The 228,987-nt window shown below is 70.6% G+C and carries 202 protein-coding genes, 1 tRNA gene, 9 pseudogenes and 1 riboswitch (2 of these 213 cut by a window edge); of the genes and pseudogenes, 119 read left to right on the top strand and 93 right to left on the bottom strand.

Annotation, left to right across the window (positions count from 1 at the left end; genetic code table 11):
- Positions 1-442 carry the 5' portion of a riboflavin synthase gene (locus ET445_RS16150; RefSeq protein WP_129192180.1) on the bottom strand. It extends 254 nt beyond the left edge of the window, so the window shows 442 of its 696 coding nt (coding positions 1-442); it begins with the start codon at positions 440-442; its stop codon lies off the left edge, out of view.
- 1 nt (position 443) lies between these two features.
- A pseudogene (ribD, locus tag ET445_RS16145) lies at positions 444-1,504 on the bottom strand (bifunctional diaminohydroxyphosphoribosylaminopyrimidine deaminase/5-amino-6-(5-phosphoribosylamino)uracil reductase RibD).
- Between the two features lie 67 nt (positions 1,505-1,571).
- Positions 1,572-1,716, bottom strand: a riboswitch (FMN riboswitch).
- A 117-nt stretch (positions 1,717-1,833) separates the two neighbouring features.
- Between ribD and ET445_RS16140 the strand changes: the two are divergent.
- A complete protein-coding gene (locus tag ET445_RS16140) occupies positions 1,834-2,397 on the top strand; it encodes a PadR family transcriptional regulator (protein WP_129192179.1) in 564 nt (187 codons plus the stop codon).
- Positions 2,398-2,401: 4 nt separating this feature from the next.
- Complete coding sequence (locus ET445_RS16135; protein ID WP_129192178.1) at positions 2,402-4,114, top strand: ABC1 kinase family protein; 1,713 nt, start codon at positions 2,402-2,404, stop codon at positions 4,112-4,114.
- Positions 4,115-4,126: 12 nt separating this feature from the next.
- On the opposite strand, the gene ET445_RS16130 is transcribed toward ET445_RS16135, so the two are convergent.
- Entirely contained in the window at positions 4,127-5,119 is a 993-nt protein-coding gene (locus ET445_RS16130; protein WP_129192177.1) for a sugar-binding transcriptional regulator, read from the bottom strand.
- A 136-nt stretch (positions 5,120-5,255) separates the two neighbouring features.
- Here ET445_RS16130 and ET445_RS16125 point away from each other — a divergent pair, with 136 nt between their 5' ends.
- On the top strand, positions 5,256-7,028 hold the full coding sequence (locus tag ET445_RS16125) for a glycerol-3-phosphate dehydrogenase/oxidase (protein WP_424922859.1): 1,773 nt from the start codon (positions 5,256-5,258) through the stop codon (positions 7,026-7,028).
- 216 nt (positions 7,029-7,244) lie between these two features.
- On the opposite strand, the gene ET445_RS16120 is transcribed toward ET445_RS16125, so the two are convergent.
- The 4 genes from ET445_RS16120 to ET445_RS16105 are packed head-to-tail and all read right to left on the bottom strand — an operon-like array spanning position 7,245 to position 11,014.
- Positions 7,245-7,982, bottom strand: a complete 738-nt coding sequence (locus ET445_RS16120; protein WP_129192176.1) for an HAD family hydrolase — start codon at positions 7,980-7,982, stop codon at positions 7,245-7,247.
- 10 nt (positions 7,983-7,992) lie between these two features.
- The gene (gene trpS, locus ET445_RS16115) at positions 7,993-9,006 is read right to left on the bottom strand and encodes a tryptophan--tRNA ligase (RefSeq protein ID WP_129192175.1); all 1,014 of its coding nucleotides are present in this window, start codon (positions 9,004-9,006) and stop codon (positions 7,993-7,995) included.
- Between the two features lie 39 nt (positions 9,007-9,045).
- Positions 9,046-9,882, bottom strand: a complete 837-nt coding sequence (locus ET445_RS16110) for an exodeoxyribonuclease III (RefSeq protein ID WP_129192174.1) — start codon at positions 9,880-9,882, stop codon at positions 9,046-9,048.
- A gap of 10 nt (positions 9,883-9,892) precedes the next feature.
- Entirely contained in the window at positions 9,893-11,014 is a 1,122-nt protein-coding gene (locus ET445_RS16105; protein ID WP_243695239.1) for a YihY/virulence factor BrkB family protein, read from the bottom strand.
- Positions 11,015-11,461: 447 nt separating this feature from the next.
- On the opposite strand from ET445_RS16105, the gene ET445_RS16100 reads away from it, so the two are divergent.
- Together ET445_RS16100 and ET445_RS16095 are read left to right on the top strand one after the other, a co-directional pair.
- Positions 11,462-14,287, top strand: coding sequence for a VWA domain-containing protein (locus tag ET445_RS16100; RefSeq protein WP_129192172.1), 2,826 nt, complete (start codon positions 11,462-11,464; stop codon positions 14,285-14,287).
- A 457-nt stretch (positions 14,288-14,744) separates the two neighbouring features.
- Positions 14,745-23,216: a hypothetical protein gene (locus ET445_RS16095; protein WP_129192171.1), complete on the top strand. Its 8,472-nt coding sequence runs from the start codon at positions 14,745-14,747 to the stop codon at positions 23,214-23,216.
- A gap of 181 nt (positions 23,217-23,397) precedes the next feature.
- On the opposite strand, the gene ET445_RS16090 is transcribed toward ET445_RS16095, so the two are convergent.
- From ET445_RS16090 to sdhC, 4 genes are read right to left on the bottom strand one after another with little or no spacing between them, the layout of a single operon-like run.
- A complete protein-coding gene (locus tag ET445_RS16090; protein WP_129192170.1) occupies positions 23,398-24,159 on the bottom strand; it encodes a succinate dehydrogenase iron-sulfur subunit in 762 nt (253 codons plus the stop codon).
- A gap of 1 nt (position 24,160) precedes the next feature.
- A complete protein-coding gene (sdhA, locus tag ET445_RS16085; protein ID WP_129192169.1) occupies positions 24,161-25,966 on the bottom strand; it encodes a succinate dehydrogenase flavoprotein subunit in 1,806 nt (601 codons plus the stop codon).
- A 7-nt stretch (positions 25,967-25,973) separates the two neighbouring features.
- The gene (locus ET445_RS16080; RefSeq protein ID WP_243695238.1) at positions 25,974-26,420 is read right to left on the bottom strand and encodes a succinate dehydrogenase hydrophobic membrane anchor subunit; all 447 of its coding nucleotides are present in this window, start codon (positions 26,418-26,420) and stop codon (positions 25,974-25,976) included.
- Positions 26,421-26,434: 14 nt separating this feature from the next.
- Positions 26,435-26,854, bottom strand: coding sequence for a succinate dehydrogenase, cytochrome b556 subunit (gene sdhC / locus ET445_RS16075; protein WP_129192168.1), 420 nt, complete (start codon positions 26,852-26,854; stop codon positions 26,435-26,437).
- Between the two features lie 179 nt (positions 26,855-27,033).
- On the opposite strand from sdhC, the gene ET445_RS16070 reads away from it, so the two are divergent.
- The 11 genes and pseudogenes from ET445_RS16070 to ET445_RS16020 all read left to right on the top strand — a co-directional run bounded on the left by ET445_RS16070 (position 27,034) and on the right by ET445_RS16020 (position 38,657).
- The gene (locus ET445_RS16070; protein WP_129192167.1) at positions 27,034-28,152 is read left to right on the top strand and encodes a mannose-1-phosphate guanylyltransferase; all 1,119 of its coding nucleotides are present in this window, start codon (positions 27,034-27,036) and stop codon (positions 28,150-28,152) included.
- Between the two features lie 19 nt (positions 28,153-28,171).
- Positions 28,172-29,236 (top strand): BMP family lipoprotein, encoded by a 1,065-nt coding sequence (locus ET445_RS16065; RefSeq protein WP_129192166.1) that lies wholly within the window; start codon positions 28,172-28,174, stop codon positions 29,234-29,236.
- A 146-nt stretch (positions 29,237-29,382) separates the two neighbouring features.
- Positions 29,383-30,483 carry a BMP family lipoprotein gene (locus tag ET445_RS16060; RefSeq protein ID WP_129192165.1) on the top strand — a complete coding sequence of 367 codons (1,101 nt, stop codon included), beginning with the start codon at positions 29,383-29,385 and terminating at the stop codon, positions 30,481-30,483.
- Between the two features lie 167 nt (positions 30,484-30,650).
- Positions 30,651-32,168 carry an ABC transporter ATP-binding protein gene (locus tag ET445_RS16055; RefSeq protein WP_129192164.1) on the top strand — a complete coding sequence of 506 codons (1,518 nt, stop codon included), beginning with the start codon at positions 30,651-30,653 and terminating at the stop codon, positions 32,166-32,168.
- Positions 32,169-32,334: 166 nt separating this feature from the next.
- A complete protein-coding gene (locus ET445_RS16050) occupies positions 32,335-33,495 on the top strand; it encodes an ABC transporter permease (protein WP_424922858.1) in 1,161 nt (386 codons plus the stop codon).
- A complete protein-coding gene (locus ET445_RS16045; RefSeq protein WP_424922857.1) occupies positions 33,492-34,817 on the top strand; it encodes an ABC transporter permease in 1,326 nt (441 codons plus the stop codon). The genes ET445_RS16050 and ET445_RS16045 overlap by 4 nt, the downstream gene beginning before the upstream one ends.
- A gap of 96 nt (positions 34,818-34,913) precedes the next feature.
- Complete coding sequence (locus tag ET445_RS16040) at positions 34,914-35,333, top strand: cytidine deaminase (protein ID WP_129192163.1); 420 nt, start codon at positions 34,914-34,916, stop codon at positions 35,331-35,333.
- The gene (locus ET445_RS16035) at positions 35,330-36,631 is read left to right on the top strand and encodes a thymidine phosphorylase (RefSeq protein WP_129192162.1); all 1,302 of its coding nucleotides are present in this window, start codon (positions 35,330-35,332) and stop codon (positions 36,629-36,631) included. The genes ET445_RS16040 and ET445_RS16035 overlap by 4 nt, the downstream gene beginning before the upstream one ends.
- Positions 36,632-36,703: 72 nt before the next feature.
- Positions 36,704-37,825: an adenosine deaminase gene (locus ET445_RS16030; protein WP_129192161.1), complete on the top strand. Its 1,122-nt coding sequence runs from the start codon at positions 36,704-36,706 to the stop codon at positions 37,823-37,825.
- Between the two features lie 78 nt (positions 37,826-37,903).
- Positions 37,904-38,113: pseudogene (locus ET445_RS18700) on the top strand (PTS sugar transporter subunit IIA); the annotation flags it as partial.
- A gap of 259 nt (positions 38,114-38,372) precedes the next feature.
- Entirely contained in the window at positions 38,373-38,657 is a 285-nt protein-coding gene (locus tag ET445_RS16020; RefSeq protein WP_129192160.1) for a PTS sugar transporter subunit IIB, read from the top strand.
- A 462-nt stretch (positions 38,658-39,119) separates the two neighbouring features.
- Here the strand turns inward: ET445_RS16020 and ET445_RS16015 are convergent, their stop codons facing one another.
- Both ET445_RS16015 and ET445_RS16010 read right to left on the bottom strand, forming a co-directional pair.
- A complete protein-coding gene (locus ET445_RS16015) occupies positions 39,120-40,844 on the bottom strand; it encodes a phospho-sugar mutase (RefSeq protein WP_129192159.1) in 1,725 nt (574 codons plus the stop codon).
- 52 nt (positions 40,845-40,896) lie between these two features.
- A pseudogene (locus ET445_RS16010) lies at positions 40,897-41,723 on the bottom strand (purine-nucleoside phosphorylase).
- 86 nt (positions 41,724-41,809) lie between these two features.
- Between ET445_RS16010 and ET445_RS16005 the strand changes: the two are divergent.
- The 3 genes from ET445_RS16005 (at position 41,810) to ET445_RS15995 (ending at position 46,104) form a co-directional block, all read left to right on the top strand.
- A complete protein-coding gene (locus tag ET445_RS16005) occupies positions 41,810-43,240 on the top strand; it encodes an NAD(P)H-quinone dehydrogenase (protein WP_129192158.1) in 1,431 nt (476 codons plus the stop codon).
- Between the two features lie 67 nt (positions 43,241-43,307).
- Positions 43,308-44,843 (top strand): APC family permease, encoded by a 1,536-nt coding sequence (locus ET445_RS16000; protein WP_129192157.1) that lies wholly within the window; start codon positions 43,308-43,310, stop codon positions 44,841-44,843.
- A gap of 85 nt (positions 44,844-44,928) precedes the next feature.
- Positions 44,929-46,104, top strand: coding sequence for an LLM class flavin-dependent oxidoreductase (locus ET445_RS15995; RefSeq protein WP_243695237.1), 1,176 nt, complete (start codon positions 44,929-44,931; stop codon positions 46,102-46,104).
- An 86-nt stretch (positions 46,105-46,190) separates the two neighbouring features.
- On the opposite strand, the gene ET445_RS15990 is transcribed toward ET445_RS15995, so the two are convergent.
- A complete protein-coding gene (locus tag ET445_RS15990; RefSeq protein ID WP_129192156.1) occupies positions 46,191-46,949 on the bottom strand; it encodes a LysM peptidoglycan-binding domain-containing protein in 759 nt (252 codons plus the stop codon).
- 115 nt (positions 46,950-47,064) lie between these two features.
- Positions 47,065-47,799 carry a DUF1345 domain-containing protein gene (locus ET445_RS15985; RefSeq protein ID WP_165314431.1) on the bottom strand — a complete coding sequence of 245 codons (735 nt, stop codon included), beginning with the start codon at positions 47,797-47,799 and terminating at the stop codon, positions 47,065-47,067.
- A gap of 112 nt (positions 47,800-47,911) precedes the next feature.
- Between ET445_RS15985 and ET445_RS15980 the strand changes: the two genes are divergently transcribed.
- Positions 47,912-48,448, top strand: a complete 537-nt coding sequence (locus ET445_RS15980; RefSeq protein ID WP_129192154.1) for a nucleoside deaminase — start codon at positions 47,912-47,914, stop codon at positions 48,446-48,448.
- A gap of 60 nt (positions 48,449-48,508) precedes the next feature.
- On the opposite strand, the gene ET445_RS15975 is transcribed toward ET445_RS15980, so the two are convergent.
- Positions 48,509-50,284 carry an acetyl/propionyl/methylcrotonyl-CoA carboxylase subunit alpha gene (locus tag ET445_RS15975; protein ID WP_129192153.1) on the bottom strand — a complete coding sequence of 592 codons (1,776 nt, stop codon included), beginning with the start codon at positions 50,282-50,284 and terminating at the stop codon, positions 48,509-48,511.
- A gap of 120 nt (positions 50,285-50,404) precedes the next feature.
- On the bottom strand, positions 50,405-51,061 hold the full coding sequence (locus ET445_RS15970) for a Maf family protein (protein ID WP_129192152.1): 657 nt from the start codon (positions 51,059-51,061) through the stop codon (positions 50,405-50,407).
- Positions 51,062-51,119: 58 nt separating this feature from the next.
- Between ET445_RS15970 and ET445_RS15965 the strand changes: the two genes are divergently transcribed.
- The 4 genes from ET445_RS15965 to ET445_RS15950 are packed head-to-tail and all read left to right on the top strand — an operon-like array spanning position 51,120 to position 55,436.
- Positions 51,120-52,466 (top strand): class I SAM-dependent RNA methyltransferase, encoded by a 1,347-nt coding sequence (locus ET445_RS15965; RefSeq protein WP_129192151.1) that lies wholly within the window; start codon positions 51,120-51,122, stop codon positions 52,464-52,466.
- Between the two features lie 21 nt (positions 52,467-52,487).
- A complete protein-coding gene (locus ET445_RS15960) occupies positions 52,488-53,174 on the top strand; it encodes a response regulator transcription factor (RefSeq protein ID WP_129192150.1) in 687 nt (228 codons plus the stop codon).
- Positions 53,161-54,405 carry a sensor histidine kinase gene (locus ET445_RS15955; protein ID WP_129192149.1) on the top strand — a complete coding sequence of 415 codons (1,245 nt, stop codon included), beginning with the start codon at positions 53,161-53,163 and terminating at the stop codon, positions 54,403-54,405. Before ET445_RS15960 ends, ET445_RS15955 begins: the two co-directional genes overlap by 14 nt.
- Positions 54,402-55,436: a hypothetical protein gene (locus ET445_RS15950; protein ID WP_129192148.1), complete on the top strand. Its 1,035-nt coding sequence runs from the start codon at positions 54,402-54,404 to the stop codon at positions 55,434-55,436. The genes ET445_RS15955 and ET445_RS15950 overlap by 4 nt, the downstream gene beginning before the upstream one ends.
- 287 nt (positions 55,437-55,723) lie before the next feature.
- Here ET445_RS15950 and ET445_RS15945 read toward each other — a convergent pair whose 3' ends face one another.
- Positions 55,724-55,990, bottom strand: coding sequence for a hypothetical protein (locus tag ET445_RS15945; RefSeq protein ID WP_129192147.1), 267 nt, complete (start codon positions 55,988-55,990; stop codon positions 55,724-55,726).
- Positions 55,987-57,588, bottom strand: a complete 1,602-nt coding sequence (locus ET445_RS15940; RefSeq protein WP_129192146.1) for an acyl-CoA carboxylase subunit beta — start codon at positions 57,586-57,588, stop codon at positions 55,987-55,989. Before ET445_RS15940 ends, ET445_RS15945 begins: the two co-directional genes overlap by 4 nt.
- A gap of 101 nt (positions 57,589-57,689) precedes the next feature.
- Between ET445_RS15940 and ET445_RS15935 the strand changes: the two genes are divergently transcribed.
- The 3 genes from ET445_RS15935 (at position 57,690) to ET445_RS15925 (ending at position 60,174) form a co-directional block, all read left to right on the top strand.
- Positions 57,690-58,532: a biotin--[acetyl-CoA-carboxylase] ligase gene (locus ET445_RS15935; protein WP_129192145.1), complete on the top strand. Its 843-nt coding sequence runs from the start codon at positions 57,690-57,692 to the stop codon at positions 58,530-58,532.
- A 7-nt stretch (positions 58,533-58,539) separates the two neighbouring features.
- Positions 58,540-59,205 carry a PH domain-containing protein gene (locus ET445_RS15930; protein ID WP_129192144.1) on the top strand — a complete coding sequence of 222 codons (666 nt, stop codon included), beginning with the start codon at positions 58,540-58,542 and terminating at the stop codon, positions 59,203-59,205.
- Positions 59,206-59,319: 114 nt separating this feature from the next.
- On the top strand, positions 59,320-60,174 hold the full coding sequence (locus ET445_RS15925; RefSeq protein ID WP_129192143.1) for a DarT ssDNA thymidine ADP-ribosyltransferase family protein: 855 nt from the start codon (positions 59,320-59,322) through the stop codon (positions 60,172-60,174).
- Here the strand turns inward: ET445_RS15925 and ET445_RS15920 are convergent.
- Positions 60,141-60,746 (bottom strand): GtrA family protein, encoded by a 606-nt coding sequence (locus ET445_RS15920; protein WP_129192142.1) that lies wholly within the window; start codon positions 60,744-60,746, stop codon positions 60,141-60,143. The genes ET445_RS15925 and ET445_RS15920 overlap by 34 nt on opposite strands.
- Positions 60,743-61,507 carry a polyprenol monophosphomannose synthase gene (locus tag ET445_RS15915; RefSeq protein WP_341769717.1) on the bottom strand — a complete coding sequence of 255 codons (765 nt, stop codon included), beginning with the start codon at positions 61,505-61,507 and terminating at the stop codon, positions 60,743-60,745. Before ET445_RS15915 ends, ET445_RS15920 begins: the two co-directional genes overlap by 4 nt.
- A gap of 228 nt (positions 61,508-61,735) precedes the next feature.
- On the opposite strand from ET445_RS15915, the gene ET445_RS15910 reads away from it, so the two are divergent.
- The 3 genes from ET445_RS15910 (at position 61,736) to ET445_RS15900 (ending at position 64,782) form a co-directional block, all read left to right on the top strand.
- The gene (locus ET445_RS15910; protein WP_243695429.1) at positions 61,736-62,827 is read left to right on the top strand and encodes a 5-(carboxyamino)imidazole ribonucleotide synthase; all 1,092 of its coding nucleotides are present in this window, start codon (positions 61,736-61,738) and stop codon (positions 62,825-62,827) included.
- A 123-nt stretch (positions 62,828-62,950) separates the two neighbouring features.
- Entirely contained in the window at positions 62,951-63,418 is a 468-nt protein-coding gene (purE, locus tag ET445_RS15905; RefSeq protein ID WP_129192613.1) for a 5-(carboxyamino)imidazole ribonucleotide mutase, read from the top strand.
- Entirely contained in the window at positions 63,415-64,782 is a 1,368-nt protein-coding gene (locus tag ET445_RS15900; RefSeq protein WP_129192141.1) for an LCP family protein, read from the top strand. The genes purE and ET445_RS15900 overlap by 4 nt, the downstream gene beginning before the upstream one ends.
- Before the next feature lie 25 nt (positions 64,783-64,807).
- Here ET445_RS15900 and ET445_RS15895 read toward each other — a convergent pair whose 3' ends face one another.
- Genes ET445_RS15895 through rfbB form a run of 3 tightly spaced genes read right to left on the bottom strand, consistent with a single transcriptional unit; the run spans position 64,808 to position 67,840 of the window.
- A complete protein-coding gene (locus ET445_RS15895) occupies positions 64,808-65,944 on the bottom strand; it encodes a glycosyltransferase (RefSeq protein ID WP_129192140.1) in 1,137 nt (378 codons plus the stop codon).
- A gap of 55 nt (positions 65,945-65,999) precedes the next feature.
- Positions 66,000-66,845 carry a dTDP-4-dehydrorhamnose reductase gene (rfbD, locus tag ET445_RS15890; RefSeq protein WP_243695236.1) on the bottom strand — a complete coding sequence of 282 codons (846 nt, stop codon included), beginning with the start codon at positions 66,843-66,845 and terminating at the stop codon, positions 66,000-66,002.
- Entirely contained in the window at positions 66,842-67,840 is a 999-nt protein-coding gene (gene rfbB / locus ET445_RS15885) for a dTDP-glucose 4,6-dehydratase (protein ID WP_129192139.1), read from the bottom strand. Before rfbB ends, rfbD begins: the two co-directional genes overlap by 4 nt.
- A gap of 78 nt (positions 67,841-67,918) precedes the next feature.
- Here rfbB and ET445_RS15880 point away from each other — a divergent pair, with 78 nt between their 5' ends.
- Together ET445_RS15880 and rfbA are read left to right on the top strand one after the other, a co-directional pair.
- Positions 67,919-68,527 carry a dTDP-4-dehydrorhamnose 3,5-epimerase family protein gene (locus ET445_RS15880; protein WP_129192138.1) on the top strand — a complete coding sequence of 203 codons (609 nt, stop codon included), beginning with the start codon at positions 67,919-67,921 and terminating at the stop codon, positions 68,525-68,527.
- Positions 68,527-69,390, top strand: coding sequence for a glucose-1-phosphate thymidylyltransferase RfbA (rfbA, locus tag ET445_RS15875; protein ID WP_129192137.1), 864 nt, complete (start codon positions 68,527-68,529; stop codon positions 69,388-69,390). Before ET445_RS15880 ends, rfbA begins: the two co-directional genes overlap by 1 nt.
- Before the next feature lie 20 nt (positions 69,391-69,410).
- On the opposite strand, the gene ET445_RS15870 is transcribed toward rfbA, so the two are convergent.
- A complete protein-coding gene (locus ET445_RS15870) occupies positions 69,411-70,295 on the bottom strand; it encodes a glycosyltransferase family 2 protein (RefSeq protein WP_129192136.1) in 885 nt (294 codons plus the stop codon).
- A 367-nt stretch (positions 70,296-70,662) separates the two neighbouring features.
- Here ET445_RS15870 and ET445_RS15865 point away from each other — a divergent pair, with 367 nt between their 5' ends.
- The 4 genes from ET445_RS15865 (at position 70,663) to ET445_RS15850 (ending at position 75,351) form a co-directional block, all read left to right on the top strand.
- A complete protein-coding gene (locus ET445_RS15865) occupies positions 70,663-72,141 on the top strand; it encodes a glycosyltransferase family 2 protein (RefSeq protein WP_129192135.1) in 1,479 nt (492 codons plus the stop codon).
- Between the two features lie 67 nt (positions 72,142-72,208).
- Complete coding sequence (locus ET445_RS15860) at positions 72,209-73,444, top strand: rhamnosyltransferase WsaF family glycosyltransferase (RefSeq protein WP_129192134.1); 1,236 nt, start codon at positions 72,209-72,211, stop codon at positions 73,442-73,444.
- Entirely contained in the window at positions 73,437-74,360 is a 924-nt protein-coding gene (locus tag ET445_RS15855; protein ID WP_165314430.1) for an NAD-dependent epimerase/dehydratase family protein, read from the top strand. The genes ET445_RS15860 and ET445_RS15855 overlap by 8 nt, the downstream gene beginning before the upstream one ends.
- On the top strand, positions 74,350-75,351 hold the full coding sequence (locus tag ET445_RS15850) for a glycosyltransferase family A protein (protein ID WP_129192132.1): 1,002 nt from the start codon (positions 74,350-74,352) through the stop codon (positions 75,349-75,351). The genes ET445_RS15855 and ET445_RS15850 overlap by 11 nt, the downstream gene beginning before the upstream one ends.
- 15 nt (positions 75,352-75,366) lie before the next feature.
- Here ET445_RS15850 and ET445_RS15845 read toward each other — a convergent pair whose 3' ends face one another.
- Positions 75,367-76,245, bottom strand: a complete 879-nt coding sequence (locus ET445_RS15845) for a hypothetical protein (protein ID WP_129192131.1) — start codon at positions 76,243-76,245, stop codon at positions 75,367-75,369.
- Between the two features lie 379 nt (positions 76,246-76,624).
- Here ET445_RS15845 and ET445_RS15840 point away from each other — a divergent pair, with 379 nt between their 5' ends.
- Both ET445_RS15840 and ET445_RS15835 read left to right on the top strand, forming a co-directional pair.
- On the top strand, positions 76,625-77,347 hold the full coding sequence (locus ET445_RS15840) for a hypothetical protein (protein ID WP_129192130.1): 723 nt from the start codon (positions 76,625-76,627) through the stop codon (positions 77,345-77,347).
- Between the two features lie 11 nt (positions 77,348-77,358).
- Positions 77,359-78,306, top strand: coding sequence for an NAD-dependent epimerase/dehydratase family protein (locus tag ET445_RS15835; protein WP_129192129.1), 948 nt, complete (start codon positions 77,359-77,361; stop codon positions 78,304-78,306).
- Between the two features lie 58 nt (positions 78,307-78,364).
- Here ET445_RS15835 and ET445_RS15830 read toward each other — a convergent pair whose 3' ends face one another.
- Genes ET445_RS15830 through ET445_RS18335 form a run of 3 tightly spaced genes read right to left on the bottom strand, consistent with a single transcriptional unit; the run spans position 78,365 to position 80,384 of the window.
- Positions 78,365-79,558: an ABC transporter ATP-binding protein gene (locus ET445_RS15830; protein ID WP_129192128.1), complete on the bottom strand. Its 1,194-nt coding sequence runs from the start codon at positions 79,556-79,558 to the stop codon at positions 78,365-78,367.
- A gap of 2 nt (positions 79,559-79,560) precedes the next feature.
- Entirely contained in the window at positions 79,561-80,049 is a 489-nt protein-coding gene (locus tag ET445_RS18340) for an ABC transporter permease (RefSeq protein WP_279433482.1), read from the bottom strand.
- A 20-nt stretch (positions 80,050-80,069) separates the two neighbouring features.
- Positions 80,070-80,384: an ABC transporter permease gene (locus tag ET445_RS18335; protein ID WP_279433481.1), complete on the bottom strand. Its 315-nt coding sequence runs from the start codon at positions 80,382-80,384 to the stop codon at positions 80,070-80,072.
- 156 nt (positions 80,385-80,540) lie between these two features.
- On the opposite strand from ET445_RS18335, the gene ET445_RS15820 reads away from it, so the two are divergent.
- The 6 genes from ET445_RS15820 to ET445_RS15795 all read left to right on the top strand — a co-directional run bounded on the left by ET445_RS15820 (position 80,541) and on the right by ET445_RS15795 (position 88,114).
- Positions 80,541-81,179: a hypothetical protein gene (locus ET445_RS15820; RefSeq protein ID WP_129192127.1), complete on the top strand. Its 639-nt coding sequence runs from the start codon at positions 80,541-80,543 to the stop codon at positions 81,177-81,179.
- A gap of 2 nt (positions 81,180-81,181) precedes the next feature.
- The gene (locus ET445_RS15815) at positions 81,182-83,464 is read left to right on the top strand and encodes a hypothetical protein (RefSeq protein WP_129192126.1); all 2,283 of its coding nucleotides are present in this window, start codon (positions 81,182-81,184) and stop codon (positions 83,462-83,464) included.
- Positions 83,465-83,531: 67 nt separating this feature from the next.
- Positions 83,532-85,031, top strand: coding sequence for a DUF2142 domain-containing protein (locus tag ET445_RS15810; protein WP_129192125.1), 1,500 nt, complete (start codon positions 83,532-83,534; stop codon positions 85,029-85,031).
- 122 nt (positions 85,032-85,153) lie between these two features.
- Entirely contained in the window at positions 85,154-86,719 is a 1,566-nt protein-coding gene (locus tag ET445_RS15805) for a hypothetical protein (protein ID WP_129192124.1), read from the top strand.
- A gap of 41 nt (positions 86,720-86,760) precedes the next feature.
- Positions 86,761-87,705 carry a glycosyltransferase family 2 protein gene (locus tag ET445_RS15800; protein WP_129192123.1) on the top strand — a complete coding sequence of 315 codons (945 nt, stop codon included), beginning with the start codon at positions 86,761-86,763 and terminating at the stop codon, positions 87,703-87,705.
- Positions 87,686-88,114: a GtrA family protein gene (locus tag ET445_RS15795; protein ID WP_129192122.1), complete on the top strand. Its 429-nt coding sequence runs from the start codon at positions 87,686-87,688 to the stop codon at positions 88,112-88,114. Before ET445_RS15800 ends, ET445_RS15795 begins: the two co-directional genes overlap by 20 nt.
- 25 nt (positions 88,115-88,139) lie before the next feature.
- Here ET445_RS15795 and ET445_RS15790 read toward each other — a convergent pair whose 3' ends face one another.
- The 7 genes from ET445_RS15790 to ET445_RS15760 form a co-directional block, all read right to left on the bottom strand.
- Positions 88,140-89,423 carry a lipopolysaccharide biosynthesis protein gene (locus ET445_RS15790; protein ID WP_129192121.1) on the bottom strand — a complete coding sequence of 428 codons (1,284 nt, stop codon included), beginning with the start codon at positions 89,421-89,423 and terminating at the stop codon, positions 88,140-88,142.
- Between the two features lie 16 nt (positions 89,424-89,439).
- A complete protein-coding gene (locus ET445_RS15785) occupies positions 89,440-90,513 on the bottom strand; it encodes a UDP-N-acetylglucosamine 2-epimerase (protein ID WP_129192120.1) in 1,074 nt (357 codons plus the stop codon).
- Positions 90,510-91,601 carry a glycosyltransferase gene (locus tag ET445_RS15780; RefSeq protein ID WP_129192119.1) on the bottom strand — a complete coding sequence of 364 codons (1,092 nt, stop codon included), beginning with the start codon at positions 91,599-91,601 and terminating at the stop codon, positions 90,510-90,512. Before ET445_RS15780 ends, ET445_RS15785 begins: the two co-directional genes overlap by 4 nt.
- Complete coding sequence (locus ET445_RS15775; RefSeq protein ID WP_129192118.1) at positions 91,598-91,996, bottom strand: DUF2304 domain-containing protein; 399 nt, start codon at positions 91,994-91,996, stop codon at positions 91,598-91,600. The genes ET445_RS15780 and ET445_RS15775 overlap by 4 nt, the downstream gene beginning before the upstream one ends.
- 5 nt (positions 91,997-92,001) lie before the next feature.
- Positions 92,002-92,742, bottom strand: a complete 741-nt coding sequence (locus ET445_RS15770; RefSeq protein WP_129192117.1) for a glycosyltransferase family 2 protein — start codon at positions 92,740-92,742, stop codon at positions 92,002-92,004.
- Positions 92,743-92,804: 62 nt separating this feature from the next.
- Entirely contained in the window at positions 92,805-93,767 is a 963-nt protein-coding gene (locus ET445_RS15765; protein WP_129192116.1) for a Gfo/Idh/MocA family protein, read from the bottom strand.
- On the bottom strand, positions 93,764-94,870 hold the full coding sequence (locus tag ET445_RS15760) for a DegT/DnrJ/EryC1/StrS family aminotransferase (protein ID WP_129192115.1): 1,107 nt from the start codon (positions 94,868-94,870) through the stop codon (positions 93,764-93,766). The genes ET445_RS15765 and ET445_RS15760 overlap by 4 nt, the downstream gene beginning before the upstream one ends.
- A 95-nt stretch (positions 94,871-94,965) precedes the next feature.
- On the opposite strand from ET445_RS15760, the gene ET445_RS15755 reads away from it, so the two are divergent.
- The 4 genes and pseudogenes from ET445_RS15755 to ET445_RS15745 all read left to right on the top strand — a co-directional run bounded on the left by ET445_RS15755 (position 94,966) and on the right by ET445_RS15745 (position 96,666).
- The gene (locus ET445_RS15755) at positions 94,966-95,667 is read left to right on the top strand and encodes an LbetaH domain-containing protein (RefSeq protein WP_129192114.1); all 702 of its coding nucleotides are present in this window, start codon (positions 94,966-94,968) and stop codon (positions 95,665-95,667) included.
- Positions 95,567-95,785 (top strand): annotated as a pseudogene (locus ET445_RS18695) (hypothetical protein); the annotation flags it as partial. The gene ET445_RS15755 and the pseudogene ET445_RS18695, both read left to right, overlap by 101 nt.
- A pseudogene (locus ET445_RS18690) lies at positions 95,728-96,027 on the top strand (glycosyltransferase); the annotation flags it as partial. The pseudogenes ET445_RS18695 and ET445_RS18690, both read left to right, overlap by 58 nt.
- A 12-nt stretch (positions 96,028-96,039) precedes the next feature.
- Positions 96,040-96,666, top strand: coding sequence for a glycosyltransferase family protein (locus ET445_RS15745; protein WP_243695235.1), 627 nt, complete (start codon positions 96,040-96,042; stop codon positions 96,664-96,666).
- A 27-nt stretch (positions 96,667-96,693) separates the two neighbouring features.
- On the opposite strand, the gene ET445_RS15740 is transcribed toward ET445_RS15745, so the two are convergent.
- From ET445_RS15740 to ET445_RS15730, 3 genes are read right to left on the bottom strand one after another with little or no spacing between them, the layout of a single operon-like run.
- A complete protein-coding gene (locus ET445_RS15740; protein WP_129192111.1) occupies positions 96,694-98,001 on the bottom strand; it encodes an O-antigen ligase family protein in 1,308 nt (435 codons plus the stop codon).
- Positions 97,998-99,380: an O-antigen ligase family protein gene (locus ET445_RS15735; protein ID WP_129192110.1), complete on the bottom strand. Its 1,383-nt coding sequence runs from the start codon at positions 99,378-99,380 to the stop codon at positions 97,998-98,000. The genes ET445_RS15740 and ET445_RS15735 overlap by 4 nt, the downstream gene beginning before the upstream one ends.
- A gap of 52 nt (positions 99,381-99,432) precedes the next feature.
- Complete coding sequence (locus tag ET445_RS15730) at positions 99,433-100,614, bottom strand: acyl-CoA dehydrogenase family protein (RefSeq protein WP_129192109.1); 1,182 nt, start codon at positions 100,612-100,614, stop codon at positions 99,433-99,435.
- Positions 100,615-100,719: 105 nt separating this feature from the next.
- On the opposite strand from ET445_RS15730, the gene manA reads away from it, so the two are divergent.
- Positions 100,720-101,982, top strand: a complete 1,263-nt coding sequence (gene manA, locus ET445_RS15725; RefSeq protein ID WP_129192108.1) for a mannose-6-phosphate isomerase, class I — start codon at positions 100,720-100,722, stop codon at positions 101,980-101,982.
- A 6-nt stretch (positions 101,983-101,988) separates the two neighbouring features.
- On the opposite strand, the gene ET445_RS15720 is transcribed toward manA, so the two are convergent.
- Positions 101,989-102,987: a GlxA family transcriptional regulator gene (locus tag ET445_RS15720; protein WP_129192107.1), complete on the bottom strand. Its 999-nt coding sequence runs from the start codon at positions 102,985-102,987 to the stop codon at positions 101,989-101,991.
- Between the two features lie 96 nt (positions 102,988-103,083).
- On the opposite strand from ET445_RS15720, the gene ET445_RS17365 reads away from it, so the two are divergent.
- The 5 genes from ET445_RS17365 to ET445_RS15700 all read left to right on the top strand — a co-directional run bounded on the left by ET445_RS17365 (position 103,084) and on the right by ET445_RS15700 (position 109,484).
- Positions 103,084-103,230 carry a hypothetical protein gene (locus ET445_RS17365; protein WP_165314429.1) on the top strand — a complete coding sequence of 49 codons (147 nt, stop codon included), beginning with the start codon at positions 103,084-103,086 and terminating at the stop codon, positions 103,228-103,230.
- Between the two features lie 87 nt (positions 103,231-103,317).
- A complete protein-coding gene (galE, locus tag ET445_RS15715; protein ID WP_129192106.1) occupies positions 103,318-104,280 on the top strand; it encodes a UDP-glucose 4-epimerase GalE in 963 nt (320 codons plus the stop codon).
- A gap of 245 nt (positions 104,281-104,525) precedes the next feature.
- On the top strand, positions 104,526-104,846 hold the full coding sequence (locus ET445_RS15710; RefSeq protein WP_129192611.1) for a WhiB family transcriptional regulator: 321 nt from the start codon (positions 104,526-104,528) through the stop codon (positions 104,844-104,846).
- A 143-nt stretch (positions 104,847-104,989) separates the two neighbouring features.
- Positions 104,990-108,040, top strand: a complete 3,051-nt coding sequence (locus ET445_RS15705) for a glycosyltransferase family 2 protein (protein ID WP_129192105.1) — start codon at positions 104,990-104,992, stop codon at positions 108,038-108,040.
- Positions 108,030-109,484 (top strand): DUF5719 family protein, encoded by a 1,455-nt coding sequence (locus tag ET445_RS15700; RefSeq protein ID WP_129192104.1) that lies wholly within the window; start codon positions 108,030-108,032, stop codon positions 109,482-109,484. Before ET445_RS15705 ends, ET445_RS15700 begins: the two co-directional genes overlap by 11 nt.
- A 36-nt stretch (positions 109,485-109,520) precedes the next feature.
- Here ET445_RS15700 and ET445_RS15695 read toward each other — a convergent pair whose 3' ends face one another.
- Entirely contained in the window at positions 109,521-109,961 is a 441-nt protein-coding gene (locus ET445_RS15695; RefSeq protein WP_129192103.1) for a hypothetical protein, read from the bottom strand.
- Between the two features lie 45 nt (positions 109,962-110,006).
- Here ET445_RS15695 and ET445_RS15690 point away from each other — a divergent pair, with 45 nt between their 5' ends.
- Together ET445_RS15690 and ET445_RS15685 are read left to right on the top strand one after the other, a co-directional pair.
- On the top strand, positions 110,007-110,222 hold the full coding sequence (locus tag ET445_RS15690) for a DUF3499 family protein (protein WP_129192102.1): 216 nt from the start codon (positions 110,007-110,009) through the stop codon (positions 110,220-110,222).
- On the top strand, positions 110,219-111,652 hold the full coding sequence (locus tag ET445_RS15685; protein WP_208008456.1) for a phosphomannomutase/phosphoglucomutase: 1,434 nt from the start codon (positions 110,219-110,221) through the stop codon (positions 111,650-111,652). Before ET445_RS15690 ends, ET445_RS15685 begins: the two co-directional genes overlap by 4 nt.
- Positions 111,653-111,707: 55 nt before the next feature.
- Here ET445_RS15685 and ET445_RS15680 read toward each other — a convergent pair whose 3' ends face one another.
- From ET445_RS15680 to ET445_RS15670, 3 genes are read right to left on the bottom strand one after another with little or no spacing between them, the layout of a single operon-like run.
- A complete protein-coding gene (locus ET445_RS15680) occupies positions 111,708-112,874 on the bottom strand; it encodes an alcohol dehydrogenase catalytic domain-containing protein (RefSeq protein ID WP_129192101.1) in 1,167 nt (388 codons plus the stop codon).
- 13 nt (positions 112,875-112,887) lie between these two features.
- Positions 112,888-113,640, bottom strand: coding sequence for a phosphonatase-like hydrolase (locus ET445_RS15675; protein WP_129192100.1), 753 nt, complete (start codon positions 113,638-113,640; stop codon positions 112,888-112,890).
- Positions 113,637-114,872, bottom strand: coding sequence for a TIGR03364 family FAD-dependent oxidoreductase (locus tag ET445_RS15670; protein ID WP_129192099.1), 1,236 nt, complete (start codon positions 114,870-114,872; stop codon positions 113,637-113,639). Before ET445_RS15670 ends, ET445_RS15675 begins: the two co-directional genes overlap by 4 nt.
- A 161-nt stretch (positions 114,873-115,033) precedes the next feature.
- Here ET445_RS15670 and ahcY point away from each other — a divergent pair, with 161 nt between their 5' ends.
- Positions 115,034-116,515 (top strand): adenosylhomocysteinase, encoded by a 1,482-nt coding sequence (gene ahcY, locus ET445_RS15665; protein WP_129192098.1) that lies wholly within the window; start codon positions 115,034-115,036, stop codon positions 116,513-116,515.
- 115 nt (positions 116,516-116,630) lie between these two features.
- On the opposite strand, the gene ET445_RS15660 is transcribed toward ahcY, so the two are convergent.
- On the bottom strand, positions 116,631-117,473 hold the full coding sequence (locus ET445_RS15660) for an RDD family protein (protein ID WP_129192097.1): 843 nt from the start codon (positions 117,471-117,473) through the stop codon (positions 116,631-116,633).
- Between the two features lie 17 nt (positions 117,474-117,490).
- Between ET445_RS15660 and ET445_RS15655 the strand changes: the two genes are divergently transcribed.
- Entirely contained in the window at positions 117,491-118,489 is a 999-nt protein-coding gene (locus ET445_RS15655; RefSeq protein WP_129192096.1) for a stage II sporulation protein M, read from the top strand.
- A gap of 331 nt (positions 118,490-118,820) precedes the next feature.
- Here ET445_RS15655 and ET445_RS15650 read toward each other — a convergent pair whose 3' ends face one another.
- The 6 genes from ET445_RS15650 to ET445_RS15625 all read right to left on the bottom strand — a co-directional run bounded on the left by ET445_RS15650 (position 118,821) and on the right by ET445_RS15625 (position 125,309).
- Positions 118,821-119,579: an aquaporin gene (locus tag ET445_RS15650; protein WP_129192095.1), complete on the bottom strand. Its 759-nt coding sequence runs from the start codon at positions 119,577-119,579 to the stop codon at positions 118,821-118,823.
- Between the two features lie 192 nt (positions 119,580-119,771).
- On the bottom strand, positions 119,772-121,115 hold the full coding sequence (locus ET445_RS15645; RefSeq protein WP_129192094.1) for a DUF58 domain-containing protein: 1,344 nt from the start codon (positions 121,113-121,115) through the stop codon (positions 119,772-119,774).
- Between the two features lie 25 nt (positions 121,116-121,140).
- Positions 121,141-122,112 (bottom strand): AAA family ATPase, encoded by a 972-nt coding sequence (locus ET445_RS15640; RefSeq protein ID WP_129192093.1) that lies wholly within the window; start codon positions 122,110-122,112, stop codon positions 121,141-121,143.
- Positions 122,109-123,383 (bottom strand): DUF4350 domain-containing protein, encoded by a 1,275-nt coding sequence (locus tag ET445_RS15635; RefSeq protein ID WP_129192092.1) that lies wholly within the window; start codon positions 123,381-123,383, stop codon positions 122,109-122,111. The genes ET445_RS15640 and ET445_RS15635 overlap by 4 nt, the downstream gene beginning before the upstream one ends.
- The gene (locus tag ET445_RS15630; RefSeq protein ID WP_129192091.1) at positions 123,380-124,063 is read right to left on the bottom strand and encodes a DUF4129 domain-containing protein; all 684 of its coding nucleotides are present in this window, start codon (positions 124,061-124,063) and stop codon (positions 123,380-123,382) included. Before ET445_RS15630 ends, ET445_RS15635 begins: the two co-directional genes overlap by 4 nt.
- A gap of 7 nt (positions 124,064-124,070) precedes the next feature.
- Positions 124,071-125,309, bottom strand: a complete 1,239-nt coding sequence (locus ET445_RS15625; RefSeq protein WP_129192090.1) for a hypothetical protein — start codon at positions 125,307-125,309, stop codon at positions 124,071-124,073.
- A gap of 179 nt (positions 125,310-125,488) precedes the next feature.
- Here ET445_RS15625 and mtrA point away from each other — a divergent pair.
- From mtrA to secA, 6 genes and pseudogenes are all read left to right on the top strand, one after another.
- A pseudogene (mtrA, locus tag ET445_RS15620) lies at positions 125,489-126,168 on the top strand (MtrAB system response regulator MtrA).
- A gap of 9 nt (positions 126,169-126,177) precedes the next feature.
- A complete protein-coding gene (gene mtrB, locus ET445_RS15615) occupies positions 126,178-127,866 on the top strand; it encodes an MtrAB system histidine kinase MtrB (RefSeq protein WP_129192089.1) in 1,689 nt (562 codons plus the stop codon).
- Between the two features lie 57 nt (positions 127,867-127,923).
- Entirely contained in the window at positions 127,924-129,555 is a 1,632-nt protein-coding gene (locus ET445_RS15610) for an LpqB family beta-propeller domain-containing protein (protein ID WP_129192088.1), read from the top strand.
- 97 nt (positions 129,556-129,652) lie between these two features.
- Positions 129,653-130,351, top strand: a complete 699-nt coding sequence (locus ET445_RS15605) for a ComF family protein (protein WP_129192087.1) — start codon at positions 129,653-129,655, stop codon at positions 130,349-130,351.
- A gap of 103 nt (positions 130,352-130,454) precedes the next feature.
- On the top strand, positions 130,455-131,162 hold the full coding sequence (gene hpf / locus ET445_RS15600) for a ribosome hibernation-promoting factor, HPF/YfiA family (RefSeq protein ID WP_129192086.1): 708 nt from the start codon (positions 130,455-130,457) through the stop codon (positions 131,160-131,162).
- Positions 131,163-131,327: 165 nt separating this feature from the next.
- Positions 131,328-134,120 (top strand): preprotein translocase subunit SecA, encoded by a 2,793-nt coding sequence (secA, locus tag ET445_RS15595; protein ID WP_129192085.1) that lies wholly within the window; start codon positions 131,328-131,330, stop codon positions 134,118-134,120.
- A gap of 229 nt (positions 134,121-134,349) precedes the next feature.
- On the opposite strand, the gene ET445_RS15590 is transcribed toward secA, so the two are convergent.
- Entirely contained in the window at positions 134,350-134,784 is a 435-nt protein-coding gene (locus ET445_RS15590; RefSeq protein ID WP_129192084.1) for an Rv3235 family protein, read from the bottom strand.
- A 174-nt stretch (positions 134,785-134,958) separates the two neighbouring features.
- Between ET445_RS15590 and ET445_RS15585 the strand changes: the two genes are divergently transcribed.
- Positions 134,959-135,582 (top strand): hypothetical protein, encoded by a 624-nt coding sequence (locus ET445_RS15585; protein ID WP_129192083.1) that lies wholly within the window; start codon positions 134,959-134,961, stop codon positions 135,580-135,582.
- Between the two features lie 29 nt (positions 135,583-135,611).
- Here the strand turns inward: ET445_RS15585 and ET445_RS15580 are convergent, their stop codons facing one another.
- Positions 135,612-135,905, bottom strand: a complete 294-nt coding sequence (locus ET445_RS15580; protein WP_129192082.1) for a helix-turn-helix domain-containing protein — start codon at positions 135,903-135,905, stop codon at positions 135,612-135,614.
- A gap of 132 nt (positions 135,906-136,037) precedes the next feature.
- On the opposite strand from ET445_RS15580, the gene ET445_RS15575 reads away from it, so the two are divergent.
- From ET445_RS15575 to ET445_RS15565, 3 genes are all read left to right on the top strand, one after another.
- Positions 136,038-136,670: a hypothetical protein gene (locus tag ET445_RS15575; RefSeq protein ID WP_129192081.1), complete on the top strand. Its 633-nt coding sequence runs from the start codon at positions 136,038-136,040 to the stop codon at positions 136,668-136,670.
- Entirely contained in the window at positions 136,670-137,923 is a 1,254-nt protein-coding gene (locus ET445_RS15570) for a CpaE/TadZ family protein (RefSeq protein WP_129192080.1), read from the top strand. Before ET445_RS15575 ends, ET445_RS15570 begins: the two co-directional genes overlap by 1 nt.
- Before the next feature lie 66 nt (positions 137,924-137,989).
- Complete coding sequence (locus ET445_RS15565; protein WP_129192079.1) at positions 137,990-139,492, top strand: sensor histidine kinase; 1,503 nt, start codon at positions 137,990-137,992, stop codon at positions 139,490-139,492.
- 76 nt (positions 139,493-139,568) lie between these two features.
- Here ET445_RS15565 and ET445_RS15560 read toward each other — a convergent pair whose 3' ends face one another.
- Positions 139,569-139,817, bottom strand: coding sequence for a WhiB family transcriptional regulator (locus ET445_RS15560; RefSeq protein WP_055859573.1), 249 nt, complete (start codon positions 139,815-139,817; stop codon positions 139,569-139,571).
- A gap of 210 nt (positions 139,818-140,027) precedes the next feature.
- Between ET445_RS15560 and ET445_RS15555 the strand changes: the two genes are divergently transcribed.
- Complete coding sequence (locus ET445_RS15555; protein ID WP_129192078.1) at positions 140,028-140,525, top strand: hypothetical protein; 498 nt, start codon at positions 140,028-140,030, stop codon at positions 140,523-140,525.
- Positions 140,526-140,598: 73 nt separating this feature from the next.
- Here the strand turns inward: ET445_RS15555 and bcp are convergent, their stop codons facing one another.
- From bcp to aroA, 3 genes are all read right to left on the bottom strand, one after another.
- Positions 140,599-141,072 carry a thioredoxin-dependent thiol peroxidase gene (gene bcp / locus ET445_RS15550; RefSeq protein WP_129192077.1) on the bottom strand — a complete coding sequence of 158 codons (474 nt, stop codon included), beginning with the start codon at positions 141,070-141,072 and terminating at the stop codon, positions 140,599-140,601.
- A gap of 82 nt (positions 141,073-141,154) precedes the next feature.
- On the bottom strand, positions 141,155-142,195 hold the full coding sequence (gene rsgA / locus ET445_RS15545) for a ribosome small subunit-dependent GTPase A (protein ID WP_129192076.1): 1,041 nt from the start codon (positions 142,193-142,195) through the stop codon (positions 141,155-141,157).
- Positions 142,192-143,562 (bottom strand): 3-phosphoshikimate 1-carboxyvinyltransferase, encoded by a 1,371-nt coding sequence (gene aroA, locus ET445_RS15540; protein WP_129192075.1) that lies wholly within the window; start codon positions 143,560-143,562, stop codon positions 142,192-142,194. Before aroA ends, rsgA begins: the two co-directional genes overlap by 4 nt.
- A 43-nt stretch (positions 143,563-143,605) precedes the next feature.
- Between aroA and ET445_RS15535 the strand changes: the two genes are divergently transcribed.
- On the top strand, positions 143,606-144,313 hold the full coding sequence (locus ET445_RS15535; RefSeq protein WP_129192074.1) for a sigma-70 family RNA polymerase sigma factor: 708 nt from the start codon (positions 143,606-143,608) through the stop codon (positions 144,311-144,313).
- Positions 144,310-144,567, top strand: coding sequence for a mycothiol system anti-sigma-R factor (gene rsrA / locus ET445_RS15530; protein WP_129192073.1), 258 nt, complete (start codon positions 144,310-144,312; stop codon positions 144,565-144,567). Before ET445_RS15535 ends, rsrA begins: the two co-directional genes overlap by 4 nt.
- Before the next feature lie 107 nt (positions 144,568-144,674).
- On the opposite strand, the gene ET445_RS15525 is transcribed toward rsrA, so the two are convergent.
- Complete coding sequence (locus ET445_RS15525; RefSeq protein ID WP_129192072.1) at positions 144,675-148,433, bottom strand: multifunctional oxoglutarate decarboxylase/oxoglutarate dehydrogenase thiamine pyrophosphate-binding subunit/dihydrolipoyllysine-residue succinyltransferase subunit; 3,759 nt, start codon at positions 148,431-148,433, stop codon at positions 144,675-144,677.
- A 139-nt stretch (positions 148,434-148,572) separates the two neighbouring features.
- Here ET445_RS15525 and guaB1 point away from each other — a divergent pair, with 139 nt between their 5' ends.
- Positions 148,573-150,012, top strand: a complete 1,440-nt coding sequence (guaB1, locus tag ET445_RS15520; protein ID WP_129192071.1) for a GMP reductase — start codon at positions 148,573-148,575, stop codon at positions 150,010-150,012.
- A 24-nt stretch (positions 150,013-150,036) separates the two neighbouring features.
- Here guaB1 and ET445_RS17360 read toward each other — a convergent pair whose 3' ends face one another.
- From ET445_RS17360 to ET445_RS15505, 4 genes are read right to left on the bottom strand one after another with little or no spacing between them, the layout of a single operon-like run.
- Positions 150,037-150,741, bottom strand: a complete 705-nt coding sequence (locus tag ET445_RS17360) for an ABC transporter ATP-binding protein (RefSeq protein WP_165314428.1) — start codon at positions 150,739-150,741, stop codon at positions 150,037-150,039.
- Complete coding sequence (locus tag ET445_RS17355) at positions 150,738-153,698, bottom strand: hypothetical protein (protein WP_165314427.1); 2,961 nt, start codon at positions 153,696-153,698, stop codon at positions 150,738-150,740. The genes ET445_RS17360 and ET445_RS17355 overlap by 4 nt, the downstream gene beginning before the upstream one ends.
- Positions 153,695-154,381 (bottom strand): hypothetical protein, encoded by a 687-nt coding sequence (locus tag ET445_RS15510; protein ID WP_129192070.1) that lies wholly within the window; start codon positions 154,379-154,381, stop codon positions 153,695-153,697. Before ET445_RS15510 ends, ET445_RS17355 begins: the two co-directional genes overlap by 4 nt.
- Positions 154,378-154,908 carry an RNA polymerase sigma factor gene (locus tag ET445_RS15505; protein WP_129192069.1) on the bottom strand — a complete coding sequence of 177 codons (531 nt, stop codon included), beginning with the start codon at positions 154,906-154,908 and terminating at the stop codon, positions 154,378-154,380. The genes ET445_RS15510 and ET445_RS15505 overlap by 4 nt, the downstream gene beginning before the upstream one ends.
- Before the next feature lie 281 nt (positions 154,909-155,189).
- Here ET445_RS15505 and ET445_RS15500 point away from each other — a divergent pair, with 281 nt between their 5' ends.
- The 3 genes from ET445_RS15500 (at position 155,190) to ET445_RS15490 (ending at position 158,132) form a co-directional block, all read left to right on the top strand.
- Positions 155,190-156,533, top strand: a complete 1,344-nt coding sequence (locus ET445_RS15500; protein ID WP_129192068.1) for a hemolysin family protein — start codon at positions 155,190-155,192, stop codon at positions 156,531-156,533.
- Positions 156,530-157,567, top strand: coding sequence for a hemolysin family protein (locus tag ET445_RS15495; RefSeq protein ID WP_129192067.1), 1,038 nt, complete (start codon positions 156,530-156,532; stop codon positions 157,565-157,567). The genes ET445_RS15500 and ET445_RS15495 overlap by 4 nt, the downstream gene beginning before the upstream one ends.
- A gap of 139 nt (positions 157,568-157,706) precedes the next feature.
- Positions 157,707-158,132, top strand: coding sequence for a VOC family protein (locus ET445_RS15490; protein ID WP_129192066.1), 426 nt, complete (start codon positions 157,707-157,709; stop codon positions 158,130-158,132).
- A gap of 39 nt (positions 158,133-158,171) precedes the next feature.
- On the opposite strand, the gene ET445_RS15485 is transcribed toward ET445_RS15490, so the two are convergent.
- Together ET445_RS15485 and ET445_RS15480 are read right to left on the bottom strand one after the other, a co-directional pair.
- Positions 158,172-159,263 carry an NADH:flavin oxidoreductase/NADH oxidase gene (locus ET445_RS15485; protein ID WP_129192608.1) on the bottom strand — a complete coding sequence of 364 codons (1,092 nt, stop codon included), beginning with the start codon at positions 159,261-159,263 and terminating at the stop codon, positions 158,172-158,174.
- A 71-nt stretch (positions 159,264-159,334) separates the two neighbouring features.
- Positions 159,335-159,997, bottom strand: a complete 663-nt coding sequence (locus ET445_RS15480) for an HAD family hydrolase (protein WP_129192065.1) — start codon at positions 159,995-159,997, stop codon at positions 159,335-159,337.
- A 24-nt stretch (positions 159,998-160,021) separates the two neighbouring features.
- Here ET445_RS15480 and ET445_RS15475 point away from each other — a divergent pair, with 24 nt between their 5' ends.
- Positions 160,022-160,876, top strand: a complete 855-nt coding sequence (locus ET445_RS15475) for an NAD(P)H-hydrate dehydratase (RefSeq protein ID WP_129192064.1) — start codon at positions 160,022-160,024, stop codon at positions 160,874-160,876.
- 187 nt (positions 160,877-161,063) lie between these two features.
- Here ET445_RS15475 and ET445_RS15470 read toward each other — a convergent pair whose 3' ends face one another.
- From ET445_RS15470 to ET445_RS15460, 3 genes are read right to left on the bottom strand one after another with little or no spacing between them, the layout of a single operon-like run.
- Positions 161,064-161,849 (bottom strand): amino acid ABC transporter ATP-binding protein, encoded by a 786-nt coding sequence (locus ET445_RS15470; RefSeq protein ID WP_129192063.1) that lies wholly within the window; start codon positions 161,847-161,849, stop codon positions 161,064-161,066.
- On the bottom strand, positions 161,846-162,700 hold the full coding sequence (locus ET445_RS15465; RefSeq protein WP_129192062.1) for an amino acid ABC transporter permease: 855 nt from the start codon (positions 162,698-162,700) through the stop codon (positions 161,846-161,848). The genes ET445_RS15470 and ET445_RS15465 overlap by 4 nt, the downstream gene beginning before the upstream one ends.
- Before the next feature lie 22 nt (positions 162,701-162,722).
- Complete coding sequence (locus ET445_RS15460; protein ID WP_129192061.1) at positions 162,723-163,577, bottom strand: ABC transporter substrate-binding protein; 855 nt, start codon at positions 163,575-163,577, stop codon at positions 162,723-162,725.
- A gap of 106 nt (positions 163,578-163,683) precedes the next feature.
- Here ET445_RS15460 and ET445_RS15455 point away from each other — a divergent pair, with 106 nt between their 5' ends.
- Complete coding sequence (locus ET445_RS15455; RefSeq protein ID WP_165314426.1) at positions 163,684-164,988, top strand: glycosyltransferase 87 family protein; 1,305 nt, start codon at positions 163,684-163,686, stop codon at positions 164,986-164,988.
- Positions 164,988-165,299 (top strand): thiamine-binding protein, encoded by a 312-nt coding sequence (locus tag ET445_RS15450; protein WP_129192059.1) that lies wholly within the window; start codon positions 164,988-164,990, stop codon positions 165,297-165,299. Before ET445_RS15455 ends, ET445_RS15450 begins: the two co-directional genes overlap by 1 nt.
- A gap of 5 nt (positions 165,300-165,304) precedes the next feature.
- Here the strand turns inward: ET445_RS15450 and ET445_RS15445 are convergent, their stop codons facing one another.
- Positions 165,305-165,526, bottom strand: a complete 222-nt coding sequence (locus ET445_RS15445) for a hypothetical protein (RefSeq protein ID WP_129192058.1) — start codon at positions 165,524-165,526, stop codon at positions 165,305-165,307.
- Between the two features lie 250 nt (positions 165,527-165,776).
- Between ET445_RS15445 and ET445_RS15440 the strand changes: the two are divergent.
- A pseudogene (locus ET445_RS15440) lies at positions 165,777-167,005 on the top strand (MFS transporter).
- Between the two features lie 76 nt (positions 167,006-167,081).
- The gene (locus ET445_RS15435) at positions 167,082-167,291 is read left to right on the top strand and encodes a hypothetical protein (RefSeq protein WP_129192057.1); all 210 of its coding nucleotides are present in this window, start codon (positions 167,082-167,084) and stop codon (positions 167,289-167,291) included.
- A gap of 87 nt (positions 167,292-167,378) precedes the next feature.
- On the opposite strand, the gene ET445_RS18155 is transcribed toward ET445_RS15435, so the two are convergent.
- From ET445_RS18155 to ET445_RS15405, 7 genes and pseudogenes are all read right to left on the bottom strand, one after another.
- Positions 167,379-167,567 (bottom strand): helix-turn-helix transcriptional regulator, encoded by a 189-nt coding sequence (locus ET445_RS18155; protein WP_243695234.1) that lies wholly within the window; start codon positions 167,565-167,567, stop codon positions 167,379-167,381.
- Positions 167,537-168,028, bottom strand: coding sequence for a response regulator (locus ET445_RS15430; protein WP_243695233.1), 492 nt, complete (start codon positions 168,026-168,028; stop codon positions 167,537-167,539). Before ET445_RS15430 ends, ET445_RS18155 begins: the two co-directional genes overlap by 31 nt.
- Positions 168,029-169,285 (bottom strand): hypothetical protein, encoded by a 1,257-nt coding sequence (locus tag ET445_RS15425; RefSeq protein WP_129192056.1) that lies wholly within the window; start codon positions 169,283-169,285, stop codon positions 168,029-168,031.
- A complete protein-coding gene (locus tag ET445_RS15420) occupies positions 169,282-170,442 on the bottom strand; it encodes a sensor histidine kinase (RefSeq protein WP_129192055.1) in 1,161 nt (386 codons plus the stop codon). The genes ET445_RS15425 and ET445_RS15420 overlap by 4 nt, the downstream gene beginning before the upstream one ends.
- 93 nt (positions 170,443-170,535) lie before the next feature.
- Positions 170,536-171,750 carry a homoserine O-acetyltransferase MetX gene (gene metX, locus ET445_RS15415; protein WP_129192054.1) on the bottom strand — a complete coding sequence of 405 codons (1,215 nt, stop codon included), beginning with the start codon at positions 171,748-171,750 and terminating at the stop codon, positions 170,536-170,538.
- 157 nt (positions 171,751-171,907) lie between these two features.
- A pseudogene (locus ET445_RS15410) lies at positions 171,908-173,232 on the bottom strand (bifunctional o-acetylhomoserine/o-acetylserine sulfhydrylase).
- A 145-nt stretch (positions 173,233-173,377) separates the two neighbouring features.
- The gene (locus ET445_RS15405; RefSeq protein ID WP_165314425.1) at positions 173,378-174,433 is read right to left on the bottom strand and encodes an acyltransferase family protein; all 1,056 of its coding nucleotides are present in this window, start codon (positions 174,431-174,433) and stop codon (positions 173,378-173,380) included.
- A gap of 82 nt (positions 174,434-174,515) precedes the next feature.
- On the opposite strand from ET445_RS15405, the gene ET445_RS15400 reads away from it, so the two are divergent.
- The 11 genes from ET445_RS15400 (at position 174,516) to ET445_RS15350 (ending at position 184,810) form a co-directional block, all read left to right on the top strand.
- On the top strand, positions 174,516-175,301 hold the full coding sequence (locus tag ET445_RS15400) for an SDR family NAD(P)-dependent oxidoreductase (protein WP_129192052.1): 786 nt from the start codon (positions 174,516-174,518) through the stop codon (positions 175,299-175,301).
- The gene (locus tag ET445_RS15395) at positions 175,298-176,026 is read left to right on the top strand and encodes a potassium channel family protein (protein ID WP_129192051.1); all 729 of its coding nucleotides are present in this window, start codon (positions 175,298-175,300) and stop codon (positions 176,024-176,026) included. Before ET445_RS15400 ends, ET445_RS15395 begins: the two co-directional genes overlap by 4 nt.
- On the top strand, positions 176,023-176,769 hold the full coding sequence (locus tag ET445_RS15390; protein ID WP_129192050.1) for a type 1 glutamine amidotransferase family protein: 747 nt from the start codon (positions 176,023-176,025) through the stop codon (positions 176,767-176,769). Before ET445_RS15395 ends, ET445_RS15390 begins: the two co-directional genes overlap by 4 nt.
- Positions 176,770-176,773: 4 nt before the next feature.
- The gene (locus tag ET445_RS15385; protein ID WP_208008454.1) at positions 176,774-177,475 is read left to right on the top strand and encodes a uracil-DNA glycosylase; all 702 of its coding nucleotides are present in this window, start codon (positions 176,774-176,776) and stop codon (positions 177,473-177,475) included.
- A 45-nt stretch (positions 177,476-177,520) separates the two neighbouring features.
- Positions 177,521-178,102 carry a GNAT family N-acetyltransferase gene (locus tag ET445_RS15380; protein WP_129192048.1) on the top strand — a complete coding sequence of 194 codons (582 nt, stop codon included), beginning with the start codon at positions 177,521-177,523 and terminating at the stop codon, positions 178,100-178,102.
- Positions 178,103-178,192: 90 nt separating this feature from the next.
- Complete coding sequence (locus tag ET445_RS15375) at positions 178,193-179,626, top strand: amidase (RefSeq protein WP_129192047.1); 1,434 nt, start codon at positions 178,193-178,195, stop codon at positions 179,624-179,626.
- A gap of 45 nt (positions 179,627-179,671) precedes the next feature.
- A complete protein-coding gene (locus ET445_RS15370; protein WP_129192046.1) occupies positions 179,672-180,682 on the top strand; it encodes a siderophore-interacting protein in 1,011 nt (336 codons plus the stop codon).
- A complete protein-coding gene (locus tag ET445_RS15365; RefSeq protein WP_129192045.1) occupies positions 180,679-181,737 on the top strand; it encodes a FecCD family ABC transporter permease in 1,059 nt (352 codons plus the stop codon). The genes ET445_RS15370 and ET445_RS15365 overlap by 4 nt, the downstream gene beginning before the upstream one ends.
- On the top strand, positions 181,734-182,828 hold the full coding sequence (locus ET445_RS15360; RefSeq protein WP_243695232.1) for a FecCD family ABC transporter permease: 1,095 nt from the start codon (positions 181,734-181,736) through the stop codon (positions 182,826-182,828). The genes ET445_RS15365 and ET445_RS15360 overlap by 4 nt, the downstream gene beginning before the upstream one ends.
- On the top strand, positions 182,825-183,736 hold the full coding sequence (locus ET445_RS15355) for an ABC transporter ATP-binding protein (RefSeq protein WP_129192044.1): 912 nt from the start codon (positions 182,825-182,827) through the stop codon (positions 183,734-183,736). The genes ET445_RS15360 and ET445_RS15355 overlap by 4 nt, the downstream gene beginning before the upstream one ends.
- 45 nt (positions 183,737-183,781) lie before the next feature.
- Positions 183,782-184,810 carry an iron-siderophore ABC transporter substrate-binding protein gene (locus ET445_RS15350; protein WP_129192043.1) on the top strand — a complete coding sequence of 343 codons (1,029 nt, stop codon included), beginning with the start codon at positions 183,782-183,784 and terminating at the stop codon, positions 184,808-184,810.
- A 97-nt stretch (positions 184,811-184,907) separates the two neighbouring features.
- Here the strand turns inward: ET445_RS15350 and ET445_RS15345 are convergent, their stop codons facing one another.
- The 9 genes from ET445_RS15345 to ET445_RS15305 form a co-directional block, all read right to left on the bottom strand.
- Positions 184,908-186,140, bottom strand: coding sequence for a type II toxin-antitoxin system HipA family toxin (locus ET445_RS15345; RefSeq protein ID WP_129192042.1), 1,233 nt, complete (start codon positions 186,138-186,140; stop codon positions 184,908-184,910).
- A complete protein-coding gene (locus ET445_RS15340; protein WP_129192041.1) occupies positions 186,137-186,370 on the bottom strand; it encodes a helix-turn-helix domain-containing protein in 234 nt (77 codons plus the stop codon). Before ET445_RS15340 ends, ET445_RS15345 begins: the two co-directional genes overlap by 4 nt.
- Positions 186,371-186,519: 149 nt before the next feature.
- Positions 186,520-186,960: a Fe-S oxidoreductase gene (locus ET445_RS15335; RefSeq protein ID WP_129192040.1), complete on the bottom strand. Its 441-nt coding sequence runs from the start codon at positions 186,958-186,960 to the stop codon at positions 186,520-186,522.
- A gap of 4 nt (positions 186,961-186,964) precedes the next feature.
- Positions 186,965-188,413, bottom strand: coding sequence for a dihydrolipoyl dehydrogenase family protein (locus ET445_RS15330; RefSeq protein ID WP_129192039.1), 1,449 nt, complete (start codon positions 188,411-188,413; stop codon positions 186,965-186,967).
- 168 nt (positions 188,414-188,581) lie between these two features.
- Positions 188,582-189,436: an arginase family protein gene (locus ET445_RS15325; RefSeq protein ID WP_129192038.1), complete on the bottom strand. Its 855-nt coding sequence runs from the start codon at positions 189,434-189,436 to the stop codon at positions 188,582-188,584.
- Positions 189,437-189,554: 118 nt separating this feature from the next.
- A complete protein-coding gene (locus tag ET445_RS15320; protein WP_129192037.1) occupies positions 189,555-190,289 on the bottom strand; it encodes a PspA/IM30 family protein in 735 nt (244 codons plus the stop codon).
- Positions 190,290-190,351: 62 nt separating this feature from the next.
- Positions 190,352-192,352, bottom strand: a complete 2,001-nt coding sequence (locus ET445_RS15315; protein ID WP_243695231.1) for a TPM domain-containing protein — start codon at positions 192,350-192,352, stop codon at positions 190,352-190,354.
- A gap of 140 nt (positions 192,353-192,492) precedes the next feature.
- Positions 192,493-193,251 carry a hypothetical protein gene (locus tag ET445_RS15310; RefSeq protein WP_129192035.1) on the bottom strand — a complete coding sequence of 253 codons (759 nt, stop codon included), beginning with the start codon at positions 193,249-193,251 and terminating at the stop codon, positions 192,493-192,495.
- Positions 193,252-193,371: 120 nt separating this feature from the next.
- Positions 193,372-193,905: a sigma-70 family RNA polymerase sigma factor gene (locus tag ET445_RS15305; protein ID WP_129192034.1), complete on the bottom strand. Its 534-nt coding sequence runs from the start codon at positions 193,903-193,905 to the stop codon at positions 193,372-193,374.
- A gap of 138 nt (positions 193,906-194,043) precedes the next feature.
- On the opposite strand from ET445_RS15305, the gene ET445_RS15300 reads away from it, so the two are divergent.
- Complete coding sequence (locus ET445_RS15300) at positions 194,044-194,883, top strand: hypothetical protein (RefSeq protein ID WP_129192033.1); 840 nt, start codon at positions 194,044-194,046, stop codon at positions 194,881-194,883.
- A gap of 110 nt (positions 194,884-194,993) precedes the next feature.
- On the opposite strand, the gene ET445_RS15295 is transcribed toward ET445_RS15300, so the two are convergent.
- From ET445_RS15295 to ET445_RS17350, 3 genes are all read right to left on the bottom strand, one after another.
- Positions 194,994-195,066 (bottom strand) — tRNA-Arg (locus ET445_RS15295).
- Between the two features lie 181 nt (positions 195,067-195,247).
- Entirely contained in the window at positions 195,248-196,306 is a 1,059-nt protein-coding gene (locus ET445_RS15290) for an ROK family transcriptional regulator (RefSeq protein ID WP_165314424.1), read from the bottom strand.
- Positions 196,303-196,899, bottom strand: a complete 597-nt coding sequence (locus ET445_RS17350) for an iron ABC transporter ATP-binding protein (protein ID WP_165314423.1) — start codon at positions 196,897-196,899, stop codon at positions 196,303-196,305. The genes ET445_RS15290 and ET445_RS17350 overlap by 4 nt, the downstream gene beginning before the upstream one ends.
- Before the next feature lie 70 nt (positions 196,900-196,969).
- On the opposite strand from ET445_RS17350, the pseudogene ET445_RS15285 reads away from it, so the two are divergent.
- The 9 genes and pseudogenes from ET445_RS15285 to ET445_RS15245 all read left to right on the top strand — a co-directional run bounded on the left by ET445_RS15285 (position 196,970) and on the right by ET445_RS15245 (position 209,097).
- A pseudogene (locus ET445_RS15285) lies at positions 196,970-198,642 on the top strand (arginine--tRNA ligase).
- Positions 198,643-198,676: 34 nt separating this feature from the next.
- A complete protein-coding gene (locus ET445_RS15280) occupies positions 198,677-199,489 on the top strand; it encodes an LmeA family phospholipid-binding protein (RefSeq protein ID WP_129192031.1) in 813 nt (270 codons plus the stop codon).
- Positions 199,490-199,666: 177 nt separating this feature from the next.
- A complete protein-coding gene (gene lysA / locus ET445_RS15275) occupies positions 199,667-201,106 on the top strand; it encodes a diaminopimelate decarboxylase (protein ID WP_129192030.1) in 1,440 nt (479 codons plus the stop codon).
- Positions 201,103-202,410, top strand: a complete 1,308-nt coding sequence (locus ET445_RS15270; RefSeq protein WP_129192029.1) for a homoserine dehydrogenase — start codon at positions 201,103-201,105, stop codon at positions 202,408-202,410. Before lysA ends, ET445_RS15270 begins: the two co-directional genes overlap by 4 nt.
- The gene (gene thrC / locus ET445_RS15265) at positions 202,411-203,511 is read left to right on the top strand and encodes a threonine synthase (RefSeq protein ID WP_129192028.1); all 1,101 of its coding nucleotides are present in this window, start codon (positions 202,411-202,413) and stop codon (positions 203,509-203,511) included.
- The gene (thrB, locus tag ET445_RS15260; RefSeq protein ID WP_129192027.1) at positions 203,508-204,476 is read left to right on the top strand and encodes a homoserine kinase; all 969 of its coding nucleotides are present in this window, start codon (positions 203,508-203,510) and stop codon (positions 204,474-204,476) included. Before thrC ends, thrB begins: the two co-directional genes overlap by 4 nt.
- Before the next feature lie 244 nt (positions 204,477-204,720).
- A complete protein-coding gene (rho, locus tag ET445_RS15255) occupies positions 204,721-206,811 on the top strand; it encodes a transcription termination factor Rho (protein WP_129192026.1) in 2,091 nt (696 codons plus the stop codon).
- 27 nt (positions 206,812-206,838) lie between these two features.
- Positions 206,839-207,912 (top strand): peptide chain release factor 1, encoded by a 1,074-nt coding sequence (gene prfA, locus ET445_RS15250; protein ID WP_129192025.1) that lies wholly within the window; start codon positions 206,839-206,841, stop codon positions 207,910-207,912.
- Between the two features lie 240 nt (positions 207,913-208,152).
- On the top strand, positions 208,153-209,097 hold the full coding sequence (locus tag ET445_RS15245; protein WP_129192024.1) for a hypothetical protein: 945 nt from the start codon (positions 208,153-208,155) through the stop codon (positions 209,095-209,097).
- A 181-nt stretch (positions 209,098-209,278) separates the two neighbouring features.
- On the opposite strand, the gene epsC is transcribed toward ET445_RS15245, so the two are convergent.
- Both epsC and cysK read right to left on the bottom strand, forming a co-directional pair.
- On the bottom strand, positions 209,279-209,863 hold the full coding sequence (gene epsC, locus ET445_RS15240; protein WP_129192023.1) for a serine O-acetyltransferase EpsC: 585 nt from the start codon (positions 209,861-209,863) through the stop codon (positions 209,279-209,281).
- Between the two features lie 69 nt (positions 209,864-209,932).
- Entirely contained in the window at positions 209,933-210,865 is a 933-nt protein-coding gene (gene cysK / locus ET445_RS15235) for a cysteine synthase A (RefSeq protein ID WP_129192022.1), read from the bottom strand.
- Between the two features lie 92 nt (positions 210,866-210,957).
- On the opposite strand from cysK, the gene prmC reads away from it, so the two are divergent.
- Positions 210,958-211,839 (top strand): peptide chain release factor N(5)-glutamine methyltransferase, encoded by an 882-nt coding sequence (prmC, locus tag ET445_RS15230; protein ID WP_424922856.1) that lies wholly within the window; start codon positions 210,958-210,960, stop codon positions 211,837-211,839.
- Positions 211,840-211,870: 31 nt separating this feature from the next.
- On the opposite strand, the gene ET445_RS15225 is transcribed toward prmC, so the two are convergent.
- Complete coding sequence (locus ET445_RS15225) at positions 211,871-212,824, bottom strand: TetR/AcrR family transcriptional regulator (RefSeq protein WP_129192020.1); 954 nt, start codon at positions 212,822-212,824, stop codon at positions 211,871-211,873.
- Between the two features lie 120 nt (positions 212,825-212,944).
- Here ET445_RS15225 and ET445_RS15220 point away from each other — a divergent pair, with 120 nt between their 5' ends.
- Positions 212,945-213,829, top strand: coding sequence for an ATP-binding cassette domain-containing protein (locus ET445_RS15220; protein ID WP_208008453.1), 885 nt, complete (start codon positions 212,945-212,947; stop codon positions 213,827-213,829).
- Positions 213,826-214,617 (top strand): ABC transporter permease, encoded by a 792-nt coding sequence (locus tag ET445_RS15215; protein ID WP_129192019.1) that lies wholly within the window; start codon positions 213,826-213,828, stop codon positions 214,615-214,617. Before ET445_RS15220 ends, ET445_RS15215 begins: the two co-directional genes overlap by 4 nt.
- Before the next feature lie 63 nt (positions 214,618-214,680).
- Here the strand turns inward: ET445_RS15215 and ET445_RS15210 are convergent, their stop codons facing one another.
- Positions 214,681-215,322: an HAD-IA family hydrolase gene (locus ET445_RS15210; protein WP_129192018.1), complete on the bottom strand. Its 642-nt coding sequence runs from the start codon at positions 215,320-215,322 to the stop codon at positions 214,681-214,683.
- A gap of 42 nt (positions 215,323-215,364) precedes the next feature.
- Here ET445_RS15210 and ET445_RS15205 point away from each other — a divergent pair, with 42 nt between their 5' ends.
- The 13 genes from ET445_RS15205 (at position 215,365) to ET445_RS15145 (ending at position 226,371) form a co-directional block, all read left to right on the top strand.
- Positions 215,365-216,114 (top strand): L-threonylcarbamoyladenylate synthase, encoded by a 750-nt coding sequence (locus ET445_RS15205; RefSeq protein ID WP_129192017.1) that lies wholly within the window; start codon positions 215,365-215,367, stop codon positions 216,112-216,114.
- A complete protein-coding gene (locus ET445_RS15200; protein ID WP_129192016.1) occupies positions 216,111-217,304 on the top strand; it encodes an MraY family glycosyltransferase in 1,194 nt (397 codons plus the stop codon). The genes ET445_RS15205 and ET445_RS15200 overlap by 4 nt, the downstream gene beginning before the upstream one ends.
- A gap of 68 nt (positions 217,305-217,372) precedes the next feature.
- The gene (locus tag ET445_RS15195) at positions 217,373-217,846 is read left to right on the top strand and encodes a Cg1360 family ATP-synthase-associated protein (RefSeq protein ID WP_129192015.1); all 474 of its coding nucleotides are present in this window, start codon (positions 217,373-217,375) and stop codon (positions 217,844-217,846) included.
- Positions 217,847-218,092: 246 nt separating this feature from the next.
- Complete coding sequence (atpB, locus tag ET445_RS15190) at positions 218,093-218,890, top strand: F0F1 ATP synthase subunit A (RefSeq protein WP_129192014.1); 798 nt, start codon at positions 218,093-218,095, stop codon at positions 218,888-218,890.
- A 60-nt stretch (positions 218,891-218,950) separates the two neighbouring features.
- Positions 218,951-219,187, top strand: coding sequence for an ATP synthase F0 subunit C (atpE, locus tag ET445_RS15185; RefSeq protein WP_129192013.1), 237 nt, complete (start codon positions 218,951-218,953; stop codon positions 219,185-219,187).
- A 32-nt stretch (positions 219,188-219,219) separates the two neighbouring features.
- A complete protein-coding gene (locus tag ET445_RS15180; RefSeq protein ID WP_129192012.1) occupies positions 219,220-219,786 on the top strand; it encodes a F0F1 ATP synthase subunit B in 567 nt (188 codons plus the stop codon).
- Between the two features lie 3 nt (positions 219,787-219,789).
- A complete protein-coding gene (locus ET445_RS15175) occupies positions 219,790-220,581 on the top strand; it encodes a F0F1 ATP synthase subunit delta (RefSeq protein ID WP_129192011.1) in 792 nt (263 codons plus the stop codon).
- A gap of 100 nt (positions 220,582-220,681) precedes the next feature.
- On the top strand, positions 220,682-222,322 hold the full coding sequence (gene atpA, locus ET445_RS15170; protein WP_129192010.1) for a F0F1 ATP synthase subunit alpha: 1,641 nt from the start codon (positions 220,682-220,684) through the stop codon (positions 222,320-222,322).
- Positions 222,323-222,365: 43 nt separating this feature from the next.
- Positions 222,366-223,262, top strand: coding sequence for a F0F1 ATP synthase subunit gamma (locus tag ET445_RS15165; protein WP_129192009.1), 897 nt, complete (start codon positions 222,366-222,368; stop codon positions 223,260-223,262).
- Between the two features lie 23 nt (positions 223,263-223,285).
- On the top strand, positions 223,286-224,746 hold the full coding sequence (gene atpD / locus ET445_RS15160; RefSeq protein WP_129192008.1) for a F0F1 ATP synthase subunit beta: 1,461 nt from the start codon (positions 223,286-223,288) through the stop codon (positions 224,744-224,746).
- Positions 224,747-224,748: 2 nt separating this feature from the next.
- Positions 224,749-225,009 carry a F0F1 ATP synthase subunit epsilon gene (locus ET445_RS15155; RefSeq protein ID WP_129192007.1) on the top strand — a complete coding sequence of 87 codons (261 nt, stop codon included), beginning with the start codon at positions 224,749-224,751 and terminating at the stop codon, positions 225,007-225,009.
- Between the two features lie 10 nt (positions 225,010-225,019).
- Complete coding sequence (locus ET445_RS15150) at positions 225,020-225,592, top strand: P-loop nucleotide/nucleoside kinase family protein (RefSeq protein ID WP_243695230.1); 573 nt, start codon at positions 225,020-225,022, stop codon at positions 225,590-225,592.
- On the top strand, positions 225,592-226,371 hold the full coding sequence (locus ET445_RS15145; protein WP_129192006.1) for a YaaA family protein: 780 nt from the start codon (positions 225,592-225,594) through the stop codon (positions 226,369-226,371). Before ET445_RS15150 ends, ET445_RS15145 begins: the two co-directional genes overlap by 1 nt.
- A gap of 33 nt (positions 226,372-226,404) precedes the next feature.
- Here the strand turns inward: ET445_RS15145 and ET445_RS17655 are convergent, their stop codons facing one another.
- Both ET445_RS17655 and ET445_RS17650 read right to left on the bottom strand, forming a co-directional pair.
- A complete protein-coding gene (locus ET445_RS17655; RefSeq protein ID WP_208008701.1) occupies positions 226,405-226,989 on the bottom strand; it encodes a DNA-3-methyladenine glycosylase I in 585 nt (194 codons plus the stop codon).
- Between the two features lie 5 nt (positions 226,990-226,994).
- Positions 226,995-227,486 (bottom strand): methylated-DNA--[protein]-cysteine S-methyltransferase, encoded by a 492-nt coding sequence (locus ET445_RS17650; protein ID WP_208008445.1) that lies wholly within the window; start codon positions 227,484-227,486, stop codon positions 226,995-226,997.
- Positions 227,487-227,629: 143 nt separating this feature from the next.
- Here ET445_RS17650 and ET445_RS15135 point away from each other — a divergent pair, with 143 nt between their 5' ends.
- Both ET445_RS15135 and ET445_RS15130 read left to right on the top strand, forming a co-directional pair.
- On the top strand, positions 227,630-228,595 hold the full coding sequence (locus ET445_RS15135; RefSeq protein WP_129192005.1) for an aldo/keto reductase: 966 nt from the start codon (positions 227,630-227,632) through the stop codon (positions 228,593-228,595).
- A gap of 117 nt (positions 228,596-228,712) precedes the next feature.
- On the top strand, positions 228,713-228,987 hold the 5' end (the start) of the coding sequence (locus ET445_RS15130) for a DUF4192 family protein (protein WP_165314422.1). The gene runs 919 nt beyond the window's last position; only the first 275 of its 1,194 coding nucleotides appear in the window; it begins with the start codon at positions 228,713-228,715; the stop codon falls past the right edge of the window.

The raw sequence follows: 228,987 nt of genomic DNA, 5'->3' as shown, positions 1-228,987 counted from the left end.
TCACCGTGAGGGAGACGCCGTCGACGGCGATCGAGCCCTTGTCGACGACGAGCGGTGCGTGTTCGGCGTCGAGCGAGAAGCGGATGACCCGCCACGCCTCGCCCGGGCGGATCTCGAGCACCTGCGCGGTGCCGTCGATGTGCCCCTGCACGATGTGCCCGCCGATGCGGTCGCCGACCTTCGCGGCGCGCTCGAGGTTCACCTGGAGCCCTTCGCGCACGGCGTCGAGGGTGGACATCGCGAGGGTCTGCGCCATGACGTCGGCCGTGAACTCCGCGGTGTCGAAGTCGACGACGGTCAGGCACACGCCCGACACCGAGATGGAGTCCCCGTGCTTCGCCCCCTCGACGGCGATCGGGCCGCGAACGGTGAGGCGCGCGGCGTCGGCCGTGCGTTCGACGCGCGTGACGATGCCCTGCTCTTCGATGATTCCCGTGAACATGTCAGTTCCCTTCGGTGAGGGTCGAGTCGGTCGTGGTCGGCCGGGCGATCAGCAGGAGGTCGTCTCCCAGTCGCTCCACGCCCGTGAAGTCGTAGCGGCGGATGCCGGCGATCGAGTCGATGCCGAGGTCGCCGATCGCCGTGCGCGGCCCGCCGAGCACGGCGGGGCGAGATAGACGAGGAGTTCGTCGGCGAGCCCGGCGGCGAGGAACGCGCTCGCGAGCGTCGGGCCGCCTTCGACGAAGAGCGAGCGGATGCCTCGTGCCGAGAGCTCTGCGAGGTCGGCGGCGAGGTCGCGCCCCTCGAGCGCGATGAGGGCGTCGGCGTGCGGATGCCTCGTGACGGCGGCCTGCTCGGGCACCGCGCGCCGCCCGAACACGACGGGAACGGGCTGGTCGGGCAGGAGCGCACCGTCTGCGCCGCGCGCCGTGAGCGCTGGATCGTCGGTGAGGAGCGTGCCGGTGCCGACCGCGATCGCGTCGGCGGCCGACCGGCGCCGGTGCACGTCGGCGCGCGCCTCGGCGCCCGTGATCCACTGCGACGAGCCGTCGGCCGCGGCCGCACGGCCGTCGAGGGTCGACGCCCACTTCACGGTCACGCGGGGCCGGCCCTGCCGTGCCGTGAAGAGCCAGCCGGCGAGGAAGTCTTCTGCCTCGGCCGCGAGCACGCCGCCCTCGACCTCGACGCCCGCCGCGCGGAGCCGCTCGGCCCCGCCTGCCGACGCGTGCCCGGGATCGGCGATCGCGTAGACGACGCGAGCGACGCCCGCTTCGATGAGCGCCTCCGAGCACGGGCCCGTGCGGCCGTGGTGGTTGCACGGCTCGAGCGTCACGACCGCGGTCGCGCCGCGTGCGGCGCCCGCCCGAAGCTTCGAGAGCGCGTCGACCTCGGCGTGGGCGGTGCCCGCTCCTCGGTGCCACCCCTCGGCGAGCACCGTACCGTCGGGGGCCAGCACGACGCATCCCACCTGGGGGTTGACGCCCTTCGCGGGCCCGCGCTCGGCGAGTTCGAGCGCACGCCGCATCGCCGCGACATCCGTCTCGCGGATCTCGATCGCCGTCATGCCGTGCCTGCTTTCAGGCTCCGGGGCTCCCGGCGGTGCCGGTCGTCGGGGACGCATGGCGTCGCCGACACGTGCCGCCTCCCATCCGGACTTTCACCGTCGGTACCGGATTTCCACCGGTTCAACCGCTCGCGCCGACCTGTTCGATCGACCCTCGCGGCTCGCGGACTATGACCGCCGGTTCGGACTTGCACCGACCCCGGAGCACGTTTCTCGTGTTCGATCCTAGAACAACGCGCGGGGGAGCCGACTATTCCCGTCCCCCGACGTCACACGGTGCGACGTAGGATGACGGCGTACCCAAGAGCCCCGAGGCCAGGGAGGCCGTCATGAGCGCGTCGTACACCGGTGGGGGCTTCGGCGCCCGAAGCTTCGGAGGGGGCCGGTTCGGCTCGGGCGAGCATCTCCGCGAGGCGATCGACCAGTTCCGGTCGATGTTCGAGCAGCGCGTCGGCGGATTCGTCGGCGGCGCGGGCGACCTGCGCGCCGCGATCCTCGCGCTCCTCGCCGAGGGGCCGCGGAGCGGTTCGCAGGTCATCTCCGACATCGAGCAGCGGAGCGGCGGCTGGAAGCCGAGCGCGTCGTCGGTGTACCCGACGCTGCAGCTGCTCGCCGACGAGGGACTCGTCACGGCCGAAGCATCCGACGATCGCAAGGTCTACTCGCTGACGGACGCAGGCAAGGCGCAGGCGGATGCCTCGGGCGGCGCGCCGTGGGAGGCCTCGGGCGGCAGCGACGTGTTCGGCGCCGGACCGCTCGCGAAGGCGGGCATCGACCTCGCCCACGCGGCCGCGCAAGTGCGTCGCACCGGCACGCCCGAACAGGTCGAAGAAGCCGTGGCCGTCCTCGACGACGCGCGCCGCAAGCTGTATTCGATCCTCGCCCAGGGCTGACCGGATGCCGGAGGCCGGAGGCCGAGGCGGCGGCTCGCCGGTCGACACGCCGGTCGAGCGCGCCCGTTACCGGCGCATCATCCGATTCGCGCTCGGCGTCATCGCCCAGTCGTGGTGGTTCGAGTCGTTCCTTCCGCGAATCGGACTGGCCCGGCTTTCGGCGCGCGGACAGGTCGCGCGCCTCACGCGCGTCGCGCAGCGCTTCCGAACGCTCGCCGTCGAGCTCGGCGGACTCATGATCAAGGTCGGCCAGTTCCTGTCGTCGCGGCTCGACGTGCTTCCGCCCGAGATCACGCGCGAACTCGCGGGCCTGCAAGACGAAGTGCCCGCCGCGCCGTTCTCGGCGATCCGCCCCCTCGCAGAGGAAGAGCTCGGGGTGCCGCTCGCGGCCGCGTACGCGTCCTTCGACGAGGTGCCCGTGGCCGCGGCATCCCTCGGCCAGGCCCACCGCGCTCGTCTCGTCGCCCGCGACGCGTCCGACGTCGGCTTCGCCGACGTCGTCGTGAAGGTGCAGCGCCCCGGCATCCAGGCGGTCGTCGACGTCGACCTCGCAGCCCTCCGCAGGATCGCCGGATGGCTCAGCCGCCTGCGGATCGTCTCGGACCACGTCGACGTGCGCGCCCTCGTCGCCGAGTTCGCCCGCACGAGCCTCGAAGAGATCGACTACCTCCACGAGGCCGCCGCCGCCGAACGCTTCCGCGAGATGTTCGCGGGTGACGCCCGGGTCGCCGTGCCCGAAGTCGTGTGGGAGCGCACGGCCCGGCGGATCCTGACGCTCTCGGATGTCACGGCCATCAAGATCACCGACCTCGACGCGCTCCAAGCCGCAGGGATCGACCCGTCGCAGGTCGCCGCGACCTTCGCCGAGATCATGTTCGAGCAACTGTTCGAGCACGGCTACTTCCACGGCGACCCCCACCCCGGCAACGTCTTCGTGACCCCGACCGGTGCGGGCGAGGCATCCTGGCGCATCACGTTCGTCGACTTCGGGATGATGGGGGAGATCACCGACGAGCTGCGGAACGGCCTTCGGAAGCTCCTCGTCGCCGTCGCCGCGCGCGACGGGCGGCGGCTCATCGAGGCCATCCAAGAGGTCGGCATCCTCCTGCCCTCGGCCGACACCGCCGACCTCGAACGCGCCATGGCGAAGCTCTTCGACCGCTTCGGCGGCATGGGGTTCGCGCAGCTGCGCACCGTCGACGAGCGCGAGTTCCGCGAGTTCGGCTACGAGTTCGGCGAGGTCGTGCGCACCCTGCCGTTCCAACTCCCCGAGGACTTCCTCCTCGTCATCCGGTCGATGTCGCTCACGTCGGGCGTGTGCTCGTCGCTCGACCCCGCGTTCAACATCTGGGACGCGATCGAGCCGTTCGCCACGCGCCTCCTCCGCGAGGAGAGCGGCAACGTCGCAGCCTCCCTCGCCCGCGAGGCGGTCGCGCTCGCCGGAGTCGTGCTCCGGCTGCCGCAGCGCATCGACGCCCTCATCACGCGCGTCAACGACGGCACCGTGACCGTCGCGACGCCCGTGCTCGACCGGCGGCTCACGCGGCTCGAACGGCTCGTGCGGCGCGCCGTCGGGGCGGTGCTCTTCGCCGGGTTCCTCGTCGGAGGCGTGCTCCTGCTGCCCCAGGTCCCGCCGCTCGGCATCGTGCTCATGAGCGTGTCGGCGCTGCCGCTCGCGTACGCCGTGTTCGCGGGGGCCGGGCGCGGCCGGCGCTGACGGCGCCGGTACTTACGGGGCGACCGCGTCGACGAGCGATCGCGCCGTGCCCTCGTCGACGATGAGGTCGGTCACGAGCTCCGCAGCGAGAGCGCCGCGGAGGCTCGCGAGCTTCGCACGCCCCGACACGACGCACACGCGCCGCGGCGCGCGCCGCAGCACCGCGAAGTCGGGCCCCGTCGCACGTTCGTTGACGTCGATGCCGTCGGTCGAGCCATCCGCCCGATAGAAGACCGTCGCGACGTCGCCCACGACGCCCTCGCGCGCGAGCGAGTCGTAGTCGGCCCGCTCGAGATACCCGCCCTGGTACACCTGGCTCGGCACCTCGGCGAGGGCCGAGCCCACGCCGAACACGGCGAGGTCCATGCGCGCCTGCAGATCGAGGATGCGCCGGGTCGACCGCTCCCGCCAGAACGCCGCCTTCGTGGCGGGGTCGTCGAAGAACGCCGGAACGGGGAACTGCTGCGCGTACGCGCCGTACGCGTCGCCGAATCGTTTGAGGAGCTCGCTCGCGTAGACGACACCGGTCGAGTACACGTTGCCCGCACCGTTCAACTGCACGATCTCGGTGTTGTGCGTCGACTTCGGCACGAGGTGACGGCTGACGGCGCCGATCGTCGACCCCCAGGCGACTCCGATCGTCTGATTCGAGTCGACGAAGCGCCCGAGAATCCGTGCAGCCGACAGTGCGACGCGTTCGAGCCGGTCGACGTCGCTCGCGTGGTCTGGCACCGGCACGACGTATGCGGAGACCCCGTAGCGGTCGAGGATGGTGCCCTCGATGCGGCTCGGCAGGTCGAGCGGCGAGTGGATCGAGATCTCGACGAGTCCGGTGTCGCGCGCATGGCTCAAGAGGCGTGAAACCGAGGATCGCGAGGTGTCGAGCTCTTTCGCGATGGCCTCCATCGTGAGGTCCTGCAGGTAGTACAGCTGGGCGGCGCGGAGCGCCTCGCGGGTCTTCCTCGGAAGGGCTTCGACACGTTCGGGCTTGGGGCGGTGCGGCATCGAGCTCCTCTCGCAGCCTGCACGTATGTGCAACATCATTGGAAATGCGTTCCCGGCGGGGCAGTCTGTATTCAGCCACACGCGGAGACCGGCCGCAACCTGCAGCCCGCCGCGGAGCGAAAGGAAGCCGTTGACGATGACCGCGTACCTGCCGATGTCCCGCCGGGTCGGAGAAGCCGCCCTCGAGATCCGTCCCGAGATCGCCGGGCTGCAAGCACGGCCCGAGGCATCCGTCGTCATCATCGGCGGCGGCATCAACGGCATCGCGACCTTCCGTGACCTCGCCCTCCAGGGTGTGGACGTCGTGCTCGTGGAGTCCGACGACTTCGTCTCCGGGGCATCCGCGGCCTCGTCGCACATGATCCACGGCGGCGTCCGTTACCTCGAGAACGGCGAGTTCCGGCTCGTCAAGGAGTCGGTCACCGAGCGCAACTCGCTCATCAAGATCGCCCCCCACTACGTCAAGCCGCTCCCGACGACCGTGCCGATCTTCTCGACCTTCTCGGGCATTCTCTCGGCGCCGCTGCGCTTCCTGACGCACAAGCAGGGCAAGCCCACCGAGCGCGGCGCGTTCCTCATCAAGACCGGCCTCACGATCTACGACTCCTTCTCGCGCGACGGCGGCAGCGTGCCCCGCCACCGCTTCCTCGGCAGGAAGCGCTCGCTCGAAGAGCTGCCTCGCCTGAACCCCGGGCTCAAGTACACGGCGACCTACTATGACGCGAGCATGCACGACCCCGAGCGGCTCGCTCTCGACGTGCTCTTCGACGGTCTCGAGTCGGGCGACCACGCACGCGCCGCGAACCACCTCGCCGCGGTCGGCCTCGGCACGGACGGCGTGACCGTGCGTGACGGCCTCACGGGCGCCGAGTTCACGATCGCCGCCGACGTCGTCGTCAACACGTCGGGCCCCTGGACCGATCTCACGAACGAGGCGCTCGGCCGGCCCACGCAGTACATGGGCGGCACGAAGGGCTCGCACATCGTGCTCGACCACCCCGAACTGCTCGAAGCCACCGGCGGGCGCGAGATCTTCTTCGAGCACGAGGACGGCCGCATCGTCCTCATCTACCCGCTCAAGGGTCGCGTCATGGTCGGCACGACCGACCTCGAGCACGACATGCGCGAACCCGCGATCTGCACCGAGGCCGAGGTCGACTACTTCTTCGACCTCATCCACCACGTGTTCCCCGACATCGCAGTCGACCGCTCGCAGATCGTCTACCGCTTCGCGGGCGTCCGCCCGCTGCCGCGTCACGACGACACGCAGCCGGGCTTCGTCTCGCGCGACTACCGCATCGAGCGATCGGATGTCTCGGAGCGACCCGGCACGACGATGCTGACCCTCGTCGGCGGCAAGTGGACGACCTTCCGCGCCCTCGCCGAGCACCTGACGAACGACGTCCTCGAGCTCCTCGGCGCCGAGCGCGTGCACTCGACCGCAAGCCGCGCGATCGGCGGCGGCGTCGGATTCCCGATGACCGACGACGCGCGCCGCGTGTGGGCCGTTGCGCACGGCGACGTGCTCGGACGCGAGCGCGCCGAGGAGCTCCTCGCCCGCTACGGCACGCGTGCCGAGGCGATCATCCCCGAGCTCGAGATGGCGCCCGAGCGGTTCCTCGCGGACCACCAGGGCTACTCGCGTGCCGAGATCGCGTGGCTCGTCGAGCACGAGCGCGTGGCGCACTTGCTCGACCTCGTGCAGCGGCGCACCAAGTTCGCCTTCACGGGCGCGCTCACCCCGGGATTGCTCGACGAGCTCGCCGACATCGCAGGCGACGTGCTCGGCTGGGACGCCGCGCATCGCGCAGCGGAGATCGCCGAGACGCGGCGTGTGCTCGCCGAGCGGCACGGGGTGCGGCTCGCGGAGTCCGCGCGGGCGCGCCAGGCGGACGCCGTCCACGCCTGACGCGCGGCGCCTGGGCAGCGCCTGCCCCGGGCGAATCGCCTGACGTCCCGGGTGTTTGTCGGACAATCGCCTGACGCCCCCGGGGTGTTTGTCGGACAATCGCCTGACGACCCCGGCGTTTGTCGGACAATCGGGCGTTTGTCGGACGTGAGAGCGCGAACTCGTCCGACAATCACGCCGATGTCCGACAAACGCGCGTCGTGGGAGGGGCGTGCGCTATGCGAGCGCGGCGAGTAGCGGCGCGAGTTCGGCGAGGGTCGCGATCTCGAGCACTCCGGATGCCTCGGCCTCGGCCCGCTCGTCGGCTGCGGGCTCGATCGCATGCCGGTTGAGCCATACGCCGGTGAGCCCGGCACGGGCGGCGCCGATCGCGTCGGTGCGGAGGCGGTCGCCGACGTAGACGGCGAGCGCGACCGGTGCGTCGGCGGCGAACAGGTCGACCGCGTGCCGGAAGATCGACGGATCGGGTTTCGTCGCCCCGAATGCTCCCGAGGCGACGACGTGGTCGAAGCGCCGCTCGAGCCCGAGCCGGGCGAGCTTGGCGGTCTGGAAGTCGAGTTCGCCGTTCGTGATCACCCCGAAGCGCACACCGTGCAGGGCCTGCTCGAGCGCCGCGAACGCGGGCAGTGCGTCGGCGTGGAGCGACCACGACTCGCGGTAGCGCTCGAAGTAGGACTCGAACCAGCGCCCTGCCGACTCATCGTCGAGGGCATCGCCGTGGGCGGCGGCGAACGCGCGGGCGCGAGCGCGCCGCTGCCCCTCGAAGGTCAGGTCGCCTGCGAGGTACGCGTGGTAGTGCTCCTCCTCGAGGTCGTGCCAGAGGGTTGCGGCGTGAGCTTCGTCGCCCTCGTATGCGAGATCGCGCATATGGCGCCCGATGCCCGTGACGACCGCTTCGCGGTGGGCCATGAGCGTGTCGTCGAGATCGAACAGGACGACCGCCGAACCGGACACGACGCCGGCCTCAGCGCCCGCGCCGCACGAACCCGACGCGCTCGTACACCTCTGCGAGCTTCACCTCGGCGCGCTCGGCGGCCTTGTCGGCGCCGAGCGCGAGGATGCGGTCGAGCTCGGCCGGGTCGGCGAGCAGTTCGAAGGTGCGCGCGCGGATCGGCGCGAGTCGGTCGACGACGACCTCGGCCAGCTCTTTCTTCAGGTCGCCGTAGCCGCGGCCCGCGTACTCGGCCTCGATCTCGGGGATGCCGCGGCCCGTGACCGCCGCATAGATGTCGAGGAGGTTCGAGACGCCGGGCTTCGCCGTGCGGTCGTAGCGGATCTCGCGCTCGGCGTCGGTCACCGCCGACTTGAACTTCTTCGCCGTGGCGTTCGGCTCGTCGAGCACGCGCACGAGGCCGGCGTCGGACGCCGCCGACTTCGACATCTTCGAGGTCGGGTCTTGCAGGTCGTAGATGCGGGCCGAGGTCTCGGGGATGTACGCCTCGGGGATGCGGAACGTCTCGCCGAAGCGCGAGTTGAATCGGCCGGCGAGGTCGCGCGTGAGCTCGAGGTGCTGGCGCTGGTCGTCGCCGACGGGCACGAGCGACGTGTCGTAGAGCAGGATGTCGGCGGCCATGAGCACGGGGTAGGTGAAGAGACCCACGGTCGCCCCGTCGGCGCCCTGCTTGGCCGACTTGTCTTTGAACTGGGTCATGCGGCTCGCTTCGCCGAAGCCCGTGATGGTCGAGAGCACCCAGGCGAGCTCGGCGTGTGCGGGCACGTGCGACTGCACGAAGAGCGTCGATCGCTCGGGATCGATGCCCGCGGCGAGGTACTGCGCGGCCGTGCGACGGGTCGACTCGCGGAGCGCGGCGGGGTCTTGGGCGACCGTGATCGCGTGCAGGTCGACGACGCAGTAGATGGGGTCGACCTCGTCTTGCAGGGCGACCCAGTTGACGAGGGCGCCGAGGTAGTTGCCGAGGTGGAGCGAGTCGCTCGAGGGCTGCATGCCCGAGAAGACGATGGGGCGTTCGGTGCTCATGGTGATCCTCAGTGGGAGAAGTCGGATGGCTCGGAGAAGTCAGATCGCGTAGTCGACGACGACGGGGGAGTGGTCGGACCATCGCTCGTCGTAGGCCGCGGCCCGGTCGACCGTGTACGAGACGACGGTCTCGGCGAGTGCCTGCGTCGCGAGGTGGTAGTCGATGCGCCAGCCCGTGTCGGTGTCGAACGCCTTGCCGCGCTGCGACCACCACGTGTAGGGGCCGGGCACTTCGCCCGCGGCCTTGCGGCCCACGTCGATCCAGCCGAGGCCCGCACCGGTGTTGTAGGCGGGGTCGTCTTCGGCGCCGACGAAGCGGTCGAAGTAGGCGCGCTCGACGGGCAGGAAGCCGGCCTTCTTGACGTTGCCCTTCCAGTTCTTGATGTCGAGCGTGCGGTGGCCGACGTTCAGGTCGCCCACGATGAGCGCGAGCGCCGAGTGCTCGGCGAGCCGGGGCATCCGTGCTTCCATCGCGTCGAGGAAGCGCAGCTTCTCGACCTCTTTGGGCGTGTCGGCCTCGCCCGTCGGTACGTACGTGCTCACGACGGTGACGATGCGCTCGCCGACCTCGTAATCGGCCTCGAGCCAGCGGCCCGCGGTGTCGAAGTCGGTGTCGCCCAGCTCGACGCGGTGGATCGAAGCCCGGCGGCGGCTCGCGATCGCGACGCCCGCTCGGCCCTTTGCCGTTGCGGGGTCGTGCACGACGTCCCACTCGTCGCCGAGGAGACCCGTGAGGTCGTCGGTCGCAGCCCGCACCTCTTGCATCGCGAGGATGTCGACCTCGCGTGAGGCAAGCCACTCGCCCATGCCCTTGCGGAACGAAGCCCGCACCCCGTTGACGTTGACGGACGCGATGCGGAGGGGCTTCTGGGGCATGGATTCGATCCTAGGGGAGCCCGCCGACATCCTTCTTCGCGCGTGCCGCGACGACGGCGGGCGGCGGCGACGCGACGAGGTCGGCGAGATCCTGCTCGGCGCGCGCGAGCCGTCGGCGGGCCGAGAACCCCTCGATCCAGTTCGCCTGCGAGACATCCTCTCGCGCTTCGCGCACCTCGACCTCGCCCGCCGTGACGAGCGCCGCGTACTCGCGTCGCTGGCGCTCGGCCTCCTGCTCCTCGGGTGAGAGATCGAGGAGCGAGTCGTTGGCGTCCGACGCCTCTTCGGCGATCCAGGCGGCGGCGACGAGGATGACGATGCTCGTGAACCGGAACCACAGGAGCAGACCGATGAAGACCGCGAAGGTCGCGAGCAGCGGGTTCGCGCTCGCGCCCGTGAGGAGCACGCCGCCGAAGAACTGCAGCACGGCGAGACCGGCCGAGCCGAGGAGCGACCCCACCCACATGCGCCGCCAGGCCATGTTCGCGCCCGAGAGGAAGCGGAACATGACGGCGAGGGCGAGGGTGTCGATGACGAACACGACCGCGAGCGCGCCGAACTGGATGAACGCGGAGTTCCATCCCGATCCGAAGTCCCAGCCGAAGAAGTCGCGCAACCAGTCGAGCAGGCTCGTCGCGATGATCGAGAGCACGGCCGCGATGAGCAGCACGGCACCGAACCCGAATCCCGCGAGGAAGTCGCGCGCTTTCAGGATGACGTAGGCCCGCGTATCTTTCGGAAGTCCGAAGATGCTGCGGACGGCCGTGCGGGTGTAGGTGACCCATCCGATGGCCGTCCAGATGAGACCGCCGACGGCGACGACGCCCGTGACGCCGAAGAGGCTCGTCGACCGCGTCGCGATCGCGACGAGGTCGTCTTTCGAGACGACGCCGGCTTGGCCGCCGTCGCTCACGAGGCCCGGCGCGTACGTGTTGACGAGCGTGACGAAGGCGTTGAGGCGGTCGGGGTTGCCCGTGAGCCAGATACCCGCGACGGCGAACGCGACGTAGAGCGCGGCGAAGACGGCGAAGAGGGATTGGTAGCTCATTCCTGCCGAGAGGATGAAGCCGTTCTGCGCGAGGAACCGGCGCCAGACCCGCACGGGGAAGAGTGCGAGGGTGCGCTTGGTCAAGGTCGTGACGCGTTGGATCTGCGGTTCGAAACGCTCGCGGATGCCGGGACCGGAGTCGCGGTTCGGTTCGGGGCGATCCGCTCCCGGGCGCGCGCCGTCGCGGGAGGAGTCAGATCCGCGGGCGGCCACAGCCCCACGATACCGAGGGTGGGAACGAGCGGATGTCTCGCGGCGGGCGTGTGCGGACGGCGGGCCCGGTTCGGTGACGACGAGCGACCCCCCCCGAAGTGGGGAATCCCAGCGTGAGCATTCCTCAGGACTATGGGAGGAACTCGACACACGAGGGCCCGGACCCGAATCACGTGCCCGTGAACGAAGGGAGAGCCGCCCTTGTCTCATCGCAAGACCGCGAACGCGGTACGCCGAACCTCTCGATTCCAGCGGCGACCGTCGATGGCCGTCGCCTCGTCTCTGCTCGCAGCAGCTCTCGTCTTCACCATCCCCGCGATGACGGCCAACGCAGCCGAGGGCGATCCCGACCCGACGACCGCCTCGACGACGTCGACTCCCGTCGAGGCGACGCAATCCCCTGCAGAAGTCCCCGATCCCGCTTCGGGCGACCAGGGCGGGACTCCGCCGGCCGCACCCGACGCCACGGAGGGCCCCGAGCAGCAGGCTCCCGCACCCGACCCCGCGCCCGAGGCGACTCCGCCCGCGGCGGACGGCGATTCCGCTCTTGACCCGCTGGCCGTCGTGCCCGATCCGTCGGCCGACCCGGCGGCTGCGAGCCGCACCTCCGCGGCCACGGGCTCCGCGCCGCCGGCGCTCGTCGAGTCCGAGACCTCGCCGCTCCGCGCCGCCGTCTCGCATCCGCCCGCCGTCGACGGCATCGTGAAGCCGAACCCCGACCTCGCCGACTCGTGCGGCGTCGACATCGCACTCGTGCTCGACGCCTCGGGCTCGATCGAGTCGAGCGGCATCGCGCAGTTGAAGGCCGCCGCGAACACGTTCGCCGACTCGCTCGTCGACACGGGGTCGCAGATCTCGGTGACGGCGTTCGCGACGGATGCCGCGCAGCTCCTGCCGGCGACGAACCTCGACTCCGCGAACCTCGCCGCGGTCAAGGGCTCGTGGTCGATCCTCTCGAGCGGCGGGTACACGAACTGGGCGCGCGGCCTCCAGGTCGGGTACAACACCTTCGGCGGCTTCGCCGACGGTCAGGTCGACCTCGTCATCGTCATCTCCGACGGCCAGCCGAACACCGTGAATCCGGCGAACCCGGGCGAGTTCGGCGACGGGTCGTTCGAGGCCCTGTGGCCGCCGATCCAGACCGCGAACGCGATGAAGTCGGGCGGGACCAAGGTCTTCGCCGTCGGCGTCGGGCCGCGCGTTTCGCCGCTCTCGTTGCAGGCGATCACGGGCCCGCAGCTCTTCACGGGCTCGAACATCGCGACCGCCGACTACGCGACCACGACGAACTACGCCACGCTCGGCGATCAACTCCACGAGATCGCCGTCGCGCTGTGCGGCGGCACCGTCTTCGTGCACAAGGACGTCGACGGCGTGCCCGCAGCCGGGTGGCGATTCGACGCGAAGAGCGCGGATGTCTCGCCGGTATCGCAGGAGACCGAGGCGGGCGGCGTGACCGACCCGTACTACGTGAGCGGCTACGGCGAGGGCCACTCGTCGCGCTCGGTGACCTTCGACGAGAAGCAGAAGCCGGGGTACAGCCTCGAAGGCGTCGTCTGCAAGGTCGGCGGGCCGCACGGTCCGAACGCGCCGTCCCAGATCACCGGAGAGTCGAGCTTCTCGGTGGAGGTCGGCAAGACCGACGTCGTGCACTGCTACGTCTCGAACGGCGGTCCGCCGCGGGACGTCTCGATCGAGAAGTCGGCCGAGCTCGCCGAGGGCGTCGAAGCCGTCGAGGTCGGCGACGAGTTCACGTGGGTGCTCACGGTGACGAACGGGGATGTCGCGGTCGACGACCTCGAAGTCGTCGATGCGATCGACCCGCAGCTCGAGGTGATCGGCGCAGCCCAGTTCACGACCGTCCCGGCCGTCCTGCCCGGAACGTGGGCGCAGACATCCGGACCGACCGACAGCGCGTTCGCCGCGACGTACACGGGCGAGTTCCCGGCCGGCGCGACGACGACGATCCGCATTCCGGTGCGGGTGTTGCCGGTTCCGGCGCTTCCGACGCCGCCCGCGGTCGGGCCCGACGACCCTGCGCCGCCCGTGCCGACGCTCGACGTCTCGCCGATCCCCAACGAGGCGTGCGTCTCGACCGCGAAGGACGAGAACCCCGAGAACGACTGTGCGACGGCCGACGTGCCGATCAAGCGCATCCAGCCCGCGGCGTACGTCCGCTGCGTCAACGATGTGCCGTGGCTCTACTTCGACGTCACGGTCACCGACAACGTGGCGCCGGGAGAGATCACCGTCACCTGGACTTCGGCGGACGGGTCGCTCACCAAGGTGGAGACCGTTCCCTGGGATGCCCGTTCCGGGCGACTGCTGTGGCCGGGTGCTGCGGTGGATGAGAATGGGATTCCGTACGAGTTCCCGGGGTGGCGTCCGATCACGGAGCAGGATCTGATCACGCCGCCGACGCCGGGGGATCGGTTCTTGGATCTGATCTTGGATGAGACGGTGCCGACGTATCCGTGGCGTGACATGGTGAACCCGGCGACGATCACGTTCTCGATCAACCCGTCGGAGTCGGTGCTTGCGGCGTACCCGATGGCGTTGCCGACGTGTGCGATCGATCGGCCCGAGGTGGTGAACATTCTGAAGTCCTCGAGTGTGACGTCGGCTGTGCCGGGGAGCTCGTTCGAGTACACGTTGTCCACGACCGCGACGGGTACGGGTGCTGCGGAGAACGTGACGTTGTTCGATGAGATCCCGGCCGACCTGCGGGTGGATGAGATCACGACGGCGGGTGCGCCGGCGTTCCCGCGGTACGAGAACTGCGCGGTCACGGGTCAGGATGCTGCCGGGTACGGCGGCACCCTGCGGTGCGACCTGCTCGGGGTGTTGGGTCAGAACTATCCGACGGCTCCTGATGTGGTGCTGGCGGTGACGTTGAACCCGAGGACCACGGCGTCCAGTGAGACGAACACGGGTGAGCTGTGCTACGTGGAGTCTGGTGATGTCGCCGCGCAGGTGCTGTGCGATGAGTCGACGGTCGTGGTCCGGGTGCCTCATGGGATGCCGGCGACCGGGTTCGCGGGTGGTCCGTGGGTCTGGGGTGCGGCTGGGTTGATCGTGCTGGGCGGGATCGCGGTGGTCTACACGATCACCCGGCGCCGCAAGGACGGCACCCAGGTCGAGTAACGGCTGACAGTCCCGGCGGGGCGCATTCGGAGACATCCGGATGCGCCCCGCTTTCGTGTGCGGACGACGATTTCCGCGCCGATACGCGTCGACCACGACGCATCCCGCCTTGATCGAAACGTTTCGACAACGAATCCGTCGGTAGATCCATGAATCCGCAACTTTCGAAATCACCCCGTCTTCGGGGGTCGGCGGAATAGAAAGGCCAGGTCAAAGGCGATTTATCTGACGGTGGCCCCCATTTTGGTGACACTGAGGAACTGTCGGATATGGCGCCGATTCTGTTTGACTCAGCCGCAATGCAGTGCCGCATCCCGACGTGCGCTGTAACCCGATGCTGAAGGACTCGACGACGATGAGCTTCCGCAATGTGCCCGAATCGGCCAACTCGACCCGACGTTCGCGCCGGAAGCGCAGGGAAGACCGACGCCGCAGACTGACAGCGATCGTCGCATCGGTGACCGCCGGCGCGCTCCTCGCGCTCGGCCTGCCGACCGTCGCGTTCGCAGAGGGTGACGGCACGACGCCGCCCGAGACCTCGCAGACGACGGAGTCGACGGAGACTCCCGCAACGACGCCCGAGGAGGTGACGACGCCTCCGGCCGAGGAGACCACGCCTCCGGCCGAAGAGACGACGCCGCCGGCCGAAGAGACGACGCCCCCGGCCGAGGAGGAGACCACTCCTCCCGCCGAGGAGGAGACGACGCCGCCCGCAACGACCGAGCCGCCGCAGAAGTCGGCCCGGCTCCTCGCGCCCGAGGTCGCGCCGCTCGCGGCACCGCAGGACACCGCGACGATCCGCGTCCACAAGCGGCTCTTCTACAAGGCCGCCGGCATCTGGACCCCCAACGAGCTCAACAACTTCACGGGCAACGCCGGGGCGAAGTTCCAGGCGTACCGGATCAGCGGCAACAACAACACCAGCAACATGATCGGCACCGAGATCACCGACGCCTCGTGCACCATCGCCACCGATGCCGACTTCTGCGACATCCTGATCGACGTGGCCGCGAACAGCGGCGAACTCAACGGCGCGCGTGTCTTCGTCCAGGAGGTCACGAAGCCGCTCGGAACCTACGCGAACCCGACGCTCTACGTCGGCAACGTCAGCGGCCCCACCACCGAGGTCCACTACCCCGGCCGCACCGACCAGCTGAGCGGCGGGCAGGTGTACAACTTCCCGAACCTGACGCGCTCCTCGAACAACACGAACTACGACAACGCCGTGTACCAGTCGTACGGCGTCGTGGCGAACTCGCTCGACAACCCGCCCGTCCAGCCGAAGTGCTCCGGCGGGCTCAATGTCGCGATCCAGATGGATCTCTCGAGCTCGCTGAACGACACGCAACGTCTCGCCTTCCGCAACGCGCTCATCGGGAACGGCGGAGTCGGGCAGGGGCTGCTCGGCTCGCTGTCCACCTCGAACGTCGCGCTCTTCAGCTTCAACGACCAGTCGCCTGCCGAGGACCTCGACAACTGGCCCGACCTGCGGCCCGTCGGCACGAACTGGGGAAGCATCGTCGACGACATCGAGGAGTACACCGCGACGGGCGGCAGCGCCTCGACCGGCAGCACGAACTGGGACGACGCCCTCCGCGAGGTTTCGAACAGCTACAGCAGTTCGAACCCCCTCCGCGACTACGATCTCCTCCTGTTCGTGACCGACGGTGCCCCGAACAACGTCGGCCCCGGCGGCACCCCGGTGAACAGCACGAACGTCACCGTGCGCTCGCTCGAAGCCGCGATCTTCTCGGCCAACGCGCTCAAGAACCAGGGCGTCAAGGTCATCGGCGTCGGAGTCGGCGCAGGCATCAACGGGATCGGGGCAGGCCTCAACCTGCGGGCCGTCTCGGGTGCGGAGAAGGACGTGGACTACTTCCAGGAGCCCGAGTGGGACAACCTGAAGAACGAGCTCATCGACATCGTCAACAAGTTCACCTGCAAGACGAACGTCAACGTCACGAAGCTCATCACCGACGCGAACGGCAACAACGGCGTCGCCGGTGCGGGCTGGAGCATCTCTGCCACCGAGAACAGCGACGACGCTTCGCTGAGTGCGTCGCCGCAGGTCACGAACGCCTCCGGCCAGGCATCCTTCGTGGTGAGCTACACCCACCAGGACGGTGAGACCGATCTGGTCGTCGACGAGAGCCTCGCCTCGCCGGCCGGCTACCAGTTCGTGAAAGCGGAGATCACGCACAACGGTGTGACCACGACCGACACAGTCCTGCCGATCGACGTTCCGGATGTCGCGGTCGGAGACTCCCTCTCGATCATCATCAAGAACACGAAGGCGCCCACCGACATCACCGTCAACAAGCAGTGGGTGGTCAACGACGTTCCGCTCACGCTCAACACGTTCCCGGATGGTGTCACGAACGTCCCGACGCTCACCGGGCCCGGCGTTCCCGCCGGGGCGAAGACGTTCGGAACGAAGGTCGACCTCACGAGCAACGGAGCGGTGAACGTCAACGAGACGATCTCGCCGCTGAAGCCGCTGTGTTCGGCAGTGACCAAGGAGTACAAGGTCGGCGACGGCGCATACGCCGCGCTCCCCGCCGGCGGTGCGAGCGTACAGCCCGGCTCGGGCTCGACCGTCGTGACGCTCAAGAACACCGTCACCTGCACGACCGAGCTGACGCTCAAGAAGGATGTCACGAACTCCCACGGCGGCGGCCTCGGGCCGGAAGCCTGGAACGGCAAGCTCAAGGCCGGCGCGCTCGTCTTCAACCACAACGTGAAGCAGACGGTGACGCCTGGTACCTTCACGCTTTCCGAGGACCCGGTCGCCGGGTACACCGAAGCATCGGCGGTCCAGTGCGTCGGCGGGAGCCAGGCGGGCGGTCAGATCACCCTCAAGCTCGGCGAGAGCGCGGTCTGCACGTTCTACAACAAGGACGTCACGCCGAAGCTCAAGCTCGTGAAGAAGGTCGGCGGCAACGTCGTCCCGATCACGAACTGGACGCTCTCGGCGATTCCGACGAATGACAACGCTCCTTCGTTCTCGGGTGACGGCACAGCGAACGGCGACATCTGGGCGAACACGACCTACAACCTCTCCGAGGCGCCGGTCAACGGGTTCGAGCACGCGTCGGAGTTCACGGCGAGCAACTGGTCGTGCACGGGCGGCGGCTCGCTCGAGCAGACCGGCACGGGCACCGCGAAGCTCACCGGCATCGCGCTCGGTGCCGACATCACGTGTGAGATCACGAACACGGCGAAGCCCGCGGTCGTGACCCACGACAAGAAGGTCAAGAGCCTCACGGCGAACGCCGACGGCACGTGGACGATCGTCTACGAGGTCACCGTCGAGAACCCGAGCCCGGTGCTCGCGACGACCTACAGCCTCACCGACACGCTCCACTTCGGCGCAGGCGTCACGGTGAACTCGGCGAGCGCAACCGTCACCGGCGGGCCGGCGAGCCCGGTCCCGGGCTGGAACGGCGGCGCGAACACGACGCTCGCCCCGGCCGGCACCTCGATTGCCGCCGACGGAACGCACGTCTACACGATCACCGCGAACGCGAAGATCGCGGCGGGTACCTCGTTCGCGAGCGACGGTCCGCTCGACTGCCAGGCAGAGCCTGGCAACCGGGCCTTCCGCAACGTCGCGACGCTCAACGGGCAGATCGACAAGGCCGACTGCGCCGAGCCGACACTCCCGACGGTCGAGAAGCTGCCCGGAACGGCCACGCCCGTCGCCGGCGAGCCCGGCCAGTGGGATGTCGCCTACACGATCAAGGTGACGAACACGACGCCGAACGCGCTCTGGTACACCGCGTCCGACCTTCCGGCCAACGTCACGCTCCCGGCCGGAGTCACCCTCGTGAGCGGTCCGACGGGCGTCCCGGTCGGCGCGATCTCGATCGCGGCAGGCAGCCCCGGAAACCCGACGGTCAACCAGCACCCCATCACGGTCAGGGTGAAGGTCGGTACCGACGCGACGCTCCTGAACTGTGACGCGAAGGATGGCGGTGTCATCAACTCGGCGACCATCACGTCGAGCAACCAGGACCTCCGCGACAGCGCCTGCGTCTCCATCCCGAAGGCGAACATCGCCCACGACAAGGTGGTCGTCCCCGGCAGCGTCGTGCAGGGGGACGACGGCAAGTGGAGCATCCAGTACAAGATCACCGTCAAGAGCACGGGCCCCGCGGGTGGTCTCTACGACCTCTCCGACAGCCTGCAGTTCGCGAACGGCATCACGTACGCGAGCGCGTCGGCGACCGGTCCCGGCGGTGCCGCGATCGGCGGATGGAACGGCAGCGGCGTCCTCGCCGATGACGCGTACATCGGCCCGAGCGGCAGCCCCGACCAGGTGTACACGATCACCGTCACGGGCATCGACGTTCCCGAGGGCGTGATCGGCAACGCCGACAAGGGCGGGGTCTGCCCCGTGCCCGACGGCTCCGGCAAGAAGGCCTTCAACAACGAGGCATCCCTCACTTCGGGCGGCCAGACGGTGAAGGACTACGCGTGCGACAGCCCGACGAAGCCCACGGTCAAGAAGACGTGGACGTCGACCGACCAGGACATCGATTCGGGCACGTGGAACGTCACGTACAAGGTCGAGGTCGACAACTCGAACGGCAAGGCCGGCTACTACTGGCTCACCGAGGTGCCGAACTTCGACCCGGCTGTGACGATCAACTCGTGGACGGTCAAGCAGGGCGACACGGTCGTCATCGATGACCAGGAGTTCACCGACGGCGTCATCGTCCCCGAATCCGACCAGGCTCCCATCGGCGCGAACGCCAAGGTGACGTACACCGTGACGTTCAACGTCTCGGCGCCCCCGGGCTACGAGGCGACCTGTGAGCCGCGCGAAGGCGGGCTCTTCAACGGGGTCGACCTCTACAGCGGCCACGAGACGTCGACGGACGATGACTGCGGCAAGCTCGAGGGCGGCGTCCCGACGGTCGCGAAGACCGTGACCAAGACGCAGCAGCTGCCGTCGGGCGACTGGAAGATCGAGTACGACGTGACCGTCACGGGCAACCCGACGTACACGACCTTCTACAACCTCGACGACACGCTCGAGTTCGGTGCGGGCATCACGCCCACGTCGGCCTCGTGGACCTCGGCCGGCGGCAACCCCGCCAGCGGCATCTGGTCGGCGGGTGAGCTCGACGGCGACAAGACGACGACGCTCGCGACGAACCGTCAGATCGGCCTCGCACCGGCGGCGCACGTCTACCACGTGACGGTCATCGCGCAGATCGCGAAGTCGGCGTACTCCAACCCGGGTGCGCTCGACTGCCAGGTCGGCGACAACGAGGACGGCACGGGCTTCCGGAACGTCGCGATCCTCTACCCGGGCACCCCGCTCGAGCAGCAGGCAGCCGACTGCTCGTCGCCGTCGACACCGACGGTGAAGAAGACGGTGACCTCGCCGGTCACGGCCTCGGGCTCGTCGTGGAAGGTCGGGTACACGATCACGGTCGAGAACTCGAGCGACACGCAGGCCCTGGTCTACGACCTCGACGACGTGCTCGACTTCCCGACCGGCGCGACCATCACGGCTCGCGCGGTCACCTCGAAGCCGGCGAACGCGACGATCGAGCCGAACTGGATCAACGGTTCGAGCGGTCGGATCACGAACGACGTCGAGCTCCCGGGCGACGCGACCCACACGTACGTGATCGAGATCACGTTCAAGACGGGCGGCGACCAGGATGTCTCGAAGACGTTCAAGTGCGAGTCGCAGCACAACCCGCACGGTAAGGGCGCGCTCAACGGTGCGACCGTCATCTCGGGTACGTTCGAGGACTCGGACGAAGACTGCGCCGACATCCCGGTGACCGTCGAGGTCCACAAGACGTGGAAGCTCAACGGACGCGCGTACGACGTCGATGACGCCGCGAAGAAGGGTCTCACGGCCACGCTCACCCTCGGCACCCCGCCGACCGGCAAGGTCTGGGACACCGTCTACAGCCCGTACGAGGCCGGCTCGAAGGTGAAGATCGGCGAGAAGGACGTCCGGTTCCCCGACGGCTGCAAGCTCGATGAGAGCAAGGGCCTCGGCGAAGTGACGCTCACGAAGCCGCACAACGAGTTCGACGTGTTCAACTTCGTCGAGTGCAAGCCCATCCCGGGTCTCGTCAAGAAGGAGATCGCGACCAGCCAGCAGCCGAACGGCGAGTGGGTCATCATCTACCAGCTGACCGTCTCGAACGACAGCACGGTGGTCGGGATGACCTACGACCTGAAGGACTCGCTCTCGCAGTTCGGTGCCGGGATCACCCCGGTCTCGGCCAGCTGGGTCGGTCCCGGTCCCTCGTCGGGCTCCTGGAACCTGCCGAACACGACGACCACGCTCGCCAACGACAAGATCCTCGGTCCCGACTCCCAAGCGGTGTACACCGTGACGGTGCGCGCGAAGGTCTCGGCCGACGCGTGGGACGGCGGCAAGCACGGCAAGCCGGGCGTCAAGTGCCTCGGCGGTGAGAAGGAGGGCGGCTTCAACAATGTCGGCACCCTCGAGGTCGACCACAAGAAGCTCGTCGCGAGCGACTGCTCGGAGCCGGGCCGTGCGACGGTCGAGAAGCACCTCGTCAAGGTCGACCGCATCGACAACCCGAACGACCCGAACTACGGGAACTTCAAGGTCGACTACGTCGTGACCGTGACGAACGCCAGCTCGAAGGGTCTCTACTACGACCTTCACGACCAGCTCGGGTTCCCCGACGGCGTGCAGATCGTGTCGGCCCACGCGACGGCCTTCCCGCCGTACAACGTGAGCGCGTGGAACGGGCAGTCGGTGACGAAGCTCGCCGACGGTCGGATCATCGCGGCCCAGTCCGGGTTCTTCCCGACGGTCCACACGTACGGGATCTCCGTGATCGCGAACGTCTCGCACATCGAGGACATCGATGACGTGAAGTGCGTGAAGCACGAGAGCGGCAAGGGCTTCTTCAACCAGGCCGCATTGCTCAACGGCACGGTGCTGACGAAGGTCGACGACTGCGACACAATCCCGGTGGGTCTCATCCGCCTCAACAAGGTCGTCGACAACTCGGCCTTCGACGGCAAGGACCTGCCGGCTCCGCCGCTGCAGAAGGGAGACTGGAACCTGACGGGCAAGTCCCCGCTCGCCGAGGTGACGGAAGACGGTGACGACGGCATCTCGTTCGTCGTCCCAGCCGGCAACTACGCCCTCAGCGAGGCGGTCGTCCCGGCTCGCTCGGGCTCGCCGCTGCTGCCGTACTACCACGCCGAACCTTGGGTCTGCACCGACACCCCCTCGGGTGACGCCGTGGGCACGGTCAAGGTGGGCAAGCTGACCGACTGCACGATCGAGAACGTCGCATCCTTCGTGGATGTCAGCATCGAGAAGTCGTACGTCCTCCCCGATGGCGAGACGGCGATCGAGGCCGGCACGCCGTTCGACTTCGTGCTCGAGGTCACGAACAACAGCAGCCAGTCGGTGGCCGAACTCGACGTGACGGACCTCATCGATCCCGAACTCGACGTGACCGGGCCTGCGACGTTCGTCGGACAGGGCACGTGGACGGAACTCACTCCGGCCGACGACTCCGAGACCGAGGAGAACGAGTCCAACGCGTTCGCCGCACACGGTGTCGGGCCGTTCGAGCCCGGGCTCGTGGTGACGATCACCATCCCGGTGGTCATCACGCCGGTCCCGGTCGACCTGCCGCCCGCCGTCGGTCCCGACGACCCGGCGCCGACGCCTCCGGCCGTCAATGAGAACCCGATTCCGAACCGCGCGTGCGTGAGCCTCACGCCGCCGACGGAGCAGGGCGAAGACACGACGGCCCGTGGCATCCAGACGGCGACGTTCGGCGGCGGACACGGGGGCTTCCCGTGGCCGTGGTGGCCGCACGACCCGAAGGACCCGAAGCCTCCGGTGACGGACCCGTTCCTCGGTGACCTCGTTCCGGTCAACGACTGCGACGACGTCGAGGTTCCGCGCAAGTGGATCCAGCCCAACGCCTACGTCCGCTGCATCGCAGACGTGCCGTGGCTGTACTACGACGTGCAGGTCAGCGACAACGTCGCTCCCGAGGAGATCACGGTGACGTGGACCTCGGCCGACGGCAGCCTCACCAAGGAGCAGACGATTCCGTGGGATGCGCGTTCGGGTCGGTTCCTCTGGCCGGGTGCTGCGGTGGATGAGAATGGGATTCCGTATGAGTTCCCGGGGTGGCGTCCGATCACGGAGCAGGATCTGATCACGCCGCCGACGCCGGGGGATCGGTTCTTGGATCTGATCTTGGATGAGACGGTGCCGACGTATCCGTGGCGTGACATGGTGAACCCGGCGACGATCACGTTCTCGATCAACCCGTCGGAGTCGGTGCTTGCGGCGTACCCGATGGCGTTGCCGACGTGTGCGATCGATCGGCCCGAGGTGGTGAACATTCTGAAGTCCTCGAGTGTGACGTCGGCTGTGCCGGGGAGCTCGTTCGAGTACACGTTGTCCACGACCGCGACGGGTACGGGTGCTGCGGAGAACGTGACGTTGTTCGATGAGATCCCGGCCGACCTGCGGGTGGATGAGATCACGACGGCGGGTGCGCCGGCGTTCCCGCGGTACGAGAACTGCGCGGTCACGGGTCAGGATGCTGCCGGGTACGGCGGCACCCTGCGGTGCGACCTGCTCGGGGTGTTGGGTCAGAACTATCCGACGGCTCCTGATGTGGTGCTGGCGGTGACGTTGAACCCGAGGACCACGGCGTCCAGTGAGACGAACACGGGTGAGCTGTGCTACGTGGAGTCTGGTGATGTCGCCGCGCAGGTGCTGTGCGATGAGTCGACGGTCGTGGTCCGGGTGCCTCATGGGATGCCGGCGACCGGGTTCGCGGGTGGTCCGTGGGTCTGGGGTGCGGCTGGGTTGATCGTGCTGGGCGGGATCGCGGTGGTCTACACGATCACCCGGCGCCGCAAGGACGGCACCCAGGTCGAGTAACGGCTGACAGTCCCGGCGGGGCGCATTCGGAGACATCCGGATGCGCCCCGCTTTCGTGCGCGGCGCGGCTTGCCGCGCCGTGAGGAGCTCGAGACATCCGGATGTCTCGGAGGCACACGAGAGGCCGGTGCCCTACGGGCACCGGCCTCTCGTCGTGTGGTTCTGCCGAAGCAGGCGCTCGTCAGGCGCGACCGCGCATGACCGCCTGCTTGACCTCGGCGATGGCCTTCGTGACCTCGATGCCGCGCGGGCACGCCTCGGTGCAGTTGAAGGTCGTGCGGCAGCGCCACACGCCCTCTTTGTCGTTCAGGATGTCGAGGCGGACCTTGGCCTCGTCGTCGCGCGAGTCGAAGATGAAGCGGTGCGCGTTGACGATCGCGGCGGGCCCGAAGTACTGGCCGTCGGTCCAGAAGACGGGGCAGCTCGACGTGCACGCCGCGCACAGGATGCACTTCGTGGTGTCGTCGAAGCGGGCGCGCTCGGCGACCGACTGCACGCGCTCCTTGCCGGGCGCGGCGGCCGTCTTCGGCTGGAGGAAGGGCTGCACCTCGCGGTACGAGGCGAAGAACGGCTCCATGTCGACGACGAGGTCCTTCTCGAGGGGGAGACCCTTGATCGCCTCGACGTAGATGGGCTTCGAGATGTCGAGGTCCTTGATGAGCGTCTTGCACGCGAGCCGGTTGCGGCCGTTGATGCGCATCGCGTCGGAGCCGCAGATGCCGTGCGCGCACGAGCGGCGGAACGTCAGCGAGCCGTCCTGTTCCCACTTGATCTTGTGGAGCGCGTCGAGCACGCGGTCGGTCGCGAACATCTCGACGTCGAAGTCCTGCCAACGCGGTTCGGTGTCGACGTCGGGGTCGAACCGGCGGATGAGGAACGTGACCGTGAAGGACTGGATGGGCGCGGCCTCTGCGGGCGGCTGCTCGAGCGTGGCGATCGACACGTCAGTACTTCCTCTCCATCGGCTGGTAACGGGTGATGGTGACCGGTTTCCAGTCGAGCCGGATGTGGTCGGACGCATCGGACGAGTGGGCGTCGCCCGTGAGGTACGCCATCGTGTGCTTCATGTAGTTCTCGTCGTCGCGCTTGGGGTAGTCGTCGCGCATGTGGCCGCCGCGGCTCTCCTTGCGGTTGCGGGCGGAGTACACGACGACCTCGGCGAGGTCGAGGAGGAAGCCGAGCTCGACGGCCTCGAGGAGGTCGGTGTTGAACCGCTTGCCCTTGTCTTGCACGGCGACGTTCTGGTAGCGCTCGCGCAGTTCTGCGATGACGTTCGTGACGTGCGCGAGCGACTCGTCGGTGCGGAACACCTGGGCGCCCTTGTCCATCTCGTCTTGCAGCTCTTTGCGGATCGCCGCGATGCGCTCGGTGCCGGTGGAGTCGCGGAGCGTGTCGAGCATGCCCTTCACGAAGCCCGCGGGGTTCGCGGGGAGCGGCGTGAAGTCGACGGTCTTGACGTACTCGACGGCGTTGCGGCCGGCGCGCTTGCCGAAGACGTTGATGTCGAGCAGCGAGTTCGTGCCGAGTCGGTTCGACCCGTGCACCGACACGCACGCGCATTCACCCGCGGCGTAGAGGCCGGGGACGACGGTGTCGTTGTCGCGGAGCACCTCGGCGGCGACGTTCGTCGGGATGCCGCCCATGGCGTAGTGCGCCGTCGGCATGACGGGCACGGGCTCGACGACGGGGTCGACGCCGAGGTACGTGCGGGCGAACTCGGTGATGTCGGGGAGCTTCGTCTCGAGCACCTCGGCGCCGAGGTGCGTGCAGTCGAGGAGCACATAGTCTTTGTGGGGGCCCGCACCGCGGCCTTCGGCCACCTCTTGCACCATGCAGCGGGCGACGATGTCGCGCGGCGCGAGGTCTTTGATGGTCGGGGCATAGCGCTCCATGAAGCGCTCGCCCGACGCGTTGCGGAGGATCGCGCCCTCGCCGCGGGCGCCCTCGGTGAGCAGGATGCCGAGACCGGCGAGGCCGGTCGGGTGGAACTGGAAGAACTCCATGTCTTCGAGCGGGAGCTTCTTGCGCCAGATGATGCCGACGCCGTCGCCCGTGAGCGTGTGGGCGTTCGACGTCGTCTTGAAGATCTTGCCGAAGCCGCCCGTCGCGAAGATGATCGCCTTCGCCTGGAACACGTGGAGTTCGCCCGTCGCGAGCTCGTATGCGACGACGCCCGAGGGCTGCTCGACCCCGTCGACCTCGGTCATGACGACGTCGAGGGCGTAGTACTCGTTGTAGAACTCGATGCCGAGCCGGACGCAGTTCTGGAAGAGCGTCTGCAGGATCATGTGGCCGGTGCGGTCGGCCGCGTAGCATGCGCGGCGGACGGGCGCCTTGCCGTGGTCGCGCGTGTGGCCGCCGAAGCGGCGCTGGTCGATCTTGCCGTCGGGCGTGCGGTTGAACGGCAGGCCCATGTTCTCGAGGTCGATGACGGCGTCGATGGCCTCTTTCGCGAGGATCTCGGCGGCGTCCTGGTCGACGAGGTAGTCGCCGCCTTTGACGGTGTCGAAGGTGTGCCACTCCCAGCTGTCTTCTTCGACGTTCGCGAGGGCCGCGGCCATGCCGCCCTGCGCAGCGCCCGTGTGCGACCGCGTCGGGTAGAGCTTGGAGATGACGGCGGTCTTCGCGCCGGGGCCGGCCTCGATCGCCGCACGCATGCCGGCGCCGCCGGCGCCGACGATGACGATGTCGTACTGGTGGTAGTGGACGCCGTCGACGACCGCGGTCTCGACGTGGTTCTCGGTGCTCACGGGTCTCCTATGCGGCGCAGAACGAGGGAAGCAGATCGGCGGGCGAGCCGACCGGGCACGGGTCGAACGTGAAGACGACGAGCGTGCCGAGGACGATGAGCGCGACGACGGCGAGGAGGATCGCGCCCTTGAGGATGCGCTGCACGGTGCCGGGCTTCGTGTAGTCGTTGACGACCGTGCGCATGCCGTTGCCGCCGTGGATGAGCGCGAGCCAGAGCATCAGGATGTCCCACCACTGCCAGAACGGGTCGGCCCACTTGCCGCCCACGAATCCGAAGTCGATGGCGTGGACGCCCTCGCCGACGAGGAGGTTCACGAAGAGGTGTCCGAAGACGAGCACGATGAGCACGACGCCCGAGACGCGCATGTAGATCCAGCCCCACTTCTCGAGGTTCGGGCCGCGCTTGGGCGCGGGACGAGCCGGAGTGCGGGGCGCTTCGATGGTGGTGGTCACAGTCGATCCCCCGTTCAGTGGCTGAAGACGTTGATGAGGTGGCGGGGCGCGAAGCCGAGCATCGTGACGACCCACAGGCCGACGACGATCCAGAAGAGCAGCTTCTGGTGGCGCGTCGCCCAGGCCCAGAAGTCGACCAGGATGACGCGGATGCCGTTGAACGCGTGGAACACGATCGCGCCCACGAGGGCGACCTCGCCGAGGCCCATGATGGGCGTCTGGTATGTGCCGATGACGGCGTTGTAGGCCTCGGGGCTCACACGGACGAGCGCCGTGTCGAGGATGTGCACGAGAAGGAAGAAGAAGATCGCGACACCGGTGATGCGGTGCAGCACCCATGACCACATGCCCTCTCGGCCGCGGTAGAGCGTGCCGCCCGGCCGCTCTTTGGCCGGGGTGGGTGCGGTCAGGGTTCCTGCCTGAGTCTCTGGCATGAACAACCCTCCATGGCTTGTGGCCCGGCGTGACGACGGCGGGCGTCCGGGCGCGAAATGCCCGATGCGAGTCTAGTCCCGGGTGCTCGGGCGCGCCGCTTAGGTCGTCCTAAGTCTCTCGACGTCGAGACATCGAATCGACGCTGCCCCGGGGAAGGGCCGCCCAGTACGCTGGACGGATGCAGGATGCCCCACTCGACCGCTTCTACAGCATCATCCCGGCCGGCGGCGTCGGGTCGCGGCTGTGGCCGCTCTCTCGCGCCGATGCTCCGAAGTTCCTCCACGACCTCACGGGGTCGGGCCAGACGCTCCTGAAGGACACGTGGGACCGACTGGCCCCGCTCTCGGGAGACCAGCGGATCATGGTCGTCACGGGTCGCGCCCACCGGGCCGCCGTCGAGGAGCAGCTCCCCGACCTCGCCGACGTCAACGTCGTGCTCGAGAGCGAGCCGCGCGATTCGACGGCCGCGATCGGCCTGGCCGCCGCGATCCTCGAGCGGCGCGAGCCGGGCGTCATCGTCGGCTCCTTCGCCGCCGACCACGTCATCTCGGGCTCGGCGCTCTTCGCGCAGGCGGTCGCCGACGCGGTCGCGGCCGCCGACGCGGGCTACATCGTCACGATCGGCATCACGCCGACCGAGCCCGCCGTCGGGTTCGGCTACATCGAGTGCGGGCCCGATGTCGACATCGACGGCGCCCACCACGTCGAGTCGGTCGCGAGCTTCGTCGAGAAGCCCGACCTCGCGACCGCCAAGCGCTACCTCGAGGGCGGCAAGCACCTGTGGAACGCGGGCATGTTCATCGCGCGCGCCGACGTGCTCCTCGCCGAGATCGCGCGCAACAAGCCCGAGCTGCACGCGGGCCTCGTCGAACTCGCCGAAGCGTGGGACGACCCCTCGACGCGCGGCCCCGCCGTCGACCGCGTCTGGCCGAAGCTCGAGAAGATCGCGATCGACTACTCGGTCGCCGAGCCTGCGGCCGCCGGAGGGCGGCTCGCCGTCGTTCGCGGGCACTTCCAGTGGGACGACGTCGGCGACTTCGCGTCGCTCGCGAAGCTCAACACGGCGGGGCGCTCCGGCGAACTCGCGATCCTCGGACCGGGTGCGCGCGTGCTCGCCGATGCGTCGAGCGGCATCGTCGTGAGTCGCTCGAAGCGGGTCATCAGTCTCATCGGCGTGCACGACATCGTCGTCGTCGACACGCCCGACGCGCTCCTCGTGACCACGAGCGAGCACGCCCAGCGTGTGAAAGCGGTCGTCGACGCGCTCCGCCTCGGCGGCTCGGGCGACGTCCTTTAAACAGAGAGCAGGGCAACGGATGCTTCGAGCACGACGGATTCTCGCGATCGGAGCCGTCGTCGCGGCATCCGTCGCCTTGACCGCCTGCCAGGCGGCGCCCGAGCCGGGCGACGGCGGCGACGTCGCCGCCGACGAGTGCGTGCGGATGGTGACGAACTCGGGCGGCCTCGAAGACCGTTCGTTCAACCAGTCCACGTGGGAGGGGCTGCAGCAGGCCGAAGACGAGTTCGGGGTCACGGCACGCGCGCTCGTGTCGACGGGCGAGACCGATCTCGTGCCGAACGTCGAGCAGGCCGCGGCATCCGGCTGCTCGCTCGTCGTGACCGTCGGCTGGGAGCTCGCCGAGGCGACTACCGCCCAGGCGGCCGCGCATCCCGAACTCGCCTTCGCGATCGTCGACGAGACCGTCGACGCGCCGAACGTGAAGCCCGTCGTCTTCGACACGGCGCAGGCGTCGTTCCTCGCGGGCTACCTCGCGGCGGGCGTCTCGAAGACGGGCGTCGTCGCGACCTTCGGCGGCGGCAACCAGCCTCCGGTGACGCTGTTCATGGACGGATTCGTCGACGGCGTCGCCGCCTACAACGAGGCGCACGGCACGAGCGTGCGCGCCCTCGGGTGGAACAAGGAGGCGCAGGACGGCTCGTTCACGGGCGACTTCGAGGACGTCAACAAGGGCCGCGTGCTGACCGACGGGTTCATCGACCAGGGCGCCGACGTCATCCTGCCCGTCGCGGGCCAGGTGGGGGAGGGCGCCGCGGCGGCAGCCGTCGGCCGGGCGGGGGTGTCGATCATCTGGGTCGACAGCGACGGATTCGAGACGCTGTCGGCCGAGTTCCGGCCGATCCTGCTCACGAGCGTGCTGAAGAACACCCAGCAGGCGATGGTCGAGATCGTCGGCGACGTGCTCGACGGGTCGTTCACGAACGAGCCGTACGTCGGCACGCTCGAGAACGGCGGGGTCGAGATCGCGCCGTTCCACGACCTCGCCTCGCTCGTGAGCCCCGAGCTCGAGGGCGAGATCGAAGGGCTCCGCCAACGCATCATCGCGGGAGACCTCGTCGTCGAGTCGCCCTCGTCTCCGTAGCCGGGTCTGCTCATATGAGCAGATTGTCGCGTCTTCATAACCATTGGGATTCCCACTCGCAACTCCCCTGAGGGGAACGCGCAACATTCGGTAACGTGATTCCACCAACCCCGCGTCGGTCGGGGTGCAGTCTTTGGAGGAACACTGTGAGGATCACGACGAAGAAGGGCGCCCTGGGCGGTCTCGCGCTGCTCGGCGCCGCGGCCCTGCTGGCCGGCTGTGCGGCCGCTCCCGAGGAGTCGGGCGACGGCGGCGGCGAAGCCGCGAGCGACTTCCTGCCCTGCATGGTCTCCGACTCGGGCGGCTTCGACGACAAGTCGTTCAACCAGCTCGGCGCCGAAGGCCTCGACAAGGCCGCGGCTGAGCTCGGCGTCACCCCCATCAAGGTCGAGTCGCAGGCCGAGACCGACTTCGCGTCGAACCTGCAGAGCCTCGTCGACCAGAACTGCAACGCCATCGTCACGGTCGGCTTCCTGCTCGCGCCCGCAGCCCTCGAGTCGGCGACGGCCAACCCCGACATCGACTACATCTCGGTCGACGACATGGTCGACACCGACTTCGACGGCACGACCGACGCACCGAACATCAAGCCCATCATCTTCGACACCGCCCAGGCCGCGTTCCTCGCCGGGTACCTGTCGGCGGGCGTATCGGAGGCCGGCAAGGTCGGCACCTTCGGCGGCATGAACATCCCGACCGTGAGCATCTTCATGGACGGCTTCGCTCAGGGCGTCGACTTCTACAACCAGGAGAACGGCACGGCCGTGCAGGTCATCGGCTGGGATCGCGCAGCGCAAGACGGCTCGTTCACGGGCGGCTTCGAGGCCAACGACGGTGCGCGCCAGCTCGCCCAGGGCATCATCGACCAGGGCGTCGACGTGCTCCTGCCCGTCGGCGGCCCGATCTACCAGTCGGCCGCCGTCGCGATTCGCGACTCGGGCCGCCAGATCGCCCTCATCGGCGTCGACGCCGACGTGTTCGAGACCGACCCCTCGGTCGGCGACCTCCTCCTCACGTCGATCCTCAAGGGCATCGACGTCGGTGTCCACGAGGCCGTCGTCGAGGCCGGCAACGGCAACTTCGACCCGACCCCGTTCATCGGCACGCTCGAGAACGAGGGCGTCGGTCTCGCGGACTTCCACGACTGGGCCGACCGCGTTCCGGCCGACCTCGCCGACAAGGTGACCGCGCTTGCCGACAAGATCAAGTCGGGCGAGGTCGAGGTCGAGTCCTACCTCGCGGGCTGACACCCGAAGATCGCACGACGGGGAGGCCGGCTCGCGCCGACCTCCCCGTCGTCGTTCCCGCGGCGTGCGGAGGAGACATCCGCAACATCTGAGCACTCGTCGAAATCGGCCTCCGACATTCGCGCAGCATCTGCTGCATTCGCAGGCCCGTCACTAGGATCGGTCACATGAAACTCGAGCTTCGGGGTATCACGAAGACGTTCGGTTCTCTGGTCGCCAACGACCACATCGACCTCACCGTGGAGGCCGGGGAGATCCACTGTCTGCTGGGTGAGAACGGGGCGGGCAAGTCGACGCTCATGAACGTGCTCTACGGCCTCTACCAGGCAGATGCGGGCGAGATCCTGCTCGACGACGAGGTGCAGCACTTCGCCGGTCCGGGCGACGCGATGCGTGCCGGCGTCGGCATGGTGCACCAGCACTTCATGCTCATCCCCGTCTTCACGGTCGCCGAGAACGTCATGCTCGGCCACGAGCAGACCAAGGGCCTCGGGCGGCTCGACCTGGCGGCGGCGCGCGCGAAGGTTCGCGAGATCAGCGACCGGTTCGGGTTCGACGTCGACCCCGATGCGCTCGTCGACGACCTCCCCGTCGGCGTGCAGCAGCGCGTCGAGATCATCAAGGCGCTGAGCCGCGACGCCCGGGTGCTCGTGTTCGACGAGCCGACCGCCGTCCTCACGCCCAAAGAGACCGACGAGCTCATGGCGATCATGCGCCAGCTCAAGGAGTCGGGCACGTCGATCGTCTTCATCACCCACAAGCTGCGCGAAGTGCGCGAGGTCGCCGACCGCATCACCGTCATCCGGCTCGGCAAGGTCGTCGGCGAGGCGTCGCCGACGGCGTCGAACGCCGAGCTCGCCTCGCTCATGGTCGGCCGCGCGGTCGAGCTCACGGTGCAGAAGGAGCCGGCGAAGCTCGGCGAACCGGCGCTCGTCGTGAAGGGGCTCACCGTGGTCGACCCCATCGGGCAGCTCGTCGTCAACGACGTCTCGTTCGAGGTGCGTCAGGGCGAGATCCTCGCCGTCGCGGGCGTCCAGGGCAACGGGCAGACCGAGCTCACCGAGGCGCTCGTCGGACTCCAGCAGCGCGTCCAGGGCTCGATCACCCTCGACGGCGTCGAGCTCACGGGCGGCAGCGTCCGCAAGATCCTCAACGCTGGCGTCGGGTTCGTGCCTGAAGACCGCAAAGAAGACGGGCTGGTCGCCGAGATGACGATCGCCGAGAACCTCATGCTCGATCGCTCCGACGGCGAGCCGTTCGTGAAGGCCGGCAACCTCCAGTTGGGTGCCCTCGATGCGTTCGCGAAAGAGAAGGTCGCCGAGTTCGACGTGCGGACGCCCTCGATCGAGACGAAGGTGGGCCGGCTCTCGGGAGGCAACCAGCAGAAGGTCGTCCTCGCGCGAGAGCTCAGCCGCGACCTGCGGCTCCTCGTCGCGGCGCAGCCGACGCGCGGCGTCGACGTCGGGTCGATCGAGTTCATCCACAAGCGCATTGTCGAGACGCGCGACGCCGGAGTGCCCGTCGTCGTCGTCTCGACCGAGCTCGACGAGGTCACCGCCCTCGCCGACCGGATCATGGTCATGTACCGCGGCAAGGTCATCGGTATCGTGCCCGGCGACACCTCTCGCGACACCCTCGGCCTCATGATGGCCGGCGAAGCCCCGACCGAAGGAGCCGCGGCATGAGCACCCCGCAGGGCATGAGCACCCCGCAGAACGATCCCGACGTCGCGATCGAGACGGGCACCGAGGTCCCGCCCGACGAGCCCGTCCGGCTCCCGCCGGCCCCGAGCCCGAATCGCGCTGGGGTCGGGCGCTCCGCGAGATCGCGACGGGCAACGCCATCATCTCGGTGCTCGCCGTCGTGCTCGCGCTCCTCGTCGGCGCGATCATGATCGCGTTCACGAATCCGCGCGTGCAGGAGACATCCGCGTGGTTCTTCGCTCGGCCGGGCGACATGCTCGTCGCGATCTGGGACGCCGTGTCGGGCGCCTACGCGGCGTTCTTCCGCGGCGCGATCTACAACTACCTCCAAGACGACTTCATCACCGCGCTCCGCCCGCTCACCGAGACGCTGCGGTTCGCGACACCGCTCATCGCGGCCGGTCTCGGCGTCGCGCTCGCGTTCCGCGTCGGCATGTTCAACATCGGCGGTCGCGGGCAGATGCTCATGGCCGCCGCGGCGGCCGGCTGGGTGGGCTTCGCGCTCGACCTGCCGTGGGGCGTCCACCTGATCGTCGCCCTTCTCGCCGGTCTCGTCGCGGGGTCGCTATGGGCCGGCATCGCGGGCTTCCTCAAGGCGCGCACGGGGGCGCACGAGGTCATCGTCACGATCATGCTGAACTACGTCGCGTTCTATCTCGTGACCTGGATGCTCCGCACTCCGGGCCTGCTGCAGGCGCCCGGCTCGAACAACCCGCGGACGCCCGCGATCGAAGAGACGGCGCAGTTCCCGCGAATCCTCGCGTGGCTGAACCCGTCGTTCAACCTCCACCTCGGATTCGTCTTCGCGATCCTCTCGGTCGTGCTCGTGTGGTGGATCCTCTCGCGCTCCTCGCTCGGCTTCCAGTTCCGCGCGGTCGGCGAGAACCCCAACGCCGCACGCGTCGCGGGCATCAACGTCAAGTCGATGTACGTCTACGCGATGCTCATCTCGGGCGCGCTCATCGCGCTCGCGGGCGTGAGTCAGGTGCTCGGCGACGCCCGCACGGGCTTCTCGAGCGGCATCGACGCGGGCATCGGCTTCGACGCCATCACGGTCGCCCTCCTCGGGCGCTCGACACCGTGGGGCGTGCTCGCGGCGGGCATCCTGTTCGGCGCGTTCAAGGCCGGCGGCTTCTCGATGCAGGCCGCGCAGGGCGTGCCGATCGACATCGTGCTCGTCGTGCAGTCGCTCATCGTCCTCTTCATCGCCGCGCCGCCGCTCGTCCGCGCGATCTTCCGGCTCCCGGCTCCGGGATCCGCCCCCAAGAAAACCAAGCAGAACGTCACGAAGGAGGTGGCGGCGAAGTGAGCACCGTGACCGAGCCCCAGAACGCGCACGCTCCCGTCGCGGCGTCGCTCGACAAGACCGCCGTCGTCAGCTGGAAGGTGCCGATCGTGTTCGGCGTCGTCACGCTGCTCGCGATCGAGCTCTTCATCGTCATCGGCAACGCGGGGGAGGCGATCTTCCGCGTCTCGGCACCCGGCGACGCCCTCCAGCTTCCCGAGATCCACCTCGACGGGATCATCACGGGGTGGATCACGACGATCCTCCTCGCCGCGATCACGCTCGTGAGCGTCTTCCTCGTGCGCGCCAAGCGCAAGGTGCCGATCTGGATCACGGCGGTGTTCGCCGTCGTCTTCCTGATCGGATTCCTGACGTGGGCGGCTGCGGGTGCGTCGATCCACACGATCCCGATCGCGGGTCTCTTCGCGGGCGCCCTGAGCCTCTCGGTGCCCCTCATCTTCGGTTCGCTGTGCGGCGTGCTCTCCGAGCGCGTCGGCGTCGTCAACATCGCGATCGAGGGCCAGATGCTCGCGGGCGCGTTCACGTCGGCGGTCATCGCGACGACGGTGACGGCCTCGACGGGTCAGCCGTGGATCGGCCTCATCGCGGGCACCGTCGGCGCGTCCGTCGCGGGCGTGCTCGTGTCGTTCGTGCTCGCGGCGTTCGCGATCAAGTACTTCGTCGACCAGGTCATCGTCGGCGTCGTCCTCAACGTGCTCGTCCTCGGCCTGACGAACTTCTTCTTCTCGCAGTTGCTGTCCTCGAACGCGGCGACGCTCAACTCGCCGCCGCGGTTCCCACCGCTCCCGATCCCGTTCCTCGCCGACATCCCCATCATCGGCCCGACGTTCTTCCGGCAGACGATCATCGTCTATCTCGCCTATATCGCCGTCGCCCTCGTCTACTTCGGCCTCTTCCACACCAAGTGGGGCCTCCGCCTCCGCTCGGTGGGCGAGCACCCGCAGGCCGCCGACACGGTCGGCATCAACGTCGCGCGCACGCGCTTCTGGAACGTGTCGCTCGGCGGCGCGATCGCGGGCCTCGGCGGCGCGTTCTTCACGCTCGGGTCGGTCGGCGCGTTCAACCGCGAGATGACGGCGGGCGCGGGCTTCATCGCCCTCGCGGCGGTCATCTTCGGCCAATGGGACCCCATCAAGGCGACGCTCGCGGCGCTCCTGTTCGGCTTCGCGTCGAACCTGCAGAACACCCTCGGCGTCATCGGCTCGGCGGTGCCGAGCGAGTTCCTCCTGAGCCTGCCGTACGTCATCACGATCTTCGCCGTGGCGGGTCTCGTCGGGAAGGTGCGCGGCCCGGCGGCAGCGGGCAAGCCGTACATCAAGGCATAGGGGCGGATGCCTCGGGGCGCGCGCCGCGGAGCGGGCGGGCGGGGCATCCGAACCATCCATCGAAGCATCCGAATCGTCCGTCTCGAAGGGGGCACCATGACCGACCAGACGATCGACTGGCCGCATCTGCGCGACATCGCGCGCGAAGCGATGGCGAAGGCGTACGCGCCGTACAGCGAGTTCCCCGTGGGGGCGGCGGCGATCGTCGACGACGGCCGGATCGTGAGCGGCTGCAACATCGAGAACGCGTCCTACGGCGTGACGCTGTGCGCTGAATGCTCGCTCGTGTCGGCGCTCGTCATGTCGGGCGGCGGCCGGCTCGTCGCATTCACGTGCGTCGACGGGCACGGGGCGACGCTCATGCCCTGCGGCCGCTGCCGGCAGTTGCTCTACGAGCACTCGGCCGAGGGTATGGTGCTCGACACCGTCTCGGGATTCAAGACCATCGACGAGGTGCTGCCCGACGCGTTCGGTCCGCGGCAGCTCGCCGCCTACGCAGGGGATGAACTCGCATGAGCCAAGTGGAGGCCTTCGACGCCGTCGACCTCATCCGTGCCAAGCGCGACGGGCGAGAGCTCTCGACGCCCGAGATCGGCTGGCTCGTCGACGCGTACACGCGCGCGTACGTCGCGGACGAGCAGATGTCGGCCATGACGATGGCGATCTTCCTGCGCGGCATGAGCCGTCGCGAGATCCGCGACCTGACGATGGCGATGATCGCGTCGGGCGAAAGGATGGACTTCTCGGGGCTCGGCAAGCCGACCTCCGACAAGCACTCGACGGGCGGCGTCGGCGACAAGATCACGCTCCCCCTCATGCCGCTCGTCGCGGCGTTCGGGGTCGCGGTGCCCCAGCTCTCGGGGCGCGGGCTCGGGCACACGGGCGGCACGCTCGACAAGCTCGAGTCGATCCCTGGCTGGCGCGCGAACCTCACCAATGAAGAGATGTTCGCGCAGCTGCGCGACCAGGGCGGCGTCATCTGCGCCGCCGGCGCCGGGCTCGCTCCGGCCGACAAGAAGCTCTACGCGCTCCGCGACATCACGGGCACCGTCGAGGCGATCCCGCTCATCGCGTCGTCGATCATGTCGAAGAAGATCGCCGAGGGCACGGGCGCGCTCGTGCTCGACGTGAAGTTCGGGTCGGGCGCGTTCCTCACCGACGTCGACCGGTCGCGCGAGCTCGCGCGCACGATGGTCGAGCTCGGCGAAGACGCCGGGGTCGCGACGAGTGCGCTGCTCACGAACATGAACGTGCCCCTCGGGCTCACGATCGGCAACGCCAACGAGGTGCGCGAGTCGGTCGAGGTCCTCGCGGGCGGCGGGCCGTCCGATGTCCGTGCGCTCACCCTCGCGCTCGCGCGCGAGATGCTCGCGCTCGCGGGCAAGCCCGACGCGGACGTCGAGGCCGCGCTCGACGACGGACGGGCGATGGATGTCTGGCGTGCGACGATCCGCGCCCAGGGCGGAGACCCCGACGCGGCGCTCCCCGTCGCGAAGGAGTCGCACGTCGTCACGGCTGACCGCGACGGCGTGCTCGTGGCGCAAGAGGCCCTGCCGTTCGGCATCGCCGCGTGGCGACTCGGAGCGGGCCGTGCCCGCAAGGAGGACCCCGTGCACCACGCCGCGGGCATCGACCTGCACGCGAAGCCGGGCGACGCCGTGCGGGCGGGGCAGCCGCTCTTCACGCTCTTCGCCGACGACCCAGCGCGCTTCGCGCGCGCGCTCGAGTCGGTGGAGGGCGCCTGGCGCATCGGCGATCCCGGTGACGCGATCGAAGACGGCGGCCCGCTCATCGCCGAGCGGATCGGGCGGTAGCGGATGTCCCGCCCGTCCCGCTGCTCGGAATTCGCCGAGACTTCGCGCCGGGCCCGCCGGTAGCATCGAGACGTGGAGACGAATTCGACGGAGTACCGGCTCGAGGGCGACGGCACCGACATCCGGGCGTTGCCCAAGGTGTCGCTGCACGACCACCTCGACGGGGGCCTGCGCCCGCAGACGATCATCGAACTGGGTGACGCTCTCGGCCTCGCCGTGCCGTCGTCCGACGCCGAGGCGCTCGGCGACTGGTTCGAGACCCAGTCCAACTCCGGCTCGCTCGTCGAGTACCTGAAGACGTTCGACCTCACCACGGCCGTCATGCAGACCCGCGAGGGACTCACGCGCGTCGCACGCGAGTTCGTGCAAGATCTCGGCGCCGACGGCGTCGTGTACGGCGAGATCCGGTGGGCGCCCGAGCAGCACCTGACGGCGGGCCTTTCGCTCGACGAAGCCGTCGAGGCCGTGCAAGAAGGGCTCGAGCAGGGCGCCGACGACGTGCGGCACCTGGGCGGGCGCATTCGCACCGGGCAGCTCATCACGGCCATGCGACACGCCGACCGCGGTCTCGAGATCGCCGAGCTCGCGGTGCGCCATCGCGACCGGGGCGTGGTCGGGTTCGACATCGCGGGCGCCGAGGCGGGCTTCCCGGCGAGCAAGCACCGCACCGCCTTCGACTTCCTCGCGAGCAAGTTCCTGCCGGTCACCGTGCACGCGGGCGAGGCCGACGGCATCGAGTCGATCAAGGGAGCGATCGTCGACGGACGGGCGCTCCGCCTGGGCCATGGCGTGCGCCTCGCCGAAGATCTCGCGATCGAGCGCCAAGACGACGAGAACACCTACGTCTCGCTCGGACAGGTCGCCCAGTGGGTGCGCGATCGCGAGATCGCCCTCGAGCTGAGCCCGTCGTCGAACCTCCAGACCGGCGCGATCGAGGCGTGGGGCGACGAACTCGTCGACCACCCGTTCGACCTGCTGTACCAGCTCGGCTTCCGCGTCACGGTCAACGTCGACAACCGCCTGCAGTCGGCGACGAGCCTCACTCGCGAGCTCGCGCTCCTCTCCGATGCGTTCGGGTACGACCTTGAAGACCTCCTGACCTTCCAGCTCAACGCGGCCTCGGCGGCCTTCCTGCCGCTCGACGACCGCGAGGAGCTCGCCGAGCAGATCGAGGACGGCTTCGACCGGGCCTGAGTCGTCGCCCGACGCGTGAGCGTCGACGCACGCCACCGACCGGTTCACCGCACCGCCCGCACCCCAGAACGGACCCCGATGCCCCTTCCGACGCTTCCCGACTCCGCCGTCGTGCTCGGCGCGCACGCGGCCGACTGGCGTGCCGCGGTGCACGAGGCCGGTCGCGCGCTGAGCCGGTCGGGCGCGACGAAGCCCGAGTACGCCGACCGCATGATCGCCGTCATCGAGGAGTTCGGCGCGTACGTCGTGATCGCCCCCGGGCTCGCGCTCGCGCACGCGCGCCCCGGGTCCGACGTGCGCGCGGGCGGCATCGCGGTCGTGACGCTCGACAAGCCTGTGGCCTTCGGGCACCCCACAACGACCCCGTCCGGGTCGTCGTCGGCCTCGCGGTCGAGAACGCCGAAGACCACGTCGCGTCGGTCGCGGCGCTCGCGAACGCGTTCAACGACCCGCAGGCCGTGCAGAGGATTGCGGATGCCTCGTCGGCAGACGAGGTGCGCGCGGTGCTCGGCGTGTCGGCGACCGCGAGCACGGGAGGGGCGCTCTGATGCGGATCGTCGCCGTGTGCGGGGTCGGGATCGGCACGTCCGCCATCCTGAAGGTCAACGCCGAGCGTGCACTCGATCGGCTCGGGCTCAAGGCCGACGTGTCGGCGAGCGACCTCGCGGGCATCGCCGCTGCCGCAGGCGACGCGCAGATCATCCTGACCTCGAGCGAGCTCGCCGGTCAGGTGCGCGAAGCGCTCGGCCGCACATACGCCGAGATCGTCGAGGTGTCGAACTACTTCGATGTCGACGAGATCGCGAGGCACCTCGAGCGCTCGCTCGGGTAGTCGCCCCGCTGCGCTCGCTCATCAGCACGTCGAAGATGTCGCCCGACACGACCATGACCGCCCGCGCGCCGCGCTCGCCGCGCGAATTCGCCGACGCCGCGGCCTCCGGCGTCCGCTACGCGACAGCCTGCACCGCACACCCGCGAGACCTACCCCCGACACACCTCGACCAAACTCCGGGCAGCTTTCCCGTTCAGCGCGCGGGTGCCGAAGTGCCGGAGCAGCGAAGGATCTGCATCCGAGGGGCACTCGCGTCGAAGCTCCGAGCACGGCCGGTGCCGAAGTGCCGCCATTCCGATGGGAAAAACCTCTTCGGGCGGTCGACGGGATCGACCGGCTGACGTCGTTGACCGGCGGGGCCGGCGTCCGCCGACATTCGCCGGGATTCGCCGGCGTCGGCCGGCGTTCGCGGCGCTCGCTGGCGCTCGGTCCTCGACCGGCGGGTGGCGCGCTCCGAGCGAGCTACACGACGAGGGCCCGCATGCCCGCCTCGAGGGCTTCGAGCGCGGTCTGCGCGGCGGCGCGCCGCTCGGTGACGGTGCCCGCAGTCGCGGCCGTGTCGAGGTAGACCTTGAGCTTCGGCTCGGTCCCGCTCGGGCGCACCATGACGCGGCTGCCGTCGTCGAACACGATGCGGAGCACGTCGGCGGGCGGGAGGTCGCCGAACCCGTCGGCGAGGTCTTCGATGCGGTCGACGCCGATGCCGCCGACCTCGGAGGGCGGCTCTTCGCGAAGGCGCGCCATGACGGCGCCGATCTGCGAGAGGTCGGTCACGCGGATCGAGATCTGGGAGGAGGCGAAGCATCCGAACCGCAGGACGAGGTCGTCGAGGTGATCGGCGACCGTCCGCCCCTCGTACTTGAGCCGCGATGCGAGGTCGAGGAACGCGATCGCCGCCGAGATGCCGTCTTTGTCGCGCACGGTCTCGGGGTTCACGAGGTACCCGAGCGCTTCTTCGAAGCCGAAGATCATGCCGGGCGCGCGCGAGATCCACTTGAACCCGGTAAGGGTGCCGCGGAACTCGAGCCCGAACGCGTCCGCGATCGCCTCGAGCCCGGGCGACGACACGATCGAGCACGCGAGCGTGCCTTCGGGGGCGAGGTCTCCGCCCGCGGCCGCGACCGCGAGCTCGGCGGCGCGCCACCCGAACACGAGCCCGACCTCGTTGCCCGACAGGCGCCGGTAGCCGTCGGCGGCGGAGGCGTCGGGGATCGCGATCGCGAGCCGGTCGGCGTCGGGGTCGTTCGCGATGATCAGTTCGGCGTTCGCGGCGCGCGCGTGCGCGAACGAGAGGTCCATGGCGCCCGGCTCTTCGGGGTTCGGGAACGACACGGTCGGGAACGCCGCGTCGGGTGCGATCTGCTCGTCCACGATCGCGGGCGTCTCGAACCCCGCGGCATCGAGCACGCGCGCGAAGGTCTCCCAACCGACACCGTGCATGGCGGTGTACACGGTCGCGGGCTGCACGCGCCCCGAGACATCCGTCGTCGCGACCGCCGCCGTCGCCGCGACGTACGCGTCGACGACCTCTTCGTCGGCGGTCTCGAAGGCTCCGCGCGGCAGCGCGTCGACCGTCGCACCACCCGCGACCGCGAGGATGTGCGCCGCGATCTCGGCGTCGGCGGGCGCGACGATCTGCGATCCGCCGTTCTCGCCGCCGAGGTACACCTTGTAGCCGTTGTCGTTGGGCGGGTTGTGGCTCGCCGTCACCATGACGCCCGCGCTCGCGTCGAAGTGCCGCACGGCGAACGCGAGCACCGGAGTCGGCAGGAGGCGGGGGAGCAGGATCGCGCGCACGCCCGCGCCCGCCATGAGCTCGGCCGAGTCGCGCGCGAAGACGTCGGAGTTCTTGCGCCCGTCGTAGCCGATCACGACCGACGGCGTCTCGCCGGGCTCGGCGTGCTCGAGGAGGTACGCCGCGAGGCCCGCCGCCGCCTGCGCGACGAGCACGCGGTTCATGCGGTTGGGGCCCGCCGCGATCTCGCCGCGAAGGCCCGCCGTGCCGAAGGCGAGTCGTGTGTCGAAGCGGTCGGCGAGGTCGGATGCCGCGGCCGCGTCGCCTGCGCGAACGGCTTCGACGAGCGCGGCGAGCTCTGCGCGCGTCTCGGGGTCGGGGTCTTGCGCGATCCACGACTCGGCGAACGCCACGCGCTGCGTGTCGCGCTCGGAAAGGTCGGCGTGAGACATCCGGTCGTCTCCTTCGATGGTCGGAAGCGTGGTGATGGTCGCAGCCCCGCGACTACAGCGCCGCGACGATGTCGGCGAGGAGCCGCGAGATCACGGCCTCGGCCGCCCGGCCGGCCTCGATGACCTCGTCGTGGCTGAGCGGGGTCTGCTGGATGCCGGCGGCGAGGTTCGTGATGAGGCTCATGCCGAGGATCTCCATGCCGGCCTGGCGGGCCGCGATCGCCTCGAGCGCCGTCGACATGCCGACGATGTGGCCGCCGATGGCCTTCGCCATCTGCACTTCGGCCGGGGTCTCGTAGTGCGGGCCGCGGAACTGCACGTAGACGCCCTCGTCGAGCGAGCCGTCGATGCCGCGCGCGAGGTCGCGGAGGCGCTTCGAGTAGAGGTCGGTGAGGTCGATGAACGTCGCGCCCTCGAGCGGCGAGTCGGCGGTGAGGTTGATGTGATCGCTGATGAGCACCGGGGTGCCGGGCGTCCACGTCTCGCGGATGCCGCCAGCGCCGTTCGTCAGGATCATGACGTGAGCGCCCGTCGCGGCGGCCGTGCGCACCGAGTGCACGACCCGGCGCACGCCGTGGCCCTCGTAGTAGTGCGTGCGCGCGCCGATGACGAGCGCCCGCTTGCCGTTCGGCAGCAGCACCGACCGGAGCGTTCCGACGTGCCCTTCGAGGGCGGGCTTCGAGAAGCCCGGCACCTCGGTCGCGGGATCGTGTGCGTCGTCTCGCCGATGAGGTCGGCGGCCTTGCCCCAGCCCGACCCGAGGGTGAGGGCGACGTCGTGGTGCTCCACTCCCGTGAGTTCGGCGATGCGCGCCGCCGCCGCCTGGGCGACGACGAACGGGTCGGCAGCGGGATCGTCGAGCGGATTCAGCGCGTCCATGTCCCCATGCTATGGCCGGGTCGGATGTCTCGGCAGGGGGCTGCTCGTCTGCGCGGGCGCCCAGGGGGAACTGACAGAATATGAGCATGGTCTACGAGTTCGAGCGCACCCAGAGAATCGCCGTCCTCGGAGGAGGCCCCGGCGGGTATGAGGCCGCGCTCGCCGCCGCACAGCTCGGCGCCGAAGTCACCCTCATCGAACGTGCGGGCGTCGGCGGCTCGGCCGTGCTCACCGACGTCGTCCCGTCGAAGTCGCTCATCGCGACCGCCGAGGCGTCGAACGCCGTGAAAGAGGCCTCCGAGCTCGGCGTGCAGTTCTTCGCGAAGGGCGACGACGAGAAGGCCGTGAAGCCCCAGGTCGCGATCAACCTCGCAGCCGTCAACAAGCGGCTCCTGGGCCTTGCGGCCAAGCAGTCCGACGACATGCGCACGAACCTCATCGACGCGGGCGTGAACCTCGTGCAGGGCGAGGGCCGGCTCGACGGCCCCAACGCGATCATCGTCTCGACGGCGAAGGGCGGCACCGACTTCGATCGCATCGAGGCCGACACGCTCGTCATCTCGGTCGGCGCGACGCCGCGCGTGCTGCCCTCGGCGGTGCCCGACGGCGAGCGCATCCTCACGTGGACCCAGCTCTACCGCTTGAAGCAGGTGCCCGAGCACCTCATCGTCGTCGGCTCGGGCGTCACGGGCGCCGAGTTCGCGTCGGCCTACCGCGCGCTCGGCGCGAAGGTGACGCTCATCTCGAGCCGCGACCAGGTGCTCCCGGGGGAGGATCAAGACGCCGCGGCCGTCATCGAGAAGGTCTTCAAGCGCAACGGCATGAAGGTCTTGAACAAGTCGCGCGCCGAGTCGGTCGTGCGCGACGGCGAAGAGGTCGTCGCGACCCTCACCGACGGCCGTGAGGTGCGCGGCTCGCACTGCCTCATGGCGGTCGGCTCGATCCCGAACACGAGCGACATCGGACTCGAGGCGGCGGGCGTGCAGCTCTCCGAGTCGGGGCACATCCGCGTCAACCGCGTCGCGCGCACGTCGATGCCGAACATCTACGCGGCGGGCGACTGCACGACCTTCCTCCCGCTCGCGTCGGTCGCGTCGATGCAGGGCCGCACGGCCGTCTTCCACGCGATGGGCGACGTCGTGAACCCGCCCGCGAACCGCAACATCACGTCGAACATCTTCACCCAGCCCGAGATCGCGACCGTCGGATGGACGCAGAAAGAGATCGAAGACGGCGTCGTGCCCGGCCAGATCTACAAGCTGCCCCTCTCGTCGAACCCGCGCGCGAAGATGATGGGCATTCGCGACGGCTTCGTGAAGCTCTTCGCGTCGGCCGGATCGGGCGCCATCATCGGCGGCGTCATCGTCGCGCCGAAGGCGTCCGAGCTCATCTTCCCGCTCGCGCTCGCGGTCGAGCACCGGCTCACGGTCGACCAGTTCGCCGAGGCGTTCCCCGTGTATCCGTCGCTCACGGGCTCGCTCACCGACGCCGCGCGCGCGATGCACGTCGTGCGCTGACACTGACACTGCGGCGCCGAACCGGTAGCGTCGTCCTCAGGGAGTCCGCGAGAGTCCGGGGGGACGCATGAATCTGCGCGTGAAGTCCGTCGAGGCGTCGATCGCCGACGCCTCCGACGAGGAGCGGAGCCTCAAACGCTCGCTCGGCACGGGCGACCTCGCCCTCATGGGCATCGCGGTCGCGGTCGGCGCGGGCATCTTCTCGGTCGGCGCCCAGGCCGCGGCGAACTTCGCGGGCCCGAGCGTCATCCTCTCGTTCATCCTCGCGGCGATCACGTGCGGGCTCGCGATCATGTGCTACGCCGAGTTCGCCTCGACCGTGCCGGTCGCGGGCAGCGCGTACACGTTCACGTACGCGACGATGGGCGAACTCCTCGCGTGGATCATCGGGTGGGACCTCATCCTCGAGCTCTTCACGGCTGCCGCGGTGCTCGCGAAGTACTGGGGCGTCTACTTGTCCGAGGCGTTCCTCGCGTTCGGGTGGAACCTGCCCGCGACGTTCCAGATCGGCTCGCTCACGGTGAGCTGGCCGGCGTTCCTCATCGTCGCGGTGTTCACGGCGCTCCTCGTCGCGGGCACGAAGCTCACGGCGCGCGTCGGAGCGGTGTTCACGCTCATCAAGGTCGGCATCGTCGTCTTCGTCGTCGTGGTCGGCTTCTTCTTCGTGAAGGCGGCGAACTTCTCGCCGTTCATCCCCGAGGCGGTTCCGACCGAGGGCGGGGCGGCGGATGTCTGGACGCAGTCGCTCTTCGCATGGTTCACGGGTGCCGCGCCCGCGCAGTACGGGGTGTTCGGCATGCTCGCCGCGGCATCCCTCGTCTTCTTCGCCTTCATCGGCTTCGACGTCGTCGCGACGAGCGCCGAAGAGGTGAAGAACCCGCAGCGCACCCTGCCGCGGGGCATCTTCATCGGTCTCGCGATCGTGACGCTGCTCTACGTGCTCGTTTCGATCGTCATGACGGGCATGGTGTCGTACCGCGACCTCGCGGCGGAAGACACGCCGTCGCTCGCGACGGCGTTCCGCCTCGTGGGCCAGGACTGGGCGTCGGCGGTCATCTCCTTCGGCGCCCTCGCGGGCCTCACGACCGTCATCATGGTGATCCTCCTCGGGCTCTCGCGCATCGTGTTCGCGCTGAGCCGCGACGGCCTCCTGCCGCGCTGGCTGTCGAAGACGACGGCACGCACGAAGACGCCCGCGCGCGTGCAGATCATCGGCGGCACGGTCGTCGCATTCGTCGCGGCGTTCACCGACGTCGGCCTCCTCGAAGAGATGATCAACATCGGCACGCTCTCGGCGTTCGTGCTCGTCTCGATCGGCGTCGTCGTGCTGCGCCGCACTCGCCCCGATCTGAAGCGCGGGTTCCGGGTGCCGTGGTCGCCGTTCCTGCCGATCCTGTCGGCGGCGCTGTGCGTGTGGCTCATGCTCAACCTCACGACGCTCACGTGGGTGCGGTTCGTCGTGTGGCTCGCGATCGGACTCGTCATCTACTTCTCCTACGGGCGCCGCAAGTCTCGGCTCGGCGGCGGCATCAGCGAGATCGAGCTTCCGACGGCGCAGGGGCAGGAGGCCGACTTCCTGCCCGAGGTGCCTGACAACCGATAGCGGGAGCGTCAGGCGGATGCCTCGGGGCGCGTCACGTGCGGCAACATCCCGCTGCGCGGGGCGGCCCCGCGCATAGGCTCGCGACGTGTCCGCGTCCGAAGCATCCGAAGCCGCCGAAGCCGTCCGAACGGCGGCACCCGAGGGGATCATCCTCGACTGGTTCATCCCGCTCACGGGCGACTCGCGCACCGATGTGAGCCAGGGCTCGGCGATCACGTATACGGGTGAGTCGACGGCGACCCCGCGCCGCAGCGCCGACATCGGCTACCTCTCGCAGATCGCGCGCGCGGTCGACCACCTGGGCTACCACGCCGTGCTCATCCCGACGGGCGGTCACAACGAAGAGAGCTGGGTGTCGGCGACGGCGCTCAGCCAGCACACGCGCGACCTCGACTACCTCGTGGCGTTCCGCCCGGGGCTCGTGTCGCCGACGCTGCAGGCGCAGATCGCGGCGAGCTTCCAGCGGGTGAGCGGCGACCGGCTGCGGGTCAACGTCGTCGTCGGCGGCGACGACGCCGAACAGCGCGCCTTCGGCGACGGCGTCGGCAAGAGCGCCCGCTACCGCCGGGCGGCAGAGTATCTCGCGCTCGTCCGCAGACTCTGGAGCGGCGAGCCCGTCGACCACGACGGCGAGTTCTACCGTGTCGAGGGCGCGCAGCTGCAGCGCCTCGACACCGTGCCCGAGATCTACCTCGGCGGCTCGAGCGACGAGGCGATCGAGGTCGCCGCCGAGCACGCCGACGTCTACCTCACGTGGGGCGAGCCGCCCGTGCAGGCGGGCGAGAAGATCGCGCGCGTGCGCGCCCGAGCGTCGGAGTTCGGGCGATCGCTCCGATACGGCATCCGCCTGCACGTCATCGCGCGCCCGACGTCCGAAGAGGCGTGGCGGGTGGCCGACGCGCTCGTCGCGGGCCTCGACCGCGACGTCGTCGCCAAGGCGCGCGCGTCGTTCCTCGCGTCGGCGTCGGTCGGTCAGCGTCGCCAGGCCGAGCTCGTGTCGGGCGGCCTCACGCGCGACGAGCTCGAGATCGTCCCGGGCCTCTGGGCAGGCGTCGGACTCGTGCGCGGGGGAGCGGGCACCGCCCTCGTCGGCAGCTTCGACGAGGTCGCCGCCCTCATCCGCGACTACCGCGCCCAGGGGTTCACCGAGTTCGTGCTGTCGGGCTACCCGCACCTCGAAGAGGCGTACTGGTTCGCCGAGGGCGTCGCACCGCTCCTCGAGCTCGCGCCGCGAGGCATCCGCCGCTCTGCCGCCGCGTAGCGGCGTCCGGAGGGTCGACTGACGAAACATCCCGATCGGATCCACCGGCTCGTCGGCGCCTCGCAGCAGCCGTCAGAGGACCGCGATCAGCGCTGGGCCGCGTTCATCGAGATCGTCTCGCCGGCGCGCAGTGTCGGCCCGAGCTCGGGGTTCAGGTACCGGACGTCGTCGGCGGTCATCCCGAATCGGGCGGCGACCTCCACGAGGAGATCGTCGGGGGCCACGACATAACGGACGACCTCGGCGTCCTCGATGACGGTGTCTCCTCGTGCGCCGCCAGTCACCCCTGAGTCCACTGCGCGCAGGCCCGAGCGAAGCGGCTGATACGACCACGTGAGCACCGCCTTCGCCGCGGGTGCGGCCGTGCACTCGTCGAGACCGTCAGGCGAGTCGAAGTCTCGGATGATGAGTTCGCGGATCAGGCTCGGGTCGCCGCGGAATGCGTTGAGAGGAACGATTCCCTCGTACACCTCGGGCACCACGTCTGCCCGCTCGTACCCCAAACCCCAGGCGATCTGGCGGCTGTCGCATCCGGGGTCGGGGAAGGATGCGTACGGAAGCGCGGTGATCCCGGAATAGTGAGGGAAATCGATCGCGAAGTCCTCGACCTCGACCGTCAGCATGCCGTCGCCGCGGTTCAACAATTCCACGCTGCCGTGCGCCCCGCCTTCGAACTCGCCGGTCGCGAGCACCCCCGGCGGGAGATCGGGCCACGACGGTCGAACGGACGCCGTCGGTTCGGCCGTCTGCCGGCCGTCGGTCGCGTCGTCGGGCGTCGAGCCGGTGCAGCCTGCGAGGCCGAAGGCCAGAGCCAGGGCTGCGTTCAGGGCTGCGGCACGAGACATGGACCGAGTCTGGCAGAACGGGGGCGACGACACGATGCACGCCCGCGGTTCGTCGCACGGGTCTTCGCCGGCGCCCAGGTGCTCTCGATGCACCCGGCCGCACCGAGACATCCGCTCAGTTCGAGGTGAACAGGATCGCGAGCAGCAGCGCGATGATGAACGTGCTGAACGCGAATGCGATGAGCGTCTGCCCTGTGACCATGCGGCGCGCGCGGGTGGTCACGATCGACACGTCCGACGACGAGAACGTCGTCGCGATCTGGCCCGACAGGTAGAAGTAGTCCATGAACACGGGCGTCGACGCGTCGCCCGGGAACTGGATGCTCGAGACCGCGGCGTCGAGCCGCGCGTAGTGCACGGCGTACGCGTAGACGGTCACGGTCCAGGCGGACACGACGACGCCGAGGGCGAGCGCGTTCGCGAGCGGGCTGTCGAGGAGGCCCGGCGCGATCACGAGGAGCCCGACGGCGAGGATCGCGAAGATCGCCCACTGCGCGTTCGTCGTCGGACCTGCGCCGGCGGCGTCGGCGAGCGTTCGCTCCCGGTGGCGGGCGGTCGTCGTGTCGACGATCCACGCGCGGAAGGTCGCGGCGTCGCGTTTCGTGAACGTTCGGTGTGTGAGCACCGAGTACGAGACCGAGTAGCCGATCCAGAAGACGAACGACGTCACGATGACCGAGTCGGGCGTCACCCTGAACTGCACGAACACGTGGTAGACGGCGGCGGCGGCGATCGTGACGGCCGCCGCGACGACCAGCGCGGCCCGGTTGCGCGCCGAGTCGAACGCGAGGCGCGGCGGATCGCTCGCGGCCGTGGCGGCGGATGCGTCGGGGCCGGCCCCGTCGGTCACGTCGTGCGCTCCATGCTGACAGTGTGGCGATCGCAGACAACGGCGGTCAATGGATGCGCCGTGGCAGATCCTGCACGGCGGGGACGGTGTCGCCGAGGTAGTGTCGCGAAGCATGGAGCACCCGCCGGCCGCGACGCCCGACCGCGAGGGCCACGACCTCGACCGCGCGCTCGACGACCGCGACCGGAGGCACCTCAGGCGATGCCTCGAGCTTGCGCGCGAAGCGCTCGATGCGGGCGACGAGCCGTTCGGCTCGCTCCTCGTCGATGCCGCCGGCGTCGTGCGGTTCGAGGACCGCAACCGCGAGGGCGCCGGCGACGCGACCGCGCACCCCGAGCTCGCGATCGCGCAATGGGCCGTCGCGAACCTCTCGCCCGACGAACGGCGCGCGAGCATCGTGTACACCTCGGGCGAGCACTGCCCGATGTGCAGCGCCGCGCACGCGTGGGTCGGGCTCGGACGCATCGTCTACGCGGCGAGCACCGAGCAGTTCACGCAGTGGCGGCGCGAGGAAGGACTCGCCCCGGGGCCGGTCGCGCCGCTCCCGGTCGCCGTCGTCGCACCCGGTGTCCCCGTCGCAGGGCCCGATCCCGAGCTCTCGGCCGAGGTCCGCGAGCTCTACCGGACGCTCCTGCGCTCCAGGCGCTGACGAAGGCGGATGCCCCGGCCGCACGCGTGCGGCCGGGGCATCCGGAATCTCAGGCGACGCCTACGCGTCGGCGATCGAGAGCAGCAGGTGGCCGCTCGAGACCGTCGTGCCGGGTTCGGCGTTGACGGAGCCGACGACGCCGTCTTTGTGGGCGGTGATGGGCTGCTCCATCTTCATGGCCTCGAGGACGAGCACGAGGTCGCCCTTGACGACGCGGTCGCCCTCGGCGACGGCGACCTTGACGATCGTGGCCTGCATCGGCGCCTTGACGGCGTCACCCGTGGCGGTGTCGATCGTGTGCGACGCCGTGCGGCGCTTCGGGGCGGGGCCGAGCGTGCGGGCTCCCGGTGCGCCGCCGCCCCCCGCGAGCTTCTTCGGCAGCGTGACCTCGATGCGGCGGCCGTCGACCTCGACGACGACGCTCGCGCGCGCGGCCGGGCCGCGGACCTCTTCGAGCTCGCCCGTCCAGGGTTCGAGCCGGTTGTCATACTCGGTCTCGATCCAGCGCGTGTACACCGAGAACGGCTCGTCGCCCTCGGGTGCGAAGGCCGGGTTGCGCACGATGTCGCGGTGGAACGGGAGCACGGTCGGCAGGCCGATGACCTCGAACTCGGCGAGGGCGCGGCGTGACCGGGCGAGGGCCTCCTGGCGGTCTTTGCCCGTCACGATGAGCTTCGCGAGGAGCGAGTCGAACGCGCCCGAGATGACGTCGCCCGAGGTGACGCCCGAGTCGATGCGCACGCCGGGGCCGCCGGGCAGGCGGAGTTGGTGCACGGGGCCGGGGGCGGGGAGGAAGCCGCGGCCGGGATCTTCGCCGTTGATGCGGAACTCGATCGAGTGGCCGCGCGACTCGGGGTCGGGGTAGTCGAGCACGCCGCCCTCGGCGAGGCGGAACTGCTCGCGCACGAGGTCGAGGCCCGTGACCTCTTCGGACACGGGGTGCTCGACCTGGAGGCGCGTGTTGACCTCGAGGAACGACACCGTTCCGTCTTGACCGATCAGGAACTCGCACGTGCCCGCGCCGACGTAGCCGACCTCTTTCAGAATCGCCTTCGAGGCGTCGTAGAGGAGCCGGCGCTGCTCGTCGGTGAGGAACGGCGCGGGCGCCTCTTCGACGAGCTTCTGGTGGCGGCGCTGCAGCGAGCAGTCGCGCGTCGACACGACGACGACGTTGCCGTGCTGGTCGGCGAGGCACTGGGTCTCGACGTGGCGCGGCTTGTCGAGGTACTTCTCGACGAAGCACTCGCCGCGGCCGAACGCCGCGACGGCCTCGCGCGTGGCCGACTCGAACAGCTCGGGCACCTCTTCGCGCGTGCGGGCGACCTTGAGACCGCGGCCGCCGCCGCCGAAGGCGGCCTTGATCGCGACGGGCAGGCCGTGCACGTCGACGAAGTCGAGCACCTCGTAGGCGTTCGCGACGGGGTTGAGGGTGCCGGGCGCGAGCGGGGCGCCGACCTTCTCGGCGACGTGGCGCGCGCTCACCTTGTCGCCGAGGCGCTCGATGGCCTCGGGCGACGGGCCGATCCAGATGAGGCCCGCGTCGATGACCGCGCGCGCGAAGTCGGAGTTCTCGGCGAGGAAGCCGTAGCCCGGGTGCACGGCGTCGGCGCCCGAGCGGCGCGCGACCGACAGGAGCTTCTCGATGACGAGGTAGGTCTCGGCGCTCGTCGTGCCGTCGAGGGCGTACGCCTCGTCGGCGAGCTTCACGTGCCGGGCGTCGCGGTCCTGGTCGGCGTAGACGGCGACGGAGGCGATCCCGGCGTCGCGGGCGGCGCGGATGACCCGGACGGCGATCTCTCCGCGGTTGGCGATGAGGACTTTGGTGATGCGCGGCATGATCCTCAAGCCTATTGACGGGCGGGAGAACGACTTTGGGTGCCGCACACAAAAGATGGTGGATGTCTCGTGGCAAGCCCACAATCGACGCGGCGGGTCGCGCGTGGACCGCTCAGGGGCTCAGCGGCGGTTCCACAGGTCGGTCCACGTCGCGCCGAGCTCGCGCACGAGCTCGCGGAGGGTCGCGAGCGAAAGCCCCACGACGGTCGACGGGTCGCCCTCGACGCGACGGATGAACGGGCCGCCGAGCGAGTCGACCGTGAAGGCGCCCGCGACCTCGAGCGGTTCGCCCGTCGCGATGTACGCGTCGATCTCGGCCTCGTCGAGCCGCGCGAACTCGACGGTCGCGACGGCGGGTCGGCCGACCCCGCGGGCGCGCCCCGAGGCATCCGCCGCTGCGCTCTGCCGCGCGTCGACGAGCCAGTGCCCCGACCACAGTTCGCCCGACCGCCCGCTCTGCGCGAGCCAGCGCTCGCGCGCGACCTCGGGCCGGTGCGGCTTGCCGTTGATGCGCCCGTCGACGACGAAGACCGAGTCGCCGCCGAGCACGAGCCCGTCGATGGGCTCGCCGCCGGGAGTCGCCCCGAGCACCGCTTCGGCCTTCGCCTGCGCGAGGGCCTGCACGAGTTCGGGGGCGTCGAGCGGGCCGCGCTCGGCCTCGATGCGTTCGACGAGCGCCTCCTCGTCGACGCCCGGCGAGATCGTCACGGGCTCGATGCCCGCCTGCCGGAGGAGTTGCAGACGGGCCGGCGACGTCGAGGCGAGGTAGAGGCGCATGCGACCATCCTGCCGCGTTCCCGCGCGTTCGCTCAGGCTCGCGTGGGACGATTTCAGGATGCCTCGTGCCCAGCGCCCCGCCCGCCGTCCCGCCCGCCCCGCCCGCGAAGGCGCCGCGTCGCAGCGCGGTCGCGACTCGCGTCCCGCCAAGGCGCCGGCGACCGACGGGCCCGTGCTCGAACTCGACGTCGAGCGCATCGCGCACGGCGGCGTCGCGGTCGCACGTCACGAGGGCCGGGTCGTCTTCGTCGCCGACGCGATCCCGGGCGAGCGCGTCCGCGCTCGCGTGGCGGATGCCTCGAAGGACCGCTTCTGGCGTGCCGACACCGTCGAGGTGCTCGAGGCATCCGCCGACCGTCGGGCGCACGCGTGGCCCGAGGCATCCGTCGATCGCGCGCCCGAGCGCCGCGCGGGCGGCGCCGAGTTCGGACACATCCGGATGTCGCGCCAGCGCGCCCTGAAGGCCGAAGTCCTGACCGACGCGCTGTCCCGCTTCGCGGGGCTCGAGCGCGACGTCGTCGTCGAGGCCGTCGACCCGGCCCACGCGCCGGGCGTCGACGCCGACGCCGGCACGGGCTGGCGCACGCGCGTTCGGCTCCACGTCGACCGCGACGGGCGCGTCGGCCCGTACGCATCGCGCAGTCACACGGTCGTGCCCGTCGAGACGCTCCCGCTCGCGACGCCCGAGCTGCAGGCGATCGCGCGCCTGTCCGACCGGTTCGCCGGCGCCGAGTCGATCGACCTCGTCGCCCCCGCCGGCGGCGCGCCCGAACTCGTGATCGACGCGCCCCGACGCAGCCCCCTCATCCACGAGGAGGTTCTCGGCCGCACGTTCCGCCTCGACCGCGGCGGCTTCTGGCAGGTGCATCGCGGTGCCGCCGCGACCCTCGCGCTCGCCGTGCAGGACGCGATCGACGCCGACCGCTTCGACCCGCGCGCAGCCAATCTCGACCTGTACGGCGGGGTCGGCCTCCTCGCAGGCGCCGTCATCGACCGGTTCGGCGAGACCGTGCGGATCACGAGCGTGGAGGCCGACGAACGCGCGACCGACCACGCCGCCGCGAACCTCTCGGGCACGATCGGCGCCCATGCCGAGACCGGACGCGTCGACCGCTGGCTCGAACGCCTCGACGCCGGCGCCGACCGGTTGCTCCGCGACCGGCTCGCGCGTGCCACGATCGTGCTCGACCCGCCCCGTGCCGGCGCCGGACGCGAGGTCGTCGAACGACTCGCCGCGCTGAAGCCCGCACAACTCGTCTACGTCGCGTGCGACCCCGTCGCGCTCGCGCGCGACCTCGGCACGTTCCGCAACTTCGGCTACGACCTCGAGACGCTGCGCGCGTTCGATCTCTTCCCGAACACGCACCATGTGGAGGCCGTCGCGCGACTGACCGCTAGGGTGTGAAGCAGTCGGAAGGGGGAATGCGTGGCCGCTGAGAGCGTGTCGGCGACAGGTGCGACCGTCGCCATCGTCGACGACCACGAGGCCGTGCGCCTCGGACTGCGCGCGGCCTGCCGCGACGCCGGGTACACGGTCGTGGCCGATGCCGCAGGGGTCCCCGAGCTCCTCGACGCCCTCGGCGACGGCAGCTGCGACGTCGTCGTCCTCGACCTCTCCCTCGGCGACGGGCGCACCGTGACCGAGAACGTCCGCACCCTCCTCTCCACCGGCAGCGCGGTGCTCGTGCACTCGATCGCCGACCGGGTCGCGGCCGTGCGCGAAGCGCTCGCCGCGGGGGCGGCGGGAGTCATCCCGAAGGCCTCGCCCATGGCCGCGGTGATCGCGGCGATCGCGACCGTCGCGAGCGGCGAGGCGCTCAACAACGTCGAGTGGGCGAGCGCCATCGAAGCCGACCGCGACTTCGCGAAGGCGCAGCTCGGTCGCCGCGAACGCGACGTCCTCCACCTGTACGCCTCCGGACTGCCGCTCAAGCTCGTCGCCGCGCAGCTCGGCATCGCGCACTCGACCGCGCGCGAGTACCTCGACCGCATCCGTGCGAAGTACATCGAGGTCGGGCGCCCCGCGCCCACGAAGGTCGACCTCCTCCGACGCGCGGTCGAAGACGGCATCCTGCCCGGCATCGACGGCGAAACCGGGGATGCCGCCGGCTGAGCCGCGCGCGGCCCGACCGGTCGCCCGTCGACGATCCGTCACCCGCGCGCAGGTCGACACGGTCGCATCGCGCGCGCTCGGCGTCGTCGGCATCGTGTTCTCAGCGCAGACCGTGGGCTCGGCCCTCGACCAGTCGCGCGCGCTCGTCGAGGGCGCGGGCATCGCGCTCATGGCCGTGCTGTACGGCGCGGCGGTCGTGCTCGCGCTCGCGACGTTCACGAAGGTCGGCGTCCGGAGCGCGTCGCTCGCCTACGCGATCGCGTACGCCCTCGCGCTCGCCGCATGGCCCGCGCTCGTCGTCGACCCGTCCGCCCTCCGCGGCGACGCGCCGTGGCTGTACTTCCTGTGCACGGTCGCGACGACCGCGGCGGTCGTCGCCGCGTCGGTCGGGGGAGCGGTGGGCTACACGCTCGCCGTGCCCGTGCTCTACGGCATCATCCGGATCACGCCGACGGGTGGCGGCGCGAGCGTGCTCCTCGCGGTCTTCGAGGCCATGTACGCGCTCATCCTCGGCGTCGTCGTGCTCGTCATCATCACGATGCTCAGGCAGGCCGCAGAAGCCGTCGACCTCGCTCAAGACGCCGCCCTCCAGCGCTACGACGTCGCGGCGCGCCAGCACGCGAACGAGATCGAGCGGGTCAAAGTCGACGCGCTCGTGCACGACGCCGTGCTCACGACGCTCCTGTCGGCCGCCGCAGCCGAGACCGACGACGAACGCACCCTCGCGGCGCGCATGGCCCGCGACGCCGAGCGACGTCTCTACCAGGCGGGGGGCACGGGGCCGAGCACGCAGGACGACGTCGCGCTGACGGTCCTCGTGCGGAGGCTCCGCGGCGCCATGACGACCCTCACGACGCCGTTCACGGTGCGCGTCGTCAACGCGGGCGGCGTCGAACTGCCCGTCGAGGCGGTCGAGGCGCTCTACACGGCAGCCGTGCAGGCGATGGTGAACAGCGCCCAGCACGCCGAGCATGCCGAAGGCGAGGGGCGTACGACGCGGCGCGAACTGCGGGTGCGCGGGGTGCGTGCTCGCGGATGCGTCATCGAGGTCGCCGACTCGGGCGTCGGGTTCGACCCCGCGGCGGTGCCCCAAGAGCGCTTGGGGCTCCGCGTCTCGATCGAGGAGCGGATGGCGAACGCGGGCGGTCGAGCGCGCATCGATTCCAAGCCCGGGCACGGCACGACCGTCACGGTCGCCTGGCCCGCCGAGGCGATGGAGGGCCGCGCATGATCTCCGTGCCCCGCTGGCTGCTCCTCGGGCTCGCCGCGATGTTCTCGCTGTACCACGTCGTGCTCGGGCTCTACTCGCTCGATGTGCCGGAGCATCCGGTCGCCCCCATCGCGGCGCTCGTCCTGTACTCCGTCGCCACCGCGCTCAGCATCTGGCCCGTCAAGCGCGTGCGCATGCCCGACTGGCTCGCCGCGTTCGACCTCGCGGTCGCGATCGCGCTCCCGCTGCTCGTCACGGGGCAACTCGACGCACGCGCCGACAACGGGTACGCCACGTGGTACGTCGCGGCCGTCGGCACGCTCATGACGATCGTGGCGGCCAGGCGGCGGCTCGTCATCGCGTGGACGGGCGTCATCGCGCTCGGCGTGCAGACCCTCGTGTGGGCGGGCTTCCCCGCGCTCGGCACCCTCGGCGTCGTCGGCAGCATCGTGTGGGTCGCGATCGCGCACATGCTGACGGTGGCGCTCGCGACGGCGACGCGCGAGGCGCGCCGCTACGCGCAGGCCGAGCGGGAGGCGGCCGCGTGGCAGGCGGCGCAGGACGCGCACCTCTTCGAGGGCCGGATGCGTCTCGCGCACACGAATCGCGTGGCCGCCCCGATGCTCCGGCGCATCGCCGACCGCGGGGGCGTCCTCACCGACCGGCAGCGCGCGGAGTGCCGGATGCTCGAGGCCGCGATCCGTGACGAGATCAGGGGGCGGATGCTCCTCACCGACGCCGTCCGGGTCGAGGTGCAGCGCGCCCGCGAGCGGGGCGCGATCGTGACGCTCCTCGACGAGGGCGGCATCGACGATCTCGACGAGGCCGTGCGCGACCGCGTGCTCTCGCGTCTCGCCGAGGCGATCGCGTCGTCGAACGCCGACCGCATCATCGCGCGCACGGCTGCCGAGGGCACGCCCGTCGCCGTCACCGTCGTGGGGCTCGTCGCCCCCGAGGGCGGCGCGCACGAGACGGAGGACGCCGAGGTCGAACTGTGGCTCGAGATCCCGCGCGGCGACGACGTGCCGGTGCACGACGGCGACGAGGGCTGATCGCGCGTCGGCCTTCGGGGATCGGCCTTCGGGTCATCGGCCTGCGGGCAAGAGGGAGGGGCCGGCCAGAACGGCCGACCCCCTCAAAGCCCGAGTCACGGCGACAACCCGAATATCGCCCTGACTCGCCCCAATCGGCGGAGACGGTTACCCGACCGTCACCGCGGGCGGCTTCTTGAAGAAGCCTGCCACACCAGAATGGGGGACTTGACGCTCTGTGCAAAGTCGGTTTTTTGGGGGACACGAAGGGGACGCAGGTATCCTCATCGCCACTCGCTGCCGAACGGTCAGCGGCCGTAGCTCGACCAGCGGCCCGGCCCGGCGCTGAGCGGCGAGCGGACCGCTCCGGCGGCGCGCACCCAGCGGTCGGACTGCTCGACGAGCTCCGACTCGTCGGCGTCGACGTGCTCGGCGAGCATCTTCACGAGCACGGCGTGCGCCGCCGCCTGCTCCTCGGCCGAGACCTCGGTGCGGAACCGCAGGTCGGGCTCGTTCGGGTCGGCGGGCTCGCCGCCGGACGGCGGCTGAGCGGGTTGCCGCGGCTTCTCGGTCACAGCGGGATGTTCCCGTGCTTCTTGGGCGGCAGGCTCGAGCGCTTGGTGCGGAGCGAACGGAGGGCCTTGAGCACGGCGACGCGCGTCGCGGCGGGCTCGATGACGCCGTCGAGCTCGCCGCGCTCGGCGGCGAGGAAGGGGGATGCCACGTTGTACGTGTACTCGTTCGCGAGACGGTTGCGCACCTCCGCGACGTCTTCGCCGGCCTCTTCGGCGCGCTTGATCTCGGCGCGGTAGAGGATGTTGACGGCGCCCTGGCCGCCCATGACGGCGATCTCGGCGGTCGGCCACGCGAGGTTGATGTCGGCGCCGAGCTGCTTGGATCCCATGACGATGTACGCGCCGCCGTAGGCCTTGCGCGTGATGACCGTGACGAGGGGGACCGTCGCCTCGGCGTACGCGTAGAGGAGCTTCGCGCCGCGGCGGATGACGCCCGTCCACTCCTGGTCGGTGCCGGGAAGGTAGCCGGGCACGTCGACGAGGGTGATGATCGGCAGGCCGAACGCGTCGCAGAACCGCACGAAGCGCGCGGCCTTCTCACCGGCGGCGATGTTGAGCGTGCCGGCCATCTGGCTCGGCTGGTTCGCGATGATGCCGACCGAGCGGCCCTCGACGCGCGCGAAACCGATGAGCACGTTGGGCGCGTAGAGCGGCTGCACCTCGAGGAAGTCGCCGTGGTCGACGATTCCCTCGATGATCGCGTGCATGTCGTACGGCTGGTTGGGCGAGTCGGGGATGACCGTGTTGAGGCGCTGGTCTTCGTCGGTGATCTCGAGGGCGGCCTCGGACTCGTAGACGGGCGCCTCGGAGAGGTTGTTGTCGGGGAGGAAGGAGATGAGGGTGCGCGCGTAGTCGAGCGCGTCGGCCTCGTCGCTCGCGAGGTAGTGTGCGACGCCCGAGACGGAGTTGTGCGTGAGCGCGCCGCCGAGCTCTTCCATGCCGACGTCTTCGCCCGTGACGGTCTTGATGACATCGGGGCCCGTGACGAACATCTGGCTCGTCTTGTCGACCATGATGACGAAGTCGGTGAGGGCGGGGGAGTAGACCGCGCCGCCCGCGGCGGGGCCGCAGACGATCGAGATCTGGGGGATGACACCCGACGACTGGGTGTTGCGGCGGAAGATCTCGCCGTACTTGCCGAGGGCGACGACGCCCTCCTGGATGCGGGCGCCGCCCGAGTCGAGGATGCCGATGATCGGCACGCCGGTCTTCAGCGCGTGGTCCATGACCTTGATGATCTTCTCGCCCGCGACCTCGCCGAGCGAGCCGCCGAAGATCGTGAAGTCCTGCGAGTACACGGCGACCTGGCGGCCGTGGATCGTGCCCGTGCCCGTGACGACCGAGTCGCCGTAGGGGCGCTTCTGCTCCATGCCGAACGCGTGCGTGCGGTGACGGACGAACTCGTCGAACTCGACGAACGAGCCCGGGTCGAGCAGCTGCGCGATGCGCTCGCGCGCCGTCATCTTGCCCTTGGCGTGCTGCTTCTCGATGGCCGCTTCGCCCGAGGCGGTGACCGCCTCGTGGTACCGCGCCTTGAGGTCGGCGAGCTTGCCTGCGGTGGTGGCCAGGTCGGGGCCGTCGATCTTCGCTTCCGTCACGCCGTTCACTCTACCTTCGGGGTATGCCGCGACTTCGTTGATGGATTCCTACAAATCGGGCCCGGACACTAGCCTGAATCCCACACGACTCGGAGGTGTTGATGGTGTGGGAGCGATCCCGGGCGGTTGCGACGCGGTTCGCCTGGCTCGAGCAGACGGGGTCCACGAACGACGATCTGCGCGAAGCGGTCGAGACGGATGCCTCGGGGTGGCCCCACGGGGCGGTGATCGCGACCGACGACCAGACCGCCGGCCGCGGTCGGCTCGGCCGCACGTGGCTCGCCCCGACGGGCAAGACCCTCGCGATCTCGCTCCTCCTGCGCCCTGCCGCGCCCCTGCCGCCCGACGCGTACGGCTGGCTCCCGCTCCTCGCGGGCGCCGCGATGACCGAGGCCGTCGGGGAGGTCGTGGCCGAGGCATCCGCCCGTCGCGCCGCGTCCGCCGAGCCCGGTGACGACCTCGACGGCATCGACCGCGACGACGTCGGGCTCAAGTGGCCGAACGACGTGCACATCGCGGGCTACAAGGTGTGCGGCATCCTGTGCGAACTCCTGCCCGACGGGGGCGTCGTCGTGGGCGCGGGTCTCAACCTGACCCTCGACGAGCACGACCTCCCGACGATCACCTCGACCTCGCTCCTCCTCGCGACGGGGGAGCGGCCCGACGCCGACGCCGTCCTCGCCGACTACGTCGCGCGCATCCTCGCCCATTTCGACGCCTTCGCGCACGCGGGCGGCGACGCCGTCGCGAGCGGGCTCGCCGACCTCGTGTCGGGCCTGTGCGAGACGATCGGGCAGGACGTGCGGGTCGAACTGCCGGGCGGCGCGGAGTTCGTCGGCACGGCCGAGCGGCTCGACCGCGACGGCCGCCTCGTCGTGCGAGACCGGGAGAATGACGAGCCCCAGGCTGTCGCCGCGGGGGATGTCACGCACCTGCGCTATTAATGAGCGTATGAGCCGAGCCTCGAAGCGTTCGGGGGCGTCCGCGCGTGCGTCGTCGCCGCGGGAGCCCGCGCCCGCGCTCGCGCTCCAATCGGCGCCTGCACCCGTTTCGGCGCCGACGCCTGCTCCGCTCGGTGCACCGGTCGCGCCCGCGACTCCCGAGCGCGTCGTCGCGCGACTTCGCCGGAGTGCGCGTGTGCTCTTCTTCCCGGCGGTGCTGTTCATCGCCGTCGTCGGCGTCGCCGTCTACGCGTTCGGGGTCTTCCCCGACGACTGGCAGCGCATCGCGATCATCGCCGCCGCCGGACTGGTCGTCGTCCTCGGGTGCCTGCTGCCCTTCCTCGCCTGGCTCACCCGCCGCACGACGATCACGACCCGGCGCATCATCATGCGCTCGGGGGTGTTCGTCCGCACCCGCCAAGAGCTGCTGCTGAGCCGCGGCTACGACGTGACCGTGCGCCAGACCCCGGGGCAGCGCGTGTTCGGATCGGGGAGCGTGCGCATCAACACCGGACACGAGCGGCCGCTCGTGCTGCGGGATCTGCCGCGGCCGGCGCTCGTGCAGTCGGCGCTCCACGAACTGATGATTTCGTCGAACACGATCACGGCCGACCGCCGTCGCGCCCAGCAGTCCGCGCCGCTCGACGGCGATACCGTCGTGTGGGGGCGGCACTGACTCCGATGCCGGGCCTCACGTCCGCACCGCGGTGCGGCACCCGGTTCGGTCGCGTACAGTAGACCCTCGGCCTTCGCGTGCATTCCCGACGCGAGCCGCGAGAGAGGTCTGTTCTTGGGCGAGTGCATCCACGGTTTCGATGAGGGCCTCTGCGCCATCTGCTTCCCGCCGAAGGAGCCCGAGCCGCGCGTCGCTCCGGCCCGCCCCGTGCGTCAACCGGCCGCACGTTCGTCGCTGCGCACGCCCGCGGCGACGACGCCCAGAGCCGCCTCGACCCGCGCCGCGGGGGCGAAGTCCTCGAAGCTCCAGGGGGCCGCACCCGTCGACGCCGGGGCCCTCCGCGTCTACCACCTGACGCACGTCGACAACCTCGCGCGCATCCTGGGCGCCGGCGCGATCCTCGCCGACGTCGGAGACGAGCCCGCGACGCCCGTCGTCGACATCGCCGCGCCCGCGGTCCGCGAGTACCGTCGCACGGCCCCGCTCGGCGAGACGGGCGAGCCGATCGCCGCGTACGTGCCGTTCTTTCTCAGCACCGACGCGCACCTCTGGACCTCGATCCGCGACGGCGAGCCCGATCCGCGCATCGCCGTGCCAGAGGGCGGCGCGCGCCCCGCCGCCGACTTCGTGCTCCTCGTGAGCTCGGTCGCCCAGGCGGGCGGCGCCCAGTCGGCCGTCGACGGCCACATCGTCGTCGCCGATGCCGACCCCGCGCTGCCGTCGGCCGAGATCATCGTCGGCCGTCACGACGCCGAGCGGATGCTCCGCAAGCTCGCGTTCTTCGATGAGGGGACGGGCCTCGAGTCGGGCGAGTTCCTCGTCCGCGGCAGCGTGCCGCTCGAGCGGGTCACCATCATCGCGGTCGCGAACGACCGCGTCCGCGACCGGGTGCGTCAGGCGCTCGCCGCGGTCGGCGCGAAGACGCGCGTCTCGGTCTACCCGCCCTGGTTCCTGCCGACGGCGGGCTGAGCAGGCGTCGCGCCGCGCGCGGCGCGCAGCCGCGCTTCGTCGACGGCCGACGGCTCCTCGAACAGCGCGCGCTGCGCCTCTTCCACGCGCGCGTCGGATGCCAGCCCGTCGCCGCGGTGGTGCCCGTAGACCCAGTAGCGGTAGAGCGCGAACCGGAACGCCGTGCCGAGGCCGAGGCCGACGAAGTTCGTCGCGATGTTGTCCGCGAGGATGCTCGTGAAGCCGAGCACATGGTGGCTCACCCACAGGCACAGGAGCGCGATGCCCATTCCACCGAGCGAGACGACGACGTACTCGGCGAACTCGCGCAGGTAGTCGTGCCGACGATGGGTGCGGAACGTCCAGTACCGGTTGCCGATCCAGTTGCAGACGATCGCGACCGAGGTCGAGATCGTCTTCGCGCCGATCGCCGACTGCGCCCAGCCGTCGACGCCGAACACGCCGAGTCGCAGCGCATTGAAGACGGCGAGGTCGATGACGAGCCCGACGAGTCCGACGACGCCGAACTTCACGAGGTACGCGACGAACCCGTGCCACACCTTCCCGGCGAGCGTGCCGAACGTCTCGGTCATGCTCGGACGGCCTCGCGCTCGCCGACCTCGGCGCCGGTCGAGGCGCCGGATCCGGCCGCGGCGGCCGCGGCTCTGCGGGCCCGCCGTGATCGCCTGCCCGCGCGCCGTGTGAATGCCCAAAGCGTCACGCGGGCCATCGCCTCGGCGACGTCGGAGCCGCTCATCTTCGAGACGCCGAGCTCACGATCTCGGAACTCGATCGGAACCTCGACGATCTCGACGCCCGCACGCACGGCCCGGAGGGTGAGGTCGACCTGGAAGCAGTAGCCGCGCGAGTCGACGTCGGCGAGGTCCATCCGCCGCAGGGCGGACGCCGGGTAGGCGCGGAACCCGGCCGTGACGTCGTGGACCCGGAGCCCCAGCATGAACCGCGCGTACGCGTTCGCGCCGCGGCTCAGGAGTTCGCGGTGCAACGGCCAGTCGACGACGGTGCCGCCGGGGGTCCAGCGGGAGCCGATCGCGGCGACGGGGGCGCCTTCGTCGTCGCGGGCCGCGGCGAGGAGCTCGGGAAGCTTGGACGCGGGGTGAGACCCGTCGGCGTCGATCTCGACGACGAGGTCGTAGCCGCGTTCGAGCGCCCACGCGAACCCGGCGAGGTAGGCGGCGCCGAGCCCGTCCTTGCTCGCGCGGTGGAGCACATGGACGCGCGGATCGGCCGCCGCGAGCGCGTCGGCGAGGTCGCCCGTGCCGTCGGGGCTCGCGTCGTCGACGACGAGCACGTCGACGTCGGCCGCGTGCTCGTGCACGAGGGTCACGATCACGGGAGGTTCTCGACCTCGTTGTAGGTCGGGACGACGACCAGGGTTCGTCGGGAGGGCGCGCTCATCGATCCATCCGCACGGCGTTCGCTGGCCGACGTCCTCAGTCGGCGAGTGCAGCGATGCGCTCGGCGGCTGAGCCTACTCCCGAATGCGGATAGCATTTCGGGGGATGTGGAAAGAGGTGTCGACGTGCGAGTCGGAGTGATCGGCGGCGGACAACTGGCGCGGATGATGATCCCCGCGGCGATCGAACTCGGAGTCGACTTGAGGGTCCTCGCCGAGGCCGAGGGCATGTCGGCGGCGCTCGCGGCCGACCGGGTCGGCGACTACACCGACGTCGAGACCGTGCTCGCATTCGCGCGCGAGGTCGACGTCATCACGTTCGACCACGAGCATGTGCCGCAGGCCGTTCTGCGGGCGCTCGTCGACGCGGGGGTTCCCGTGCACCCGGGTCCCGAGCCGCTCGCCGTCGCGCAAGACAAGATCCTCATGCGCGAGCGGCTCTCCGAGCTCGGCCTGCCGGTGCCCGACTGGGCCCGCGTCGAGACCCCCGCCGAGCTCGACGCCTTCATCGCCGACCACGGCGGCGCCGCGGTCGTGAAGACCCCGCGCGGCGGCTACGACGGCAAGGGCGTGCGCGTCGTGCGCTCGGCGGCCGAGGTGTCCGAGTGGTTCGCGACGATCGCCGAGGGCGGGCTCGCGGGCGCGCTTCTCGTCGAAGAGCTCGTCGACTTCCGGCGCGAGCTCGCTCAGCTCGTCGCCCGCCGCCCGAGCGGCGAGATCGCGGCCTGGCCCGTCGTCGAGACGCTCCAGGTCGGCGGCGTGTGCAGCGAGGTCATCGCCCCCGCGCCGCATTCGGCCGGCAAAGTGGCGGATGTCTCGGCCGACATCGCATTCGCGGTCGCCGAGGGGCTCGGCGTCACCGGCGTGCTCGCGGTCGAACTCTTCGAGACGACCGACGACCGCGTGCTCGTCAACGAGCTCGCCATGCGCCCGCACAACTCCGGCCACTGGTCGATGGACGGCTCGACGACGGGCCAGTTCGAACAGCACCTGCGGGCCGTGCTCGACCTGCCGCTCGGCGGCACCGGCACGCACGCCGACTGGTCGGTCATGGTCAACATCCTCGGCGGCCCCGCCGAGGGCACCCTCGCGGCACGGTACCCGTCGGCGCTCGCCGGGCACCCGACCGTCAAGATCCACAACTACGGCAAAGACCCGCGGCCGGGCCGCAAGGTCGGGCACGTGACGGCCGTTGGCGACGACCTCGACGACGTCGTGTACGAGGCGCGCGCGGCCGCGGCGGTCTTCCAGGACTGATCGCGCCCACGGGTCGAACGCGACCTCGGCGCGAGGGAGTGGCGCTGCGGCGATCTCCCAGCGCTCCGCTCTACACTCGATCGAGTGACTGAGACGAACACCGCTCCCCTCGTCGGCGTCGTGATGGGTTCCGACTCCGACTGGAATGTCATGCGCGAGGCATCCGAACTGCTCGACGAGTTCGGGGTGCCGCACGAGGTCGAGGTCGTTTCGGCCCACCGCACTCCCGAGAAGATGATCGCCTACGGCAAAGAGGCCTCGGCACGAGGCATCCGGGTCATCATCGCGGGCGCCGGCGGCGCCGCCCACCTGCCGGGCATGCTCGCCTCCGTCACGACGCTCCCGGTCGTCGGCGTGCCGGTTCCGCTCGGCCGTCTCGACGGACTCGACTCGCTCCTCTCGATCGTGCAGATGCCCGCCGGCGTGCCCGTCGCGACCGTCTCGATCGGCGGCGCGAAGAACGCGGGGCTCATCGCGGTCAAGATCCTCGCGACGGCCGACCCCGCGCTCGAAGCCGCCCTCGCCCGGTACGCCGCCGACCTCGCGGCGACCGTCGAAGAGAAGAACGAACGGTTGAAGCAGTCCCGATGAGCCTCGCCGCCAGCCCGATCCGGTACCCCGACGTCGCCTCCCGCCCGGTCATGACCCGGCGGGCGTGGTGGCTCGTGGTGCTGAACTTCCTCATTCCGGGGGCGCCGCAGGTGCTCGCCGGAAGCCGGAAGCTCGGGCGGTTCGGCCTCGGCGCGACGCTCACGCTGTGGGCGATCGCGGTCGTCGCCCTCGTCGTCTGGCTGCTGTGGCCGAGTGTGCTCCTGAGTGCGTTCTCGCAGGCCTGGTCGCTCTGGATCGTCGCTGCACTGCTCGCGTTCTATGCCGTGCTCTGGGTCGTGCTGACCCTCGATACGCTGCGGCTCGTGCGGCTCGTGAAGACCGCGCCGTCGGCGCGCGGCTGGATCGCCGGGCTCACTGCGCTCGTCATGGTCGGGTTCTCCGGCACCGCCGCGTACGGCGCGTACATCGCGACGACGGCGAGCGGGTTCCTCTCGTCGGTGTTCGTCGTCGGTCCCTCGGCACCCGCCGACGCGAACGGACGCTACAACGTCCTGCTCCTCGGCGGCGATGCCGGCCCCGACCGCGACGGCCTGCGGCCGGACAGCATCCGCGTCATGAGCATCGACGCCGAGACCGGGCAAGCGGTCACGATCGGCCTCCCGCGCAACATGGAGGATGTCCCCTTCGCCGAGGATTCGCCGCTGTACTCGCTCTACCCCGAGGGCTACGGCGCGATCGACGGCTGCGAGGTCGACGCGTGCATGCTCAACTCGATCTACACCGAGGTCGAGCTGAAGAGCCCCGAGATGTACCCCGACGCGGTCGCGAAGGGCAGCGAGCCCGGCATCGAGGCCATGCGCGACGCCGCTGAGTCGATCACCGGGCTCGAGATCCAGTACTACGTGCTCATCGACATGGCCGGGTTCCAGCAACTCATCGACGCGCTCGGCGGCGTGACGATCAACGTGCCCGAAGACGTGCCCATCCACGCCGACGAGACGTTCACGACGGTCGCCGAATGGATCTCCGCGGGCGAGCAGCACCTCGACGGCTATCACGCGCTCTGGTACGCGAGGTCGCGCCACGGTACGAGCGATTACGACCGGATGGCCCGCCAACTCCAGATCCAAGAGGCGGTCCTCGCCCAGTTCAACCCCGCGAACGTGCTCACGAAGTTCCAGGACATCGCGGCGGCCGGCTCGCAGGTCGTGAAGACGGATGTCCCGCAGTCGGCCCTCGCATACTTCGTGCAACTCGCGGCGAAGACGAAGGAACTGCCCGTCATCGACGTCGAACTCGTGCCTGACAACGGATTCGATCCCGAGGACCCCGACTACGCGTACGCGAAGGAGCTCGTGCAAGCGGCCGTGGCGCCGCCCGCGAGCGAGGAGCCCGCGGAGTAGCAGCCGTGGCCCGTCGGGCCTGTGCTCAGAGGTCGGCGTGCAGCTGCCAGACTCGCTCCGCCGAGTCGCGCCAGCCGAAAGCCCGGCTGCGGTCGCCGCCCGCGATCGCAAGCCGATCGGCGAGCGAGCGGTCTTCGAGCACGCGGGTGATGGCTTCGGCGAGGCGGTCGACGAACTCTCCGTTCGCGCCGACCGGCACGGGGATTCCTGCGCCCGCGGCGATCTCGGCGTACGCGGGAAGATCGGTGTGGATGACCGGTGCCCCGAGTTGGAAGGCTTCGATCACGGCCGTCACGGCACCGCCGTCGCGGTCGGGCTGCACGTACGCCCGTGCCCCGGCGAGCACCACGGCGAGATCGGCGGGGTCGAGGTCGTCGTGACGATGCACCCGGGTGGGCGCGACGCCCGACTCCTCGGCGACCGCGGCGAGATGCTGCTCGCCCTGGCTCTCGGGACCGAGGACGACGAGGGAGACCTCGGGTACCTCGGGGCGTGCGAGCGCGGAGAGCACGTCGACGAGGCCGCTGCGCGGCTCGAGCGTCCCCATCACGACGACGTAGTCGGTCGGGAGGCCGAGCCGGAGCGACCGCTCAGCGGCATCGGGACCGATGACGAGCCCCGAGCGCGCTGCGGTCGGGACGACGCGGATACGGTCGCCGAAGTCCTCGATCATGCCCACCTGCTCGGCGAGGGCGTGCGTCGGCACGACGACGGCGTCGGCGTGCTTGCGTGCGCGACGGAGCATCGCCTTCTGCCAGGCCACGGACGTCGTGCTCATCGCCTCGGGATGCGTCCACGCGAGCAGATCGTGCACGGTCGCAACCGTCTGGTTGCCGTCTTCGCGACGGTGCCGACGGAGCGGGGCGAACAGGCTCGGCGCGTGGATGAGTCCGCCCCCGGGCGATGTCGTGAGGCCCAGCTGCCATGCCGCCGCGAGGTCGCGACGGGCGAGCGAGGACTTGTAGAGCCCCGCGAGTCCGGGAAGCTCCCGCTGCACGGTCTCGTAGTCACTCGGCAGCGAGGACGACACCACGCCTTCGACCTCGCAACCGGAAGGCGCCGTCACGATGAGCGCACGAGTGAGGTCGGCTGTGTACCGCCCGATGAGACCGGGCACCGGCGCGACGATCTGATCGACGATGACGCGCAACGTGATGGTCACGGAACTCCTCGGGCGGGCTGAGTGGGGACCCTGTCACCCTAACGGGTGGCACCGATCAGACGGCACCCTCGGTGACGGCCGCATGCAGCGCCTCGCGCCACTCTCGCATGGGGGCGATGCCGGCGGCCGCCCAGGCATCGTGTCCGAGCACCGAGTACGCGGGCCGCGGCGCCGGGCGGACGAACGAGGCGCTGTCGGTCGGCGCGATGCGCTCAGGGTCGAGGTCGTGCTCGGAGAGCACCGCCCCCGCGAAGTCGAACCAGGTGCCCTGGCCCGAGTTGGTTCCGTGGTAGATGCCCGCGGGTGCGTCGGCATCGAGCAGTGCGACGATCTGAGCGGCGAGATCGGCGGTCCACGTCGGCTGACCGACCTGATCGTCGACGACCGTCCACGAGTCCTTCGTCTCGGCGAGCTTCAGCATCGTCTTCGCGAAGTTCGGCCCGTCGGCCCCGTAGAGCCAGGCCGTTCGCACGACGTACGTGCCGTCGGGGTGGGCGGCGAGGGCGAGCTCCTCGCCGGCGGCCTTCGTGCGACCGTAGGCGTTGATCGGGTCGCGCGGCTGGTCTTCGAGGTAGGGCGTCGTCGCGTGACCGTCGAAGACGTAGTCGGTCGAGATCGTCACGAGCTTCGCCCCGACGGCCGCCGCGGCTGCTGCGAGGTTCGCGGTGCCCGTCGCGTTGATCGCATACGCCTCGGCTTCGTGGGTCTCGGCGTCGTCGACCTTCGTGTACGCGGCGCAGTTGACGACGACATCGTGACCGGAGACCGCGGCACGTACCGCCGAGGCATCCGTCACATCGAGACCGGCCCGATCGAGCGCCGTCACCGCGCGCCCGCGCAGGGCGCGTTGCACATCGTGGCCGAGCATGCCGGACGCGCCCGTCACGAGGTAGCGCATCACTGGCCCTGCGCGCGGTAGCGAGCCTCGGTGGCGTCCTTCTGCGGCGCCCACCAGGCCTCGTTGTCGCGGTACCAGGCGATCGTGTCGGCGAGTCCCGACGCGAAGTCGGAGTACTGCGGCGTCCAACCGAGCTCGGTGCGCAGCTTCGTCGAGTCGATCGCGTAGCGGAGGTCGTGGCCGGGACGGTCGGTCACGAGGTCGTAGGCGTCGGTCGGCTGACCGAGCGCGACCAGGATCGCTTCGACGACCTCCTTGTTGTTCTTCTCGCCGTCGGCGCCGATGAGGTACGTCTCGCCGATGACGCCCTTCTCGAGGATCGTCAGCACGGCCGACGAGTGATCGTTCGCGTGGATCCAGTCGCGCACGTTCTCGCCGGTGCCGTACAGCTTGGGGCGCTCGCCGCGGAGCACGTTCGTGATCTGGCGCGGGATGAACTTCTCGACGTGCTGGTACGGGCCGTAGTTGTTCGAGCAGTTCGAGATCGTCGCCTGCAGGCCGAACGAGCGCACCCATGCGCGCACGAGGAGGTCGCTGCCCGCCTTCGTCGACGAGTACGGGCTCGAGGGGTTGTACGGGGTCTGCTCGGTGAACCGCTCGGGGTCGTCGAGCTCGAGGTCGCCGTAGACCTCGTCGGTCGAGATGTGGTGGAACCGCTTGCCGTGCCGTCGTGCCGCCTCGACGAGCGTGTATGTGCCGATGATGTTCGTGTCGAGGAACGGGCGCGGGTCGTCGAGCGAGTTGTCGTTGTGGCTCTCGGCTGCGTAGTGCACGACCGCGTCGGCCTCGGCGACGAGACCGTCGACGACCGAGGCATCCGCGATGTCGCCCTTCACGAACCGGAAGCGGCCGGCGGGGAGGCCCTCGAGCGACGCCAGGTTGCCCGCGTACGTGAGCTTGTCGAGCACGGTCACGGTGTGATCGGTGTGCTCGAGCACGTAGTGGACGAAGTTCGAGCCGATGAAGCCGGCGCCGCCGGTGACGAGGAGGTTTGACACCCCGACATCGTAGCGGGACGGCCCCGGTGCAGTCTGAGGGCGCAGAGTGTGCGGATGCCGCATTGCTAAACTCTCGGGGTGCAGATCCGCGAACTGAAGATCCCCGACAGCTACGAGGTGACCCCGAAGCAGTTCGGCGACGATCGCGGGGTATTCCTCGAGTGGTATCGCTTCGATCGCCTCGAAGAGACCATCGGGCACCCGCTCCGGCTCGCGCAGGGCAACACCTCCGTCTCCAAGCGAGGCGTCGTCCGCGGCATCCACTTCGCCGACGTGCCGCCGAGCCAGGCGAAGTACGTCACCGCGACCCATGGCGCCGTGCTCGACTTCGTCATCGACATCCGCGTCGGCTCGCCCACCTTCGGCCAGTGGGACTCGGTGCTCCTCGACGACGTCGACCGCCGCGCGATCTACATCGCCGAAGGACTCGGTCACTGCTTCGTCGCGCTCACCGACGACGCGACCGTGAGCTACCTCGTCACCTCGACCTTCAACGCCGAGCGCGAACACGGCATCGACCCGCTCGACCCCGCCGTCGGGCTCGACTTCGGCATGCCCGCCGACGAGCTCCTGCTCTCGCCGAAAGACACGGCGGCGCCGAGTCTCGCCGAGGCCGAGGCATCCGGACTGCTGCCGACGTGGGCCGCAGCGCGCGCCTACTACGACGAACTGAACAAGGGAGCCTGATGCGCGGCATCATCCTCGCCGGCGGGTCCGGCACCAGACTCTGGCCGATCACCAAGGGCATCTCGAAGCAGCTCATGCCCATCTATGACAAGCCGATGGTCTACTACCCGCTGTCGACGCTCATGATGGCGGGCATCGACGAGATCCTCATCATCACGACGCCCGAGTACAACGAACAGTTCCGCGCGTTGCTCGGCGACGGCTCGCAACTCGGCATACGAATCGAGTACGCCGTGCAGCCCTCGCCCGACGGACTCGCGCAGGCATTCATCATCGGCGAGGAGTTCATCGGCGACGATTCGGTCGCGCTCGTGCTCGGCGACAACATCTTCCATGGCACCGGGCTCGGTTCGGCGCTCCGCAAGAACACCGAGATCGACGGCGCCCTCATCTTCGCGTATCAGGTCAGCGACCCGACCGCCTACGGCGTCGTCGAGTTCGACGATGAGGGCCACGCGATCTCGATCGAAGAGAAGCCCGCCGAGCCCAAGAGCAACTTCGCCGTGCCAGGCCTGTACTTCTATGACAACCGCGTCGTCGAGGTCGCCAAGACGATCCAGCCGAGCGCTCGAGGCGAGCTCGAGATCAGCTCGATCAACGACTGGTACCTGCAGGACGGTTCGCTCAACGTGCAGTCACTCGACCGCGGCACGGCTTGGCTCGATACCGGCACGTTCGAGTCGATGATGCAGGCGTCCGAGTACGTGCGCGTCATCGAAGACCGCCAGGGTTTCAAGATCGGATGCATCGAAGAGATCGCCTGGCGCGCCGGATGGATCGACGACGCACGCCTGGGCCAGCTCGCTGAGCAGTACCGCAAGAGCGGCTACGGCCGCTACCTGAGCAGACTGCTCGGGGACTGACGGCTCGCGGCTCGGACCGGTCAGTCGGCGGCGCGTCGGGAAGCGCGCTCGGCGCGCCATGACTCGATCGCGAATCGCGTGCGCAGGCCGACGGTCAGCGCCCAGCGCACGGGCGCGAACGGCCACGAGGAGTACTTCCGTCCGATGAAGCGGATCGCGCTCTCGTGGTGCGCCTGGAGCATGCGCGTCGACTCGGCGCGCGTCGAGAGCCCGCCGATGTGGGTCACGGTCGCACTCGGCTCGTAGAGGTTCGTCCAGCCGCGCCGCCCGAGGCGGTAGCCGAGGTCGACGTCCTCGAAGTACATGAAGTACGCCTCGTCGAACCCGCCGACCTCCTCGAATGCGCTGCGGCGCACGAGCAGGCACGATCCCGAGAGCCAGCCTGCAGCGCGCCGACCCTCTTCGCGCTCGCCGCGGTAGGTCCTCGTCCACGGGTTCGACGGCCAGGAACGTACGAGGAGCGCGTGGCCGACGCCCGTGCGGATCGACGGGATGCCGCGCGCCGACGGGTAGACCGTGCCGTCCTCGTTGAGGATGCGGGGGCCGACCGCGCCGATCCGCTCGTCGGCCTCGAGTACGCCCAGCATCGTCGAGAGGGCGTCGGGCTCCAGGGCGACGTCGGGATTCGAGATCAGCACGTACGCGATGTCGGCCGGGAGGCCCCGGACGCCCGCGTTGACGGCGCCGCCGTAGCCGAGGTTGCGATCGAGTTCGACGAGGCTCGCGCCGTTGGCGGCGGCCGCGGCGCGGGTCTCGTCGAGGTCGCGCGACGCGTTGTCGACGATGAGCGTATGAGCCGGGGGCACGTCGAGTGCGCGGATCGATCCGAGGAATTCAGGGAGCTGCCGACTCGAGTTGTACGACACGGTCACGACGGCGACACGGTCTTCGACGGGGGCGGGCATGGTATCCGATCCTACGGCCGTTCCGCCGGGAATTCGCACCGAGCCCCCGGGGGCGGGAGAGAGCCGCGGGGGCGGTTGGCTAGACTGTGCTGGTGCAACCGCGAGGGATAGATGATGCGAGACGCGACGATCCTGGAGCGTTGAGCAGTCAAGCCGTCGTCGACGTGCTGTCCGAACTCACGCGACGCGACCGGGTCATCGGTCTGCGTGCGTCGTACGTCAACCGCATGGCTGGCGCCGCGGTGGGATCCCGCTCGGCGCAACGTCAGATCGACGAGATCCGCCGTTCGCGCACCTGGAGGGTCGGCCGCGCCATGCTTGCACCGGTACGATTCGCACGCCGCATACTCGGCCGAGGGGACGACGTATGACCTTCGACTCTACGAGCCCGCGCGGCCGCGTGCTCGTCGTACTCGCGTGCGCGTTCGAGCCTGCCGAGATGGATAGGCTCGTGCGCTCCGCGTCCGGCTCCTCGCTCATCGACGTCGACTTCGCGGAGCTTGCGCCCGGCGGCTCTGTCGCCGAAGCCGTGAACGCCGCGACTACGGGCGGCGACATTGACGCGGTCGCCGTTGTGACGGCTCCCGGCGAGTTCGTTCGACTCGAACTCGAGCGGGCGCTCGTGCTCGTGTCGAGCGAGGGCGGGCCCGTCGCCGTGTATGGCGACACGTTCGTCGGTCACGACGGTGTCCTGCTCCAGCGTCCGCAGCCAGACCCCGAGCGACTTCGCTGCCAGTACTACTTCGGTCCGGTCGTCGTCTGGTCGGCGCGTGCGCTCGCGGGCATCGGCGGGTTCCGCACCGATGTCCCCGGTGCTGAAGCGCATGAGGCCGCCCTCCGCGCCGGCCGCGAACGACTCGAGATCGTGAATCTGCGCGGCGGACTCTTCCGCACCGGTTCCGATGCGATCTTGCTCGACGATGTCGCGCTCGAGTCGGTCCGCCGCGTCCTCGAAGAGGACCTCGCGGCGACCGGAGGGGGAGTGGTGCTCGAGGTCTCCGCCGACGGAGTGCACCGTACGCGTCGCCTGGTCGTGGGCGAGCCGCTCGTGTCGATTGTGATACCGACCCGCGGCATTTGGAGCGGAACGCGCGACGGAAAGCCCCACGGTTTCGTCGTCGAAGCGGTGCGGAGCATCGTCGAACGCTCGACCTACCGCAACTTCGAGCTCGTCATCGTGATCGACCATGTGGCCGAGCCCGCCGTCGTCGATGAGCTTCGCGCTTTGGCGGGCGATCGTCTCGTCCTTGTCGACTGGAATGCGCCGTTCAACTTCTCCTCCAAGGTCAATCTTGGCGCCGTGCACGCCCGCGGCGAGTACCTCCTCCTGCTCAACGACGACGTCGAGGTGATCTCGCCGGACTGGCTCGAAGCGATGCTGAGTCTGGCTCAGCTCGACGGGGCGGGCATGGTCGGTGCGATGCTCTACTACGAGGACGACACCATCCAGCATGCCGGGCACGCGTACTACAACGGCGACGCTTCCCACATCGGCCTCGACGTTCCGCGCGGGGAGGCCGGACCGCTCGGCGGATTCCGGGTCGAGCGCGAGGTCGCGGGAGTGACGGCCGCGTGCGCGCTCATGCCGACCGCGGTCTACCACGAGGTCGGTGGCCTCTCCGATCTTCTGCCGGGGGCGTTCAACGATGTCGATCTGTGCATGAAGACGACCTGGCTTGGGCACCGCATCTACTGGACCCCTCGAGCCGAGCTCTACCACTTCGAGTCGCGTACTCGAGATGCCTCCGTGCGCGCCTTCGAGGTCGAAGTGGCCTGGGGGCGCTGGGGATTCCGCATGCACCAACCCGAGTTCTGGCCGTATCCGCTCGACCGCCAGCCGTCGTGATCGGCTCCCGTCCGAGTCCGACGCGCATGGCGCCCGCACCGACGCGCACACGTCCACAAGGAAAGAATTGAACGTTCTGAGGAAGCTCCGATCCGCATTCCGGGTCCTGAGGCTCGAAGGCTTCGACGGCCTGCGCTACCGGCTCAAGCACAAGCTCCGCGAGGAGCTCGTGACTGAGCGACCTCCGCTGCCCGTCAAGACCTCCGATGCGCTCGCCGTCGATTGGACCCGTGAACCGTCGTGGCGGACCCGACCACGTGCGGGGCACGATGGGCCGTGGACGATCGCGTGGGTGATGTCGCCGCCGAGCGAGAACAGCGGCGGCCACCAGAACCTCTTCCGGTTCATCGACTACGCGGAGAAGGCCGGGCACCGCTGCAAGATCTACTTCTACACGAGCGCCCCGGTCGTCGTGAACACCGTGCACATGCGTGCCATGCTCGACGCCTCGAGCGGATATCCGAACGTGCGTGCCGAGATGGCGATGTACGACGCGGAGGCCGGCATCTCCGACGACGTCGACGCCGTGTTCGCGACGAGTTGGGAGACCGCCTACCCGGTGTTCCTCGACGCATCCGACGCCAAGCGCTTCTACTTCGTGCAGGACTTCGAGCCGGCGTTCTACCCGGTCGGCACCGAGTCGCTCCTCGCCGAGAACACCTACCGCTTCGGCTTCCACGGAATCACCGCGGGCGGATGGCTCGCACAGAAGCTGCACGACGAGTACGGCATGCCGACCGATCGCTTCGATTTCGCGGTCGACCACTCGCTGTACTCGCTCACCAACCGGTCGCGCCGCAACGAGGTGTTCTTCTACGCTCGGCCGACCACCGCCCGACGCGGGTTCGAGCTCGGCATCATGGCGCTTGAGCAGTTCGCGAAGGCCCGTCCCGACATCACCATCAATCTCGCGGGGTGGGATGTCTCGGGCTACGACATCCCGTTCGCCCACAACAACCTCGCCGGCGTCGAGGTGGGCAAGCTCAGCGACCTCTACAACCGATGTGCGGTCGCCCTCGTCGTGTCGGCCACGAACATGTCCCTCCTGCCGCTCGAGCTGCTCGCCGCCGGGACGACACCGGTCGTCAATGACGCCCCCAACAATCGCCTCGTGAGCGACAACCCGTTCATCGAGTACGTGCCCGCCTCGCCCGGCGCGTTGGCCGATCGACTCGTCGAGGTCGTCGACCGGGCCGACGGACCTGCCCGATCCGAGGCGATGGCGGCATCGGTCGCCGATCTCAGCTGGGATGACTCGGGCGAGCAGTTCGTCACCGCGTTCGAACGGGCGATGCGTGCCTAGGTCGCTCGTCATCGGTGCCAACGGCTTCATCGGGGTCCACCTCGTCGAAGGTCTCCGTCGAGCCGGTCACGAGGTGACCGCGTTCGATCGGTTCAGTGCGGGCCCCCGATTCGGCGTCGACGGGGTGCGCATCGTCCGCGGCGAATTCCTCGACCGGTCGGCCTTGGCCGGGGCCCTGGACGGTCAGGACTTCGTCTTCCACTTCGTCTCGACGACGACGCCCGCGACCGCCGAGGGCGATCCCACGCTCGACGTTCGCACGAACATCGCGCAGTCGGTGGATCTCCTGACCCTCGCGGTCGAGGCCCGCGTCCGGCATGTGTACTTCGCCTCCACGGGGGGTGCCGTCTACGGACCCCAAGGACGCGATAGCTACGCCGAGGACACTCCGGCACTCCCCGTCTCGCCCTACGCGATCGGCAAGCTCACGATCGAGCACTACCTTCGGTACTTCCGGCATAAGCACGGGCTCCAATCCACCGCCTTGAGGATCTCGAACCCGTACGGGCCGGGGCAGCACGCGAGGCGCGGTCAAGGTCTCATCCCGATTGCGCTCGACCGGATCATCCGCGATGAAGAGGTCGTGCAGTTCGGCGACGGTAGCATGATCCGCGACTACCTCTACGTCGAAGACCTCGTCGCAATGATCCTGCGGATCGTGGCGGCGCCCATACGGGAGCACGAGGTCTACAACCTCGGTAGCGGGGTGGGGCAGAGCGTTTCCGAGACGCTTGCGACGCTCCGTGAAGTGACGGGGATCGACTTCCCGGTGCGCGTCGTCCCCGTGCCGACGACGTTCGTCGACCGGGTCGTGCTCGACACTGCTCGTTTCCGTCGCGAGTTCGGCGAGCTCGAGCTCATGCCGTTCGAGGAGGGCGTGAGGCGGACCTACGAGGAGGCTCGCGATGCCCGCTGATCAGAACGAGGTCCTGGCCACCGTCGCGATCCTGACCTACAACGGCGAGGAATACCTCGAACAGATCCTCGACGCGCTCGACCGGCAGCAGATCGATGGCGAGTTCGAAGTGCTCGTCATCGACTCGGGCTCGACGGACCGTACGCTCGAGATCGTCCGGGCGCGTCCGCACGTGCGGCTCCACGAGATTCCGAACAGCGAGTTCGGTCACGGAAAGACCCGCAACCTCGCCGCGCGGCTCGCGAACGGCGAGTTTGTCGCCTACCTCACCCATGACGCGGTTCCAGCGAACGAATCCTGGTTGCGCGAACTCCTGGCCCCGTTCGGCACGTCCGAACGTGTCGTCGCCGTGCTCGGCAAGCAGATTCCACGCCCGCTCTGCCAGCCGATCATGAAGTACGATATCGTCCACGCATTCGCCCGGTTCGGCCCCGATTACGGAACCTCCTACTTCTCACGCGGCGCATCCGCCGACTCAGAACCGGTGCTTGCAGCGAAGAGCTTCTACTCCGACGTGAACTCCGCGGCACGTCGCGCGCTGTTGCTCGATCGGATCCCGTACCGCGACGTGCGGTACGCCGAAGACCAGATGTTCGGCCGCGATGTCATCGATGCGGGTTTCGTGAAGGCGTACGCGCCGCGCGCCGCCGTCGTCCATTCGAATGATCTGACGTTCGAGGAGTTCGGTCATCGGATCTTCGACGAGACCGTCGCACTGCGTCAGATCGGCACGGAGGTGCCGAGGCTCTCGCGGGCAACCCTGCTGAAGCACATGATCAAGGGACCCGTTGCGGATGTCCCGCGCATCCTGCGCGACCCCGAGTACGGCCGGAAGCGAAAGCTCTTCTGGCTCGCAGCGAACCCGTTCTATTACGTGAGGAAGTGGCGTTCATACGATCGCGCGACTCGCGTCGATCTCGCCGACGCGCGATCGATCCGCAAGGGATCGCTCGAGCACCGCAGGAAGACCTCCGCGGGCGACGCAGCATGAACCGCCGCCCCGGGGCTAGGGGAGTGCGAGCAGCGCGGCGACCTCGTTCGCGATGCGTTCGGGTCTGATCCGCTCGCGGATCTCGAGCATCCTTCGGAGCGCGTCGTGCCAGAGGGGCGCGCCGAACGCACCGGCCGCGGCGTCGAGTGCGGCGGAGATCGATGCGGGATCGTCGCCGTCGACGAGGAACGGATAGTCGGCACCGAGCCAGTACCCCGCTTCGACCTGGGATCGCTGGATCAGGATGTTCGCGCCGCTCCACGCGGCGGTGAACCCTTTGAGGAACGGCTTGTCGTGATCGAGGTCGCGGGTGTTCCGCACTGCGTAGTGCATCGTGAAGTCCCCCAGCCGCCCGATCCAGTCGGTGCCCTCGGAACTCGAGGTGTCGATGTGCACGACCTCGACCCGATCCGACACCTCGTCGGGGATGAGCGCGTTGACGCTTTCGCCTAAGTAGCCGACGGCGAATCGGTCGGGCAGGGACTCGGGGGCTCGCAGCGGCACGCGCGGGTCGACGTGGTGGTTCACGAGACCGACGGGAAGCCGCGGGAAGTCGCGGCTCAGCCGAAGCAGGCTCGAATACGAGGCGGCGACGAGGGCGTCGACGTAACCGTCGACGTAGTTCGGCGGCTCCTCGTCGACGACATCCACGAAGAGCCGGTTGCCGAGGTTCCGGAGCTCTTCGAGGATCGGCATCGTCATCGCGCGAGCCGCGCCCTTCGTCAAGAACACGTCGCTTCTCGCGATGCGGGATCCGAGCGGGGCGTACCGAACTCGGCGACCGAGATGACGTGCGCTGAGCTCGGAGAGCTGCCGCCCGCGCATGACGGTGGAGCCGGCCCCGCGGTACTGTTCGGCGTAGACGAACACGAGCTCACGGCGACGCACCTGCACGGAATCCCCTCTCGCTCGGGGTTCTCCCGGCGCGAGTCGATACTATCGGAGCACCCGAACCCGATCGGGTGAAGTGTCGGCCATTCCCGCCGGCGGAGAGACAGGTCGACGACTGTGCTGTCGACGACGGATGGAGAGTTGTGAAAGACGGTCCGCGCCGAGTGGTTTTCACTGCGCTCATCGGTGACTACGAGAACCTGCTCGATCAGCCGGTCGCCGCCCGATCCGAGGTCGACTTCATCTGCTTCACCGACTCCGAGTCGATCACGAGCGACGCCTGGCGGATCATCCGCATCGATCCGCTCTTCCCGTTCGATCCGGTCCGCAGCCAACGCGCGATCAAGATCCGCGGACACGAAGCGCTGCACGAGTACGACGAGTGGCTGTACATCGACAACTCGGTGCTGCTGAGGCAGACCCCGAAGAGATCTTCGAGAGCTGGCTCGGCGACGGAGACTACGCGACGTGCCTGCACAGCTTCCGCGAGACGGTCCTCGACGAGTTCGACGCCGTGCTCGAACTCGGCTACGACGACGCGGCACGCATCACCGAGCAGCTCATCCACTATGCGGAGCTCAGGCCGGCCGTGCTCGACCAGCACCCCTACTGGAACGGCATGTTCGCCCGCCGCAACGCGCCGGCCGTGCACGAGATGACCGACCGTTGGTTCGACCACGTCCTCCGATACTCGCGCCGCGATCAGCTTTCGGCGAACTTCGTGTTCTCCGAGGCGTCCATCGACCTGCGCGTCGTCGACGAGGACACGAATGACTCCGTCTCTCACCAGTGGCCTGCGGGGGTCGGCCGGAAGACTCACAAGACCCTCGCGTCGAGGAAACGGTCCGGGCCCCTGCTCGCCGAGATCCGACGCCTTCGCCTCGAGATCGCCGAACTGAAGCGCGTGCTGGCGGATGCTAGGTTGGTTGAGGATGCGAAGTTGCGGGCGTATATCCAGGAGCTCGAATCGAAGCTCGTCTATGCTCGCTCCCGCCACGCGGCGGCGGTTCGGATCTTCGGACCGCGAACGGTCGCATTCGCGAGTCGGGTGCGCACAGCCGTTCGTCGGATCGTCTCGCCGGGGCGCGATTCGCGACAGAAGTAGTAGAGGAACACATGCGGGTCTTGGTCACCGGTGCCGCCGGGTTTATCGGTTCGACGACGGCGGAGGCGCTGCTGGGTCGCGGACACGACGTGGTGGGCATCGACTCGTTCACCGACTACTACGACCCGGCGCGCAAGCGCCGCAACGCCGAGGCATCCGTCGCAGCGGGCGTGCGCTTCGTCGAAGGCGATCTGCTGACGCTGCCGCTCGATGACTTGCTCGCCGACGTCGAAGTCGTGATCCACCTCGCAGGGCAGCCCGGCGTGCGCGCATCGTGGGGTGAGAGCTTCGACGAGTACCTGCAGCTCAACGTGCATACGACACAGCGCCTCCTCGAGGCGTCGAGGCGCGCCGACATCACGCGGTTCGTGTATGCATCGTCGTCGTCCGTGTACGGTCAGGCCGACTCGTATCCGACCGACGAATCGATGCTTCCGCGCCCGTTCAGCCCGTACGGCGTCACGAAACTCGCCGGCGAGCACCTCGTCTCGCTCTACCGGGAGAATTACGGTCTTCCGACCGTGAGCTTCAGGTTCTTCACGGTCTACGGGCCGCGCCAGCGGCCCGACATGGCGTTCTCGCGCTTCTTCGCGTCGGCGATCGCCGGGGCCCCAGTGACCGTCTACGGCGACGGCACGCAGATCCGCGACTTCACATTCGTCGGGGATGTCGCGGATGCGCTCTTACGGGTGAGCGCGCATGACGGCCCGCTGCCACCGGTGATGAACCTCGCCGGCGGATCAAGCGTCACTGTGCTCGAGGTGCTCGACACGATCGCCGCAATCACCGGTCGGCGGGTCGATATCGAGCACCTGCCGACCGTGAACGGCGACGTGTTCCGCACCGGCGGCGTCGCACATCTCGCGCGCGAGACGCTCGGCTGGACGCCGCGGACAGCGCTCGCCAACGGCCTCCGCGCGCAGTTCGACTGGATCGTCGAGGCGTCGTCGACCCGCTGAGACGCCGGTCGGCTCGTTGCGCCGCCGAGCCGCCGGTCAGCTCGCTGCGCCACTGAGTTCAGTCGCGCACGCGAGCGCTCACCGGCATCCGCACCACGCCGCCGCCCGGCAGCGAGTCGGCTACCGCGAACTCGGAAGCCGGGTTCAGTCGATCCAGGGACTTCCCGCCCGCAGTCTCGAGCGACCCGCGGATGACATAGGCGCCCGCGCCGAACGGCAGGGAGTCGAACGAGAAGTCCACGGAATGCCGGCCGACCGACGTCGGCAGGGCCAGGTCGAGCATGCCGCTGTTGAGGCCGTAGAGCGGCTCGCCCTGCTTCGTCTCGATCGCGATGCCGGCGACGAGCGGTTCGGACTGGGCGGTGCGAAGTTCGTAGTCGAACGCGAGCGACGCGGGCGCCCCCGACGTTGCCGCCTCGGTCGTGCCGCCGTCCGCCTGGAGGGAGATGCCGAGGATCGAGGCATCCTCGTTCAACGTCACGGGGCGGCCCTCGAGCCGGGCCTGGCTCCGCTCCTGCTCTTCGTACCCGAATCGCAGAACCCGAAGCCCGTCGGCGGGTGGGCCTTCGAAGATCATCCGGCCGTGATCCATGACCACGACCTTGTCGCTCAGCCGCCCGATCTGGGATGCGGAGTGGCTCACGACGACGATCGTGCGGCCTTCGCGCTGGAACTGTTCGATCTTCTCCATGCACTTGCGCTGGAAGGGCTCATCGCCGACCGCGAGCACCTCGTCGACGAGGAGCAGGTCGGGGTCGACGTGCACGGCGACGGCGAATGCGAGGCGCACGTACATGCCCGAGCTGTAGAACTTCACCTGGGTGTCGATGAACTCCTCGATGCCGGAGAAATCGACGATGGCGTCGAAGTAGGTGTCGATCTGCTTCTGCGTGAGTCCGAGGATCGCCGCGTTCATGTAGACGTTCTCGCGACCCGTGAGGTCGGGGTGGAAGCCCGCGCCGAGCTCGAGCAGCGCCGCCATCCGGCCGCGCCGCTTCACACTCCCGGTCGTCGGTTGGATGATGCCGCCGATGACCTTGAGGAGCGTGCTCTTGCCGGAGCCGTTGTGTCCGACGAGTCCGACGGTGCTGCCGATGGGGATATCGAGGTCGATGTCGCGCAGCGCCCAGAAGTCTTCGCGGTGCTCGCGCGCGGAGCGCGCGTTGACGATGCGCTCCTTGACGGACTTGTGCTTGTGGAGGACGAATCGCTTGGAGACATCCTGGATCTGAACGATCGTCGGGGCGGTCATGGTCAGAGCTCCTGAGCGAAGTCGCCCTGGATACGGGCGAAGAGACGGTGCGAAAGCCAGAGCAGGACGAGCCCGATCAGGAACGCGACGAGCATGCGGAGGTCGAGGTGGTCGGGCCACGCCTGGGTGACGCCGTCGACCGTTTCGGAGCCTGCGGGCCACAGGGCCTTCTGCGCGCCGATGATTGCGAGCGTGATGGGGTTCGCCAGATAGAGCTCCTCGAGCCATCCGCCCTTCAGCGCATTGTGCACGAACGTGAACGCGTACACGATCGGAGACACCCAAAAGAAGACCAGAATGAAGATCTCGGTGAAGTGCTGCACGTCGCGGAGGTAGACGTTCAATGCCGAAAGGACGAAGCTCAGGGCGGTGCCGTAGACGAGGATCACGAGGACTGCGGCGGGTGCGTAGAGCAGGTTCCAGCCGAACTCGAAGCGGCTGAGGAAGAGGATGCCGAGGAGGAGCACGCCGAACTGGATCGCGAAGTTCACGAGGGCGCTGCCGACGGTGGCTAGGGGAATATCTCGCGGGGTAGGTAGACCTTCTTAACGAGGCCCGCGTTCGCGACGATCGAGGTCGTCGACGTCGAGATGATCTCGCTGAAGAGGGCCCACATCGTGAGTCCGATGAAGACGAAGATGCCGAAGTCGGGCACGGAGCGCGCCGCGCCGAGCACTTGTCCGATTGCGAAGTAGTAGATGAGAAGCTGCACGAGCGGGCGGAAGAGGCTCCACACAATGCCGAGCGAACTGTCTTTGTACCGAACCTTCACCTCGCGCTTGACGAGGCGGCCGAGTAGCTCGCGGTACTGCCAGATCTCCCGCACGGATCCCGCGGTGCCGTGCAGAAGACTTGTTCGCTTGCCCAGTTCGACGAGGGGTTCATTCGCGATCTTGGCGGCGCGTTCCGACCTCGCGAGTGATTCGCGCTCGTTTGTATCCACGTGGCTCTCTTGTTCGGGGGATCCGGTGATGCGTAGACAGTGTACTCAGTCGACTTCCGGGGTCGGCTGAGAGCGACGCGAGGGCCGGCTGCCTCGTGCGGTACCTCACGAGCGGCCCGCGGAGCGCCGGGTGGACTGGGAAAGCGCATCTCCGTAGGCTTGGAGCGGGGTGAAGTCGCCCTGCATCGGATTCGGGGGATCATGCGCGGTGTAGGCAGAACGGCCGGCGCACTCGTGGTCGCGGCCGTCGTCTGCTCGTGGATCGCCGCATGCACGGGCTCTGTCGGCGAAGTCGACACGTCGTCGCCAACCGACGATCCGTCGTCGTCGTCGAATACGGCCGAGGAGAAGCCTGCCCCGACCGAGAACGAGCCACCTGGTGCTCTCGAGGCGGTCATCGTGGTCGCCGGTCCCGACGTCGACGGCGAGCACGTGTCGGCTTCGGGGTATGTATCAGGGGTCATCGAAGACGACGGGGAGTGTGTGTTCCGATTCATCCATGGTGAATCCGTCGTCGAGGCGACGTCCCGCTCGACGGCCGATCGGCAGACGAGTTCGTGCGGGGTCGTGCAGGTCGAGACGTCGAAAGTCACCAGAGGCACGTGGACTGTGCAGCTGAACTACACGAGCGAACGCGGCGCCGTGGCGTCGGAACCGGTCGAATTCGAGGTGCCGTGATCATGCCCAAGAAGACGCTCGTCGCAGTCGCGGCCGTGTTCGCGCTGCTCTTGGGCGTCGTCGTGCCGATGACCCAAGCGCCTCCGGCGGAGGCCGCGGTGGCCGCCCAGTTCAACCCCGGGAACATCATCGACGACGCGCTGTTCTACGACGGAGGCGCGCTCCCGGCCGCGAGCGTGCAGTCGTTCCTGAACTCGAAGGTCTCGGTGTGTCGAAGCGGGTACACGTGTCTGAAGGATTACCGGCAGTCGACCTCGTCGAAGTCGGGGGAGGCCGGTCGGTGCGGGCCGTATCAGGGCGCAGCCAACGAGTCGGCGGCCCAGATCATTTTCAAGGTCGGTGCGGCGTGCGGCATCAGCCAGAAGGCGCTCATCGTGTTGCTGGAGAAAGAGCAGAGTCTCGTGACGGACGACTGGCCGGTCGATCGTCAGTACCGCAGCGCGACGGGGTACGGATGCCCCGACACCGCGGACTGCGACGCGCAGTTCTACGGCTTCCAAAACCAGGTGTGGATGGCCGCGCTCCAGTTCAAGCGCTATGCCGCGAACCCCGGAGGCTGGAACCACATCGCGGGCCGCGTCAACGCCATCAGATTCAACCCGAACGCCGCGTGCGGCACCTCGCAGGTGTTCATCCAGAATACGGCGACGGCGGGACTCTACAACTACACCCCCTATCAGCCGAATGCCGCTGCGCTCGCGAACCTCTACGGCACGGGTGATTCGTGCAGCGCGTACGGCAACCGCAACTTCTGGCGGATCTTCACCGACTGGTTCGGGTCGACGACCGTGTCGAGCCTGATGAGAACCGCGAGTAGCGCAACCGTCTATGTCATCGGAGACGGTATTAAATATGCACTCGAATCAATGACGATGCTCTCGGCGTATGAAGCGCTCGGCGGGGTCACGATCGTCTCCGATTCTTATCTTGCATCCATCCCCACAGGTCAGAACGCGGGCCGCGTTATCAGAGCACCGAACGGGTCGATCTACTTCATCGACGCGTCGATAAAGCTTCCGTTCGCAACATGCGCGGAGGTTGAAGACTACGGGGGCAGCTGCGACCCCAGCGGCTTCGTCCAACTCACAGGGCCTCAGATTGATCGCTTCCACACTGGCCCGGCGATCACACCTGTACTGGCAACAGTTGAAGGCGGTCGCTACTACATCAAGAGCGGCGTCAAACGTGAGATCCTCGATGACGCGTCTCAGGTGGCAGCGGGCATCCCGCTCGGGCACAATGTGCTCACAGAGAACGCGATCGCCAAATTGCCGCTCGGTGACCCGATCATTCGGGATTCGGTCTACGCCGAAACCCGAGGCACTCCCGATCTCTCGCTGCTCGCCAACGGGTCCCGGCACGCTGTCTTGGCAGGCGATCTCGACGCGACTGGAGCCGCATCACGCGTGACCGGCTCGCTGAGCAGCGCAAGCCTTGCGCGGATCGCCGCTTCGCCTCAGCCGTTCTCGGGGTACGTCTCGAACAACGGCATCGTGCGAGTGCTCGCCTCGGCGAAGGAGTACACGCTCGGCGAGGGGTACCTCCGGGGTGGCGCGGCCGTCGTATCCGTGTCGGACGCGTTCGTGTCCGGATACCCCGACGGCGGGGCGCTCGCCCGTGGCTCGTTCGTCAAATCGGGGCCGAGTGCGACCGTCTTCGTCGTGATGCCCGACAGCATCCGACCGATCGCATCGTGGGACGCGTTGCTCCGACTGAGCGTCGACCAGGCGTCGCCGAACATCCTCATCGTCCCGCAGGCGCTGCCCTCCACCGTCGTACAGGGCGCCGTCGCGCTGTCGGCGGGGAACCTATACCGGACGCCCGAGAACGCGACGGTCTATCTCATCAACGGAGTGACGAGCCGGATCGCGTTCTCGAAGTTCAACTTCCCGAGTGCGGCGGGCTTCGACGAGTTCGCCTTTACGACGAAGGAACGTCTCGAGGGGTATCCGCTCGAGCCGACCCTGTTGACGTTCGCGGTGCGCTGCGACAGCCAGGTCTACGTCACCGCGGGCGGGCAGGTGCGATCGGTGACCCAGGCCCAGCTTCCGCTTTTCCCGTTCTCACCGGTCGATCTCGACAGTTTCACGTGCAGACTGCTCGCGCAGGGTCCGCCTGCGACGGAGTTCATCCGGACGTCGAACGGATCTCTCTTCCAGTTGGTCGGCGGCGAGAAGCGGCCGATCTCGAGCCTGCAGCGCTTCAACGAATTGAGCGGAGGTCGGGCCTGGATGCAGGTCGACGACTACTTCGCGGCCGCGATCCCGACGGGCGCGCCGGCCTGAGTGGAGCAGGTTCCGGCGTTGAGCCGTCTGAACGGGACCCTGTCCCGAACCCCGTAGTATCGAGTCCATGCGTGCTTGGTTCGGGAACTCGGCGGTTCGCCGGATCATCTTCGGCGTCACCGCGGCCGTGCTCGGATTCGTCGCGCTCGGAGCGTGGGCGATCTCCTCGCCGGTCGGCTCGAGCCCCGACGACGACTACCACCTGGTGAGCATCTGGTGCGGTCTCGGCGATCGAGAGGGGATCTGCGAGACCCCCGAAAACGCCGAGCCGGGCGGAGACACCCGAATGGTGCCGCGGTCGCTCTTCATCGATGCCGTCTGCTACAGCTACAAGCCGGCCGTCGGCGCTGCGTGCATGGGAGACCTCGACGGCGCGGGATTGACCGAGACGGCTCGCGGCAACTTCGTCGGCGACTACCCGCCGGTCTTCTACGGCGTGATGTCCCTCTTCGTCGGTGAGCACATCGAGGCATCCGTGCTCGTCATGCGATTCTTCAACGCGGCGCTCTTCGTCGCGTTCCTCTCCGTACTGACCTGGCTGACGCCTGCGGCGCGCCGAGCCGCTGTCGTGCTCCCCGTCGTCGCGACGGCGGTACCGCTCGGGATGTTCATCATTGCGTCGGTCAACCCGAGCAGCTGGGCCCTGCTCTCGGCGTCGACGCTCTGGATCTCGCTCTACAACTTCTTCGAGACGACCGGGCGGCGTCGGTGGTTGTTCGCCGGACTCGCCGCGCTCGCGCTCGTGCTCGGCGCGGGCGCGCGCGCGGATGCCGCGGCATACGCAGGACTCGCGATCGTCGGCGTGCTCATCCTGGAAGCCCGACGGACGAAGGCGTTCTGGCTGTCGGCCATCGTGCCCGCCGTCTTTATCGTCGTCGCGATCGTGTTCTACCGCTCATCGGGGCAGTCGAGCGCCGCGAGCGGAGGACTCGGCACGGTGCCTGGCGGGCAGTTCGCGCGCGAGCTGTTCCAGGCGTTCATCGCGGTCCCGGATCTCTGGGCGGGCATGCTCGGACGCTGGGGACTGGGATGGCTCGACACGGCGATGCCTGCGCTCGTGTGGGTATCCTCGCTTGCGATCTTCGCAGCCGTCGTCTTCGCCGGACTCGCCCGGTCCGGCGTCCGCAAGTATCTCGCCGCAGGCCTCATGTTCGCGGCTCTCTGGGGCGTCCCGACCCTGCTGCAAGCGCAATCGCACGCTCCGGTCGGTAACTACATCCAGCCTCGGTACATCCTTCCGATCGCGATCCTGGTGGTCGCGTTCGCCCTCGTCGCGACTCGCGAACGCATCGATTTCTCGCCCGCGCAGATCGTCGTCATCGTGCTCGCGCTGACCGCTGCGAACTCGTTGGCGCTCCACACGAATATCCGGCGCTATGTCACCGGACTCGACAACTCAGGCGTGAACCTGAGCTACGGAGTCGAGTGGTGGTGGGGTGAAGGTGTCACCCCAATGGTTGCGTGGCTCATCGGGTCGCTTGCGTTCGGGCTCTGCCTCGCATTGCTCGGATACCTCGCCCGGAGCTCCGTCGGGCAGAAACTCGATCGCCGCGCGGTGCCCGCCTGATGAGAACCTCCGACCTCGCCCCGCTCGGCTGCGCGGTCGATTGAGCAGGTCCGAGGTGGAACAGTCTGAGGACCCCACCGGAGCAATTATGCTTCTTGGAGCTTTCACGAAAGGCATGAGCGTTGAATCTGACCCCCCACTCGGCTGCGAACACCCTCTGGTCGAAATCCACGACCATTCTGCTGTTCGGCGTCGGTGCCGTCCTCAGCATCGTCTCGTTCCTGCTCGTGATGAGCATGCCCGACATGACCTGGCATCCGGCTCGCGATGATGAGCTTCGCGCGACGTACCAGACGTTCCAGGAGACCGGAACCCCGCTCATCAAGCCGTTCGGAACCGGGTCGTACTACACGCAGGCCGAGGGGCCGGGCGATCTGACGCTTGCCGCGTGGGACGACGACCCGGGCTCGTACCTGATCGCGAGCCTCATGGGTACGATCACGCACTCCGACTCTCCGTACCCGGGCCTGAAGCTCTTCACGGCGCTCCTCGTCGGACTTCCGATGCTCTGGTTGCCGCTCGCCGTCGCGCGCGTCTTCCGGCGGCCGATCGCGGGATACGCACTCATACTCCTGCCGGTCGTGATTTGGCTGTTGAATGGCACCCTGCTCGTCGGCACCGAGTACGGGCTCTCCGACTCGGTGAGCACGACTCCCGTCTACGCGCTCTACGGGATCGCCGCGTCCACGGCATTCCTCACCCTGTCTCTTGTACTGTGGGCGAGCACGTACCGGCTCGGCGTGACGCTCCTTGTCGCGGTGTCGGTCGGCATCGCTCTGCTCGCGGGTCTCGGCAATCTCGCGAGGTCGCTCTCCGGATTCGGCGTTGCCGCCGCGGTGGGCGTGCTCTGGTGGGTGGCGTCCAAGGGCAGGCTCCGTCTGCTGAAGGCGCTCGCGGCTGCAGTGGTCGCGGTCCTCGTCGCGCTCGGCGTGCAGAACGGGATTATGGCGCTCATCAACGTGCAGCGCGCAGAGGCGACGGGCATCTCGCTCGGCGAGCTTCCCGACGGGCACGGCACGTGGCATCCGCTCTACCTCGGACTCGCCTACCCGGAGCCGTTCACGGGCGAACCGTCGCCCTTCGGCATCGTCTGGAGCGATGAGTTCGGCTGGGAGCAGGCCCGCAAGGTCAATCCCGACGTCTTCATCGGCGGCGAAGAGTACGACCTCATCATGAAGGACCTCTATCTTCAGGAGGTTTACGACCAGCCGGTCGTCGCGGTGAAGCTGTACGTCAAGAAGGCGCTTTTCGTCCTCCAGCACTTCGGAGGCATGGTCGCGTTCATCCTCGTCGGATTCCTGCTCGTGTTCGTGCGCAGAGTGCGTCAACGTCGGGCGGCGGTCACGGCGCTCGCGATCACCGTGCCGACCATTCTGCTCGGCCTCGTGCCGCCCGTGCTCGTGATGCCGATGCTGTACTACTTCTCCGAACTCTCGGCCGCGCTCGGCATCCTCGTGGCGGTCGCGCTCGGAGCCGTCGCCTGGGCGCTGACCTCGGCGCGTGCGGGCGACGCGATCGAGGTCGCTACCGGCGGAACCGACGACGCGGGCGAAGCCGCGCCGATCGGCTCGCCGGAAACCGCGTCGGCAGACGTGTCGGATGCAGTCACCGAGACGGTCGCTGAGGACGCCTCGTCCCTCGGCTCCGACGCATCCGACGCCGAGCAGGCTCCCCGGGTCGGAGCCTGACGGATGACCCGAACGATCCCGGCGAGTTCCGGAGCATCCCGATGACCCTCCTGAGCGTTGTGGCCCCCGTGTACAATGAGTCCGCCGGCGTCGAGGCCTTCGTCGCTCGCGTCGAAGAGGTGCTCTCGGCGTGGGACGGGGAAGTCGAGATCATCCTCATCGACGACGGCTCCGCCGACGAGTCGTGGGCTCGGATCGCGGAGCTCGCCGACCGAGATCCGAAGGTGCGCGGCCTCAAGCTGTCGAGGAACTTCGGCAAGGACCCCGCGCTCTACGCCGGACTCGAGCACGCGCGCGGAGACGTCGCCGTCGTGCTCGACTCCGACCTGCAGCATCCGCCCGAGCTCATCACCGAGATGCTCGCGCAGTGGCAGGCTGGCGCCGAGATCGTCATCGCGCGCAAGCGGACCCGGCCCGATCAGTCCTTCGTCGTCCGGCTCGGCTCGAACCTGTGGGGCCGCGCGTTCGCGCAGCTCTCGGGGATCGACGTCCAGAACACGACCGATTTCCGCTTGATCTCGCGCCGTGTTCGGGAGAAGCTCCTCGAGCAGGGCGTGCACCGCCCGTTCTTCCGCGGCGATTCCTCAATCCTCGGCTTCCACACTGTCATGGTCGAGTTCGACCCGGCCCCGCGCGCCACCGGCCGTTCGAGTTTCCGAATCGGTTCACTCGCGCGGCTCGCGACCCGGTCGATCACGACCTTCTCGACCAAGCCGCTCCACCTCGTCAGCGCCGCGTCGCTGTTCCTCATGATCGCGGCGCTCGTGCTCGGCATCCAGACGCTCGTGCAGTGGTTCAACGGCAACGCGCAGACCGGGTTCACGACCGTCATCCTGCTCATCCTCTTCGTCGGGTCGCTGCTGCTGTTCGGTCTCGGCGTCATCGGCGAGTACATCGCGGCCATCTTCGAAGCGGTCAGAGGCCGAGCCGCGTACATCATCGAGACCGACACCCGGGAGATGCAGCGTGATCCGGAAGATCACTGACGCCCTGTTCGGGGAGAACCGTCAGGCGGTGTGGCGGTACATCGTCTCGGGCGTCCTGAGCGGTCTGAGCATGCTGGCAACCTCGTTCAGCTGCCGTGCGCTCGGCGTGAACGACGAGCTTTCGACGGTCTCCGGTGTCCTCGTGTCGTTCGTCGTGTCGTTCGCACTCCAGAAGTGGTGGGTCTTCAAGAGCGGCAGCCCCGTTGTGATCGCCTCGATGCGGTTCGCGCTCGTCACCACGATCACGTGGGCGCTCAGCGTCGGCCTCTATTTCGTGCTCGTCAACCTTTGGGGCTGGCCGTTCGCCGCCGTGCAGGTCGCGGTCGTCTGCTTCGTCGCGGGGTGCAATTTCACCATCAACCGCCTTTGGACGTTCCGCGACCGCACGGTCTCCAACGACGCGGCCTGACCGCCGCGACGCCCCGGTTGTCGCGCTACGACGCCGACTGCGTCGGGGCGTTCGTCGCGGTCACGAGCGTCGGCCTCGAACGCACGAGGTGGGCGATGTAGAACGCGACGAGCGCGAGCGTTCCGCTGGCGCCGTTGAGCGCGATCGCGAGCAGGATGTCGGGAAGCGCGACGAGGAACCCGGCGAGCTGCAGGAGCGCCGCGCCGAGTGCGATGACGAGGCCGAGTCGCGAGGCCCCGGCCGTCAGCGAGATGAGCACGGCCTGCGCCATCGACCACGGAAGGCACATGAGCGCCATCCAAGGCAGGAGCCCGACGGTCTCCGCATACGCGGGACCGTACAGCAGGTCGACGATCGGGCCGCCGAGCAGCCAGAGGCCGCCCGAGATCGCGATTCCCGTGACGAGGGTGAAGACAAGGGTCAGGTTGAGGCCCTGGCGGGTCCGCGCGCGATCTCCGCTCGCGCGGACGAACCGCGGAAGTAGGTAGAGCGAGAGGATCGAGGGCACGATCAGCATCGTCTTCACGAGCACGGCGCCGGCCGCGTAGGCGCCAGAGTCGTGCGGCGAGGCGCCGCCGCGGACGAGCACGACATCGGCGTTCGTCATCCACGCGAACGTCACGGTCAGCAGCAGCACGGTAATGCTCTGCGCCGTGAAGGCGCTCGCGCGCCCGACGATCCCGGCGCGGCGGAGCTGCAGGCCGGCTCCGACGGCGCCGAGCACCGCGGTGACCACGACGACGAGCAGCACGCCGAGAGCACCGGTGCCGGTGACGACTGCGATGGTGGTGAGGCCCAGCTGGAGCAATTGGCTGCCGGTCGTCCACCAAACGACCGAACGGGTCGCGTCGACGCCCTGCAGGATGCCCTGCGCCCTCGCGAACAGGAAGTACGGGACGATACCGAGCGCGGTGACGAGCACGAGCAGCCAGGAGGCGTCGAGCGATCCGACCAGCAGAGGACCGATCGCGAGCACGACCACCGTGGCTGCGCCGCCGAGCACGAGGGCTTCGATGAACGGTCCATCGAGGTGGCGACGTCGGCTTGGGCTGTCTGTCCCCGACGCTCCTGTGGGTTCGACGGCCGCCGTCGCGACCGCGACGGAGTTGCGTAGCGCGGAGCTTCCGACGGCGACGACGTTCACGACGGCGAGGAACGCGGCGAGCAGACCGAACTGCTCGGTGCCGAGACCTCGGGCCGCGACGACCTGGAACCCCGCGGTCGCGAGGATGCCGAGTGCGCTGATCGCGGTGATCTCCGCGAGGGCGCGGCCGTGCGTCCCGAGACGGGATTTTGACGGCGTGCTCACGATCGTCCGCTCCGGCTCACGCGCGCGCGAAGCCGCGCTCGATGAGATCGGCGACGATAATGTCCGAGGGGGAGCGGCCCGTGTCGGGGTCCTCGACGCGGTACTTGGCGCTGTCGGCGAGGAACGCCGAGACTTTGGCCTGGTCCCACTCGGAGAGGACCGCGCTCGTGCCGATGCCGTCTTCGCTTTCGGTGACCTTGCGGTGGATCAGCGTCGGGACGCCGAACACCGCGGACTCCTGCTGGATGCCGCCCGAATCAGTCACGATGAACGACGCGGAGCGCATCGTCTCGACGAAGTCGCCGTGCTCGAGCTTGTCGATCACCGTGATGTTCGTGAGGCCGAGCTCGGCGATCGTCGCCTCCATCGCGGGGCGCGAGAACGCATCGACGATGATCCGGAGCGGCAGCGGGGTGTCGCGGTCGAGGGTCGTGAGCGTCTCGCGGACGAGGGCTTGGTTCGAGACGAATTCGAAACGGTGGAGGAGGACCAGTCCGAACGGCTCCTCGGCCTGGCCGCGGTCGCGCGCGGCGTCTAGGACGGCGTCTTTCGCGGTGTTACCGTGCGTGTTCAGGACGTTCGAACGGCGCGAGAGGTTCCGCGCGGCCTCTTCGGACGGGGCGTAGTGGATGTCCGCGATCCGGCCGACGATCCGGCGGTCGAGCTCTTCGGGGAAGGGGTGGCGCCAGTTGCCGGACCGGAGACCCGCTTCGACGTGAGCGACCGGAACCCCGAGCCGCTTGCCGATGAGCGTGCCGAGCACGGTGGTCATGGTGTCGCCGTGCACGACGACGACCGTGCCCTCGGGCAGGGTCTTCTTGAGCTTGCCCGCGTTCTTCATCGTCCAGCCGAGGATGTCGAAGATCCACTTGACCATCTGCGCGGGCGAGGTCAGCGAACGCCCCTTGCTGCCGTTGGCGATCTGCTGCTCGGGCGCATGGAATCCGAGCTCGGGGATGGCCTTCCGAAGCGACTCGGTGTGGTGGTAGGTGATCCAGTGCTGGTAGGGGATGCCCTGCGCGTCGAGGCGGCGGGCGACCGGAGCGAGCTTGATCGCCTCGGCGGTAGTGCCGTAGATGAAGATGATCACGGTGCGGTGTGCTCCTCGGAGGTCGAAGGGTGGAGGGCGCCGCGGCGGAGGAAGGCACGACGGTGAACGAACAGGCCGCGCACGAGACCCAGCCAGAACGGGACGACGAAGAGCGGAAGCACCGCGACGTAGGCGAGCAGGGCGCGCGGGGGGCAGCGGTTGATCGCCGCGAGGAGCGCCGGTGCGAGCGCGAGGAGGATGCTCGCGAGCGCGATGCCGAGCGCGACGGCGCCCAAACCCGCCACGACGAGCCACACGAGGACGACGACGAGGGCGATCGGCGCGAGCGCGAACGCGATGAGGGCGATCGAGCGGGCGGGGGTCGTGCCGGCGTAGCTGTCGACGAACAGGGTTCCACGATCGAAGGTGTGCGACACGAACCCGCGGACCGTCGTGCGGGGACGGTAGAGGGCGGAGAACCCCGGGTCGAGTCGGATCGGGTGCGCTTCGACCAACCAGCGCAGGAGCTTGGTGTCGTCCGAGACCAGGCGGGCGTCGTCGGCCGGCCAGGTGCCGCGGAACGCCTCGCGCAGCAGATCGGTGGGGGCCAGGAAGATCGTCGTGCCCTTCGGCACTGAATCGAAGTTCTCGGGCGTGATGTCCATCGGTCTCGGGCGCCGCAGGTAGTGGGCCCAGAAGATGTGGGTCGGCACCTCCCAGAACCGGCCGACGAGCGGGGCGTCGGAGACGGTCGGGACGTGGCCGTTCCACACCGTCTGCGACGGCTCCTCCGCGAGGACGCGTCGGTAGTGGACGAGCGAATCGACGTCGACGAGCACGCGCGAGTCGAGGAGCATCGTCGCGGTCGCACGGGATCGCTTGAGGCCGGCCCAGCGGGCGAGGAACCGGCCCTGATTCGTCTGGCGGTGGAGTTCGACGGTGCCAGGGAAGGCTGCCGCGATGCGTTCGACGACGGACTCGGTGTCATCCGTCGATCCGTCGTCGACGAAGACGACCTGCACCGCCAGGCCGGACGCGCGCACGGCGCGTGCGAGCGCCTCGAAGGTCGTGGGGAGCCACGGGGCCGAGTTGTACGAGGGGATCACGATGCTGACGTCGGGAAGGGCCTCGTTCGGGGTGGGGCTCATGCGTCTCCGGCCGGCGTGCCGCCGGACGATCGGTCGGAGTCGGCGAGGGCGGACTCGAGTTCGCGGACCCTGAGCTCGAGCAGCGCCGCCGTTTCGACGAGCGCCCTGGTCTCACCCTCGAGGTCGGTCAGCTCGGAACTGTGCTGGATGCACACGAGGACGAGCACGGCGATCGAGACGAAGAAGACGAGGTTCGACGGCAGGCCGACGCCGAGCAGGTTCGCGGCCCATTCGAGGATGCCGGGGAAGACGCCGACGACGACGGCGAGGACGGTCGCGGCGAGCCACCACACGGCGTGGCGCTCGCGCAGCCGTCGGCGTCGCAGGAGTTCGATGACGACCACGAACGTCGCGAGCGAGGCGACGACTCCGAGGGTGTAGGACAACGTGCTCATGGATCTCAGTTCTCGGCTGCGCCGACGGCGGCGATCGTGCGCTTGGGACGGATGTGCGCGAATCCGAGCGCGATGAACGCCCTGGCGAGGTAGACGGCGGAGCGCACGGGGTTGTGGCTCGGTGTGCCTCCGGCCCGCGGGCGCATGGCGACCGGCACCTGGATGATCCGGCAGCCGGCGCGCGCCGCGATCACGAGCGCCTCGATCGTGTCGCCGAGGTACTCGGCGGGATAGTCGACGGCGAAGAGGGCGACCGCACGGGGACCGCACGCCTTGAAGCCGGAGGTCGCGTCCGTCAGCCGGGTCTTCGCGGTCCGGCTCAGCAAGCGCGCGATGACGCGCATCGCGAATCGCCGCAGGCCGTGCGCCCGGTATTCGCCTTCGCCGGCGAAACGGGCGCCGATGACGATGTCGGCCTCACCGAGCTTCGCGAGGAGCTTCGGCACGGCCGCCGGGTCGTGCTGCCCGTCGGCGTCGATCTGGACGACGACGTCGTAGCCGTTCTGGATCGCGTACTTGAAGCCGAGCCGCATCGCTCCGCCGACGCCGAGATTCACGGGCAGGTCGGCGACGGTCGCGCCTGCGGCCCGGGCCACCGACGCGGTCCCGTCCGTCGAGCCGTCGTTCACCACGAGGCATCCGGCGCCTGGGAGCGAGTGTCGGACCTCGGCGATGACATCGCCGATCGCCTCCCTCTCGTTGAACGCGGGCATGACGATGAGCACGCGTTCGAGGGGATGAGACATGCGGAGATCCTATCAAGCGTGGTGTGCGTGACCGCTTTGGGGGGGGCGTGCGCGGGGAGAGATCAGGCGCGCGCGCGTTGCGCGATGACGTGGTCGATCACGCGGTGGGACGGGAGGATGCCCGCTCGCTCCTCGGCGGCATCCGCACGGCTCTCGACCAGTTCGAGGAACCGGGTGAACTGCGCAGTGAGCGGCTCGGGCGCCGGTGGGATCTCGGGGATCTCGATGATCGTCTGCTGGCGGAACCCCATGCCATCGTCGACCGACGCCTCGGAGACGTGACGGTAGACCGTCAGGTTGCGGCGGAGCAGGTCGACCTCGATCAGGCGGTCGAGCTCGTGCACGGTCAGCGAGCGGACCTTGTGCTGGCCGATCCGGCTGGCCGAGATCTGCGCGACCCCGCCGTTCGCGAAGGCGAGGGTCGCTTCGGCGACATCCTCGGCCTGTACGAGCGATGACGGGTGGAAGAACCCGAGCTGCGCCGACACATCGGTCGGCTCGGTGCCGAAGAGCTGGATCGCGAGGTCGACGTCGTGGACCAGGAGGTCCCACGACACGCCCGTGCGGATGCGGGGCGCATAGGGGGAGTGCCGCATGGCGCGGATGTGGATCGGTTCGCGGAGCACCGACTTCGCGGCCATGACGGCCGGATTCCAGCGCTCGAGGAGGCCGCACATGATGGGAAGGTCGCGGCGATCGGCTTCGGCGAGGATCTCTTCGGTGCGCAGCAGGCTGTCGGCGACGGGCTTCTCGATGAGGAGCGGGCGGTCCTGGGAGAGCACCTGCATGGCGAGTTCGAAGTGCGCCTCGGTTGCGGCGGCGACCACGACGGCGTCGAGGTCGCCGAGATCGGGAAGCTCGGGGGCCCACTCCGCGCCGAAACGGTCGGCGACGGCACGACCCACCTCTTCGCGCGGGTCGACGAGGACGGCGAGGTCGGCGTCAGGGGACTGGCTGATGACCCGCGCGTGGTGCGAGCCCATATTGCCGGCGCCGACGAGGGCGATCCGGGGGCGGGCGCTCATCGCGACCCGGCCACGATGTCGGCGACCGCGCCCGCGATGGTGTCGAGCTCGTCGGTCGTGAGCGCGGGGTGCACGGGGAGCGAGAGCGCTTCGCGGGTCAAGCGCGCCGCGACCGGCACCTCGCTGACGCGGATCTGCGGATGTCCGGCGTACGCATCGTAGTCGAACACGAGCTTCGGGTAGTAGACGCCGTTGCCGACGCCGCGCTCGAGGAGCTTGGCGGACAGTTCGTCGCGCGTGATGCCGGACTCCTCGGTGACGCGGATCGTGTACTGGTGCCAGACGTGCGTGCGGTCGTCGAGGACGCGGGGCGTGACGATGCCCGCGACCTCCGCGAGCGCGTTGCTCAGGTAGGCCGCATTCCGCCGGCGCTTGGCGACGGTCTCGTCGTAGCGGGCGAGCTGCGGGAGCGCGAGCGCGGCCTGCAGATCGGTGAGACGGTAGTTGCTGCCCGCCAGCTCGTACTGGTACCGGGCGCGCATCCCCTGGTTGCGCAGTAGCCGGAGCCGGTCGGCGAGTTCGTCGTCGTCGGTCGTGATAATGCCGCCCTCGCCGGTCGTCATGTTCTTCGTCGCGTAGAGCGAGAACGTGGCCAGGCCGTAGCTCCCGGCGAACCGCTCGCCGAACTGCGCACCCTGCGCCTGTGCCGAGTCCTCGAGGATGCGAAGGCCCTTTGAGCGCGCGAGGTCGACGATCTTGTCCATATCGGCCATCTGGCCGTAGAGGTGCACGGGTGCGATCACCTTGGTGCGCTCGGTGATCGCGCCGGCGATCGACTCGGGGTCGATGTTGAAGTCGTCGAGGCGCGCGTCGGCGAAGACCGCGGTCGCACCGGCCTGGAGGATCGCGTTGAGCGTCGCGACGAACGTGAAGGGGGTCGTCACGACCTCGTCGCCCGGCTGCAGATCGAGGACCTGGAGCGCCGCGATGAGCGCGGTGGTGCCGTTGTTGACGGCGATGGCGTGCTTGGATCCGTATGCCTCGGCGAAGCCCGCCTCGAGCGCTGCGACCTTCGGACCCTGGGCGATGAGGCCGGATCGGAGGACTTCGAGGACCAGCTCCTCTTCTTCGGAGCCGAACTGGACGGTCGTGATGGGGATCATTGCGCCTCTATGATTGGGATGCTCTGCCGGGGTACCGGCACGAATAGCCAATCTACCCGACGCGAGCGCGTCGCCCGCGTCGAGGAAGCTTCAGCATGAACGACATCCACCCGACCGCAGTGATCGCGGGAGACGTGCGCATCGGCGCCGACAACACGATCGGTCCGTTCGTCGTCATCACCGGTCCGGTCGACATCGGCGACGGGAACTGGATTGGTGCGGGCGTCGTCATCGGGGCGCCCCCCGAGGTGAGGTCTTACCCGCATCCGACGTCGGTCTCGCCCTCCACCGGCAACGGCGTGCGGATCGGAGACCGGAACGTGATCCGCGAGTACGCCCAGATCCACCAGGGGTGGAAAGGGCGCACCACGGTCGGAGACGACGCGTTCATCATGAACCAGGTGTACGTCGCGCACGACGGCTCGGTGGGCGACGGCGCGTCCCTCGCGTCGAGCGTGCTGCTGGCGGGCCACGTGACCGTCGGCGCGGGGGCGAACCTCGGTCTCGGGACCGCCGTGCATCAGTTCCGAACCGTCGGACGAGGTGCGATGGTCGGCATGTCCTCGGTCGTCACGCGCGACATCCCGCCCTACGCGAAGGCCTTCGGATCACCCGCGAGCGTGCGCGGTGCGAACGCCATCGGCATGGAACGGGCCGGGCGCGATCCGGAGCTGATCGCCCTCCTCGCCGCAGTGTATGCGGGACAGGACATCGATGTCGACGCGATCCTCGACGACGATCTGCGGTCGGAGGTCGGCCGATGGATCGCAGAGCGCGACAGCCGGGCGAGACGGTGATCGGGTGACCCGCCCCGACGGCCGGGTGAGCGTCGCGCTCGGTACCCACAACGGCGCCCGATTCCTCGAGCCGCAGCTCCGAAGCATCCTCGGTCAGACGCGCCCGGTCGACGAACTCGTGGTCTCCGACGACGCCTCGGCCGACGGCACGATCGAGCTCGCCGAGCGGCTCGTCGCCGATCACGAAAGGGCCGCAGGCGCCGCGCCCATCCTCGTGGTGCTGCGCAACCCATCCCCCTCGGCGTCACGGCGAACTTCGAGCAGGCGCTTCGCGCCGCGACGGGCGAGTTCGTCGCGCTCTCGGACCAGGACGACGTCTGGCGCGCCGACCGGATCGAACGCGCGCTCGAGGTCTTCCGCTCCGACCCCCGCGTGCGCCTCGTCGCGGCGGGCGCCCGCCTCGTCGACGAGCACGGCGACGACCTCGGCGCGACGCTCTTCGGCACGCTCGGGGTCGACGACGCGCTGCTCAGGAGGCTCGCGACGGGCGGCGCCTTCGACGAGCTCCTCAAACGCAACCTCGTGACGGGCGCGACGATGATGCTCCATCGCGAGCTCGTCGACGCCGCCGCGCCGTTCCCGTCGAGCTGGGTGCACGACGAATGGCTCGCGGTCGTGGCATCCGTCACCGACGGACTCGCCGTCCTCGACGACGAACTCATCGACTACCGCCAGCACGGCGCGAATCAGATCGGCGTCGCCGAACTCGGGATGACCGGCAGGATCGCCCGGCTCCGGGCGCCGCGCTCCGAGCGGAACGCGCGACTGCTCGAGCGCGCCCGAGCGCTCGCTGAACGGCTCCCGACGATCGCGCCCGACCGGGCAGGGCTGCCGGGCGTTCTCGCAGGCAAGCTCGAGCACGAGGAGGCCCGCAGCGCCTACCCCCGGTCGCGGGCGGCCCGGCTCGCCCCCGTCCTGCGCGAGGTCCGCACCGGGCGGTACACCCGATTCGGGCTCGGCGCCCAGGACGTGCTGCGCGACCTCGTCCAACCGGTCTGAGCGAACGCGCACTCACCGCAGCGCGGATCAGTCCGCGGCGGCCGCGAGGCCGGGTGTCGGCCGCGCGAGGGCGTCACGCCAGCTCATATCCCGCGCAGCTTTCACCGCGCACACCACGAGCAGCATCCACCCGCCCGTGACGAGCGCGAAGCTCTCGGCGAAGCTCGTGACCGCGAGGACGACGAGCATGAGGGCGGGCCACACGTAGACGGGGCTCTTGCGCGTCGAGGCGAGGAGCCATGCGCGGACGAGGGCGACGCCGAGGAGGCCGGCGAAGAGCAGGACGCCGATGACGCCGACTTGGAAGTAGACGTCGATGTACGCGCTGAGCGCCGAGGAGTGCTCGCGGCCCGTCATCTGCTCGATCCACGCGTAGGGCGCGAACTCGGGCCAGGTGCCAACCCAGCCCCAGCCCTGGAGCGGATTGGAGGCGAGGTAGCGGGATGCCTCCCGCCAGACGTCGAGGCGGACGTCGAACTCGGCGCGCGCGTCGAGGAGTTCGATGATCCGGAGTCGCAGGAGCCATCCGGTGACGAGGGCGACGCCGGCGGTCGCGATGAGGGCGATCTGCCATCGCCAGCGGGTCTCGGCGTTCGCCCGTCGGAGGCCGAGGAGCGCACCGAGCGCGAGCGCGGCCGCCGCGAGCGCGATCCAGGTGGTGGGGGAGCCGGCGAGCACGACGCATCCGCTCGCGAGCACGACCGACGCGATCGAGAGGCCGCGCGCCGAGAGCTTCGTGCGCCACTCGACGACGAAGGTGACGAGGGCGATGAGCGACACGAAGCCGAGCATGTTGCGGGTGCCGAAGATGCCTTGGATCGGGCCGAGCGAGGCGATGTTCCCCTGGATGCCGAGGAATCGGATCGGAAGGTCGAGGAGGATGCCCGAGATCACCTCGAGGACGAGCGAGAGCGTGAGGAGCAGGCGGAGGACCTCGGCGAATGCGCGGACGATCTGGATCGTGTCGCGCATGAGGGCGATGTAGACGCCGAGGAACCCGAACGCGACGAGCGAGAGGACCCCGACGAGGCTGTACCGCGTCGTCGAACTCCACACCACGGAGACCGCGCACCAGGCGACGAAGACGAGGATCGTGATGGGGAGGATGCCGTACCACTCCACGAACCGCCACCGTGCGATGAGCGAGACCGCCGCGAGCCCGATGAGGACGACGAGCGCCGCGGCGACGCCCGGTGCGCCGGCGAGGGCCGTCGCGGCGTGGACGGAGAACGCGAGGCCGATCGCGATGAGCGTGAGGGCCTGCGCGAAGCGGGCCGAGCCGGCGGTCTCGCGGAACGACCGCCACAGGCGGGCCGCCGCGCCGTCTGCGGTCATGGCACCGTCGGCGGGTCGGCGTGCGCGTGCGTCGGCAGCTCGGTTCCGAAGCGGGCACGCCGGACGGGTGCGGGCAACGGTTCGGGCGCCCATTGCCGTCGCTTCGTGCCCCACGCGATCGCGATGAGGAGCACGAGCCCGCTCTCGACCAGGATGCGGCTCTCGGCGAGGCTCTGCCCGATGAGCGCGACCATGAGCAGGAGCGGCACGAGCGAGGCGGAGGAGAACGGCAGCGGGCGGCCGGATTCGTCCATCGGCCGGTCGACGGCGAGGAACCACGACCGCCAGAGGGCGCCGATGACGACGGCCGCGAAGGCGAGGAGCCCGATGACGCCGATCTGCAGCCATACGTCGAGCCACGCGTTGTGCGCCTGCAGGTACGTGACGCCCTTGCGCACCGCGAGGTCGTCGAACGGTTCGACCCAGGGGTTCCAGTAGCCGACCCAGCCCCAACCCGCCAGCGGTCGTTCGGAGGCGAGGCCGATCACGGCGTTCCAGATGTCGAAGCGGCCCGTGACGTCTTCGCTCTTGCCGAAGAACTGGAGCAGCAGGTTCCATCCGGCGAAGAGGAGCGCGATGGATGCCACGAGCGCGGCGCCTGCCGCGAGGTACACGGGTCGTCGGCCGTTCGGCCCGACCCGGCGGGTCCAGAACGCGAACCCGAGGGCGATGAGCACGAGGACGCCGACGAGGACGACCGTGGCCGAGCGGGTGAGCGCGAGCGTGAGGCCCGCGACCACGAGCCATCCGATTCCCGACACGCGGCTGATGCTCTTCGCCGCGAGGAGGCAGCCGAACACGATGACGGCGAGCAGTGCCGCCATCGCGAGGAGGTTCCGGTTCGCGACGATGCCCTCGATGGGGCCGCCGCGGAGCAGCAGCGAACGCGACCAGTAGAAGGCCAACGGCAGTTTCTCGCCCGTCACCTCGAAGGGCGGGAAGTTCGGCAGGAGGGGCTGCCGCACGAACACTGCGACCCAGAGCTCGAACGCGAGGGAGAGGCCGAGGACCCACTTGAGCGCGGCCGCGAGCGAGGCGACGAGCCGGCTCCATGGGATGCTGATGGCGAGCACGACCGCGACGAACACGCTCACGAGCGTGATGGCGACGCCCAGCGCGGATGCCCCGGGGTAGAACGACCACGCGATCGAGAGCGTCGCGATGCCGACGAAGAAGAACGTCGACTTCGGAACGCGGCGCCAGTTCCACGTCGGGCGCTCGGCGACGACGAGCCAGACGGCGCCCACGAGGACGAGTACCGCGACGACGCCGAACCCCCACCAGCCGATGAGGTTGCGCCAGAACTGCCCCGCGAGGAGGGTGAACATGGCGAACGTCGCATACGCGCCGATGATCGCGGAGCGGCGGGCCGGAGTCATGGGGTCAAGGCTATCGCGGCTGCGCGGCCCCGGCGGGTCGTGCGGGTCGCGCTCAGACGAACGCGGCCTCGCCCGTGATCGCGCGGCCCACGATGAGCGTGTTCATCTCGCGCGTGCCCTCGTAGGAATAGAGCGCCTCGGCGTCGGCGAAGAAGCGCGCGACGTGGTGGTCGAGCACGATGCCGTTGCCGCCGCACGCCTCGCGCGCCCATGCGACGGTCTCGCGCATGCGCGACGTCGCGTACGCCTTCGCGAGGGCCGAGTGCTCATCGCGGAGCTTGCCCGCGTCTTGCAGCTGCGACGCACGCACGACCATCGCGAGCGACGCCGTGATATTGCCGAGCGAGTTGACGAGATGCTCCTGGATGAGCTGGTGCGAGGCGATCGGCTGCCCGAACTGCTCGCGCTCCTTCGTGTACGCGAGGGCGTTCTCGTAGGCGCCGATGGCCGTGCCGACTGCCGACCACGCGACCTCGGCGCGGGTCGCGCGGAGGACGGCCGCGGTGTCGCGGAAGGAATTCGCGTTCTGGAGGCGGAGCGACTCGGGCACGCGCACGTCGGTGAGCGTGATGTCGGCGTTCTGCACGGGCCGGAGGCTGATCTTGCCCTCGATCTTCGTCGCCTGGTAGCCGGGGGTCGAGGTCGGGACGATGAAGCCCTTGACCTGGCCGTCGGCCTCGTCTTTCGCCCAGATGATCGTGATGTCGGAGAAGGTGGCGTTGCCGATCCAGCGCTTCTGGCCGTTCAGCACCCACTCGTCGCCCTCGCGACGCGCGGTCGTGCGGAGGCCGCGCGCCGAGTCGGAGCCCGACAGCGGCTCGGTGAGGCCGAACGCGCCGATGACCTCGCACGAGGCGAGCTTCGGGAGCCATTCGTCTTTCTGCTCCTGCGAACCCGCGACCGAGATCGAGCCTGCTGCGAGGCCGTTCTGCACACCCACGAAGGTCGACACCGAGGCATCCACCCGTGAGAGCTCGAGCGCGACGAAGCCGCGGAAGACGGACGAGTTCTCGAACGGCTTCGTCTCGTCCCACGCGAAGCGGATGACGTCGAGGTCGGCGAGCGGCTTCATGACCTGGGTCGGGAACTCGGCGCGCTCCCAGTAGCCGCCGATGATGGGCTTCACGTCGGCCTCGAGCCAGGCGCGCAGCTTCGCGATCGCCTCGCGCTCCTGATCGGAGAGGAGCTCCGCCTCGTAGGAGTAGAAATCGCTCACGAGCGGTTCGAAGGACATGGATGCTCCTTTGCGTCGGCGGATCGCTCCGAGCCTAGGACCGTCGTGCGACAGCCGACCAAGCGGTTGGTACCTTGTGACAAACGCCCGAAAGGACCCCCGCAGATGTTTGTGCCGATCCGCAACACCCCTCGCGACTACGCCTGGGGTGCCACCGACCTCATCGCGGGCTTCCTCGGGACGTCTCCCTCCGGCGGCCCCGAGGCCGAGGTCTGGCTCGGCGCGCACGCCGGATCGCCGTCGCAGATCGTCGATCCGTCCGCGGTCGGCGGCGCGCGCGACCTCGCCGAGTGGCTCGCCGCCGACCCCGAGGGGGCGCTCGGAGCCGATCTCGCGGCCGAGGCGCGCCTGCCGTTCCTCCTCAAGATCCTCGCCGCGGGCGGCCCGCTGTCGCTCCAGGCGCACCCGACGCCCGAGCAGGCGCGAGCCGGCTACGAGCGCGAAGACGGCGACGGCAAGGCGCTCGACGCCTACGACCGCAATTACAAGGACCGCTACCACAAGCCCGAGCTCATCGTCGCCGTGAGCGACGAGTTCGACGCGCTCTCGGGGTTCCGCCCGCTCGCCGAGATCGCGGGCGTCGTCGCGACGCTCCGCGCGGCCGACGCGGCCGACGAGCAGCCCGAGCCCGGTGCGCTCGACCTCCTCGAGCAGCACCTCGCGGGCGAAGACGGGCAGGGCGGGCAGGGCGGGCTCGAGCAGACCGTCGAGTGGCTCCTCCGCGACGGACGCGGCGGCGACACCGGTGCGACGGCGTGGGTCGTCGAGCGGGTCGTGCGGCTGTCGAAGAGCGCGCTCGCCGAGGCATCCGACTACGCCCTCTCGTTCGCGACCGTCGCCGACCTCGCCGAGACGTACCCCGGCGACCCGGGCATCGTCATCTCGCTCCTCCTCAACCGCGTGCGGCTGCGCCGCGGCGAGGCGCTGTATCTGCGCGCGGGCAACATCCACGCCTACCTCTCGGGGCTCGGCATCGAGCTCATGGCCGCGAGCGACAACGTGCTGCGCGGCGGTCTCACGCCCAAGCACATCGACGTCTCCGAACTCGTCGACGTGCTCGACTTCACCCCGATCGAGCCGCCGCGGCTGGCGCCCGAACCGGTCGGCCCCGGCGTGGTCGCGTTCCGGCCCGACGTGCCCGACTTCGTCCTCTTCCGCGTCGAGCCCGGCGCAGCGGGGGCGGATGTCTCGCGCGTCGAGCTCTCGGGCCCCGCGATCGTGCTCGTCGAGGGCGAGGCCATCCGGCTGAAGGGCGCGCACGGCGAGGTCGGCGTGCCGCGCGGGGGAGCGGTGTATGTGACGCCCGACGAGGGCGCGCTCAGCGTGTCGGGCGCGGGCGTCGCGTGGATCGCGTCGGTGGGCGCGTAGGAACGCTCAGACCGCGGTCAGCGCGCGCGCCTCGTCGAACCGATCGTCGAGGGGCGGCGGCACGGCGCCGAAGGTGCGTCGGTAGGCCGTCGGCGTCGTCTGCAGCACCTTGATGAAATGGTGGCGCATGACGGCGGCGGCGCCGAAGCCCGTCTCGCGCGCGATCTCCTCGAGCGAGAGGTCGCTCTCCTCGAGGAGCTCTTGCGCACGCAGGAGGCGCTGGCGGTTGAGCCACGCGTTCGGCGTCGTGCCGGTCTCGGCGCGGAACTTGCGAGCGAAGGTGCGCGGCGACATGAGCGCCTTGCGGGCGAGCCGGTCGACCGTGAGGTCTTCGTCGAGGTGCTCGAGCATCCACTCGGTGATGAGGGCGAACGACTCGCTTCGGCATTCGACGACGGGCGTGCGGATGAACTGCGACTGCCCGCCGTCGCGCTGGGGCGGCACGACCATACGGCGCGCGACGATGTTGGTCGCCGTCTGACCGAGTTCGGTGCGCACGATGTGGAGGGCCGCGTCGATGCCCGCGGCGGTGCCCGCGCCCGTGACGACCTTGCCGTCTTGCACGAAGAGGACGTCGGGGTCGACCACGGTCTCGGGGAAGAGCCTCGCGAGCTTGTCGGTGTACATCCAGTGCGTCGTCGAGCGCCGGCCGTCGAGCACGCCCGCGTGGCCGAGGGTGAAGGCGCCCGAGCAGACGCTCAGCACCCACGCGCCGCGGTCGACGGCGTCGCGGACGACCTGGAGGATGCGCTCGTCGGGCGGGGTGTCGATGAGGGAGGCGGGGATCGCGACGAGGTCGGCGGTGCGGGCGAAGTCGAGGCCTTCTTCGACGTGGAGGTCGAAGCCGAGCTTCGTCGTGATGCGGCCGGGCTCGGCGGCGACGACGTGGAAATCGAAGACGGGGCCGCCGTGCTCGCGGCGGTCGACGCCGAACACCTCGCAGATGACGCCGAACTCGAAGGGCGCCATCTGGTCGAGGGCGATGCAGGCGATGGTCTTGAGCATGGGATGCTCCTCGGGACTCGGTGCTGGCAGGAATGTGCCGAACTGCGGCAAGCCTGCCACTTTCGGCAGGATCTGGCAAGACGTAGCTTTTCTGCCATGACCATCATCCTGTTGCTCATCGCCGTCGCGGCCCTCGTCGTCTGGGGCATCGCCGCGACCGTGCGCGCCGTTCGCACCGACGGCTACGCACCCGTCGAACGTCGCGACGCCCTCCGCGAGTTCGATCGCCCGGCCTACGCCTGACCGGCCTGCTCCCGACCACCGCAGCGCCCGTCGCCCCCCGGTACGATCGGGGAGGCGGCGGGCGCTCCGTCGCAGGAGAGGGCGGGTATGAGCTGGGTCATCACGGGCGGTGCGGGCTACATCGGGTCGCACGTCGTTCGCGCCTTCCAGGCGAAGGGCATCGAGGCCGTCGTCGTCGACGACCTCTCCACGGGTCGACGGTCGTTCCTCTCCGACGACACGCCCTTCGTCGAGGGCTCGATCCTCGATGGCGCCCTGCTCGAGAACGCCTTCGACGAGCACGGCGTCACGGGCGTCGTGCACCTCGCCGGGTACAAGTACGCAGGTGTCTCGGTGCAGCGGCCGCTCCACACCTATCAGCAGAACGTCACGGGAACGGCCACGCTCCTCGCTGCCATGGAGTCGGCCGGCGTCGGCCGCATCGTGTTCTCCTCGAGCGCCGCCGTCTACGGCACGCCCGACGTCGACCTCGTCACCGAAGACACCCCCAAGCGCCCCGAGTCGCCCTACGGCGAATCGAAGCTCATCGGCGAGTGGCTCATCGCCGACCAGGCGAAGGCGGCGCCGCTCGCCCACACGTCGCTGCGCTACTTCAACGTCGTCGGCTCGGGCGCGCCCGACATCTTCGACGTGAGCCCGCACAACCTCTTCCCGCTCGTCTTCGACGCCCTCCTGGCGGGCCGCACGCCGCGCATCAACGGCGACGACTACGCGACGCCCGACGGCACGTGCGTGCGCGACTACATCCACGTCGCCGACCTCGCCGAAGCCCATGTCGTCGCTGCCCAGCGGCTCGAGGCCGGCGAGGCGCTCGACCCCGTCTACAACCTAGGGTCGGGCGACGGCGTCTCGGTCGGCGAGATCATGCGCGCGGTCGCCGAGGTCACGGGCATCGAGTTCTCGCCCGAGATCGGGCCGCGGCGCGCGGGCGATCCCGCGCGGATCGTCGCGTCGGGCGAGCGCGCCGCGCGCGACCTCGAGTGGAAGATGCGCCACACGCTCGCCGAGATGGTCGAGAGCGCGTGGGCCGCCCGCAAGGCCGCCGTCTGAGGCATCCCTCGACGGCTCTGTCGGCGCGGGTTCGCGCCGAGCTCGGGCCTCGCAATGCGAGGAATCCGTCCGCTTCGCGCGCGACCGATCACATCTCCGGCACCCGTACGGCGTGTCGCCCCGGCAATCAAGCCTCGAGTCGTTATTGAGGGTTTCCCGTCCGCAACTTGACGTGCCCGAATTACACCGATGTAATTGTCACGACACACCCTTCGGGTGGTCGGTACAACTGGGTGGGAGACGATATGGGCAATCCTGAATATCGTTCTGGCGTACCTGAAGATTGGTTCGTCGATCCGGTGCGTCTCGGCGTACCGGGCGTTCGGGGGAACGTCGACGATGCCGATCCTCTGGCCTGGCAGAGCGATGCGCTGTGCGCGCAGACCGATCCCGAGGCGTTCTTCCCCGAGAAGGGCGGCTCGACACGCGACGCGAAGAAGATCTGCACCGGGTGCGAAGTCCGCGCCCAGTGCCTCGAGTACGCGCTCGCGAACGACGAACGCTTCGGCATCTGGGGCGGGCTCTCCGAGCGCGAGCGGCGCAAGCTCCGCAAGCGCGCCGGATGACCGACCGGATGTCTCGCTGACGCGATTCCTCGCACGTGCCGTGCCTCGACGACGAGGCACGGCACGTCGCATGTCGGGCGACCTTCGCGGCACGCCCGAGCCGGTCGGCTCCCGCGCGGCGCACCGCACCTAGGCTTGCCCCGATGTTCCCCAGAGTCACCGCATTCCTGGTCGTCCAGCGCGGAGGCGATCGCCTCCGCCGCACGATCGCGGCCGTCCAGGCGCAGACCCGCGCGGTCGACGAACTGCTCGTCGTGCTGAACGACGCGGACGCCGATGCCGCCGAGCAGGCGGCTGCCGCTGCGCCCGGGCACGTCCTGCGGCTGCAGACGCGCGTCCCGTTCGGCGAAGCCGTGCGGGCCGGCGAACGCCTCCTCGACGTCCCCGGATCGACGTCGGACGCGTTGTGGCTCCTCGCGGAGGATTCGGCGCCCGCCGCCGACGCGCTCGCGAGGCTCGTCGCGACGCTCGAGACCGCCAGATCGGTCGCGATCGCGGGTCCCGAGCAGCGTTCGTGGGCGGCCCCCGAGCGCATCGAGCGCCTCGGCCGGTCGATCACCCGGTTCGGTCGGGCCGTCGAGCTCGTGTCGGACGAACTCGACCAGGGTCAACACGACGAACTGAGCGACGTGCTCGGCGTCGACCCCGCCGGACTCCTCGTCCGCCACACCGTGTGGCGCGACCTCGACGGCTTCGACCCGGGGCTCCCGGTCGTCGACGACGCACTCGACTTCTCGATCCGCGCGCGACTCGCGGGCCACCGCGTGAGCGTCGTGCCCGAAGCGCGCATCGAGGTCGCCGACTCGGGCGTCGCCGGGCCGCCCGCCGGGGGCGGGCGCACTGCGCGCAAGGTCCGTCGGCAGACGCGGGCCGCGCAGCTCCACCGACGGCTCGTCTACGCGCCCGCCGCGGTCGTGCCGCTGCACTGGGTGAGCCTCCTCCCGCTCGCCGTCGTGCGATCGATCGGGCTCCTGCTCGCGAAGGCGCCCGGTGCGATCGCGGGCGAGCTGGGGGCTGCGCTCGCGGCGATGTTCTCGTTCGGCAAGGTCGCGAGGGCCAGGCGCACGCTCCGCAGGCAGAAGACGGTCGGATGGTCCGCCGTCGCGCCGCTCCGCGTGCAGCCCGACGAGGTCCGCCGCAGGCGCCGTGCTGCGGCCGAGGCCCGCCGCGCCCGCGCGAGCGGGCGTGCCGAGGAGCTGCAGTTCCTCGGCACGGGCGGCGGCTGGGTGCTGCTCGGGTCGGCCGTGGCATCCGTCGCCCTCTTCTCCTGGCTCATCGGCGCGTCGGGCGTCGCCGGCGGTGCGCTGCAGCCGCTCTCCGGCTCGTTCGGCGAGCTCTGGCGCAACGCGGCCTACGGCTGGCGCGACGTCGGGGTCGGCTTCGTCGGCGCTGCCGACCCGTTCTCGGGCGTGCTCGCCGTGCTCGGTTCGTTCGCGTTCTGGGCTCCGTCGGTCGCGGTCGCGGCCCTCTGGCTCGTCGCGGTTCCCGCGGCCGCCCTCGGGGCGTGGTTCGCGGCATCCCGCTTGACCGAGCGCGGGTCGCTCCGCGCGCTCGCCGCGGTCGCGTGGGCGTTCGCCCCGCCGTTCGTCGTCGCCCTCGCCGACGGCCGGCCGGGCGCCGTGCTCACCCACATCCTCCTCGGATGGCTCGTCTACGCGTCGATCGGCGCAGCCTCGAGCTGGGCCGCCGCCGCGACGGCGTCGCTGCTCCTCGCGTCGGTCGTCGCCTCGGCGCCGTCGCTCGCGCCCGCCCTCGCGGTCGGCTGGATCCTCGCGATCGTCGCGGGCGGCCGTGCGTCGATCCGCTACGTGCTCCTGCCGCTCCCGGCGGCGGTGCTCGCGGCGCCGCTCGTCCTCGCCCAGCTCTCTCGCGGCACGCCGCTCGCCCTCCTCGCCGACGCGGGTGCGCCGGTGCCGAGCGCGGTGCCCGAACCGTTGTGGCGGCTCCTGGGCTTCCCCGGCGGATCCGACGGCGGATGGGGTGCCGTGCTCGAGGGCATGGGCATCCTCATCGACCCCGTGTGGGTCGCGACGGCGCTCGCCGCTCCGCTCGTCATCATCGCCGGGTGCGCCGTCGGCGTCGCGATCGGCTCCTCGATTCGCCTCCGCGGAGCGCTCCTCGCGCTCGCGGCCGTCGCCGCCGGCGTCGCGACCGCGACGGGCGCGGCGCGCCTCTCGCTCGCGACGGTCGGCGCCGACCAGATCGCCGTGTGGACGGGCGCAGGTCAGAGCCTCGCCGTGCTGGGCGTCGTCATCGCGGCTGTCATCGCCCTCGACGGGCTCCGCCGCGGTGCTCCGTGGCTCGCCGCCCTCGCGGCCGTCGCCGCCGTCGGGCTCGTCGTGCCGAGCCTCGTCGCCCTCGCGACGGGATCGGTCGCCGTGCACCGCGCCGACGCCCGCACCCTGCCCGCCTTCGTCACGGCCGAGGCTGCGAACGACCCCCGTGTCGCGACGCTGCGCCTCGAACCGCTCGCCGGGGGAGGCCTGCGGGCCTGGCTCGAGCACGGCGCCGGGACGACGCTCGACGACCAGTCGACCCTCGCCTCCACGCGCACCGAGCCGACGGCCGACGAGCAGGAGCTCGCCGAACTCGCCGGCAACCTCGCCTCTCGGAGCGGTTTCGACCCCGAAGCGGCGATCGATCGGTTCGGCACCTCGTTCGTGCTCCTCGGCGCCCCTGCCGACGGCGCCGCAGACGACCGCGCGGCGCTCGCGACCGAGGAGCGAGCACGGATCGCGCTCGACGGCACGGCGGCCCTCGTGCCGGTCGGCGACACGGCGTTCGGCGTGCTCTGGCGGTTCGCGGATGCCCCGTCGCCCGCGCCTGCCGCGGCGATCCCGCCGAACGCAGGCGGGGGCGTCGGCGTGCTCTGGACGGTCGTGCAGGTCGTCGTCGTCCTCGCGGCGCTCCTGCTCTCGATCCCCACGGGCGTCGGGCGGGAGACCGACCGCCGACCGGTGCGCACGCGCGAGCCGAAGGCGAAGGCGAAGACCGCGAAGGCGAAGACCGCGAAGTCGGCGGAGCCTGCGACAGCTTCGGAGCTTCCGGATGCCCCGGCCGAGCCTTCGGCCGACGGCGAGTCCGAGACATCCGCCACCGAACCCTCCGCCACCGAGACATCCGATACCGAGACATCCGAACCTGCGCAACCGGCCTCCGCCGGCGCCGATCGTGGAGGCGACGATGCCCGCTAGCCGAACCGTCTTCGCCGCCGCCGGGCGAGCGGTCGCGATCGTCGCGACGCTCGCCGCGGGTGCCGCCGTCGCGGCCGCCGCCGTCCTCGTGCCGTGGCCCGAACACCGAGTCGAGCCGTCGTCGGTCGTCGTCGCCCCCGCCGAGAGCCGTGAGCAGCGCGTGTGCCCCGGCCCGCTGCTCACTCTCGCCGACGAGACCGCCGACGCGACGACGCCCGTTTCGCTCGGCGCGGCCGACACGGTGACGGCCGTCGAGCCGCCGAGCGCAGAGATCGAGCAGCAGTCGCTCGGGGCGCCCGAGAACCCGCTCGCCGATTCCGACGGGGGGCCGGTCGCGCTCCAGACCCGGCCCGGCGAGGTCGCCGCGGGCCTCCTCGCGGGCGCGCAATCGCAGGTCGCGGCGGACGACACGGTCGCGGGGCTCGCCGTGGCGGCGTGCCGGGAGCCCGTCGCCGGATCCTGGCTCGTGGGCGGCTCGACCGCAGTCGGGCGGGTCACGCTCGTCCTCCTCGCGAACCCGTCCGACGTCGCGGCGACCGTCGACGTGCGCGTGCACGGCGAGACCGGCCCGGTCGACGCGCCCTCGGCGCTCGGCATCCAGGTGCCCGCCCACGAGCAGCGCGTCGTCTCGCTCGCGGGCCTCGCGCCCGACGTCGCCTCGCCCGTCGTGGAGGTGACCTCGACCGGCGGCCGCATCGCTGCGACCCTCGAGCAGACGGCCATCGACGGTCTCGTCCCGGCGGGCGTCGAGTTCGTGGGCGCCGCGGCGGCGCCGGCCCGATCGCAGGTCATCCCCGGCGTGCTCGTGCCCGAGGAGGGCGGCGTCGAGAGCGGCGACGACCACGCCGAAGGCGACGCGTTCCCGGCGCTGCGGCTCTTCGCGCCCGGGGACACCGCGGCACAGGCGACCGTGCGGGTCGTCCCCGCGGCGGGCGGCACCGGACCGGTCATCGACGTCGAACTCGAACCCGGCCAGGTGCTCGATGTGCCGCTCGGCGTCCTCCAGCGCGGCATGTACTCGATCGCGATCGAATCCGACGCCCCCGTCGTGGCGGCGGCACGGACGACGATCGCCTCGATCCCGCCGACCGGCGACGCGAACGAGGGCACCGCCGGCGATCTCGCGTGGTTCACGGCGACGAACCCGCTCATCGGCGACACTGCCATCGCGGTCCCGGCAGGTCCGGACGCCCGGCTCGCGCTCACGAACCCCGGCGACGCCGACGTCGAGGTGCGCATCGACCAGGGCGACCGCGGACAGACCGTCGTCGTCTCGGCGGGCGAGAGTGCGACGGTGCCGCTCGACTCGGACGACGCGGTCGTCCTGCTCGGCGCCGAGGGGCTGCACGCGTCGATCTCGTTCGCCGACGAGCGGTTGCTGTCGTCGTTCGCGATCGAGCCGCCCGGGCCGCTCGACGCGCCCATCCGCGTCTACCCCGGCTGAGCGGGCCCGGCCCGGACCTGGCGCAGGAGCGGTAAGTCAGAGGTGCCGGTAGCGGCCGGGAGAGAGCTCCCACGGGTCGCGGCCCAGCAGGTCGGCGACGGCACGGTACACGCAGCTCTCGATGAGCAGCTTCTGGTCGCGCTCCTCGCCTTCTTGCAGGCGGAGGAAGCGGACGATCGGCAGCCGGAAGAATGTGATGCGCCGCTCGTCGTGGAAGACCTTCCACCGGTCGACGTGGTCGTCGTGGATGGCCTCGGCGGGCGCCTGCGCGACCTCGAAGACGACGCCCTCGAGTTCGGGCCACAGCCCGCGCAGGTAGGTCGCGGTCGTCGCGACCGTCAGGTCGAACTCGTCGATACGGGTCTGCAGGAGCGGCAGGTGCGGGCCCGTCACCGGTGAGCGCAGGCCGCGACCGTGGCGGTCGCGGGCGAGCCGTCTCGGCGATCGCGAAGCGGCGACACGGCGGGAGCGAGGCATGCGATCCATCGTAGTGTCCCCGGTCGCCGCTACTCTGGTCGAGCCATGAGACGTTGTTCGCGAACCGCATGCCCCGCCGAGGCGGTCGCGACGTTGACGTTCGACTACGCCGAGTCGCTCGCCGTCCTCGGGCCGCTCGCCTTCCGTCCCGAGCCGCACGGGTACGATCTCTGCGCGCGGCACGCCGAGCGCACGAGTGCCCCCAGAGGGTGGCACATCGTGCGGCAGACGCCGCCCGGTGAGGTAGTTTCGAGGGCGTGACTTCGCCTGCACCCTCCGAACTCCGTACTCGGCTGAACGCCGCCGTCAAGGCCTACGACGTGCGCGGCATCGTCGGAGAGGCGCTCACCGACGAGATCGTCGAGGCGCTCGGCGCCGCGTTCGTCGACGAGGTCGGCGCTGCGGGCGGCCCGATCGTCGTCGGCCACGACATGCGCGACTCGTCGCCGGCGTTCGCCGCAGCGTTCGCGCGCGGCGCGACGGCCCGCGGTGCGGACGTCGTCGCGATCGGGCTGTGCTCGACCGACGAGAGTTATTTCGCCTCCGGCGCGCTCGACGCGCCCGCCGCCATGTTCACGGCGAGCCACAACCCGGCCGCCTACAACGGCATCAAGTTCTCCCGCGCCGGTGCGCGCGGCATTTCGCTCGACACGGGGCTCGCGGCCATCCGCGACCGGGCAGGCGACTTCCTCGAGTCCGGCATCGTGCCCGTCGCCGAGCCGGGTTCGGTCGAGTCGCGCGATGTGCTCGCCGACTACGCCGCGTACCTCCGGTCGCTCGTCGACCTCACCGCGGTCCGTCCGCTCAAGATCGTCGTCGACGCGGGCAACGGCATGGGCGGCCTCACCGTCCCGGCCGTGCTCGGCGAGGCGGCCGGGCTCGCGGGCCTGCCCCTCGAGATCGTCCCCCTCTACTTCGAGCTCGACGGCACGTTCCCGAACCACGAGGCGAACCCGCTCGAACCCGCGAACCTCGTCGACCTGCAGCGCGCGGTGGTCGAGCACGGAGCCGACCTCGGTCTCGCCTTCGACGGCGACGCCGACCGGTGCTTCGTCGTCGACGAGCAGGGCGGCGCCGTGAACCCGTCGGCCGTCGCGGCGATCGTCGCGCTCCGCGAGGTCGCGCGCGTGCGCGCCGCGGGCGAGACCGACATCAACGTCATCCACAACCTCATCACGTCGCAGTTCGTGCCCGAGACGATCTCCGCGGCGGGCGCGACGCCCGTGCGCACGCGCGTCGGGCATTCGCTCATCAAAGACCGCATGGCCGAGACGGGCGCGGTGTTCGGGGGCGAGCACTCGGCGCACTACTACTTCCGCGACTTCTGGGGCGCAGACAACGGCATGCTCGCGGCGATGCACGTCCTCGCCGAGTTCGGTTCGCAGGATGCCCCGCTGTCGGCGCTCGCGGCTCGGTTCACGCCGTACGCGCTGTCGGGCGAGATCAATTCGACGGTGGAAGACATCCCCGCGGCGTACACGCGCATCGTTGAGGCGTATACGGGCACGGCCGAGTTCGAGGAGTTCGACGGACTCACGGTGCGCGGCGTGACCGCCGCGGACGAGCCGTTCTGGTGGTTCAACGTGCGCCCGTCGAACACCGAGCCGCTCCTGCGGCTCAACGTCGAGGGCGCCGACGAGGCGACGATGGCGGGCATCCGCGACGACGTGCTCGCGCTCATCCGCGGCTGATCCGCGGCACTGCGGCATGCGCCGCGGCTCGCTCCTCCGGCCGGTGAAGCGCCGCTCAGGCGTGCCTGCGCCGCTGCGGTGCGATCCCGACCCGCACGTGCGCACCCGAGGCGGCGGCCTCGATCGCGGTATCGAGCTCTGCGAGTGAGAACGTCGCCCCGACGAACTCGTCGAACGGCCGCGTCCGCCTGAGCCGGTGCAGGGCGGCGACGGCTTCCTCGAGGTGGTGCGGCGCGTAGTTGTGGACGCCCTGCACCGTGACGAGCCGACGGATGAGGGACTCGGGGGAGATCGCGACGTCGGGTCCGGGGAACACGCTGCCGACGAGCACGACGACACCGCCGACGTCCACGGCGTCGATCGCCTGACGGACCGCGGCGGGCGACCCGGACGCCTCGACGGCGACGAGCGGAGCGTCGACCCCCGAGCGGGAGAGCCGATCGAGCACGCCGCGCAACGAGGCATCCGATTCCGTCGGAGCCGAAGGGTCTGCGACCGCGACCGCGCCGAACCGCAGGGCGAACGCGCGCCGACCCGGATCTGGATCGGACACGACGACCGTCGCCCCCACGTCGTCGGCGAGGGCGGCGACCGACAGCCCGACCATGCCGGCGCCGGCCACGACGACCGTCGCCCCTGCGAGCGGGACGCGACCTGCGGCGGCGTCGAGGGCCGCGACCGCCGTCGCCGTGGCGCACGACGCGGGCGCTGCGACGGACGCCGGCAGCGCTTCGCCGACCGGCACGATCGCCGTGCCCTCGCGCAGTTGCACGTGCGTCGCGAAGCCGCCGCTGAGCTCCCATCCCCGCACGATCCGGGCGTGGCCGTACTTCGCGAGGGTGCGGCACTTCTGCGGGAGGCCCCGTGCGCATCGGTCGCACGACCCGCAGCTCGCCGTGACCGACCAGACGACGCGGTCGCCGAGTTCGAGGCGCGTGCCGTCGGATCGGACCGCCCGTTCGCCCGCGGCGACGACCCTGCCGACGGCCTCGTGTCCGAGGACGAGCGGCGTCTCGGCCGACCGGTCGCCGCGCACGGTATGCAGGTCGGACCCGCACACGGTCGCGAGCTCGACCTCGATGAGGGCGTCGCCGGGGCCGAGCGTGAGGCCGGGCACCGCGAGGGCGTCATGCGGGCGCCCGGGTTCGTTCCAGACCATCGCGACGGGCGCGGGGTCGACGAGGAGCGCGCGGCCGTCGAGGCGGCGCAGGGTATGAGGCATCGGTCGGATCCGGTCAGTCGTCGCCGTCTTCGTCGCGGAGGCCGAGGAGTCCCGGCAGATCCGCGATCGAGTCGATGACCGCGTCGGCGCCGGCCTCGTCGAGCTGCGCCTCGCCGTGCGCGCCCGTGAGGACGCCGACGACGAGCCCGGCTCCCGCGTTGAGCCCGGTCTCCATGTCGGTCGCGGTGTCGCCGACGACGATCATCTGCTGCACCGAGGTGCCGCCGGTGCGGATGAGCGCCGTCAGGGGGAGGTCCGGCGCAGGGCGACCGCGGCCGACATCCGCCGGCGACAGCACGACGTCGACGAGTCCGCGCCAGCCGAGCGCGTCGAGCAGCGCGTCGCGCGTCGTGGGGGAGAACCCGGTCGTGAGGGCGACGTCGAGTCCGGCGGCCTGGAGTTCGCGGATGACGGCTTCGGCGCCGGGGACCTCCGAGACGCCGACTTCCCCGATGAGCTCCGCGTAGGCGCGTTCGAACTCGACGTTGGCGCGCTGCGCGGCCTCCTCATCACCCGTCAGTTCGCGGAAGACCTCGATCTTCGACTGTCCCATCGTGTCGCGCACGTACTGCAGGGCGCGTTCGAGCTCGTCGCCCTCGGCGAGCGCCGTGCGCTCGGCGGCGAGCCGGAACGCGCGCTCGACGAGCCCTGAGTCGGAGACCGTCGTGCCCGCGAGGTCGAGCACGACGAGTTCGATCTCGACCTCTTCGAGCTCGTGGTCGAGTTCGTCGTCGCCTGTGAGGTCGGTATGGCGGTGGTCGCTCATGCTGGTTCGCCTTTCGGTCGCGAAGCGGAGGGGAGTGGGGCGAAGACGGATGTCTCGCCCGAGGTCGTCGTCCCGTCGGCGATCGCCGCGACGAGGTGGTCGCCGAGCCCGAGGCCGGTCGTCATGCCGATGCCCGTCGTCACGGCGGCGAGGTGGACGCCTGGCGCGGTCTCCTCGACGAGGAACTCGTCGGGTCCGCTCGCGTAGACGCCCTGCCAGCGTTCGACGACGGTCGGGCGCGCTGCGCCGAAGAGTTCGGCGGTCGCGTCGAGCATGGCGTCGAACGCGGCCTCCGCCTGGAACGGCGAGACGGATGCTCCGCGCATGTGCGTGTCGCCGGCGAGGAGCGTGCCGTCGGCCTGCGGGGTGAACATCAGGTTCGGGTCGAGCGCCGCGAGGGCCGGATGCTCCGCATGCAGGCGTTCCCGCAGCGCGCCGGTCGCCGGCAGGTCGGCCCAGGCCGCGTACCGCACGAGCGACCAGGCGGTGAAGAGGGGGGCTGCGAGCGGGGTCGGAAGCTCGGCTCGGATGCGGAGCATGTCGAGCGCGCAACGCACGACGTCCGCCCGTTCGGCGACACCGGGGAAGAGCTGGTCGAGGTCGTGGTTGGTCGCGACGACGACGGCGTCGGCCTCGATCGGCCCCCGGCTCGTCTCGACGCGGCCGGGTGCGACCGCCGACACGAGGGTGCGCAGGCGGAACTCGACCCCGAGGGACTCGAGATGACGACGGAGGAGGGGTGCCGCGATCCGCGGGTCGGTCTGCAGGTCGTGGGGGAGGAAGGCGCCGCCGACGAGCGACGACGCGGGCACCGGCATCCGCTCTGCCGCTTCGTCGGCGGTCAGGAGCCGCACCTCGGCCCCGTCGCCGAGCGAGGCGAGGCCGCCGGCCCGCTCGTGCTCGCGCTCGTCGGCCCGCGCGGCGGCGAACTGCTCCAGGACGGCGAACTCGTCGTCGGCCCGGGCGGCGACGAGCGTGCCGGACTCGGCGACGGGGATGCCCGCGTCGCGCGCGAGCTCGAGCCAGATCGGGCGTGCGGTGATCGCGAGGCGCCGGGCGAGCCCGGACTGCGCGGTGAGGCACAGATGACCGAAGTTCCTGACCGACGCGCCCTGCGGCGAGGCATCCCGGTCGATCACGACCACCCGGAGCCCGCGGCGGTGCGCGGCGAGCGCGACCCCGAGGCCGACGACGCCCGCCCCGACGACCGCGAGATCGGCGCGTATCCCCATCGGAGGCCCTTCTCGTCGTGCGGCCTCTGGAACGAGTGCCGCGGGATGTCTCGGGCGACGATAGGCATCGGCGGTGGACGGACGAGAGAGCGGACATGTCGGCGACATGAACGCGGACCGTCCGCTCGGCGTTCGTCGGCCGCTCCTGCGACAATGGTCGCATGACGACATTCCCTGCGACCACCGCGCTGCCGTTCAAGGTGGCGGACCTCTCCCTCGCCGAGGCCGGCCGGCACCAGCTGCGCCTCGCCGAGAACGAGATGCCGGGCCTCATGGCGCTGCGCGCCGAGTTCGGCGAGTCCAAGCCGCTCGCGGGCGCCCGCATCGCCGGAAGCCTGCACATGACCGTGCAGACCGCGGTGCTCATCGAGACGCTCGTCGCGCTCGGCGCACAGGTGCGCTGGGCCAGCTGCAACATCTTCTCGACGCAAGACGAGGCCGCCGCCGCCGTCGTCGTCGGCCCCGACGGCACGGTCGACGAGCCCGCGGGCGTGCCCGTGTTCGCGTGGAAGGGCGAGACCCTCGACGAGTACTGGTGGTGCACCGACCGCATCTTCGACTGGACGGCCGAGGCCGAGGCGGCGGGCGCCGACTGGATCGGCCCCAACATGATCCTCGACGACGGCGGCGACGCCACGCTCCTCGTCCACGAGGGTGCGCGCTTCGAGGCGGCAGGCGCCGTGCCCGAGGCATCCGCCGCCGACAGCCACGAGTACCGCGTCATCCTCGACCTCCTCCGCCGCTCGCTCGAGACGTCCCCCGACCGCTGGACCCGCATCGCCGCCGAGATCAAGGGCGTCACGGAAGAGACCACGACGGGCGTCCACCGCCTGTACGAACTGCACGCGCAGGGCGGACTCCGCTTCCCCGCGATCAACGTCAACGACTCGGTCACGAAGTCGAAGTTCGACAACAAGTACGGCATCCGCCACTCGCTGCCCGACGGCCTCAACCGTGCGACCGACGTCCTCATGGGCGGCAAGGTCGCGTTCGTCGCGGGCTACGGCGATGTCGGCAAGGGCGCCGCCGAGGCGCTCCGCGGCCAGGGTGCGCGTGTCATCGTCTCCGAGATCGACCCGATCAACGCGCTGCAGGCGGCGATGGACGGCTACCAGGTCGCCCGTCTCGAGTCGGTCATCGGCGACATCGACATCCTCGTGACCGGCACGGGCAACAAAGACGTCGTCCGTCTCGACCACCTCCTCGGCCTCAAGCACCTTGCGGTCGTCGCGAACGTCGGCCATTTCGACAACGAGATCGACATGGCCGCGCTCGAGTCGCTCGAGGGCGCCGAGAAGATCGAGATCAAGCCGCAGGTGCACGAGTGGCGCCTGCCCACCGGCCGAAGCATCCTCGTCCTCTCCGAGGGCCGCCTGATGAACCTCGGCAACGCGACGGGCCACCCCTCGTTCGTCATGTCGAACTCGTTCGCCAACCAGGTGCTCGCCCAGATCGAGCTCTGGACGCGTCCCGAGGCGTACCCGGTCGGCGTCTACGTGCTGCCCAAGCACCTCGACGAGAAGGTCGCGCGTCTCCACCTCGACGCGCTCGGCGTCGAGCTGACCGTGCTGACCCCCGAGCAGGCCGCCTACATCGGCGTGCCCGTCGAGGGCCCCTACAAGGTCGACCACTACCGGTACTGAGTCGCGTGGGCTCGCTTCGGCGGGCCTGGTCGGCGCTCAGATGAAGAGCGGATGTCTCGCACGAGGCATCCGCTCTTCGCGCTCGACGTGAGGGCGACGACCGGATGCCTCGCGCTCAGCGCGCGGGGAAACCGACGGGTGTCTCGGTGAGCACGGGAGCCAGCTGGTCGAGTCGACCCTGCTCGAGCGCGAGCGCCGCGAGGTCGCGCTCGCGGCGGAGGGCGACGACCGCGGCGAGGAAGAGCTCCGCCGGCGCGGCCGGCACGGGGGAGACGAACGGCGCCGTCTCGGCGGCGAGGGAGTGCGCCTGACGGGCGCGGCTCGCGGGTGTCAGATGCGGGGCGTTGCGGAAGAACGACGCGACCCGCCGTTCGAGGGAGTCGGGGAGACGGCCGACGTCGGCCGTCGCCGCCCACGCCGTGAGCCCGGCCGGCACGCCGAACGTCTGCGTCTCGACGTGCGGCGCACGCTCGACCTGCGCGTGCGTGCCCGCGAGCACGTCGCCCAGGCGCTTGGACGCCGGGTGGAGGAATCCGACGAGGACGGCGAGCCCGCCGAACGTCATGTAGAGCTCGAGCACGCCCGTCAACGCGCGGATGAATGCGTGCCGGAACCCGATCGAGCCGCCGTCGTCGCGCACGACGCGGAGTCCGAGGGCGAGCTTGCCGAGCGATCGGCCGCGCGTCGCCGTCTCGACGGCCGTCGGAACGACGACGACCACGAAGACGGCGCTCGCGACGAGGATCGCCCGCGTCGCGGCCTCGTCGAGCCGGAGGCCCGCGAGCGCGAGCAGGACCCCGATGAAGAGCACGACCGTGAGGAGCACGTCGATCGCCGTGCCGCCGCCGCGGATGAGCGCGCTCGCGGGCCGAACATCGAGGGCGACGGCCTCGCCCGTGATGAGTGCGTCGTCGGCCGACCGCGCCACGGGAGTCGGGCGTCTCACGGGCTCGGTCATGGCTAGTATTCAAGCAGATGGACCTCGACGCCCTCGCGACCGCACGCCACGACGACTGGCAGCGTCTCGACGCGCTTGCGAAACGGTCCAGGCGACTCAGCGGCCCCGAAGCAGACGAGCTCATCGACGCGTATCAGCGCGGAGCATCCGACCTCTCGCTCATCCAGACGACGGCGGGCTCGACCGCCCTCGGCGACCGCCTCTCGATCTCCCTCGCGCGCGCCCGCCTCGGCTTCACGGGTGCGCCCGCCAACCCCCTTGAACAGTTCATCCACTTCGTCGTCGTGGGGCTGCCCGCGGCGCTCTACCGCATCCGCTGGCTCACCCTCTGGGTCGCCGTCGCGACCGTCGTCGTCTCGACGCTCGTCGCCTGGTGGCTCCTCTCCGACCCGCGCGCGCTCGCGAACGTCGGCACCGAGTCCGAGTTGCGCCAGATCGCCGAGGAGGGCTTCGAGGCGTACTACACCGAGCACCCCAACGCCTCGTTCGCGGGCTCCGTCTGGACGAACAACGCGTGGATCGCCGCGCAGTGCATCGCATTCGGCATCACGGGAGTCTGGGTGCCCTGGGTCATCCTGCAGAACGCCATGAACCTCGGCGTCTCGGCCGCCGTCATGTTCGCCTACGACGAGGCCGGCACGTTCTTCGCGAGCATCACGCCGCACGGCCTCCTCGAGCTCACGTGCGTGTTCGTCGCTGCCGCGGCCGGGCTCCGCATCTTCTGGACCTGGGTCGCCCCCGGGCCGCGCACGCGCACCGTCGCGCTCGCCGAAGAGGGACGGGCGCTGTTCGGCGTGGCGATCGGGCTCGTGTTCTTCCTGTTCGTCTCGGGCCTCATCGAGGGGTTCGTGACGCCGTCGGCGCTTCACCCGGCCGTGAAGATCGCGATCGGCGCCCTCGCGTTCGCGGGCTTCCTCGTCTACATGCTCGTCCTCGGCCGGCGGGCCGTGCACGCGGGCGAGACCGGCGACCTCCGCGAGGCCGACCGCGGCGTGCGGCGCATCGTCGCGGGGTAGCGCGAAGAGTTCGGGGACGCACCACTGCGCTCCCGTCCTGCTTTTCCTCGTCCTGTTCTTCCTCGCTGTTCTCTCCTTCTGTTCTTCCTCGCTGTTCTCCCTCGCGTTCTCCGTCGCTGTTCTCCCTCGTTCTCCTCGGCAATTCAGGATGAATCGGGCGACGCGCCGCGCGCGGGGAGCGAATGATCGGCGTGTCGCCCGATTCATCCTGAATTGCGTTCGGCGAAGGGGAAGAAGAGGGGAGGGAAGAAGGGAAGGGGGGAGACAACGAAGGGGGAGACGACGAACGGCGGATGCCCCGGGGCATCCGCCGTTCGAATCGTGCGCGAGATTACTCGGCTGCAGCCGCCGCCGCCGCACGGGCGCGGTCGAACACGAGCCGGAACACGAGCGCCGCGACGATCGCGCCGACGATCGGCGCGACGATCGAGAGCCACAGCTGGCCCAGTGCGTCGCCGCCGCCGTAGATCGCCGTCGCGATCGAGCGGGCCGGGTTGAACGACGCGTTCGAGACGGGGATCGAGACGAGCGCGATCGCCGTGAGCGTGAAGCCGATCGCGAGGGGGGCGAAGTTCGCCGCCGCGCGGCCGGCGGTCGTCACCGAGAGGATCACGAACAGGAACACGGCCGTCGCGACCGCCTCGACGAGGAACGCCGACCCGAGGCCGAAACCGCCGGGGGAGAGCACGCCGTAGCCCGTCGACGCACCCGCGAACGTCGCCGACTCGTAGCCCGGGCCGAACGCGAGGATGCCGAGGAGCGCCGTCGAGGCGAGCGCGCCGCCCACGATCTGCGCGACGATGTAGCCGACGACCTCGCCCCACGAGAAGCGGCCGGCGACGGCGAGCCCGACCGTCACGGCTGGGTTGAAGTGGCCGCCCGAGACGGGGCCGAAGGCGTACGCGGCGACGAGCACCGAGAGGCCGAGCGCGAACGCGACGCCGAGGAAGCCGACGTTCAGGCCGCCCTCGCCGCCGCCGAAGCCCGCGGCGAAGATCGCGGTGCCGATGACGCCGAAGACGAGGATGAACGTGCCGAGGAGTTCGGCGGTGAGCTTCTGCCCGGTGGAGGGCGCGGTCTGCGCGGTCATGGGTTCCTTTCGTAGGGGAGGAAGAGGATGCCGCGCGGCGGGCCTCGTGGGCCCGCCGCGACGGCCTCGGCGAGCCTATCGGCGGGCGGGCTTCCGGTGGCGGACCGGGCGCGGGCGAGTCGGCGCGCGACGGCGCGTGACCGCCCATGACGCCGGTCGAGCGACGAAGGAGCGTATCGCGACCAGCGCCGGCTACAGCCGCCCCGCGGCCTTGAGCTCGAGGTACCGGTCGGCGAGCGCGGGCGGCAGGTCTGCGGGCGGGGCGCTCACGATGTCGGCGCCGAGACGCCGGATCGCGGCGGCGACCCGGTCGGCGTCGAGGAGGGCGCGCTCGGCCGACGCCGCGCGGTAGCTCGCGGTCAGGTCGTCGCGTTCGGCGGCGGCCTCGACGAGCGACGGGTCGGCGACGGAGGCGACGATGACGGTGTGCCGCACGGTCAGCTGCGGCAGCACCGACAGGATCCCACGCGCACTGCCGGGCGAGTCGGTCGCCGTGAGCAGCACGACGAGTGCGTGCCGACTCGTCGCCTTGCGGATCTGCGCCGGCACCTTCGTCCAGTCGGCCTCGATGAGTTCGGCGTCGATCGTCGCCATCGTGTCGACGAGGCGTGCGAGGAGTTCGGCGCCGCTCGCGCCGTGCACCCGCCCGCGCACGCGGCGATCCCACGCGAGGAAGTCGATCCGGTCGCCCGCATGCGACGCGAGCGCGGAGAGGAGCAGCGCCGACTCGAACGCCGTGTCGAGCCGGGGCTCGTCGGCGATGCGCGCCGCGGCCGTGCGCGAGGTGTCGGCGACGATGACGATGCGGCGGTCGCGCTCGGGGCGCCACGTTCGCACCATGAGCCGGGTGCCGCCCGGCACCGCGGGGTCGGTGTGGCGGGCCGTCGCGCGCCAGTCGATGGAACGCACGTCGTCGCCGCGCACGTACTCGCGGATCGAGTCGAACTCCGTGCCCTGGCCGCGCACGAGGATCGGCGTCTGACCGTCGAGCTCGCGCAGCCGGGTGAGCCGCGACGGCAGGTGCACGCGCGAATGGAACGGCGGCAGCACGCGCAGCCGGCCGGGGGCGGCGAGCGTCGCCTGCCGCGACCACAGCCCGAGCGGCCCCGCCGAGCGGATCGTGACGTCGTCGACGAGCCGGTCGCCCCGCCGCCACGGCACGAGCACGAGCTGCACGCGACGGCGTTCGCCGGGCGGCACGTCGATGCGCGTACGGTTGGGGCCGACGACGCCCGCCGACGGTTGCCACCCGTCGCGCACGGTCGCTCTGAGCCGACGGGCGCCGAGATTGCCGACGAGGACCGACGACGACACCTGCTCGCCGAGCCGCACGCGATCGGGCAGCTCGCGTTCGAGGCGCACCTGTCGAGGAGAGGCCGCGCGCGAGACATCCACGATGCCGATGCCGAGCGCGATGAGGAGCCAGGCGACGAGCGCGAGCCACGCCGCGCCCTGGCTGCCCGCGAACCAGCCCGCGACGACGACCGGCACGGCGCCTGCGGCGACGAGCCAGACGAATCGACCGCTGACCGTCATCGCCGCACCCTCTGGAGCGCCGTCGTCACAGCGGCACCTGCACCTGCTGCATGATGCCGCGCAGGACCTGGTCCACCGACACGCCCTCGAGCTCGGCCTCGGGGCGCAGCTGCACGCGGTGCCGCCACACGGGCAGGAGCATCGCTTGCACATGATCGGGCGTGACCGAGCGATAGCCCGTCAGCCACGCCCACGCCTTCGACGCCGCGAGCAGGCTCGTCACGCCGCGCGGGCTCACGCCGAGTCGCAGCGACGGGCTCAGACGCGTGGCGCGGGCGAGATCGACGAGGTAGGCGAGGAGATCGTCGGATGCCCCGGTGCGCGCCGCTGCGGCACGCGCGGCCGCGAGGTCGTCGGCCCCGAGCACGGGCTCGACGCCCGCCGCTTCGAGATCGCGCGGGTCGAACCCGTCGGCGTGCCGGCGGAGCATGAACACCTCGGCGTCGCGCTGGGGCACGTCGAGGACGAGCTTCAAGAGGAACCGGTCGAGCTGCGCCTCGGGCAGCGAGTACGTGCCCTCGTATTCGATGGGGTTCTGCGTCGCGGCGACGAGGAACGGCACGGGCAGGGGCCGCGTGACGCCGTCGGCCGAAACCTGACGCTCCTCCATCGCCTCGAGGAGTGCCGACTGGGTCTTCGGCGGCGTGCGGTTGATCTCGTCGGCGAGGAGGATGTTCGTGAACACCGGCCCCTCGCGGAACGCGAACTCGCCCGATCGCGGGTCGTACGCGAGCGAGCCCGTGACGTCGCCCGGCATGAGGTCGGGCGTGAACTGCACGCGGTGCGTCTCGAGCTTCAGGGTGCGGCTGAGGGTGCGCACGAGCAGGGTCTTCGCGACGCCGGGCACGCCCTCGAGGAGCACGTGCCCGTTGGCGAGGAGCGCGACGATGAGGCCGGTCACCGCGCCGTCCTGGCCGACGACGGCTTTGCCGACCTCGAGTCGCACGCGGTTCAGCGCGTCGCGCAGTTCGTCGTCGGTCGCGATCGGTTCGGTCATGGTCGCCTTCCTGTCGGGTCTTCACGGTTCGGGTCGCGGGTCGAGTCGGGGGAGACCGCTGCGCGGACGGATGCCTCCAGCTCGCCCACGGCGGCGGAGAGCTCGACGAACTCGCGGTCGCCGGCGGGCGGGCGGCCCACGAGCACCCCGTGCACGGCGACGGGGTCGCGGCCGGTCGCTCCGGCGGCGGCGAGCGCCACTTCGTCGACGGGCGCCGAGCGCGGGAGGCGCAGCACGGCCGCGATCCGCCGCACGGCGGCGATGCGCACCTGGTCGAGGGCGTGTTCGCGCGCGACGGCCGAGCGATACAGGCGGGCGCGCCCCTCGGCGGTCTCGTGCGCGGGCACGTCGACGGGGAGGTCCTCGGCCACGAGCGGGCCGAAGCGGCGTCCGCGCCAGACGCCCGCGGCGACCGCGACGAGTGCGCCGAGCACGAGGACCGGACTCACCCACCCCGGTGTGAGGTCGGCGAGGGTCGGCGCCGCGCCTTCGACGTCCGCGGGCCCCGGGAGGTACCACACGAGATCGGCGCGCTCGCCGAGGAGCCCGAGCGCGAGCGCGGCATTGCCCTCTTGGGCGATCGTGCCGTTCTGGAAGACGGTCGCGCCGCCGACGATCGTGATCTCGCCGCCGTCTTCGGCGGGCCTGTGCGCGAGCGCGAACGCGTCGCCGTCGGCGAAGCATCCGACCCATCCGTCGGCCGCCGCGTCATCGTCGATGCGGACGAGCGACTGTCCGTCGGAGAGGGTACCCGCACGCGCGGCGGCGCGGAGGTCGCAGCCGGCGCTCTCGAGCGCGCCCGACGCGATTCCGCCCTGGTCGACGCCCGGTGCGATCGCCTGAAGCGCCCCGAAATCGGGATCGGCGACGACGAGTCGTTCGGCGTCGCCCGCGAGCTCCCGCCACTGGTCGGTGTCGAGGAAGCCCGCGAGGTCGGCCGCGAACACCGTCGCGCCCCGTCGGGCGGACTCGGTCGCCCGATCGAAGGTGCGGACCTCTTCGACGGCGACGCCGTGCGCCCGCAGTACCTCGACGACGGCCTTCGAGCCCGCCGGAGAGGCGTCGGCCGGGCCGAGCGGCTCGCCCGACGGCCCGCCGAGGCCCTGCACGATGAAGAGGATCAGGGCGGCTGCGACCGCGAGCGCCGCGAAGACGAGCCACGTGCGACTCCGCCGCAGTCGCGCGCCGAACGTCGGCGTGCGCGATTCGGCAGGCGTCGCGCCCGAGGCATCCGGTGCCTTCGACCGGGCGACCGTCGCCGGGGCGCTCACGCGATCCTCGCGAACTCGCCCGAACCGGAGCCCGAGCCCGACCCGGCGCCCGCGCCGACGGCGACGGGCGTCGAGCGCTCGAGGTCGGCGTCGAGCGCAGCGAGGGCGCGGACCTCGACGAGGGAGCCCGCACGGCCGAGGTAGCGCACGCCGTCGAAGGCGTCGGATGCCTCGGAGAGACGCATTCCGAAGTCGGGGAAGGAACCCGCGGCGGACGCGGCGAACCCGTGCGCCGTCGTGCCCGGATGCATCCGCACGATCTCTCGGTCGACGAGCGCGCGCGCGATCGCGCGGAAGCGCTCCTCGATCGCGAGGTCGAATCGGCCGGCGGCCTCGGCCGCGTCGGCGGCCCGGCGGAGCTCGGCGAGGGTGCGGGTGTCGCCGTCGTCAAAGAGCGCCTCGGCCGACGATCGGCGCCTGCGGAGGCGCGGGAGCCCGAACACGAGCAGCGCCACGACCACGAGGGCCGCGACGACGAGCACGGCGATGAGCGCGACGACGGGTTCGGGCAGACCGCCGGCGCCCGAGAAGAGGTCGCCCAGCCAGTCGCGGATCTGCTGCGCGAGCCGGTCGAACCAGGTCGGCTCGGCGGCCCGGTACTCGGGCTTGGCGAGCTCGTCGAGCAGCCACCGGCGCGCTTCGGGCGCGTCGGGGTCGACGGGGATCTCGGCGAGGCGCACGCTTCGGTCAGCTCCAGGTGCGCACGGCGTACGGATCGCCGACGGGACGACCGAGGTCGCGGTCTTCGACGTAGCGCTGGAGGTCGAGGTCGAGTCCCTCGGTGCGCATGCGGAGGTCGATGTAGATGACGCCCACGACCGCGGCCTGCACGACCGCCGTGACGGCTCCGACGACGACCGCGACGAGGACCGTGAGCACGGAGATGCCGATCGCGACGGCGACGATCGCCCCGTCGCCGGTGCCGGTCGGATCGAGGAGCGGAAGCAGGAAGCCGCCGACGAACGAGATCGGCTGGACGACGACGTTCGCCGCCGTGTTGAGGATGACCGACACGAGGAGGATCGTGCCGAACGTGCGCCAGAAGTAGCCGTTCGTGAGCCGCCACGACCGTGCGATCGCCGCGCGCACGCCGAGACCTTCGATCATGATCGCGCTCGGGACGACCGCGAGCTTCGTCGAGATCCATGCCCACAGGACGGCGATGGCGAGCCCGCCGATGACGACCGCCGCGATGGCGATGCCGATCGAGAGCCCGTCGCCCGAGAGCGCGGCGAGCACGATGACCGCCGCTCCGACGGCGAACGCCACGAGGATCGCGCCCGTCACGATGAGCGTCCAGCCGACGAGCGGCCAGATGCGCTTCGCCGCCCGGCGCCACAGGGCGCCGAACGTCAGCCGCTCGCCGAGCGTGCCCGATGCGACTTCGAGCACGACGACGCCCTGGAGGAACGCGCTCGCGATGAGCGAGATCGCGACCGGGACGAGCGTGAGCGCCGCGAAGCCCGCCACCGTGCCCGCCAGGATGGCGTCGGCGTCGGCCGCGCCCGTGCGCTCGAGCCGCCCGAACGCGAAGAAGGCGAAGGGCACGAAGACCGCCGCCGTGGCGAGGACCGACACGATCTGCACGACGAGGCCGCTGCCGAACGTGGCCGCCGGGTTGCGCCGGAGCGTGCGGAACGGCGCCCACAGGAGCGTGCCGAAGCCGAGCGGTCGGAGGGGGAGCAAACCGGGCTTGGGCGGCGGCGCCCAGCCGCCGGGCGGCGGCTGGGCGGGGAAGCCGTAGCCGGGCTGCGGGTACCCGGGCTGCGGGTACCCGTCGGCGGGTGGTTGCGGGTACCCGTAGGCGGGCGGTTGCGGGGAGCCGTAGGCGGGCGGTTGCGGATGCCCCGGGGGCGGCGTCTGCGGCGGCTGCTGGGCTCCCGGGCTCGCGGGGACTCCAGGGCCTTGCCAGATTGGATCGGACACGTGCCGAGGGCTCCTTCCGCCGGTTCAGCAATGCTCGCACATCCGGCACGCGCGACGCGGGAGACATCCACAACGGATGCCTCATTCCGCTTCGGCGGACTCCCGGCTTCGACCGGTTACAGTGGTGGCACTGGAACGGCGGTGCGACCCGGGCGCCGCCTCGAAGCTGGAAGCGAGCGATGACTGCACGCGTACTCGTCGTCGACGACGACACCGCCCTCGCCGAGATGATCGGCATCGTGCTGCGCACCGAAGGCTTCGAACCGGTCTTCTGCGCCGACGGCGCCGCCGCGCTCGGCGCGTTCCGCGAGACGAAGCCCGACCTCGTCCTCCTCGACCTCATGCTCCCGGGCATCGACGGCATCGAGGTCTGCGGCCGCATCCGCGCCGAGTCGGGCACTCCCATCATCATGCTGACGGCCAAGAGCGACACCTCCGACGTCGTCCGCGGCCTGGAATCGGGCGCCGACGACTACATCGTGAAGCCGTTCAACCCGAAGGAGCTCGTCGCACGGATCCGCACGCGCCTGCGCCCCGCCCCGAGACCCAGGTCGAGACCATCCAGATCGGCGACCTCGTCATCGACGCCGCGGGCCACGAGGTGCGTCGCGGCGACGAGCGCATCAATCTGACGCCCCTCGAGTTCGACCTCCTCCTCACGCTCGCGTCCAAGCCCCAGCAGGTCTTCACGCGCGAGATGCTCCTCGAGCAGGTGTGGGGCTATCACTACAAGGCCGACACCCGGCTCGTGAACGTGCACGTGCAGCGGCTTCGCGCCAAGGTCGAGCACGATCCCGACAACCCTCGCATCGTGCAGACGGTCCGCGGGGTCGGGTACCGCGCGGGCAGCAGCACGTAGGCGCCTCCGATGTCGACGGACGCCGTACGCCAGGTCCCCGCCGGCACCGCCCGGCGGGGCATCGGGCCGCGCGTCGTCGCCTTCTTCGGGCGCCTGGGCGCTCTGTGGCGGCGGTCGCTGCAATTCCGCACCGTCCTCATCACGGTGCTGCTGTCGGGGCTCGCGATCCTCGTCATCGGCATCTACATCACGTTCAGCATCGCCTCGAGCCTCTTCCAACAGCAGCTCGACGACGCGCTCGACCGGTCGAACGACGCGGCTGCGGCGGCGCAGTCGACCCTCGAGGCGACCGATGCGAGCGACCGTGCGGCGCTCGACTCGGTCGTCGAGCAGTCGCTCCGCACGGTCGGCACGATCTCCGGCAGCTCAGCGATCGCCGTGCTCCGCGTGCCGGGACAGGAGACGAGCACGCTCGCCCCGCAAGACCGGCTGGCGTCTTCCCTCGGCGGCCGCATCTCGCCCGACCTCCGCGAGAGCGTGCAGGAGAATCCCGACGAGACGTTCTGGCAGTCAGTGTCGTTCGCGGGGGCCGGCGGCGGTGACGACGACCCCGGCGTCGTCGTCGGCACAGACCTGGAGGTGCGGGGCGCCGGCCGGTACGAGCTCTACATCGGGTACAACTTCGCCGCGGCCGAAGAGACGCTCGCGTTCATGCAGACGATCGGCATCGCGGGCGCGGCCGCCCTCCTCGTGCTCCTCGCCGCGATCACGCTCCTCGTCGTCCGGTGGGTCATCGAGCCCGTGCGCACGGTCGCCGCGACGAGCCGGCGGCTCGCGGCGGGCGATCTCGGGGTTCGGATCCCCGAGAAGGGCGAAGACGAGCTCGCGACGCTCGCCGCGTCGTTCAACGGCATGGCGGATTCGCTGCAGGCGCGCATCGGCGAGCTGGCCGAGCTCTCGGTCATGCAGCAGCGCTTCGTGTCGGATGTCTCGCATGAGCTTCGCACTCCGCTGACGACCATCCGGCTCGCGGGCGATGTGCTCTACGGTCAGCGTGAGGAGTTCGCGGGGCCGACCGAGCGCACGGTCGAACTGCTCCACACGCAGACCGTGCGGTTCGAGAACCTCCTCGCCGACCTCCTCGAGATCAGCCGATACGACGCGGGGTCGGTCGAGCTCGCAACCGAGCCCACGAACCTCGTGCACCTCGCGGGCGACGTCATCGAGTCGATGCACGACCTCGCCCGCGAACGCGGCAGCGACCTGCGACTCATCGCGCCCGGCGGGCATCTCGACGCCGAGGTCGATCCGCGGCGGCTCCGCCGCATCGTCGGGAACCTGCTCGGCAATGCGATCGAGCACGGGGAGGGGCGGCCCATCGTCGTCTCGGTCGACAGCGATCAGCACGCCGTCGCCTTGAGCGTCCGCGACTACGGCCTCGGCATGACCGAGGAGCAGCAGGCGCGCGTGTTCGACCGGTTCTGGCGCGCCGACCCGAGCCGCACCCGCACGATCGGCGGCACGGGCCTCGGGCTCGCGATCTCGCTCGAAGACGCCGTCGCGCACCGCGGCACGCTCGACGTATGGTCCAAGCCCGGAGCGGGCACCGTGTTCCGTCTCACCGTGCCGCGCTCGCGCGACACGGCCCTCTCAGGATCCCCGCTCCCGCTCGAGCCGGCCGATGTCGACGCAGACGGGCCCGCCGAGACATCCGTGGGCCCGCTCGACACGCGGTCGCTGGAGGTCCACGATGTCTAGCCGCCGCCGGATCGCCGCGCTCGCCCTCGCGATCGCGAGCACCGTGGTGCTCGCGGGATGCGCCGGCATCCCCGACTCGGGCACGGTGCACCTGAGCCATCGGCAGTCGGGCGCGGACACCCCGCTCGACCTCGACGTCCTTGGCGCCCATCCGCAGCCGGGGCGAGCCAGGCCGACATCCTCAGCGGCTTCATCGACGCCGGGAGCGACTCGCGCGACAACTACGGCATCGCGCGCGAGTACCTGACGGCCGGCTTCGCCGACGAGTGGCAGGCCGAGGAGAGCGCGACGATCGACGTCTTCACCCAACGCGAGTTCGAGGTCGTCGACGACGTCACGCGGCGGGTGGACGTCGTCCCGGCGGCGTCGCTCGGAGCGAACGGCGAGTACGAGATCTCGGCGAGCGACGCACCGATCGCCCTCACCTACTCGTTCGAGCAGGTGGACGGCGAGTGGCGCATCTCGAACGCGCCGCAGGGCATCCTCATCGACACCTCGAACTTCGGACGCGCGTTCCGCGAGCACGCGCTGACGTTCCTCTCTCCCGACGGCCGGTACGCCGTGCCCGACGTGCGGTGGTTCGCGGGCAGCGAGGCGGTGCAGACGAAGATCGTGCGCGCGCTCCTCGGCGGACCCGCCGAGTGGCTCGATCCGGGGGCTGCGGTCGTTTCGGCATTCCCCGAGGGGGCCCGTCTCGAGGCCGACGTCGTGCCGATCGTGAACGGCGTCGCGACCGTGGACATCGCGGGCGTCGACGCGGTCGATCGCCGCACCGCGCAGCTCATGCGGTTCCAGCTCACCGAGAGCCTCGAGGGCGTGCGCGGGGTGGGCTCGGTGCGCCTCGCTCTCGAAGGCGCCGAGCAGAACCAGAGCGACGCGCAGAACGAGCCCGTCGTCGACCCCGCCGTGCGCACCCGTCCGGTCGTGTTCGACGGCGAGACGTTCGGCCATCTCCAGGCTTCGGGCGACGTCGACCCGTTGCCCATCCTGGGCGGCGACGTGGCGGCCGCGGCGCCGACCGCCGCCGCCGTCGGCCCAGGGGGCACATCGGTCGCGGCGGTCACGGCGGACGGGCTCGTGCTCTTCCAGATCGGCGAAGAACCGCTGCTCCTCGATCCGCGCGAGGGACTCATCGCGCCCGCGCTCGACGCGCGCGGCATCACCTGGTCGGTGCCGCGGAACGCGCCCGATCAGCTCGTCGTCTACACGCCGACCGCCGCCGACACCCCCATAGACGTGCCGTGGTCGGGCAGCAGCATCCGATCGCTCGAGGTGTCGCGCGACGGCACGCGCGTGCTCGCACTGCTCGACGACGGTGCGTCGGCGCGGCTCGTCGCGGCGTCGGTCGTCCGCGACGAGGACGGCGTGCCGACCTCGCTCGGCCCGGTCACGCTGCCGCTCGCGGTCTCCGACGGCGAGCCGCTCGACGTGGCGTGGATCGACGACCGCACGGTCGCTGTGCTCACCTCGGGCGTCCAGGGGCAGCCGCGGATCCTCGTCCAGACGGTCGGCGGCGAGGTGCTGCAGCAGCGGGCCGCGCCCGCGGACGCGGTCGAACTCGACGGCGGCAACACCGTGCGCGAGCTTCGCGTGCGCACGTCGGCGGGCGACCTCTTCACGTTGAGCGGCGTCGGCTGGCAGCCGCGGGCGAGCGGCATCCGCCTCGTCGCGGTGCAGCAGCCCGACTGAGCGGCGGCGACTCCTCCACAGGCGCTTCGACTCGCCGTCGGCGCAGGTCGCGCCGATTCGCATCGGTTCGCGCGGGGCCGGCTGACACAGTGGCCGGATGCCGCTTCCGCACGCGCTCCGCAGCGCACTGCTCGATGCGCTCGCGCTCGCCATCCCCGTGGCGTGCGCGGGGTGCGCGGCACCCGATCGCTCGGTGTGCGCCGAGTGTCTCGCTGCGCTCGCCGTCGGCGTGGAGGTCGGGCGTCCGGTGCGGGTCGTCGAGCGGAGCGGTCTCGGCGTCCATGCGGCGCTCGTGTACGCGGGCCCCGTCGCCAAGGTCCTCGGGGCCGCGAAGGACGGCGGGCGGACCGACGCCATCGCCCCGCTCGGTCGGGCGCTCGGGGCGGCGATCGTCGCGGCGCTCGCCGTGGTCCCGGATGCCCCGGGCTCGCTCCCGATCGAGCTCTGCACCGTGCCGTCGACGCGGCGCGCATACCGCGAACGCGGGTACGCGCCCGTCGAGCGGATGCTCGCATCGGTCGGCCTCCGTCCTTCCCGCGTGCTCCGGCTGACGCGCGAGCACGACGACCAGGCGAGGCTCGGGGCGGGCGCGAGACGCGCGAACGCCGCGGGCGGCCTCGCCGCGAGGCATCCGCTCGACGGGCGCCGGTTCCTCGTCGTCGACGACGTCCTCACGACCGGATCGACCGTCGCCGAGGCCGTGCGCGCGCTCGCCGCGGCGGGCGCCGAGACCGTGGGCGTCTCGGTCGTCGCCGAGACGCCGCTCCGCCGCGAATCGACCGTGAATGGGTCGTAACCGTTTCGTGACTTTGCCAGGTTGGTGGCGTACCTTGTCAGGACAGGCGTGGTCGCTCCACCCCTTCACAGACCGGGTGGCACGCCGGTGAATGGAGGTCGTCATGGAACTGAACATCGTCGGACGAAACCTGGGGGTCACCGACCGATTCCGCGCCTACGTCACCGAGAAGGCCGAGAAGCTCGACCACTTCACCGAGCGCGCGATCTCCCTCGACGTGAAGCTCGCGAGGCACAGCGAGAAGAACGGCAACCCCGGGCCCGACCGCGTGGAGCTCACCCTCGTGGGGCGTGGACCTGTGGTCCGCGCCGAGGCCGAGGGCAGCGACAAGTACGCGGCGTTCGACGTGGCGCTCGGGCGATTGCTCGAACGCGTGAGGCGGGCGAAAGACCGCCGGAAGGTCCATCGCGGCGGACAGCGCCGACCCACCTCGCTCCGTGAGGCCGCCGACGACGGGTTCCAGACCGTCGGCGTCGAGGCTGCGGGCGTCGAGGCGCTCGAGGCCGTGCGCACGGGAGCGATCCCGGTCGTCGCCGAGAGTCCGGTCGACGAGGAGGAGGACGACGTGTACTGCCCCGTCGTCATCCGCCGCAAGGTGTTCGCCTCGAACGCGATGACCGTCGACGACGCCCTCTACTTCATGGAGCTCGTCGGGCACGACTTCTACCTCTTCGTCGACTCCGAGACGGGCCGCCCGAGCGTCGTGTACCGCCGCAAGGGCTGGGACTACGGCCTCATCGGCATCGACGAGACCGCCGCCGCCGCCGACGCCGACGAGGAGGCCGGCGCACCCGCTCGAGTCAGCGCGTAGCGAACACGCGTGGCCCGCTCCGGTGGGGAGCGCCCGAAGCCGTCCCCACCGGAGCATCCGCTCAGCCTGCAGCCCACTAACATGGGTACGATGACCGTCTGCACGGCGGCATGCGGCGCGCGCCGTCCCCCGAACCGCGCGCCCGACGATGACAGGAGAGCATTCGTGGCTTCGATTCTGGAAAAGGTCCTCCGCGTCGGCGAGGGCCGAACCCTGAAGCGGCTCGAGAACTACGCGAAGGCGATCAACGCCCTCGAAGACGACTTCATGGCCCTCACCGACGAGGAGCTGAAGCACGAGACCGTCGAACTGCGCGAGCGCTACGCGAACGGCGAGTCGCTCGACGACCTGCTGCCCGAGGCGTTCGCAGCGGTGCGCGAGGCGAGCCGTCGCACGCTCGGCCTCCGCCACTTCGACGTGCAGCTCATGGGCGGCGCCAACCTCCACCTCGGCAACATCTCCGAGATGAAGACGGGCGAGGGCAAGACCCTCGTCGCGACGACGGCCGCCTACCTCAACGCGCTCACGAGCCGAGGCGTGCACGTCGTGACCGTCAACGACTTCCTCGCGTCGTACCAGTCCGAGCTCATGGGCCGCGTCTACCGCGCCCTCGGCATGACGACCGGATGCATCGTGGCGGGTCAGACTCCGGCGCAGCGCCGCGAGCAGTACGCCGCCGACATCACGTACGGCACGAACAACGAGTTCGGTTTCGACTACCTGCGCGACAACATGGCGTGGCAGGCGTCCGACATGGTCCAGCGCGGCCACCACTTCGCGATCGTCGACGAGGTCGACTCGATCCTCATCGACGAGGCCCGCACGCCGCTCATCATCTCGGGCCCCGCCTCCGGCGAGGCCAACCGCTGGTTCACCGAGTTCGCGCGTCTCGCGACGCGCCTCGTGCCGGGCGAAGACTTCGAGGTCGACGAGAAGAAGCGCACCGTCGGCGTGCTCGAGCCGGGCATCGCGAAGGTCGAAGACTACTTGGGCATCGACAACCTCTACGAGTCGGCGAACACCCCGCTCATCTCGTTCCTCAACAACTCGATCAAGGCCAACGCCCTGTTCAAGCGCGACAAAGACTACGTCGTCATGAACGGCGAGGTGCTCATCGTCGACGAGCACACGGGCCGCATCCTCGTGGGCCGTCGCTACAACGAGGGCATCCACCAGGCGATCGAGGCGAAGGAGGGGGTGCAGGTCAAGGCCGAGAACCAGACCCTCGCGACCGTCACGCTGCAGAACTACTTCCGCCTCTACGACAAGCTCTCGGGCATGACCGGCACCGCCGAGACCGAGGCCGCCGAGTTCATGTCGACCTACAAGCTCGGCGTCGTGCCGATCCCGACGAACAAGCCCATGGTCCGCATCGACCAGCCCGACCTGGTCTACAAGAGCGAAGAGGCCAAGTTCGCGCAGGTCGTCGAAGACATCGTCGAGCGCCACCAGAAGGGCCAGCCCGTCCTCGTCGGCACGACGAGCGTCGAGAAGAGCGAGTACCTCTCGCGCCTCCTCGCGAAGAAGGGCGTGCGTCATGAGGTGCTGAACGCCAAGAACCACGCGCGCGAGGCCGCGATCGTCGCCCAGGCGGGCCGTCACGGAGCCGTCACGGTCGCGACGAACATGGCCGGCCGCGGCACCGACATCATGCTCGGCGGCAACGCCGAGTTCATCGCGGTGCAGAAGATGCACGAGAAGGGGCTCTCCCCGGTCGACACTCCCGAGGAGTACGAGGCCGAGTGGGACACCGTGTTCGAGGCCGTCAAGGCCGAGGTCGACGGCGAGGCCGAGAAGGTCCTCGCGGCCGGCGGCCTCTACGTGCTCGGCACCGAGCGCCACGAGTCGCGTCGCATCGACAACCAGCTCCGCGGTCGCTCCGGCCGTCAGGGCGACCCCGGCGAGAGCCGGTTCTACCTGTCGCTCGCCGACGACCTCATGCGACTCTTCAACGCGGGCGCGGCCGAGAGCCTCATGTCGCGAGGCGTTCCCGACGACGTCGCGATCGAGTCGAAGGTCGTCTCGCGGGCGATCCGTTCCGCGCAGTCGCAGGTCGAGGCGCGCAACGCCGAGATCCGCAAGAACGTCCTCAAGTACGATGACGTCCTCAACCGTCAGCGCGAGGCGATCTACTCCGACCGTCGGCACATCCTCGAGGGCGACGACCTGCACGAGCGCACGCAGCGCTTCCTCGAAGACGTCATCGACGAGGTCCTCGACCAGCACACGGCCGAGGGCAACCCCGACGAGTGGGACTTCGACGCGCTGTGGGTCGAGCTGAAGACCCTCTACCCGATCGGCATCACGATCGACGAGGTCGTCGCCGAGGCGGGCGAGAAGGGCCGCATCAACCGCGACTTCGTGCGCCGCGAGATCCTCTCCGACGCCAAGCTCGCCTACCAGCGCCGCGAGCAGCAGCTCGGCAGCCCCGCCATGCGAGAGCTCGAGCGCCGCGTCGTGCTGTCGGTCATCGACCGCCGTTGGCGTGACCACCTCTACGAAATGGACTACCTGAAGGACGGCATCGGCCTCCGTGCGATGGCGCAGCGCGACCCGCTCGTCGAGTACCAGCGCGAAGGCTACGCGATGTTCCAGCAGATGATGGGCTCGATCCGCGAAGAGACGGTCGGCTTCCTGTTCAACCTCGAGGTCGAGGTCGCCCCCCAGGGCGGCGGCGCGACGATCGAGGCGAAGGGCCTCGGCGGTCAGCAGACGGGTGCCGACAAGCTCAGCTACACGGCTCCGAGCGACGACGGCGGCGTCGAGGTGCGCAACCAGCGCGGTCAGGTGCAGCAGGCGGCCACGCAGCGCGCGCGTCGCGCCGTCGCCCAGTCGCAGGCACCCGCCCAGCAGGCGCCCGCCGCGCGCGGCGCGTTCGGCCAGCGCACCGACGTCGCCAGCGACGCGGCACCGCAGAACCGTGCCGAGCGTCGCGCCCAGGAGCGCAAGGGCAGCTGAGTCCAGACGACCCGAGTCCAGACGAACGAAGGCCGTGCACCGGGAGGTGCACGGCCTTCGTCGTTGCTGCGCAGTGCCCGGGCACGCACGGCATGAGAAGGTCGGCGTTGTCGACGCGCCGTGCACCGGAGGACTGCCGTGCGCGCTCGACATGCCGGGCAACGCAGAGGATCGCTCGGCGGATGCCCGAGTCGCCTGCGGCCCGTGCCGCGTGCCGCAGGCGACCGGTCTAGAGGACGGTGATGACGCTCGCGCGCCAGCGCGAGTCGAGCCCCTCGAGTCGGATCGCGACCGCACGCGAACGGTGCCGCTGGTGCACGATCACGACGGCCTCGACGACGCCGTCGGTCGGCTCGCAGCGGTGGATGCGACCGACGGTGAAGGCGGGGCGCTTCGGCGTCGTGCCGCGGACCCGACGCGAACGCGCCGCCAGCACGACGCGCTTCTGCAGGCTGCGGTACACCTCGTCGGTCACCCAGCGGGCGATCTGGTCGAGCTCGCGTGCTCCCGACATCGCCTCGAGCACGCATCGCGTGAGGTTCGCGAGGAGCACCTCGGGGTCGGGGAGCTCGCGCGTTGCCGATCGCTGCCGGGAGAAGTACTCGTCCTCGTCGAGGAACGCGGTGGTGCGGGCGGTGCGCGCAAGCGTCGGCAGAGCGGTCATCTTCGGGCTCCTGTAGGGGGAGTGGTGTCGGGCGCGGTCACAGAGGACCCCCGAACAGGGGCCCCCCAGATGGCTTACTGGAAACGTAACCGGCCGTCCGGATAATTGTCAAGAACTCTTACGAATTGTGGACAACTGATTCGCCGCCGGCCGCAGAACCGCTAGCGTCGCTGCATGCGCTGGGATCGACTCTTCGACGACCTCGCGGTGCAGCTCGATCTCGAGCAGCAGGCCGAGGAGCGCGCTCTCGCGCTCGAAGAGGAGCGGCTCCGGCTCGCCAAACTCACGGTCGGAGATCGTCTGCGTGCGATCGCGTCCGCCGCGTCCGCGGGCGTCGATCCCGTGCTCCGGGTGAGGCTGCGAGGTGCGGGCATCGTCGACGTCCGACCCGCAGGGTTCGGCCGCGACTGGATGACGGCGGAGCTCGCGGGCGATGCCGACCTCGCCCGGCTCGCGGGCCGCGCGTCGACCCGGCATTGCATCGTGCCGTTCGCGGCGATCATCGCGCTCATGCCCGGCCGCGAGCAGCTCGCGGCGAGCCTCGAGCCGCAGCCCGAGTCATCCGCTGCTCTCGCCGATCGACTCACGCTGCCGTTCGTCCTGCGAGACCTCAGCCGTCGCCGCTCGCCCGTCACGATCACGACCGACGACGGCGAGCTGCACGGGACGCTCGACCGGGTCGCCCGCGACCACGTCGATCTCGCACTCCACGAACTCGGCGCTCCGCGCCGCGAGAGCGAACTGCAGGGCTATCGCATCGTGCCGCTCGACGCCGTGCGCCTGATCGTCTTCGAGTGATCCGGGCCGAGCGCGCGGCTCGGTGAGGGCTATTCGACCGGGCGGAGGCGGCGACGCGGGCCGGCGAGCGAGAGGTCGAGCATCGCGGCGAACTCGCCTTCGTTCCACGCGGATTCGCGTCGCGTCGCCTCGTAGCGGTCTTCGATCCACAGCTCGAGCTGGGCGCGCTCGACGCGCCACGGGCCGGCCTCGCCGACACGGATGGCCGGAAGTTCACCGGAACGGATGAGCCCGTCGACGGTCGCGACATCGACCGAGAGGAGTTCTGCGGCGTCGGCGACCGTGAGGAATCGGCCGACCTCGCGCGAACCGGGAATGGTCATGCATCGATTATCGACCGAGCCGGGCGTCCGCATCTCCAGTGTGGATAACTTCCCGGTCTTCTCTCGGGGAAAGACGACGATTGGACGGCGCACGAGAACGGCGTGCGAGACGTAACGACGGAAAGACGGCACATGGCACAGACACCCGACCGCGGCGGTCGAGGCGAACGACGCATCGATCCGAGACTCGTTCTCGGCATCCTCCTCATCGCGGCGTCCGCGGTCGGAGTGTGGGCGCTCGTGGCGGGCCTCGACGCCGACACCGAGGTCTATGCACTCCGCGAGACGGCGACGCCGGGCACCCGCATCGACGCCGACGACCTCGCCCTGCGCTCGGTCCGGCTCGGCGGGGCCGCCGACCGCTACCTCGCTCCCGGCGACCTCCCCGAAGGGGGCCTCGTCCTGACGCGCACGGTCGCGGGAGGCGAACTCGTCCCGTTGTCGGCGACGGCGGAGGAGGATGCTTCGGCGCTCGCCCGCGTGGTCGTCCCGGTCGCGGGAGCTCTGCCCGGGACCGTCGTCGCGGGCGCCACGGTCGACCTGTGGGCGGCCGAAGTGCTCGAGCGCGGCGAGGTCGCCCCGCCGGCCGTGCTCGTCGCGGGGGCCGAGGTCGCGGCGATCCGCACCGACGACGACTTCGTCACGGGCGGGGGCCTCGCCGTCGAACTCCTGGTGCCGCGCGAGCGGGTCGCCGCTGTGCTGCAATCGCTCGCGGCGGGCGATGTCGTCGACCTCGTCGAGGCCCGGATCGGGTCGGGGTCCTGATGCTCCGGATCGCGCTCGGACTCGACCCCGTCGCAGAAGACCGCCTGCTCGCGCCGCTCGTCGAGGCCGGGCACACGATCGTGTCGCGCTCGTCTGGCTGGCGCGGCGTGCTCGACCGGCTCGAGCACGATCGGCCCGACGTCGTCCTCGTGGGTGCGGGCGGCGCCACCCTCGCGTCGGAGCTGCTCGAAGCGTGCGATGCCCGAGGCATCCGGCTCGTCGCCCTCGCCGCCGACGATCGCGAGCGCGCGCTCGCGACCCGACTCGGTCTCCGCGAGATCGTCGACGCGGCGGCGCCCTGGGTCGAGATCGAGCGGATGCTCCATGGCGGCGTCCCTGCGCCCGTCGCATCGCCCGCCGCGCCATTCGGCGGGCCGCGCCCGGGCCCGGCGGTGACCGCCGTCTGGGGGCCCACCGGAGCGCCCGGCCGCACGCTCGTGTCGATCGCGCTCGCCTCCGAGCTCGCCGCCGCCGGGCACTCCGTCGTCCTCGTCGACGCCGACCCGTACGGGGGCTCGGTCGCGGCGTCGCTCGGGCTCCTCGACGAGGCGCCCGGCTTCGCCGCCGCGTGCCGGCTCGCGGGCGCCGACGCCCTCGACCGCGCCGAGTTCCAACGGGTCGCCCAGCGCTACTCGTCGCTCAAGGGGTCGTTCGAAGTCCTCTCGGGCCTCGTCGGGCCGAGCCGCTGGCCCGAGCTGTCGGAGGAGCGCGTGGCCGCGGCGCTCGGGGTGCTTCGCACGTTCGCCGAGTTCGTCGTCGTCGACACGGGTTTCAGCCTCGAACGCGACGAGGAGCTCACGAGCGACCAGTTCGCGCCCCGACGGAACGCGGCGACCTTCGCAGCGCTCGCAGCCGCCGATCGCGTGGTGGCGGTGGGCGTCGCGGATCCCGTCGGCATCTCGCGTCTCCTGCGCGGATACGGCGACCTGCTCGAGCACGTCGATCCCGACCGGGTCGACGTGCTCGTGAACCGCGTGCGAGCGAGCGCCATCGGGATCGATGCGCACGGCCAGATCCGCGAGACGATGCGGCGCTTCGCGGGCCGCGACGACGTCGTCCTGCTGCCCAGCGACGGACGGGCCGCCGATGCGGCGATCCTCGCTGCCCGGACGCTGCGCGACGCGGCGCCGCGATCGGCGCTGCGAGGAGCGCTCCGGGCCTACGCGCTCGACCGTCTGGCGCCCGCTCCCGGGGCGCCGGTCGCACGTCGCCAGCGGCTCGCGTTCGCGCCTCCGCAGCGCGCGGCGGGGTGAGCGAGGGGCGGCGGAGCGTTGATCCTCGCGCGCGGAGCGACGATGCTCCGGCACTACGCTGGGTCTGTGTCGACCCTCAGTGAACTCGTCCTCGCCCAAGGGCGATCCAGCCAAGCCGACGTCGACTGGCTGCACATGCTCGTGGGCGATCTCCAGCTCCTCGCCGACCTGGCGTCGGCCGACATCGTCCTGTGGGTCCCGTCGGGCGACGACGGCTTCGTCGCGGTCGCGAACTCGCGCCCGTCGAGTGCGGCGACGCTCTTCTACCGCGACTTCGTGGGCCAGGCGATCAAGCCGCAGTGGAAAGACCTGGTCTCCGAGGCGTTCCGCACCGCGAAGATCGTCGACTCGAGTTCTCCCGACTGGTACGAGGAGATGCCGACCCGTATGCGCGCCGTCCCCGTCATGCGGCGGCTCTCGCCGACCGGCACGAAGATCGCGCCCGAGCCGGTCGCCGTCATCACGCGGCACACGAACCTCAGCGCGACGCGCACCCCGAGCCGTCAAGAGCTCACGTTCAACGATTGCGCGGGCGAGCTCTTCCAGATGATCGCGTCGGGCGACTTCCCCGACCTCGGCGCCCCGACCGGGCCGCGGCGCGGCGCCCCGCGCGCCTCCGACGGCCTCATCCGCCTCGACGTCGACGGCATCGTCACGTTCGCAAGCCCCAACGCGCTCTCGGCGTTCAACCGCATGGGGTTCGACGACGAGCTCGAGGGCGAGTCGCTCGCCGAGGTCACCACCGAGCTTCTCACCGGGCGCATCGTCGTCGACGAGTCGCTGCCGCTCGTCGTCACGGGGCGTGCGCCGTGGCGCACCGACGTCGAGTCGCGCGGGGTCACGGTGTCGCTCCGAGCCATCCCGATCCGTCACCGGGGCGAGCGTATCGGCGCGATCGTGCTGAGCCGCGACGTCACGGAGCTCCGCCATCAAGAGCAAGAGCTCATCACGAAAGACGCGACGATCCGCGAGATCCACCACCGCGTGAAGAACAACCTGCAGACCGTGGCATCCCTGCTCCGCATCCAGGCGCGACGCACGCACTCCGACGAGGCGCGCGAGGCGCTCAGCCAGGCGATGCGGCGTGTGGGCGCGATCGCGGTCGTGCACGACACGCTGTCGGAGGGGCTGTCGCAGAACGTCGACTTCGACGAGGTCTTCGACCGCGCGCTGCTGCTCGTCGCCGAGGTCGCGGCGGCGCACAACACGACGGCGCATCCCAAGAAGTCGGGCGAGTTCGGCGTGCTGCCGAGCGCATACGCGACGCCGCTCGCGCTCGCCCTCACCGAACTCGTGACGAACGCCGTCGAGCACGGCCTTGCGGGTCAGGAGGGCGACGTCGAGGTCATCGCCGAGCGATCGCAGACGCTCCTCACGGTGCGCGTGCGCGACACGGGCTCGGGTTTGCCCGAGGGCAAGGTCGGCGAGGGGCTCGGCACGCAAATCGTGCGCACGCTCATCCAGGGCGAGCTCAGCGGCACGATCGACTGGCACACGATCCTCGGGAGCGGCACCGAAGTGACGATCGAGATCCCGCTGCGCTGGATCTCGAGCGCGGCGGCCGAGTAAGCGCGGCCGAGCCCGGAGGACATGAGAAGAGCGGATGCCTCGTGGCGAGGCATCCGCTCTGAAACTCGGTGCTGGATCAGCCGGCGCGACGCGCGCGAGCGGCGCGGCGCTTGAGGGCGCGGCGCTCGTCTTCGCTGAGACCGCCCCACACGCCCGAGTCCTGACCGGTCTCGAGGGCGTACTGGAGGCAGATCTCGGTCACGGTGCAGCGTGCGCAGACCGCCTTCGCCTTCTCGATCTGGTCGACTGCCGGCCCGGTGTTCCCGACGGGGAAGAAGAGTTCGGGGTCGGCCGTGAGGCAGGCGGCTTTGTCGCGCCAATCCATGGAGATGCTCCTTGAGTGGTGTTTTCGGGTCGCTGTCACGGCACACGCATGCGAATGCGACCGGAAGCCGGTCGTACAGCGGGGAGAGGCCGAATCTCGGGAAGTAGGATCAAGAACTGATCGGCTCACGTCCCTGTGAGCATCAACTCGGCCTTATAAATGGTCGCATAGGCGGGAAGGCGAATCAATAGCCGTGCATGGGATGATCCTGTGAATCCGAACGTCGATCTGGATTCGAACGCCGAAGGCCCCGACCACGACGCGGGCTCGGCTGCACCCGCATGGGGAGGCGCGCGCGCCGCACTCATCGCGGTGAACGTGCTGCTCTTCGCCGAAGCCGCGGCGATGGTCGCGATCGTCGTATGGCTCATCGTCGACCTCGTCGCGCTCGAGCCGTCGTCGTGGTCGACGGCGATCGCCCTCACGGTGCTCGCCACGATCGGCGCGTTGTGGATCGTCGCCGTTGCCTTCGCGTCCCTGCGGCGCGCGCCGCTGACGCGTTCGGCTGCGATCGTGTGGCAGGTGCTCCAGATCGCGGTCGCGGTCGGCGCGTTCCAGGGGCTGTTCGCACGGCCCGACGTCGGGTGGGCGCTCCTCGTGCCGGCGATCGCGGTGATCGGACTCCTCGTGTGGACGCCCGTGCGGCTCGCGTACACGCGCAGCGACGCTGAGGTCGGCACGGGCGATGAAGGGCCCAGGGCCGGCTGAGTCGACTGTCAGAAGAGAAGAGCGGATGCCCCGAGGCATCCGCTCTTCTGCGTTCCGTCCTGCTCGGGGTCGCTCAGTCGATCCCGAGGTCGCGGCGGAGCCGCGCGACGTGCCCCGTCGCCTTGACGTTGTAGAGCGCCTTCTCGATGCGGCCGTCGGCGCCGATGATGAACGTCGAACGGATCGAGCCGACGACGATCTTGCCGTAGAGCGACTTCTCGCCCCACACGCCGTAGCGCTGCTGCACCGCGAGGTCGGGGTCGGCGAGGAGTGTGAAGTTCAGGCGGTCGCGCTCGGCGAAGCGCTCGAGGCGTTCGACGTCGTCCTTCGAGACGCCGAGCACCTTGATGCCCGCGGAGGCGAACGAGTTGAAGTTGTCGCGGAAGTCGCACGCCTCGGTCGTGCAGCCCGGCGTCATCGCCTCGGGGTAGAAGTACAGGACGACGCGCTGCCCGCGGAGTTCGGAGAGGGTGACGGCGGTGCCGTGTTGATCGAGGAGGGTGAAGTCTGGAGCGAGGTCGCCGGGGGCGAGTCGTGCGTCGGTCATCCTTCAATGCTAAGCACGTCGAGCGAGGCGGATGTCACACGTGCAGGCACCTCGGAGGTGCGCCCGAGACATCCGCCCGTGCTCACGCGAAGGTCTGCAGCAGCCGCTGCAGCGAATCGAGGCGCGCGCGCCCGATCTCGCCGAGCTCGCCCGCCTCGACGGCCTCGTTGATCGCGCAGTCGGGCGCATCGGGCAGGTGCGTGCAGCCGCGCGGGCACTCCTCGGCGACCTGCGCGAGATCGGTGAAGGCGCCGAGGATGTTCGCGGGGTCGATGTGGCCGAGCCCGAACGAGCGCACGCCGGGGGTGTCGATGGCCCAGCCGTGGCGGCCCTCGTAGTCGATGCGCAGCGAGACCGTCGACGACGACGTGTGCCGCCCGCGACCCGTCACGGCGTTGACGACGCCCGTCGCGCGGTCGGCGCCCGGCACGAGGGCGTTCACGAGCGTCGACTTGCCGACGCCCGAGTGCCCGACGAACACCGTGCGCTTGCCCACGAGGGCATCGGCGATCGCGTCGAGCGGCATGTGGTCGCGCCCGCTCAGGAACACCGGGAAATCGAGCCCCGCGAAGTTCTCGAGGAACGGACCCGGGTCGGCGAGGTCGGTCTTCGTCACGCACAGGAGCGGCGCGATGCCCGCGTCGTACGCGGCGACGAGGTAGCGGTCGACGAGGCGGATACGCGGCTCGGGATTCGCGGCGGCAATGACGATGAGCATCTGATCGGCGTTCGCGACGATGATGCGCTCGACCTCGTCGGTGTCGTCGGCGCTGCGGCGAAGCAAGGTCTTGCGCTCGCCGACCCGCACGATGCGTCCGAGCGTGCCGGGCTCGCCCGACGTATCGCCCACGACGTCGACGGCGTCGCCCGTGACGACCGACTTGCGTCGCAACTCGCTCGCTCGCGCCGCCGTGATCTCGCGTTCGTCGGGACCGTCTTCGTCGATCAGGACGGCGTAGCGACCGCGGTCGACGCCGAGCACGCGACCGACGACGGCGTCGGCGTGCTCAGGGCGCTGCTTCGTGCGCGGCCTGCTGCCGCGGCGGTTGGGGCGGACGCGGACGTCGGCTTCGTCGAACTCCGGCTCGTCGTCGTCTTCGTCGTCGTCGCTCCACCAGCTCATGCCAGCAGCCGCCCCCACAGCTCGGGGAACTGCGGCAGCGTCTTCGACGTCGACGCGATGTCGTCGACGACGACGCCCGGCACCGCGAGCCCGATGATCGCCCCCGACGTCGCCATGCGGTGATCGGCATACGCCCTCCACGGCCCGCCGCGGAGCGGCGCGGGCTCGATGCGCAGGCCGTCGTCGAGTTCGGACACGTTGCCGCCGAGGCCGTTGATCTCGGCGACGAGCGCCGCGAGACGGTCGGTCTCGTGGTGGCGGATGTGCCCGATGCCGGTGAGGGTCGACGGTTCGTCGGCGAGGGCTGCCAGCGCGGCCAGGTTGGGTGCGAGCTCGCCGGCCTCGGAGAGGTCGAGATCGACGCCCCGGATGCCTCTGCCGCCGTCTGCCGAGCGCTCGGGCCCGAACACCGTGAGCCTGCCCGGAGCCCGATCGACGCGCGCGCCGAACTGCGGCAGGAGATCGGCGAGCTGCGCGCCGACCTGCGTGGTCTCGTCGGGCCAGTCGGTGATCGTCACCGAGCCGCCCGCGACGACCGCTGCGATGAGGAACGGCGCCGCATTCGACAGGTCGGGCTCGAGGGTCACGTCGATCGCGCCGATCGGGCCGGGCTCGACCACCCAGCGACCCGTCTCAGGAGAGGAGACCTTCACGCCGCGCGACGCGAGCGACGCGAGCGTCATCTCGATGTGCGGCAGGCTCGGCAGGCGCTCGCCCGTGTGCCGCAGGTCGAGCCCGTGCTCGAACCGCGGCGCCGACAGGAGCAGCGCCGACACGAACTGGCTCGACGCGGACGCGTCGATCTCGAGCGTGCCCCCCTCGACGCGGCCGAACCCGTGCACCGTGAACGGCAGCGCGCCGCGCCCGTCGTCGTCGAGGTCGACGCCGAGGCCGCGCAGACCCTCGATGACGCCCGACATGGGGCGCGTGCGTGCGTGCTCGTCGCCGTCGAACGTCGTCGGCCCGAGCGCGAGCGCCGCGACCGGCGGCAGGAAGCGCATGACCGTGCCCGCGAGACCGCAGTCGATCGTCGTCGACCCGGTGAGCTCGTCGGCAGGCGTCACGCGCAGGTCGGAGCCGAACTCGCCCGTGCCCGGAATCCGCTCGATGCGCGCGCCGAGCGACGTCAACCCCTCGATCATGAGCTCGCTGTCGCGCGAGAACAGGGGAGCGTGGAGCGTCGACGGGCCGTCGGCGAGGGCGGCGAGGACGAGCTCGCGATTCGTCAGCGATTTCGACCCCGGGATCGACACGACGGCCGACAGCTCACGGAGGGCGACGGGCGCGAGCCATCCCTCGTCGACGTCGGTCTGGCGGTTGTCGCCGTAGGGATCGAACTCCGGCTTGGAATACGGGGAAATCTGCATCGGTTATCAACAGTAGCGCCACGCGGACGATAGGAGACTCGGGATGTCGCAGACGGTACTGGAACGGACGACCCCGTTCCCGGCGACCGCAGACGTCGAGGTCCTAGGATGGCCGGTGATGACTCCCGACCAGACCGACGACACCGCGAAGGAGCCCGAGCGTCCGCTCGGCGAACTCTTCGAGGAGCAGGCGCTGCCCTTCCTCGACCAGCTCTACGCGGCCGCGCTGCGGATGACGAAGAATCCCGCGGACGCGCAAGACCTCGTGCAGGAGACCTTCGTCAAGGCGTACTCGGCGTTCGCCCAGTTCACGCAGGGCACGAACCTCAAGGCGTGGCTCTACCGCATCCTCACGAACACGTTCATCAACACGTACCGCAAGAAGCAGCGCGAGCCCTACCAGGGCACGATCGACGACCTCGAAGACTGGCAGCTGGGCGGCGCCGAGTCGACGACCGCGGCCTCGACCCGGTCGGCCGAAGCCGAGGCGATCGACCACCTGCCCGACAGCTCGGTGAAAGACGCCCTCCAGGCGCTTCCCGAAGACTTCCGGCTCGCCGTCTACCTCGCCGACGTCGAAGGGTTCTCCTACCAGGAGATCGCCGACATGATGCAGACCCCCATCGGGACCGTGATGAGCCGCCTGCACCGTGGCCGGCGCCTCCTCCGCGAATCCCTCGCCGACTACGCCCGCGAACAAGGGTTCGCGGTCGCCGCCAAAGCGGCACGACCCACCAGGAGCACGAAATGACCGATTGCGGCTGCGAGAAGGCGCGAGCCGAGCTCGAGGAGTACCTGCACAACGAGCTCCGCAAAGAAGACGCGGCGGACATCCGCGAGCACATCGACAACTGCGCGTCGTGCTCGGCAGAGCTGAAGATGGGCCTGACGATCACCGAGGTCGTGCAGCGCGCCTGCCGCGAGAGCGCACCCGACGAGGTTCGCACGCTCGTGCTCACGCGCATCCGCGAGATCCAGGCGCACGGCGCGGTCGTCGCAGAGTAACTCCGCCGTCGGTCGAGGAGCGCGGAGCGCGCATCGAGACCCGGCCCGACAACGCGAAGAGCGGATGTCCCTCGGGGACATCCGCTCTTCTGCGTCTCAGGCTGCGCTTACAGCTCGACCGCGCGGCGAATGAGGTCGGCCTGCTCGGTCGCGTGACGCTTGGCCGAACCCGTCGCGGGCGACGCCGCAGCGGCACGCGACACGACGCGCACCTCGCGCGGGCCGAGCTTGTTCGTCTCGATGATGAAGTACGGCCACACGCCCTGGTTCTCGGGCTCGTCCTGCGCCCAGACCAGCTCGGCGTTGGGGTACGAGTCGGCGACCGCCTTCAGCTCTTCGGCGGGCAGCGGATAGAGTTGCTCGACGCGGACGAGGGCGACCTCGGGGTTCGGGTTCTTGTCGAGCTCCGCGAGGAGGTCGTAGTAGAGCTTGCCCGACATGAACACGGCGCGCTTGACGGCGGCCTTGTCGGTGATGCGGGCGTCGTCGATGACCGGCTCGAACTTGCCGCTCGTGAAGTCCGCGACCTCGCTCGTGGCGCCGCGGAGCCGGAGCATCGCCTTCGGCGTGAAGACGACGAGCGGGCGGCGCGGACGCGCGTACGCCTGGCGGCGCAGCAGGTGGAAGTACGACGCGGGCGTCGACGGGCGGGCGACGGTCATGTTGTTCTCGGCGCACAGCTGGAGGTAGCGCTCGATGCGCGCGCTCGAGTGGTCGGGCCCCTGGCCCTCGTAGCCGTGGGGGAGGAGGAGCACGACGCTCGAGCGCTGGCCCCACTTCTGCTCGGCCGACGAGATGAACTCGTCGATGATCGTCTGCGCGCCGTTCGCGAAGTCGCCGAACTGCGCCTCCCACAAGACGAGCGCGTCGGCACGCTCGACCGAGTAGCCGTACTCGAAGCCCATGGCCGCGTACTCGCTGAGGAGCGAGTCGTAGATCCAGAACCGGGCCTGGTTCTCGCTGAGGTTCTGCAGCGGCAGCCACTCCTGGCCGTTCGCCCGGTCGTGGAGCACCGCGTGGCGCTGCACGAACGTGCCGCGACGGGCGTCTTGCCCGGCGAAGCGCACGGGCGTGCCCTCGACGAGGAGGGACCCCAGCGCGAGCAGCTCGCCGAAGCCCCAGTCGATGCTGCCGTTGCGGCTCATGTCGACACGCTTCGTGAGGAGCTGCTGGATCTTCGGGTGCACCGTGAAACCCGCCGGCTTGTTGCCGAACGCGTCGCCGATGGCGTGCACGACGTCGAGCGAGACGCCCGTCGTCTCGAGCTCGCCCGTGGCGGGCTCGGGCGCCTGCGTGCTCTCGGTCGCGCCGATGACCTCGATCGCACCCGTCTGCACGGCGTGCGTCTCGGCGAATGCGCGCTCGAGGCGGTCTTGGAAGTCGCGGTGCGCTTCTTCGTACTCGGCCTCGGTGATGTCGCCGCGGCCGACGAGGGCCTCGGTGTAGAGCTTGCGGACGCTGCGCTTGGCCTCGATGAGGTTGTACATGAGCGGCTGCGTCATCGACGGGTCGTCGCCCTCGTTGTGGCCGCGGCGGCGGTACGAGACGAGGTCGACGACGACGTCGCGGTGGAACTCCTGGCGGTAGCGGAACGCGAGGTCGGCCACGCGCACGACGGCCTCGGGGTCGTCGCCGTTGACGTGGAAGATCGGCGCCTGCACCGTCTTCGCGACGTCGGTCGCGTAGATCGACGAGCGGGCGTCGCCCGGGACCGTCGTGAAGCCGACCTGGTTGTTGACGACGAGGTGGATCGTGCCGCCCGTGCGGTAGCCGCGCAGCTGCGACATCTGCATCGTCTCGACGACGACGCCCTGGCCGGCCATCGCCGCGTCGCCGTGGATGAGGATCGGCAGGACCGTGAACGAGCCGATGGGCTTTCTGTCTTGCTTGGCGCGCACGATGCCTTCGAGCACGCCGTCGACGGCCTCGAGGTGCGACGGGTTCGCCGCGAGCTCGACGCCGATCTGCGTGCCGTCGTCGGCGGTGAACGTGCCGCTCGTGCCGAGGTGGTACTTGACGTCGCCCGAGCCGTGGCCCTGGACGGCGCCCTCGAACTCGCGGAACACCTGGCCGTAGGTCTTGCCGGCGATGTTCGTGAGGACGTTGAGGCGGCCGCGGTGGGCCATGCCGATGGCGACCTCGTCGAGGCCCGACTTCGCGGCGCCCTGGAGCACCTCGTCGAGGAGGGCGATCATCGACTCGCTGCCCTCGAGGCTGAAGCGCTTCTGGCCGACGAACTTCGTCTGCAGGAAGGTCTCGAACGCCTCGGCCTCGTTGAGCTTGCCGAGGATGCGCATCTGCTCGTCGTGGGTCGGCTTCTCGTAGGGGCGCTCGACCTGCTGCTGGATCCACGTGCGCTGCACGGGGTCTTGGATGTGCATGTACTCGATGCCGATCGTGCGGCAGTACGAGTCGCGGAGGACGCCGAGGATGTCGCGGAGGAGCGCCGTGCGCTTCTCGCCGAAGCCGCCCGTGACGAACTCGCGGTCGAGGTCCCAGAAGGTGAGGCCGTGGTTCTCGATGTCGAGGTCGGGGTGCGAACGCTGCACGTACTCGAGCGGGTCGATGTCGGCCATCATGTGGCCGCGCACGCGGAACGAGTTGATGAGCTCTTGCACGCGCGCCGTCTTGTCGATCGCGCTCGCGATGTCGACCGAGATGTCGGGCGCCCAGTGGATGGGCTCGTAGGGGAGGCGGAGGGCCGCGAACAGGTCTTGGTAGAAGTTCCGCTGGCCGATGAGCAGCTCGTGGACCTTCTTCAGGAACTCGCCCGACCCGGCGCCCTGGATGACGCGGTGGTCGTAGGTCGAGGTGAGTGTGATCGTCTTGCCGATCGCGAGGTTCGCGAGCGTCTTCTCGCTCGCGCCCTGGAACTCGGCCGGGTACTCGAGGGCGCCGGCGCCGATGATGCAGCCCTGCCCCTTCATGAGACGCGGGACCGAGTGCACGGTGCCGATGCCGCCCGGGTTCGTGAGGGAGATCGTCGCGCCCGAGAAGTCGTCGGCCGTGAGCTTGTTGGCGCGCGCCCGTGAGACGAGGTCTTCGTAGGCGGCGAGGTACTCGTTGAACGTCATCGTCTCGGCGCGCTTGATCGCGGGGACGAGCAGGGCCCGAGTGCCGTCGGGCTTGGGGATGTCGATCGCGATGCCGAGGCCGATGTGGGCGGGCTTCACGAGCGAGGGCTTGCCGTCGACCTCGGAGTAGAAGACGTTCTGGCTCGGGAACTCTTTCAGGGCCTGGATGAGCGCCCACCCGATGAGGTGCGTGAACGACACCTTGCCGCCGCGCGTGCGGCGAAGGTGGTTGTTGATCACGATGCGGTTGTCGATCATGAGCTTCGCGGGCACGGTGCGCACGCTCGTCGCGGTCGGCACGGTGAGCGAGGCGTCCATGTTCGCCGCGAGGGTCTTCGGCATGCCGCGGAGCGGCACGACCTCGTCGGCGGCCGCGTCGGCCGGGATGACGGGCTGCGGGCTCGTCTTGGGCACGTCGGCGGGCACGGGCGCGGTGCGCGGGGCGACCGACGTCGTGCGGGCCTCGGGGGTCTGCCCGATGATGGGCGACGGCGCGGTCGCGGGGGCCGGCGCGGCGGGCGCCGGCGCAGCGGGAGCGGCGGGCGCGGATGCCTCGGCGGCAGGCGCTGTGGGCGCGGGGGCGGATGCCTCGGGGGCGGCCGGTGCGGCGGGTGCGACGGGCTCGCCCGCGGCTGCGCGGCGGTACTGCTCGAGAACGGGCCACCAGGACCGGTCGACCGATTCGGGGTCGGCGAGGTACCTCTCGTACATCTCGTCGACGAGCCACTCGTTGGCCCCGAACTCAGCCTGGGTGTTCTCGTCGGTTCCCGACCCGGTCAATTGGCTCGACACAGCCTCTCGCCCACTCTCTCCATTGATGCTGATGGCTTCGCAGGCGCCCGCGCCGTACCAGCGGCGTCGGGTTTCGCCCACACAAGCCTAAACCCCGGGAGGGGCCCCGATGCACGCTTGCGGCGGTAGCGTATGGCCCATGGAGTTCTACGGGACCGCTCCCAGTCATGATCTGACGTATTCCGACGTGTTCCTGGTGCCGTCGAGGTCGGGGATCCGCTCCCGTCTCGACGTGTCGCTCGCGACGGGCGACGGCTCGGGGGCGACGATCCCGGTCGTCGCGGCCAACATGAACTCCGTCACGGGCCCGCGTCTCGCGGCGACGCTCGCCCGCCGCGGCGGCATCGCGGTGCTTCCGCAGGACGCCCCGTTGCAAGAGCTCGACGCGGCGATCCGCGACGTCAAGTCGCAGTCGCCGCAGTTCGACACCCCGTACGTGCAGTCGCCCGACGCCACGGTCGCCGACGCGCTCGTCGACCTCCCGCCGTTCGCGGGGCACGGCGTCGTGCTCGAAGACGAGGGCGGCGCATTCGTCGGCACGATCCTCGCCGAGCGGCTCGCGACGGCGCTGCCCGACGCTCGCCTCGGCGACCTCGTGCACGGCGGACACCCGTCGCTCGACGCCGACGACGTCGATTCGCCCCGGCGCGCGTTCGACCTCATGGTCGACGCCGACCTCGAGTTCGCGCCCGTGCTCCGCCACGGCCGCGTCGTCGGCACCCTGAGCCGGCGGAGCGCCCTCCGCGGCACGGTCTACGAGCCCAACGTCGACCGCGACGGGCGCCTGCGCGTCGCCGCCGCGATCGGCGTCAACGGCGACGTCGAGGCCAAGGCGCGCGCGCTCGCGGCCGCGGGCGTCGACGTCCTCGTCGTCGACACCGCGCACGGGCATCAAGAGGGCATGATCCGCGCCGTTCGGATCGTGCGCGACCTCGATCTCGGCCTCCCGATCGTCGCGGGCAACATCGTGACGTCCGACGGCGTGGCCGACCTCGTGGATGCGGGAGCAGACATCCTGAAGGTCGGAGTCGGGCCCGGCGCCATGTGCACGACCCGCATGATGACGGCCGTGGGCCGACCGCAGTTCTCGGCCGTCCTCGAGACCGCCGAAGCCGCACGCAAGCTCGGCGCCCACGTGTGGGCCGACGGCGGCGTGCGGTACCCGCGCGACGTCGCGCTCGCGCTCGCCGCGGGCGCCGCATCCGTCATGATCGGATCGTGGTTCGCGGGCACGATCGAGGCGCCCGGGGTGCTCCGCACCGACGCATCCGGGAAGCTCTACAAGGAGAGCTGGGGCATGGCGTCGACGAAGGCCGTGCGCGAGCGCTTCGGACGGCTGTCCCCGTACGAGCTCGCGAGGCGCGAGCTGTTCGCCGAGGGCATCTCGTCGTCGGCGATCTACCTCGACCCGCTGCGCCCCTCGATCGAAGACCTGCTCGACATGATCACGTCGGGCGTGCGCTCCTCGTTCACCTACGCGGGTGCGTCGACCCTCGCCGAGTTCCACGAGCGCGCGCTCGTCGGGCTGCAGTCGGCCGCGGGCTACGAAGAGGGCAAGGCGCTGCCGGTCAGCTGGTGAGCGCCGCGACCCGCGCGCGCCGTCTCACGCGAGCGTCGTGCGCGAGTCGGCTGCGGCGATGAGGTGCTCGTCGTGCGACGCGACGAGCACTGCGATGCCGTCGTCGGCGAGGTCGTGCAAGAGCGCGATGAGCTGATCGGCCGTCGCACGGTCGAGGCTCGCGGTCGGCTCGTCGGCCATGATGACGGCGGGGCCGAGCAGCAGCGCACGCGCGAACGCGACGCGCTGACGCTCGCCGCCCGAGAGCCGGTCGGGGTAGTGCGTCGCGCGCGACCCGACGCCGAGCCGGTGCAGGATGTCTCGTGCGGGCCGTGCGAACTCGCGCGTGCGCCGATCGGGCACGGCCGGCAGCAGCACGTTCTCGAGCGCCGTGAGCCCCGGCACGAGGCTGCCGCGCTGGTCGAGGTACCCGACGTGGGTGCGGCGGCGGGTCGTCACGACGTCGTCGGAGAGGCCCGTGATCTCCAGGCCCTCCCAGCGCACCGATCCCGACGCGGGCGGCACGAGCCCGGCCGCGACGCGCAGGATCGACGTCTTGCCCGAGCCGCTGCGGCCCGCGAGGCAGTGGATCTTGCCGCGCTCGAGCGTCAGGTCGTAGTCCGAGACGATGCGCAGCGGCTCGTCGCCCGGTCGCTCGTACTGGATCGTGACGCCGGCCAGTTCGATCGCGGCGCCGCCGAGGGCGATGTCGGGCGAGGCATCCGTCTCGGAAGCGGTGTCGACGGTCACGGGCGACCCTTTCTGCGGGAGGAGAAGGCGATGAGCGAGGTGAGGATCGCGGCGACGGCCGCGGCGATCGTGAGGGCGAGCGGGTTCGCGAGCCCCAGCGCCTCCGCGCCGAACCAGGTCGCGGCGGCCGCGACGGCTGTCGCGGGTGCGGCGATCACGACCCCTTCGACGCGCTGGGAGCGGGCGAGCTGGCCGCTCGTCCAGCCCGCGGCACGCAGGGTCGCCCACTGGTCGGCGCGGTTCGCGAGGTCGATGCGGCGCGTGAGGAAGGCCAGCAGGATGCCGGCGCCGAGGCCCGCTGCGCCGAGCGCCGCCTGCGGGGCGACCAACCGGCCCACCGTGAGCAGGGCGAGCCCCGATCGGCCGGCCTCGGCCTGCCCGGTGAGCACGACCGAGACGAGAGCGGCGCCGGTGATGCCGACGATGACGATCGCGAGCACGTGCACGACCGTCGAGAGCGGGTGCGCGGGGACCTGCCGGGCGCCGAAGGCGGCGACCGTGCGGGCGCCGAGCTTGCGAGAGGCCGCGAGCCGCGGCATCCGACCCGGCCGGACGTGCGCTGCGGCGACGACCGAGCCGACCGCGAAGACCAGCACGGCGCCCGCGGCCGAGAGCCCGGCGAGAGCCGCGATGCCCGTGCCGCCCGAGATGGACCATGCGGCCGCGGCGACGAGGGCGACAATCACGAGTCCGGGAATCTCTTCGAACCAGAACCAACGGGCGATGCGCGAGCGCGTGAACCCGAGTTCGCGCATGACCGCGGCCTGGGAACGACGAGCGGGTACCCCGGCGACCTGCACAGCGCCGAGGAGCAGCACGGCGGCCGCGAGTCCGATGCCGAAGATCGCGAACGTCGCCGCCGAGACCGAGAGTTCCACGCGCGCGGCGGCCCCGAGCTCCGACCACCGCTGGGTCACGGTGCCGAGGTCGCCGACGGTCTGTGCGCCCGCGGGGTCGGACGTGCCGAAGGCGTAGCCGTCGACCCGCACGTCGGCGTCGGTCGGCGACGAGCCCGCGACGATGGATGCGTCGAACCCGAGCTCCTCGATCGCCTGGGCGACCTCGATGACCCGCTGCTGCGCTTCGGGCGTGTACCCGTCGATCCCGCCGACCCGCACGCGGATCGCGGAGATCGGCTTCTCGGCGCCCCAGATGCCGGCCGAGTCGAACGACGCGAGCGCGACCGTGCGCGGCGAGACGAGTCCGAGGCCTGAAAGGCTCGACCCGAGCGTCTTGCCCGCGTTCGGGCCGTCGGCGAGGGTCGACCCGACGGGCGCGTAGGCGCCGAGCGGCACGAAGTTCGCGGCGTCGGCGTCGATGCCGAGGGCCGCGGGGTCGAATGAGCCGACGGGCACGGCCATGATCGAGCGGGTGTCGCCGCTCGCGTCGTCGCGCCGCCAGAGGTCGGTGAGACCCGTGTAGGCCGACTCGGTGCCGACCTGCTCGGGGTTCGCGGCGAGCAACTGCCCCGACGGGGCATCCCACGCGAGCGAGTCGATCGAGCGCTCGGGCGAGACGAACCCGCGTTCGTCGAGGGTGAGGGCCGTACCGCCGCCGAACGCAGCCGACGTCGGCGTCAGAAGCCGGCTGATCTCGAGCGACGTCCAGTTCGGAACGGCTTCAGTGATATCGAGGTCGGCCCCCGGCCAGGCGAGGCCGGGTGCGCGGGCCGCGAAGGGGTTGAGCAGGTCGGAGACGTCGGCCACCGCGCTGCCGGCGGGCGTGCCCACGGCCTCGACGGGCACCGCGTAGGCGCTGCCGCCGAGTCCCGTTCCCCACGCCGCCTGGGGAAGGAGCGGCGCGTCGCCGAGCGCCGACACGTCGATCTTGACCGAGAGGTGCGCGGCGGCGCCCGTCGTCGCGAGGAGCGGGATCATGCGGTTGGAGGACGTCGCGCTCTCGCCGGCGTTCTCGCTCTCGTTCGCGGCGGCCCAGGCGTCGTAGTCGTCGCCGTTCGCCGCGTAGAGCGCGCGCAGATCGGCGAGCTGCTCGTCGGTCCAGCGCGGCGCCGCGGCGGCGGCGCGCGCCATGGCGGCCGCGGCGGCGATGCGGCTCGCGAACGCGTCGGACGACGGCTGGGCGTCAGCCCACGCGTCGACGTCGGCGGTCTCGAGGTCGGCGCTCGGGTGCACGGCGATGAGCGGCTCGAGGAAGGCGCCGGCGTCGCCGAGCAGCGCCCGTTCGGCGACCGGGTCGACGAGGGTGATGCGCGTCATCGCCTGCGGGGCGCTCGGGAGCGTGAAGTACAGCGGTTTGTCGAGGTCGCCCATGATGCCGCTGACGCCGCCTCCGGTGAACACGGTCGCGTCGGATCGGAACATCACGCACGTCTGCGTCGCAAGGCTCGGGTAGAGCGCGGGGTCGGCGAGGTAGTCGCCGTTTCGTCCGGGGTACGACGTTGCGCCCGGCGTGCAGTTGCCGTCGGTCACGTCGCGAGGGGCGTCGTCGATGACGACCGTCATGTCGTCTTGCGCGACGGCGCGATCACCGAGCCCGTCGTCCGTCATGTAGGTCGCCGTGATCCGGAACGCCTTCGGCACGTCGGAGGCGCCCGCGACGAAGCCGCGCGGCATCGCCACGGTGGGCGCGCTGTAGCGCAGGCCCGGTACGACGACCTCGCCGACGGGAGCCGCGACCTCCACCCCGTCGACGCCGCGCACGTCGGCGAGGTCGGCGAGCGAGAGCCCGTCGGATGCCCCGGCGAGCGTGTTCGGCGGAAGCATCCCGTCGATCGCGCCGACCCCGCCGTCGGCCGTCACCACGATGTCGTAGAGGCCGCGCCAGTTCTGTTCGAGGGTCGCCTGGAGCGCGGTCGCCGCGGCGGACTGCACGCCCGACGCCGCGAGCGCCGTCACGGCGAGGAGGCCCAGCGCGCCGACTCGCAGCGGCTGGCGCCACAGGCGCGTGACGGGGCCGGGGAGGCCGCGGCGGGTTCGCTCACCTGCGTTGCCGCTCACGACGCGGCCCGTTCGCACGCGCGCGCCCGCTCGGCGACGGTGAGATCGTCGGGGCCGTCGGGCACGGCGAGGACGACGGAAGTCGCGCCCGCGTCGCACGCGATCATGGGTGGCATCGTTCCTCCGTTCGAGCGTCGACCGAACGACGCATCCGTCACCTCCACGACCGGCGCGGCACTCGCGGCCGCTTCCCCCTCGGCCTCCATCTCGGCTTCGGGCAGCGCGGCCGCGACGAAGCCCTCCGCGATCTGGATGAGCCGCGCGGGCGTCGCCGCGACGAGCGCCGCCTCGTCGGCTTCGAGCGCCGACCACGCTGAGGCGCACACGCGAGCGTCGTCGGCCGCAGGCGCTCCTTCGGCCGTCAGGTAGCGCAGCGTGAAGTAGGCGTCGCCGCCGGCATCCGTCCCCTCGACGCATCGCAGTTCGTGCACCGCCGAGAGCGCCGCCGAGGCGGGATCCGCCTCGGGCACGGCCGACAGGGCGACCGCCGCGGCGAGCGATCCGCTCGTGACCGCGAAGACCGACAGCGCGGCGACGCCGACGCGCGCGCCGATGCGGCGGCGGCGAGAGAGCTCGTCGATGCGCTCTTCGAGCTGCTCGCCGATCACCGCGAGCGTCGCGTCGAGGTAGACGCCCTCGCGGGGCCGTTCGGGCTCGCCCGGCCGCCGCATCCGCTCGCTCACGACTCGCCCCTCACCGCGAGGCGCAGTGCTGCGCGGGCGCGCTCGACGCGCTTCGCGACCGCCGACACCGACAGCCCGAGGTGGTCGGCCGCCTCCGCGTACGAATAGCCCTCGACGAGGCAGAGGTGCACGATCCGCTGGTCCATGCCGCCGAGCCGCTCGACCGCCTGGCGCACCCAGCTCAGCTCTTCGATGCGCTCCTGCCTCGTGCGGTCGCCGGGCAGCAGCGACTCGTCGAGCACGAGCGCGTCGCGACGGGCGCGAAGCGCGTTGCGCGAGAGATTGCGGCAGGTCACGAGCATCCAGGGCAGCACCGAGGCATCCACCAACCGGATGTCGCGCAGGCGACGCCACGCGACGACGAAGACCTCCTGGGTGACATCCTCGGCCTCGCGGTCGTCGCGCGTCATGCCCCACGCGTAGAGGTAGATCGCCTTGCCGTGCCGGGCGTACAGCGCGCTGAAGGCGCCGCGGTCGCCGCGCTGCGCGAGCCGGATGAGCTCGGCGTCGGAGAGGCTGTCGTACATGGATCCTCGGGTGATCGTGCGGCGCCGCCTTCGGGCGCCTCTACCTCTGAGATGTCCGCAGCGACGCGATCATGACATCACACCTCGCGCGACTTCGAGAATCGGTGACGGTCGCAGCGACGCAGAGGCTGCGCGGATGACCCGTGCCGCGTGTTTCGCCCGCGTGAAGGTTCGGGGCCGAGACATCCGCCGTCGATATACTGACTCGACCATGGACGATCCTCCCTCTGCGAATCCGACTGCCCATAGACCCTCGCCCGTGACCGGTCGGGGAGGTGCGGATGTCTGAGTGGGTTCTGCTCGCGTTCGGTCTCCTGCTGACGATCGGCACGGGCTTGTTCGTCGCGAGCGAGTTCGCGCTCGTGAACCTCGATCGCGCCGACCTCGAAGCGCGCCGCGAACGCGGCGAGACGCGGCTCGGCATGACGATCGCCGCGTTGAAGCTCACCTCGACGCACCTGTCGAGCGCGCAGCTCGGCATCACGCTCACGACGCTGCTCACGGGTTTCACGATGGAGCCCGCGATCTCGTCTCTCCTCTCCGGCCCGCTCGCCGCGATCGGGCTGCCGGCAGCGCTCATCCGGCCCGTCGGGGCGACGACGGCCGTGATCATCGCGACGCTCCTGTCGATGATCGTCGGCGAACTCGTGCCGAAGAACTTCGCGCTCGCGCTGCCGCTCACGACGGCGAAGGCCGTCATCCCGTTCCAGACGGCGTTCACGTGGGTGTTCCGGCCGGCGGTCGCCGTGCTCAACGGGTCGGCGAACGCGATCCTCCGGGCGGTCGGCATCGAGCCGAAAGAAGAGTTGTCGGCGGCGCGCTCGGCCGAAGAGCTGTCGTCGCTCGTGCGCCGCTCCGCGAGCGCGGGCGTCCTCGAAGAGGACACGGCGACCTTGCTCGGCCGCACCCTCCGGTTCGCCGACCACGACGCATCCGACGTCATGACCCCGCGTCCGCGCCTTGCGGCCGTGGCGCGCACCGAATCGGCGCAGCAGATCATCGACCTCGCGAAGCAGACGGGCTACTCGCGGTTCCCCGTGTACGACGAGAACCTCGACGACGTCGTGGGCGTCGTCCACGTCAAGCAGGCCGTCGCCGTGCCGCGCGAGCGGCGCGCCGACGTGCCGGCGTCGGCCCTGCAGTCCGACGTGCTGCGCGTGCCCGAGACGATGACGCTCGACACCCTGCTCGGCCAGCTTCGCGGGCGCGGGTTCCAGCTCGCCGTCGTGGTCGACGAGTACGGCGGCACGGCGGGCGTCGCGACCCTCGAAGACCTCGTCGAAGAGCTCGTGGGCGAAGTCGCCGACGAGCACGACCGCACGCGCGCGGGCATCGTGCGCGTGGGCGACACGATCTCGTTCCCGGGCATTCTGCGCCCCGACGAACTCCTCGACCGCACGGCGATCCGGGTGCCCGAAGACGGCGACTACGAAACCGTCGCCGGGTACGTCATGAGCGTCCTCGGCCGGCTCGCGGTCGTCGGCGACGAAGTGCCGATCGACGGCGGCGTGCTCGTCGTGCGCCGCCTCGACGGGCGCCGCATCGACCGATTGCGGTTCGACCCTGCTCCGTTGCCGGAAGGCATCGACGCCGACACCGCGAACGGCAAGGAGGCGACCCTATGAACGACTGGATCGGCCTCCTCTGGCTCGTCGTGCTCCTCGCGGGCAACGCGTTCTTCGTCGGCGCCGAGTTCGCCGTCATCTCGGCCCGTCGCTCGCAGATCGAGCCGCTCGCCGAGCGGGGCAAGCGCAGCGCCAAGACGGCCCTGTGGGCCATGGAGCACGCGACGCTCATGCTCGCGATGAGCCAGCTCGGCATCACGATCTGCTCGCTGCTCATCCTGAACGTCTCCGAGCCCGCCATCCACCACCTCCTCGAGGGCCCGCTCCACCTCACGGGGTGGCCCGCCGAGGTCGTCGCGACGATCGCGTTCGTCATCACGCTCGTGCTCGTGTCGTACCTGCACGTCGTGTTCGGCGAGATGGTGCCGAAGAACCTCTCGTTCTCGGTGCCCGACCGCGCGGTGCTGCTGCTCGCGCCGCCGCTCGTGTGGCTTGCGCGCATCTTCAAGCCGTTCATCGTCGCCCTGAACGCGACCGCGAACGGGGTGCTGCGGCTCTTCCGCGTCGAGCCGAAGAGCGAGGCGGCCTCGACGTACACGCTCGAAGAGGTGCAGACGATCGTCGACACCTCCCGCCGCGAAGGCGTGCTCGACGACGCGAGCGGCACGCTGTCGGCCGCGTTCGAGTTCACGGCGAAGCGCGTCATCGACGTCGCCGTGCCGCTCGCGCAGCTCGTGAGCCTTCCGCCGGGCGCGACGCCCGCCGACGTCGAGCGCGCCGTCGCACGGCACGGCTTCTCTCGCTACGTGCTCGTCGACGCGAACGGCGAACCCGACGGGTACGTGCACCTGAAGGACGTCATCGACCTCGACGACGACGAGTTCGACGACCCGCTGCCCGCCAAGCGCGTGCGCCGGCTCGTGTCGATCTTCGACGGCACCGACCTCGAAGACGCCCTCGCGACCATGCGTCGACTCGGCACGCACGTCGCGCGCGCGTTCGACGGGGACGGCGCGACGACGGGCGTCATCTTCTTGGAAGACATCATCGAGGAGCTCGTCGGCGAAGTGCAGGACGCGACCAGGCGGCAGTAGGCGTCGCGCCCCGAGACATCCGGCTGTCGACAGGCGACCGGATGTCTCGGGGCCCGCGTGCCGCTCGTCCGCCTCGGTGCGCCGACGGGGCGCGCGCGGCGTAGGATTCCGCGCGGCCCGACCAGTCCGAAGGTGCATCATGTTCGAACGGATGATGGCGATGGCGGTGCTTCCCGCCGCAGACCTCGATCGCGCGCAGGCGTTCTGGCGCGACGTGTTCGGGTTCGAGCCCGCCCACGTCGACGAAGGCGGGGCAATCTACGAGTTGGGCGGCGTGCCCGTGCTCGTCTACGAGTCCTCGTTCGCGGGCACCGCCGGGAGCACGGCGATGAGCCTCGTGACCGACGACCTCGACCGAGACATGACGGCGCTCCGCACGCACGGGCTCGTCTTCCTCGACTACGACTTCCCGGGCCTTCAGACCGTCGACGGCGTCGCCGACTTCGGCGACGGCCGCAGCGCGTGGTTCACCGACAGCGAGGGCAACATCGTCGCGCTCACGCAGCCGTCGCCGCAGTTGCAGTCGCTCGCGAGGAAGGCGATGGCCGCGGCGTCGAACGGATGACTCAGGGCGCGCGCTTCGACGGGCTCAGCGGCCGACGCGCTACCACTCGCCGTCGTTGACCTCGGGGCGCGCCCGCAGGTATTGCACGGGCCACATCGACGTGCCCGCGCCGAGTTCGTGGGCGGCGCGCAGCGCGAAATGCGGGTCGCGCATCTGCGCCTTCCCGAGCATGACCGCGTCGGCCGCGCCCGAGGCGATGAGCCGTTCGGCCTGCTCGGCCGTCGTGATGCGGCCGACCGCCGACACGGGCACGTCGGCGCGTTCGCCGACGTACTCGGCGTGCGGCACCTGGTAGCCGGGGCCGATGGGGATCTGCGCGAGCACGAGCCCGCCGGTCGAGATGTCGAAGAAGTCGGCTCCGGCTTCGCGAGCCCACTCGGCGACGATCGCGGTCTGCGCCTCGTCCCAGCCGCCGTCGGTCCAGTCGGTCGCCGAGAAGCGGACGAAGAGCGGCATCTGCTCGCCGATCTCGGCGCGCACGGCGCGCACGATCTCGAGGAGGAGCCGCGCGCGGTTCTCGAGCGAGCCGCCCCACCGGTCGTCGCGCACGTTCGACAGCGGGGAGAGGAACTGGTGCACGAGGTAGCCGTGCGCGGCGTGGACCTCGACGAGGTCGAAGCCCGCCGCGACCGCGCGCCGCGCAGCCCGGCGGAAGTCGTCGATGACCGCGAGGATGCCGGCCTCGTCGAGCGCGACGGGCTCGCGGTAGCCCTCGAACGCGATCGCCGACGGCGCCACCGTCTGCCAGCCGCCCTCGTCGAGGGGCTGCGAGCCCGGGCGACGCATCGGCTCGGGCCAGACCGACGCCTTGCGGCCCGCGTGGGCGAGCTGGATCCCCGCCGCGGCGCCCTGCGACCGGATGAACCGCACGATGCGGGCCCACGACTCGGCCTGGTCGTCGTTCCAGAGGCCCGTGTCGTGGTCCGAGATGCGACCCTCGGGGTTCACGGCCGTCGCCTCGGCGATCACGAGGCCTGCGCCGCCTGCGGCCATCGAGCCGAGGTGCACGAGGTGCCAGTCGGTCGGCACACCGTCGCGCGCGGTCACCGAGTACTGGCACAGCGGCGGCACCCACACGCGGTTGCGGATCTCGAGCCCACGGATCGAGATGGGGGAGAACAGGGCGCTCATCGGGGCATCCGCCTGGCCCGAGGCATCCACCGGACCCGAGACATCCGCGTGCTCCGAAGCATCCGTCTCGCTCATTCCGCCTCCTCGCGAAGCCAGGCCTCGAGCGCACCCGCGCCCGTGAAGACGTGCCCCGATCCGCCGACGGCGATCGCGCCCTCGACGTTGTCGTCGCGGTTGTCGATGAAGACGAACTCGGCGGGGGTGATGCCGAGCTCTGAGATGACGTGCTCGTAGATCGCCGCGTCGGGCTTCACGAGGCCGAGCTCGCCGCTCACGAACACGCGCTCGAAGAGCGGCGCGAACGAGCCGTGGCGCAGCCACCCGCTGAAGTCGGCGCCCGCGTTCGACAGGAGCGCGAGTCGCGTGCCGCCTTCGCTCAGGGCGTGGAGCACCGCGAGAGTGCCCGGGTCGACCGACAGCCACGAGCGGTGGTCGATCGACCACAGCTCGTGCACGTCGAGGTCTGTGTACTCGACGCCCGCGTCGCGGCCGACGGCCCGCCAGTAGTCGGCGATCGACAGCACGCCCTGGTCGAGACCGAGGCGGTGCGCCCAATACGGCGTCCAGAAGGCGGCTGCGTCTGAGCCCGCGGCGTCGGAGCCGGCCGCGAAGCCCGCACGCGCGGCGAGGCGCTCGCGCTCGTCGTCGGTCGGCGTCGTCGAGATGACCTCGCCGTAGTCGAAGACCACGACACGCGGAGCGAGGCTGATGGGGGCGAGGGCTGTCGGAGGCATCCGTCCCAATCTATCGTTGGGAGCATGACGGGCACCCCGTGGCAGGAGTGGACCGCGGCCGATGCCGCCGCGTGGATCAGACGGCCTGGCGCTGACGACGACAAGTACCGCCGCGGCGTGCTCGGCGTCGTCACCGGTTCGACCGAGTACCCGGGCGCGGCCGTCCTCGGCGTCGAGGCCGCGTACCGCACGGGCGTCGGCATGGTGCGCTTCACGGGCCCCCGCGCGGTGCGCGCCGCCGTGCTGCTGCGCCGCCCCGAGACGGTCGTGCAGGCCGGGCGGGTGCAGGCGTGGGTCCTCGGGTCGGGCATGGACCCGGGCCGGCGCACGTTCCTGCTGCAGGGCGACCTCCAGCACGCGCTCGCGTCGGGGCAGCCCGTCGTGCTCGACGCCGGGGCCCTCGACCTCGTCGGCACCCACTCGGCTCCCACCGTGATCACCCCCCACGTGCGCGAGCTCGCGACGCTCCTCGCCTCGCGCGAGGTGCGCACGAGCGTCGACGAGGTGCGCGCCGACCCCGCCGCATGGGCGGAGCGCGCGGCGCACGAACTCGGGGTCGCCGTGCTCCTGAAGGGCGCGCGCACGCACGTGTGCGACCCGTCGGGCAACCGGTTCGTCATCGAGGCGTCCACGCACTGGCTCGCGACGGCGGGCACGGGCGATGTGCTCGCGGGCATCCTCGGCGCGCTCGCGGCGACCCACGGCGAGGCGCTCCAGACCGATGCGACCGTGCTGACGCATCTCGCGGCGACCGCCGTTCATGTGCACGCCGCGGCCGGGAAGCTCGCGAGCGAGGCGGTCGGAGGCGGCCCGATCACGGCGTTGGATGTCGCGGAGCAGGTGCCGCGCGTGATCGGCGCGCTGCTCGCGCGCGCGTAGCGGGGGAGGCGTCCGACCCTATTCCCGGGCGACGCGGCGCGCTGGCTGCGGCGCAATTCAGGAAGAATCCGGCGACACGCCGCCTGAACCGCGGCGACGCGCCGACGGAACCGTGGAACGTCCTGAATTGCCGGTGGCAGCGGTGCACACCGAGGGCGGAAGACTCGGTTCCGGCCGGGAGACGCCCCTACAGGAACCGCGCCAGGAACTCGCGCGTGCGCGCCTCGCGCGGCGCGGAGAGGACCTCTGCCGCAGGCCCCTCCTCGACGATCACTCCGCCGTCGAGGAACACGACGCGGTCGGCGACTTCGCGCGCGAACGCCATCTCGTGCGTCGCCATGAGGATCGTCGTGCCGCCGCCTGCGAGCGACCGCACGAGGGCGAGCACATCCCCCACGAGTTCGGGGTCGAGTGCGCTCGTGACCTCGTCGAGGAGGAGCAGCTCGGGCTCGGTGAGGATCGCTCGCACGATCGCGACGCGCTGCTGCTGCCCGCCCGACAGCCGGTCGGGGAAAGCCTCTGCGTAGTCGGCGAGCCCGATCGACGCGAGGAGTTCGCGGCCGCGGCCTTCGGCCTCGGCGCGGGGCATGCGATGCACGAGCCGTGCCGCGAGCGTCACATTGTCGAGCACCGACAGGTGCGGGAAGAGGTTGTACTGCTGGAAGACCGCGCCGATGCGCGCCCGCACAGCGTCGGCGTCGACGCGCGGATCGGAGATGTCGCGGCCCGCGAGCTCGATGAGCCCGTCGTCGATCGGCTCGAGCAGATTGACCGTGCGGAGGAGCGTCGACTTCCCCGACCCCGACGCGCCGATGAGCGCGACGACCTCGTGCGCCGCGACATCGAGGTCGATGCCCCGCAGCACGACCTTGTCGCCGAAGGCGCGTCGGATGTCTCGGAGCCGCAGGACGGGCGAGGGCGCGCCCGAGGCATCCGCCCGCTCGTCGCCCGTCTCGAAGCCGGCGCCGCTCATACGATGCTCCCGACCTGCTCTCGGGCGCGCATGCGCGCCGTGACCGAGTCGGTCAGCCGGATCGTCGGCCACGCGAGGAGCACGAACAACAGGCCCGCGACGACGTAGGGCGTGAAGTTGAAGAAGTGGGCGGTCTCGATCTGCGCCGCGCGCACGGCGTCGACCGCGCCGAGCACCGAGATGAGGCCCACGTCTTTCTGCATGGCGACGAAATCGTTCATGAGCGCGGGCGTCACCTTGCGCACCGCCTGGGGCAGCACGACCCGGCGCATGGTCTGTCCGTGGCTGAGGCCGAGTGCGCGCGCCGCGAGGCGCTGCGACGGGTGCACGGCCTCGATGCCGGCTCGGAAGACCTCGGCGACGTACGCCGAATACGTGAGGATGAGCGCGATCGTGCCCCAGAAGGCCGCCGGCATGCGCGGGAAGAACTCGAGCGCCGGGATGCCGTAGCCGACGAGGTAGAGGACGATGAGGAGCGGCAGGCCGCGGAAGAGGTCGGTGTAGCCCGCCGCGAGCGCCCGCACCGGGAAGAACACCGGACCGCGAAGCGTCCGCAGCGTCGCGAGCAGCAGCCCGAACACCGTCACCCCGATGACGGCGAAGAACAGCACCTGGACGTTGAGCCACAGCCCCTCGATGATGCGCGGGAAGGCCTGGACGGCGATGCCCGGATCGAGGAACGTCTGCTGGACACGCGGCCACCCCGGAGACAGCCCGATCGAGAGACCGAGGGCGAGCGCGAGCGCGAGCGTCGACACGAGCCCGATCACGATCGAACGCGTCGTCTGCGCGCGCCGGAAGCCGCGGCGCTCGAGCTCGCGCGCGCTCGGCTGCCACTCCTGGTCGGTCACACCGACACGCTAGCGCGGCGCGCTACTTCAGCACCGGCGCCGTGTCGTCGCCGCCGAGCCACTTGTCGGCGAGCTCTGCGAGCGTGCCGTCGTCGCGCAGTGCGTCGACCGCCTTCGTGACGCGATCGGTGAGCGGGGAGTCCTTCGCGAGCACGAGGCCGAACTGGTCGGCGCCCTCGGTGCCGGCGAGCTGCCCGACGATCTTGCCGCCGTCGAGTTCGACGCCCGTGAGATAGAAGGCCGTCGGCAGGTCGACGACGATCGCATCGACCTGGCCCGACTGGAGGGCGAGCTTCGCGTCGTCGTTCGTGTTGAACACCTGCGCGCCCTGGTCGGGGGCGATGATGTCCTCGATCGCGTCGAAGCTCGTGGTGCCCGTCTGCGCGCCGATGAGGAGCGGCTTCAGGTCGGCGATGGAGGTCGCGGAGGCGGCGGGGGAGCTCTCGACGGTGATGACGACCTGCGTCGTCTCGTAGTACGGCGACGAGAAGTCGACCGCCTCTTGGCGCTCGGGGGTGATCGAGAACTGCTGCAGGTTGAAGTCGAAGTCCTTCGGGCCCGGGGCGATCGCCTGGTCGAACGTCGTGCGCACCCACACGACGTCGTCGTGCGCGAAGCCGAGCTCGTCGGCGACGGCGTAGGCGACGGCCGCCTCGAAGCCCTCGCCCGACTCGGGGTCGTCGTCGATGACCCACGGGAAGTAGGCCGGCTCACCCGTGCCGATCGTGAGCTTGCCGGCCGTGAGGAAGCCGTCGGCGTCGCCGCCCGCGGCGGGGTCGGAGCCCGTCGCGTCGGTGCCCGAGGCGCAGCCCGACAGTGCGAGCGCAGCGGCGGCCGCGAGCGCGGCGACGGAGAGGGCGATGGAGCGACGGGACATGGCAGCCTCCAGGGGACTCGATCTCGGGTGTCATCCAGAATGCCCCTCCGCACGGCGGGCAGGGGCCCACATGGCGGACTGTGACGCTCGGCTAGGCTCTTCCACCATGACGGCAGGCGGCGGCTCCGAGGCATCCGCTCGGCCGCGGAGCGGGGCTCTTCGCCGGTTGCTCGGTTCGCGCGCCGCCCTCTGGACGGGCTTCGCGCTCGTGCACGCGCTCCTCGTGTGGGTCAACCTCGGCGGGTGGGGCTGGCCCCTCGGCGACGTCGAGGTCGTCTACCTGAACTGGGCGAAGGCGGCCGACGAGGGCTGGATGCGCATCGGCATCGACGGGCCGTGGGTGTATCCGATCCTCGCGTTCGCGCCCATGGCGGCCTCGCTCGCCTTTGGCGCGTCGTGGTACCCCGAGACCTGGCTCGGCCTCATGACGATCCTGAACGCCATCGCGTTCGGGATGCTCCTCGGCACGCGTCGGCTCTCCCGCACACGCCGCGTCGCGGCGTGGTGGTGGCTGCTCTTTCTCGCGTGCCTCGGCCCCATCGCGCTCGCCCGCATCGACGCCGTGACCGTGCCGCTCGCGCTCGTCGGTCTCCTCGTCGCCGCCGGACGCCCCCGCATCGCCGCCGTGCTCCTCACGATCGCGACGTGGGTGAAGGTGTGGCCGGCCGCGCTCCTCGCAGCCGTGACGGTCGCGCATCGGCGGCGATTCGAGGTCGTCGTGATCGCCGCGAGCATCAGCGTCGGCATCGTCGCGGTCAGCTTCCTCGCGGGGTCGGGCCTCAACGTCTTCGGCTTCCTCGGCGAGCAGACTGGTCGAGGGCTCCAGGTCGAGGCGCCCTTCGGGGTCGGATGGCTCTGGGCCATCGTCGCAGGGTCGAACGACGTGTCGGTCGTCTACGACCGGGACATCCTGACCTATCAGCTCTCGGGACCCGGGGTCGAGATCGCGGCTGCGCTCGCGACGCCCGCGATGGCGGTCGCGGCCGTCGCGATCGTGCTCGTCGGCGTCCGCGCCGTGCGGCGCGGGGCACCGATCGGGCGGGTGCTCGCTCCGCTCTCGCTCGCGCTCGTGGCCGCGCTCATGCTGCTCAACAAGGTCGGGTCACCGCAGTTCGCGGCGTGGCTCGCGGCGCCCGTCGTGCTCGGACTTGCGACCCGCCCGCTGCGCTTCGGCCTGCCCGCGGTGCTCGCGCTCGTCGTCGCGGTGCTCACCCAGCTCATCTACCCCTACTGGTATGCGTGGCTGCTCGCCGCCGACCCGCTGTTCGTGACCTTCCTCACGCTCAAGGCCGCCGGTCTGCTCGGGCTCGTCGTCTGGAGCGTGCGGGCCCTGTGGCAGGCTGGTCGCGAGCGGGTCGCCCTCGCATCGCCCGCGTTCGCGGGCAGTCCGGCCCTCGAGGAGGAGTCCTGATGCTCGTCGCATTCTCCGTGGCACCGAGCGGCACGGGCCGTACCGACGGATCGGTGCACGACGCCGTCGCCGCAGCCGTCAAGATCGTGCGCGAGTCGGGGCTGCCCAACCGCACCGACGCGATGTTCACGACGATCGAAGGCGAGTGGGACGAGGTCTTCGACGTCGTCCGCCGCGCGACCGAGGCGGTCGGCGCATACGGGTCACGCGTATCGCTCGTGCTCAAGGCCGACATCCGGCCCGGGTACTCGGGTGAGCTCGAGGGCAAACTCGAGCGACTCGAAGCGGCGATCGACGGCGAGTTGGAGTAGGGCGGTCAGCCCGCGTCGCCGCCGCGCATCCAGGCGGATGCCCCGCCTGCACGGAGCGCGACAGTGCTCGCGTCGTCGGGCGGCGTTTCTCCCGCTCGCCTGGACTCATCGCGACCGGCCTCGCGAGCGGCGCGATCGGCCCGGCGCCGCATGCGGATGCCGACCGAAGCGAACACCGCGATCGCCGCGAAGCTGAGCACGCCGGCGACCGTCACGGTGGGGTCCATGTCGGCAGGCTATGGGTCGTCGGCCATGACCGCCACCCCTCGGAACGTGAACTTCCGCAGAATCCGTGGCTTGTGACATCCACTCGAATCGATTCGTCTCCACCACTGTCGAATCGATTCGAATCGTGGCAGAATCATCCGAGTGACTTCGGGTACCACTGAGCAGCAGACCTCCGGGAAACGCGCGAGCGGGCAGCAGACGCCGACGGCGGCAAGCGCCGGCGCCGCGCACGGCTGGTCGCCCGCACGTGTGCGCTTCGCGATCCTCGCCCTCGCCCTCGGCGGGTTCGGCATCGGCTCGACCGAGTTCGTGGCGATGGGCCTGCTGCCGAACATCGCCGCCGACCTCCTGCCGAACCTCTACGCGCAGTCGCCCGAAGACGCCAACGCCCAGGCCGGATGGATCATCTCGGCCTACGCCGCCGGCGTCGTCGTCGGCGCCCCCACGATCGCCGCGCTCGCCGCCCGCTGGCCGCGCAAGCAGCTCCTCCTCGCGCTCCTCGCGGCGTTCGCGCTCGGCACGATCGCCTCGGCCGTTCTCCCGACCTTCGGCCTCGTGCTCGTCGCGCGCTTCGTCGCGGCCCTTCCGCACGGCGCCTACTTCGGCATCGCGTCGCTCGTCGCCGCGAGTCTCCTCGGCCCGGCAAACGCGCACGCGGCGTCGCTCTCGTCCTCTCGGGACTCACCGTCGCGAACGTCATCGGCGTTCCCGCGATCACGTGGCTCGGGCAGTCGACGAACTGGCGCGTCGCCTACCTCGCCGTCGCCGGCATCTTCGTGCTCACGTTCGTCGCCGTCGCGTTCGCCGTGCCGTTCCAGGCGGGCGATCCGAAGGCGACGCTCCGCCGCGAACTCGGCGCGTTCACTCGCGCACAGGTGTGGTTCGCGCTCGCGATCGGTGCGATCGGATTCGGCGGGCTCTTCGCCGTCTACACCTACATCGCCCCCCTCGCGACCGAGGTCACCGGGCTTCCGGCGTCGCTCGTGCCCATTGCGCTCGTCGTCGTCGGCCTCGGCATGGTCATCGGCAACCTCGTCGGCGGACGCATGGCCGATTGGAGCGTGCGCCGATCGATGTACCTCTTCTTCGCCGTGCTCGCGGCGGCCCTCGTGCTGCTCGGCTTCACGGCGGCCTTCCCGGCAGGGCTGTTCATCGGCGTCTTCCTCGTCGGCCTCGCGTCGTCGGCGCTCTCGCCGACGATCCAGGCCCGACTCATGGACGTCGCGCACGACAGCCAATCGATCGCCGCGGCACTCAACCACTCCGCACTCAACATCGGCAACAGCCTCGGCGCACTGCTCGGCGGTCTCGTGATCGCGGCCGGATTCGGCTACATCGCACCGGTGTGGGTCGGCCTCGTGCTCACCGTCGCGGGCATCGTGCTCGCGCTCGCGAGCTTCGCCCTCGACCGCTCGCGGCGTCGTCGCGGGATCGGCGGGGTCCCGCTCACGACTGCGGCGACGGCAGCGATCGACTGACCCGCGGCACGTCACACCACGAAACACCCGTGAGACGGCGTTAGGCTGCGACGCGGGCGCCTCGCGAGGAGGACGGATGGTCGGTCACGGCGACGAGCGGCACATCGTGTCGCACGAGCACTACGACGAACTCAAGGCTGCCTACAACCGACGCCACCGCGTGCGTCAGTCGGGACGTGCCGACGACATCGGCGACGAAGATCCCGACGACCGCGTCGCGAAGCCCGCCGAACACGACTATCGCGGCTACCGCGGCGATGTCTGGGGCGGCGAAACGCGCCGTTGAGCGCAAGAGGACGCCGGCGGCGAGGCATCCGATCATCGTGCGCGCGAGGCATCCGGAAGCCCGGACCGCAGCCTCGCGCGAGACCCGTCAGTCGCTCTGCAGGAGGATGCCGTCGGCGATCGCGCGCTTGCGCAGCGCGACCTTCGTGCCGACGTCGTACCCGGCCGCACGGTACTTCTCCCGGATGCGCTTGAGGTAGCTCTTCGCCGTCTCCTCGGAAATGCCGAGCTGGAACGCGACGGCCTTCACCGGCTGGCCGGCGCCGTAGAGCGCCATGACACGGCGCTCCTGCGCCGAGAGCTTGGGCGACTCGCCCTCTTCGTCGAGCGTCGCCTCGAGCTCGGGGTGAGGTAGCTCTCGCCGAGCTTCGCGGCCCGGATCGCCTCGACGATCGTCTCGACCGGCTCGGACTTCGGCAGGTAGCCGAGCGCGCCCGCGCCGAGCGCCTCGCGTACGACTGCGGGCTCGGAGTACGTGCTGATGAGCATCGTCTGCACGCCCGCCGACTTCAGCATCGACAGCTTGAGCGAGACGGGGATGTTGTCCTTGAGGTCGAGGTCGAGGAGCACGACGTCGACGGGGAACTCGGGGTGCGCGAGGAGTTCGGACCATGACGGGACCGCGGCGACGACACCGATGTCGGGAGCCGCGTTCCGCAGCCACTCGCTCAGTGCGCCGAGGAGCATGCGATGGTCGTCGACGATCGCGAGGCGGATGGCGGGAGCTGGGTCGGGCATTCAGGCTCTCCTCGTTCGGGCACCCGAGGGTGCGGTAGACGGTGCGCGGGAAGTCGGGTCCGTCTGACACGACACGTCGATTCGGAGCGTGTCTGCCGTTGCTGCGACGTGATGCGTACCGAGACTACCTACCGCATCCCACGTCGTGGGGTCCAGATGACGTCGCGACACGCCGGATGCCTCGATGACGACCTTGAGGTCGGCGATCTCGTCGTCGTCGTACTCATGCGGCGTGATGCGGACGGCCGCGTACGCGGGCTGGCGGCGGGAGCGTTCGCCGACGATGAGCCAGAGCGCGAAGAGGAGCCCTTCGCGCTGCGGCGGCGACAGTCGCCCGGCGAGCCCGGTCGGGTCGTCGACCTCGACGCGACCCGACAGATAGGCAGACTCGGCCACGGCATGGCGGAGCCAGGTGTCGGTGCGGCCCTCGATGAGTCGGATGCGCAGGCGCGCCGCGAGCGCGGCCGCGAGCTCGGCCTTGTCGGGCGGCAGGGGGATCGCGATGCGACCGGCGCCGACGTCTTCGAGGAGCGCCTCGGCGTCGAAGTCGAGCTGCGCGAGCTCTTCGGAGGCGCGCATGCCGACCGCCGTGCGCGGCGTCGAGACCGTCGATTGCACGAGCGAGAGGTCGACCTCGCGACGCACGAGCCGGCGGAACCCGCGAACGGCGATCGTGATGAGGACGACCGGCGCGACGACCGTCGCCGCGATCGCCAGCCCGACGACGGTGTTGCGACCGGCCTCGCCGAACTGCACGAGCGAGGCGGCGGCGAGGATCGCCGAGAGCACGCTCGCGATCGCGAGCGGCGCCTTCGTACCGCGGAGGGCTGCGACGGGCATGAGGAGCGCCCCCGCGGCCGCAGCCGCGGTCGGCGTCACCCCCACGACGAGCAGGCCGTCGACGGCGACGAGATCGAGCCACACGGGCACCGCGAGCATCGCCGTGAGCACCGCGAAGAGCCAGTCGGGGAGCCGAGCCGAATAGGCGGCGATGCACGCTCCGCCGATCGCCCCGACCACGACGAGCGCGATCCACGCGGGCCACGGTCCTGCGCCGGGGGCGTAATACGGGGCGCGCACGACCGCATGGACGAAGTGCGCGAGGACGATGATGAGGGACACGAACGAGACGCCCGCCGCGAGGCGGATGCCGCCGTGCCCGCCGTGGATGTCGCCCGCCGCACGCGCCGAACGCGCCGGGCGGCGGAAGCTGCGGTCGCGGCCGGCCGTCGCGGTGTTCTCGTCGAATCCGGTCATGGCTTCGGCACCTCGAGCATCACCGTCGTGCCGGCGCCCGGCGACGAGAACACCCGTGCCCGCCCGCCGACCGAGTGCAGTCGCCCCACGACCGATTCGGCGAAGCCGAGCCGTGCCGAGTCGACACCGTCGGTATCGAACCCGTTGCCGGCATCGGAGACCATCGCGCGGACCGTCGTCTCGTCGTCGGTCACGGTCACGTCGGCCTCGTTCACGCCCGAGTGCCGGCGCACGTTCTCGAGGCACTCGCCGAGCGCGCCGAGGAGCGCGTCGAGGGTGTCGCGCGGCAGCGCGAGCTGGCCGGCGCCGTGCCAGTTGACGTCGAGGCCCATGCGGGCGAACCGCTGGCGCACCGATTCGAACGTCGTGCCGAGTTCGTCGTCGCCCGTGTCGGGGGAGAAGAGCGCATTGGCGCCGCCCGAGTCGAGCGGGGCGCCGAGGCGCAGGAGGCGCAGGAGCCGCGCGTCGTCGCCCGCCTGCTGCCGGAGCGCACCGGGCCCGACTCCGACGCCCGAGTGCGCGAGGAGGCTCAGCGTCGCGAGGACGGTGTCGTGCAGGACCCGCGCGTCTTGACGCTGCTGCGCCTCGAGTTCGCTCGCGAGGCGCTCGGCCTCGTGCGCGCGCCCGACCTCGTCGATGCGTTCGGACGTGCGCGAGATCGCCCGGTCGAGCCACCTTCCGAGCACGGTGCACGCCGACCAGCCGGCGACCGAGGCGACCGCCGGGATGAGCATCCGGTAGCCGAAGAACGTGAGGAGCCACACCGTCGCGAGGACCGACGCGGCGAGGGTGCCCACGATCGCGAGTCCGTTGCGCCTGACCACGAGCGGGATCGCGACCGACGGGGCGGCGAGGCCCGCGGTCGCGGCGACGACGACCGCGGCGACCGGGGCGGGCGCGTCGTCGGTGCCGACCGCCACGATTGCGACGATCGACGCCGCGACGACGCCGATCGAGAGCGGAAGCGACCCGCGCGCATTGGCGAAGTACACGAGGACGGCGGCCGCGGCGAGCGCCGCGGTGGCGAGGAGCGTGCGGCCGCCCGAGAACGCGCCGGGGACGGCGAGACAGGCGAGCGCGACGCCCACGCCGATGAGACCGGCGACGCGAGCGATGTGCCGCAGCAGCCGATCCCGTTCTTTGTGGATGCGCTTCATGCCCCCTCCGGGCGGTCGGCGCGCGCCGCGTTCCTGCCCATGGTCAGAGCGTACAACCACGGTCCGACACGAACGGAGGCGGGACTCCGCGTTTCAGGCCGCGAGCAGATCACGCAGCGCCCGCCCCACCGGTTCGTGCTCGATGAGGAACGCGTCGTGGCCGAACTCGGACGAGATCACGACCGGGTCGGGGCCGTGGACGCTGTTCGGCAGGAGAGCCGCGATGTCGCGCTGCCCGTCGAGGGGGAAGTACCGGTCGGTGTCGATGCCGAGCACGAGGCTCTTCGCCCGGACGCCCGCGAGCGCCGCTCCGACGCTGCCCCGCCCGCGGCCGACGTCGTGCGAGTTCATCGCCTCGGTGAGGACGAGATAGCTGTTCGCGTCGAAGCGACGGGTGAAGCGGTTGCCGTGGAAGTCGAGGTACGACTCGACCGCGAACCGACCGCCGCCGCCGAGCGGGTCGAGCTCCGACTGCCAGGTGCGCGCGAAGCGCCCGTCGAGCTCGGCCGCGGTGCGGTAGTTGAGCATCGCCATGCGACGCGCGAGCGCGAGCCCGCGCCACGGACCGTCGCCGTCGGCCGCGTCGTAGTAGTCGCCGCCGCGGAACGCGGGGTCGCTGCGAACGGCGAGCAGTTGCAGCGTGTTGTGCGCGATCTGGTCGGCGGTCGCCGCAGCGGGCGCGGCGAGGACGGCGATCCGCTCGACCGCATCGGGTGCCATGATCGCCCACTCGAGCACGTGCATGGCGCCCATCGACCCGCCGACGACGGCTGCGAACCGCTCGATGCCGAGTTCGCGCGCGAACGCGAGCTGCGCCTGCACCTGGTCTCGGATGGTGAGGAAGGGGAACCGGGAGCCCCACTCGAGCCCGTCGGACGTCACCGAAGCGGGACCCGTCGTGCCCTGGCAGCCCCCGAGCACGTTCGGCGCCACGACGAACCAGCGGTCGGTGTCGAGCGCGAGGCCCGGGCCGACGACCGTGCGCCACCAGCCGGGCGTCGCGTGTCCGACGCCGGCCGCGCCGGCGACGTGACTGTCGCCCGTGAGGGCGTGGAGGACGAGCACGGCGTTGTCGCGCGCGGGCGACAGCTCGCCCCAGCTCTCGTAGGCCACGCGCACGTCGGGGAGGACGTCGCCCGATTCGAGCGGCACGTCGCCGACCTGCACGAACCGGCGGTCGCCGACGGGGTCGCCCTCGCGCCACGCGCCCGAGACCGGAGCACGCACGGGGCCGGGCTGCGGACTCGGCACGACGGACTCGGGAATCAGGCGGGCGGGCGCGGTCTCCGCGGTCGTCTGCCAGTCCATGCCTTCGATTCTCCCCGAGCGATGGGGCGGTTCGCGCATTGTTACGTACGAGTGGTTCCGGATGTCCCGTGCGGGCGACCCCGGAGACGGCGGATGCCGCGGACCCGATGGGCCCGCGGCATCCGTTCGTCGCGATGACGCGAGCAGGCGCGACGCGTCAGACGCGCGCCGCCTCGACCGCAGCCCGCGCGGCCGCGAGGCCCGCCGCGAGGTCGGCCTTGAGGTCGTCGACGTGCTCGATGCCGATCGACAGGCGCACGAGGCCGGGCGTGACGCCCGTCGTGAGCTGCTGCTCGGGGGTCAGCTGCGAATGCGTGGTCGACGCCGGGTGGATGACGAGCGAGCGCACGTCGCCGATGTTCGCGAGGTGGCTGAAGAGCTTGAGGCTGTCGACGAGCGCGCGGCCCGCGTCGACGCCTCCCTTGAGCTCGAACGACAGCACCGCGCCGACGCCCTTGGGGCGTACGTGTTCGCCGCCGCGTACCAGGGGCTCGTGGGCAGGCCCGAGTAGTTGACGTGGGCGACGTCGGGGTGGTTGTCGAGCCACTCCGCGATCTCCTGCGTGTTCTGCACGTGGCGCTCGATGCGGAGCGACAGCGTCTCGATGCCCTGGATGAGCTGCCACGCGTTCGCCGGGGCGATCGCGGCGCCGAGGTCGCGCAGGAGCTGCACGCGCGCCTTGATGATGTAGGCGAGGCCGTCGCCCACCGCGGCCGTGTAGCTCGCGCCGTGGTAGCTCGGGTCGGGATCGGTGAGACCCGGGAACTTCTCGACGTTCTTCGACCACTCGAACACGCCGCCGTCGACGATGACGCCGCCGACGACCGTGCCGTGGCCGCCGAGGAACTTCGTCGCCGAGTGCACGACGATGTCGGCGCCGTGCTCGAACGGACGGATGAGGTACGGCGTCGCGATCGTGTTGTCGACGATGAGCGGGACGCCCGCGGCGTGCGCGATGTCGGCGACCTTGCGGATGTCGAGGATGTTGATCTTCGGGTTGCCGATGGTCTCGGCGAAGAACAGCTTCGTGTTCGGGCGGACCGCGCGGCGCCACTCGTCGGCGTCGTCCTGGTTCTCGACGAACGTCGTCTCGATGCCGAGCTTGGCGAGCGTGTACTTGAAGAGGTTGTACGTGCCGCCGTAGATCGACGACGACGACACGATGTGGTCGCCCGCCTGCGCGATGTTGAGCACGGCGTAGGTCTCGGCGGCCTGGCCCGACGAGACGAGCAGCGCGCCCGTGCCGCCCTCGAGCGCCGCGATGCGCTCTTCGACGACGGCCTGCGTCGGGTTCTGGATGCGCGTGTAGATGTTGCCGAACTCGGCGAGGGCGAAGAGGTTCTTCGCGTGGTCGGCGTTGTCGAACACGTAGGACGTCGTGTTGTAGAGCGGGGTCGCGCGGGCCTTCGTGACGGGGTCGGGCGCTGCGCCCGAGTGCACCTGCTTGGTTTCGAAGCGCCAGTCTGCGGCGTGGTCGGTCATGGGACTCCTCCGGGTGTGATGCTCGGTCGTCGGTCGTGCTAGCACGGCCTGGCCGGGCTGTCAGCAACGTTACGAGCGGTCTTCCGGGCGGGCAACGGGCGTCGACACACGGCGTAAAGGCGAGGGCGGCTCGGATGCTCCGGGCTCAGCGCCGCTCGTCGGGCGGCAGCACGATCGTGCCGGTCGCGGTGTGCGGCTCGACGCGGAACAGCCACCTCGCGCGCGGTTCGACGAGCGGGCGGAACACGCGCCGCACGGGCTTCAGCGACAGCACGATCGAGAGCGCGATGCAGAAGACGAACATGGCGGGCAGCACCCAGAAGGGCTGCGCACCCGCGAGCACGCCCGACTCGCGGAACGGGTAGAGCGCGAAGCTGTGCAGCAGATAGATGTACATCGTCGCGGCGCCGAACGGCGTGAACCAGTGCGCGCGACGCGGCATGAGGATGAGGAAGGCGACGGCGAGGAGCATCGCCGAGACGAGCAGGGCGAGCCGGATCGCTCCCGACCACGGCTCGTCGTAGCCGATCGCGTCGTACGACTCGTCGTAGAGCATGAAGCGGCGGAGCTTCAGGTCGCGCCAGGTGTCGATCGCGGCGGGCATGATCGCGAGGGTCGCGGCGAAGAGCGCGATCGCGCCCGCGCGCCAGCGCCACGCGACCGCGGTCGACAGCGCGAGCCAGCGATCGGTGAGGCGCCACTGCCGCAACTGCCAGCCGAACACGAAGAACGGGAACATGCCGAACGTGCGAGTGAGGGCGAGCGTCGAGTCGATCGCGAGCGAGTACCCGGCGGCGATCGAGATCGCGATCGCGATGAGGAGCGGGAACCGCAGGAGCACGAGGTAGGGGAGCGCGACCCGCCACACCGCGAGGGCGATGAGGAACCACAGGGTCCACGAGGGCGTCGTGTAGTCGAGCGCGAAGGCCCCGCCGAGCACCCACTTCAGCACCGACCAGATCGTCTCGAAGATGAGGTAGGGGAAGACGATGTCGGTGAGGATCTGCTTGAGCGCGCGCGCCGTCGGCGGCCCCGACTTCGCGAAGTACCCCGACACCGTCACGAACACGGCGACGTGGAACGAGTAGATGAAGAGGTAGACGCTGTACGCGGCGTCGTCTTCGGCGATGAGCGGCAGGATGCCGTGGCCGATCACGACGAGTGTGATCGCGATCCAGCGGGCGTTGTCCCAGAGGGGCACCCGCTTCTTCGTTCGAGTCGTCGCGCGGTGCATCGATCCATTGTCGCAAACGGCGCGACCCGCGGTTCGGCAGAATAGAGGGATGAGTGAGTTGCGCGCGGTCGTCACGGGAGCCAGTTCGGGGATCGGCGCGGCCACGGTGCGCGCGTTCAGGGCGGCCGGATGGGACGTCGTCGGCGTCGCCCGCCGCGAAGACCGTCTGCTGGCGCTCGCAGAGGAGACCGGGGCATCCGTCTTCGTCGCCGACGTGACCCTCGACGACGACGTCGCGCGCCTGCGCGACCATCTCGAGGTCACGGGCGGCGTGCACGCGCTCGTCAACAACGCGGGCGGCGCGAAGGGCCTCGCGTCGGTCGAGGACTCGAGCGTCGAGGACTGGGAGTGGATGTTCCGGGTCAACGTCCTCGGCACGAAGCGCGTGACGAGCGTGCTCCTCCCGCTCCTGCGCCGCGGCGCCGTCGAACGCGGTGTCGCAGACATCCTGAACCTCACGTCGATCGCGGGCCACGTCGCGTACGTCGGGGGCGGCGGCTACAACGCCGCCAAGTTCGCCGAGCATGCGCTCACGGCCGTGCTGCGGCTCGAGCTCAACGGCGAGCCGATCCGCGTGACCGAGGTGGCGCCCGGCATGGTGAAGACCGAGGAGTTCTCGCTCGTGCGCTTCGGCGGCGACCGGGAGCGCGCCGACGCCGTCTACGACGATGTGCCCGAGCCGCTCGTCGCCGAGGACATCGCCGAGATCATCGTCGACGCCGTCACGAAGCCGCGGCACGTCGACCAAGACCTCATCATCGTGAAGCCCGTCGCGCAGTCGGCGCCGCATCTCGTCGCGAAGGGCCCGCTGCGTGTGCGCGGGCACGCCGGATGACCGAGGCCTCGCGCCGCGAGGCGTGGGATCGCGCGACGAGCACCCCGCTCGTCGTGCTCGGCGTGGCGTTCATCGTCGCCTACTCCTGGTTTGTGCTGGCCCCCGGCGCTCCGACGTGGCTGAGCATCGTGCTCGCCGCCGTCTTCGTGCTCACGTGGGTCGTGTTCGTCGTCGACCTCGTCGTGCGCATCGCGCTCACGCCGCGCGGCGAGCGCGTGAAGTACGTCGTGACGCATCCCATCGAGCTGCTCTCGACGGCGGTGCCGGTGTTCCGCGCCATCCGCGTCGTCGAGCTGTTCCGGCACATCCCGTACCTCGAGCGCCGCACGGGCGCGGCCGTGCGCACGAGGTTCGTGCTGACCGCCGTCGCCTACGCGGTCGTCTTCGTCTACTTCATCGCGCTCGCGACGCTCAACGCCGAGCGCGGCCGGCCCGGTGCGACGATCGAGAACTTCGGCGACGCGATCTGGTGGGCGTGCGTCACGATCGCGACGGTCGGCTACGGCGACCTCGTGCCCGTGACGGTCGCCGGTCGCATCTACGCCGTGCTGCTCATGATCGGCGGCGTCGCGATCGTCGGCACGGCGTCGGCGACGTTCGTGTCGGTCCTGAGCGACCGCATCGCGAGACTGCGCGAGCACGAACACGAGCACGAGCACGAGCACGACCGCGAACACGACCGCCCCGAGACATCCGACCCACCGAAAGCAGAGGACCCCCGATGAGCGTGCACCTGCAAGGAGGCGGCTGGAGCGACGGCGCCGACGCCGACGTCTACCGCGGCTTCGTCGCCGAGGCCGCGGCGCGCGCCGCCGCGTCGGGCGAGGAGCGGGCGAAGGATTCCTCGGGCCGCCCGATCCCGCGCATCGCCCTCGTCGTCGTGCGCGCCGACGACCCCGCCGCGATCGCCGAGCGCTTCGCCGAGGAGCTCCGCGCGGGCGGCACGGTCGACGTGCACCTGACGGCGGTCCGCCACGGCGAAGCGGTGCCGCGCACGGCGTTCGCGGACGTCGACGGAGTGATGGTCGGCGGCGGGCTCACCCCCGCCTACCGCGACGCGCTCGAGCCGCACTTCGGCGAACTCCGCAGGCTCGTGGCCGGAGGCATCCCGTACCTCGGCTTCTCGGCGGGCGCGTCGATCGCGGCCGAGCAGGCGATCGTCGGCGGCACGCGCATCGGCGGCGTCGAGGTCGCGCCCGAAGACAACGGCGAAGGGCTCGACGAAGTGCAGATCGCGCCAGGCATCGGGCTCGTCGACATCCCCGTCGACGTGCACGCCGCGCAGTGGGGATCGCTCTCGCGCGTCGTCGCGGCCGTCGAGGCGGGGCTCATCCCCGGCGCGCTCGCGATCGACGAGCGCACGGTGCTCGTCGTCGGCGAGGGCGGGCTGCAGGTCGCCGGTCGCGGCAGCGTGTGGCGGGTGCTGCCGGGCGAGCAGGGCGTGTCGGTCTCGACGATGGGGGCGTGAGCGCGTGGCGATGAGCCTTCCCGAGCTCGCCGCCGCGGGACTCGTCGACCCCGGCTGGGCGGCCGCGCTCGAACCGGTCGGCGCCGACATCGCCGCGATGGGCGACTTCCTGCGCGCCGAGCAGGCCGCCGGCCGCCCCTACCTGCCCGCGGGCGACCGCGTGCTGCGCGCGTTCCAGGCGCCGCTCGACGACGTGCGGGTGCTCGTCGTGGGTCAAGACCCGTACCCCACCCCCGGACATCCGATCGGGCTCTCGTTCGCCGTCGAATCGCACGTGCGTCCGCTGCCGCGGAGCCTGCAGAACATCTACCGCGAGCTCCACGACGACCTTCCCGACGTCGACCCGCCCGCGCACGGCGACCTCACGGCGTGGACCCGCAACGGCGTCATGCTCCTGAACCGCGTGCTCACGGTCGCGCCCGGCGCCCCGGCGTCGCACCGCGGCAAGGGGTGGGAACGCGTGACCGACCACGCCATCCGCGTGCTCGTCGGGCGCGGCACGCCGCTCGTCGCGATTCTGTGGGGGCGCGACGCGCAGAACCTGAAGCCGCTCCTCGGCCCGACGCCCGCGATCGAGTCCGCGCATCCGAGCCCGCTCTCGGCGTCGCGCGGGTTCTTCGGCTCGCGTCCGTTCAGCCGCGCGAACGCGCTGCTCGAACGGCAGGGCGGGCGGCCCGTCGACTGGGCGCTGCCGCAGCAGGCCTGAGCGCGGGACATCCGGCCGTCATGAGGCGGGGGTAGGGTGGGCGCCATGCTCGAGGAGGAATACCAGCCGCGCCGGGTGCTGCCCGCGCATCTGCGGCCGAAGCCCGAGCCCGAAGCGCCGTTCGCGTTCACCCTCCGCGAGGCGAGGCAGGCCGACCTCCCGGCTGTGCGCGAGATCTACAACTACTACGTCGCGAACTCGACCGTGACCTTCGACGAAGACGCGATGACGCTCCGCGAGTGGCGGGCGAAGTTCGCGTTCCTCGAGAAGCTCGGCATGCCGTTCATCGTGGCCGAGTCCCCGAGCGGGCAGGTGCTCGGGTACGCGCTCGTGCAGCCGTGGAAGTCCAAGCGCGCGTACCGGTTCACGGTCGAGGACTCGATCTACCTCGGGCCTGCGGCGGGCAGCAAGGGGCTCGGAAAGGCGCTGCTCGGCGAGCTCATCGACCGATCGCGTGCCGCCGGGATCAAAGAGATGCTCGCGGTCATCGCCGACCAGGGCGCCGAGGCGTCGATCAAGCTGCACGAGAAGTTCGGGTTCCAGGAGATCGGTCGCATGGGCAAGGTCGGGTTCAAGTTCGACCGGTGGCTCGGCACGGTGCTGCTGCAGAAGTCGCTCAAGAAGTAGGCGGATGTCTCGAGGCGGATGTCTCGAAGGCGCGGGCGGATGCCTCGTGCCGCGTGCCGGCGGTCGGCCGACGAGCCCTAGGCTGACGGCGTGACCGACCTCGAATCGCTGCACGAGCTTCCGGCGTTCGCCCTCCACCAGGCGCTCCAGCGCGGCGACGTGTCGCCGACCGAGGCGACGGCGCACTACCTCGAACGCATCGAGCGGCTGAACCCCGTCGTGGGCGCGTTCGCGCACGTCGACCCCGAGGGCGCGCTCGAACGGGCCGCGCGCGTCGAGCGCGCGGTGCCGAAGGCGGCGCCGCTGTGGGGCATGCCGATCGCCGACAAGGACTTGGAGCAGCGCGCGGGCATGCCGGCGCGGTTCGGGTCGCGCGCGTTCGCCGACTTCGTGCCCGAGGTCTCGGACGTGCTCGTGCAGTCGGTCGACGCCGCCGGTGCGGTCTCGGTCGGGAAGACCGCGACGCCCGAGTTCGGCATGCCGTCGTACACCGAGGGGCTCGCGTTCCCGCCGGCGCGCTCGCCGTGGGATCTCACGCGGGGGGCCGGCGGCTCGAGCGGGGGAGCGGCGGCCGCGGTCGCGGCGGGGCTCCTGCCGTTCGCGCCGGGCTCCGACGGCGGCGGGTCGGTGCGGATCCCGGCCGCGAGCTGCGGGCTCGTGGGCGTGAAGCCGTCGCGGGGGCGCGTGCCGGGCGGCGACGGCGTCGGCTCGCTCGCGGGGCTGCCCGTGGCGGGCCCGCTCGCGCGGACGGTCGCCGATGCGGCGCTCCTCCTCGACGGGCTCATCGCGCCGCACGGGTATCCGGCGAGGCATCCGTCGTCGCTCCGCGCGGCCGGCGAGGACGGGCCGTACCTCGGGGCCGCACTGAAGGGGATGGGGCGCTTCCAGGTCGGCGTGCTCACCGACACGCCCTGGGACGACGCCTACGACATCGTGCTCGCACCCGAGGCGCGCGCGGCGCTCGACACGGCCGTCGGCATGCTCGACTGGCTCGGCCACGGCGTCGAGGAGGTGCCTGCGACGCCCGAGCCCGGGTACGCGCCCGCGTTCCGGGCGGTGTGGCAGGCCGGGGCATCCGCGATTCCCGTCGACGGCGACGGCCTCGAGCTCCTCGAACCGCTCACGCGCTGGCTCGTCGAGCGCGGTCGCGCGCTGCCGACGCGCACGCTCGTCGAGGCGCTCTCGTGGCTCGCCGAGTTCGAGCGGCGCACGATCGCGCGGTTCGCGTCGTACGACGTCGTGCTGAGTCCGGCGCTCGCGCTCACGCCGCGTCCCGTCGGCTGGTACGACCAGGAGGACGGCGAGCGGAACTTCGCCCAGCAGGTGCAGTTCACGCCGTACACGTCGTTCGTGAACGTCGCGGGGCTGCCCGCGCTCGTGCTGCCGGTCGACGAGACGGCCGACGGCCTGCCGATGGGCGTCCAGCTCATCGGGCGTCCGGGCGGCGAAGAGACGCTCTTCGCGCTCGCGGCCCAGCTCGAGCGTCGGGCCGGTCGGAGGGCGCTGCGGCCGTCCGTGTGGTGAGCGGGCGCCCGTGGCGCGCCGAGGTGCGTGTGGGATACTGAGGTAATGCTTACCTCAGTCGCCGACGCGGCCCGACGCCTCGAGGCGCGTCCGCGACCGCGACCGGCGTACCGCGGATTCCAGGCGGCGGTCGCCCGTGTCGAACGCCTCTCGCCGCACTTCGTGCGCGTGACGTTCACGGGTGACGATCTCGACGAGTTCGGCACCGCGGGCCTCGACCAGCGCGTCAAGCTCGTGCTCCCGCACCCCGAAGACGGGTTCGCGTCGTTCCCGACGGGCGACGACTGGTACCGCGAGTGGCGGGCCCTGCCAGCAGCCCGGCGCAACGTGTTCCGCACCTACACCGTGCGCGCCGTGCGCCCCTCGCTCCGCGAGGTCGACGTCGACTTCGCCCTGCACGGCGACCTCGGGCCGGCCTCGGCGTGGGCCGAACGCGCGACGCCCGGCGACGAGATCGTGATCATCGGCCCAGACGAGCGCAGCGAGGGCCGCGCGCTCGGCATCGACTTCCGGCCCGGCCGAGTCGACTCGCTCCTCCTCGCGGGCGACGAGACGGCGGCGCCCGCGATCTGCGCGATCCTCGAACAGCTTCCGGCGGATGCCTCGGGCGCGGCCCTCATCGAGATCCCCACGTCGGCCGACGAACTGCCCGTCACCGCTCCCGCGGGCGTCGAGGTGCGCTGGCTCGCGCGGTCGGGCGGCGACGCCGTCGGCGCAGGCGAAACGGCCGTGCCTGCCGACCACGGCGACCGACTCGTCGCGGCCGTCCGTGACCACGTCGCGCGCCGTGCGATCGCGCCCGCGACGCATTCGGCCGACGATGCCGACCGTGCGCTCGCCGAGGCCGAACGAGCCAAGGCCGAACGGGACAACGACATCCCCCTCTGGGACGTCCCCTCGGGGCGGAGCCTCGACGGCGGCGTCTACGCGTGGCTCGCGGGCGAGGCATCCGTCATCACCGCCCTTCGCCGCTTCCTCGTGCGCGACGCCGGACTCGACCGCCGGCAGGTCGCGTTCATGGGCTACTGGCGGCGTGGCCGCGCCGAGGTCGAGTGAGCGTCGACACCGCGACCGGCCGGCGCGCAGCGCGCGCCGGGGCGGACGCCGAGGGAGTGCGCCGCGGTCGGCCCGCGCTCCGGGGCATCCTCGTCGTCATCGGATGTCTCGCAGCCCTGCTCGTCGTCATCGCCGCGAGCCTCGCGCTCGGCGTCAGGAGCATGGACCCCCTCGAGGTGTGGCGCGCGCTCACGGCGCCCGACGCCGCGAACGCCGACCAGCAGGTCGTGCTGCAGCTGCGCGTGCCGCGCACCGTCATCGGGCTCGCGGCGGGTGTCGCGCTCGGACTCGCGGGCACCCTCATCCAGGGCGTCACCCGCAATCCCATCGCCGATCCGGGCCTCCTCGGCGTCAACGCGGGCGCATCGCTCGCGGTCGTGCTGTCCATATCGTTCCTCGGCGTGACCGCGCCCATCGGGTTCATCTGGTTCGCGTTCGCGGGAGCCGCGGCGGCGGCCCTCATCGTGTTCTGGATCGGGTACGGCCGACCCGTGCGGCTCGCGCTCGTCGGCGCCGCGGTGACGGCGTTCTTGACGCCGCTCATCACGCTCGTGCTCCTGCGCGACACCGACGCGTTCAACCGGTTCCGGTTCTGGTCGGTCGGCTCGCTCACGGGGCGCGATCTCTCGGTCGTCGGCACGCTGTGGCCGTTCCTCGTCGTGGGAGCCGTGCTCGCGGCGCTCCTCGCGCACCGGCTCAACCTGCTCGCCCTCGGCGACGACGTCGCGAGCGCCCTCGGACAGCGGGTCGGCACGACGCGCGCCGTCGCGGGCGTCGCGATCGTGCTCCTGTGCGGCACCGCCACGGCCCTCGCGGGGCCCATCGCGCTCGTCGGACTCGTCGTCCCGCACGCCGCCCGTCGGCTCGTCGGCGCCGACTACCGCTGGATCATGGCCGTCTCGGCGCTCCTCGGTCCTGTCATGCTCCTCGCCGCCGACATCGTGGGGCGGCTCGTCGTGCCGAACGCCGAACTCGAAGCGGGCATCGTGTGCGCGTTCATCGGCGCCCCCGTGCTCATCGCGATCGCCCGCAACCGGAAGGTGGCGGGCCTGTGAGCGGGGTGGGGTCGGAGGAGCGCGCGGTCGAGACATCCGCCGTGTTCTCGACGCCCGCCGCGGGCGCGGCCGTCGCGGCCGTCGCCGCCGTGCGCGCGCACCGGCGTCGACGTCTCGTGCTCGTGCTCGTCGCGGGGATCCTCGTCGCCATCGCGATCGCGTTCGTCGCCCTCTCGCTCGGCGCGGCCGCAGTGACGCCCGACCGCGTGCTCGTGACCCTCCTCGGCTTCGGCGACGACCGCGACCGGCTCGTCGTCTTCCGCCTGCGGCTGCCGCGCATCGTCGCCGCGCTCGTCGTGGGCGCCGCATTCGCCCTCGCGGGCGCGATCTTCCAATCGGTGCTGCGGAACCCGCTCGCGAGCCCCGACATCCTCGGCGTCTCGGGCGGTGCGAGCCTCGGCGCCGTGTTCGCGATCCTCGGCCTCGGGCTCGGCGGAGCCGCCGTCGCGGGGTTCGCGTTCGCGGGCGGCTTCGCCGTCGCGCTCGTCATCTGGCTCGCCGCGTGGAAGCAGGGCCTCCACGGCGTGCGGTTCGTGCTCGTGGGCGTCGGCATGGCGTACGTGTCGGGGGCGGCCGTCGCGTGGCTCCTCGCGCGGTCCGATGTGCGACAGGCGCAGCAGACCCTCATGTGGACGGTCGGCAGCGTCGCCGACGTGCGCGGCGCCGAACTCTGGATCGCGACCGGCGTCATCGGCGCGCTCGCCGTCGCGGTCGCCCTCGTCGCTCCGCGGCTCGCGCCGCTCTCGACGGGCGACGACCGGGCGCGCTCGCTCGGCGTCGGGGTGGATGCCACGCGCATCGTGTTGCTCGTCCTCGCCGTGACGCTCGTCGCGTCGGCCACGAGCGTCGCCGGCCCCGTCGCGTTCGTCGCCCTCGTCGCGCCCGCGATCGCGCGGCGGCTCACGGCCGACGGCTCGCCGGCGCTCGCCGTGTCGGTCGTCATCGGCGCGACCCTCACGCTCGCGGCCGACGTCGTCGGCCAGTTCGCCCTGCCGGGGGTCACGGCGCCCGTCGGCATCGTCACGGGGCTCGTCGGCGCGCCCTACCTCCTGTGGCTCCTCGCCCGCACCGAACGGAGTGCCCGCGCATGACCGCGACCCCTGCGAAGAACACCCGGCACGGGGCATCCGTGCCCGCTTCGTCGCCTGCGCACGCCCCCGCGGGCCTCGTCGCGCACGGCGTGAGCCTCGGCTACGACGGCCGCCGTGTCATCGAGGGGCTGGACCTCGCGATCCCGAGCGGCGCGGTGACGGCGATCGTCGGCCCGAACGCGTGCGGCAAGTCGACACTTCTGCGGGGGCTCGCGCGCCTGCACCCGCTCGAGGGCGGTCGCGTCACGCTCGACGGCGACGACATCGCTCGGATGCCTCGGCGCACCCTCGCCCGCAGTGTGGGCATGCTTCCGCAGGCCTCGATCGCGCCCGACGGCGTGCGCGTCGCCGATCTCGTGGCGCGTGGACGCTACCCGCACCAGGGCTGGTTCGGGCGGCAATCGAGCGACGACGATGCGGTCGTCGCCGAGGCGCTCGCGGCGACGGGCGTCGCCGACCTCGCCGATCGGGCGGTCGACGAGCTCTCGGGCGGGCAGCGTCAGCGCGTGTGGATCGCGATGGTGCTCGCGCAGCAGACCGACATCGTGCTCCTCGACGAGCCGACGACCTACCTCGACGTCGCGCACCAGCTGGAGCTCCTCGACCTCCTGACCTCGCTCAATCGCGACCGCGGCACGACGGTGGTCATGGTGCTCCACGAGCTCAACCTTGCGGCGCGCTACGCCGATCACCTCGTCGTCATGGCGGGCGGGCGGATCATGGCCGAGGGAGCGCCGGGCGACGTGTTGACGAGCGAGGTCGTGCGCGATGCGTTCGCCCTCGAGTCCCGGGTGATCGCCGACCCCGTGGCGGGAACCCCGCTCATCGTCCCGATCGGTCGCTTCCACGGCGACGCGTCGCAGTTCGGGCCGGATGTCCCGTCCGATTCGGCCTCGGAAGCCGACTGAGGTTAGGCTAGCCTTATTCCTTCCTTCCGACTCCGAGGAGTTCCCGTGCGCCTTCGACGCCCACTCATCGCCGCGGCCGGTGCCGCCATCGTCGCGCTCGCCCTGTCGGCCTGCGCCGCGGGCGACACCGCTTCCGAGAATGAATCCGCCGCGGCATCCGGCGAAGGCTTCCCCATCACGATCGAGCACGCCTTCGGCGAGACCGTCGTCGAGCAGGCGCCCGAGCGCGTCGCGACGTGGGGCTGGGGCTCGACCGAAGCGGCGATCGCCGTCGGCGTCTACCCCGTCGCCGTCGCCGAGCAGCCCTGGACGGTCGGCCCCGACGCCCTCCTGCCGTGGGTCGAGGCCGCCTACGACGACGCGGGCATCGAGCACCCCGCAATCCTGAGCGACGACGAGGGCGGCGCGACCGTGCCCTACGAGGAGTTCATCGCCGCCGACCCCGACCTCATCATCGCGCCCTACTCGGGCCTCACCGAAGAGCAGTACGACACCCTGAGCGAGATCGCCCCCGTCGTCGCCTACCCCGAGGCCGCCTGGACGACCCCCTGGGACGACACCATCCGCATCACCGCGAAGGCGCTCGGCCTCGAGGCCGAGGGCGAGGCCGTGCTCGACGGCATCACCGACTCGCTCGCCGCCGACGCCGCCGCGAACCCCGCCTTCGCGGGCAAGACGTTCGCGGGCGTGTGGGACGGCGACGGCTTCGTCTACGTGTACACGGACGCCGACCCCCGCATCGCCGTGCTCACCGAACTCGGCCTCGAGGTCGCCCCGAGCGTCTCCGCACTCGACACGAGCGACGGCGGCTTCTACTACGAGCTCAGCTACGAGAAGCTCGACCAGCTCGACGCCGACTTCATCGTGAGCTACCACAACTCGAAGGAAGAGGCCGACGCGTTCCTCGCCAAGCCCGAGCTGCAGGCCATCCCCGCCGTCGCCGCGGGCAAGGTCGCCCAGGTCTACGACCCCGTGACGGTGTCGTCGGTGTCGCCTCCCACGGCGCTCAGCTTCGACTGGAAGACCGGCATGCCGGCGCTCGTCGCCGCGATCGCGGGCGTCGTCACGGACTGAACGTCCCGCCGCCGCCGCGCTCGCGTCGCGTCGCGCACACGCAGAACGGCCCGGATGTCTCACCACGAGGCATCCGGGCCGTTCGTCGTTCTTCGGGCTACTCGTCGGCGATGCCGACCGGATGCCCCAGTAGCAGATTGTCGGTGAACGTGCGAAGCGAGCTCCGCAGCGCCGGATGGGCGCCGTCGATCGGATCTTCTCGTTCGATCGCAGACCGCAATTCCTCAAGCGCGTCGGTGACCGTCGCATCGGCCCGACGGACTCCCCACCCGGCGATCTCCTGCGCGAGGTCGTCCCGTGTGAGTGCCGCATGCCGGTACTCCCGATTGACGGCCAAGGCCATGCGGCCGTCGTTGCCGCGCACGTGGGCGATCGGGACCTGATCGTACGCGGGCGCCAGCCGAACCGTGCCGTCCGCCGGGTGGAGCAGGCCGAGGTTCTTCGTGTGCAGGTCGAGGTTGCCGATGGCCACGGCGAGCACGAGCATTCGCGCGAGGTTTCGGAGATCTTCCGTGGATGCGTACCGTGCGAGGGCGTCGGCGGCGCGGGCGAAACTCACGACGCCGCCGATCTCCTGGTACTTCTGATTCCCGCTCGCGCCGAGGACCTGGTTGAAATCCTCCTGATGCAGTCGCCGCCCGCCGACCCGGTCGAAGCGCTCGACGACGAGGGTCGCGAGACCGTCGAACGAATCGACGCGAGTGTCGAAGTCCGCGAGGCCGAGCGCGCGGGCCAGGCGGGCTCCGTACTCCTCGTCGTAGATCACGGTCGGATGCGCCGCAAGCCGTGGTTTCAGGATGTGCGTCGACGGGAATCCGCCGAGCGCGCGCGCCCAGCCGTCGGCTTCACGCGCCAGCACGATCTTCGGTTGGACGCCGCCGAGCGAGGTTCGTCCGAGCTCCGATGCGTTCCCGAGCGGAGCGCCGATCGGATCCTCCAGCAGACGGCGGATCTCGTGATCTTCGACCGTGCTCGTCTCGGGGATCTTCGGTTCGGTCGGGTCGTCGGCATCCCAGATCTGCAGTGCGCCGGCGACGTCGCGCCCGTAGCGTGCGAGGAACCGCAGTGTGTCCCCGCGTCTGACCCCGCTCTGCGCGAGCAGATAGTCGAGCTGGTCCCCCTCGGGAAGGAGCTCGGAGAACCAGTTCCGCCGCCGGTGGGCGGACTGCCTCGGCGGAGTCGGCACGACGGGAATCGAGACCGAGAGCACTCGGCTGGTGGACCCGAAACGCGCTCGCGCTGTGTCGTCGAATCCGAAGTCGAACGAGCGGCCGTCGTCTCCTTCGAGGTACCCGATGACAGTCTCGTAGAGCTCTACGGCAAGCCTCACCGGGCGTCGCTCCATTCCGCGGACAGCTCGACGCCGGTTGCGCGCATGAGTTCGAATATCCTGCGGGCGTAGATCGTCGGCTTCCCTGATTCGATCTCGCTGATCGAGCGTTGGGAGATGTCGAGCTGTGCAGCGAGCTCGACCTGGCTGAGCCCGCGCGCCAATCTCGCTTGCTGGATCACCAGGCCGAGGTCGGCAGGGGAGCGAAGCGTGGTCGTATGCTCGGGCATTTTGAACCTCTCCTCGTGTTCGACCGGTGGCGTCCTATTACGAAATTCGGATCATCGGATCCTATTACGAAAACGGGATACTTCAACCCTATCCGGAAATAGTAATACTGACAAGAGTGCGGGTATCCGAGAGTCGGTGCGAACGCGGCCTACGCGACCGTCCGCGGCAGCCGCGCGCGCGACGGCCGCACGTACCCGCCGGCCTCGAGCCCCGCCTCGATCTCGAACCGGTTCTTCAGCGGATCGATGCCCGCCGCGAGGTAGAGGAACGGGAAGAGCATGCCGTACTTCAGCCACTGCTGCTTGTGCACGGCCTCGTGGCCGAGCACGCGGTCGCTCACGTTGTGGTCGGTGAGGTAGCAACCGCCGACGCACGCGCCGCCGCGGCGGAACGCCCACTTCGGCATGCCCTGGAAGACGAAGAGCCCCTGTCGGCGCTCGACGCGTCCCGTCGACCACAGGAAGCCCCACACGTACCCGACGGCGGTCGCGAACCGGTAGCCCGCGCGGCTCACGGGCGAGTCGAGGAGGCGGAGGCGGAAGACGCGGTCGTTGAGGGCGGGGCCGGGCGTCGTGCGGGGTTCGGTCACCCCATCATGCTGCCACCTCGGGGCGACCGAGCGCCTCGAGAAGTCGCAACCAGATCTCACTCACGGTCGGGAACGCCGGCACGGCGTGCCACAGCCGGGTCACGGGCACCTCGCCGACGATCGCGGTCGTGGCCGCATGCAGCAGCTCCGAGACATCCTGCCCGACGAACGTCGCGCCCACGACGACGCTGTTCGCGGCGTCGACGATGAGCTTCGCGCGCCCCTCGGGCCCGTCGGAGTGGATGCCCGCCCCGCTCACCGATGAGAACCCGACCTCGACCGTCCGCACGTCGACGCCGCGCTCGCGCGCGACGGCCTCGGTGAGGCCGACGTACGCGACCTCGGGCTCGGAGAAGACGACCGCGGGCACGGCCGCGTGGTCGGCGGTCGCGACGTGCACGCCCCACGGTGCGTCGTCGACCGGCCGCCCGAGCGCGCGCGCCGCGATGACGTCGCCCGCCGCACGGGCCTGGTACTTGCCCTGGTGGGTGAGGAGCGCGCGGTGCGTGACGTCGCCGACGGCGTAGAGCCAGGGCTCGGGTCTCTCGTGACCGGCGCCGCGCACGGCCATCGTGTCGTCGACGTCGATCCACGCGCCGGGTTCGAGGCCGACCGTCTCGAGCCCGAGGCCGTGCGTGCGAGGCGTCCGCCCGGTCGCGACGAGCACCTCGTCGGCGACGAGCGACTCCTCGGACGAGAGGGTGAGCACGACCTCTCCCGACGCGTCGCGCTCGACGCGCAGCGGGTGCGTTCCGAGACGAACGGATGCCCCGAGCCCGCGCAGCCCCTCGGCCACCGCCTCTCCGGCGAACGGGTCGGCTCCGCCGAGGAGACCCGACCGCGCGAGCACCGTCACCTCGGTGCCGAACCCGGCATACGCCGTCGCCATCTCGACCGCGACCGTGCCGCCGCCGATGATCGCGAGCCGATCCGGCGCGCGCTGCGCGCTCGTCGCCTCGCGGCTCGTCCACGGGCGGGCGTCGGCGAGTCCGGGGATGTCGGGCACCGCGGCATCCGACCCCGTGGCGATCACGACCGCGTGCCGCGCGGCGAACGCCGCTTCTGTGCCGTCTGCGAGTGCGACGACGACGCGACGCGGGCCGTCGAGGCGGCCCTGCCCGCGCACGAGTTCCGCGCCGACGCTCGCGAGCCATCCGGCGCCGCCCGCGTCGTCCCAGTCCGACACGAACCGGTTGCGGCGCGCGAAGACCGCGGCGACGTCGAGCGGACCCGTCACGGCACCCGCCGCGCCCGGCACGCGCGCCGCGGCCCGCAACGCGTCGGCGCTCCGGAGCAGCGTCTTCGACGGCACGCACGCCCAGAACGAGCACTCGCCGCCCACGAGTTCGCGCTCGACGATCACGACCTCGAGCCCCGCGGCACGAGCGCGGTCGGCGACGTTCTCGCCGACCGGCCCCGCCCCGAGCACGACGACATCCACTTCGCGGGTCATGGCGACCCCCTCCCGCGGCTGCTGCGCCGCTCCCGCCAGCCTACGGACGGCGCGCAGTGGGGGGAACGCCTTGCGCGGCGGGAGTTCACGAGTGTCCACGAATCGCGGGCCGCGCTGACCGCCTACCGCGTGTCGTGGACACCCGCGGCGGAAGACGCGTGAGCGCGCCTAACTTGCGCGCTTCGCGCCCGCCGAGGAGAGCGCGCCCACGAGCCGCAGGATCGTCGACAGGTCGTCGTTCGCGGCCGCGGGAGAGCCCGGTGCGAATCCCGCGATCGACGCCCCGGCGAGCGGGAATCGCGCCACGACTGCGCGCACGAGCGCGACGAGCGTCTGCGCGTCGATCCCGAACGGCATGGGGTACGAGAGCCCGTCGAGCGCCGACGGGTCGAGCACGTCGAGGTCGACGTGCACGTAGACGTTCGCCGCGCCGGTCGCTTCGAGGGCGGCGACGACGGCGGTCGGGTCGGAGAGGTCTTCGACCGTGAGGGTCGCGACGCCGTGCTCGTCGATGAACCGAACCTCTTCGTCGTCGAAGGCGCGCGCGCCTCCGAGGACGAGCCGCGAGGGCGCGACACGGGTCGACTCGTCGAGCGCGAGGCCCTCGGCGCCCTCGCCCGCGATCGCCCGCAGCACCATGCCGCCGAACGCGCCCGACGGTGAAGTCTCGGGCGTGTTGAGGTCGGGGTGCGCGTCGAGCCAGAGCACCGCGAGGTCGCCGCCCGTCGCGGCCGAAGCATGGCCGACCGAGGCGAGGGCCGCCCCGCAGTCGCCGCCGATCGTGATCGGCAGGTCGGCGACGGTCGCGAGCGCTTCGGCCGTGCGCTCGCGCACACGTCGGATCGTGCTGTACCGTCGCACTCCCGTGCCGAGCGTCTCGCCCGCCTCGGAGGGCACGTCGACGACGACGGTCGCCGCGGCCGGCAGGTCGCCGCGGATCGCCTCGGCCCCGTCGGCGTGGCTCATGGCGCGCGCCGAGACGGAACCCTGCCAGACGGGCACGACGACGAAGGTGGCGGGCATGGGCTTCAGTATCCTCCTCAGTCACGGGCAGCGGCGGATGTCACGAAGACGGCGGATGCCCCGCCCGAATCGTGTCGGCACGGGGCATCCGTCATGCGGCTCTCGAGCCGATCGCGCGTCAGCCGCCGATCGCACCCTGCGCTCCGCCGGCCTTGAGGGCCGCGAGGCGCGCGTCGACCTCGGTGAGCTCGCCGAGGTCGTCGAGCTCGTTGAACTGCGCGTCGAGGGTCGACGCGGCGAGCTCGGCCTGGCCGCGGACCTTGGCCTCTTCGCGGCGGATCTTGTCCTCGAAGCGGCCGAGGTCGCTCGTAGGGTCGAGGATGTCGATCGACTTGACGGCGTCGTGCACCTGCTGCTGTGCGGCGGCCGTCTTCGAGCGGGCCACGAGCTCGCTGCGCTTGTTCTGCAGCTGGACGAGCTTCTCCTTCATGCCGTTGAGGCCGCTCTTGAGCTTGTCGACGACCTCGGTCTGCGCGGCGAGCTGCGGCTCGGCCGAGCGGGCCTCGTTCTCGGCCGAGATCTGGCGGCTGAGGGCGACCTTGGCGAGGTTGTCGAACTTATCGGCGTCGACGGTGTTGCCGGCCGTGCGGAACTCGTCGGCCTTGCGGCTCGCGGCAAGGGCTTTCTGACCCCACTCGTCGGCGGCGCGGACGTCTTCTTTGTGGTCGTCTTCGAGCAGGCGCAGGTTGCCGATCGTCTCGGCGATCGCGGCCTCGGCGTCGGCGATCGAGTTGGTGTAGTCGCGCACCATCTGGTCGAGCATCTTCTCGGGGTCTTCGGCCTCGTCGAGAAGGGCGTTGATGTTCGCGCGCACGAGCTGGGAGATGCGCCCGAAGATGGACTGCTTTGCCATGGTTGATTTCTCCTTCGTTGGATGTTGGACGTGTCACAGTTCGCCGGTGTCGGATGTCTCCCTCAGAACCGTCCCCCTCCGGATCGGCGGCCCCTCGTGGAGCTGCCCCCGAAGCTTCCCGCGGCCGACCGGCGGCCCGAGCTCGATCCGCCGCCGAATCCTCCGAATCCGCCGCCGCCACCGCTTCCGCCGCCGAATCCTCCGAACCCGCCCCCGCCCCCGCCGCCGAGCATGTTGTTGATGAGAATGCCGCCGAGCACGGCGCCGAGGACGTCGCCTCCGCCGCCCTGCTGCGGCTGGCCGCCGAACGCGCCGCCGAAGCCGCCGACGTCCTGCTGCGCGACCCGGATGGCGTCGTTCGCCAACTGCTCCGCGCGTTGCGCGTTCTGGAGGGCGCCCGCGGGGTCGCTCACCCGCGTCTGCTCGGCGAGCGTGACGAGCCGGCCGGCCTCGGCGAGGCGGGTGCGGGCCTCGGCGCCGACGGCGCCGCGGCGGTTCACGAGGTAGTCCTCGGCGGCGGCGACTCCGGCGCGCGCGGTCGAGATCGACCGGTCGAGCTGGGCGGCGACGCGGGCGGCCTGCTCGGCGGCTTCGCGGGCCGATCCGACGGCGCCGTCGATGCGGGCGTTCGCCTGTTCGAGACGGGCCTGCAGGGCGAGCGGGTCGCGGCCGACCTGGGCTCCCGCGGCGCGGAGCGCGGCCGCCTCGGCGGCGGTGGCCTGGGCGATCTCGGCGAGACCGGCGCCCTGGAGCCCGGCCGCGGTCTGCACGTCGGTCTCGAGGTCGGCGACGCCGGCGGCGACCGCGTGGTCGGCCTCCTCGAGGGCCGCGCCGAGCTTGTCGATCGCTTCGGCGAGGACGCCCGCCTGATCGGCGGCTTCCTCGGCGGCACGGATCGAGACCGCTGCGTCGCTCGTCTCGCCGGCCGCGATGGCCGCGGCCGCGGCATCCGCCGATTGCGTCGCGAACTCGAGCCGCGATTGCGCCTGCGCGGGGTTGTCGGCGACGGTCGCGAGCACGCTCGCGGCGTACACGGCGCCGAGCGCCGCGAGCCGATCGGCGGCGGGCGCGACCTTCTCGGCCTGCGAGGCGGTCAAGAGCTTCACGCGCTCGAGCTCTTGCGGGGCGTTGCGCTCGAGGTCGCGGAGCTCGTCGAACTTCGCGGCCTGCTCGTCGAGCGCCTGGTCGGCCTCGCCCGTGAGCTGGATGATGCTCCCGTACCAGGCGCGCCGCTGCTCGTCGGTGTCGGGCACGGCGTCGTCGAGCTGCTGCTGGAGGGCGAACGCCTCGGCGACCTTGCCCTTGGCCATTGCGAGCGCCTCGCGGAACGGGGCCGTCGCCTCGTCGCCGTACGCGGCGACGGCGAAGCCGAGTTCTTCTTCGCTCGTGCGGACGGCGTCGTCGATCGCGACGAGCGCGCCGCCGGCCTGGCGGCGGAGGTCTTCGATCGGCACCGCCGCTGCCCCGCCTGCGACCTGCCCGGCCTTCTTCTTGCGCCGCGAGACGACGACGAGGACGACGACGACGATGGCCGCGAGGGCGAGGAGGAGCAGAATCCAGCCCCAGCCGAACCCGCCTCCGGTGCCCGCTCCACCGCCCGCGATGGCGTCGGCGGCCGCGATCGCCGCGCCCGCCCAGTCGTCGTCGCTGAGCCGCGGCTCGATGACCTGGCTGCGGATGCGCGCGATCTCGGAGTCGGAGAGCGACGCGCCGTCGGCGACCGAGAGCGAATACGAGCGGCCGTCGACGGCGACGGCGAGCAGATAGTCTTCGTCGCCCATGTTGTTGGCGACGGCCGTGTCGTTCGCCCAGGTCTCGGCCGACGTCGGGTTCGTGAACTGGTCGACGTACGCGACGAACAGCTGACGGCCGCTGCGCTGCCCCGCGTCTTGGAGCGCGCGCTCGACCTCGGCGAGGTCGCCGCCGAGCACTCCCGCGGCGTCGACGACCGGTGAGGCGCCGAACGTGACGGGGTCTTCGGCGTACGCGGGCGACGCGATGAACAGACCGGCCAGAACTGCAAGAGCGGCGGCCGCGATCGACCATCCTCTGGACGTGTGCACCAGTGCATTCCCCCGTTTCCGCCCGGACGAAGCCCACTCTATGGCCCAGGGGCGGGGTGCGTCCATGCGGGCGCGTCGGGTTGCGTCACGCGGCCCGTTCTGGGGAGACACCGGCGCGTGCGCCCGAGTCGGGGCCCGTTTCAGCGCACGTCGAAGCGGGCGTCGGCCGACCCGGTGAGCACGTCGTCGCCGTCGAGCGGGACGAGCACGACGGTCGCGCGCACGGTGTAGGCGCCGGGGTCGAGGGGCTGGTCGGCGCGCTGGTCGCCGGTCGGCGAGCACCGCACGGCGGTGAGCGTCGCCGAGAGTTCGAGGGATGCCCCGGGGGCCAGGCGGATGTCCCGTGCCGCGCCGAATCCGTCGGCGGGGGAGTGCGCGACCACGAGCCCGGCGCCGTCGGCGACCGCGAGCACCGGCGCAGTCCGGATCGACCCGACGAGCGGCGTCTCCGCGGCGTTCCGGACCGTCACGGCGACCGTCGTCGCGGCACCGGGCGCGACGGATCCGATCGGCGCGATCGACACCCGCAGGGGCCGGGCCGCGACATCCTCGCCGCCGTCGGCCGAGTCGCCCTGCGGCGCGGGCGACGGCGCACCGCACCGCGCGAACGTCGCGAGCGGGTCGAGCGCGACATCGGGCGCCGGCACCGGGTCGCGCGGCGCGATCCCCGCCTCCTCGCCGCCCGAGTCGACGCCGCCGGTGGGGTCGGCGAACGACTCGCCCGACCCCGGCGCCTCGACCGGAGCATCCGCCGCCGATCCGCTCGAAGAGGCCGCGCCGCCCAGCCGCACGGCGCCGAACGTGAGCCCGCCGACCACGACGACGCCCGCGACGGCGAGCGTCCCGCCGACGATCGCCCGGCGCCGTGCGCTCCGCGAGCGACGGCTCGCCGCGAGCACGGCCGGCAGGTCGAGCGAGGCGCCGTCCGAGGCATCCGCCGCGTGCGCGAGCGCCTCTCGCAGCCGCTCCTCGGTGCCGTGCGCGCCGGGCGCGCCGCCCGGCCCGGGGTTCCGTGGAGGTCAGGTCCGGACATCCGCGTCTCCTCTCTGCGCGCGGGGATCGCCCGCCGCCTCGAGCTGGGAGGAGAGGGCGTGCAATCCGTCGCTCAGGTAGCGCTTGACCGCGCCCGACGAGATGCCGAGCGTGCGTGCGATGCCGTCGACCGTGAGGTCGTCGTAGTAGCGCAGCACGATGCACGCGGCCTGGCGCGGCGCGAGCGCGCGCACGCGCGCCGCGAGATCGAGGCGATCGTCGGTCGCTTCTGCGGGTGACGCGCTCGTCGCCGGTTCGCCCACGAGATGGCGGATGCCCCGCCACGTCCCCGCCCGTCGCGACCGGTCAATCACGCCGTTCAGGATCGCCCGCCGCACGTACGCCTCCGCCTTCGGCAGATCGAGCGCCATCCTGGGCCGCCCGAACGTCCGCACCAGGGCGTCCTGCACGAGGTCGGCCGCCTCGTCGGGGTCGCCCGTGAGCAGGGTCGCATACCGCACGAGCGCGCTGCCGCGCTCGGCGACGAGGCGTGTCGCCACCGCGTCCCACGAGCCCGCCACGTGCGCTCCTCCCGACGGCGGGATCTCCGCCGTCACCCATCATCAACGATGCAGCGACGGATTTCGTTGGGTCGGCGGCGGGAATCCGCGGAGGCTGTGCCACACTTCGGTGAGTCCGGATGGGAACCAGGTGAGCCGATGACGTACCCCTCGCACGAGCCGCAACCCGCCCCTGCCGCGGGGTCGACGGCCCGGTGGGGGTTCCGCGCGGCGGAGTTCCTCGCGGTCGGCGGCGGGACGCTCGCCGCAGCACTGGTCATCCAGCTCGTGATCGGCGTTGCGATCGGCGCGTCGCCGTTCCTCGGCGGTGTCTTCGGGATGACGGGCGCCCTGCTCAAGTGGGGGGTCTGGTTCGCGGCACTCGCGGTGATCGTGTCGGCGCCGAGACCGCCCTCTCCCAAGGCGCGACTCGGCCTTGCCGTCGCGGTGGCCGCAGTGCTCGACGTCGGGTTCACGCTCGCCACGGGTGCGCCACCCGTGTTCTTCCTGCTCGCGGGCGGACCGACCGTCTTCGCATTCACCGCGGCGGCGGCGATCGGGGGATACCTCGGTGCCATGATGCTCACGCGGCATCGTGTCGGTGAGTCCATGGGGCGCTGGGCGCTCTCGGCCGTGACGACCGTGCTGCTCATCGTCGGGGGCGCCTTGGTCGGGGCGCTCTTCCTGCAGTACTTCGACGTCTACTTCAACATCGGAGGCACGATTCCGACAGCGACGGCTGCGGAGATCGCGCGCTTCGAGGTCACCGTGATCGTCTGCCTCCTCGCGATTGCGGCAGCCGTCGTGGTCGCCGCGATACGGCGCAGGAAAGGAGTCGTCCTCCTCGCACTCGCGCTCGCCGTCGTCGCGCTCGGAACCGCCGCCGTGCTCCCGGTTCCCCGGGGGCGTTGGTTCATCGCACCCGAACCGCAGTGGGAACCGCCCGCGAACCATGCTCCGTGCTTCGGCGAAGGCGATCCCGATTGCGTCGGCGGGTGAGCCGCGCAAGCCGCCGCGCCCCGGTCGCACCGCTCGTCCCGCAATGAAAAACGGCTGGACCCGCGTCACCGCGTGTTCAGCCGTTCACGACGTCCTCAGACATCGCGACGTGCCCCCGGAGGGATTCGAACCCCCGACCTACGGTACCGGAAACCGGCGCTCTATCCCCTGAGCTACGGAGGCGCACAGTTGGAAAGACTACCACCTCGGCGACCCCGAGCCCGACCGCGCAAGCGGTCGCGCGGCGACGGTGACGGCGGCTGCGCGGGCCGTCAGACCTCGACGCGCGCGACCGTGTCGAGGAGCGCTTCGCGCACGCGCTGGCGCGTGAACACGCGGGCGCCCGCGAGGACGGGATCCTCGGTCACGCCGGTCGCGATGACGGCGGGATACCAGCGGCTGATCCGGCGGATCTCGCGTTCGACGGCGGCCGCGAGGTCGGCACCGCCGAGGGCCGCAGTCGGCCCCGCGAGCACGAGCCCGCCGGGGTCGAGGATCGCGAGGAGGGGAGCACCGCGAGGGCGATGCGCTTGGCGAGGGCATCGACGAACTCGGGCCCCGAGGCATCCGCCCGGAGCTCTTCGACGGCGTCGCCGCCGACGAGGTCTTGGAGCGTGTGCGCGTCGGGCGCGAGCGCGAGCGCTTCGGCGGGCACGGAGAGGAAGCCGATCTCGCCGGCGCCGCCGAACGTGCCCCGGTAGAGCTCGCCCGACAGGTCGAACGAGGCGCCGACGCCGTTGCCGAGCCACAGCAGCGCGAACTCGGCGTGCTCGCGGCCCGCGCCGAACTCGCGTTCGGCGATCGCCGCGAGGTTCACGTCGTTCTCGATGTAGACGGTGCGTTCGAGCGCCGACTCGAGGGTGTCGCGAAGGCCCGTCTGGGGCCAGTTCGGCAGTGTCTCGGTGAAGAGTTCGCCGCGCCCGCCCGGGTCGACGTAGCCGGCGGTGCCGATGACGACCGTCCGCACTTCGGAGGCCTCGGTGCCGGCGGCCTGGCTCGCGTCGAGGATGGCCCGCTCGACTTCGCGGACGGCATCGCGTTCGCTCGTCTCGGAAGGCAGGGTCGTGCGGACGACCGGATGCGCCGTGCCCGCCGCGTCGACGACGGCGGCTCGCAGCTCGTGGGCGTCGATGTCGATCGCGACGCCGAGCGGGCGGTCGAGCCGTGCCGCGTAGACGACGGCGTTGCGGCCGGGGCTGCCCGCGACCGTGCCGCGCTCCTCGACCACGCCGGCCGCGATGAGCCGCGTCATCATGAGCGATGCGGTCGGCTTGGACACGCCGACGATCTCGCAGATGCCGATGCGCGTGAGGGGGCCGTGGTCGAGGAGCGCGGCGAGGCCGACGCGGTCGTTCACGGCGCCGAGCCACGACGGGGTGCCCTGTGCGGATGCGGTGCCCGGCGGGCGTCGTCTGGCGTTCATGCAGCGGGGAGGTTGTCGAGGACGGAGGCGACGAGTTGTTGGGCGTCGCCGGGTTCGAACAGCGCGGCAGAACTCACGACGACCTCGTAGCGGCCCGTGAACACGATCGCGGTGCCGCGGCCGCCCGACTGCGAGAAGAACCCGGATGTCTCGGGGGGCGTGCCGTACGTCGGCACCGGGTTGCTCGACATCGCCGCCTGGCTCGTCGCTGCCGCGAGTGCGCTCGCGGAGGGTGTCGCGACGGCGATCTCGACGACCTCGCCGCTCGTCTGGTTGAGCCATCCGCAGGCCGTGCCGCCGAGTTCGACGACCGCGGTGACGGCGGCCGCGTCGGGCGCGTACGCGGGGTCGGTGCCGAAGTTGGGGTTGAACGCGTAGACCTGGTCGGGGGTGAGGAGCGCGTCGCACGCGATCGCGAACGGCGGGGAGGTCTCTTCGGGCGCGGTGGTCTCGGGGGCGATCGTCTCGCCGCCGGGTGCGTCGGTGGGTGCGGCGGACGCCCCCGGCGTCTCGGTCTCGGCCGGGTTCGGGGTGTCGGCGGCGCACGCGGTGAGCGCGAGCGCGACCGCGAGCAGGATGGCGCCCCCCGCCATTCGGGCGCGGAGCGGGCGGGGGACTGCAGCATGTGAGGAACACTACCAATCGCGCGGGTAGGATTTCGGAGTGACTCCAGCCGATCTGTCCCTCGCCCTGTACGACCTCGTCCTCGCCCTCGTCGAGCGACGTCGCGCGGCAGGGGCCGAGGTGGTCTTCGAGCTCTCGCCCGACCAGGTGACCCTCGAGCGGCCGAAGCTCCGCGAGCACGGCGACTGGGCGTCGAACATCGCGATGCGCATCGCGAAGCCCCTCGGGCAGAACCCGCGCGAGCTCGCAACCGAGCTCGTCGAAGGCCTTGCGACGGTCGACGGCGTCGCGAGCGCCGAGGTCGCGGGCCCCGGCTTCATCAACATCCGTCTCGACGCGGCGGCAGCCGGTGCCCTCGCGAAGACGATCGTCGACGCGGGCGACGCGTACGGCACTGGCGACTCGCAGGCGGGCGCGCGCATCAACCTCGAGTTCGTGTCGGCGAACCCCACGGGCCCCTTCACATCGGCCACACGCGCTGGGCGGCGCTCGGCGACTCGATCGGCCGCGTGCTCCGCGCGGCGGGCGCCGAGGTCGCGAACGAGTACTACATCAACGACGCCGGCAACCAGATGGACAACTTCGGCGCCTCGGTGCTCGCGGCCGCCAAGGGCGAGCCGACGCCTGAGAACGGCTACCCGGGGCAGTACATCGCCGACCTCGCGGCACGCGTGCTCGAGCGCGAGCCGAACCTCCTCGCGCTCGACGACGAGATCGCCCTGCACACGGCGCGGGAGATCGGCTACGAGCTGCAGCTCGCCGAGATCCAGGCCTCGCTCGAGCGATTCAACGTGCACTTCGACGTGTACACGAGCGAGCGGCGTCTGCACGCGGCCGACGACGAGGGCGTGTCGGCCATCGACGCGGCCGTCGAGCGACTCCGCAAGCAGGGCCACGTCTACGACGAAGACGACGCCGTGTGGGTCAAGACGACCGACTTCGGCGACGACAAAGACCGCGTCATCCGCCGCGGCAACGGCGTCTACACGTACTTCGCGGCCGACGCCGCCTACTACCTCGACAAGGGCGACCGCGGCTTCGGGCACAAGATCTACCTGCTGGGCGCCGACCACCACGGCTACGTGCACCGGCTCAAGGCCCTCGCGGGCGCCGCGGGCGACGACCCCGAGAAGGACATCGAGGTCCTCATCGGCCAGCTCGTGAGCGTCAACGGCGCGAAGCTCTCCAAGCGCGCGGGCAACATCATCGAGCTCGACGACCTGCAGGCCTGGATCGGCACCGACGCGCTGCGTTACTCGCTCGCGCGCTACCCTGCCGACTCGCCCCTCACGCTCGACCCCGAGCAGCTGAAGCGCCGCACGAACGACAACCCCGTCTTCTACGTGCAGTACGCGCATGCCCGCACGTGCGCGGTCGGCCGCAACGCCGCTGCGTCGGGCGTCGACCGCAGCGCGTTCGCCCCCGAGCTGCTCGAGCACGAGACCGAGTCGGCGCTTCTCGGCGCGCTGCAGGAGTTCCCGCGCATCGTCGCCCAGTCGGCCGAGCTCCGCGAGCCGCACCGCGTCGCCCGCTACATCGAAGAGCTCGCGGGCCTCTACCACCGCTGGTACGACAACTGCCGCGTCATCCCGCAGGGCGACGAGCCCGTGACCGACGTGCACCGCACGCGCCTGTGGCTGAACGACGCGTCGGGGCAGGTCATCCGCAACGGACTCGACCTGCTCGGCGTGTCCGCGCCCGAACGCATGTAGCGTGCGACGCGGGCCCGACAGAAGGAGCGCGGCAATGGCGGACGATCCAGACGAGACGCAGGTCACCGAAGTGCTTCCGGATGTCTCGGCCGAAGCCGATCCGCCGCGTGCGCGCCGGCGCGGCCGGGGCTGGATCATCGCGGGCATCGTCGTCGCGATCGTCGCGATCATCGCGGTCGTCGCCGACATCGTGGCACGCAACGTCGCCGAGTCGACGATCGAGGTGCAGGCGGCCAAGGCGCTGCCCGAGAACGTGACGGGCGACATCCACGCCTCGATCGGCGGCTTCTCGGTGCTCGCGCAGCTCATCACGGGTCGCGCCGAGCGGGTCGAGCTGACGGCCCCGAAGCTCGTCGTCGACGGTACGCCCATGGCGGTCGACGTCGTGGTGCGAGACATCCCGATCCGGCTCGACGGTCCGACGGGGCGGATCGACGCCGAGGTCGACCTCGATCAAGACGCCGTCAACCGGCTCGCGTTCGCGCAGGGCGTGCCCGGCGGATTCACCCTCGGCGACGGCCTCGTCGGGTACACGGGGCAGCTCGAGATCCTCGGCTTCCCCGTGCACTATTCGGCGAGCGCACGGGCCGAGGCCGCGGGCGACGCCGTGCTCCTCACGCCGACGGCCGTCGAGGTCGGATCGGGCGCGGTCGCGCTCGACCTGTCGGAGGCGACCCAGTCGGTCCTCGGCGGCGATCCGCTCCGCATCTGCGTCGCCGAGCAGTTGCCGGCGGGCGTCGAGATCGCCGGCATCGACGTGCGGAAGGGCGAAGCGACGGTCCGGCTCGAGTCGACGGGCCTCGTGCTCGATGCCGAGCACCTGAAGGCGACCGGAACCTGCTCGTGAGGCGCGTGCGCGCCGTGTTCCACAACCGGCGCGTCATCGATTCGTCTCCCGTGATGCGCCGTCGATAGAATCGGCCCGTCCCGCCGCCAGGCGGGTCGCAGAGGCTTCAGGGACCGATCCGGGTTCGCTCGCCGTTCGAAGCGACCGGCCCGGCATCCGTCTCCGTGAGGTTTCCCCGTGGCATCCACCCCCTTCGCCGCGCCGGCCGAAGCGCCGGCTGACGTCAACGCGCTCGCCCGCGCCGTGTGGCCCGAGGGCGCCGCGCGCGACGCCGACGGCCGGCTCGTCGTGGGCGGCATCGACGCCGTCTCGCTCGCCGCGCAGTATGGCACTCCGCTCTACGTGGTCGACGAGCGGGTGGTGCGCGACCGCGCCGCCCGCACCCGTCTCGCGTTCGAGCGCGCGGCCGAGGCCGCGGGCACGTCGGCGACCGTCTACTACGCGGGCAAGGCGTTCCTCTCGGCCGAGATCGTTCGCTGGGTGACGGGCGAGGGCCTCGCGGTCGACGTGTGCAGCGGGGGAGAGCTCGCGACCGCGCTCGCCGCTGGCGCCGACGCAGGGCGCCTCGGCTTCCACGGCAACAACAAGTCGGTCGTCGAGATCGAGCGTGCGGTGCTCGCGGGCGTCGGCACGATCGTCATCGACAGCGAGATCGAGGTCGAGCGGGTCGCCGCGGTCGCCGCCCGTCACGGGCGCGTGCAGCGCGTGCGACTGCGCGTCAACAGCGGCGTGCACGCGTCGACCCATGACTTCCTCGCAACCGCCCACGAAGACCAGAAGTTCGGCGTGCCGCTCGAGCGCGCCGCAGAGCTCGGCGAGCGCATCCGCTCGCACGCGTCGCTCGAGTTCGTCGGGCTCCACTGCCATATCGGTTCCCAGATCTTCGACGCCGCGGGCTTCGGAGAATCGGCCGAGCGGCTCCTCGCCGCCCATGCGGCGCTCTCGGCGGTCGCGCCCGTGCCCGAGCTGAACCTCGGCGGCGGCTTCGGCATCGCCTACACCGAGGCCGACGACCCCCAGCCCATCGAACAGGTCGCACAGGGCATCGTCGACGCCGTCGTGCGCGCGAGCGCAGCGAACGGCGTGCCCGTGCCGAAGCTCGCGTTCGAGCCCGGCCGCACGATCGTCGGTCCCGCCGGTATCACCCTCTACACGGTCGGTACCGTCAAGCCCGTCCCGATCGAGGGCGGCGTGCGCCGCTACGTGAGCGTCGACGGCGGCATGAGCGACAACGCGCGCACGGCGCTCTACGGCGCGCAGTACACGGCCCGCGTCGCGTCGCGGTTGTCGGATGCCCCGGGGTCGCTCGTTCGCGTCGTCGGCAAGCACTGCGAGGCGGGCGACATCGTCGTCGACCGCGAGCACCTGCCCGAAGACGTCGCTCCCGGCGACCTCCTCGCGGTCGCGGCGACGGGCGCCTACTGCTGGTCGCTGTCGAACAACTACAACCACGTGCCGCGCCCGGCGGTCGTCGCCGTCCGCGACGGGGTCGCGCGCGTCATCGTCCGCGGCGAGACCGAGGCCGACCTGCTCGCCCGCGACGCGGGCATCGAGGCATCCGCCATCTCGGCGATCGCCGACGCCGCCACCGCAGCAGCCGAAGGGGCCGCCGAATGATCGAATACCGTTCCATCCGCGTCGCCCTGCTGGGCGCGGGCTCGGTCGGGTCGCAGGTCGCGCGGCTCCTCCTCGAGCATGCCGACGAACTCGCGGCGCGCATCGGCGCGAAGCTCGAACTCGTCGGCATCGCCGTTCGCGACGTCGATGCGAAGCGCGACGCCGATCTGCCGCGCGAGCTCTTCACGACCGACGCCGAAACGCTCATCCTCGGCGCCGACGTCGTCGTCGAGCTCATGGGCGGACTCGAGCCGGCCCGCACGCTCGTGCTGCAGGCGATCGCGTCCGGAGCCGACGTCGTGACCGGCAACAAGGCGCTCCTCGCTGCGCACGGCCCCGAGCTCTTCGCCGCCGCCGAGCAGGTCGGGGCGCAGCTCTCGTACGAGGCCGCCGTCGGCGGAGCCATCCCGATCATCCGCCCGCTCCGCGAGAGCCTCGCGGGCGACCGCGTCGACCGCATCCTCGGCATCGTCAACGGCACGACGAACTTCATCCTCGACCGCATGGACTCCACCGGCGCATCCCTCGAAGACGCCCTCGCGACGGCCACCGAGCTCGGCTACGCCGAGGCCGACCCGACCGCCGACATCGGCGGCTACGACGCCGCGCAGAAGGCGACGATCCTCGCGAGCCTCGCGTTCCACACGAGCGTGCCCGTCGAAGCCGTGCACCGCGAAGGCATCACGGGCGTGACCGCCGAGCAGATCGCATCGGCGCAGCGCGCGGGCTATGTCGTGAAGCTCCTCGCGATCTGCGAGCGGCTCGCCGACCCCGACACGGGCGACGAGGGTGTGTCGGTGCGCGTCTACCCCGCCCTGGTGCCCCGCACGCACCCGCTCGCGGCGGTGCGCGGCGCCAACAACGCCGTCTTCGTCGAGGCTGCTGCGGCCGGCCCCCTGATGTTCTACGGCGCCGGCGCCGGGGGCGTGCAGACCGCGTCGGCGGTGCTCGGCGACCTCGTCGCGATCGCGCGGCGGCACGTCGTCGGCGGTCCCGGCACGAGCGAGTCGACGCACGCCGACGTCGCCGTGCTGCCCATCGGCTCGATCACGACCCGCTACGCGATCACCCTCGAAGTCGAAGACGAGCCCGGTGTGCTCGCCAAGATCGCAAAGCTCTTCTCCGAACACGGCGTGTCGGTGGAGCAGCTTCAACAGACCGTCGACGAAGGATCCGGCCGGGCTACGCTGGTCATCGGCACCCACGAAGCACGCGAGCAGGCGCTCGCAGACACCGTCGCAGCCCTCGCCGCCCACCCCGTCGTCGCTTCCGTCGCATCCGTGCTCCGAGTCGAAGGATCGTAAGTGAACCAGCCCACCCCGAAGCCCACTTCGCGCCAGTGGCGCGGCGTCATCCGCGAGTACGCCGACCGGCTCGACGTCACCGACGCGACGCCGATCGTCACCCTCGGCGAAGGCGGCACGCCGCTCCTGCCCGCCCCGGCGCTCTCGCGCCGCACGGGCGCCGACGTCTGGGTCAAGTTCGAGGGCATGAACCCCACGGGCTCCTTCAAGGACCGCGGCATGACGATGGCCGTCACGAAGGCCGTCGAGGCCGGCGCGAAGGTCGTCATCTGCGCGTCGACGGGCAACACGTCGGCGTCGGCCGCGGCGTACGCGACGCACGCGGGCATTCAGGCGGCCGTCCTCGTGCCCGAGGGCAAGATCGCGATGGGCAAGCTCAGCCAGGCGATCGCGCACAACGGCCGTCTCATCCAGGTGCAGGGCAACTTCGACGACTGCCTCGACATCGCGCGCGACCTCGCCGCGAACTACCCCGTGCACCTCGTCAACTCGGTCAACAACGACCGCATCGAGGGCCAGAAGACGGCGGCGTTCGAGGTCGTCGAGGTTCTCGGCGACGCGCCCGACTTCCACTTCATCCCCGTCGGCAATGCCGGCAACTACACCGCGTACACGCGCGGCTACCGCGAAGACATCGCGGCCGGCAACGCCACGCGCCTGCCCCGCATGTTCGGCTTCCAGGCCGCCGGCTCGGCGCCCATCGTGCGCGGCGAGCCGGTGAAGAACCCCGAGACGGTCGCGAGCGCGATCCGCATCGGCAACCCCGCCTCGTGGGAGCTCGCACTCGCCGCGCGCGACGAGACCGACGGTTACTTCGGCGCGATCGAAGACCCGAAGATCCTCGAGGCGCAGCGCATCCTCTCGGCCGAGGTCGGCATCTTCGTCGAGCCCGCGTCGGCGATCTCGGTCGCCGGTCTCCTCGAGCGCGCCGAGGCCGGCGTGATCCCGAAGGGCGCACGCGTCGTGCTCACGGTCACGGGTCACGGCCTGAAAGACCCGCAGTGGGCGCTCCGCGACCCCGCGACGGGCGCCGAGTTCGCTCCCACGGTGGTGCCGGCCGAGGTCTCCGAGGTCGCCTCGGTCCTCGGGCTCGTGTCGTGAGCGCGCCCTCCTCCGAGGCGCCTGCGGGCCTCCGCCCGTCGCCCGACCTCTCGGGCCGCGCCGTCCACGTGAAAGTGCCGGCGACGAGCGCGAACCTCGGCCCGGGCTTCGACACGCTCGGACTCGCGCTCGCGCGGTACGACGACCTCGACGTGTCGGTGCTCGATGCGCCGGGTCTCGAGGTCGAGGTGCACGGCGTCGGCGAGGGCGAAGTGCCTCTGGATGCCTCGCACCTCGTCGTGCGCACGATCGCCCACGTCTTCGCGAGCCGCGGCTACGAACTGCCGCCGATCCGCCTCGTGGCGCGCAACACGATCCCGCACGGGCGCGGCCTCGGCTCGTCGGGTGCGGCGATCGTCGCGGGCATCATGGCCGCCAAGGGACTCCTCGACGGTGTCGAGGAGTTCACGGCCGACGACCTCCTCGAACTCGCGACCGAGCTCGAGGGGCACCCCGACAACGTCGCACCCGCGCTCTTCGGCGGTCTGACGATCGCGTGGGTCACGCCCGAGGGTCCGCGGCACAAGAAGCTCATCGTGCACCGCGGCGTGTCGCCGCTCGTGCTCGTGCCCGAGCACGAGATGTCGACGGCGCTCGCCCGGTCGCTCCAGCCGGCCCAGGTGCCGCATGAAGACGCCGTGTTCAACGTGTCGCGGTCGGCGCTGCTCATCGCGGCGCTCATCCAGAGCCCCGAACTGCTCCTGCAGGCGACCGAAGACAAACTGCACCAGACGTACCGGGCCGAGGCGATGCCCGAGACCGACCGGCTCATCAAGGCGCTCCGCGCCGCGGGCCACCCGGCCGTCGTGTCGGGCGCCGGCCCGTCGGTGCTCGTTCTCGCGAGCGACCCGAGCGAGCGCGTCGAGGCCATCCGTCTCGCTGAGCAGGTCGCCGAAGGCACGTGGCAGGCGCTCCCGCTCGCGGTCGACTTCCTCGGCGCGACGGTGCAGCCGGCCGAGGGCTGAGCCGCTCCGGCGCGAGTCCGCTGGCGCGTCGCGGTGCGTTTCGGCGCGGCGAGCGGTGATAGGATGCAATGGCACCCGGCTGAACGCATCGTTCGCGTCTCCAGTCGCATCGTGTGATTCCCAAGCAGTTTCATTGCTCTCGCCGCGCGTGGGTTCGCGCCCTCGTGCGTGATGCCCCATTCCGTGCGGCGACCAGGTCTCCCGGCAGGTATCCCCTGCAGCCGGGGGAAAGGACCACATCCCAGTGACCACCACACCCGAACAGCTCGACACGCCCCGCACCGACCTCACGGGCCTCAAGGTGGCCGAGCTCGCCGAGCTCGCCGCCTCGCTCGGCATCGTCGGCGCGTCCAAGCGACGCAAGGGCGAACTCGTCGAACTCATCACCCAGGCGCAGGCCGTTGCCGCCGGCGAGGGCGCCGAGGCGCCCGCCGTCGAGGCTCCCGTCGAGGCGACCGCAGACGCCGAGCCCGAGACATCCGCGGATGTCCCGGCCGACGTGCCTGCCGCCGACGGCGAGCCCGAGGCATCCGCCCCCGACGCCGCCGGCGCTCCCGCAGCCGACGCGCCCGCCGAGCCGGCTGCTGCCGAACAGCCGCGCCGCGGCCGCCAGCCGCGCCGCGCGACGACCGCGACGGCCGCAGCGCTCCACGTCAACGGCGGCGGCAGCGGCGTCTCGCTCGTGCCCGCCGTCGACGGCGACGACGCTGCCCGTGAGGCGGCCCGTGCGGCCGTCCGCGAGGAACTCGCGGCTGCGACCGGCGGCGCAGCCCGCTCGGGCGACGCAGCCGAGCAGGCCGACGGCGCCGAGGGCTCCGAAGCCCAGGGCGACCAGGCCGCCGACCAGCCTCGCCAGAGCCGCAACCGCAACCGCCGTCGCGGCGGCCGCGGCGGCGACCAGAGCGCCGAGCGCGGCGACAAGCCCGTCGAAGAGGGCGGCCAGCCCCGCCAGAACGGCCGCAACGGCCAGGGTCAGCAGAACGAGCCCCGCAAGCCCGCCGAAGGCGGCGAGACCGAGGTCGGCCAGCGTCAGCAGAACGGCCGCCAGCCGCAGGCCCAGGAGCAGCTCGACGGCGAAGGCGGCCGTCGCAATCGCTACCGCGACCGCAAGCGCCGCGGCCAGAGTCAGGGCGACGACCTCGAGCCCGAGATCCTCGACGACGACGTGCTCATCCCCATCGCGGGCATCCTCGACGTCCTCGACAACTACGCGTTCGTGCGCACGACGGGCTACCTGCCCGGACCGAGCGACGTCTACGTCTCGCTCGGCCAGGTGAAGAAGTACCACCTGCGCAAGGGCGACGCCGTCGTCGGCGCCATCAAGCAGACCCGCGAGGGCGACCAGAACAGCCGTCAGAAGTACAACGCGCTCGTCAAGGTCGACTCGATCAACGGCCAGACCCCCGAAGAGGCGGCCGCGCGCGTCGACTTCCAGAAGCTCACGCCGCTCTACCCGCAGGAGCGCCTGCGCCTCGAGACCGAGCCGACGAAGCTCACGCAGCGCATCATCGACCTCGTCGCCCCCGTCGGCAAGGGCCAGCGCGGCCTCATCGTCGCCCCGCCCAAGGCCGGCAAGACGATCGTGCTCCAGCAGATCGCGAACGCCATCGCGATCAACAACCCCGAGGTCCACCTCATGGTCGTGCTCGTCGACGAGCGCCCCGAAGAGGTCACCGACATGGAGCGCACCGTCAAGGGCGAGGTCATCGCCTCGACCTTCGACCGTCCCGCCGAAGACCACACGACGGTTGCCGAGCTCGCCATCGAGCGCGCGAAGCGCCTCGTCGAGCTCGGCCACGACGTCGTCGTGCTCCTCGACTCGATCACCCGCCTCGGCCGCGCGTACAACCTCGCAGCCCCGGCGTCGGGCCGCATCCTCTCGGGTGGTGTCGACGCGTCGGCGCTCTACCCGCCCAAGCGCTTCTTCGGCGCTGCGCGCAACATCGAGAACGGCGGATCGCTCACGATCCTCGCGACGGCGCTCGTCGAGACCGGCTCGAAGATGGACGAGGTGATCTTCGAGGAGTTCAAGGGCACCGGCAACAGCGAACTGCGCCTCTCCCGCCAGCTCGCCGACAAGCGCATCTTCCCGGCGGTCGACGTCAACGCGTCGTCCACGCGCCGCGAAGAGATGCTGCTCTCGCCCGACGAGGTCAAGATCACGTGGAAGCTGCGCCGTGCCCTCGCGGGCCTCGAACCGCAGCAGGCCCTCGAGGCCGTTCTCGGGCGACTCCGCGAGACGCAGTCGAACACCGAGTTCCTCCTGCTCATGCAGAAGTCGGCTCCCGTCGGCAACGGACACGGGGGCCACGGCCACGAGTCCGACCACCGCTGAACCGTCGACCGTAAGCAGCGCTGACTCGTGTTCGAGACCGTCCACGCCCTGATCGCCGAGCACGGGGAGCTCCAGCAGGAGCTCGCCGACCCGGCGCTCCACGCCGACCCCGCACGCGCGAAGAAGGTCAACCGGCGCTACGCCGAGCTGTCCAAGATCGTCGCCGCGCACACGGCGTGGGTGCAGGCCCAAGACGACCTCGACGCGGCGCGTGAGCTCGCGAAGGAAGACGACGCGTTCGCCGAAGAGGTGCCCGCGCTCGAGGAGGCGCTCGCCGAGGCCCAGGAGAAGCTCCGGCGACTCCTGATCCCGCGCGACCCCGACGACGGCCGCGACGTCATCATGGAGATCAAGGGCGGCGAAGGGGGCGCGGAGAGCGCCCTCTTCGCGGCCGACCTCCTGCGCATGTACATCCAGTACGCGCAGTCGAAGGGGTGGAAGACCGAGCTCCTCGAGCGCGACGAGTCCGACCTCGGCGGCTACAAGAACGTACAGGTCGCGATCAAGTCGAACGCGACCGACCCGTCGCAGGGCGTCTGGGCGCACTTGAAGTACGAGGGCGGCGTGCACCGTGTGCAGCGCGTGCCCGTGACCGAGACGCAGGGTCGCATCCACACGTCGACCACGGGCGTGCTCGTCTTCCCCGAGGTCGACGAGCCCGAAGAGCTCGAGATCAACCAGAACGACCTCAAGATCGACGTCTACCGGTCGTCGGGTCCCGGCGGGCAGTCGGTCAACACGACCGACTCCGCGGTGCGCATCACCCACCTGCCGACGGGCATCGTCGTCTCGATGCAGAACGAGAAGTCGCAGCTGCAGAACCGCGAGGCCGGCATGCGCGTGCTCCGGGCCCGCCTGCTCGCGCGTCAGCAGGAAGAGCTCGCGGCCGTGGCATCCGACGCCCGAAAGTCGCAGATCCGCTCGATGGATCGCTCTGAGCGCATCCGCACGTACAACTTCCCCGAGAACCGCATCGCCGACCACCGCACGGGCTACAAGGCGTACAACCTCGACGCCGTCATGAACGGCGCCCTCGACCCCATCATCGATTCCGCGATCCGTGCCGACGAAGAGGCGCAGCTCGCGGGCGACGACGCCTGACGCGCCGACTGCGCCTGCGCTTACCCGCGCGTCCGCGCCACTTCCGGCATCCTCTGCGCCAGTCGAGCGGCGCTGCGCCCGTTGAACGGGCGCACCTTGACACACGCGGCGCAGACCTGACCCACGGGTCCGCCCGCCGGGATTTCCGACATCTCCTGCACAGGGACGTCCGGCGCGCCATCCTGCACCATCCTGTCGCCGCCTCCGGCCCCTCGGGAGCGCCGCTGGCACGGTGGTTCGATGGATCTCGCCCAACTTCCCGTCGATGCGAACGGACTCATCGAGTTCGCCCACGCCCACGACCTCGGGAACCGTGCCGCGCTCGACCGTCGGAGTGCCGACGGCTCGATTCTCCGTCTCCGTCGGGGCGTCTACATCGAGGCAACTCGATTCGCGGGCGTTCGGCCGGCCGAACAGCATCGGCTTCGTGCGTTGGCGGCGGCGCGTCAACGTCAGTCCGCGGTGTTCGCCGGCGAGACGGCGGCGATCTTCCACGGTCTCCCGTTCGTCGGTCCGGTCCCCGACGAGATCGTGCTCCTCTCACCGAACCGATCGGGGCGTCGTCGCAATGGCGTCATCGAACTCGCGCGACGCGGAAACGAGCGCATCGAGGTGCGAGCGGGCGTCAGGCTCACTTCGGTCGCCGACACCCTCGTCGAGGTCGCCCGGCGTGTGCCGCTGCCGACTGCGCTCGCCATGTTCGATGCCGCGCTGTGGGTGCCGCGGTTCGGAGAACGGGAGCCGCTGACGACGTTCCCAGAACTCGAAGCCCGCTGCGCCGAGCGCCTCCCCTTCCCCGGCAGCAGGAAGGTCGCGGCAGTGATGCGTCGGGCGACGACCTCGGCCGAGACCCCGCTCGAGACGATCAGCAGGTGGCGATTCGAGGAGTACGGCTTTCCGGCGCCCGTGCTCCAGTTCCCGGTGGCGCTCCCGAGGCTCGGCACGACCGCGCACCTCGACTTCGCGTGGCCTGCTTTCGGGATCTGGGGTGAGGCGGACGGAACGGGCAAGTACGCGTCGACGGCGGTGCTGGTCGAGGAGAAGCGACGTGAAGACGAAGTGCGCACCGTGACGGGGTGGCGGTGCGGGAGGTGGGGCTGGGATGACGCGTGGCGCGGTCCCGGCCTCCGAGACATCCTGCTCGCGGCAGGCCTGCCGACGTCGGGTGCGCGCCGGCGCACCTAGCGTTTCACACGCGCTGCGCCACGTACGCGCGCCTGCGCCCGCTCAACGGGCGCGATCGCGTGTACGTGGCGCAAAGCGGGCGGCAGGTGGCGCAATGCGGGCGGCAGGTGGCGCAAAGCGGGCGGCAGGTGGCGCAATGCGGGCGGCAGGTGGCGCAAAGCAGCCACGGCGCGCGCCGCGGTCAGATCATCCAGTGCCAGTCGTGGATGCCTCGCGCGGCATCGGCCGTCGACGACGAGAGCGGCTTGACGGTCGCGGGCACGCCGACGACGAGCGAGTGCGCAGGGGCCGACTTCGTGACGACGGCGTTGGCGCCGACGGCGCTCCACGCGCCGACGACGATGTCGCCGAGGATCTTCGCGCCCGCGCCGACGGTCACGCCGTCGTCGAGGGTGGGGTGCCGCTTGGTGCCCGGGGGAGTGTTGCGAGGCGCCTTTCCGCCGAGGGTGACGCCGTGGTACAGCATGACGTCGTCGCCGACGATCGCGGTCTCGCCGATCACGACGCCCATGCCGTGGTCGATGAAGAACCGTCGGCCGATCGTGGCCCCGGGGTGGATCTCGATGCCCGTGAAGAACCGGGTGAGCTGAGAGATGAGGCGCGCGGGCAGACGCCACCCCGCGACCCACAGCTTGTGTGTGAGTCGGTAGGTCCAGATCGCGTGCAGGCCCGAATACGCGAGGAAGACCTCGAGATCGCTCCGTGCGGCGGGGTCGTGCGCACGGGCGGTCGCGAGGTCTTCCTTCAGCGTCTTGAGGATCGGCACCCGCTCAGTCAACCAGAGAATTCCGGACGGAAAGCGAGCGCCGACCTGCGGCGTCGATCATGTCGACGATCAGACGATGCCTTCGTAGAGCACGGTCGAGAGGTAGCGCTCGCCGTAGCTCGCGACGATCACGACGATGGTCTTGCCGGCGTTCTCGGGTCGCTTGGCGAGTTCGAGGGCAGCGTACACGGTGGCACCCGACGAGATGCCTCCGAGGATGCCCTCTTCCTGGCCGAGGCGGCGCGCGGTGGCGACGGCCTGGTCGATGTTGACGTCGATGATTTCGTCGTAGACATCGCGGTCGAGGATCGCGGGCACGAAGTTCGCGCCGATGCCTTGGATCTTGTGCGGGCCGGGCTGGCCGCCGTTGAGGATCGGCGACTCGGCGGGCTCGACGCCGACGATCTTCACCTCGGGCTTGCGCTCCTTGAGCACCTGGCCGGTGCCCGTGAGGGTGCCGCCTGTGCCGATGCCGGAGACGAAGATGTCGACGCCGCCGTCGGTGTCGGCCCAGACCTCTTCGGCCGTGGTCTTCCGGTGGATGGCGACGTTCGCCTCGTTCTCGAACTGGCGGGCGAGGATCGCGCCGGGGGTCTCGGCTGCGATCTGCTCGGCCTTCGCGACGGCGCCCTTCATGCCCTCGGCACCGGGCGTGAGCACGAGCTCGGCGCCGTACGCCTTGAGGAGCGCCTTGCGCTCGGCCGACATCGTCTCGGGCATCGCGAGGATGACCTTGTAGCCGCGCGCGGCGCCGATCGCGGCGAGTGCGATGCCCGTGTTGCCGCTCGTGCCCTCGACGATCGTGCCGCCGGGGGCGAGCGCGCCCGAGGCCTCGGCCGCGTCGACGATGCCGACGCCGAGGCGGTCCTTGACGCTCGCGGTCGGGTTGTAGAACTCGAGCTTCGCGAGCACGGTGGCTTCGGCGCCGTCGGTGATGCGGTTGAGACGCACGAGCGGCGTGCGTCCGAAGACCTGGGTGATGTTGTCGTAGACCTGGCCCATTCTGGGCTCCTCCTCGGGCTCGAAGCATGCGGGTGCGCGCTCAGCCTAGGGCTGGCGGGGGATGCCCGGGAGGGTGCGTTACATTCCATTGCGTGAGTTCGAGCGCGGATGTCCCTGCCCCCACCTTGCGCGAGGCGCGGGATGCCGCGGCGTCCCGGCTCGCGCGCGCGGGCGTCGGCGACGCGGAGATAGACGCGGAACTCCTGCTCGGCCACGTGCTCGGCCTGTCGCGCGGTGCGCTGCAGGCGCGCATGGTGATCGGCGGTGCGCTCGAGGCTGCGGATGCCTCGGTGTTCGAGGGTCTCGTCGAGCGGCGCGCCGCGCGTGAGCCGCTCCAGCACCTCACGGGGCGCGCGCCGTTCCGCTCGCTCGAGCTCGCGGTGGGGCCGGGGGTCTTCGTGCCGCGGCCCGAGACCGAGCAGGTCGCCCAGCTCGCGATCGACGCGCTCCGCGCGGCCGCCGAGCCCGAGCCGATCGGGGTCGACCTGGGGTCGGGCAGCGGCGCGATCGCGATCTCGCTCGCGACCGAGGTGCCGCACGCGCGAGTGTGGGCGGTCGAGAACTCGCCTGCGGCCTTCCCGTGGACCCGCCGCAACGTCGACGAGTCGGGCGCCGAGAATCTGACGCTCGTGTTCGGCGACCTCGCCGATGCACTGGTCGAGCTCGAGGGCCGGGTCGCGGTCGTCGTGTCGAATCCGCCGTACGTGCCGCTCACGATGCCGCCGCGCGATCCCGAGGTGCGGTTGCACGATCCCGAGGCGGCGCTTTACGGCGGGCTCGACGGCCTCGATGTCGTGCGCGTGCTGTCGGTGCGGGCGCGGGAGCTGCTGCGACCGGGCGGCGCGCTCGTGATCGAGCACGCCGAGCATCAGTCGACCGAGATCGCGGCGATCCTGTCGGCCGACGGCTGGCGCGGGATCATGCACCACGAGGACCTCACGCGGCGCGACCGGGCGACGACCGCCGTTCGCTGACGCGGGCGCGGGACATCCGGATGTCTCGACCTCACCGCCGCGAATCGCGAATGCGCCTCGTGGCCTCCCGCGTCGCATCGCGCGCGAGCTTGCGCGCGTCGCGGAGGCGTTTCTCGGCCTCGCGGACGGCCTTCTGCGCTTCGCGCACCTTCTTGTCGCCCGCGGCCTCTGCCTCGACGGGGTCGGCGGGCGCCGGGATGTCCCGCGGCGCACCCGCGGCGCGTTCGGCGACGTAGCCTGCGACGCCGTCGAGGAGCCGTTCGAAGCCGAATTCGAGGGGGTCGCCGGTCTCGTCGCGGAAGACGCCCGCGTCGATCGCTCGTCGCACGGCGGGGAACTCCTGGGCAGTGACGAGGGTGTCGAGCAGGGCGTCGCGCGCGTCGTCGATCGCCTGAGGGTCGACGCCCGCGGCGCTCGCGGCGTCGGCGTAGGCGCGTTCGATCGTGCCGCGCCAGCGCATCTGCCCCGTGAAGAGGAGCATGATCGCGACGCGTTCGAACTCGTCGACGGGAACGTCTGCGAGCGCGTCGAGCATCGCGTCCATCCAGGCGAGGTTGTTGGGCGTGACGGGCGTGCCCTCGATGGGGATGTCGAGGAGCCACGGGTGTGCGAGGTAGTGCTCGACCTGTGCGCGTGAGAGTTCGCGGAGGCGCCCGCGCCAGTCGCCCGCGGCGAGGTCGGGGGAGGGTTCGGGCGGGAGGCCCGTGCCGATCTCCTGCATGAGGGTCAGAAGGTCGTCTTTCGCCGAGACGTAGCGGTAGAGCGACATCGTCGTGTAGCCGAGCGATTGGGCGACGCGCGCCATCGAGACGGCTCCGAGGCCTTCGGCGTCGGCGATCTCGACGGCGGCTTCGACGATCCGTTCGATGCTGAGCTCGCGCTTCGGCCCGCGTTGCGGGTTGGCGGCGACGCCCCACGCGAGGGCCACGCCCCGGGGGAGTTCGGGTTCAGGTGCGGCGGGGACGGCGGGCGGCTCGACGGTCATCGTGCTCCTCTCGGCTTCCATCCATTCTAAGACTGTGTATTATGTAAACAGTATGTGGATGCCATATACAGTTTACGTCCTACACAATCCAGACCACGACCATCACGGGAAAGGCGCATCATGACCCTCGCGATCGACGCGCGCGGCCTCGGCAAGCGCTTCGGCACGGCGACCGTCCTGGGCGGCGTCGACCTGGCCGTCGAGCAAGGCGAGGTCTTCGCCCTCCTCGGGCCGAACGGCTCGGGCAAGACCACGACCATCAACATCCTCACGACCCTCGTCCATCCCGACGGGGGCACCGCGTCCGTCGCCGGCTGCGACGTCGTGCGCGACCCCGACGGCGTCCGCGCGCGCATCAGCCTCACGGGCCAGTCGGCGGCCGTCGACGAAGCGCTCACGGGGCGGGAGAACCTCGTCATGCTCGCGCGCCTCTCGGGGCTGCGCGGCCGCGCCGCCGCGCAACGAGCGGCAGAGCTCCTCGAGCGCTTCGATCTGACGGATGCCTCGGGCCGCCGTGTCTCGACGTACTCCGGCGGCATGCGCCGACGTCTCGACCTCGCGCTCAGCCTCGTCGTCCCGGCGCCCGTGCTCTTCCTCGACGAGCCGACGACGGGCCTCGACCCGCACAGTCGACTCGAACTGTGGAACGTCATCGGCGACATCGCCGCAGCCGGCACGACCGTCTTCCTCACCACCCAGTACCTCGAGGAAGCCGACCGGCTCGCCGACCGCATCGCCGTGCTCGACGGCGGCCGCATCGTCGCCGAGGGCACAGCGGCCGAGCTCAAGGCGCGCGTCGGCGGCGAGGTCGTCGAGCTCCGCGAGGCCTCCGACGGGCTCCTCGCCGAGCTCCCGACCGACGGCAGCGTCCACGGACTCCGAGCCGCGATCGACGAGCTCGACCGGCTCGAGGCATCCGCCCTCCCGGGCGTGCACGTGACCATCCGCCGCCCGAGCCTCGACGACGTGTTCCTCCACCTCACCGCGACGGAGGTGCCGGCATGACCGCCGCGACCCCCGCCGCCCGCCCGCAGCTCGGGCCGTTCACGGCCGAGTCGGTCTTCATCCGCCGCAGCTTCCTGCACTCGCTCCGCGACGGCGAGACCCTGCTCATGGCGATCCTCCTGCCCGTCATGCTCATGCTGCTGTTCACGTTCGTGTTCGGCGGCGCGATCGATCCGTCGGGCGACTACGTGAACTACGTCGTGCCGGGCATCATCCTGCTGTGCGCGGGATTCGGGGCGTCGTCGACGGCGACCTACGTCGCGCGCGACCTGTCGACGGGCATCATCGACCGATTCCGCACGATGCCGCTGCACGCGGGCGCCGTGCTCACGGGCCACGTCGTCTCGAGTCTCGTGCGCAATCTCCTCGCGACGGGCATCGTCGTGGGGGTCGCGCTCCTCGTGGGCTTCCGCCCGTCCGCCGGCGTCGCCGAATGGATCGCGGCGGTCGGGGTCATCGCCCTCTACATCTTCGCGATCACCTACCTGTTCGCGGCGATCGGTCTCGCGGCGGGCAGCCCCGAGGCGGCGAGCGGCTACGGGTTCATCCTGCTGTTCCTTCCCTACCTCTCGAGCGCGTTCGTGCCGCTCGAGACGCTCCCCGAGTGGCTGCGCTGGTTCGCCGCGAATCAACCCGTGACGCCCGTCATCGAGACGATCCGAAGCCTCCTCATGGGGTACCCGATGGGCGGCTCGGTGTGGTGGGCGCTCGGATGGTGCACGCTCATCGTCGCGTTCTCGGCGTGGTGGGGCGCGTGGCTGTTCCGGCGCAAGGCGGGCCGCCGCTGAGCGTCGGCGACGGACGAGACGGATGTCCCGACGGGGCATCCGTCTCGTGCTGCGCCTCGATCGCTACTCGCCCGCGACCCGCGCGGCGAACGCCCTGATCTCCGCGTCGAGCGCCACGGGCCCGCGCGCGGCGTCGTCGCGATCGAACAGGAAGCCCGCGAGCCCGGCCTCGACCGCTCCCGCGATGTTCGCGGCCGAGTCGTCGACGAGCATCGCGTGCGCGGACGCGACGCCGAAACTGCCGAGCGCGCGCGTGTAGATGCGCCGCTCGGGCTTCCGCGCGCCGAGCACGGCCGAGACGAGGTCGTTCGGGCCGAGGATCGCCGCCACGTCGGGTGCGAGATCGGGCAGGCAGTCGCGGAAGACGATGGGGTTGTTCGACAGGAGCGACACCGCGCCGAGCGTCGCGGCCGATTCGAGCGCCCGGATCGCGCCCGGGATGGGCGACATCGCCTCGCGCCGCGCCTCGATCCACTGCTCTCGGGTGAGCGCCGCACCGGTCACCTCGGCGAACGCCGCGAGGTACTCCTCGGTCGTCTCGAACTCGCCGCCCTCGGCGGCCGCCTCGTAGCCGCCCGCCCACCACGTGCTCGCGAGGTGGTACTGCGTCGCGCCGGTCAGGCGCGCGAGCGCAGGGAGCCGTCGGCGGAAGTCGTACGCGTAGAGCGTCTGGTCGAAGTCGAAGAGGAACAGCGGAGCCGCCATGCCCCGAGTATCCCAAGCCGCGGGGCATAGGATCGACCAGTCATGACTGCCATCTACGACTGCTCGGTCGACTCCGAACTCCTCACGGGCATGCGGCTCGCTCGCGGCGCCATCGGGCGCGGCGAACTCGTCGTGCTCCCGACCGACACGGTCTACGGCGTCGCGGCCGACGCGTTCAGCCCCGCCGCCGTGCAGCGACTCCTCGACGCGAAGGGTCGCGGGCGCACGGCGCCGCCGCCCGTGCTCATCCCGGGTCTCCCGACCCTCGACGCGCTCGCGACCGACATCCCCGCGGCGGCGCGAGCGCTCGCCGAGGCGTTCTGGCCGGGCGGGCTCACGATCATCCTCCGCGCGCAGCCGTCGCTGCAGTGGGACCTCGGCGAGACGCGCGGCACGGTCGCGCTCCGCATGCCCGACCACCGCATCGCGCTCGAGCTCCTCTCCGAGACCGGCCCGCTCGCGGTGTCGTCGGCGAACCTGTCGGGGCAGCCCGCCGCGACCGACGCCCGCGCCGCCGCCGACATGCTCGGCGACTCGGTCGCGGTCTACCTCGACGGCGGCGAATCGGGCTCCTCGAGCGACCTCCCGTCGACGATCGTGGATGCCACGGGCGAACGCCTGCGGATCGTGCGTGAAGGCGTGCTCTCGCGCGAGGCGCTCGCGGCCGTCGCGGGCGCAGACGCATTCGAGGCGGATGCTCCGGGGTCGGCATCCGAGGCATCCGTCGCCGTCGAGGCATCCGAGGAATCCGAGGCATCCGCGACCGAACCGGGCGAGGCCGCCGCCTCATGACCCTGTTCCTCGCGCTCGCACTGCTCGCGGCGCTCGTCTCGTTCGTCGGATCGTGGGCGGTCTGGAAGCTCAGCCTCAAGTACCGGCTCTACCCGAAGATCCGCGAGCGCGACGTGCACACGAGGCCCACGCCACGGCTCGGCGGGATCGCGATGTTCGTCGGCATCCTCGTGGCCTTCGGCGCGGCGTGGATCGTCTCGAACCTCGGGTCGACGAGGTTCTCGAACGTCGCGATCATCTTCGAGAACCCCCTCCAGGTGCTCTCGATCCTCGGCGCGGCCCTCCTCATCGTGCTCATCGGCGTCGCCGACGACCTGTGGGACCTCGACTGGATGACGAAGCTCGCGGGGCAGTTCATCGCGGCCGGGCTCATCGCGTGGCAGGGCGTCTCGATCGTGTCGCTGCCGATCGGCGGCATCTCGGTCGGGTCGTCGTGGCTGTTCGCCGTCATCACGATCTTCACGATCGTGCTCGTGATGAACGCCGTGAACTTCATCGACGGCCTCGACGGGCTCGTCGGGGGAGTGACGCTCATCGCCAACGGCGTGTTCTTCATCTACACGTACCTGCTCGTGCAGCAGACCTCGCCGTTCAACTACTTCAACCTCGCGTCGCTCATCGCGATCATCCTGGTCGGCGCGCTCGCGGGCTTCCTGCCGCTCAACTGGCACCCCGCGAAGCTCTTCATGGGCGACGCCGGGGCGCTCCTCGTGGGCCTGCTCATGGCGACGTCGGCGATCGCTGTGACGGGTCAGATCAACCCCCGCGGCGCCGGCCTCGAAGACCTCTTCGCGGCGTTCATCCCGATCATCCTGCCGTTCGCGGTGCTCGTCATCCCGCTGCTCGACTTCGCGCTCGCCGTCACGCGGCGCCTGCGCGCCGGCAAGTCGCCGTTCTCGGCCGACCGCAAGCACCTCCACCACCGGCTCCTCGACATGGGGCACTCGCACCTGCACGCCGTGCTCATCTTCTACGCGTGGACGGCCGTCGTCGCGATCGGATGCCTCCTCACGTACGTGCTGCCCGTCTACTTCTCGATGTCGGCGATGTGGGCGTTCTGGTTCATCGGCATCGGGTTCGTCGTGTGCGCGGGGATGACCCTCGCGCCCCTCGGCCGCAGGAAGCGGCAGACCGTGGCCGCCGAGGAGGCGCCCGTGGGCGTCGCCTCGAACGGCGACGAACTCGCCTGAGCATTCGGCCGCGCAGAGGCTCACAGGCGCGCCTCGGTAGAATCGTGCCGACTCACGAACGGAGCCGGATGACCGACGCAAGCGGTGCGAACCGCACCCCCACCTCGAACCCCGTCCTCAAGCGCGCCCTCGCGTGGGGAGGCGTCCTCGCGGCGATCATCCTCGTGCTCGCCGGCGGACTCGGCTACCTCTTCGCGGGCACCGACGGGCTCTGGAGCGGTGTGGTCGGCGCGCTCATCGCCGTGGTGTTCATGGGCATCACGGCCGCGAGCATCCTGTTCGCGAACCGCTTCTCGGGCAGCGACCTGTTCGTCGGGGTGTTCTTCGGGGTCGTGCTCGGCGGATGGCTGCTGAAGCTCGTCGTCTTCATCGTGCTCGTGGTGCTCCTGCGGAACGCTCCGTGGCTGAACGGCACGGTGCTCTTCCTGAGCCTCGTCGCGGGCGTGCTCGCGTCCCTCGCCGTCGACGTCCTCGTCGTCGCTCGGTCCCGCCTCCCGTACGCGAGCGACGTGGTGCTGCCGAAGGTTCCGACCGACGACTGATCGGGCCTGCGGGGCCTCCGCGGAGGCCCGCTCGAAGCCCGTCCCCGCGCGGGATCCGGGCCCGGATCGGGGCGAATCGGATGGGTGTCCACATGAATTCGTCCCTGCGTAGAAGTCTTGCTAGAGTACTCGTGATCCCCCACGGTTTCCCGTCGCTCACGCGTGTGCGAAACCCGTCCGATGTTCGTCGTCGCGAGAGCCGAGCTCCACGCCCCGAAACAGGAGATAGCGCTGCTAGCTACCGCTGTGAACCTGCTGGTTCCGACCGCCACCGATGAAGGTGAATTCCACGGGCCGTCGATCCTGGAGTTCTTCCCCCAGGCTCTCCTCTTCGAGGACACCCCGTTCGAGATCAACCGGATCATGCTCGTCCGCTTCGTCGCGGTCATCGCACTCATCCTGGTCTTCTGGCTCGGCACGCGACGCATGCGCGTCGTTCCCGGCCGCTTCCAGAGCCTCGTCGAGATGGGGCTCGACCTCGTTCGCGTGAACATCGGCGAAGACCTCCTCGGCAAGAAAGACGCCAAGCGCTTCCTGCCGATCCTCACCACGATCTTCTTCATGGTGCTGTTCATGAACTTCACGGGCATCATCCCGGGTCTGAACATCGCCGGCACGAGCGTCGTCGGCGTGCCCCTCGTCCTCGCGGTCGTCTCGTACGTGACCTTCATCTACGCCGGCATCAAGAAGAGCCCGAAGAACTTCTTCAAGAACGCGCTCTTCCCTGCGGGCGTCCCGTGGCCCGTGTACTTCATCGTCACGCCGATCGAGTTCATCTCGACCTTCGTCATCCGGCCGGTCACGCTGACCCTCCGACTCCTCATGAACATGGTCGTCGGGCACCTGCTGCTCGTGCTGTTCTTCTCGGCGACCTCGTTCTTCCTCTTCACCGCCGGCGGCTGGTACTCCCTCCTCTCGGTGGGCAGCTTCGCATTCGGTTTCGCCTTCACCCTGCTCGAGATCCTCGTCGCGGTGCTGCAGGCCTACGTCTTCGCCCTCCTGACGGCTGTCTACATCCAGCTCGCCGTGGCCGAAGAACACTGATCAGACCTCAACACAGCCTCGGGCGCCCCGCCCGGAGACCATTCAAGGAAAGGTAACAACGTGGACGCAACCACCGTTCTCGCGGAAATCAGCGGATCGATCGCGACGGTCGGCTACGGCCTCGCCGCCATCGGCCCCGCCATCGGCGTGGGCATCGTCGTCGGCAAGACGATCGAGGGCGTCGCCCGTCAGCCTGAGCTGGCCGGCCGCCTCCAGGTCCTCATGTGGATCGGTATCGCCTTCACCGAAGCGCTCGCCTTCATCGGCATCGCCACCGGCTTCATCTTCGGCTTCTGAGCCTCTTCACACCCCCGACTCAAGGAGGCACTGTGCTTCACGCACTGCTGACGGCCGCGGCCGAGGGAGAAGAAGCGGCACCGAACCCGCTCCTTCCCGAGGTCTACGACCTCGTCTGGTCATCGGTCATCTTCGTCGTGCTGCTCGTCTTCTTCTGGATCTACGTGCTCCCGCGCGTCCAGAAGCTGCTCGACGAGCGTGCCGAGGCGATCGAGGGCAACATCGCGAAGGCCGACGAGGCGCAGCGCAAGGCCGAGGCGGCACTCGAGGAGTACACCGCCCAGCTGGCCGATGCGCGCACCGAAGCCGGTCGCATCCGCGAGACCGCCCGCGAAGACGGCAAGAAGATCGTCGCCGAGGCGAAAGAGACGGCCACGTCCGAAGCCGCCCGCGTCACCGCAAGCGCCCAGGCGCAGATCGACGCGGAGCGCCAGTCGGCGCTCGTGTCGCTCCGCTCCGAGGTCGGCGGCATCGCGGTCGATCTCGCGTCGGGCGTCGTGGGCGAGTCGCTCACCGACGACGCGAAGGCCAAGGCCGTGGTCGACCGCTTCCTCGCCGACCTCGAGGCCTCGCAGGCCGCGGCCGGAGGGACGAAGTAGCCGATGGGTAGCGCAACGAGAGAGGCCCTCGCGGGCTCACGCGCCGCACTCGCGACGTCCGGCGCGGCCGAACTCGCGACCGCGGGCGACCTCCTCGCCGCGGCCCGCGTGATCGGGGCCACGCCGCACCTGCGGACGGCCCTCACCGACACCGAGGCCGACGGCTCGCAGAAGCGCGCGCTCGTCGAGCGGGTGTTCGGCGGTCGCGTGTCGGCGGGCGCCGCCGGGTTGCTCGTGAGCGCGGCATCGCAGCGCTGGTCGAGCGGCGACGACTTCCTGGCCGGACTCGAGGAGCTCGGATTCCGGGCTGCCGCGATCTCCGCCGGCGACGTCGAACTCGACGCGGAGCTGTTCGCGTTCGAGCGCACGGTCGCGAGCGACGCAGAGCTCGAGCTCGCGCTCGGGTCGAAGCTCGGCTCGGCCGAGGCGAAGACGAAGCTCGTCGACCGCCTCCTCGACGGCAAGGCCTCGCCTGCGACCGTCGTGATCCTGCGTCACCTCGTGCAGCAGCCTCGCGGCCGCCGCATCGGCGAGATGCTCCGCGGCGCCGCCGCGGTCGTGGCCGACCAGCGCGGCTTCGACGTCGCGAAGGTCACCTCGGCCGTCCCGCTCACGTCCGACCAGCTGGCCCGACTCGAGCGCACCCTTTCGGTGCGCGCGGGTCGTCGCATCCGGTTCGACACCGTCGTCGATCCCGCCGTCCTCGGCGGGGTCCGCGTGCAGATCGGCGATGACGTCATCGACGGCAGCGTCGCCAGCCGCCTCAGCGACTTGAGGCAGAAGCTCGCCGGCTGACGCCGGCTGAACACGACCGGCGTGCTGCGCCGCGACAGACCGTAGCTGTACAGGCCAGTACAGGAACACAGGGCCTGGCCCACAGGAATAGGAAATGGCAATGGCAGAACTCTCCATCAGCCCCGACGAGATCCGTTCGGCTCTCTCGGAGTTCGCCGCGGCGTACGAGCCCGGCGCGGCCCAGAAGACCGAGGTCGGATACGTCTCCGACGCGGCCGACGGCATCGCCCACGTCGAGGGCCTGCCCTCGGTCATGGCGAACGAGCTCGTCCGCTTCGCGGATGGCACGCTCGGCCTCGCGCTCAACCTCGACGAGGACGAGATCGGCGTCGTCGTGCTCGGCGAGTTCACCGGCATCGAAGAGGGCATGGAGGTGACCCGCACGGGCGAGGTCCTCTCGGTTCCCGTCGGCGAGGGCTACCTCGGCCGTGTCGTCGACCCGCTCGGCAACCCGATCGACGGTCTCGGCGAGATCACCGGCATCGAAGGCCGTCGTGCCCTCGAGCTGCAGGCGCCCGGCGTCATGCAGCGCAAGTCGGTGCACGAGCCGCTCCAGACCGGCATCAAGGCGATCGACGCCATGATCCCCGTCGGCCGCGGCCAGCGCCAGCTCATCATCGGCGACCGCCAGACCGGCAAGACGGCCATCGCGATCGACACGATCATCAACCAGAAGGCCAACTGGGAGTCGGGCGACCCGAACAAGCAGGTGCGCTGCATCTACGTCGCCATCGGCCAGAAGGGCTCGACGATCGCCTCCGTCAAGGGCGCGCTCGAAGACGCCGGCGCCATGGAGTACACGACGATCGTCGCCGCTCCCGCGTCCGACCCGGCCGGCTTCAAGTACCTCGCGCCGTACACCGGCTCGGCCATCGGCCAGCACTGGATGTACGACTCGAAGCACGTCCTCATCATCTTCGACGACCTGTCGAAGCAGGCCGAGGCCTACCGTGCCGTGTCGCTCCTCCTCCGTCGTCCGCCGGGACGCGAGGCGTACCCCGGCGACGTCTTCTACCTGCACTCGCGGCTCCTCGAGCGCTGCGCGAAGCTGTCCGACGAGCTCGGCGCGGGCTCGATGACGGGTCTGCCCATCATCGAGACCAAGGCCAACGACGTCTCGGCGTACATCCCGACCAACGTGATCTCGATCACCGACGGCCAGATCTTCCTCCAGTCCGACCTGTTCAACGCCAACCAGCGCCCCGCTGTCGACGTCGGCATCTCGGTCTCGCGAGTCGGCGGCGACGCACAGGTCAAGTCGATCAAGAAGGTCTCGGGCACGCTGAAGCTCGAGCTCGCCCAGTACCGCTCGCTCGAGGCGTTCGCGATGTTCGCATCCGACCTCGACGCAGCGAGCCGTCGTCAGCTCGCGCGCGGCGCCCGCCTCACCGAGCTCCTCAAGCAGCCGCAGTACTCGCCGTACCCCGTCGAGGAGCAGGTCGTCTCGATCTGGGCCGGCACGAACGGCAAGCTCGACGAGGTCCCGGTCGAAGACATCCTGCGCTTCGAGCGCGAGTTCCTCGACTACCTCGGCCGCAACACCGACGTGCTCACGGTCCTCCGTGACACGAACGTGCTCGACGACGCGACCGTCGCGAAGCTCGAGTCGGGTGTCGACGCCTTCAAGCTCGAGTTCCAGACCGGTGAGGGCAAGCCCCTCGCGTCGGTCGGCCGCGAAGAGTTCGAAGCCATCGCCGAAGAGGACGTCAACCAGGAGCAGATCGTCAAGGGCCGCCGCTAAGGCGGTCAGGCGAGTCCTCGGACGCTAGGGATACAGGAGAGACATGGGAGCGCAACTTCGGGTCTACCGGCAGAAGATCAAGTCTGCCCAGACGACGAAGAAGATCACGAAGGCGATGGAGCTCATCGCCGCCTCGCGCATCCAGAAGGCGCAGGCTCGCGTCGCGGCGTCCACGCCGTATTCGCAGGCCATCACCCGTGCCGTGTCGGCCGTTGCGACGTACTCCAACGTCGACCACGTGCTGACCACCGAGCCCGAGAAGATCGAGCGCGCGGCCGTCGTGATCCTCACGTCGGACCGCGGCCTCGCGGGCGCGTTCAACTCGCAGGTGCTCCGCGAGGCGGAGGAGCTCAGTGAGCTTCTCCGCACGCAGGGCAAGGAGGTCGTCTACTTCCTCGTGGGCCGGAAGGCGGTCGGGTACTTCCAGTTCCGTCGCCGCGGCTTCGAGCAGCAGTGGGTCGGCTCGTCCGAGAACCCCGAGTTCGATCTCGCGAAGGAGATCAGCGACGCGGTGCTCGAGGCGTTCCTGCGGGATGCCTCCGACGGCGGCGTCGACGAGATCCACATCGTCTACAACCGCTTCGTGAGCATGATGACGCAGACCCCCTCGGTCGTGCGCCTGCTGCCGCTCGAGGTCGTCGAGGGCGTCGAAGAGCCCGACTCGGCCGTACAGCCGCTGTACGAGTTCGAGCCCGACGTCGAAACCGTGCTCGACGGGCTGCTCCCGGTGTACATCGAGAGCCGCATCTTCAACGCACTGCTGCAGTCGGCCGCTGCGAAGCACGCCGCGACGCAGAAGGCGATGAAGTCGGCGAGCGACAACGCCGACAAGCTCATCACCGACTACACGCGCCTTGCGAACAACGCGCGCCAGGCCGAGATCACGCAGCAGATCTCCGAGATCGTGGGCGGCGCCGACGCGCTGGTGTCCGCCAAGTAGCAATCCAGGAAAAGAGAAGCAGAATGACTGACACCGCAACCGCGCCGGTCGCCGAGTCGAAGGCCGGCACCGTCGGCCGCATCGCCCGTGTCACGGGCCCCGTCGTCGACATCGAGTTCCCGCACGACTCGATCCCCGACATCTACAACGCGCTCAAGACCGAGATCACGATCGGCGACGAGACGAGCGTCCTCACGCTCGAGGTCGCGCAGCACCTCGGCGACGACGTCGTCCGTGCGATCGCGCTCAAGCCGACCGACGGCCTCGTCCGCGGCCAGGAGGTCACCGACACCGGCGCACCCATCTCGGTGCCCGTCGGCGACGTCACCAAGGGCAAGGTCTTCAACGTCATCGGCGAGGTCCTCAACGGCGAGCCCGGCGAGACCGTCGAGATCACCGAGCGTTGGCCGATCCACCGCAAGCCCCCGGCATTCGACCAGCTCGAGTCGAAGACGCAGCTCTTCGAGACCGGCATCAAGTCGATCGACCTCCTCACGCCGTACGTGCAGGGTGGAAAGATCGGCCTCTTCGGCGGTGCCGGCGTCGGCAAGACGGTCCTCATCCAGGAGATGATCCAGCGCGTCGCTCAGGACCACGGCGGTGTCTCGGTGTTCGCCGGCGTCGGCGAGCGCACCCGTGAGGGCAACGACCTCATCCACGAGATGGAAGAGGCGGGCGTCTTCGACAAGACCGCCCTCGTCTTCGGCCAGATGGACGAGCCGCCGGGGACGCGTCTTCGCGTCGCCCTCTCGGCCCTCACGATGGCCGAGTACTTCCGCGACGTGCAGAAGCAGGACGTGCTGCTCTTCATCGACAACATCTTCCGCTTCACGCAGGCGGGTTCCGAGGTGTCGACGCTGCTCGGCCGCATGCCCTCCGCCGTGGGCTACCAGCCGAACCTCGCCGACGAGATGGGTCTCCTCCAGGAGCGCATCACCTCGACGCGCGGTCACTCGATCACGTCGCTCCAGGCGATCTACGTCCCCGCCGACGACTACACCGACCCGGCGCCCGCGACGACCTTCGCCCACCTCGACGCGACCACCGAGCTTTCGCGTGAGATCGCCTCGAAGGGTCTGTACCCCGCGATCGACCCGCTCACCTCGACGAGCCGCATCATGGACCCCCGTTACCTGGGCGCCGACCACTACCGCGTCGCGACGACGGTCAAGCAGATCCTCCAGAAGAACAAGGAGCTTCAGGAGATCATCGCGATCCTCGGTGTCGACGAGCTCTCCGAGGAAGACAAGATCACCGTGGCCCGCGCGCGCCGCATCCAGCAGTTCCTCTCGCAGAACACCTACATGGCGAAGAAGTTCACGGGTGTCGAGGGCTCGACGGTTCCGCTCAAGGACACGATCGAGTCGTTCGACGCGATCGCCCGCGGCGACTTCGACCACGTGGCCGAGCAGGCGTTCTTCAACGTCGGCCCGATCTCCGACGTCGAAGAGAACTGGGCTCGCATCCAGAAGGAGAACGGCTGATCATGGCTGCGCTCAACGTGAGCGTCGTCTCGGCCGACCAGGAAGTCTGGTCGGGCGAGGCGGCCATGGTGATCGCGCGCACCGTCGAAGGCGAGATCGGCATCCTGCCGGGTCACGAGCCGCTGCTCGCGATCCTCGCCCAGGGCGAAGTGCGGGTGACGCTGCCCGGCGGCGAGAAGCTCACGGCCGACGCGGCCGACGGCTTCCTTTCCGTGCAGTCGAACGTCGTGCAGGTCGTCGCCTCGCGCGCTGCACTCGTCTGAGGGGGTCGGGGTGCCGGGGGAGCTACCCATCGACCGTCAGTTCGGTGACCTGAGCGTCACCCAACTCATCGTCATGGCCGGGTTGCCGGGAGCGGGTAAGTCGACGATCGGAGAGATCGTCGGCGCCCGCCTCGGCGCCACGGTCGTGTCGGTCGACCCGATCGAGTCGGCGATCCTCCGTGCGGGGATCGATGCAGACCAGCCGACGGGTCTGGCGGCATATCTCGTCGCCGAAGAGATCGCTCGCAAAGAGCTGCTCGCGGGGCGCACGGTCATCGTCGATGCCGTGAACGCCGGCGAAGCCGCCCGGCTGCAGTGGCGCGATCTCGCGGCCGAGACCGATGCGCGTCTGCGTGTCGTCGAGGTCGTCTGCTCCGACGAGCGGGTGCATCGTGAGCGGCTCGAGAAGCGCGAGCGCGGGCTTCCGCATCTCGAGGAGACGACGTGGCGCGCCGTCGAGCAGAGCCTCGAGGGCTACGCCCCGTGGGTCGGCCCGTGCGCCAAGCTTCCGCGGGTCACGATCGACAGCGTGGAGTCCCTGGGGGTCAACGTCGACGCGGCGCTCGCGTTCATCGTCTCCTGATGCTGTTGCTGCTGCCGCCGTCCGAGACCAAGCGCGACGGCGGTGAGGGCGGTGTGCTCGCGCTCGAACGGTTGTCGTTCGACGAGTTCACGCCGATCCGCGCGGCACTCGTCGATGCCGTGACCGAGCTCGCCGGCGATCCTGACGCGATGATGCGGGCGCTCAAGCTCGGGCCTCGTCAGGCGGTCGAGGTGACGCGGAATGCGGCACTCGCAGTCTCGCCCACGATGCCGGCCATCGATCGGTACACGGGGGTGCTCTACGACGCGCTCGACGCGCCGACGCTCGACGATTCCGCCCTCGCGTACGCCGGTGAGCATGTCTTCGTGCATTCCGCGTTGTTCGGTCTCGTCGGTGCGCTCGATCCCATCCCGGCCTATCGCCTGTCGCATGACTCGCGGCTGCCCGGCCGTCGCCTGCGCGACGAGTGGCGCGCACCGATCGCGTCGACGCTCGCGGCTCACGACGGTGTGATCGTCGACCTCCGTTCGGAGGGATACGTCGGCCTCGGCCCGGCGACTTCACGCGAGGGATCGCACTTCGTGCGTGTCGTCGCCGAAGACGAGAGCGGTCGCAAGCGCGCCCTCAACCACTTCAACAAGCGTGCGAAAGGCCTCTTCACGCGGGCGCTCCTCGAGCAGCGACCTGCGATCGAATCCATCGACGACCTGCTCTCGTGGGCGGCGTCGGCTGGGATCGGCCTCGGTTTCGCCGACCGCGATGCCGATGCCGACCCGGCCGGCGACCGCTCCGGGATGGAACTCGAACTCGTCGTCTGAAGAGACCGGCAGCCCGCAGCGGGCCGCGGCAGCTTAGTTCGGGGCGCCCGCCCGGAAGCACCCCGCCAGGTGGTCGTCGACCATCCCGCACGCTTGCATGAGCGCATACATGGTCGTCGGCCCGACGAATCGGTAGCCGCGCTTTCGGAGCTCTTTGCTCATCGCGGTCGACTCGGGTGTGACTGCGGGAACGTCTCCGAAGTGCACGGGGCGGGCGACGCGCGGCGGGGGAGCGAAGCTCCAGAGCAGGTCGTGGAGGGGGAGCTCGAGTGCGAGGGTCGCCCGCGCATTCTGGATGGTGGCTTCGATCTTGCCGCGGTGCCGGATGATGCGGGCGTCGCCGAGGAGCCGTTCGACATCCGCTTCGGTCATGGCAGCGACCCGAGCGGGGTCGAAGCCATGGAAGACCTCGCGGAACGCCTCGCGGCGGCGGAGGATCGTGATCCACGAGAGCCCCGCCTGGAAACCTTCGAGGCAGAGCTTCTCGAAGAGCCGGATGTCGTCGTGCTGGGGAGTGCCCCACTCTTCGTCGTGGTAGCGCCGGTACTCGGGGTCGGAGGCACCCCAACGGCAGCGGGCGAGCCCGTCGTCGCCGACGACGAGGTCGGAGGGCGGGATGACGCTCACGCGGCGAAGCCGATGTGCTCGTGCCCGAGGAGCCAGAGCTTGGTCGGGATGCCCTCGCCCGCCGAGTAGCCGGTGATGCGCCCGTCGGAGGCGAGCACGCGGTGGCAGCCGACGAGGATGGGCACGGGATTGGCGCCGACGGCGCCGCCGATCGCGCGGGCGGAGCCCGGCTTGCCGACGGCAGCGGCGAGGGCGCCGTACGAAGTGGCTTCGCCCCAGCCGAGTCGGGCGAGCTCGGCCCACACGGCCTGCTGGAACGGGGTGCCCGAGAGACGGACGGGCACGTCGAACGTCGTGCGGGCGCCCGCGAAGTACTCGGCGAGTTGGGTGCGTGCGAGTTCGAGCACGGGGTTCAGGCGTTCGGGGAGATCGTCGTGAGGGAGCGCGCCGTCGTGCTCGATGTCGAGCGAGACGACGGCTTCGCGGTCGGCGACGAGCTCGATGCGCCCGATGGGGGTGTCGAGTCGGGTGAGATACGCGTCGGTCATATCCCCGAGCGTAATCGCGACCGCCGACGGCGGCTCGCGGGAATCGGACATCGCGTGGACAGCTCCCGCGATGCGCCGGATGTGGAGGAGTCGTGCGATGACACGGCGGCCGAGGCATCCGGAATGTCGCCCTACGCTGGGGGATGAGCGCTCTCGAGTACCGTTCCCTCGGTTCCAGCGGCCTTCGCGTCTCGGCGGTGGGCCTCGGCGGCAACAACTTCGGCCGGGTCGGCACTGCGACCGAGACCCAAGAGGGCACGAACGCCGTCGTCGATGCCGCCCACGACGCGGGCGTCACGTTCATCGATACCGCCGACATCTACGGTGGCGAATACGGACTCAGCGAGACGCTCCTCGGCAACGCGATCCGGGGCCGCCGCGACGAGTTCGTCATCGCCACGAAGTTCGGGCACGCGCAGATCCCGTCGCCGGTGCCGTCGTGGGGCGCGAGAGGCTCGCGCCGATACATCCGTCTCGCCGTCGAAGGCTCGTTGCGCCGACTGCAGACCGAGTGGATCGATCTGTACCAACTCCACACGCCCGACCCGAACACGCCGATCGCCGAAACGATCGCGGCGCTCGACGAGCTCGTGCGCGAGGGCAAGGTGCGCTATATCGGCCACTCGAACCTGCCGGCATGGCAGATCGCGGAGGCGGAGTTCGTCGCGCGCGAACTGGGCGCCGTCCACTTCGTCTCGGCACAAGACGAATACAACCTCCTCCGGCGCGGCGTCGAGCGCGAGGTGCTCCCGGCCGTCCGGCATCTCGGCCTCGGGTTCCTGCCCTATTTCCCGCTGCAGAACGGCCTCCTGACCGGGAAGTTCCGCCGCGATGACAACCCGGCCGACACGCGCATCATGCGCCAGCGGCAGTACCTCGTGACGGATGCTCCGTGGGAGGTGCTGGATCGCTACCGCGCGTTCTGCGACGAGCGCGGCGTGACGATGCTCGAGGCCACCTTCGGGTGGCTGCTCGCCCAGCCGGCGCTCTCGAGCGTCATCGCGGGAGCGACGAAGCCCGAGCAGATCGCGCAGAACGCGGCGGCCGGGGCATGGCGGCCCGATGCCGCCGAGGAGGCCGAGATCTCGGAGATCTTCGCCGGGTTCTGAGTCGCGGTCGCGCGTCGTCCGACCGAGCGGTCCTCCACACCGTGCCGGTCGCGGAATCGGTCCACGTTCGGCTTCCGACGGACGAAGCGGCGGATGTCACGGCGGCATGCTCGCGACATGACGACCATCATCCGCGCCGAAGCGGCGCACGACTTCCTCGCCCTTCTTCCGTCACTCGCCGGCTACCGACCCGCGCGTTCCCTCGTCGCGGTCGCCTTCTCGGGCAATCGCACGGCGGGGGTCATCCGATTCGACCTGCCTGCGAAGGTCGACGACCGGCAGCGGCTCGCCGAACGGGTCGTCGCGATGCTGTGCCGGCTCCCCGACGTCGACGCACTCGTGCCCGTCGTCTATTCCGATGCGCGGTATCGCGGCGCCGCGGCGGCAGGGGA

Source organism: Agromyces protaetiae (assembly GCF_004135405.1).
GTDB lineage: Bacteria > Actinomycetota > Actinomycetes > Actinomycetales > Microbacteriaceae > Agromyces > Agromyces protaetiae.
Note: the sequence above shows the minus strand (reverse complement) of the source record. Positions and strands in the feature narration are given on the sequence as shown.

What these genes read in the sequence shown, in the direction of transcription:
- ET445_RS16140 (WP_129192179.1), top strand. Translation starts at nt 1,834, where the DNA reads ATGAGCGCGTCGTACACCGGTGGGGGCTTCGGCGCCCGAAGCTTCGGA.
- ET445_RS16135 (WP_129192178.1), top strand. Translation starts at nt 2,402, where the DNA reads ATGCCGGAGGCCGGAGGCCGAGGCGGCGGCTCGCCGGTCGACACGCCG.
- ET445_RS16130 (WP_129192177.1), bottom strand. Translation starts at nt 5,119, where the DNA reads ATGCCGCACCGCCCCAAGCCCGAACGTGTCGAAGCCCTTCCGAGGAAG.
- ET445_RS16125 (WP_424922859.1), top strand. Translation starts at nt 5,256, where the DNA reads ATGACCGCGTACCTGCCGATGTCCCGCCGGGTCGGAGAAGCCGCCCTC.
- trpS (WP_129192175.1), bottom strand. Translation starts at nt 9,006, where the DNA reads ATGAGCACCGAACGCCCCATCGTCTTCTCGGGCATGCAGCCCTCGAGC.
- ET445_RS16110 (WP_129192174.1), bottom strand. Translation starts at nt 9,882, where the DNA reads ATGCCCCAGAAGCCCCTCCGCATCGCGTCCGTCAACGTCAACGGGGTG.
- ET445_RS16100 (WP_129192172.1), top strand. Translation starts at nt 11,462, where the DNA reads ATGACGGCCAACGCAGCCGAGGGCGATCCCGACCCGACGACCGCCTCG.
- sdhC (WP_129192168.1), bottom strand. Translation starts at nt 26,854, where the DNA reads ATGCCAGAGACTCAGGCAGGAACCCTGACCGCACCCACCCCGGCCAAA.
- ET445_RS16070 (WP_129192167.1), top strand. Translation starts at nt 27,034, where the DNA reads ATGCAGGATGCCCCACTCGACCGCTTCTACAGCATCATCCCGGCCGGC.
- ET445_RS16065 (WP_129192166.1), top strand. Translation starts at nt 28,172, where the DNA reads ATGCTTCGAGCACGACGGATTCTCGCGATCGGAGCCGTCGTCGCGGCA.
- ET445_RS16055 (WP_129192164.1), top strand. Translation starts at nt 30,651, where the DNA reads ATGAAACTCGAGCTTCGGGGTATCACGAAGACGTTCGGTTCTCTGGTC.
- ET445_RS16040 (WP_129192163.1), top strand. Translation starts at nt 34,914, where the DNA reads ATGACCGACCAGACGATCGACTGGCCGCATCTGCGCGACATCGCGCGC.
- ET445_RS16035 (WP_129192162.1), top strand. Translation starts at nt 35,330, where the DNA reads ATGAGCCAAGTGGAGGCCTTCGACGCCGTCGACCTCATCCGTGCCAAG.
- ET445_RS16020 (WP_129192160.1), top strand. Translation starts at nt 38,373, where the DNA reads ATGCGGATCGTCGCCGTGTGCGGGGTCGGGATCGGCACGTCCGCCATC.
- ET445_RS16015 (WP_129192159.1), bottom strand. Translation starts at nt 40,844, where the DNA reads ATGTCTCACGCCGACCTTTCCGAGCGCGACACGCAGCGCGTGGCGTTC.
- ET445_RS16005 (WP_129192158.1), top strand. Translation starts at nt 41,810, where the DNA reads ATGGTCTACGAGTTCGAGCGCACCCAGAGAATCGCCGTCCTCGGAGGA.
- ET445_RS16000 (WP_129192157.1), top strand. Translation starts at nt 43,308, where the DNA reads ATGAATCTGCGCGTGAAGTCCGTCGAGGCGTCGATCGCCGACGCCTCC.
- ET445_RS15990 (WP_129192156.1), bottom strand. Translation starts at nt 46,949, where the DNA reads ATGTCTCGTGCCGCAGCCCTGAACGCAGCCCTGGCTCTGGCCTTCGGC.
- ET445_RS15980 (WP_129192154.1), top strand. Translation starts at nt 47,912, where the DNA reads ATGGAGCACCCGCCGGCCGCGACGCCCGACCGCGAGGGCCACGACCTC.
- ET445_RS15975 (WP_129192153.1), bottom strand. Translation starts at nt 50,284, where the DNA reads ATGCCGCGCATCACCAAAGTCCTCATCGCCAACCGCGGAGAGATCGCC.
- ET445_RS15970 (WP_129192152.1), bottom strand. Translation starts at nt 51,061, where the DNA reads ATGCGCCTCTACCTCGCCTCGACGTCGCCGGCCCGTCTGCAACTCCTC.
- ET445_RS15965 (WP_129192151.1), top strand. Translation starts at nt 51,120, where the DNA reads ATGCCTCGTGCCCAGCGCCCCGCCCGCCGTCCCGCCCGCCCCGCCCGC.
- ET445_RS15955 (WP_129192149.1), top strand. Translation starts at nt 53,161, where the DNA reads ATGCCGCCGGCTGAGCCGCGCGCGGCCCGACCGGTCGCCCGTCGACGA.
- ET445_RS15950 (WP_129192148.1), top strand. Translation starts at nt 54,402, where the DNA reads ATGATCTCCGTGCCCCGCTGGCTGCTCCTCGGGCTCGCCGCGATGTTC.
- ET445_RS15935 (WP_129192145.1), top strand. Translation starts at nt 57,690, where the DNA reads ATGGTGTGGGAGCGATCCCGGGCGGTTGCGACGCGGTTCGCCTGGCTC.
- ET445_RS15930 (WP_129192144.1), top strand. Translation starts at nt 58,540, where the DNA reads ATGAGCCGAGCCTCGAAGCGTTCGGGGGCGTCCGCGCGTGCGTCGTCG.
- ET445_RS15920 (WP_129192142.1), bottom strand. Translation starts at nt 60,746, where the DNA reads ATGACCGAGACGTTCGGCACGCTCGCCGGGAAGGTGTGGCACGGGTTC.
- ET445_RS15910 (WP_243695429.1), top strand. Translation starts at nt 61,736, where the DNA reads ATGATGATCCCCGCGGCGATCGAACTCGGAGTCGACTTGAGGGTCCTC.
- purE (WP_129192613.1), top strand. Translation starts at nt 62,951, where the DNA reads ATGGGTTCCGACTCCGACTGGAATGTCATGCGCGAGGCATCCGAACTG.
- ET445_RS15900 (WP_129192141.1), top strand. Translation starts at nt 63,415, where the DNA reads ATGAGCCTCGCCGCCAGCCCGATCCGGTACCCCGACGTCGCCTCCCGC.
- rfbA (WP_129192137.1), top strand. Translation starts at nt 68,527, where the DNA reads ATGCGCGGCATCATCCTCGCCGGCGGGTCCGGCACCAGACTCTGGCCG.
- ET445_RS15870 (WP_129192136.1), bottom strand. Translation starts at nt 70,295, where the DNA reads ATGCCCGCCCCCGTCGAAGACCGTGTCGCCGTCGTGACCGTGTCGTAC.
- ET445_RS15865 (WP_129192135.1), top strand. Translation starts at nt 70,663, where the DNA reads ATGACCTTCGACTCTACGAGCCCGCGCGGCCGCGTGCTCGTCGTACTC.
- ET445_RS15850 (WP_129192132.1), top strand. Translation starts at nt 74,350, where the DNA reads ATGCCCGCTGATCAGAACGAGGTCCTGGCCACCGTCGCGATCCTGACC.
- ET445_RS15835 (WP_129192129.1), top strand. Translation starts at nt 77,359, where the DNA reads ATGCGGGTCTTGGTCACCGGTGCCGCCGGGTTTATCGGTTCGACGACG.
- ET445_RS15830 (WP_129192128.1), bottom strand. Translation starts at nt 79,558, where the DNA reads ATGACCGCCCCGACGATCGTTCAGATCCAGGATGTCTCCAAGCGATTC.
- ET445_RS15815 (WP_129192126.1), top strand. Translation starts at nt 81,182, where the DNA reads ATGCCCAAGAAGACGCTCGTCGCAGTCGCGGCCGTGTTCGCGCTGCTC.
- ET445_RS15810 (WP_129192125.1), top strand. Translation starts at nt 83,532, where the DNA reads ATGCGTGCTTGGTTCGGGAACTCGGCGGTTCGCCGGATCATCTTCGGC.
- ET445_RS15800 (WP_129192123.1), top strand. Translation starts at nt 86,761, where the DNA reads ATGACCCTCCTGAGCGTTGTGGCCCCCGTGTACAATGAGTCCGCCGGC.
- ET445_RS15780 (WP_129192119.1), bottom strand. Translation starts at nt 91,601, where the DNA reads ATGAGCCCCACCCCGAACGAGGCCCTTCCCGACGTCAGCATCGTGATC.
- ET445_RS15775 (WP_129192118.1), bottom strand. Translation starts at nt 91,996, where the DNA reads ATGAGCACGTTGTCCTACACCCTCGGAGTCGTCGCCTCGCTCGCGACG.
- ET445_RS15770 (WP_129192117.1), bottom strand. Translation starts at nt 92,742, where the DNA reads ATGTCTCATCCCCTCGAACGCGTGCTCATCGTCATGCCCGCGTTCAAC.
- ET445_RS15765 (WP_129192116.1), bottom strand. Translation starts at nt 93,767, where the DNA reads ATGAGCGCCCGCCCCCGGATCGCCCTCGTCGGCGCCGGCAATATGGGC.
- ET445_RS15760 (WP_129192115.1), bottom strand. Translation starts at nt 94,870, where the DNA reads ATGATCCCCATCACGACCGTCCAGTTCGGCTCCGAAGAAGAGGAGCTG.
- ET445_RS15755 (WP_129192114.1), top strand. Translation starts at nt 94,966, where the DNA reads ATGAACGACATCCACCCGACCGCAGTGATCGCGGGAGACGTGCGCATC.
- ET445_RS15740 (WP_129192111.1), bottom strand. Translation starts at nt 98,001, where the DNA reads ATGACCGCAGACGGCGCGGCGGCCCGCCTGTGGCGGTCGTTCCGCGAG.
- ET445_RS15735 (WP_129192110.1), bottom strand. Translation starts at nt 99,380, where the DNA reads ATGACTCCGGCCCGCCGCTCCGCGATCATCGGCGCGTATGCGACGTTC.
- ET445_RS15730 (WP_129192109.1), bottom strand. Translation starts at nt 100,614, where the DNA reads ATGTCCTTCGAACCGCTCGTGAGCGATTTCTACTCCTACGAGGCGGAG.
- manA (WP_129192108.1), top strand. Translation starts at nt 100,720, where the DNA reads ATGTTTGTGCCGATCCGCAACACCCCTCGCGACTACGCCTGGGGTGCC.
- ET445_RS15720 (WP_129192107.1), bottom strand. Translation starts at nt 102,987, where the DNA reads ATGCTCAAGACCATCGCCTGCATCGCCCTCGACCAGATGGCGCCCTTC.
- ET445_RS17365 (WP_165314429.1), top strand. Translation starts at nt 103,084, where the DNA reads ATGACCATCATCCTGTTGCTCATCGCCGTCGCGGCCCTCGTCGTCTGG.
- galE (WP_129192106.1), top strand. Translation starts at nt 103,318, where the DNA reads ATGAGCTGGGTCATCACGGGCGGTGCGGGCTACATCGGGTCGCACGTC.
- ET445_RS15710 (WP_129192611.1), top strand. Translation starts at nt 104,526, where the DNA reads ATGGGCAATCCTGAATATCGTTCTGGCGTACCTGAAGATTGGTTCGTC.
- ET445_RS15705 (WP_129192105.1), top strand. Translation starts at nt 104,990, where the DNA reads ATGTTCCCCAGAGTCACCGCATTCCTGGTCGTCCAGCGCGGAGGCGAT.
- ET445_RS15700 (WP_129192104.1), top strand. Translation starts at nt 108,030, where the DNA reads ATGCCCGCTAGCCGAACCGTCTTCGCCGCCGCCGGGCGAGCGGTCGCG.
- ET445_RS15695 (WP_129192103.1), bottom strand. Translation starts at nt 109,961, where the DNA reads ATGCCTCGCTCCCGCCGTGTCGCCGCTTCGCGATCGCCGAGACGGCTC.
- ET445_RS15690 (WP_129192102.1), top strand. Translation starts at nt 110,007, where the DNA reads ATGAGACGTTGTTCGCGAACCGCATGCCCCGCCGAGGCGGTCGCGACG.
- ET445_RS15680 (WP_129192101.1), bottom strand. Translation starts at nt 112,874, where the DNA reads ATGCCTCATACCCTGCGCCGCCTCGACGGCCGCGCGCTCCTCGTCGAC.
- ET445_RS15675 (WP_129192100.1), bottom strand. Translation starts at nt 113,640, where the DNA reads ATGAGCGACCACCGCCATACCGACCTCACAGGCGACGACGAACTCGAC.
- ET445_RS15670 (WP_129192099.1), bottom strand. Translation starts at nt 114,872, where the DNA reads ATGGGGATACGCGCCGATCTCGCGGTCGTCGGGGCGGGCGTCGTCGGC.
- ahcY (WP_129192098.1), top strand. Translation starts at nt 115,034, where the DNA reads ATGACGACATTCCCTGCGACCACCGCGCTGCCGTTCAAGGTGGCGGAC.
- ET445_RS15660 (WP_129192097.1), bottom strand. Translation starts at nt 117,473, where the DNA reads ATGACCGAGCCCGTGAGACGCCCGACTCCCGTGGCGCGGTCGGCCGAC.
- ET445_RS15655 (WP_129192096.1), top strand. Translation starts at nt 117,491, where the DNA reads ATGGACCTCGACGCCCTCGCGACCGCACGCCACGACGACTGGCAGCGT.
- ET445_RS15650 (WP_129192095.1), bottom strand. Translation starts at nt 119,579, where the DNA reads ATGACCGCGCAGACCGCGCCCTCCACCGGGCAGAAGCTCACCGCCGAA.
- ET445_RS15645 (WP_129192094.1), bottom strand. Translation starts at nt 121,115, where the DNA reads ATGACGGTCAGCGGTCGATTCGTCTGGCTCGTCGCCGCAGGCGCCGTG.
- ET445_RS15640 (WP_129192093.1), bottom strand. Translation starts at nt 122,112, where the DNA reads ATGACCGAACCGATCGCGACCGACGACGAACTGCGCGACGCGCTGAAC.
- mtrB (WP_129192089.1), top strand. Translation starts at nt 126,178, where the DNA reads ATGTCGACGGACGCCGTACGCCAGGTCCCCGCCGGCACCGCCCGGCGG.
- ET445_RS15610 (WP_129192088.1), top strand. Translation starts at nt 127,924, where the DNA reads ATGCGCCGGCATCCCCGACTCGGGCACGGTGCACCTGAGCCATCGGCA.
- ET445_RS15605 (WP_129192087.1), top strand. Translation starts at nt 129,653, where the DNA reads ATGCCGCTTCCGCACGCGCTCCGCAGCGCACTGCTCGATGCGCTCGCG.
- hpf (WP_129192086.1), top strand. Translation starts at nt 130,455, where the DNA reads ATGGAACTGAACATCGTCGGACGAAACCTGGGGGTCACCGACCGATTC.
- ET445_RS15590 (WP_129192084.1), bottom strand. Translation starts at nt 134,784, where the DNA reads ATGACCGCTCTGCCGACGCTTGCGCGCACCGCCCGCACCACCGCGTTC.
- ET445_RS15585 (WP_129192083.1), top strand. Translation starts at nt 134,959, where the DNA reads ATGCGCTGGGATCGACTCTTCGACGACCTCGCGGTGCAGCTCGATCTC.
- ET445_RS15580 (WP_129192082.1), bottom strand. Translation starts at nt 135,905, where the DNA reads ATGACCATTCCCGGTTCGCGCGAGGTCGGCCGATTCCTCACGGTCGCC.
- ET445_RS15575 (WP_129192081.1), top strand. Translation starts at nt 136,038, where the DNA reads ATGGCACAGACACCCGACCGCGGCGGTCGAGGCGAACGACGCATCGAT.
- ET445_RS15570 (WP_129192080.1), top strand. Translation starts at nt 136,670, where the DNA reads ATGCTCCGGATCGCGCTCGGACTCGACCCCGTCGCAGAAGACCGCCTG.
- ET445_RS15560 (WP_055859573.1), bottom strand. Translation starts at nt 139,817, where the DNA reads ATGGATTGGCGCGACAAAGCCGCCTGCCTCACGGCCGACCCCGAACTC.
- bcp (WP_129192077.1), bottom strand. Translation starts at nt 141,072, where the DNA reads ATGACCGACGCACGACTCGCCCCCGGCGACCTCGCTCCAGACTTCACC.
- rsgA (WP_129192076.1), bottom strand. Translation starts at nt 142,195, where the DNA reads ATGAGCTGGTGGAGCGACGACGACGAAGACGACGACGAGCCGGAGTTC.
- aroA (WP_129192075.1), bottom strand. Translation starts at nt 143,562, where the DNA reads ATGCAGATTTCCCCGTATTCCAAGCCGGAGTTCGATCCCTACGGCGAC.
- ET445_RS15535 (WP_129192074.1), top strand. Translation starts at nt 143,606, where the DNA reads ATGTCGCAGACGGTACTGGAACGGACGACCCCGTTCCCGGCGACCGCA.
- rsrA (WP_129192073.1), top strand. Translation starts at nt 144,310, where the DNA reads ATGACCGATTGCGGCTGCGAGAAGGCGCGAGCCGAGCTCGAGGAGTAC.
- guaB1 (WP_129192071.1), top strand. Translation starts at nt 148,573, where the DNA reads ATGGAGTTCTACGGGACCGCTCCCAGTCATGATCTGACGTATTCCGAC.
- ET445_RS15505 (WP_129192069.1), bottom strand. Translation starts at nt 154,908, where the DNA reads ATGTACGACAGCCTCTCCGACGCCGAGCTCATCCGGCTCGCGCAGCGC.
- ET445_RS15500 (WP_129192068.1), top strand. Translation starts at nt 155,190, where the DNA reads ATGTCTGAGTGGGTTCTGCTCGCGTTCGGTCTCCTGCTGACGATCGGC.
- ET445_RS15495 (WP_129192067.1), top strand. Translation starts at nt 156,530, where the DNA reads ATGAACGACTGGATCGGCCTCCTCTGGCTCGTCGTGCTCCTCGCGGGC.
- ET445_RS15490 (WP_129192066.1), top strand. Translation starts at nt 157,707, where the DNA reads ATGTTCGAACGGATGATGGCGATGGCGGTGCTTCCCGCCGCAGACCTC.
- ET445_RS15485 (WP_129192608.1), bottom strand. Translation starts at nt 159,263, where the DNA reads ATGAGCGCCCTGTTCTCCCCCATCTCGATCCGTGGGCTCGAGATCCGC.
- ET445_RS15480 (WP_129192065.1), bottom strand. Translation starts at nt 159,997, where the DNA reads ATGCCTCCGACAGCCCTCGCCCCCATCAGCCTCGCTCCGCGTGTCGTG.
- ET445_RS15475 (WP_129192064.1), top strand. Translation starts at nt 160,022, where the DNA reads ATGACGGGCACCCCGTGGCAGGAGTGGACCGCGGCCGATGCCGCCGCG.
- ET445_RS15470 (WP_129192063.1), bottom strand. Translation starts at nt 161,849, where the DNA reads ATGAGCGGCGCCGGCTTCGAGACGGGCGACGAGCGGGCGGATGCCTCG.
- ET445_RS15460 (WP_129192061.1), bottom strand. Translation starts at nt 163,577, where the DNA reads ATGTCCCGTCGCTCCATCGCCCTCTCCGTCGCCGCGCTCGCGGCCGCC.
- ET445_RS15455 (WP_165314426.1), top strand. Translation starts at nt 163,684, where the DNA reads ATGACGGCAGGCGGCGGCTCCGAGGCATCCGCTCGGCCGCGGAGCGGG.
- ET445_RS15450 (WP_129192059.1), top strand. Translation starts at nt 164,988, where the DNA reads ATGCTCGTCGCATTCTCCGTGGCACCGAGCGGCACGGGCCGTACCGAC.
- ET445_RS15445 (WP_129192058.1), bottom strand. Translation starts at nt 165,526, where the DNA reads ATGGACCCCACCGTGACGGTCGCCGGCGTGCTCAGCTTCGCGGCGATC.
- ET445_RS15435 (WP_129192057.1), top strand. Translation starts at nt 167,082, where the DNA reads ATGGTCGGTCACGGCGACGAGCGGCACATCGTGTCGCACGAGCACTAC.
- ET445_RS18155 (WP_243695234.1), bottom strand. Translation starts at nt 167,567, where the DNA reads ATGGCGCTCTACGGCGCCGGCCAGCCGGTGAAGGCCGTCGCGTTCCAG.
- ET445_RS15430 (WP_243695233.1), bottom strand. Translation starts at nt 168,028, where the DNA reads ATGCCCGACCCAGCTCCCGCCATCCGCCTCGCGATCGTCGACGACCAT.
- ET445_RS15425 (WP_129192056.1), bottom strand. Translation starts at nt 169,285, where the DNA reads ATGACCGGATTCGACGAGAACACCGCGACGGCCGGCCGCGACCGCAGC.
- ET445_RS15420 (WP_129192055.1), bottom strand. Translation starts at nt 170,442, where the DNA reads ATGAAGCGCATCCACAAAGAACGGGATCGGCTGCTGCGGCACATCGCT.
- metX (WP_129192054.1), bottom strand. Translation starts at nt 171,750, where the DNA reads ATGGACTGGCAGACGACCGCGGAGACCGCGCCCGCCCGCCTGATTCCC.
- ET445_RS15400 (WP_129192052.1), top strand. Translation starts at nt 174,516, where the DNA reads ATGAGTGAGTTGCGCGCGGTCGTCACGGGAGCCAGTTCGGGGATCGGC.
- ET445_RS15395 (WP_129192051.1), top strand. Translation starts at nt 175,298, where the DNA reads ATGACCGAGGCCTCGCGCCGCGAGGCGTGGGATCGCGCGACGAGCACC.
- ET445_RS15390 (WP_129192050.1), top strand. Translation starts at nt 176,023, where the DNA reads ATGAGCGTGCACCTGCAAGGAGGCGGCTGGAGCGACGGCGCCGACGCC.
- ET445_RS15380 (WP_129192048.1), top strand. Translation starts at nt 177,521, where the DNA reads ATGCTCGAGGAGGAATACCAGCCGCGCCGGGTGCTGCCCGCGCATCTG.
- ET445_RS15370 (WP_129192046.1), top strand. Translation starts at nt 179,672, where the DNA reads ATGCTTACCTCAGTCGCCGACGCGGCCCGACGCCTCGAGGCGCGTCCG.
- ET445_RS15355 (WP_129192044.1), top strand. Translation starts at nt 182,825, where the DNA reads ATGACCGCGACCCCTGCGAAGAACACCCGGCACGGGGCATCCGTGCCC.
- ET445_RS15340 (WP_129192041.1), bottom strand. Translation starts at nt 186,370, where the DNA reads ATGCCCGAGCATACGACCACGCTTCGCTCCCCTGCCGACCTCGGCCTG.
- ET445_RS15330 (WP_129192039.1), bottom strand. Translation starts at nt 188,413, where the DNA reads ATGACCCGCGAAGTGGATGTCGTCGTGCTCGGGGCGGGGCCGGTCGGC.
- ET445_RS15325 (WP_129192038.1), bottom strand. Translation starts at nt 189,436, where the DNA reads ATGCCCGCCACCTTCGTCGTCGTGCCCGTCTGGCAGGGTTCCGTCTCG.
- ET445_RS15320 (WP_129192037.1), bottom strand. Translation starts at nt 190,289, where the DNA reads ATGGCAAAGCAGTCCATCTTCGGGCGCATCTCCCAGCTCGTGCGCGCG.
- ET445_RS15300 (WP_129192033.1), top strand. Translation starts at nt 194,044, where the DNA reads ATGACGTACCCCTCGCACGAGCCGCAACCCGCCCCTGCCGCGGGGTCG.
- ET445_RS15290 (WP_165314424.1), bottom strand. Translation starts at nt 196,306, where the DNA reads ATGAACGCCAGACGACGCCCGCCGGGCACCGCATCCGCACAGGGCACC.
- ET445_RS17350 (WP_165314423.1), bottom strand. Translation starts at nt 196,899, where the DNA reads ATGGCGGGGGGCGCCATCCTGCTCGCGGTCGCGCTCGCGCTCACCGCG.
- ET445_RS15280 (WP_129192031.1), top strand. Translation starts at nt 198,677, where the DNA reads ATGGCGGACGATCCAGACGAGACGCAGGTCACCGAAGTGCTTCCGGAT.
- ET445_RS15270 (WP_129192029.1), top strand. Translation starts at nt 201,103, where the DNA reads ATGATCGAATACCGTTCCATCCGCGTCGCCCTGCTGGGCGCGGGCTCG.
- ET445_RS15245 (WP_129192024.1), top strand. Translation starts at nt 208,153, where the DNA reads ATGGATCTCGCCCAACTTCCCGTCGATGCGAACGGACTCATCGAGTTC.
- cysK (WP_129192022.1), bottom strand. Translation starts at nt 210,865, where the DNA reads ATGGGCCAGGTCTACGACAACATCACCCAGGTCTTCGGACGCACGCCG.
- ET445_RS15225 (WP_129192020.1), bottom strand. Translation starts at nt 212,824, where the DNA reads ATGACCGTCGAGCCGCCCGCCGTCCCCGCCGCACCTGAACCCGAACTC.
- ET445_RS15220 (WP_208008453.1), top strand. Translation starts at nt 212,945, where the DNA reads ATGACCCTCGCGATCGACGCGCGCGGCCTCGGCAAGCGCTTCGGCACG.
- ET445_RS15215 (WP_129192019.1), top strand. Translation starts at nt 213,826, where the DNA reads ATGACCGCCGCGACCCCCGCCGCCCGCCCGCAGCTCGGGCCGTTCACG.
- ET445_RS15210 (WP_129192018.1), bottom strand. Translation starts at nt 215,322, where the DNA reads ATGGCGGCTCCGCTGTTCCTCTTCGACTTCGACCAGACGCTCTACGCG.
- ET445_RS15205 (WP_129192017.1), top strand. Translation starts at nt 215,365, where the DNA reads ATGACTGCCATCTACGACTGCTCGGTCGACTCCGAACTCCTCACGGGC.
- ET445_RS15200 (WP_129192016.1), top strand. Translation starts at nt 216,111, where the DNA reads ATGACCCTGTTCCTCGCGCTCGCACTGCTCGCGGCGCTCGTCTCGTTC.
- ET445_RS15195 (WP_129192015.1), top strand. Translation starts at nt 217,373, where the DNA reads ATGACCGACGCAAGCGGTGCGAACCGCACCCCCACCTCGAACCCCGTC.
- ET445_RS15175 (WP_129192011.1), top strand. Translation starts at nt 219,790, where the DNA reads ATGGGTAGCGCAACGAGAGAGGCCCTCGCGGGCTCACGCGCCGCACTC.
- atpA (WP_129192010.1), top strand. Translation starts at nt 220,682, where the DNA reads ATGGCAGAACTCTCCATCAGCCCCGACGAGATCCGTTCGGCTCTCTCG.
- ET445_RS15165 (WP_129192009.1), top strand. Translation starts at nt 222,366, where the DNA reads ATGGGAGCGCAACTTCGGGTCTACCGGCAGAAGATCAAGTCTGCCCAG.
- atpD (WP_129192008.1), top strand. Translation starts at nt 223,286, where the DNA reads ATGACTGACACCGCAACCGCGCCGGTCGCCGAGTCGAAGGCCGGCACC.
- ET445_RS15155 (WP_129192007.1), top strand. Translation starts at nt 224,749, where the DNA reads ATGGCTGCGCTCAACGTGAGCGTCGTCTCGGCCGACCAGGAAGTCTGG.
- ET445_RS15145 (WP_129192006.1), top strand. Translation starts at nt 225,592, where the DNA reads ATGCTGTTGCTGCTGCCGCCGTCCGAGACCAAGCGCGACGGCGGTGAG.
- ET445_RS17650 (WP_208008445.1), bottom strand. Translation starts at nt 227,486, where the DNA reads ATGACCGACGCGTATCTCACCCGACTCGACACCCCCATCGGGCGCATC.
- ET445_RS15135 (WP_129192005.1), top strand. Translation starts at nt 227,630, where the DNA reads ATGAGCGCTCTCGAGTACCGTTCCCTCGGTTCCAGCGGCCTTCGCGTC.